Raw genomic sequence first — 227,066 nt, forward strand, 5'->3', positions numbered from 1 at the left:
CTGCACCTCCGCCCGGCGCTGCCGTACCCGCGTGCGCACGCCGACGCGTTGCACCTGCGCTACCTCGACCTCGCCATGCGCGGGCTCGCCGAGCAGGCTCGCGACGGCGTCGTGCTCGACGACGGGCCCCACTGGGACGAGTGGATGGGCTCCTGGCACGACTGAGTCCGCCGGCGTTCGGTGCTCGGCGGGCCGCGGCCTCCGCGATGGATGCGGTCGACGGCGCGACGAGACATCCGTGAAGGAGCCGGTCGAACGAGCCCGGTCGAACGAGCCCGGTCGAAGAAGAAAAAGAGAGCGGATGACGAGATTCGAACTCGCGACCCTCACCTTGGCAAGGTGATGCGCTACCACTGCGCCACATCCGCATCGCCCGCGTTTCCGCGTGCTCTCCGAGACTACCCCAGGACGGACCGCCCCGTTGACACATGAGCATCGAACGCATGGGAGAGCGGATGCCGCGGGCCCCGAACTGGGGGGTGTCCCTCCGTTTCGGTCGCGCCCGCCGCTGCACTACCGTGAGGTGCCGCGACGGCGCGGGCGTACCCGCGCGCCGCCGCGCGGCCTGGTGAGAGGACCTCCCGTGTCGCAGCGTCGCCCGCTCCATCGTCTCTTCCGCCCGGTCGCGAGCGTGCTCGCCGTGCTCCTGGTCGCCGCCGCGACCGTCGTCGGCGCCGCGGTTCCCGCGCAGGCGGTGCCCACGGTGCCGAGCGCGCTGACCTTCACCGAAGGCGTGGACCCCGGAGCGCCGACGGTGCTCGTCGAACCGGGAACGGCCTCGAACTCGGCGCTGTACGCCGACACGGCCCCTCCCGGGATGTGGCTCGAGTTCTTCGGGGACGGCAGCGGCATCCGGCTCGCGGGCACCCCGGAGTTCGACGGCGTCTACAGCGTGCGCTTCGACGTCACGTTCCCCGACGGCCCGTGGATGCAGGCGTACACCACGGTCGTCACGGTGCTGCCGTCGACGCCAGTGACCCCTGCGCCGGCCTGGACGACGACGACGCTCGGCCCGCTCACGCGCCTCGCCGCGGTGAGCGTCGGGCTCGCGGCATCCGACACCACCTCGTTCGCGATCACGGCGGGCTCGCTGCCGGCGGGGCTCTCGCTCGTCGGCGGCACGATCTCGGGCACGGTGACCGCCGCCCCGGGCCCCTACTCGTTCACCGTCACGGCGACCGGCCCCGGCGGCTCGACCGCCCAGGCGTTCAGCGGCGTCGTGAACGACGTGCCGCCCGTGTGGCAGACGTCGCAGGTCCTCGGGGATGCCGGCGTCGGGCTGGCGTACTCGAAGGCCCTCGTCGCGACCGACGCCGTGAGCTACGCGGTCACCGCCGGCTCCCTACCCATCGGCCTCTCGCTCTCCACCGGCGGCGTGATCAGCGGCATCCCGACCGCGGCCGGCGTCTCGAACTTCACCGTGACCGCGACGAAGGCGAGCGGGGCCTCGGCCGCGCGGGCGTTCCGACTCGAGGTGCTGGCCGCCCCGATCTGGGTCGGCGAGACGTCGGTCGTGGTCACCGTCGGTCACTCGAAGACCGTGGCGGGCCACTTCGAGAACGTCCTCACGGTCAACATCAATGAGGACCCGAAGGGGCCGTTCCGGTCGTCGGCCGGCAGCGGCCTCGTCACGGTCACCGGACTCAGGCCCGGATCGGGCGCGACCTTCCCCCTCGGGATCACGACGGTGCATCCGTCGCTCGGCGTGAGGATCGACGTGACCGTGCTGGCCGAGCCGGTGTGGGTGACCGAGTCGATCGGCGCGCTGCGCCAGGGCGTCGCGGTCGATGCGGGCCTCGCGCTCGAGGCGACGGATGCCACGGGCTACGCGATCACCGCCGGCAACCTGCCCGCGGGGCTGGGCCTCGCCGCCGACGGCTCCATCACCGGCACGCCGACCACCGCCGGCCCGTACACCTTCACGGTCGGGGCGACGAACGGCGACGTCACGGTCGACCGGCAGTTCACGGGCAGCGTCAAGGCGCCGCTCGTGGTCTGGGTGACGGACGAGGTCGACCCCGTGCCCGTCGACCACGCGCTCGGCCTCGCGTTCGTGGCGAAGAACGCCGCGACACTGTCCGTCGTCAGCGGATCGCTGCCGACGGGCACCGCACTGAGCGTCGAGGGCCTGCTCACGGGCACGCCGACCGTGGCCGGCAGCTCGACGTTCACCATCCGCGCCACGAACGCCGACGGCGAGAGCGCCGACCGCGCGTTCACGCTCGACGTGCTCGCGCCCGCGACGTGGACCGGGCCGACCTCGCTGCTGCTCACGGTCGGCGACGAGGTCCTGCTCGACAGCGGCGGCAACATCGTCGGCGGTCGGTTCCATCAAGCCTCGTTCGACCCCGATGGCGGGTTCGACGCCTCGCTCAGGTCGGCCGACCTGCTGGCGATCGGCGCCCACAAGGCCGGCACCGCGACGCTGTACCTCGACCTCGAGAACGCGCTCGGCGTGCTGAGCTCCGTCGAGATCGTCGTCGAGGTGCGCAATGCGCCCGTGTGGGTGTCCGACTCGCTCGGCGCCCTGCGCGAGGGCGTCGCCGTCGATGCCGGCCTCGCGCTCGAGGCGACGGATGCCACGGGCTACGCTCTCGTCGACGGCGCGCTGCCGGCCGGCCTGAGCCTCGCCGCCGACGGATCCGTCACCGGCACGCCGACCGCCTTCGGCGCCTACGACCTCACGGTCGAGGCCACGAACGGCGACGTCACGGTCGCCCGCCAGTTCACGGGCACCGTGAACGCGCCGGTCGTGACCTGGACCACGACCTCGGTGCCGTTGCTGCACGAGGATGTCCCGGCCGGCGTCGTGTTCGCGGCCGAGCATGCCGTGGCCTACGCCGTGACCGACGGCGCGCTGCCCGTCGGCCTGACGCTCGGCGCCGACGGCACGGTCGACGGCTCGCCGACCGAGGCCGGAACCTTCGGGGTCGAGGTCACCGCGACCAACGCCACGGGCGAGGGCGTCGCGCAGGCGTTCACGATCGTCGTCGACGAGCCCGTGCTGAGCGTCGTCCTCGACGGCAAGCCCGGCGACGCGGCATCCGGTCTCGGCGTCAGCGTGACCGGCTCGGGCCTCTCGCCCGACACGGCGTTCGACGTGACGCTGTTCTCCGCCCCGATCGTCGTCGCGAACGGGGTGGTCGCGGCCGACGGCACGATCGACCTCGCCGCATCGCTGCCCGCGGTGGTGCCGTTCGGGGCGCACGAACTGCGGGTCACCGCGGTCGGGGCCGACGGCGAGCCGTTCACGACCTCGGTCTGGTTCTCGGTCGGCGAAGACGGCGAGATCCTCGAGATCTCGACCGAGGGGCCGGTCGCCGAGCCCGTGCCGACCCCGGCACCGGCACCGGCGCCGGCGGCGGCCGCCGCGCCGACGGGCATCGCCTCGACGGGTGTCGAGCCGTCGCTCTGGCTCGCCGGTTCGGGCCTGCTGCTCGCGCTCGGCGCGGCCCTCGTGCTCGTTCGCCGGCGTCGTGCGGAGGCTGCCACCCGCTGAGCGTCCCGGACATGGCGATGCCGGTTCAGCCTCGACGACGAGGCGGAACCGGCATCGCGCGTCTCAGTCCTTGGCGTCGGCTGCCTCGATGACCGCGGCAGCGTGGTCGGGCACGAGGTTCGCCCACTCGCGGGGCGGGCGCTCGTACCCGCCGGACGCCGGACGGGGCGGGATCTCGATCGTCTCGCGCTCGACCGGCTGATACGGGATCTTCGAGAGCAGGTGGGCGATCATGTTGATGCGCGAGCGGCGCTTGTCGTCGCTCTCGATCTCGTACCAGGGCGCTTCGGAGATGTCGGTGTTCGCGAACATCGCGTCCTTCGCGCGCGAGTAGTCCTCCCACTTCGTGATCGAGAGCACGTCGTTGGGGCTGAGCTTCCAGCGCCGCATCGGGTCCTCGAGGCGCGAGCGGAACCGCTCCTCCTGCACGACGTCGGACACGCTGAACCAGTACTTCAGCAGGATGATGCCGTCTTCGACCAGCATCCGCTCGAAGATCGGCGCCTGGTGCAGGAACCGGTGGTACTCCTCGTTGGTGCAGTAGCCCATGACGCGCTCCACGCCCGCACGGTTGTACCAGGAGCGGTCCATGAGCACGATCTCGCCCGCCGCCGGCAGGTGCGGCACGTACCGCTGGAAGTACCAGCGCGTCTTGTCGCGCACGCTCGGCGTCGGCAGCGCGACGACGCGCGTGACGCGCGGGTTGAGGTACTCGGAGACGCGCTTGATCGTGGAGCCCTTGCCCGCGGCATCCCGCCCCTCGAAGATCACGACGACGCGCGCGCCGGACTCCTGCACCCACGCCTGCATGTCGACGAGCTTCGCCTGCAGGTCCTTCAGCTCGCGTTCGTACAGCTTCTTCGGCATCCGCTCGGTCATCGTGAACCTCCTGCGCTGAAGCCTAGGGGCGATGCATCGAGCGGATGCCGCGGCGCGGCCGACAGCGAGGTGGAGTGGTCGCACAGCTTCCATCGGGAGAATGGCCTGATGACCGTGCTCGCACCGCTGGAGGCCCCCTCGGGCGGCTCCTCGTCGCCGCGTCCGCTTCGGAGGAGACGGGTCGGGCTCGCCCGGGCCACCGCACTGCTCGGCGCGGCGGTCGTGCTCCTGCTGGCGTTGCACACGATGGTTCCGGATGTCGCGGGCCTCGGTCTCATCGTCGACACCGCGCTGCCCTGGTTCGGGCTCGCGGTGCCACTGCTGCTCGTCGGCGCGCTCGTCGCGAGGGGTCGGGCGGCGATCGCTGCCGCCGTGCTCGCTGCGCTCGTCTGGAGCGCCATGTTCGTGCCGTCGATCCTGCCGCTGTCGTGGACGGCGGCTCCCGCATCCGACGCGCGCCTGACCGTGGCGAGCCAGAACGTCGAGGCGGGCTCCGGCACCGCCGCCGCCTCGGCTGCGGCCCTGGCCGCCACCGGTGCCGACGTGGTCGCGCTGCAGGAGATGGACGCCGAGTCCCGTGCCGACGCCGGGGCGGTGCTCGACGAGAGCTACCCCTATCGCTACGGGGTCGGGACGGTCGGCGTCTGGAGCGTCTTCCCCATCGAGAACGCCCAGATGCTCGACCTCGGGCTCGGCTGGAAGCGCGGGCTGGCCGCCGACCTCGAGACGCCGAGCGGGCCCGTGAGCATCTACGTCGTGCACGCGGCATCCGCTCGACCGACCGGGCACGACGAACGCGACGCCATGCTCGCGAACCTCGCCGACCACCTGGAGCGCGACGAGAACGACCGGGTCGTCGCGGTCGGCGACTTCAACGCCGGGTCGTCGGATCGGGCGCTCGCCGACGTCACGGCGCAGCTGTCGGAGGCGAACCAGAGCGACGGCGGTTTCGGATTCACCTGGCCGGCCGCGGCGCCGGTCGTGCGCCTCGACCACGTGTTCCAGCGCGGCATGGACGTCGTGTCGAACACCTCCGTGCCGGCAGGGGGCGGCGACCACCTCGCCGTGATCGCGACGCTGAACCTTGAGTAGCGCTCGGGCTGCGTCGGCCGTCGACTGTCGCCCGGTAGCTCTTGGCTCTGTCTCGTTGTTGCGTTGTTGCGTTGTTGCGTCGTTGCCCGCTACTCGGCGGGGATGCCGCGGTCGCGCACGAGGTACGCCCACGGGAACATCGTCGAGCCGACGACCCAGCCCTCGGCCTCGTCGCGGCGCGATGGGCCGCGCCAGATGAGGCGCTTCGTCTCCCACTGCGTGTCCGTGCGCACCATGCGGTGGCGCAGCAGGCCGGCCTCGACGGTGTGCCAGCCGGCGCGCCCGGCGAGCTCGAGCTCGGCCATCTCGTCGAACGCGGTCACCGGGCCGAGCCAGCGGTACTCGTCGTCGTCGTCGGCTGCGGCGTCGGGCTGCGAGGCGTCGCCGAAGCGCTGCTGCGCGGCCTGCCGGGACATGCCCAGCTCGGCACCGATCGCGGCCCAGCTGACGCCGCCGGCGCGCGCCGATTCGACGGCCTGGCGCAGGATGGCGCGCACCTCGCCCTCGGCTTCGGCGCTGGTGCGGATGAGCGCGAGGTGTTCGGCGGGTTCGAGGTGGCGGCTCTCGTCGGGCTCGACACCTGCGGCGTCGAGGATCGCGCGCGTGACCATGTCGCGGACGCTCACCGCTCGTCGTCCCGGCTGGGCAGCCACCAGTCTCCGCGCTCGCCGTTGCGCGAGCGCAGCCATCCCGCGGTTGCGGCGAGGCGGACGACGCCGAGCAGCGTGATGGCGACGCCTGCGCCGACGACGAGCCCGCCTGCGAATCCGTCGAGCACGGCGATGCCGATCGTGTTGAGGATGATTCCGACGGCGATCAGGCCGTAGCCGGCCGACCATGCCGTCGGGCGGTGTCGTTTCGTTCGTTCGACCATACGTCAACTGTAAGTTGACGCAAACGATGATGTCAATGATCAGTTGACAGGGCGGGCAAGCGCCGCTCAGCTGAGGTGCGCGAGCCGTCGCGAGCACCACGACGGCGAACGCCACGGCGAACAGCCGGATGGGCCGCCAGGCCGGCCGGCGGAACAGCCCGACGAGTCCGGCCACCCAGATCGCCACCAGCGGCGGCCCGGCGAGCAGGAACAGGAAGGGCAGCGTGAGCAGGCGCCCGGCGCCGTCGGTGTCGTCGGCCAGCGCAGCCCATGCGCAGCTGCGGCAGGTCGTTCGCGACCTGTTACGGGAGGTTCGGCAGCGCGACGACGACGACCCCGACGCCCGCCCAGAGCCACGGCGACCGCAGCGCCCGCCACGGACCGACCGCGAGCAGGCAGATGCCGATGCCCGCGACGAGCAGCACGATGCGCTGATCGCGGCCATGCTCGCGCGGCTGCAGCTGTGAGTGCGGTCGGAAGCCGACGCCGCACCGCCCGGCTCGGAAGGGACCGCGCGGCCATCTGGTAGCCATGAGTATGGTCACCACCGATGCATCCTCGTCGCCCGTGGCGAACTCCGCCCGGCAGCTCCTCGACGCGAACGCCTACCTGACCCTCGCCACCGCGGACGCCGCAGGCCGCCCGTGGGCGACCCCGGTGTGGTTCGCCGTGCGAGACCTGCGCGAGTTCGTCTGGGTGTCGCGCCCGACCCGTCGTCACTCCGAGAACATCGCGGCACGCGCTGAGGTCGCGCTCGCCGTGTTCGACACGACGACGCCCGTCGGCGATGCGACGGCCGTCTACGCCGAGGCGCTCGCCGAGCAGGTTCCCGACGATGCGCTCGAAGGCGCGCTCGCGGTGTACAACGCGGGATGCGCGGCATCCGGCCTGCGTCCGTGGGCGGAGGGGAGCGTGAGCGGCGCGGCACCCCATCGCCTGTACCGTGCGGTCGCGTCGCACCTCTGGGTGCTCGACGAGCGCGAGGACCGCGTCGCCGTCTACTGAGTCGCCGTCTCCTGAGTCGGGCCTTGCTGCGCGGATGCCGCGGCACGCCGTTCCCGCGCCCCTTCCGGTTGTCGGATGTCGCGGCTAGCGTCTGACCCACCGACCGCGAAGGAGCTTCCCATGCCGACGACCACGATGACCTGCCTGCTCGTCGAGGGGCCGCTCGACGAGATGGCCGAGTTCTACGCCTCGCTCGTGCCCGACTCCGCGGTGCTGAACGTCGACCGCTGGCCGGCCGACTCCGAGCGGGCGGGCGAGCCGCTCGCCGTCGACTTCACGGTCGCCGGCGCGAGGTTCCAGCTGATCTCGGGCGGTCCGGATGTCGCGCTCACGCCGGTCGTGTCGATCAAGCTCGAGGTCGACGACCAGGCCGAGGTCGACCGCCTCTGGAACGCGCTCCTCGCCGACGGCGGCGAACCGAGCCAGTGCGGATGGCTCACCGACCGCTTCGGCCTCTCGTGGCAGCTCGTCCCACGCGGATTCACCGAGCTGATGACCACGACCGATACCGCCCTGAAGCAGGAGCTCTTCGCCGCGATGCTGCAGATGACGAAGCTCGAGATGCCCGTCTTCGACGCCATCGCCGCGCGGCACTGAGGCGGGTCCAGCGCACCAGGACCTTGCGCTCAGCCCGTGCGGGTCGCGTCGACGATGTTGGGCTTGTGGATGCCGCGCAGCTCGAAGGAGTACTGGTCGCCGATCGTGAACGCGGACTTCGGCATGCTCGTGTGGAAGTCGCCGCAGGTCGACTCGACGATGAGCGAGTCGAAGCCCTTGCCGCCGGGCTCGACGCCGTGGCCGGTGACGATGCACTCGGTGACGGTGCCCATCGGCACGGACGTGCTGGCGATGAACCCGCCGAGCACGAGCAGCACCACGGCGAGCGGGATCAGGCGCAGCAGCACGGTGCGCACGCGACTCCCGGGCTTGCGCGGGGCCGGCGCCGGAACGCTCGTCATGCGGCGCTCCTCGTGAACTCGCGGGCGGGCTTGCCGACCGTGCCGCGGGCCAGGGATCCGGTCGGCTCGAGCTGCGGCTCCATCAGGCGTCGGAACGTGTCGCGCGGCAGCGGGTGGCCCGCGACGGCCTCGTGCAGCTCGTGCAGCTCGCGGATCGTGAACGTCGCCTCGGGCAGCAGCCCGAAGGGGTCAGGGCGCTCGGCGTAGCGCGCACGCAGCTCCGCGACGGCGAGCTCGACGATGGCGTTGTGGTCGAACGGCATCGACGGCAGCGCCGCGACGGGCAGCAGCTCGGTCTGCGCGCGGGCGGGGTCGGCCCGCGTCTCGGCGTCGAGGCGCGACATCCGCACCGGGGCGAGGTGGGCGACCGACAGCACCCAGCCGCGGTCGTCGCGACCGGGGGCGTCGAACACGTGCAGCTGCACGGGACGGATGCCGGTGATGCCGGCCTTCTCCGCGAGCGAGCGGGCGACCGCGTCGGCGAGCGTCTCGCCCTCGTGCAGGAACGTGCCGGGCAGCCGCAGGTCGCCGTCGCCCGTGACCGCGATCACGCTGAGCGGGCCGCCCGGGGGTACCGTGAGCACGGCCGTGTCGACCGCGACCGACGGCCTCGGGTAGTCGGTGAGGGCCCTGCCCTGCGAGTCGCGCGTGGTCACTTGACGATTCAAGCAGATCTGCGCAAACTGTCAACACCGATTCGCGCGAATGTGCGCTAATAACCGAAAGGGGCCGACATGGACGCCCTCACCGACCTGCTGCAGTCGCAGCTCTTCTCGATCGCCGACCAGCCCGTCTCGGTCGTCGAGGCCATCGGCTTCCTCACCGGCGCGCTCTGCGTGTGGGCCGTCGCGCGCGGCAGCATCCTGAACTGGCCGCTCGGCATCGTGAACAACCTCGCGTTCCTGCTGCTCTTCGCGGGCGTCGGGCTCTATGCGGATGCCGCGCTGCAGATCGCGTTCGGCGTGCTCGGCGTCTACGGGTGGGTGCAGTGGTCGCGTCGTCGGCGCGGCGGGGTCGAGGGGGTCGGTGAGGGCGGCGCGGCCGGCGCGGCATCCGCTCTGCCCATTCGGCGGGCGACCCGGCGCGAACTCGTCGTGGGCAGCGCCATCGCCCTGATCGCGACCGTCGCGGTCGGCTACCTGCTCGCCGCCGAGACGAACTCGCAGGTGCCGTGGCCCGACGCGTTCATCCTCGCGTTCTCGCTGTTCGCGACGTGGGGGCAGGCGAAGAAGCTGCTCGAGCAGTGGTGGATCTGGATCGCCGTCGACCTCGTCTCGATCCCGCTGTACCTGGTCAAGGGGCTCTGGCTCACGGCACTCCTCTATACGGGGTTCCTCGCGCTCTGCGTCTACGGCCTCACGCGATGGACGCGCGAGTACCGGGCCGGTCGGGCAGGTGGCGAGGGCAACAGCCCAGCGGATGCCGCAGCCACCGCTCGCACGACGGATGCCGAAGCCACCGCAGAGGCCCGCGCATGACCCGCGAGCCGCACGGCCTCGTGATCGGCAAGTTCTACCCGCTGCACGAGGGGCACCTGGCGCTGCTGCGCCTCGCGGCCGCCGAGTCGGAGCTCGTGACGGTCGTCATCATGGGAACCGTCTTCGAGTCGATCCCGCTCGAGCGGCGGGCCGCCTGGCTGCGGGAGGAGATCGCGGCCGACCCGGCGGGGCTCGGCAACGTGACCCTCGTCGAGGTCCCGTGCGACGCGCCCGTCGAGTACGGCAGCGATATCGCGTGGCGCGCGAACGTCGTGCTCATCGAGGCAGCCCTCTCGGCGGCAGGTCGGCCGGCGCCCACGACGGTCTTCTCGTCGGAGCACTACGGTGCCGAGCTCGCCGCACGCCTCGGCGCCGGGCACCGGGCGTTCGACGCGGCCCGCACGCGCTATCCGATCAGTGGAACGGCCGCCCGCGACGACCTCGTGGGCCGCTGGGGGCAGGTCGCGACATCCGCTCGACTGGATCTCGCGACGCGCGTCATCGTGGTGGGCGCCGAGTCGACGGGCACGACGACGCTCACCTCGGCGCTCGTCGAGCACTACCGGGCGCGCGGCTTCGGGCGGATGCCGTTCGTGCCCGAGTACGGGCGCGAGTTCACCTACGAGCTGCACGCCGAGACCGAGGCAGCGGCGGGGCGCCCGGTGTCGATGGACGACCTGGTCTGGCTGCCCGAGCACTTCGCGCGCATCGCCGAGCGGCAGAACGCGCTCGAGAACGCGGCGGCGCTCGCGTGCCCGCTCGTCATCGCCGACACGGATGCCCTCGCGACCGAGCTGTGGGAGCGGCGCTACGTCGGCTCGACGTCGGATGCGACGCGCCGATTCGGCACCACCGAGCTGCCGCGCCGCGACGTGTACCTCGTGACCGACCACGAGGGCGTCGCGTTCGAGCAGGACGGCTGGCGCGACGGCGAGCACATCCGGGCCGAGATGAACGGATGGTTCATCGACGAGCTGACCCGCCGCGGGCACTCATGGGTGCTCATGAGCGGCTCGCACGAGGAGCGCCTGCGCTACGCGGTGCGGCTCGTCGACGCGCTCTGGTCGCGCAACTCGACGTTCGCGTCGCCCGAGTGGGCCGACCGCACGGCGCTCGTGGCGGCCGGGTGACGCGGCTCGGGGAGCGCGAGAGCCCGTCGAGGATCGAAGCAGTCGAGAGCAAGGAGTCAGCATGTCGTTCGAATCCACCCCGACCCTCATGGACCGCGCGATCGGCGCCGTGCTCGGCTCGGCGGCCGGCGACGCCCTCGGTGCGCCGTACGAGTTCAAGCCGTCGCTGCCCGACGACGTGCCGGTCGTGTTCACGGCGGGCGGCCCGTGGGAGCTCGGGGAGTGGACCGACGACACCTCGATGGCCGTTCCCATCCTCGAGGCGCTCTCGCGCGGCGACTCGCTGACGGATGCCGCGGTGCTCGCCCGCATCGCCGGTGCGTGGAAGCACTGGGCAGTCGATGCCAAGGACGTCGGCATCCAGACCCGCCAGGTGCTCGGGCAGACGACGTTCCGGTCGGTCGACCCCTTCGAGGTGAGCGAGGACGACGTGCGTGCGGCCGCGAAGCGCGTGCACGACTCGACCGGACGCTCGGCCGGCAACGGCTCGCTCATGCGCACCGGCCCGGTCGCGCTCGGCTTCCTCGGCGATGATGCAGGCGTGGAACGGGCGCTGGCCGACGCGGCCCGCCGGGTGAGCCAACTCACGCACTACGAGACGGATGCCGGCGACGCCTGCGTCATCTGGTCGCTCGCGATCCGGCACGCGATCCGCACCGGCGCCTACGACGTGCGCACGCCCGTCGATGCGCTGCCCGAGGAGCGCCGGACTCGTTGGCACGGGTTCCTCGACGTCGCCGAGCAGACGCAGCCCCGCGACATCCCCGGATCGAACGGATGGGTCGTGGCGGCCATGCAGGCGGCGTGGTCGGCGATCCATCACGCCGAGGTCGCCGGCGAGGGCCTGCAGCAGACGCTCGAGCGCGCGGTGCGGTGCGGCAACGACACCGACACGGTCGCGGCGATCGCCGGCTCGCTCGCCGGCGCGAAGTGGGGCGGCTCGGCGGTGCCCGCAGCCTGGCGCGCCGAGCTGCACGGCTGGCCCGGGCTGCGTGCGGACGACCTCGAGCGGTCGGCCGCGCTCGCCGTGCGACGGGGGAGCCGCGACACTGACGTGTGATTCACGCGCCGCCGGAACGCGTTCGGCAACCCCCGAGACGTTCGCCCGCGGCATCCGCTCGAGGTCACACGCCCGTGTCGAACCCGTTCTGTCGTGTGACCTGCAAGCGCCGCGGCCGCTTGCGGATGACCCGCACGAGGTAGCTCGCCGATTGCCACGCGAACCCCAGCCCGGCGCCGACGCCCAGCACGAGGCCGATCGCGTTCGCGGGTGCGGATGGAGCGGCCGGCTGCACTCCTCCTCAACAGCCGAGTCAGCCCACGCGGTGGAAGACATACGCCGTGAGAATCGGTGCCCGGAGTGCCGGAGTGCCGGAGTGCCGGACTATCGGCAGGCACACGCCCAAGAGGAGGCCGCTGTCGATCGACCTCCTGCTCGGTCGTCATCACTGTGAAGGCCGGAAACGGCCGAGGCCGACATGGGGCCGACTCCCACGGGAGCGACGACGAGAGATGACCCGGGCGGCGACGCCGGTGCGCGAGTACCCTGTCGCTGGATCGGGCCGAAGGAGGACCAGATGCGTTACACGCTGCTGCTGCACTATCCCGAGATGACGGCCGACGACCTCGGCCCCGAGGCGCTCGCCGAGGGTCAGGAGGCCTTCTCGTCCTACGCGGCGACGCTGCACTCCGCGGGCGTGCTGCTGGGCGCCGAGGTGCTGCAACCGTCGTCGAGCACGACGACCCTGCGCGCCGACGGCGGCACCGTCCAGGTGCAGGACGGCCCCTTCGCCGACACGAAGGACCAGCTCGGCGGCACGTTCGTGATCGACGTGCCCGACCTCGACACCGCGATCGAGTGGGCGAAGCAGGCGCCGTCGATGGACTACGGCGCGGGTGGTGTCGAGGTGCGCCCGGGTGCCGTCCACACGGTCGACGGTGTGTGGACCGCCAACGGGTGAATGCCGAGGCCGACGACGCCGACGACGCACGGGCGGCCGGGACACCCGACCCGGCGGCGGCCGCGGCATCCGTCGAACTGGCGGCCCGCGTGTCGTACGGCCGGCTGGTCGCGCTGCTCGCGGCGTCGACCGGTGACCTCGCGCTCGCCGAGGACGCCCTCGCCGGCGCCTTCGAGCAGGCGCTCAAGACGTGGCCGGATGCCGGTGTGCCCGACAATCCCGAGGGGTGGCTGTTGACCGTGGCTCGCAATCGCCAGCGCGACGCGTGGAAGTCGGCCGAGCGCCGGCTCACCGCGCCGCTCGACGACGACGCCGGTGCGGCCCGCTCGAACGCCGGGTCCGCAGGGTCGGATGTTGCGCCCCGTGCGAGGCCGGACGCCGTCGCGTCGGCGGGTGCGGCATCCGTCGACCCGCTGGCCGATCTCGACCCGTTCGCGATCGGCGACAAGCGGCTCGAGCTGCTGTTCGTCTGCGCCCACCCGGCGATCGACGCCGCCGTGCGCACGCCGCTCATGTTGCAGGTCGTGCTCGGATTCGAGTCCGCGCAGATCGCCACCGCGTTCGCCGTGCCGCCGGCGGCGATGGCGCAGCGGCTCGTGCGGGCGAAGCGACGCATCCGTGATGCGCGCATCCCGTTCGCGGTGCCCGACCGTCGCGCGATGCCCGAACGCCTGCCCGCCGTGCTCGAGGCGGTCTACGGATGCCACGCCATCACGTGGCGCGCCCCCGCCGACGCCCCCGACTCGATGGCCGGCGAGGCGCAGTACCTCGCGGTGACCCTCGCCGCCCTGCTCGAGCACGAGACGGAGGCGTGGGGACTCGCGTCGCTCGTGACGCTGTCGCTCGCGCGGCGCGGGTCGCGGGTCGACCACGAGGCCGGCGCCGGCGCGCCCGCGGCCGCATCGCGCCCGTTCATCCCGCTCGACGAGCAGGACCCGACGACGTGGGATGCTGCGCTGATCGCCGAGGGCGGGGAGTACCTCCGCCGCGCCTCCGCGCCGGGGCGACCGCCGGGCCGCTTCCAGCTCGAGGCCGCGATCGAGGCCGTGCACTGCGACCGCCGCCGCATGGGCGTCACCGACTGGGCGGCGCTGCGCACCCTCTACCTCGCGCTGAACGGCGTCGCCCCGAGCCTCGGCGCGAGGGTCGCGCTCGCGGCGGTGATCGGACGCATCGACGGCCCCGATGCAGGACTCGCCGCGCTCCCGCCCGAGGCCGACGCGTCGACGTTCCAGCCCTGGTGGGCCGCCCGCGCCGACCTCCTCGCTCGCGCAGGTCGCGCGCCCGAGGCATCCGACGCCTTCGCCCGTGCCGCCGAACTCACTGACGACGAAGCCGTGCGTGCCCACCTGCTCGCCCGGCGCGACGAGGCCACCGGACGCGCGGACTGATCCGCGCCTCGCCGCTCAACATGCGTCACATCGTCTTAACGCAGACGTCTGACCGCCGCCCCAAGGCGCGGCACGTCGGCGCGCGCGGTTGTCGTGATGATCGCGTGCGTCGTGTCGAAATAGCGGTGCACCAGAAGATCGCGCATACGGGCGATCATCGCCCATGGGATCTCCGGCTCGCTCGCGATCGTCTCCGTGCTGAGGTCCTTGACCGCCTCGCCGATCTCGATCAGCCGCACGCGGATCGCATCGAACACGATCGGTTCGTCGATATCTGTGCGGGTGATGTACTCGCTGATGACCCCGCACGCGACGGCGATGTCTTCGAGGCGATCCCGCTCGTTGCGACTCACAGCGGGACCGCTTCGTGCGTGATGCGTTCGACCGCATCGGGCTTGATTCCAGTGGATGGGACGATGTCGACCGACCGCCCGAGAAGTTGCTCGGCCGCCTCCTGCATGCGCAGCAGGTTGAACACGCCCACGTCGGATGCGAGTTCGACGAGCAGATCGACGTCGCTCTCGTCGGTCTCATCGCCACGGGCGACGCTGCCGAAGATGCGGATGTCGAGGGCGCCGAGTGGCGAGAGGGCCGCCCTCAGGTCGGCCGCATGCGACCGCACCTCCGCCAGCGCAGAACGCTTCGGCCGAGGGACGAGCATCGGCTCGAGCATGAATCCCGTCGCGGAGATCACTCGCTGCAGCGTGGTGAACGACGGGTCGCGATGGCCGTTCTCGTACGCACTGATGACGCTCTGCGTGAGCCCGGCGCGGCGAGCGAGCTCCGCCTGCGTCAGTCCGCTCCGGCGTCGTGCGTCTTGAAGGAGCTCGGCGGCAAGGATCATGTGGCCACTCTATCGCGGATCGTCAATATTGACGATCGTTGTCCCTTCGTGCGACGGAGAACTGGCGCGATCAGGCAGTCCTGCGTGGAGCGCGCCTCCAAGATTCGGCGTCCTCCCTGCGGAAACTCTGCAACGAAAGAGGAGCCATGTGGGTCATCTGTCCCAGTACCTTCCCAGTGAGTCGAGATAACCTCACGATCGAGCGCCATGTCTCGCTCGATCTCTTCATCCCCGCATTCGGGTGATGTCTTCTCTTTCACCCCGGAGTTGTCGTGATACCCCTGCCCACCGCTGCGCATTCGCGTGCCCGCCGCATCCGTTCGATCGCCCTTGCCCTGACCGGCATGCTCGCCGTCGCCAGCTTGGCCGCCGGGGCCGTGGCGGTCGGAACGCAGCGAGCGGATGCCGCTGAGCAAGGCACGATCGAGCACGCCACGGTCGAGCGGGTCATCGACGGCGACACGGTCGATGTGCGCACAGGGGACCTGGTCACCAGGATTCGCCTGCTCAACATCGATACACCGGAGCTCGCACATGGCGGCAAGCCCGCTGAATGCCTCGCGGTCGAAGCCACCAACGCGCTGAATACACTGCTTCCTGCAGGCTCGGACGTCACGCTCGACTACGACGTCGCGAAGGTCGACCGGTACGGTCGCACCCTCGCTGCTGTGACGAACGCGAGCGGACAGTTCGTCGAGGAGCAGTTGGCACTCCAGGGCCTCGGCGCTCGCGCCTACTTCGGCGACAACAAGCGGTTCCTCCCCGCTGTGACCGAGGCGCAGCAGATCGCCGAGTCGACGGAAGCCGGCATGTGGAACCCGGCGCTCGACTGCACGCCCGCGGCGCTGGTGAAGAGCCTCGAGCAGCAGGCGACCAAGGCGGCAACGCCGCTTCCGAAGGACACGGTCGGACTCGCTGAGACGATCGTCGCGGCATCCGTGATTCTCGAAGCTGCCGACGTCGCCGAAGACGGCCTCGATGCCATGTCGTGGCTTCGGTCGACGTCGTACCGTCAGTTCGCGGATCCCATTGACGCAGTGCGATCGAAGGCGATGAAGCGCATCGACCGGTCCGTCGATGAGATCAGCCCGGCTGCGAAGGCAGACAGGAAAGCGGAGAGGCAGGCGGTGAAGAAGACCGCGGCGTCGACGAAGCCGACCGCGAAGGAGAAGGCTGCCGCGAAGAAGAAGGCGAAGGCGACGAAGAAGGCTCGGCTCCTCGCAGGTGAGAATGCCGCGTCGGCTCGCACGGCAGCCACGAAGGCGGCCGCGGACCGCGAGGCGGCCAGGGTCGCGGAGGCTGCACGCATCGCCGCGGAGCAGGAGGCGGCCCGAGTCGCGGCCGAGCAGGAGGCCGCCCGCGTCGCGGCCGACGAAGCTGCACAACGTGCTGCGGCCGAGCAGGCGCAACAGCAGGCGAGTAGCTCCGACTCCGACTCCGACTCAGACTCCGGCTCGAGCTCAGGTGGCGGCGGTTCGAACGACGGCGGCGGGTCGACGTACACCGGCTGCCGCAATTACAACGGCACCGGGATGATCGACTCCAAGGGCCGATCGTTCGCGCCGATCCCCTGCTGATCGGGCACCAACTATGTCAGCTAGGGATTCCAAGCAGAAGCCACCGGCACCGGCCGGTTGGTACGGCGACGGTAGCGGGCGTCTGCGCTACTGGGATGGCAGTACGTGGACCGCTCACTACGCGCCGATGACCCCGTCAGCGCCGCTCGCCCCGAAACCTGATCCGATCGGTCGCGCAGCGTCTGCAGCTGACCTCGCATCGCCACCGGCAAGCATCAAGTTCGGATTCCTTCTGGGGCTCGCAGGACTGCTCCTCTGTTGGATCCCTGGCGTTGGGTTCCTGCTCGCGCTGGCGGGAACGGTTTGCGTTGCGATCGGTCTCCGGCGAGTCCGACCGACAGCTCTCTCTGTTTGGGGTGCCAGCCTCGGCGCCGTTGGAGCACTACTGGGCCTCGCGGTACTTCTCAATCTGGCGAACGAAAGCTCGAGTACGTCTGCGGGCTCCGAACAATCTGCCGGCGTGGAACAGTCGTCCGGCGACGTGTCGTCTTCGGCTGACGGGGGTGATGCGACCGTAGCAACGGCGGAGGTCCTTGAGACGACTTGCGCGCTTTCGAAAGTCGCCGATCCGCTCGCGGGAACGCCGAAGGGCGAGTTCTGCTCGGTCGACGTCGTCGTCCTCAACGGCGCCAACAAGGCGGACGTCGTGTTCTCGGAGGACATCGAGGCGGAGTTCGGTGGCGAAACGATCTCGGCAAACGTTGCGAGCCACATCGGCGCCGAGTACTTCGCTGTGACTATTCCGGCGGAGTCGTCGACGACGTTCTCGCTCCTGTTCGACGTTCCCTCTGGAGCGTCTCTGGAAACGGTGACCATTGATCTCGATGGCCAGTCGCTGATGATCCCGGTCGCCGCGGAGTAGGGCCTTCAGCCGCCTCCCATCCCCGCCCCTAGGATCGAACCTATGGCCGGATTCTGGGGCAAACGCAAGCGTGAGACAGCCGAACTCGCGGCGCAAGACGCCACCCTCGCGCAGCGGGCGAAGATCGCGCTGGTCGCCGCCGACGAGCGCGTGCGCGTCACGGCCGACGAGCTCGTCTTCGCCGAGGCCGAGCTCGGACGCGACGCGACCACCGACCTGGCCACCGCGCTCGTCGCGGTGAAGGAGCACCTGGGCGAGGCGTTCCGGCTGAACCAGCTGAACCACGACGAGATCCCCGACACGGCCGAAGAGCTCCGCACGCGCAACGCCCGCATCGTGCAGCTGTGCGAGTGGGCCGAAGACCTGCTCGACGAGCGGATGTCGGCGCTGTCAGCGACCATCGAGCGTGCCCGCCGCGCCCCCGAGATCATCGCTTCGGTGCGAGCGGATGTCGCGCGCTTGCGCGCCCTCGTTCCCCAGGCGCGCGAGACCATCGAGCGCCTCGCCGCGCGCTACGCCCCCGAGGCGATGGCCCGGGTCGAGTCCAACCCCCGCGAGGCCGACCAGCTCCTCGGATTCGCCGAGCACAGCGCGGGCGTGGCCGAGCGCCGGCGCGAGGCCGGGCAGCGCGAGCAGGCCAACCTCGCACTCGAGGCCGCGACCGAATCCGTGCGCCGCGCAGGCACCCTGCTCGAAGCCGTCGAGACCTTCGAGGTCGAGGCGCTGCGGGCCGAGGCCACGCTCGCGGCGATCGTCGAGGACTCCCGCGGCGACCTCACCGTCGCGCTCACCGAGCCGCAGACGCCCGTCGTCACCGCCGCGATGTCCGAGCTGCGGTCTGCCCTCGCGGCCCTTCCGCCGGCCGGCGTCAACACCGACCCGTTCTCGCAGCTCGGCCGCCTTCGCGAGGCGAACGCGGGGCTGGATGCCGCCATCGCCGCCGCCCGCGAGCGCGCGGCGCGCCCGATCCCGCCGATCGAGCACGTGCACCACGCCGTCGACGACGCCGACCGCCAGTTCGCGGTCGCTCGCGACGTCATCGCCGGCCACCGCGGATGGATCGGCGCCGACGCCCGCACCCGCCTGGCCGAGGCCGAGCGGGTGCGCATCGACCTCGACCGCTTCCTCGGCGCGCCGGCGGCCACGCTCAGCGTCATCGACGAAGACCACCGCGAACAGGCCATGGCGATGGCCCGCCGCGTCGCCTACCTCGCGGGCGAGGCCCTCCAGCTCGCCCAGCGGGACATCGACCAGTCACGCCCGCAGCAGGGCCCCGACCAGTGGGGCGGCGGCTGGGGCGGCGGTCGCCGCGGCGGCGGCGGCAATGACCTCATGGGTGGCATCCTCGGCGGCCTCGTCATCGGCAGCGTCCTCGACGGCATGTTCGACTGACCTCGTCGCCGGTCGAGCGGATGCCGCGGCATCCGTCATGGTTGCGAGCCCGTTGGACTGCGGGGCCGGCCGTTCAGTCGAACACGACGACGCGGCAATGGGTGCCCGGTGCACGGGCCAGGCGCGCGTCGCGTGTCAGCAGCGTTGCGTCGGTGAGTTCGGCCAGGGCGACGTACGCGGCGTCGTAGCTCGACAGGTTGTGCCGAAGGCGCCAGGTGCGCTCGCCGAGGAGCGCCCAGTCCCAGAGTTCGACCGCGAGGTCTACGAAATCGGTGAACGCCTGGTCGGCCTGAGCGTCTGCGAGTCGCCCGGCGCTGGAGAGCCGTCGCAGCACGTTCGCCACTTCGTAGGGGAGCACGCTCGGCGCGAGGAGTTGCGCACCTCGCACGCGCGCATGTTCGGGCGCGTCGGCGGATATCAACAACGCGCACATCGACGACGCGTCGATGACGATGCGTTCGGGAGCGACCGGCAATCTCAGCGCCGATCCTCGGCACGGGCGTCGAGGATGTCGGTGGTCGATATTGCCGGGTACGCCCGAGCGTGTTCCTGGATCCGGGCGAGCGCGTCGTCGGGCGAGGGCGTGCTGGCGATGCGGGTCAGGGTGGCGGTCAGGTACTCCTGGAGCGAGCGACCGGAGCGCCTGGCGCGCGCGGCGAGTTCATCGCGCACCTCGTCGGGTACGGCACGGATCGTGATGTTCACCGGCATTTCTCCAAGCTAGCAGCGATGCATGCATTACGCATGCAGTGGTTGATCGACTCGTCGAACGTACAGCCGCGGATCGTTCGCGGCCCGGGATCCATCGTCGGTGTGAGCTCGCCGGCTCGCCGGGATCGTGTTGAGGAGTGCTCTCCACCATGGCGCCCGCGCGACCCGCGAACCTAGGATCGACGCATGGCCGGGTTCTTGGTCTGGCGCAAGCACGATGCGCAAGAACTCCAAGCCCACGACGCTGAGCTGGCGAAGCGGGCTGCATCCGCCCTGCTCGCCGCCGACGAGGGCATCCGCGTCGCATCCGAAGAGCTCGACTTCGCCGAGGCCGAGCTGGGTGCCGAGTCGACCGAGGCAGCGGCCGCCGTGATCGCCGCGGCGCGCCGGCACCTGACCGACGCGTTCCGACTGAACCGGCTCAACCACGACGCGATGCCTGGCACGCCCGACGAGGTGCGGGCGCGCTACGTGCTCATCCTGCGGTTGTGCGAATGGGCCGAGCACGTGCTCGGGGCGCTGACTTCGACCCTCGCCGACCGGGTCGCGCGGGCACGGCGCGCTGGGGTCGTCGTCGTGGAGATCCGAGCGGATGTCGCGCGCGAGCGCGCCGGCATCCTGATCGCTCGTGACACGGTCGACCGGCTCGTCATCCTCCCACCAGTCGACGCCGGCGTCAGCGGCAGCGCCGATGCCGACACCGACGCGCAAGCCCACCTGAACCGACTGCGCGCAGCGCGATCGGCACTGGATGCCGCGATGACTGCGGTCCGCGAGCGCGAGACCCGCTCGAGGCGCACGATGTCGCCCGCGAGCCTCCTGCAGCGCGCGATTCAAGACGCCGACCGCAAGCTCGGCATCGCCCGTGACACTGTGACCGCCCATCCGGGATGCATCGGCGACGAGGCCCTGACGCGACTGGCCGAGGCCGAGCGCACCCGCATCGACCTCGGCCTCTGCCTCGGCGCTTCGGTGACGAGCACGGTGACGGCGTCCGGTGAGCGCCACGGAGACCGGATGCTCGCGATGACCCGACGGGTCGCGTCGCTAGCGAGCGAATCCGTGCAGCTCGCACGCCGAGATCTCGACAGGCTCCGGGCGCCGAGCCGTGCCGAGTCGCGGCCTCGCCGCATGTCGTGGGCCTGATCCCGCTCGCCGCGGCGCGGCTCGGTGCGCACGCGCCTGCTGGCCGACCACGCGCAGGGCGTCCGAGTCGCTACCCTCGCGTCTATGCTCCTGATCGCCGGTGTGCTCATGGTCCTGCTCGGAATCGGTCACTCGATCCTGGGCGAGCGGTACGTCGTCGGGTGGCTGCTCGAGCGTGATGAACTGCCGCCCATGAAGGGCGGCCGCGCCGTCGCCGCCGGAACGATCCGCTTCGCGTGGCACGTCACCTCGCTGCTGGCGATCGCGATCGGCGTCGCCCTCGCGCTCTTTGGCTTCGACGCGTCGCCGCAGGCGATCGTGGGCTCCATCGGCGGCATGCTGCTGCTCTGCGCCCTGCTGCCGATCGTCTACACGCGGTGGCGGCATCCGTCGTGGGTGATCTTCGTGGTCTCAGGCGGGCTCTGCCTGATCTGGTCGTTCATCGGCGCGTAGTCATGCCCCGCGGTGCGAGCTGCAAAACGACGAGCGGATGCCGCGGCATCCGCTCGTCCTGCTGCGCCCCCTGATGCTGGACGCTCGCGCGCATCCGAACCTAGGGTGGGCGTCGGAGAGGGGATGTGCGGATGAGCGATCGAGACGAACTCGGATCGGATGTGGATCTCGCGATCGAGCGGGCGATGGAAGCGGCCAACCTGCGCGCTGGAGGCTCGCTCGACACGTCGACCGCCGAGGCGGCCGCGGAGAGCGAGCCGTCGGCAGCCGAGGCGGGCGACATCGGCGGGGGGATCGACGGCGACTAGGGCTTCCCGCCGCGTGGGATAGGCGGATGCCGCGGGCACGAGCAGTTCGCCCGCACCCGCGGCCAGGCACGCCCGCAGTCTCAGTGCTGCAGCACCGCCCACGCGAGCAGGCTGTCGATGCGCCGAATGTCGGCGCCCCGCTTGAGCTTCACCTTGATGTGCCCGGCCTTCGTCCAGAGCTCGATCTCGGCGTCGCGGTCGAGCACGCCTCCGGCGTTCTCGCTCGACCACATGTGGATCGAGCTGTACGGGAGCGACGTGATCTCCACTTTCTTGCCGGTGATGCCCTGCGCGTCACGCACGATCAGCCGCTTCGTGGTGAACGTCGCGGAATCGCGGAACGTCTTGAACGACGCGACAGCCTGCTCGCCCTCGACGAGCAGGCTCTGCACGTCGGCGGGCACGGCGATCTCGGTCTGCAGGGTCCAGGCGAGGATGGGTGCGGTTTCCATCAGCCCACCGCCAGTGTCCACGAGCCGTCGGCCTGCACCGAGATGGCCGACGGGCCGGCACTCAGCGGCACGGTGCCCGAGTAGGCGCCGATCTCGTTGACGAGCAGGCCCATGCTGAAGGCGTCGGCGGTCTCTTCGATGATGACGAAGTTCGCCGAACCGGAATGGGTCGCGGTCAGCCCCGCGGCCCCACCGTCGTAGAGGAACACCGCGTCGCCGGTTCCCGACGAGGCGAGCGTGGGCGCAGACGAGACGGGTGAGATCGTGATGGACCAGTTGCCGTCGGCCATGACCTCCAGGGTGGCGGGCTCCGAGTAGGAGTTGAACCCGTAGGCCGTCGTGCCCGAGTACGCACCGATGGTGTTGACGGGCAGCTCGCCGGTCGAGCCGTTGGCGGCATCGAGCACGCTGATCGCGAAGTTCGCCGATCCGTCGTGGGTGGCGGTGACGATGCCGGCCGTGGCGGGCAGCGTGATCAGCGTGTCGCCCGCGCCCGTCTGCGTGGCGGGCGCGAAGGTGCCGAATGCCTCATCGGCCCAGGTCTGCACCGTCACAACGGGTTCGGCCGGTGCCTCGGCTTCGGTCGTCTCGGCGTCGGCTGCGGCATCCGCTCCTGCGACGACCGCAGTCGGCGCGTCTGCGACATCCGATGCCAGGCGTGCCCCCGCCGTCGCGCCGCTGATGATGTTGATTACGATGCCAAGGGCGATGACGGCGCCGGTGACGATCCAGGCGACCTTCTTGTGCTGGTCGTAGCCCTCGAGGCGCTGACCGCGGATGTCGCGCTGGGCGCCCGCGAGTACGAGGATCAGGTCGACGAGCACCCACACGCCGAGCCCGCCGAGCGTGAGCAGCTTCGCGATGCCCGTGCCGACCTTGCCGAGGTAGAAGCGGTCGACGCCCCAGAATCCGAGGAGCCACGCGAACAGCCACGTCGCGATGAACGACTTCTGACCGACGGATGCCGCGGGCGCGCCGTATGCCTGAGGTGCTGCGCCGTACGGCGCGCTGCCGTAGGCCGCGGGCGCTGCGGGCGGCGGCGGGGTCGGCGCGGCGCCGTACGGCTGCGGGGGCACCGGCGGCTGCGCCGGAGGACTGGGGGGATTGGTGGGATCTGACATGAGCCGGCCTCTCGGTGGAACGGTGGGTCTGAAGAGCTGTGATGCTGCTGAGCGTGGAGTGGCTCCCGACTGGGAGCCTCCTGAAAGCTAGCGATGACGAGTGACACCGGATGCCGTTCGCTGGCGAGAGATCGCGTTTCGCGTCGCGCCGTGGCCGCGACATCCGCGCCGTTGCTGGGCAGCACGCCAGTGACCCCCACTCCGGGGGTCACGCCCGTCTCGACATGCCCGCGCGCAGATGTCGGTGGTCGCATCTAGCGTCGTGATCTTCGGCCATCGGCTGGAGTCGGCAAGGACACTTCATGGGTTCGGACTCTCACCTCGCGGCGACAACGGCAGGCGCGGCCCGCGCGGCCCGCGCGGCGATCAACCTCGGCTTCTCCACGGCGGCGCGCAATGCCGACCGAGCGCGCCTGCTCGACGACATCAACGCCCTCGAGCTGCGGCTCGCGCTCATCGACGACCGCTTCGAGCGGCTCGCCGGTCGCGGTGACGACCAGTACCAGGCCTGGCGCCGCGACACCGTCACGAAGGCGCGGGACCTCGCCGTGCGAGCTCGAGCCCTCGAGGTCGACGGCCTGATCGAGGCCCACCACCGGCGGAGGGTCGCGGCCCTGCTCGTGACGATCCGCGCGCGCATCGTCGCGCTCGACGAGCGTCGCGCGGCGCTCCGCGACCGGCGGCCGCGTTCCGTTCCGGGTGCTCGTTAGACCGACCGAGTGGCCGTCCCTACACGGAGTCTCTCAGCGGCTCGAGCGCGGCGAGCACGAGGTCGAGGCCGAAGATGAACTCCTCCGAAGGGTCGTATCCGACGGCGACGAGCTCCGCGGCGGACTCGTTGAGGTACGGGAACTCGGCAGGAGGAAGTTGGGGCAGGTAGACGCCCTCGGTCATGTCGGCGAGCTCGTCGGCGGTGTCGAACGGCAGGCTGGCCGCCTGCAGGGCGTACCCGTAGACATAGCTGTTGATCATCCAGTTGGCGTGCGTCGCCATCAGCACCGAGAAGCCGGCCCGTCGCAGGCAGGCGGTGACCGCCTCGCGGTGGTGGAGGTTCGCGGGCCCCGGCGTCGTCCGTGACTCCATCAGGCTGGTCGCCCACGGATGTTGCGCGAGAACCCGTTGGGTCGATACCGCCTCCCGGCGCATCGCCGACTGCCAGTCAATCTGCGCGGGCGGCGGTTCGATCTCCTCGAACACGACGTCGATCATGGCGTCGAGCAGCTCGTCCTTGTTCGCCACGTAGTGGTAGAGCGACATCGCGCCCGCGCCGAGCGAGCCGGCGAGCCGGCGCATGCTCAGCCCGTCGACTCCGTCGCGGTCGGCGAGCCGGATCGCCTCGGCCACCACTCGCTGCTTGCTCAGCCCCGCGTCTGACGCGACCTGGCGTTCTTCGTTCGCAGACACGGAACTCCTCGCTCGCTCAACGACGCTTGACAATCCTCCAGCGCAGGACCATAGTACGGTGTACTACTCGTCGTACAGCGTACGAGTACGGTGTACGACAAAGCGGGCGGGCAATTCAGCGAGTCGCGCCTGCACGCCCAGACCCTCCGCCACTCCGGCGGAGGCACCGCTCCTCTCGAAAGATGAACCGATGACCATCCGAACGAACACCACGAACGCCCCGCACCTGCTCGCCGACCCGCCGGTCCCCGTGCGGGCCAAGCTCGCCGCCGCCTGGACCAGCTTCATGTTCCTGTACGTCTACGTCGACATCCTCAACTTCTACAAGCCCGGCGTCGTCGACGGCATCCTCGATGGCCTCGTCTGGAGGTTCGACGTCAGCTCGACGTTATTGACCGTCATGCTCGCATCCGTGGCGATCCCGGCCCTGATGGTGGTGCTCTCCATGACGCTGCCCGCCCGGTTGAACCGCGCCACGAACCTCGTCGTCGCATCGCTCTACATCCCCTACTCGGTGTTCAACGCGGCAGGAGCGACCTGGGAGTGGGCCTTCTTCTACGGCCTCTCCATCGGAATCGAGGTGCTGCTCCTGGCCTTCATCCTGCGCTCCGCCTGGACCTGGCCCCGAACGCACTCCGACACTGCGGATGTCGCGACGGCCGACCGCCTGCGACAGGACCTTCGGCAGTAGGTGTCCGCGCGCGGCGACTCACTGTCGGATGCCGCGGTGCTCGGCCGCGTCGCGGGCGCGTGGAAGTACTGGGCGGCCGACGCCAAGGACGTCGACGGTCCGGAACAGACGCTCGCCGACGCGGCCCGCCGGGTGAGCGAGCTCACCCATTTCGAGATGGATGCCGGTGACGCCTGCGTCATCTGGTCGCTTGCGATCCGGCACGCGATCCGCACGGGCTCGTACGGCCTGCGCACCGCGATCGATGCCCTGCTCGTGGAGCGCCGCGCCCGCTGGCACGAGTTCATCGACGTCGCCGAGCGCACCCAGCCCGCGACATCCTCGGATCGAACGGATGGGTCGTCGCAGCGATGCAGGCCGCCTGGGTCGGCGATCCGCCACGCGGAGCTGGCCGGCGAGGGCCTGCAACAGACCCTCGAGCGCCGCGCGCTGCGGCAACGACGCGGACACCGTCGCCGCGATCGCCGGCTCGGTCGCCGGCCCGAAGCGGGGCGGATCGGCCGTGCCGGAGTTGTGGCGCCGCGAGCTGCACGGCTGGCCAGGGCTGCGGGCCGACGACTTGGCACGGCTCGCCCAAGACTCAGTAGCCGGCCAGTCGTCAAACTAGGCGAGGGCCGCCCGGATCGTGCCTCGGCGGAGGTGCGTAGACCACTACGAGCGGTCCTCCGACGATCGCTTGTAGCTCGGCGCAAATGACTGCAGATACGCCTCAATTCCTCCGTCCGCGGCGACACCAGAAGAATGGATGAGATCTGCGATGTCGCCTCCAGCTAGCACGACAATTGGATGCCCGTCTTCCTTGAGTTCCGAGTAAGCCTGCCTGTCGATATGGCTCGTGGTCACGATCACGCCAAACTGGCGGTGTCGAAGCCGCGAGATTAGACGAGAGAGCTCGCGAACGCCGACGCCGCTTCCCGGCCGGTAGCACTTCGCCTCAACGGCGAAGTCGATGTCGATCGAGCTTGCGCCGACCCCGATTCGGTATTTGCCGACAGCATCCCGTCCGCCATCGCGGCTAGGCCGGGTCACTTGCAGGGCTGAAACGTTCGGAAGATATAGCTCGATCAATTGAGCGGCGAAGTGTTCGAAGTCGTGCGGTCGGTCCTTGAAGTGATGGTAGATCGCATCGACCAGATCCCGTTTCGAGGGTGTACTGGCTTCTTGGTCGCGGCGTGAACGGATTTCCGTCGTCTGCGGAGCTCGAAGTGCGACCGGTGCACCGCCAGATGACCACGCTAGCCATGCTGATGGTGCCAGATCGTAATCCGGTGTTCCGCCTGCGATCGAGTCGATCCAACTTCGGCGGATGACTCCCGCATCGAGAATCGTGAAGACAGCGCGGTAGTTCTGATAGCGGGTGCCCGCACTCGAACGCCAGATGCCTACGAGTTCGTCGATAGGGGCAAGTCCGTAGGCGCCCGGCACAGCGAGGCCGAGAAACCGGTGGTCTCGGTGTTCTCCCGTCCGACCAAATGCAAAAACGGGTGGGACAAGTTCACGATCGGAGAGGGAACCGTTAGCCCACCCAAAGATATTCCGAAGCAGTTCGTTCCCACCTCTGGGCGTGTCGTGAAGTTCCCTGCCGCCGCGCTTATTGTCCCCGAAATATGTGAGCGTCCCAGCTTCCGGGTTCAGCGAATCCGGCCAATCGGGATCTGTCCCAGATGTCACCAATCCCACAGCGATCGGTCGTGAGACAGGGCCCTTATAACGTATGCCGCCGGAGTTGCCGATCGGTAGAAGCCGTGCGATTGGGTCATCTGACGCATTTCCGATGCGCCCACCTTCGTAGACAGCGTCCACAATCAGGTCAGCAGAAGCCAATTTATCGAAGGAGATCGACGCTGGCATGTGAATCCCTCCCCGCCGCAAGATTCGGCTAGTCGGTTTGAAGCTTGCCAGGCGCTCGGGTTCCGCGACTGCATCTAGCTAGCGCGCCCGTGTTCGAGTTGTTCCGGGTTGTGATGCTCTCTTGATAAATGAGCGGCCACGCCCGGCTGCTTGGAGGACGCGACGGCTCTCATGTAGCGGTGAACATGGATCACTCATTCGATGACGGTCAGTGACCCCGGAGAGTCGCAACCCTCTCGTCTGTTGTGGCCACTATGATCGAACGTATGTTCGAGCGCATCGGCAGCGGCATGGACCGGCACATGCTCCCATATCCGTACTACCTGCCACCCGGCGCCGATGAGGAGCTTGTTGGCGTCTTGGTCGCGTTCCCGCGTGCGCTCAAATTTGGGTGCCCAGTAGCTGGTGTTCACTGACGGAGAGCCTCCGTGGAGCGGGCACGAGTGCCAGAAGCATCCATCGATGAACACCGCAATCCGACGGCGGGTGAACACGATGTCCGGGCGCACGAACCCGTCGTCAACCCGCATTCGGAGATCCTTTCGGAATCTCATCCCACGTCGATGGAGCTCAGACCGAATCTCCCGTTCGGGCCTTGTGTCGGTACGCTTGATCGCTCGCATGTTGCGCGATCGACCGGGGGTCGGCGCGCTGGGCGTCGGTTCTGGATGTTCTCGCAGGGACACGGGCTGCACACCCCCTTCGATGACGGAGTAAGCGCAAGTATGTATTCAAGCCAGTCTTCCATTCGACGTCGTTTTTCGAGGAGGCAGCCGTGACCGGTCTGCGAGTTGTAGAGATTTGTGCTGGAGCAGGAGGGCAGGCGCTCGGGCTTCAGAACGCGGGCTTTGAGCACGCTCTCGCGGTGGAACTCGACCCAACCGCAGCCGAAACCCTTCGCCGCAATACGAATGGCGTGGTTGTGGTTGGTGATGTTGCCAATCCTGAGGTCTGGCGCCCGGCTGACTACGCGGGTGTCGACCTACTTGCTGGCGGCGTTCCGTGCCCTCCGTTCTCAATTGCGGGCAAGCAGCTCGGGTCCTCCGATGAGCGCGACTTGTTTGCCTGGGCGGTCGAGCAGGTCGAGGTGGTCAGGCCACGAGCGCTCATGCTCGAAAATGTGCGTGGGCTCGCCACCAATCGGTTCTCTGGCTATCGTCAGCGAGTCCTAGATCGGCTCACGCAGCTTGGCTATGTTGCGGACTGGCGGCTGCTTCATGCTGCAGATTTCGGAGTCGCTCAACTACGGCCTCGGTTTGTGCTGGTGGCGATGCGGCCAGAAGACGCTGCATACTTCCGCTGGCCTGAGCCGGTTGCCAATCACGTCTCAGTCGGTGTGGTCTTGCGTGATCTGATGGCGGCAAACGGTTGGAAGCATGTCGACGACTGGGTGAAACTCGCGAACGGTGTCGGTCCTACGTTGGTCGGCGGGAGCAAGAAGCACGGCGGCGCCGACCTCGGACCAACTCGCGCGAAGCGAGCATGGGAAGCACTTGGTGTCGACGGTAAGGGAGTGGCTGATAGCGCGCCCGGTGCAGACGCTCCACATCCATCTGAGCGGCTTCCGAGACTCACGATAGAAATGGTTGCCCGTCTTCAAGGGTGGCGAGCTGAGGACGAGTGGGAGTTTGCTGGGCGCAAGACATCGCAATATCGGCAGATCGGCAACGCTTTCCCGCCCCCAGTTGCGGAAGCCGTCGGTCGGGTGATCCGATCAGCACTCGAACACGAAGGCGTACCGCGTGAGATCCTCGAGCTCGGCACGGATGTACACGACCCCGTCTACCGGGCGCTCGCGGGGACGGAAGGATTCGTCAGCATCGAGCGGTTGATCGATGCCCTCAACGAAGGAAGCCATGCATCAGTGGAGCGTCGGCTCGCGGTTCTCGCTCAGGACTTCGAGGTTGAACAGCAAGTGACACCCACTGGGACCAAGTATCGGCTTGGGCACTTCAAGGGTTTCACGGGGCAGGACGACCACGATCGACATGAATACATGAAGCGATTCCGCAGCAGGGTTAGCTGACGCGTACCTGTCATTACCGTCCGTTCCGTAGCTTTGGAGCTGCTCGTTCCAGTACGGTGCAGCAAAACAGCGTTAGGAAACGCAGGCAAGCAGTTTTGTCCGCGCACGTGCAATAGGCTCGCGTTCGTGAGCTCAATGTTGAACAATTTTCCTGCCGTTTCGAGCCCTGGGCATGGTATTGAAATGCCCCCCGAAGGCGGGGTTGACGAGAGCCACGGCGACAAGAGCGAGGCATTTCTTGCTCGCGCTCGACGTGACTTTCACGCCGCACTGCTCGCCAATGGCGTGCTCACTGTGAATGACAAGGGCGTGGCAAGCAACGCCGACGGGGGTCAGAGGTCGAGCGTCGCCTTCGCGAAGCGAATTGCCGACTCGCTTCTTGTTGAGACCGTGGGCGAGCGACTAGCCGGGCAAACGTCGGGGGGCGAGTTTGAGACTGCCTGTGCGGATTTCGTGCGTTCCACGTTTCTGAGACTTGGGATGCTACGCCCCGGCGAGTGGTCCGTGACCAAAGTTGCAGGGCGTCGCAGCATCGAGTACATCGCGGCCTACGATCAGTACTCTCACCTGCTCGATCTGGACCTCGCCGTCAAGGCGAATCCTGAACTCAGAGCGGTTCTTGGCAACGCCTACGTGATCGCGCCGGATGTCGTTGTAGTCCGCGCACCTGTTGACGACGACTTCATCAACTCAGACGAGTTGATCGTCGACGAGTCGGTCGCGCGCCTTGCTTCGCTTCGCAGGGTGAATCAGCCCAGAGGCCTTTTGCATGCCGTTATCTCGTGCAAATGGACGCTGCGATCGGATCGCGCTCAGAACGCGCGCTCTGAGTCGCTGAATCTGATCCGGAACCGCAAGGGTCGACTGCCGCACATCGCGGTTGTGACCGCAGAGCCTTCGCCGTCCCGCCTTGCTTCTCTTGCTCTCGGAACCGGTGACGTTGACACCTTGTACCATTTCGCTCTTCCTGAACTTATCGAGGCTGTTCATGCCGAGGACAACGACGAAGCGATCTCGATGCTCGACACAATGGTTTCGGGGAAGCGCTTGAAGGACATCGCCGACCTACCGCTCGATCTCGCTATCTAATGGCCGCCTGGCACTTTGACGGTCTTGCCCTTCCCGCAGGGCTCGTCTGGCACAACCAGTGGGCTGGCGGACGTGCCAGTTGCCCGAAGGCAGGCTTGACATCGCTGAAGAATGGACGAGATGGAGCGCCCACATATCGCTATGGGGTTGAGACCGGCGGGAGCGTCCGGTGAATGCGCCGTCGGGGCGTGGCCCGCTGCAGCTCGTGTTGTCCGAGTCGGCCGAAGTGCCGGGCCAAGCTGCGCCGTGGATCGGGCCCTTACTGGCTTTAGGAACGCGGGCGGCTCGCTTCTCGAAGGCCCTGACTGGGCGACAGTTGGTGATCGCAGTCTCGGTGCCTAGCCGCGACTTTGCTGCCGCGCTCATCGGATGTGGCTGGGTGCTCGCAAGCGAGGCACCCCAGCTCGCTAGACCATTGGACGCGCTGCGTGCGATGAAGCGCGGTCAGCCGCTCAGGGCAGTCAATTCAGGTTCGGTGATCACTGGAAACTTCCTAGCGTTGAACGAATCGACGTCGTCGCCACGGGCGCAGTTCGCAGGCTCCGAATGGGTGGTCGACGGCATCCGCGCCCTCGCGCCGTTGACCGAACTCGAGCAGCCGGAAAGGACAGCCCGGCCTACGCCGGGGAGCATCGAGCACATGGCATCCCTCGATGCGGACTGGGATGCTCGCCTCGCGTTGCCTGCAGCAGACCTCGCAATTGTGGGCACCCTGACTTGGTTGATGGAGGACTTCGAAGCATTTCTTAGCCGCGACGACGACGACCTACCGTCGAGCTCCATCGGGTCGTTGCTAATGCCGAAAGTCGGGCGAGCCGCGACTTGGTTTACAAGGCTCTACTCCTCGGCAATGCTTGCAGACCATCTGCCGCTTCCTCGCGAACTGAGAGCGGTCGTCCTCGATGGAAACGGTGCGACAAGGTACTTAGCTGAGGTCGAGGCACAAGTTGTGGTCTGCGTGCTTGATCGTTCAGTCGGAGATGAGATTGCTGCAGAACTACTGACGCAGCTTCGAAATACCAGAGGCGAGCCCTTGTCGCTGGCGGATCACCTTGGTTGGCAGCCACCGGCCGCCATCGAAGCCCTTGCCTTCACGGTGGCGCTTTGAGCAGGATCGCGCATCTGAATCAGCGATATGCCGCATCGCGCGCCGTCGCGCGCGCTGGCGTCGAGATTGTTGTTGTGGGCGACCCCGCGGGTGCCCGCTTTGACGCCGCTGTCCGCAGATTAGTTCTGGCGGTTCGAGATGACGGCTCGGGACCATGGGACGATTTGGTGGGAGCATCCAAGGCGCTACGCTGGCGTTTGCTCACCCAGCCACAACCGATGGAGTTCAATCAGGGGCTCGATCAGCTGATTGGAGAAGTCGCGCGTCTCGCGCGCCGTCTTGAAGGGGCAATCGCCGAGCAGCCGATACTCGATGAGCTGCAGCTGTCGGCCGTAGCTCTCGCGCAGTTCGATGAGGGAACCGTCGTCGGCGCCGCAGTTCTCGATTCGTGCCTCGAAGCGGGCGCCCATGAATCCGTCGTTGTTGCGGCCAGCAATATGGCAAAGGCTGGGCTCGAGTCGTGGCTGCAGGCTCACGGTACCCTCGTGCTGACTGCTGGCGAACTCGACGCTGACCTATTTGGCCGCGACCGAACTTATGTGGTCGGTCCGCCTCGGTTCTATCGATCATCACTTGTAACGGCTCCGGCGACGGACTACGTGTGCTTCATCCTCCCCGCGTGGTTTGGTGATCGAAGCGTTGCGCGCTCCGCCATCGCCGAATATGCAGAAGGCGCAATCCGCGTCCCGACTCGAGTGTTCGCGATCGGTGACACGTCTGCGCCGCAACAGAGCGTTCCTGCTGATTCAGAATCAGAAGACGCATACCTTCCGCAACCGGTCTGGGGCAGTCGGGAACCCTTAGATCGAGAACCCAGCGCCGAAGAAGTTTTGGCTCGCAAGATCCTTCTCAGCGGCAACCTCGCAATGTGGCTTGACGACGGTGAGCGAATTCGCTCTCTCGACCTTCAGCAGCCGCCCGGCGAACGCGTTACCTATACCGACGTGCCGGCGGTGCGAGAAGGCAGTTACTTGCTGCTCCGACGGGGTACAACCGAGCGTGGCGTCATGTACCAGGCGGCGCTTGCGGAGCTCGGTGAGCAAGCAGAGTCGGTTGGCGCCGCTCAGAACGCATGGAAGCAGCTCCTTGTCCAGCGCTTGCAACGGAACGGGTATCGGCAAGTGGCGAAGGATCTTCGGGCCGTTGGCGTGAAGAGGGCAGACCGGGCACGCGCATGGACGGACCCAAATTTGATCCGACCGCATAGTGATCAGGACTTCGAGACGCTACTGACTTGGCTCGGTATCCCCGTTCAACCGACCTTCGCCTACGCCTCTCGTCTCCGCAAGATGCTCTATAAAGTGAGCGCCGAGATCGGGAAGCAGCTAGAGGGCGCGGTATCTGCGACAGACCTGACGGAGCTGGAGACTGTCGGGCATCTCGGCCTAAGCGTTGCAGCCGACGGGTTCAGAGGAATTCTGGCGACCCGTGTCCTTGCTATCTCGCCATACTCAAGTGTTGTGTCCCGGCATGACGCGAGAGTGCCATTTGAAGATCGGAGCGCGCAATGGCTCGAATGATGCCCGCTCTCTTGCCCGCCGATGCGCCTCCGGGAGAGAAGGCCATCTACAGGGCGCTGCAGCAGAGCAGCGAAACTCACAGTTGGTTGGTACTCCACTCGCTCTGGATTGCCAATCATGTTCGACAGGTTGAAGGCGAAGCCGACTTCGTGGTCATCGTCCCTGAAACAGGCATCCTTGTCATCGAGGTCAAGTCTCACCTTTCGATCGATCGCCGAAGTGACGGCACCTGGAAGCTCGGCAACGATAAGCCCACGTCGCGTGGGCCCTTCCAACAAGCAAGTGAGGCGATGCACAGCCTGCGCAACTATCTGGGCGGCAGGGTTGAACTGCGCTCTATTCCAATGGTGTCCGCTGTCTGGTTCACGGGCGTTCGCGCTCGCAGCTCACTGCCCTCTAATCCTGAATGGCACGACTGGCAGGTGATGGATTCCGAGGATCTAAAATCAGTTCCACAGACCATCCTCCGAACATTGGCTGCGGGCACCAGGCATCTCGGTGACAAGATCCAGTACTTCGACTTCGGTGGTGTTGGACCGGACGATGCGACCGCCGAGCGAATCGCTAGCCATCTTCGTCCCAAGTTCGAGCTGGCAACGGTAGCTGGAGACCGTCGGCGCGCTCGTGAAACCCATTTGATTTCGTTCATCGACGAACAATTCCTCGCCTTAGATGCTGCCGCCGAGAATCAATCTGTTCTGTTTTCCGGGCCGGCGGGTTCCGGCAAGAGCTTCCTCGCGCAGGAATCCGCTCGCCGAGAAGCAGCCTCAGGCAGGCGAGGTCGGCTGTTGTGCTTCAATCGCTTTCTCGGCAAGCGAATGGCCAGCGATATGGCAGGAACCGACGGCGTGACCGTTGGTACATTCCATCAAGAGCTTCTTCGCATTGCTGGTCTTGACCGCGCCCCGGCAAATGCGGGTTCTCATTTCTGGAGCGACGAGTTGCCTGGGCGAGCGCTTGATCGCCTGCTAAATGATGAATCGCATGCGAGCGAGTACCTGGTCGTCGATGAAATACAGGACATCGCGACTGATCTTTACCTCGATGTTCTTGACCTTATGGTTGAAGGCGGGCTCAAAGAAGGTCGGATACTTTTCTTCGGCGACTTCGAACGGCAGTCTATTTTCGAGAACCAGGCGGGGCGAGAGATAATCCGCGCCCGCGCACCGTACCTCTCAAATCATCGGCTGGTGCAGAACTGCCGGAACTTGCCTCGTATCGGCTTTCAGGTCAATTTACTCAGCCATCTCGAGCCGGGATACCAGCAATTCCGGCGAGACGATGACGGCGTGGACCCCGTGTTCCAGCTGTACCGGGCCGGGCAAGATCAGTCGGCGCTTTTGGTTTCGGCAATTCGTAGCTTGAAGCAAGAGGGCTTCGACCTAAACGAAATCGTCGTGCTGAGCCCGCATCGTGACAGTTCAACAGCAGCTACTACAGACGACCCGTGGCTGCGGCAGGTCTTAAGGCCTGCGGACGGCCTCCCGGCCCGGCCCGGCCAGGTGCACTTCGCGACGATTCACGCCTTTAAGGGGCTTGAAGCGCCAGCGGTCGTGATCACTGATCTCGACAGGACGACCACCGCCGACAATTTTGACGCACTGCTCTACGTGGGTTTGACGCGGGCGACCGACCGATTCATTGCCATCGTTGAAGCGACGACGCTTCGCACAGCCTTAGGAGGAACCCGATGAGCGGACGTGAAGCCCGAGATATCGTTGAAGCTGAGCTGCGGCGCGAGCTCTTTGGGCCGGTTGGCGATGAATCGATCAGGGGTAAACCGGTCGATTGCTCCACCGGAAAAATCATCTTCGAGACGGCAGCCGACAGCCGTGGGCAATTTCATGACGCTGAAAGTGGCCAGGAGATTCTGACCATCGGCACGCCCTTGACTCGGTACGGTGTGGGAGTCCTCCATAGCGGCGCCGCGCGGGGCGGAACCGAGATCGGCAGCCCCCAAGATGCAGATGTAGATCTCACCGGCTTCGCTGGCGTGGCGCGTAGCGCGGACGATCCTGATGGCCGTGCAGTTCTCGTCCAAGGCTCGCTCCGCCATGACGAAGCGGACTCCGACGATTTCGATCTAACCGACGCCAACAAGTTCAAGCCGACGGCCATGGCCGTTTCATTCCAGTGTCGTGTTCCTGCTGACGGAATGCTCAGCGTCATTGTGTCCGGCGCGCACTACGAGCGGCTAAGCGTCCACATTCCGGGCCTCGCCAAGCCGGTCGAGTGGTGGCGTCGCCGCCCCTTCACGCTACGAGGCGCGATGTCCGGGACTGTGCTTCGAGATGATGTCAACCGTCTCAAGATTGTCCCCACGGTCCCAGATGGCGAGGCGCGCGGCATTGCCCCGACGACACAGGTGTTCAGCCGCCCGGTTCCCGGCTCGGGTGATCCGGAAGTTCGCCTGGTTACAGTAGCGGTCCTGAACAGCAGTCCGGGGACAGGCCCGGCCAGCGCGCTGTTCCAGATGGAGTTTTCAGTTGCGGCCGACGGCATCGTGATTGAGCCATATCCCGAAGTGAGCTCACCTGATCTCGACGATGAAGAACAATCGATCGAACTTCTGTATAGGAATAAGCGCACTTTCGCCGTAGGGCACGGCTGTGCCGCAAGCTGGGAAGGTGGTGCAACGTCACCTGTGCAAGTCGTCAAGGCGGTGCCACTGCCCGCATACGAAACGGTCAGCCTCACACCGAATATCTACCACACCGACGAAAACGGTGACTTCCTGATTGACGCAGAGGGCGATCGTCGGGCGATCACCGTTAGCATGCGGGAACTTGCAGACGGCACGAAAGAGGGCGACGCCCAAGTAGAAACAGTTCTCCGCCTCTATCGAGACTGGATCGAGGCTCGCCGGGCAGAGATTGGGGATCTGCCGGAGCGTTTCCGTGCGTCTGCGCATCGACACATGGATCTTGCCGATGGCGCGCTTCAAAGGATGCGGGCCGGCTGGCAGCTCGTGGGCTCGGACGATGTCGCTCGCAGGGCTTTCCGATGGGCCAATGAGGCCATGCTCTTCCAGCAGGTGCGCTCGAACTTCCCGTTGCGTGAGGTCGAGAGGGGCAAGGATGACGTCTTGCGCGTTGTTGGTGCTCATCCGGAACCAATCGTGCCTGCGGGAAGGGGTGCATGGCGCCCCTTCCAGATAGCCTTCGTTCTGGCCAGCCTGCCAGAACTGATTGACCCATCGAGAGACACACGATCGCTCGTGGATCTCATATTCTTCCCAACGGGCGGTGGCAAGACAGAGGCGTATCTTGGCGCGTCCGCCATCAGCCTCCTCGCGCGACGTCTGCGGGACCCGGAAGATGCCGGTACCGACACGCTGATGCGGTACACATTGAGATTGCTTACGGCGCAGCAGTTCCTACGATCTGCCGCTTTGATCTGCGTGTTGGAAGAAATTCGAGGGAAGAACTCTGATGCACTCGGCACGGCGCCCTTTGGCATCGGTATTTGGCTAGGCGGTTCTTCGACGCCCAACAGCTGGAATAGGGCCGTTGAAGTGCTCGGCCGGCTCCGCCGCAACCCAAGTGAGCAGAACCTCTTTCTGCTTCTGCGGTGCCCCTGGTGTGGAACTCAGATGGGTACCAAACCGAAGGGGAAGGGCGGCCAGGACGTCATCGGCTACGAACAAGTCGGCAAGAAAGTCGTGCTTCGATGTGTGGACCCGCTGTGTCACTATTCTCGCCGATCAGGGCTACCGATCCATGTGGTCGACGAGGACATCTATGACGTGCGGCCGTCGATCGTCATCGGTACCGTTGACAAGTTTGCAATGATGGCATGGCGCCCGGAGGCCCGCCATCTCTTCGGAATCAACAGCGAGGGCGAGCGCGTAGTCTCCCCGCCGGGTCTGATCATCCAAGACGAGCTGCACCTCATTTCTGGGCCGCTCGGCTCCATGGTCGGCCTCTACGAGCCAGTAATTGACGAGTTGTGTACCGACCGGCGTGGCACAAATCCGGTTCCGCCCAAGATCATCGCCTCAACCGCAACGATCCGACGGTATGAGGATCAGATCAAGGGCCTATTCGGGCGTGAAGAAGTCGCTCTCTTTCCACCGCACGGTTTGGAGGAAGGCCATTCGTTCTTCGCTGAACCAGCCCGGGAGGCCGATGGAACATTGGAACCGGGGCGTCGCTACGTCGGAGTAATGAGCGCCTCCCTTGGCTCAATGCAGACGGTTCAGACCCGAGTTGCCGCTGCGACGCTTCAGGCTGTAAGCAGAGTTCCAGAAGCGGACCGGGACGGATACTGGACGAACCTCAACTTTCTAAACTCCTTGCGTGAACTTGGTAACACCGTTTCGCTGCTGGAATCTGACGTGCCTGATTACCTAACTGGACTGGTCCGACGCGATGGCATCGATCCACGTTGGCCCAATCGCACAATGGAGCTCACCTCTCGCCGTCGGTCCGATGAGATCCCCAAAGCAATTGAACAGCTCCAAGTCCGATACATACCCGGGCAGGAACGCCAGGAAGCGGTTGACATTTGTCTCGCCTCGAACATCATCGAGGTCGGAGTCGATATCGAGCGCCTCGGGCTGATGACTATCGTCGGGCAGCCAAAAACAACTGCGCAGTATATTCAGGTCAGTGGTCGCGTTGGCCGACGCGCCGACGTCAGCCCGGGACTGGTAGTCACGATCTATGGAGCGGCGAAACCCCGCGATCGCAGCCACTACGAACGATTCACGACATACCACCAGCAGCTCTATGCCCAGGTGGAACCGACTTCAGTAACGCCATTCGCGACGCCCGTGCTCCGGCGGGCGCTTCACGCGGCTGCGGTTGCATACGTTCGTCAAACCGCGCCAGAGGATCTGCCTCCGTTCCCTTTCCCCTCCGCGGAGTATGACGCGGCGATCGCGCTTCTTCGAGATCGCGCAATGATTGCGGACCAGGGCGAAGTGCCTGCCCTAGAGCGAATGGCGGAGAAACGGGCGCGGCAATGGGGTGGCTGGGAACGCACGATCTGGGAGGCTAACCCTGCCCCGTGGGGTGACCCGAAGCAGGGTCTGATGCGCTATGCCGGCACGCTGCCCGACCTGGAGAGCAAGGCCACAATCTGGGATGTTCCAACGAGCATGCGCAACGTGGATGCCGAGTGCCGCTTGGCAATCTCGCTGGCGTACATACAGGCCGACACGGAAATGGAGGACACGCTTTGAGTACTGGAGCAATGCGTCGAGCTCAACTCGTCGCCCCGTTTGGTGTTGGTGCCATGAGCGTGCTTGTCAACGGGACCTCGGTGATTACGGCAGGCCTCGACCACTGGTATGAGCCCGGTGAAGCCAGCACTCTCGCGCTCGAGGAGTACCAGGAGCACGATTGGCGCCTCGAAGCCCGGCTGAGGGTCAACGAGTTGCGGCTGCCACCGGATTTTCGTTATCAGGGCCAGGGTAGTGACAACCGCAATGTCAAGCTGACCGTCCCTGTTTTGAGGTTCCCCCGCTGGTGCTTCTGCATGTTCTGCAAGCGACTCGAGCTCTCGACGCTGACCATGCAGCAGCCGGTGACGTGCAAAGACGTCAAACATAAGGACTGGAAATATAAGCCGCGGATGTCGCAGGTTCCGTTCGTCGCTGTCTGCGAAGACGGGCATCTTGACGACTTTCCGTTCGATAAATGGGTCCATCGTGCGCACTCGCCGACGTGCACTGGGGCTCTCCGGCTAAAGTCCACCGGTGGTGGCGGGCTCGAGGGTCAGCGAGTGGTGTGTGACCGCTGTGAAAAGGAGCGGTCACTGCGGGGCATCACGGGAGCCCGACTTGTCAATGGAGAAGAACACACAAGCCTGAGCGACCAGCTTTCCTCTCCCGAGGATCCATTCGTCTGCACCGGTGCTCGTCCCTGGCTGGCCGAGCTCGAGGGGACTTGCGATCGCCCCATGCGTGGTGCGTTGCGCGCGGCGGGCAACGTCTACTTTCCGAAAGTCGAGTCCTCGATTTATCTTCCGCGCAAGGAAGGAGCAGTCAGCGCCGAGATGCATGAGCTAATGCGGCATCCGGCTGTGAGCGGCACGATGCGCACATTGCATAGCATTTTCGGCGCCGACCTCGACGTGGGAATGCTGCGCAAACAGCTGCTCGCGAACGTGCCGCCTGAGCTTTTCGGCCCGATCTCAGATGATGAGCTTATTGCTGGCTACCGCGATCTTCTGGGCGTCGGCGAGGAGGCGCCCGAGTCGGGAGAGGAATCCGATGCCGAGCTGCTTACGGGCGACGATGAATGGCGGTTCCCAGAGTTTCAGCACATACGTGAGACCCCGACCGACGACTACCTAACTACGACCAATCCCGGAATCCAACCGGACCTGGAGCCGTACCTCGAGCGAGTGCGCTCGGTCGACGTGCTCCGCGAGACGAGAGCCCTCCGCGGATTCACTCGGGTTCGCGACGATGCATTGAAACTCAGCGAGGGAAAGGCACTGCTGCGCCGCAAACCTCTGGTGCCCGTCCAGGATTGGCTGCCCGCCTATGTGGTGAAGGGAGAAGGTATCTACTTTGAGCTGGATCCTCAGCGCCTGGCCGCGTGGGAAGCGCGGGCGGAGGTGCAGGCCAGGGCTCAGAAAATCACTGACCACTATGGGCATGTTGCCTCGCAACGTGGCTTGCAAGAGAGAGTACTCAGCCCCAGGTTCGTCTTGCTCCACACGCTAGGGCACGTGTTGATCAATGAGCTCGTCTTCGCGTGCGGTTACAGCTCCGCCTCGCTGCGCGAGCGGCTCTACGTTTCAGGGAACGAAGGCAGGCAGATGGCCGGTTTGCTGATCTACACTGCCGCCGGGGATTCGGAGGGCACGATGGGGGGATTGGTGCGTATGGCTCGTCCGGAGAATCTCCGCACCGTCTTTGCATCGGCCGTTTCGAACGCACGATGGTGCTCGACTGACCCTGTATGCATGGACGCCGGCGAGAAGGGGCAGGGGCCCGACTCCTGCAACCTTGCCGCGTGCCACGGCTGCGGATTGCTGCCGGAAACGAGCTGTGAGGAGTTTAATCGCTTCCTTGACCGTGGTCTCGTGATCGGAACCTTTGACGACCCCACCCTTGGCTACTTCTCCGCGTTCGGAGGGGAGCGCCTTTCAAGCTGATTGAGCTGGTGTCCGCCCGGGGCGCAACGCCGGCCTCGATTGGGTCTGGCCGATAGCCACTAAAGAGGAGCCGTTGGCCCACCTGAGTTGACGCCGCCGATCGCGGCATAGACCTCGCAGCGTTGAGGAGTTTCCGCCCTCGAGACGACTTCGCCGCACCCCGGGGCCGCAGTCATTCGGCACCTGGAGGCATTGATGCCCCGTCGCTCCGAAATCAAGTCGTGGGAGGGCGATACCCTCCCCGCATGCCTCAGTTTCGGATGCCAGTCAAAGCCCAACCGACTCCGTACGCGAAGTACAAGAGCGCGGTTCGCGCCTTCGACATCGGGTCGATCGTGGAGGCCTGCGGGCGAAAGTCGGCGGAAATTGAGAGGCTGGCAATGCCACCGAGCGCGACATTCCCATTCACCCAATGGGCGCTGATGGATATTGCGCGTGTTGCGATCGCCTACGGGAGACCGTCCGGCAAGACCATCGCTGACCATGACTTGGCTCAATTGTGTCAGTTTCACCTGAATATCGACGATCCGATCACTCGGGGTGATTCGGCGGGTGTAGCTGGCGCACTCTTGCGTATGTCTCATGAGCAGTTCCTCGGGCAGGTCGACGTGTTGCCAGCATTCGCTCGAACGCTGCTCCTCTTCGGCACCGACGCCAGCTGGCCCGTCGGCAAGTCACCAACTGTGATGGTTGACGATTGGTTCGAGCAATCATTCGGAATGGACGTAGATACCTACGTCGCGGGTATTTTCATCGCGTTTACCGCCGCTGCATCGAATGGCGGCCGCTTTGATCTCGACTTGCTTCAGGGCGATGCATTCGAGCGCATTCGCGCGACCTTCAGCAACGAACGGGTGCGCAATGTGTTCGACCGGCATCTCAGCGTGGATATCGCTAGCTTCAAGCAGCTGAATCGCGATGCAGAGCGGCGAACGCGTGCAGACCTACAAAAGCACTCGTTCAATCCCCTTCGAGACAAGCCCTTCATTACTGACATTGGGGTCGTCCCGATCGCTCCGAATGTACGTGCGATCGTGGACAAGATCTCGCCATTGTCGATCTTCTATCGCGCGATCAAAACCTTCGGGAACTCGTTCGCAACGGATTTGGGTCACGTATTCGAGGCCTACGTCGGTAAGCAGCTGGAGCTGCTGAGCGGTGGACTAGTGCTCCCTGAGGTGCGGTACTGGGAAGGCAAGAACCGGCAGGACAGCATTGACTGGTTCCTGCAGGTCGGCGAGTTCCTCGTACTCGTTGAGTGCAAGTCAACGCGCCCAGACGAGCATGTACGGCTCGGGGATGCTGCGTATCTCGAGAGCCTCGAGCGTCAGATCGGAAAGGGGATCGCGCAAATCAATAGGTCGAACGCGCATTTTCAGGTGATTTGCGCGGCGGAGCCGAGGCTTGCTGGCACACACCAGCGGGTCGGCGTCGTGGTCACTCTAGAGGATCACTTCGCTGCAACATCTCCGTCGGTTCGGGCGGACCTCACGGCAGCGGACATTCCGACCGTGGTCCTGAGCATCCGAGAACTCGAGCAGTTCATGACGCTCAGCGTGAACGAACTTGAAGGCCTCGTGAGCCAGGCAGTGGGCCGGTGCGGTGCAGACAACGTCCTACCCCTGTGGATCGGCGACGCAACCGGCGCTGGCCCTAACCCCATCATTGCGGCCGCCTTTGACGCCTTCGAAGTGATGCGGCTCGTCGATGGACTCGACAGTCCGGTAGGCCTTCAAGATACGTGAGCGCGGCATAGACTCCGCAGCATGGACGAGTCGGCCGCCCTCGAGACGACCGCGGCGCGCGCCGTCGAGACAGCTGATCGCGATCGCGTGCTGTGGTCCGATGCCGACCGGGAGTGGGCGAGCCGCGCGGCGGCGGCGATCGTGGGGGAGCGGGCGAGCGCCGAGGAGTTCCTCGGGCGGCGCGCGCAGCTCGTGCTCGAACGCGTCGGCACGCGCCAGCCCGCGGTGACGCGCACGGTGCGCGGCATCCGGTGGCGGCCGTGGGTGGGCGTCGTGACGGTGATCGCCGCGTTCGCGTTGGGCGTGCTCATCGACCGCATCGGCGGTGGGTCGAGCATCAACCTGCTCGCGCCGCCCGTGGTCGCGCTCGTCGCGTGGAACCTCGTCGTATACGTCTGGCTGCTCGTGCGTCCGCTGGTGCTCCGGCGCGGGGCGGCCGGGCCGGTGCGGTCCGTGCTGATCAGGGCGGCGTCGGTGCGGGCATCCGGCGACGACAGCCGAGCGGATGCCGCGACTGCCGCCAGACGCACCGTGCTCGCCGCGCTGCCCCGCGAGTGGGCGCGCGTCGCCGCACCGCTCTACGGAGCGCGCGCCGCGCGCGTGCTGCACCTGGCGGCGTCGGCCACCGCGCTTGGCCTGATCGCCGGCCTCTACCTGCGCGGGCTCGCGTTCGAGTACCGCGCGTCGTGGGAGAGCACGTTCCTCGGGGCCGAGCAGGTGCACGCGCTGCTCGCCGTGACGCTCGCGCCGGGATCGTGGCTCACCGGCATCCCGGTGCCCGACGTCGCGGCGATCGAGGCGATCCGTGCGCCCGCGAGCGAGAACGCCGCGATCTGGATGCACCTCATGGCCGGCACGGTCGCCGTCGTCGTCATCATTCCGCGACTGGTGCTCGCCGTTGTCGCGGGGCTGGTCGAGCGGCGCCGCGCCAAGAACGTCCTGCTGCCGCTCGACGAGCCGTACTACCGCCGCCTCATCGCCGGGTGGGTGGGCGAGCCGGCGCGTGTGCGCGTCATCCCGTACAGCTACACCCTCGAGCCCGAGGCGCGCGCCGGGCTCGAGGCCATCGTCGCGCGGGCGTACGGCAATGCCGCCGCGACCATCGACGAGCCCGTCGCGTGGGGCGACGACTGGGTGAGCCCGGATGCCGCGGGCCAGCCGCAGACCGTGCTGCCGCTCTTCAGCCTCACCGCCACGCCCGAGGACGATGCGCACGGCGCGTTCCTCGCGGCATCCGGAACCACTGTCGCGCTCGTCGACGAGTCCGCGTTCCTCGCGCGCTGGGGCGACGACGCGCAGCGCCGCGACGACCGCCGCACGGCGTGGCGCGAGTTGCTCGAGGCGCACGGGAGCGTTCCGGTGTTCGTCGACCTCGCCGATCCCGACCTGGCGGCGGCGGAGGCGCAACTCGCGGCTGCGGCATCCGCTCACGAAGGCAACGGCCGGCCCGACGGGAGGTCGCGATGAGCGACCGACCCGCCGACATCCAGGGCCTCGACGCCGGGGCCGTCTCGCTCTCGCTCATCTCGCACACCAACGCGGGCAAGACGACGCTCGCGCGCACGCTGCTCGGGCGCGACGTCGGCGAGGTGCGCGACGCCCCGCACGTCACCGCGGAGGCGACGCCGTTCCCGCTCGTGCAGACCTCCGAGGGCGACCTGCTGACACTGTGGGACACCCCGGGCTTCGGCGACAGCGTGCGCCTCGCGCGCCGGCTGCGGCAGGACCGCAACCCCATCGGCTGGTTCCTCACGCAGGTGTGGGACCGCTACCAGGACCGCGCGCTGTGGCTCAGCCAGCTCGCCGTGCGCAACGTCGCCGAGCAGGCCGATGTCGTGCTCTACCTCGTGAACGCCGCCGAGGCGCCCGCCGACGCCGGCTACCTCGCCCCCGAGCTCGAGGTGCTCGAGTACATCGGCAAGCCCGTGCTCGTGCTGCTCAACCAGACCGGTCGGCCGCGCGAGCGGGCGGTCGAAGAAGCGGATGCCGCGCGCTGGCGTGCCGCGCTCGGCCCCACCACGAACGTGCGCGACGTGCTCGCCTTCGACGCGTTCGCGCGCTGCTGGGTGCAGGAGTTCACGTTGTTCCAGGCGATCGAACCACTGGTTCCGGATGCCTCGGGGCCGGCCTTCGCGCGGCTGTCGGCCGCCTGGCGCGACCTGCGCATGGGCGAGTTCGACGGATCGATGGCGGCGCTCGCCGGGCCGATCGCGCGGGCCGCCGCCGACCGGGTCGTGCTGCCGGCCGAACCGCTCACGAACCGGGTCACCGGCTCGTTCGGCCTGCCGAATGCGGCGCGCACCAAGGCGAGATCGGATGCCACGGACGAGATGGCCAAGCGGCTGCAGGCCGACCTGCGGCGGGGCATGGAGCAGCTCATCGCGATCCACCGGCTCGAGGGGCGGGCCGCCGAGGAGGTGCTCGAGCGCGTGGCCGACGGCGTGCACCTCGACGCTCCGCTCGACGGCACCCGCACCGCCGCACTGGGCGGGGTCGTCTCTGGCGCGCTCACGGGGCTCGGCGCCGACCTCCTGGCCGGCGGGCTCACGTTCGGCGCGGGCATGGTCGCCGGCGCGATCATCGGCGCGCTCGGCGGTGCGGGCGTCGCGCAGGGCGTCAACGTCGTGCGCGGCCGCACCGAGTCGAGCCTGCGCTGGGAGGAGGCGTTCCTCGACGGGCTCGTGACCTCGGCGCTGCTGCGCTACCTCGCGGTCGCGCACTACGGCCGCGGACGCGGCGCCTGGCGAGAGGGCGAGTATCCGGAGCACTGGCGGCCCATGGTGGTCGACGCGGTCGTGGCGGAGCAGGATCGGCTCGCGGCGATCTGGGCGCGGCGCGGCGACGGTGAGGAGCGGGTGCCGCGCTTGGAGCGCGAGCTCGCGGAGCTGCTGCGTGAGATGGCGCTCGGGCTGCTCGACGAGCTCTACCCGGGGGCGCTCGACGTCGATCGGGTGGATGACGCGCTCGGCCGGTGATCAACTCGCTGCGGGGCCGTACCAGCGCTCGCCACGCGCGCTCGGATCAGCTCGACGGTGGCCTCGGCATCCCGCATTGCAGCGATGATCGCGGCGTGGTTGCGCCAGTGCTTTGCCCAGAGCTCTTCGCCGACGACCTCCTCGAAATCGAGGCGTGTCGGCGGTTGCCACAGCTCGTACTCGCTGAGACGTGCGGCACGCTCCTCCAGGCCGGTGCGCCCGCGAGTCGCGGGTGACAGGCGAGCGGAGCTGAACATCCACGCTCGCCACGGCTTGTTGCCCTTGCTCTGATTACACTTGCCGCACGCGGGCACGAGGTTGTGGATCTCCGAGACGTAGCCGGTCGGCTGCTTGTCGACGACGAGCGGTCGGAGATGATCCCATTCGGTCGCCGTGTCGCCGCAGTACGCGCACACGACAGACGTCTCCATGCCGAGGATCCGAAGCGCCTCATCGACCTGTTCCGGCGTCGGCGGCACGACGGGGATGATGCCGTTCACGAACGAGTTCGTGATGCTCGACGATCGCCCGGTGATGCGCACCGGCTTCGGCATGGCGAATCGAAATGCGGCGGCAGTGGTCACGGTCTCAGGCTCCGAGGCTCTGTTCGGCAGCGGGAACGACGGCGCTACAGCGCGATGTAGTTGCCGTTGTCATGCAACATGAAGCCGGTCGCGCCCTCGGGCACGACGAACGCCATGTAACCCGTGAAGGCATTGCCGGGGTACAGGGTCGGGCCGTCGTACATCGACGGCATCCCATCGCCGAGGGTCACGTAGTCGGAGTCGTACTGGTTGCCCTCCGCCGTGGCGAGCATCAGGTCGAACGCGGCGAGGGAAGGCTCGACGCCGTCGGGGTCGATACCGGTCATCGTCGCCTGCACGATGACGTACTTGAACCCGGCGGGGGCTGGTTCATTGAACATGTTGTACTCGGTGACGTCTTGCCCGTCGGCCGTCACCGAGGCCGTCAGCGAGTACTTCTCGCCGCCGAGCATCCCCTTCGCCACATACGGCTGGGGGAACGGGCTTGCTGCGGTGCCGAGTTCCGCTTCGGGCTCGGGCTCCGGCACGACGACCTCAGTCTCGGCTTCGGCATCTGCGGCGGGTTCCGATTCAGAGACGGCCGCCGGCGGTGCGGCAGGAAGGTCAGCGGCATTGCGCGCGCCAGCCGCTGCGCCACTGATGATGTTGATGACGAGCCCGAACGCGACGACGGCGCCGGTGATGATCCAGGCGAGCTTCTTGTGCTCGTTGTAGCCCGCGAGAGGTTGCCCGCGGTTGTCGCGCTGGCTGCCCGTGAGCACGAGGATCAGGTCGATGAGCACCCACACGCCGAGCCCGCCGAAGGTGAAGAGCTTTGCGAGGCCGGTACCGACCTTGCCGAGGTAGAACCGGTCGACGCCCCAGAATCCGACGAGCCATGCGAGCAACCAGGTTGCGACGAACGACTTCTGGCCCACCGGCGGTGTGACGGGCGGGATCGTCGTCGATGCGGCGGCGCCGTAGGGGTGCTGTGCCACGCCGTACGGTGCAGGAGGAACGCGATTGGGCTCCGTGAAGCCGAATGATTGCGGGGCCGCGGCGTAGGGCTGGGACGCGCTGGGGTTCGCCGATGGCACGGGCTCGAAGAGGGCGGATGTCGCGACAGGCGGACCGGAGATGTATCCGCTGTTCGTGGCCGGGGCGTCGACGGGCGCCGCAGGGGTGGCTGCCTCAGACGCAGCAGTCGGTGCCATTGTCGGGCTGGGGATCACGGTGGGGTCGGCCGGCACGGTGTGCTCGGTCCAGTTCGTGCCGTCCCAGTAGCGCTTGCCGCCCGTCCCGTCGTCGTACCAGCCGGCGGGCGCGTTGTTCGGGGCCATACTTCCTCATCTTCACTGAGCTGCTGATGCCTCGACGACGCGCGTATCACTGTTGGGTCGCCAGTGGATCGACGTTACCGAACCTCCGGAATACGGAATGCGAGAAGAACGACTCGAACACGGTTCATACGGCGGGAAATGCCGTCTTACCAGACCTTTATGTCGCACTCCCCCAAAACTGGGCACACGGTTCATCGCGATCCGCCGGCTCGAGGGGGCCGCCGACGAGGTGCTCGAGCGCGTGGCCGACGGTGTGCACCTCGACGAGCTCTACCAGGGGGCGCTCGACGGCGACGGTGTCTGAAGGGTGGCATCGATCGCGTCGAGCAGCGCGGGTGCGTGGGTGGAGACGGTCTCCGTGAAATGCGGTGCCGGAGTGCCGGAGTGCCGGAGTGCCGCGTGCTCAGTGCCCGAGCAGTCCTTCCGGGTCGCGAACGACGACCTTCTCGCCGCCGCCGTCCGCCCGGAGGCCGGCGACGCCGGGCGCCGAGCGGAACATGCGGGCGGCGGCGTCGCCGATGCGCGTGACATCCGCGAAGTCGAGCACGAGGCATCCGTCATCGCTCACGAGCGGGCTGAGGCGGGCGAGCACCTCTTCGGCACCGGCGAAGAAGATCTCGCCGCGCAGCGAGGCGACCGTCTCGGAGCCATCGCGGGTGAGCGCCCCGATCGGCGAGAGCGGGTCGCCGCGGTGCTGCAGCTGGTGCAGCTCGAAACGCGCGGACATGGCCTCGAGCATCGCGACGCCGCGCACGCTGTTGCCCTTCGCGTCGAGCCTGGGGCTGAACGTGCCGATGCCGAACTGTCCGGGCAGCTCGGCCGCGATGCCCCCGCCCACGCCGCTCTTCGCCGGCATGCCGACGCGCAGCAGCCAGGAGCCCGACTCGTCGTACATGCCGCAGCTCGTCATGACGGCCGAGGTCCAGCGCGCGGCATCCTCGCTGATGACGCGCTCACGCGTGATCGGGTTCACGCCGCCCGTGGCGAGCGTCGCCGCCATCGTCGCGAGGTCGCGGGCGTTCACCGAGATCGAGCACTGGCGGAAGTACGCGGTGGTCGCCACGTCGACCGGGGCGCCGAGCGTGCCCGCCGCGAGGGTGAGGTACGCGAGCGCGCGATTGCGGTCGCCGGTCGTCGCCTCCGAGGTGAACACCGCCTCGTCGACGACGAGATCGCGCCCGGCGAACCTCTGGATGCCCGCGTGGATGGCGGCGAACTTGTCGTCGGCGGTGTCGCCCGCCATGAGCGACGACATCACGATCGCGCCCGCGTTGATCATGGGATTGAGCGGGCGGCCGGTCGCCGGCTCGAGGCTGATGGCGTTGAATGGCTCGCCGCTCGGTTCGACGCCGACGTGCTTCAGCACCTCGTCGAGGCCCAACGCGTCGACCGCGAGCGCGAACACGAACGGCTTCGACACCGACTGGATCGTGAAATGCGTGTCGGTGTCGCCGGCCTCGTGCACGATGCCGTGCACGCTGACGAGCGCGACGCCGAGCGGATCGGGATCCACGCGAGCGAGCTCGGGGATGTACGACGCGACCTCGCCCGAGGTTCGGGATCGCACCTCCTCGAGCACCGATTCGAGTGCTGCACGGACCGGATCGCGAACCTCGGTGGCGGCCATGCGGCTCAGCCTACGCCGGGCCGCGGGCCGAGGCCCGGAGCGCAGGGCGAAGGCGCCGGGGCCGCCCTCGGCCGCCCGTCAGCCGGCGGTCAGCCGGCGGTCGCGAGCGCGTACTCGCCGTCGGCGCACGCGGTGACGAGCCATCCGCCGGGCTGCTGCTCGACCTCGACGCGGGTGAGCCCGCTCGAGTCGGCGATCGTCGGCTCCGTCTCGCCGGGAACCCACACCACCAGGCCGCACGCGGGCTCGTCGACGACGCCCGTCAGCGACATCCGCTCGCCGTCGTCGCCCGCCGTGCCTGCGCTGAGACTCGTGAGCGTGCCGGGTGCCGCCTGCGGGTAGGCGCGGCTCAGGATGCCGAGCAGCTGCTCGGGGCGAGGGGCGTCCTCGCCGGTCGCGCAGTCCTCGGGAACGAGCGCGTTGCCGAACTCGCCGATGCCGTTCTGCGGGTCGCCGCACGACTGCTTCCACACCCAGTAGGCGCTGCCCTGCATGCGGCGGTCCTCCTCGGCGGCGTACCGCTCGAGGCGCTCCACTCGGGACTCCATGTCGCCCCAGTAGCCGTACTCGCCCGACCACATCGGCATGCCGTGCTCGTCGGCCACGCGCTGGGCGAGCTCGAACTGGCGCTCGGTGCTCACGATCGTCGGGATGCCGAGGGAGCGGTCCATCGTGATCGACTCGGCGTAGAGGTGCGGCGAGAACACGACGTTCGGGTCATCCGTGAAGCCGAGCGACGGCCCGCTGTCGATGCCGAGGCCCGACCACAGGATGCTCGGCTCGACGAACACGATCTGCGGAGCGCCCGCCTCGCGGATGGCGTCGATCGCGGCATCCGAGAACTCGCCGAGCTTCAGCGACGTCGTGACCGGTGCCGTCTCGCCGAAGCCGGGCTCGTTGAGCAGGTCGAAGCCCGCGACCGCCGGCTCGTCGGCGAACTCGCCCGCGAGCTCGCCCCAGGTGCGCACGAACGCCTGCTGCACGCCGTCGGTGTCGAAGTAGAAGTGCTCGAACGCCCGGTCGCCCGCGGGGGAGATGTCGCGGCCGGTGAACGAGCAGCGCGGGGCGCCGTCGAAGTGCGTCGCCCACTCGGGTGCGCCGTCGTAGCCCCACATCGGATCGGTGCCGAGGCGGCACTCGGTGCCCTCGGCGGTCGGCGCGTTCGACCAGCCGTCCTGGTGCATGTCGAGCACCGTGCGGATGCCGTGCGACTTCGCCCAGCCGACCGCCTGCTTCACCTTCGCGAGGTAGGCGGCGTCGAGCTCGCCCTGCACGGGCTCGAGCGCCGACCACGAGAGGTTCAGGCGCACGACGTTGAACCCGTACGTCGCCATGTCGGCGTAGTCGGCCTCGGTCAGCGGGCGCGTCACGGCGACCTCGGCGCGCGCCTGGTAGAAGTCGACGAGCTGGTTCACGTTGACGCCGCGCAGCAGCACCTGGTTGCCGTCGCCGTCGGCGATGCGCCCGTTCGCGACGCGCAGGAACTCGGCGGGGGCGGCGGATGTCTCGGCGGGGCCGGCTGCGGTTGCGGCATCGCTCGCGCTCGCCGAGGCCGGCGGCGGGGTGAGGAGCGAGGCGGTGAGGGCGGTCGCCGCGATCACGGCCAGCGCGATGCCGGCGCCGGCGGCGACCTTCGCGGGCGTCGCGGGTTCAGCGGTTGCGGGAGCGGACGCGCCGGATGTCTCGGGCGTGCCCGCCGCGGCATCCGTCACCGTGCGCCGCGCCTGCGCTCGCGCTCGCAGCCGGTCGGCGATGAGCGCGACGACGGCGACGATCCAGCCCGTGCAGGCGCCGAACGCGACGCCGTCGGCGACGTGGATGTAGGCGGCGAGGAGCGGCCACAGGTCGCCGCGGAACCCGTCGTCGACGACGAGCCCGATGACCGCCTGAACGAGCCCGAACACGCCGCCCGCGACGAGCGCGCCGAGCCAGCTGCCGAGGAAGCCGGGCACGCGGCGGCGCATCCACCGGAGGCCGACCCAGGCCGCGCCGACGAGCAGCGCCATGGCGACGAGCATGAGCACGGGGCCCGAGTCGGGGCGGGGGGACGGGATGAGCGGGGCGTAGGCGGCGCCCGTCCACCACGCGCCGGCGAGCAGCGGCGCGGCGGCCCCGAACGCGATCGCGCCCGGCCATAGCGAGCCGCGCTCGTGCAGGCGGATGTCGCGCGGGCCGCCTGCGAAGCGCACGACCGCGGCCACGATGAGCGCCGACGGCACGGCCTTCGCCGTGATGAAGCCGCCCGCCCACGCCGCGAGCGCGAGGTCGCCCGTCATCGCGAAGCACGCCGCCGCCTGCGCGAGCAGGGCCGCGAGCACGACGCCGGCGGTCATGGTCCAGAAGCGATCGCCGGCGCGCACCGCCGCCCACCACACGACCGCCAGCATGACCGGCACGAACACGAGGTAGCGGGCCACCGGCCAGCCGAGCTCGAACTGCGGGGTGCCGCCGGGCCAGCCGACGAGCACGAGCAGTCCGGTCGGATCGATCACCGCCTGGAGGATCAACAGGGCGGAGGTCGCGGCGACGGCGACGATCGGACGGCGGGCCTGACGCATGACACTCCATCGTGACGGGGGTTCGGGTCAGATCAGCATCGGTACTGCGCGCATCCGGGTCAAGAGCTGAGTGGGACAAGTGACCCAGTTGTGACCTTGGCGAGCGGGTCGAGGTGTTCCTGCGGCTGGCGGGCCGGCGCTGCGACGTTCACGGAACAGACAAGTGTTGCACCGATGGGTGCGGTGGTACACTCGCGTCATGCCCACGTTGCTGCCGAGGTTCCAGGTAACTGAGACGCCCGAGATCGAGCACGCCCTCAAGGTCGCCGAGCAGGCGTGGCCCGAACTCAGTCGCGCCGAGCGGGTGCTGCGGCTGTTCCAGGCCGGCGCCGACGCCATCGAGGGCGAGCGCGCCGAGCGCCGCCGAGCCAGGCGCGGGGCGGTCGACCTCTCCGCAGGCAGCCTCGACATCGCGTACGAGCCCGACTACCTCGAGCGCCTGCGTTCCGAGTGGCCCGAATGATCGTGCTCGATGCGAGCGTGGTCATCGCCCAGTTCGCATCACACGACGTGCATCATCGCCGGGCGACCGAGTTCTTCCTCGAGCACCTCGACGAGGACTTCCTGGTGCACACGCTGACGCTCACCGAGATCCTGGTCGGACCGACCCGCATCGGCCGTGGCGAGTTCGCGGAGCAGCAGCTGAAGGGGTTGGGGGCGTCGGAGTGGATCCCGTCGTCGGGCGGAGCCGCCCGGCTCGCCCGCCTTCGCGTCGACACCGGGCTGAAGCACCCCGACGGCTGCGTGCTCGACGCGGCCATGGTGACGGCATCGCCGCTCGCGACATTCGATGGGCAGCTCACGCGCGTCGCCGCATCCGTCGGTGTCCGGGTCTTGGGGCTTCCGGCCGCGGGTTGAGCAGCGAAATGGCGAGCGTGGCCGGGCGAGCCAGGCGCGCCGGGCGCGCGACCGGCTCGGCGCAACGACGACATCGTCCCGCCGAGCCGACATCCGCTCGCTACCCGCGCGCGGAATCGTCGCCGCGAGTCGGCGTGAGCACGACCTTGCCGCGCAGGCGGCCGGCCTCGCCGAGGGCGTGCACCGTGGCGAGGTCGTCGAGCGGGTAGCGCGCGCTCACGTCCACCTGGAGGTCGCCGGCGTCGACCATCCGCGCGAGGTTGGCGAGCTGGGCGGCGTCGCTGCGCACGAAGACGCTCGCAGTGCGAACCTCTGAGCCGGGCGGCACGATGCCGGGCGTCGTCGTGGAGACGAAGACACCGCCCGGCTTCAGGAGCGAGACGAGTGCCGCGGTCTCCTCGGGCGAGGTGCGCACGAGGTTCACGACGACGTCGACCGGCTCGGTCACGGCGTCGACGATGGAAGTCGTCGTGTAGTCGACGACCAGCGAGGCGCCCTGCGCCGCGACGACCTCACGGCTTCGTGGACCGGCGGTGGCGATCACGGTCGCGCCGGCCGAAGCGGCGAGCTGCACGGCGAAGCCGCCGACCCCGCCTCCGGCGCCGTTCACGAGTACGCGCTGACCGGGACGGACGTCGGCCTGCTCGACGACGGCCTGCCAGGCGGTCAGGCCGCTCGAGGTCAGCGCCGCGGCATCCGCGAGCGGAACCGAGGTCGGGGCGGGCGCGATGAGCTCGGCGGGCACGGTCGCGAACTCCGCGGACGCCCCGGGGCCGCTCATCGGCAGGAACGCGATGATGTCTTGCCCGATCAGGTCGGCCGTGACGCCCTCGCCGACGGCGACGACCGTGCCGCTCACGTCGATGCCCGGCACGTGCGGCAGCTCGACCGGGAACACCTGCGCCAGGTAGCCGGCGCGGATCGTGGCATCCACCGCGTTGAACGTGGTGCCGGCGACCCGGACGAGCACCTCGCGGGGCGCCGCCTCGGGGCGGGGGAGCTCGACGGACTCGAGCACGGTGGCCGGGCCGTACCCGGTGAACTGGATGGCGCGCATGGTGGTGGGTCCCGTCGGTGTCGGTGTCGGTGTCGGTGTCGGTGTCTCAGTCGGTGCGGGTGCGTGGGCGAGTCGCTGGGTCATGATCGTGGTTCCTGTTCTGTCGGGGTCAGGCCGCGAGTCGCGGGTAGTCGGTGTATCCGGCCTCGGTGCCGCCGTAGAGCGTGGCCCGGTCGGCCGCGTTCATCGGCGCACCGGCGGTGATGCGGGCGACGAGGTCGGGGTTGGCGAGGGCGAGCGCGCCGACGCTCACCACGTCGGCGAGGCCGTCGCGCACGTCCTGTGCGCGGCGTTCGATGTCGGCGCCGGCGCGGTTGAGCACCAGCCCGGTCGGCCAGGCATTGCGGATGTCGCGCAGCAACGTCTCGTCGCCGAGGTGCACCACGTGCAGGTAGGCGAGGCCGAGGGGCGCGAGCGCCTCGATGAGCGCAGGGTAGAGCTCGCGGACATCCGTCTCCTCGATGTCGCCGAGGGGACTGCCAGGGCTGATGCGGAACCCGACCCGGTCGGCGCCGATCTCGTCGGCGACGGCCGCCGCGACCTCGACCGGGAAGCGGATGCGGCCGGCGAGGTCGCCGCCGTACTGGTCGGTGCGGCGGTTGGCGTTGGTGCTCAGGAACTGCTGGAGCAGGTAGCCGTTCGCGCCGTGGAGCTCGACGCCGTCGGCGCCCGCCTGGATCGCGAGTCGTGCGGCCCGCCGGAGGTCGGCGATCGTCTGCGCGAGGTCCGCCTCGGTCATCTCTCGCGGCACGGGCATCGGCAGCGGTCCGGTGGCGGTGAACATGTCGCCGGCGGCCGCGGCGGCCGAGGGCGCGAGCGGCGTTCGTCCGTGCGGGGTGTTCGAGGGGTGCGCGACCCGGCCCACGTGCATGAGCTGCACGACGAGCGTCGAGCCCTCCTCGTGCACCGCATCGGCGACGCGACCCCAGGCCGCCATCTGCTCGTCGGTGTGGATTCCCGGCGTTGCGAGGTACCCCTGGCCGTCCTCCGACGGCTGCGTGCCCTCGGTGATGAGCATCGAGAGCGAGGCGCGCTGCGCGTAGTACGTGCGCGTGAGATCGGTCACGAGTCCCTCGCCGGTCGCGCGGCTGCGCGTCATCGGGGCCATCGCGATGCGATGGGACAGACGGATGCTGCCGAGCTGCGTGGGCGACCACAGTGCGTCGATCGGCGTGGCGGGGCGGTCGGGCGCGTTCAGCTCGGGCGGGCTGCTCGTAGCGGGGTTCTCGGTGATGCTCATCGTATCAACTCCTTCGAATTCGAACTACTTGTCGTCTTCGATAACGAGAGTCGCGCGGGATCTATTTCCAATTCGAATCAAATTGGTGTCGTAGGATTTCGGCCATGCCAGACGCGACCGTTCCGCCCGCACTTCCCGCGGAGTTCGGTGTCTATTTCGCGCTGCTCGAGGTGAGTGCGCTCGTGCAGCACGGCGTCGAGGGCCAGCTCAGGCGCGACGGCGGACTCAGCTTCGTGCAGTTCCAGATCCTGGCGATCCTCGGCGAGGACCCGTCGTCGCCGACCAGCATGACCGACCTCGCCGACCGGCTCGTGCACAGCCGGAGCGGGCTGACCTACCAGGTCGACCGGCTCGAGCAGGCGGGACTCGTCGCCAGGGCACCGTCGCCGCAGGACGATCGCGGCGTGAACGTGACGCTCGCGCCGAAGGGCGCTGCGCTCCTCGGCCGAGTGCTCCCCGGCCACATCGACGTGGTGTGCGACGTGCTCGTCGACGCCCTCGACGGCTCCGACCGCGAGGAGCTCACCCGCCTCCTCGGTCGCGTCGTGCAGCACATGCGCGCCAGGCCGCCTCGCTCGGCCCGGGGATCCTCGCAGCCCGGGTGACGGATGTCACGTCGCGAGCCCATCGGATGTCGTCGGTCTCGGGTGGGTGTCGCTGCGCCGAGGGGTTGTGCTCTCGCAGAGACGGTGCCGGAGTGCCGGAGTGCCGGAGTGCCGGAGTGCCGGAGTAGCCCGATTCTCCGGGTCAACAACCCGGATCGCCGGGGGCGGCAACGCAGTCGCCACGGGTGAGGACGGTGTCGATCTCGCCGACGAGCACCGTGCGCGGGTCGCTCGCGACGGAGAGGGTCCCGGCGATCGGAATCCAGGCGGATCCGGCGAAGCGGTACTCGGCCGCCAACGCGACCTCGAGCGTCACGGCGTACTCGCCCGAGGCGGCGTAGGCGTGACTGGTGCCGGTCGCCGTGAACTCCTTCTGGCCGAGCTGCGCCCAGGATGCACCGCGGCTGCGGCTCGCGACCGTGGCGCCGTCGCTGTGCCGCCAGCGATAGCCGATCGGCGTGAAGCGCACATCGGCGGGCTGCCCGAGCAGCGTTCCAGGAACCACCTGAGCGGATGCCGCGGCCACGAAGTTCGCCGGAAGCCCGACCACGGCCCAGCCACCGGGTTCCATGTCGTTGCCCGGTGTCGCGGGACGGAACGCGGCGATGTCGCGAAGCGTCACGACTGTCGGCGCGACGCCGGGCGCCGGCGTCGCGGGCGGAGCCGCGGGGGCTGGAACGTCGACGCACTCGAGGTGCCCGTCCTGGCACACTTCGGTCCACTCGATCGGCTCGCGCTTCGTCGCGCCATTTGGGTAGTCGATCGGTGCGTTTGTGTTGCCGCCATCTGACTCGCCAGGTTTGGGGCTGTGATCGCCTTGCGTATTGACCGCCCAGAGATCGACACGGGATTCGCTTACTGTGCCGCCCGAGCCTGACCCGCATGCGCCTGCGACAACCTCTGAAATAGTGCAGGCGAACGCAGCACTTGGCATCGCGACCAGCATCGCCGTTAGAGCAACGACGATGCTGGCGCCTAGCAGTAGTCTTCCCCGGACCATACGTCACTGCCAGCGAGCAGAAGACGGTCGCCGGACCACGAGAAGGTGAGCTCCAACGGGACGGCTGAATCACGGTCCGGCTGAGTGATGTCGTTGCCCTCAGCGTCGAGCACGCGGCTAGTTCCGACGCCGATGCAGCCGTAAATGCGCACGGTTGAGTCGGATCGCTCCATCAGAGTCGGTTTATCAAGGCTTCCGCGCCCTTCGACTCGGTAGTGGTGCTCCGAAAGGCTCTCGTAGTTCGGGATCTCTTGGTCGGCATAGTCGCTCGTGACTGCGTTGCGAAGCCGGCCGGGATCTTCGCCGCCCTCCTCCCCGATTTCCTGTGCAACATCGAGGTACGCCTCGTAGGCCGCGACGGCCGCGGCCAGCGCCTCCTCGTCCGACGCGAAGATCGGCGCGGCGTCGCTGCTCGTGGACGGGGTCGGCGCTGCGGTGGGCTCGACGTCGGCCGAGCATCCGCTGAGGGCCATCGCGAGCGCGGCGCCCGCAGCGCCCGCGGCGACGGCGGCGGCGAGCGCGAGGCGTCGCGCACGTGGGTTGGGCATGCCCACCACCATAGGCGGGCTCCTCGGCACGCGGTCGCGCCTATCCACATGCCGGGAGGCGGGCGCCGGGCGGGCGCCGGGCGGGCGCTCGGCGAGGCCGGCAGGACCATCCGTCCAACTTCCAGGGCGGACTCACCGTGCCCGGCTACGCCGCGAGCAAGGGCGGCATCGCGCAGCTCACGAAGGCCCTGGCCAACGAGTGGGCGGCGCACGGCGTGGACGTCAACGCGGTCGCCCCCGGCTACGTGGCGACGGACATGAACGAGGCCCAGCAGCCGATCCGGTGCGGTTCCGTCAGATCTCCGAGCGCATCCCGGCCGGCCGGTGGGCGACGCCCCACGACATCGCGGGCGCGACGGCGTTCCTCGCCTCGCCCGATGCCGCCTACGTGCACGGCGTCGTGCTGCCCGTCGACGGGGGATGGCTCGGGCGCTGACCCCGACGCCTCCGGGCGGTCGCCCGCATCCGACCCGCGTCCGTTGGTGCCGGCCGACCCTCGAGCCGCGGTATCGTCGTCGGGCCACCCACTCGAAGGAGCCAGATCCATGCCCGAACTCATCCTCTCCGGCAGCGACCAGCAGACCGTGCCGGTCGTCATCTCGATCGCCCAAGGGCTCGGGTACGAGGCGACGCAGCCGTCGGAGCGGAGCATCAAGCTCGAGCGCGGCAACCTGACGAAGACGCTGCTGCTGGGCGCGATGGCGGGCAAGAACTTCCACATCTCATTCACGTTCGACATCGGGCTCGACCAGCATGGCAACACCTGGTTGCGCTTCGACCAGGACGGCGCGCTCGGCGCGGTCAAGGGCGGCGCGATCGGCTACGCGAAGAGCAAGAACGCGTACGCCGAGTTCATCGCCGCGATGCGCCGCGAGACGCAGCAGCGCGGGCTCCTCCTCGGCGAGCGGTAGCAGGCGAGGCCGAAGTCGAGGCCGAGGCAGAGGCCGAGGCCGGGGCCGCGGGCGACGCCTGACGTTCGCGTCCGATTCCCGCTGCCCGAAGCGCCCGGGCGCCTGCTCGCAGGGGCGATCATGGAAGCATGACCCGCCGCCACGCGACCCTGCCGACAGCACTCGGCGACCTGCTCGTCGTGGTCGACGGCGACGCGCTCGCTGGCATCACGTTCGAGGGGCACTGGCATCCGCTGCCCGCCGAGACCCTCGGGGTCGAGGTCGACGCGGCATCCGACCCGGTCGTGACGCGCTTCGGCGTCGAGCTCGCCGAGTACCTCGCGGGCGCACGTACCGGGTTCGACCTGCCGCTGGCGCCGACCGGCGACGAGTTCCAGCACGCGGTGTGGGCGATGCTGCGCGAGATCCCGTACGGCGGGACCGTCACCTACGGCGAGCTGGCGGCGCGACTCGGCGACCGCAACCTCGCGCGCCGCGTCGGCAACGCCGTCGGGCGCAATCCGCTCAGCATCGTCGTGCCGTGCCACCGGGTGGTCGGCGCCGGCGGATCGCTCACCGGCTACGCCGGCGGCCTCGAGCGCAAGCGGATGCTGCTCGAGCTCGAGGGCGCGCCGGTCGTCGCGCAGGCGCGCCTGTTCTGACGCGCCGGCGCCCGGCCCTACTCGCTCCGGGTGTCGCGGACGATGGTCTCGTCGTCGGGCAGCTCGTCGTTCGGGAGCCCCTCGTCGACGGACTGCACGCCGGCGGGCACGTCGTCGTCGGTCGTGCCGAGGTTGCTGTCGGTGTACTCGCCCTCGCCACCCTCGATCAGGTTCTCGCGGTCGCCGAAGTCGGTCTCGGTGAACTCGCCCTTGGCCCTGAGGGCTTCGTCCCGGGGGAGGGGCTGGGTGTTCTCGGGTTCCGTCATGATCGCTCCGTCCGTCTGCCGCGCCGACCTGCGCGTGCCCCAACTCTGCGACGGGAGCTCGGCGGCGGCGAGGGGGTTGACACCGAGGCGCGAACAGCGGATGCCGCGGCATCCGCCTGATGCCTTCTCGCTGCCGGCCCGCCTACGACATCACGGCCCGGCGCGACTCTGCGCGACCCGCTGATCGTGACGGCGCATGACCGACGGTGACACCGCGCGTCGCGGCCCGTTCGACGGCGCGCCCGCTCCGACCGAGGATGAACGCATGCCATTCCGACCACCGCACGACGAGCCGGGCTTCGCCACGCTGCAGGTGCACGCCGGCGAGCACGATGACCCGGCGTTCGGGGCGCGCATCACCCCCATCTACCTGAGCGCCGGCTTCCGGTTCGACGACTTCGCGCAGGCTCGCGACCGTTTCGCGGGAGACGACCAGGGCTACGTGTACACGCGGGCGGGCAACCCCACGAACTCCGCCCTCGAGCGTCGCCTCGCCGAGCTCGAGCGCGGGCGCGACGCGGTCGTCGTCGCGAGCGGCCAGGCGGCGCTCGCCGTCGCCGTGCTCGCCGTCGCGAAGGCCGGCGACCACGTGCTCTCGGCGCAGAGCGTCTACTCGGGCACGCGCAGCCTCTTCACGCAGGGCTTCGGCCGGTTCGGCATCGAGGTCGAGTTCGTCGACGACGCCCGCGACCTCGACGAGTGGCGCCGTCGCATCCGCCCGAACACGCGTGCCCTCTACGCCGAGTCGATCGCGAACCCCACGAACGACGTCATCGACCTATCGGGCGTCGCCGAGGTCGCGCAGGCCGCGGGCGTGCCGTTCATCGTCGACAACACGCTGGCGACGCCCTACCTCGTGCGCCCCATCGAGCACGGCGCCGACCTCGTCGTGCACTCGGCGAGCAAGTTCCTCTCGGGTCACGGCGCCGCGCTCGGCGGCGTCGTCGTCGACGCCGGCACGTTCGACTGGTCGGCGAGGCCCGGCGCGTTCCCGCACCTGACCGAACCCGACACCGGCCTGCAGGGCGCGAGCTACCTCGAGGCGCACGGCGCCGGCGCCTACACCGCGTACATCCGCGGCGTGACGGCCGCGCTCTTCGGCCCGGTGCTCTCGCCGTTCAACGCGTTCCTGATCCAGCAGGGCATCGAGACGCTCTCGCTGCGTGTCGGGCGCCAGTCGTCGACGGCCGCCGCCCTCGCGGCCTGGCTCGAAGACCAGCCCGAAGTGCTCTCGGTCAACTACGCGGGCCTGCCCTCGAACCCGTCGCACGACCTCGCCGAGCGTTACCTGCCGCGTGGGCAGGGCGCCGTGCTCTCGTTCGTGCTCGACGGCGGCGAGCCCTCGGCCGAGGCGTTCTACGACGCGGTCGAGCTGTTCAGCCGCATGAGCCACATCGGCGACACCCGCTCACTGATCCTGCACCCCGCCACGACCACGCACGCGCACCTCGACGCCGAGACCCGCGCTCGCGGGCGCATCTCGGGCGGACTGCTGCGACTCTCCGTCGGACTCGAGGAGCCCGAAGACCTCGTGCGCGACCTCGAGCGCGGCCTCGCCGCCGTGCGTGCGGCGCGTGGCGCGACCGCGCAGCGCCGGCCCGTGGCATCCGACGTCGAAGGCCGGCCCGCGACATCCGCCGACGTGACCGGCGCGGTGACGGATGCCGCGGCCCGCCCGCTGCTCGAAGGGAGCACCAGATGACCCGCCTCCAGCACTTCGGCTGGTTCTTCTCCCGCGGGTTCGGCCCGCAGGGGTGGGGCCACCCGTCGTACCAGTGGAACTACCGCTGGACCGAGCCGAAGCTCTACCAGCAGTCGGTGCGCGAGCTCGAGCAGGCCGGCCTCGACCTCGTCATCATCGAGGACGGCCCCTCGATCGGCACGCCCGACACCATCGAGCTGCGCGTGCGCAAGGCCTACGGCGGCCCCAAGCACGACCCCGTCGCCCTCACCCCGTACCTGCTCGGCGCGACCGAGCACATCGGCATCGCGCCGACGGTGAACGCGGGCATCTGGCCCCCGTACCTCGCGGCCCGCCAGTTCGCGTCGCTGCACCACCTGAGCGGGCACCGCGTCGGCATCAACGTCGTGACGGATGTCTCGAGCACCCGTCACAACGGGCTCCCGCCCGTGACGCACGACCAGGCCTACGACCGTGCGAGCGAGTGGCTCACCGCGGTGCGCGGCCTCTGGCACAGCTGGGACGACGGCGCCCTCATCGAGGACGTCGAGACGGGCCGCTTCGCCGACGGGTCGAAGATCCGCGAGAGCCGGTTCGCGGGCGAGTACTTCGACGTGCCCGGGCCGCTGAACGCGATCCCGTTCACCGACGGCGACCCCGCGATCGTCTCGCCAGGCGGATCGCCGAAGGGGCTCGCGTTCGCCGGAACCCACTCCGACGTGCAGCTCGCGTACGCCCCGCTCGACCTCGACGTCGTGCGCGCCTACCGCCAGAAGATCATCGACGCGTCGCTCGCGCACGGCCGACCCGCGAACGCGGTGAAGACCCTGTTCGTGTTCAAGCCCGAGATCGTCTCGAGCCAGGAGGAGGTCGACCGGGTCGTGCAGGCGTCGCTGGACCCGAGCGACGAGGTGCTCGCCGCGATCCTCGAGGGACAGTCGAGCGACCTCGAGACCGATCTCACGGGCCTGCCCCTCGACCGGCCGCTCGACCCGTCGATCTTCGGCGACCACGTCTCGCAGGGCACGATCAAGGGCCTGCTCGGCAAGACGGCGCCGACCTTCGCGGATGCCACGCTGCGCGAGCTCCTCGTCGCGAAGGCCCGCAAGGGCCGCATCAGCGACCACGCCGGGTTCGTCGGCACCGCCGAGCAGGTCGCCGACTTCATCGAGGAGTTCGGCGAGGAGGCCGACAACGACGGCTTCATCTTCTCGGGCGACCTGCACCCGGTCACCGTGCATCGGTACCTCGACGAGCTCGTGCCGATCCTGCGCCGCCGCGGCGTGCTGCGCAACGAGTACGGCGGCGGCGGCATCCAGGGCAACCTGCGCGACTTCTAGAAATGTTGCGTCATGCAACGCGAAATGGGAATGCCCTCGGCGCGGCATCCGTTGTGACCAGCATGACAACGATCGGAATCATCGGAGCAGGACACATCGGCAGCCAGGTCGCACGCGCGGCGGTGGCGAACGGCTACGAGGTGGTCATCTCCAACTCGCGCGGCCCCGAGACCCTTGCAGAGCTCGTCGACGAACTCGGCCCCAACGCGCGCGCCGCGACCCCGCAGGAGGCGGCCGACGCAGCGGACTTCGCCGTCGTGACCGTGCCCTTCAAGGCCTACGAGGCGGTGCCGGTCGAGCCGCTCGCCGGCAAGATCGTCATCGACACGAACAACTACTACTGGGAGCGCGACGGGCACATCGCCGTGCTCGACGCGGGCCTCGACACCGTGAGCGGCCTGCTGCAGCAGCACCTGCCGACGAGCCGCGTCGCCAAGGGCTTCAACCACATCACCGCCGCCGACATCACCACGACCGGCACCCCGGCCGGCACCGCGGGACGCCGTGCGCTCGCGACCTCGAGCGACTTCGAGGACGCCGCGCAGCTCGTCACCGACCTCTACGACCGGTTCGGCTTCGACACCGTCAACGTCGGGCCGCTCGACGAGAGCTGGCGCGTCGAGCGCGACCAGCCCGCCTACGTCGTCGCGCAGAACCGCGACGAGCTCGTCGCCAACCTCGCGAAGGCCGAGCGCGCGAGCGTCGCCGCATAACCCGAGCCGATCGATCCAGCGGCGACTCCCGGGATGCCGGGAGTCGCCGCGTTCGCGTTCGAGGGCCGGCCGCGTGTCGCTGCGCGTCAGGCGAGCAGGCCCAACGACGTCGCGAACGCCCGCAGGCGCTGCGCGAGCGCATCGGGCACCTCGGCGGCCGTGAAGTGCCCGCCCTCGTCGAGGCGGCCGAAGTCGCGCAGGTCGAGGTAGTGCCGACGTGCGAGCGTCTCGGGATAGGTCGACTCGTGCCGCTGGATGTACACGACCGCCGGCACCGAGGTCGGCGGGATCGGGTCGGGCTGATCGGCGCCCTCGTAGTACGGGCGGAACGACGTGCCGATCGAGTGCGTGACCCAGTAGATCATCGCCTCGGTGAGGATGCGCCCGCGCGAGATGCGCCGTTCGACCGCCGAGGGATCGCCCCGGGGCGTGTCGCTCCACTCGACGAGCTTCTCGACCAGCCAGGCGAGCAGGCCCGCGGGCGAGTCGTCGAGTGCGACCGCGAGCGTGTCGGGCCGAGTCGACTGCACGTGCCCGTAGGCGCCGTGCTCCTCGTGGAACGCCGCGATGCCGTCGAAGAACGCGACCTCGTCGGGGTCGGTGAGTGCCGCCCGCTCGGCGCTGTTCGGGAAATGCGCGTGCGTCGCCATGATGCCCGCGACGTGCTCGGGGTGGCTGGCGGCGATCAGGTCGCTGACGTTCGCCGTGACGTCCTCGCCGTAGGTGAGGTACCGCTCGTAGCCGAGCACCTCGGTCATGAGCGCGTGCATGGTCGCGGCGATGCGCGTCTCGCTCATCGGGCCGTCGGCGTAGGGCGACGAGAACGCGAAGCCGGGCAGGCTCGCGACGACGACGTCGAAGTCGGGCAGCCGGTCGGCGAAGTCGAGCTGCAGCGCGAAGGTGTGCGGCCAGCCGTGCATGACGAGCAGCGCGGGTGCACCGGCCCGGTCGGAGCGCAGGTGCGCGAAGTGCAGCGCGGCGTCGCCGACCTGCGCGATGAACTGCTGGTGCGCGTTCAGCCACGACTCCCGGGCGCGCCAGTCCCACTCGCGCCAGGTCTCGACGAGCTCGCGCAGGTAGGCGGCGCTGAGGCCCGATGCCGGCTTGCGCGGGGAATCCGCGAGCAGCCGGCTTCGCGCGAGGCGGGAGTGCAGGTCGTCGAGCACGGCATCGGCGACGTGCAGTTCGAACGGCTGCGGCCCGGACGACGGCAGGCCGGACGGCGGTCCGGACGGCTGCGGATCGGTCATGCGGCGAAGCTACTCGGCACCACCGACAGTGAAACCGGCAGAACAGGTTCGCGGATGCCGCGGCTAACCCGCTGAGCGCGTCACCCCCGCGGCCCGACTCGGCTCGGGGGGGCGCCCGCGCGGCTGCCCCGTTCTGGGGGCAAGCAGGCGTCTTCCCGGAGCCCGGGCAGCGTATAGCTTCGAATACGTACCGGCACTCGTCCACGGCATCGGAGCCGCGGGCGGGCCCCGACGTCGGTGCTCACCCCCGGTACCCGAAACGCTGTCCCACGCCACGCGATCGAGGCGGACCGACGGTGTTCGTCATGCCCTCGCGGGCACCGCTCCGCCCCCGGCCCTGGGGCGATCGAAGGGAACGCACTTGAAGAAGCTCATCGCGAGCATCGCCACCACGGCGATGCTGGCCGGAGGCCTGGCCGTGCTGGCCGCCGCAGCGCCGGCGACCGCCGACGTGGCCCCGGCCGCGGCATCCGCCACCTGTGAGGTGCTCACGGTGAACCTCACGGGCTACGACGCCAAGCCCGGCGTCGGGGAGCCGCAGATCGAGGTCGACAACCCCGCGTACGTGCCCGCCGTCGCCGCCGTGGCCGAGGTCAGCCACACGGACTACGAATACAAGACCCTCGCGGGCCTCTTCCCGACCAAGTGGACCTACCGCACCGCGCACAAGTACGGTGGCGCGGCGGTGCTCTACGACTGGAGGATCTGGACCGCCACCGGCGCGACGTCGAAGCACGTCGAGGTGGCGGGCGTGGCCGCGAAGCCCGCCGTCAGCACCCCGACCGTGTGGGTCGCGAACCCCGACTACGTCGCCCCCGCCGAGCAGCCGAACACCGTCACCGTGAAGGTCAACGGTTCGGTCGTGGCCGACGCCGCGTTCGGCGCCGCGTTCGCCGACACGTTCGCGTTCGCCGACAGGTCGGTGCGCAACACGTGGTCCGTCGACGTGACCGCCTGGAACGGCGCTCCGACCCACGTCGAGGGCACGAGCACCGCGTGCGTGACGCCCGCCGCCCCGACCTGGGTCGACGAGTGCGGCCCCGCGAACAACGGCCACTGGGTGCTGCCTGCGGTCGTCGGCTACACCTACGCCGTGACCGACCACTCGACCCTGAACGGAAAGGTCGGCGTCGTCGCCACCGCGCAGGACGGCTACGTGTTCAACGTCGGCGCCCGCAAGCAGTGGACCCAGACGCAGAACAACGACCGTTGCGACCAGGCGGTTCCCACCGTGGTCTTCACGAACCAGGCCTGCGTCGCGCCGACCTACGGCGAGGGAACCATCACGTTCGCGAACCTCGCCATCACGAACCCCTCCGGCGTGAAGGTGCTCGTCAAGCGCAAGTCCGACGGCGCGGCGATCACCGACCTCGCGAACCTGACGCCCGGCCACTACGACGTCATCGCGACCGTGAAGAACGAGGGTGCGGACGCGTTCACGACCGTGCCCGAGGGCTGGACCGTCTTCGCCGAGGACGGCTTCACCTTCAAGGTCTCGAAGGGCTTCGACGTGGTCGCCGCGGCGCCGTGCTTCAACCCGGTCGCGACGATCACCGCCGCGCCGAAGGTCATCGACGTGTGCGGCATCGACAACGACGGCATCGACTGGGACGGCATCGCGCTCGGTGGCACCTGGAAGATCGCGAGCAAGGTCGTCGACGCTCCCGACCACCACGGCGAGACCCGCTACCGCGTGGTCTTCACCCCCACGGGTGTGCTGCCGGCCGAGCTGCCCGGCAAGGGCTTCGTCGTCGACGGCAAGGCCGTGTGGCTGATGTACCTCGACAACGCGCCCTGCACCGACGCAGGTCTCGCGGCATAAGGCCTGACGACCCGAATCAGGCAGGCGGCGGCTCCCGGATGACGGGGGCCGCCGCTCTGGCGTTCACGGGCCGGCGCCGAGCGCGGTGCACGGCCGGATGTCGCGGCGGCGCGCCGCGGCATCCGCTCGGTCAGGTCACCAGGCGATGAGCTTCTCGGGGGTGACCCGGATGATCGTGCTGTACTTGGCCGCCATCGACTCGAGCGTGAGCTTCAGCGGCGGCAGGTCGTGCTCGTACTTCGCGAGGTAGGCGTCGCCGATCGTCGGCAGCCACGAGGTCGCGGCCTCGCCCAGCACCTCGGCGGTGCCCTGCAGCACGGTGAGCTGCTCTTCGTCGTGGCCGGACTCGAGGTGCACGAGCACGCGGCCGTCGCGGGTCGCGTTGCGGACCTTCGCGGAGGTGGGCTCGCTCATGATGATGACGGCCCCGTCGTGCCAGAGGAACCAGACGGGCACCGCGTGCGGGTAGCCGTTGCGCCCGATCGTGCCGAGCCAGGCGATGCGTTCGCTCGCGAGGCGCGAGAGGGCGCGGGCGTGCACGTCGTTCTCGGGGTCGAACGCGAACGGTTCGACGGTCGTGCGGTCAGTGGTGGCGGATGCTGCGTGGTCGGTCATCGAGGATCCTTCCGTCGATCCGGAGCCTATGTCGGGCCTCCGACACGCTGACGGAGTGCGCCGAACGGCCACGTTCTGCTGGTCAAGGCGGGTGCAAGGCAGCAGATGGTGACCGCTCGGGCGGGATGTCGCGGCGTGGCGCGGCGTGGCGCGGCGTGGCGCGGCGTGGCGCGACGGGTGCCGCGCACCCGCCGCGCCGGCGCCGGCTACTTCGCCCGCTTGAGTTGCAGCACCGCCTTCGCGACGACTGCGGTGGCGAGCACGATGTCGCGCTGGGTGGCGCGCGAACCGGCGAGCACGACCTCGCCCACGGCGACGGCGTCGTCGAGCCTGGCGACGGATGCCGCGGTGAACCGCTCGCGATCGATGCGCGCGGCGCCGGCGAGGGCGACGTCGAGCAGCTTCGTGCGCACCGTCGTGGCGGGCTCGACGGCGACGAGTCGCACGTCGTCGAACACGCCCCACGCCCCGCCGCTCAGCGAGAACGCGGCCGAGATCGTGACGACCCCGTCGCTGCCGACGACGATCGACGGCACGGTCGCGGTGTGGAACTCGTTCCACGCGGTGAACTCCATCGGCGCGCTCCACGAGCCGGCCGAGGTCGTCGCCGAGAGCACGCGCGAATCGGTCGCGGGGCTGTTCGTGCCCTGCGTCGTCGCCTGCAGCGAGTAGGTTCCGGCGGGGACGCCGCGGATCGTCTGCGTCGCGGAGGCCTGGTAGCCGGTGCCGTTCCAGAAGGTCACGGCGGTGCCGCCGTCGGGCGCGTCCGATGTGGGGTTCGGCCAGGCGTAGCCGCCGAAGGTCCACGCGCTGTGGTCGGCGCCCTCGAAGCTGTGGTCCGCGACGAAGTTCCTCGCGAGCACGGTGACCGACGCGGTCACGGACAGGCCGGACGCCGTGGTGCCGGGGATCGCGTACTCGCCGGGTCCGCGGATCCACGAGAGGGCGCTGCTCCAGGTCACGGCAGGATGCTCGACCGTGCCGTCGTTGTACGACACGTCGAGGGTGCCGGGCAGCACGACGGGCGAGCCGTCGGTCACCGTCACGTCGACGGCCCCGACCTGCGTGACCACGCGCGGTGCCACGGCACCCGTTCGCACGTAGTCGAAGGTGCGCAGCGACTCGAGCGCGGTGCCGTCGAAGGCGAACAGCGCCTGGTTTTCCCACGCGGATCCGCCGTAGTACTCCCCGACGTGCACGGGGTCGTAGTCGCTCGCGGCGCTCGTGGCCCACCCCGAGCCGTCGCGCTCCCAGAGCAGGGCGTTCGCCGCGGCATCCGCCGGCTCGCCGACCGGAAGCCACGCGGGCTCCCAGTAGAAGACGCCGATGCCCGCGGAGCCGACGGCCGTGACGGCCGCGATGACGTCGCGCAGCTCGGTCGCCTGGCCCTGCACGCTGACCGGGTACTGGTCGGTGATGGTGCCCGAGCCGACGACGTCGGCGTACCCGTCGCCGTCGTCGAGGGTGTGCGCCCACGACGTCTCGGCGACCATGACCTGCTTGCCGTAGGTGGTCGCGACCTGGGTCAGGGCCGCGGTGAGGTTCGCGGTGGTGCCGTGCCAGTACGGGTAGTACGAGCTCGCGAACACGTCGTAGTCGACGCCGTACGCGTCGAGGCCGGCGGCGTAGGTCGCGTAGCGGTTCGGCGTCTCGGGGTTCGTGAAGTGCACCGCGACGAGCGCGTCGGGCAGCACCTCGCGCACGGCGCTGCTGCCGGCCTGGATCAGGTCGGCGAAGGTCTCGTCGATGGCCGTGCCCGCCCGCGTGTAGCCGGCGATGGCGTTGTTCGTCTCGTTGCCGACCTGCACCATCGAGACGTCGACGCCGGCGTCCTCGAACGACTGCAGCGTCTCGGCGGTGTATTCGTGAAGGGCCTCCTCGAGCTCGGGGATGCCGAGGCCGGCCCAGGCCTTCGGCGCGAGCTGCCTGGCCGGGTCGGCCCAGAAGTCCGAGTAGTGGAAGTCCACGAGCACGCCGAGCCCCGCGGCCGTGGCGCGCTCGCCGATCTCGACGGCGCGCGCCGCGTCGACGTTGCCGCCGCCGTAGCCGCGACCCGAGGCGTCGAACGGGTCGTTCCACACGCGGATGCGCACGGTGTTCACGCCGCTGTCGGCGAGCACGTCGAAGAGGTCGGCCGGCTGCCCCGCGGCATCCCGGAACACGACCCCGCTCTCCTCGAGCGAGAGCACCGACGAGACGTCGACGCCGTTCACGAAGTCGGGTGAGAGCCCGTCGACCTTCTGCACGAAGATGCCGGCGTCGACCGGGCCGTCGTCGGCTGTTCCGTTCGCGGTCTCGGCGGCCCACGCCGCGGGCGTCAGCGCCGCGCCGGTCAGGGCGAGGCTGAGCGCCGCGGTGACCGCGACGCCTCGCGGCCCTCTCATCGTTCGGTTCCACATGGTGCCACTCCTCTCGAACTGCGGCCCCGCGGGTCGGTCCGTCCTCGAGGGGAGCGGATGCCGCGGCGCTGCGGTGTCGTCCCGCCCGGTCGGGCGGAGCTCAGGTGGTGCTGGTGGTGCTGGTGGTGCTGGTGGTGCGTCCGTCGCCGGTCGAGGAGCGGAGCGCATCGAGACCGGCTTCCGTCGGGTCTCGATACAGCGCTGGGCGCCGACTCGACCGGCGCAGAGGTGTCAGCTCACGGCTGCTCCAGCCAGAGCGGGGCCTCGATGAGTCGCACGGACTCGAGCGAGAGGAGCGCCGCGTCGGACGCCTCCCGCACCCCGCGTGCGGCATCCGCGCGCCGGCCGGCGGCGGCCTCGGGCAGGTGCACGGGGGCCGCGGGGTGCAGCGGAACGATGCGCAGCGTCAGCCGGGCGTCGGGAGCGAGGTCGAGCGCGTCGAGTCCGACGGTCCACGTCGTGCCGTCCCAGAAGCGGTCGGCCACGACGACGCCGTCGACCTCGAGCCGGGCGACGTCACCGGCGAAGTCGATCTCGAGGTACCGGCGGGCACCGGTGCCGGCGGGCAGCGCGAAGGTCCAGGCGGTGCCGTGCCGGGCGACCTCGTCGCGCGACGGGGCCGAGGCGCGGGAGTGCCGCTGACCATAGCTGGCGGGCGGGGCTTCGCCCGGTACGGGAGCGCCGACGTCGACGGCGGTCTCTCCGCCCGCGGTGCCGGTCGACGCGCCGGCGACCTCGACGACGAGCGGCTCGAACCGTCCGAGCAGCGGCAGGTACTCGCGAATCTCGGGCCGCTCGGCGGCTCGGGCCGCGATCCAGCCGTCGGCGTCCTCGAACAGGGCGTCGGCCGAGAGCGCGAGCCGACGGCCGCCGCTCGCCTCGAGCACCCACACGTCGTCGGCGGATTCCGCGGGCAGCACGAGCACCGAGAGCCGGCCGTCGCCCTGCGCGAGGTCGAGTCGGTGCGCGCGCGAGGCGTCGACCAGGAGGATGCCGGGAGCGGGCGTGGTCACCGCGGACGCGGCATCGGCGACCTCCGTCGCATCGGCGGCGACCACGCCGAGCAGGTCGGCCGAGGTGGCGAGCTCGACGGGCACCCCGGCCTCGGCGACGAGCACGAGGGTCGGCGGGAGCGCGTCGAGCGGCCCGTCGGCGCCGACGGCGGGGTCGGAAGTCGGCAGCACCGTGAGCGGCGACGCGGTCGCCCAATCGAGGTGCACGCCGCCGACCTCGAGGTGCAGCGGCCAGCGCGCGATCGTGCCGGGAAGGACGGTGACGGGTTCGTGCGGCAGCACGAGCGAGCCGGCCGGCGTGGCGTCGTCGCCGAGCGGCGCGGCCGCGGCATCCGGAGCACCGGCATCCGGAGCATCGGCGTCGGAGGATCGGGTACCGTCGAGCGCCACCTCGAACTGCACGTCGCGAACCGTGCCGAGCGGCACGTGCGGCTGCTGCCAGGTGAGGAACAGCCAGCCGGATGCCCCGTCGCTGCGCAGTGCCCAGCGCAGCGTCTCGGTGTCGTCGACGTTCGTCGGGTGGTGCGCCGGCAGCGTCGAGGGCATGGGCGCGAGGCGGTCGCCGAACGCCGCCAGGAACGCGTGCTGGCGGCGGAGCGCCGCGTGGCTCGGGTGCAGTCGCCCGGCCGCGCCGATCGGCGCGTGGAAGTCGTAGTCGAACTCGGGCAGGTCGTTGGGGTAGTCGGTCGCGTGCGACTCCTGCAGGCCGGGCGCCGGGTTCAGGCCGCCGGCGTACATGTAGTAGCCCTGCCAGCCCGAGCCGTTGCCGATCTTCGTGTTGGCCACGGCGGCGATGTCGGCGCCGCCCAGCAGCGGGCGCCGGTGGTAGGCGGTCGCCATGCCGCCGCCGAGCTCGCAGGTCGCGGCCGGGAACGACGCGGACGGCAGCCGCGGCGTCTCCGGCCGGCGCCCGATGCCGGGGTGCGCCCGGAGGTCCGCGCCGATGCCGGGGTCGTCCCACGTGTGCGAGAAGAAGAAGTGCTCGCGGAAGGTCGTGTCCCAGTCGTGGTCGGCGTCGACCCAGAATCCGTCGCCGTAGCCGCCGTAGAGGGGGAGCACCTCGCCGTCGGGCAGCTCGGCGCCGCCCCACGCGGTGGCGGTGTAGATGGGGGCGACGAGCCCGTGCCGGCGCGCGATGCCCTTGAGCGTGGTGAGATGGCCCGGCTGGTCGTAGAGCTCGTTGTCGAGCTGGATCGCGATGACGTTGCTCGACGGACCGCAGAGCGGCGCGAGCTGCTCGCCGAGCGCGGCGAACCACGGCTCGACGAGTGCGAGGTAGCCGGGGTCGTCGGTGCGGTGGGCGACGGGCGCCTGCTGCACCCAGTCGGGGAACCCGCCGTTGCGGGTCTCGCCGTGGATCCAGGGGCCGATGCGCAGCACGACGTCGAGGCCGGCCTCGGCCGCGGTGCGCACGAAGGCGGCGGCGTCGAGGTGGCCGTCGAAGCTCACCTCGCCCTGCACGGGTTCGTGGTGGTTCCAGATGAGGTAGGAGGCGACGACCGTCACGCCGCCAGCGCGCATGAGGCGCAGGCGCTCGCCCCACTCGGCGCGGGGGACGCGGCTGTAGTGCAGCTCGCCCGAGACCGGGATCACGGGCACGCCGTGCTGCTCGACGTAGCGGTTCGTGAGCGAGATGCGCTCGTGTCGATCGACCTCGGTGCCCATCGCCGGGCGCGTGAGCGGCTCGGCCCACGGCTCGTGCGCCACCGTGAACCGCGCGGTCTGCAAAGGCATGGGCATTCTCCCTCGAATCTGTGTGCGCTCACAGTTCTAGCACAGGAAACCTGCCTTGCAACATCTCAGATACGAGAGTTGACAGCGAATAGCTGGCTGTGTATTACTGGGATCGCTCACAGGCACGCTGTCGTCCTTCTGGTCGCGCGGGCCCCACGGGGCATCCGCAATCACAGCTTTCGACAAGGAGGACGAATGCGTTCCACAATCCGTATGGGTGCGGTCGCCGCCATCGCCGCCGCAGCGCTCATCATGACCGGCTGCTCGGCCGACGGCGCATCGGAGGGCACCGCCGACGACCCGATCGAGCTCACCTACTGGGCCTGGGCGCCCAACCTCGACAAGGTGGTCGACCTCTGGAACGAGGAGCACCCCGAGATCCAGGTCACCGTCAACAAGCAGGACGGCGGCGACCCCGCCATCACGAAGCTCCTGACCGCGATCAAGGCCGGCAGCGGCGCACCCGACCTGATCCAGGCCGAGTACCAGAAGATCCCGACGCTCGTCGCCTCCGACGCGCTCGCCGACATCGCCGAGTCGGTCGGCGACGACGTGGCAGGCCAGTTCCCCGAGGGCGTGTGGCAGTCCGTCACGCTCGGCAGCGACGCCGTGTACGCCGTGCCGCAGGACACCGGCCCCATGATGTTCTTCTACCGCGCCGACCTGTTCGAGCAGTACGGCCTCACCGTGCCCACCACGTGGGACGAGTACGCCGAGACCGCCAGGGCGCTGCACGCCGCAGACCCCACCAAGTACCTCGGCACCTTCTCGGCCAACGACGCGGGCTGGTTCGCCGGCCTCTCGCAGCAGGCGAAGGCCGAATGGTGGTCGATCGACGGCGACAGCTGGGGCGTCGGCATCGACGAGGAGCCCACGCAGAAGGTCGCCGAGTACTGGGGCGGTCTCGTCGCCGAGGGCGCCATCGACAACAAGCCGATGTACACGCCCGAGTGGAACGCCGCGCTGAACGACGGCAGCCAGGCCGGATGGCTCGGCGCCGTGTGGGGCCCCGGCGTGCTCTCGGGGAACGCCGCCGACACCGCGGGCCTCTGGGAGGCCGCCACCCTGCCCACGTGGGACGGCGACGTCTCCAACGGCAACTGGGGCGGATCGTCCACGGCCGTCACCTCGCAGTCGAAGAACGTCGACGCCGCGACCGAGTTCGCGACCTGGCTGAACACCGACCCCGAGGCCGTCGCCGCGCTCGTCGAGCAGACCGGCATCTACCCCGCAGCGACGGATGCCGCGGCATCCATCCTCACCGAGGCACCCGAGTTCTTCAGCAACCAGCCCGACTTCTACGACGTCGCCGCTGAAGCAGCGCAGGCCGTCGCGCCCTTCACCTACGGCCCGAACGTCAACGTCGCGTTCAGCGCGTACAACGACGAGTTCGCCAAGGCCGCCGAGGCGAAGTCCGTCGACGCGTTCCTCGCCGCGGTCACCGCGATGCAGAAGACGACGATCGACGACCTGAAGGCGGGCGGCTTCTCGGTCTCCGAGTAGCCGGGGCGAGGGGGCGCCCACGCGGCGCCCCCTCTCCCGTCTCCACCAGCACTCCGGCGTTCAGGAAGGACCCGAACCATGACCGCCACGGTCGACGCCCCTCGCGGCGCCACCCCGCCGGCCCCGCGGCATCCGCCCGCCGGGCGCAGCCCGAAGCGCCGTGTGAAGGGCGCGCTCACGCCCTGGCTGATGCTCACCCCCGGCATCCTGCTCTTCGCGGTGTTCATGGCCGCACCGATCTTCTACACGCTGTTGCTCTCGTTCCAGAAGGAGCAGGTGAAGGGCCTCGGCCTCGGCGGCGACTCGCGCACCCGCGAGTTCGCGGGCCTCGAGAACTACGTCGCGACCTTCTCCGACCCCGAGTTCCTCGCGAGCGTCGCGCGGGTGCTCCTCTACGGGCTCATCCTCGTGCCGACCATGCTCGGCCTCGCGCTGCTCTTCGCCCTGCTCCTCGATGCCCGTCGCACCGGCGCGAAGGGGTTCAGCCGGGTCTCGATCTTCCTGCCCTACGCGGTGCCGGCGGTCATCTCGTCGCTGCTCTGGGGCTTCCTCTACCTGCCGGCCGTGAGCCCGTTCTACTGGATCTTCGAACAGCTCGGCTGGGACGACGTGCCCTCGCTGCTCTCCCCGGGGCTCGTGGTCTTCGCGATCGCGAACATCGGGCTCTGGGGCGGCGTCGGCTTCAACATGATCGTCATGTACACCTCGCTCAAGGCCGTGCCGAGCGACATCTACGAGGCCGCGCGCATCGACGGGGCATCCGAGGTGCAGATCGCGTGGCGCATCAAGGTGCCGATCATCATGCCCGCGCTCATCATGACCGCGCTGTTCTCGATGATCGCGACGCTCCAGGTGTTCGCCGAGCCCACGACCCTGAGGCCGCTCACCAACAGCCTCTCGACGAGCTGGTCGCCGCTCATGTTCGTCTACCGCGACGCGTTCACGCGGGACGACATCTACTCGGCCGCGGCCACCTCGATCATCATCGCGCTCGCGACGTTCGCGATCTCGTTCCTCTTCCTCCGCGTCGTGCAGCGACGCGCCTTCGGTCAGGAGGACTGAACCATGACCGTCACCACCGAGACCAGGGCCGCCCTGGTGCCCGAGCTGTCGGGCACCGCCGGACGCCGCGCCCCGAAGGACACCCGCGTCCCCGTCGCGGTCGGCTCCACCGCCGTGCTGCTGCTCGGCGCCGTGTACTGCCTGCTGCCGGTCGCCTGGGTGCTCATCGCCTCGACGAAGGACGCCTCCGAGCTGTTCTCGACCTTCACGTTCGCGCCGTCGACGCACCTCTGGGACAACATCGTCGACCTCACCGCCTACCGCGACGGCCTGTACTGGCGGTGGATGCTGAACACCGCGCTCTACGCGGGCGTCGGCGCCGTGATCTCGACGTACATCTCGGCGCTGTCGGGCTATGCGCTCGCGAAGTACGTGTTCCCGGGCAAGGCGACGGTGTTCCGCATCCTCCTCATGGGCGTGCTCGTGCCCGGCGTGATCCTCGCGATCCCGCAGTACCTGCTGCTCGCGCAGGTCGGCCTCACGAACACGTACTGGTCGGTGCTGCTGCCGCAGCTGATCAGCCCGTACGGCATCTACCTCGCGCGCATCTACGCGGCCGCCGCCGTGCCGACCGACATCATCGAGTCGGCGCGCACCGAGGGCGCCCGCGAGCTGTTCATCTTCCACCGCATCGCGCTGCCGATGATGGGGCCCGGCCTCGTGACGATCTTCCTGTTCCAGTTCGTCGCGGTCTGGAACAACTTCATGCTGCCGTACATCATGCTCGGCGACGACCGGCTCTTCCCGATCACCGTCGGCCTCTCGGGCCTGCTCAACCAGGGCGCGTCGCTGCCGTCGATGTACACGCTCGTCATCACCGGCGCGCTGCTCTCGATCGTGCCGCTCATCGCGCTGTTCCTCGTGCTGCAGCGGTACTGGCGGGTCGACCTCGCCGCCGGCGCGGTCAAGGCGTGAGCCGAGCGGATGCCGCGGGGACGGCCGGGTCGGGCGGGTCGGGCGGGTCGGGCGGCGGGCGGTCCGGGGCCGGGCGCACCTACACTGGCCACGTGAGCGACCACGCGCCGAAACGGCGACCGACGATCGAGGATGTCGCGCGCGAGTCGGGCGTCTCCCGCGGCACCGTGTCGCGGGTGCTCAACGGCGGGCACTGGGTGAGCCCGCCCGCGCGCGAGGCGGTCGAGCAGGCCATCAAGCGCACCGGGTACCGCATCAATCCGCACGCCCGGAACCTCGCGACCGCCAGGGCGAACTCGGTGGCGTTCCTGCTCACCGAGTCGCACGACCGCCTGTTCGAGGACCCGAACTTCTCGGTGCTCATGCGCTCGGCCGCCGACGCGCTCGCCGAGCGCGACCTGCCGCTCGTGCTGCTCATGGCCGGATCCGACGACGAGCAGCGCAGGGCGACCGACTTCATCATGGGCGGCCACGTCGACGGTGCCCTGCTCGTGTCGTCGCACCGCGGACGCGAGGGGTTCCTCAAGCGCCTCGTCGAGGCGGAGGTACCGGTCGTCTCGTGCGGCGTGCCGCTCGGCTACGAGCGCCGCATCGGCTTCGTCTCGGCCGACGACCGCGACGGCGCGCGCGACGTCGTGTCGTACCTGCGGTCGCAGGGGCGCGAGCGCGTCGCGACGATCACCGGCCCGCAGGACACGTCGGGCGGCGTCGGCCGGCTCGAGGGCTACCGCGAGGAGCTCGGCGCCGACTACGACGAGCGGTACGTCGCGTTCGGCGACTACTCGCGCTCGAGCGGGGCGCGCGCCATGGAACTCCTGCTCGAGCAGGCGCCCGATCTCGACGCCGTCTTCGCCGCGAACGACATGATGGCGGCGGGGGCGCTCGACGTGCTCAGGGCTCGCGGGCGCCGGGTGCCGGACGACGTCGCCGTCGCGGGCTTCGACGACGCGCCCATCGCGACCCGCCTCGACCCGCAGCTGACGACCATGCGCCAGCCGTTCGACCGCATCGCGCACGAGATGGTGCGCATGCTGCTCGACGTGTTCGACGGGCGGCCCGCCGGGCGCATGACCCTGCCGACCGAGCTCGTGGTGCGCGAGTCGGCCTAGCGCTCGGGCGGTGACGCGGCGGCATCCGCCCGGCGCGCGGCGCTCGGCGCGGCCGCCCCCGCTCGGCTCCGGGCGCGGCCGACACGCTGGTGAAGCCCGCCGAGTGGTCACGTTCTGCTGTTGTGGACCGGCACGAGACAGCAGATCCTGACCGCTCGGAGGGACGGCGCGGCACGGCAGGATGCCCGAGGTAGCAGCGCCGCCGGTCAGTCCTCCGAGATCTCCGCCACCGTCTCGGCGGTCTCGGTCGCCGAGAGCGAGAGGGCGATGTCGGCCTGGCTGATGATGCCGACGAGCGTGTGGCCGTCGATCACCGGCAGGCGCCGCACCTGATGACGCTGCATCGACTCGAGGGCCTCGCGGATGTCGTCGTCGGCGCCGATCGTCACGGGTGCGCCCTCGCCGAGGCTCCCGGCGGTCACGGTGGCGGGGTCGCCGCCGTCGGCGAGGCACTTCACCACGATGTCGCGGTCGGTGAGCATGCCCTTCAGCCGGTCGTCGTTGCCGCAGATGGGCAGCGCGCCGACGTCGAGGTCGCGCAGCATCCGTGCCGCCTCGACGAGCGTCTGGTCCTCCTTCACGCAGGTCACGTCGGGGGTCATCAGGTCGCGTGCAACCGTCATCGGGTGCTCCAATCGTCGTGCGGGTCATCGGTGCGCGGGCCCATCGGTGCGTTGGGTGCATCGTAGGCACGGCCGCCTCCGGTCCGCGCGGGGGTTGACGAGGCGGCATCCGGCGGTCGGATGCCGCGGGCGGGCGTCTCCGGGCAGGGCAGACGTCCGCGGGTCAGGCCGTGTCTTGCGAGTCCGGGCGTGATCCGCGCGCTCTCGCCTGACTCGGGGCACACCTGCGTACCCGTTCGGGCAGTTCGGCCGCCGCACGGTGGCCGCGCGCGGGCGGCGGCGATACCTTCGACGTGCGCGGGGGACCGCTCGGTCCGCGCGGGGAGTATCGATGGCGGTGCGCGTCTGCGAGGTGTGCGGGGAGGCCAATGAGCCGTCCGCGCGCTTCTGCCGCGTCTGCGACGCCTATCTCGGATGGGACTCCGGCGCGGCGACGCTCGACGGCGAGCCGCTCACGGGCACGGTGCCGACGATCGTCGATCCGGCCGTTGCGGATGCCGGCGCTGCCGCGCCCGACGTCGCGCTCGCGACGGCGGGCGAGGCGCCGGAGCCTGTCTCGGGCGAGACGCAGCAGACGGCGGATGCCGGTGGCGGACCGGGTGCACCCCCGAGCGCCGCCGCGACCACTGGCGCCGCCGCGACATCCGCCGCAGGGGCTGCCAGCGCTGCCGGCCCCGCCCCCGGGACCTCCCCGGGCGCGACGAAACCGACCCCCGAGACCTCCGCCCCCGGACCGTCGGCCCCGTCGTCGACGACGCAGCCGCACCCCGCGGCATCCGCCCGCGTCGAGGCGCCCGAGGCGGTGCTGGACATCGCCGAGGCGACCATCGGCCCGAGCGCCCCGGTCACGCTCGTGCTGCGGCTGACCAACCCGTCGTCGATCGTCGACGGCTACGCGATCGAGCCGATCGCGCCGCCGCAGTGGCTCGAGTTCTCCCACGGCGACACGCACCTGATGCCCGACCAGGAGCTCGCGGTGCCGCTGACGCTCGGGCTCCGCGCCGACGTGCTCGTGCTCGCGCAGCGCGTCGCCCTCACCTTTCGCGTCTCGTCGCTGGCCGACCCGGAGCGGGGCGTCGAGGTCGCGGTGCAGCTGACCGTGCCGCCGCTCGGCCCGAGCGCGACGCTCGAGGTGCGGCCGAGCCTCATCCGGCTCGAGGACCACGCGGCCGGCGAGTTCACCGTGCGCCTCGACAACCGTGCGGCGAACTTCCCGCAGACGGTGCGGCTGACGGCCGCCGACGCGGAGGGCGTCGTGCGCTTCGCCTTCGCGCCCGACGTCGTCACGGTGCCGCCGGGCCAGGTGGTCGAGCTCGAGGTCTCGTTCACCGCGCCCGCGCCCGAGCCCGGTCGTGAGCTCAGCCGCCAGATCACGGTGGAGGCCGGCAACGACGCCGGTCGCGCAGCCGTGCCGCTGACGCTCGTGCAGCGCACCGCCGCCGAGCCCGTCGACGCCCCGGTGCGCGTGCGCGTCGAGCCGAGCTCGTTGCGCGTCGAGCGCGGCAACACGGCCGACTTCGACGTGCTCCTCGACCATCGGGGCGGGCACCGGCAGGTGACGCTGTCGCTCGCCGGGCGGGACCCGGGGCGCGCGATCGGCTTCGCGTTCAGCTCGGCGCAGGTCGTGCTCGAGCCCGGCGCCGTCGCGCACGTGCGCGGGCGTCTCGCGGCGCCGGCTCCTCCGCGCGGCGGCACGGTGCAGTACCCGTTCTCGGTCGTCGCCTCCGACGGCGTGCAGGATGTCGAGGCGGCGGGCACGGTCGAGCTCTCGTCGCCGCCCGAGCCGATCCTCACCGCGGCGATCCGCGTCGACCCGCCGTCGCAGCTCGTGGTCAACGAGCGGCAGGCCGTGTTCCAGGTGACGGTCGACAACCGGCGCGGTGTCGAGCCCCTCGGCGTGCGGCTCGAGGGTGCGTCGGAGGACGGCACGGCCCGGCTCGCGTTCACCCCTGCCGAGCTCGTCGTCCCGCCCGGTCAGGGGGTCGTGGCCAGGCTCGTGGTCGAGGCCCCGCGCCCGGAACCGTCGGAGTCGGCCACCCGTCGGTTCCGCGTGATCGCGACCGACGGCGTGCGCTCGATCGAAGCCGACGCGGCGCTCACCCAGGCGAGCGCCGACCGGCGGCCGGTGACGAGCCGGGTCCTCGTGACGATCGGCGGCCTGCTGGTGCTCATCGGCGCGTTCGCCGAGTGGTTCGCGAGCTTCCCGCCGTTCCTCCCGTCGGTCGAGCTCATCGGCGCCCTCGTGCGCGGCCAGCTGGACCTCGGCGACATCACGCTCTCCGAACCGCCGATCCGCGTGTGGGTCATCCTGTTCGGCGCGCTCATGCTCCTGGGCATGATCGGCAGGTCGGGCCGCCTGACCAGGGTCAGCGCGGTGCTGATCGTGCTCGTAACGGTGGCCTGGCTGATCTTCCTCGCGGTCGCCGCGTTCGTGCCGCCGCTCGGGCTCGGGCTCTTCCTCGTGTGGCTCGGCTGCGTACTCGGGTTCATCGGCGGCATCCTCGCCCGGCCGCGACCCGAGAACTGACCTCCTCGCCGGCCGGAGCTCAGGCCTTCGCCCGCTGCTCAGGCCGGTCGCGGCCGGTGCGTCCTGAGCCGGCGACGTTCGCCTGATCCGGCGTCGTCCAGCGGTGCGGATGCCGCGGGCGGGCCGTCGGCGCCGGGCGTGCGGATGCCGCGGGCGGGCCGTCGGTGTCGGGCGTGCGGATGCCGCGGGTCGGCCGTCGACGTCAGCCGCGGCGCCGCGGGCGGTCGGGCGCCGTGCTCCAGAGCGCCCACGCGACGAGCACGGGCTGCAGGAACAGGCGCACGAAGCGCGCGCGGTCGGTGCGCATGAGCGGCGCCGGCCGGCCGGTGCGCCACTGGTGCACGTTGCCGGGGAAGACCGCGACGAAGAAGGCGGCGATCAGGGCGCCGACCCTGCGGCGTTCGCGCGGCAGCCCGATGACCGCCGCCCCGAGCAGCACCTCTGCGGCGCCCGAGGCGACGACCACGCCGTCCTTGTCGATCGGCGCGACCTCCTCGACCCAGTCGGGCACCACGATGCGGTAGCCCTTGCGCGCCCAGAACAGGTGCGAGAGTCCCGCGAGGACGAGCAGGCCGGCGAGCAGCCAGCGGGCGAGTGGACGGATGACGGTGAGCGGCCGGGTCGGGCGGCGGTTCGGGCGTCGGCGCATCGACCAAGTGTCGCACCGCGGCATCCGGGGTGCGGATCTTTCGTGGATGTCGCCGAACTCGTCGATTCGCCTCCCCGGTGTTCGTCGTGGAGATATGACGAAGCATGCAGACCTGCCACCCGGCCTCGCCCGCGAGTACCGGATCGACGAGGCCGAGATCACCTGGATCGCGTCCAAGCGCGCCGCGGCGATGCGCGCGAGGGACGCCGACTGGCTCGCCGCCCGATATGCGCCGGGCGCCCCCGTCGTCGGCACGACGCCGCCCATCACGCGGATCGCCGACCCCGTTCGGGACGCCGTGCGCATCTGGGAGTGGTTCGAGCTGGTGCAGGGGCGGATCCGCTGGTCGGTGCGGATCGAGTCGGTGCAGCTCGACGGCGATCGCGCGGTGTGCCGCCTCACCGAGCGGGTGTCGTACCGCGTGCTCCGCGGCCGGCGCGTGCAGCTGAACCTCTCGACCACGATCGGACTGCAGCGCGATGCCGATCGCTGGCGCATCACCTCGGAGTTCGCCGTCGAGGCGTGACCTGTGCGCCTAGGCTGGTGCCCCGACCAAGAGGAGACAGCGTGGCGAAGAAGGTCATCGTCATCACCGGCGCGAGCGACGGCATCGGGCGCGCGGCAGCCCGGCGGCTCAGCGCCGACGGGCACCGTGTCGTCATCGTCGGGCGCTCGCCGCAGAAGACGCAGGCGCTCGCCGACGAGCTCGGAGCACCGCACCACCTCGTCGACTTCGCCGACCTGGCCTCGGTGCGCGCGCTGGCCGCGGACCTCGCGGCGCGGCATCCGCACATCGACGTGCTCGCGAACAACGCCGGAGGCGTGTTCGGCACGGAGCGCACCGTGACGCGCGACGGGCACGAGACGACCTTCCAGGTGAACTACCTCGCGCCGTTCCTGCTGACCCGGGAGCTCATGCCGACGCTCGTCGCGTCGCGGGCGACCGTGATCAACACGTCGAGCCTCGCCAACCGCCTGTTCGCCAGGTTCGACCTCGACGACCTCGAGTCGGACGTGTCGTACCGGCCGGTGCGCGCCTACGGCAACGCGAAGCTCGCGCAGATCCTCTTCACCAAGGAGCTCGAGCGCCGTCACGGCGGCGAGGGCGTGACCTCGACCGCGTTCCATCCGGGCGCGATCGCGACGAACTTCTCGGCCGAGCGCGGATCGGGCATGGCCGGCCTGTACCGGTGGCGGCTGCGCGACCTCGTGCTCGCCTCGCCCGAGCGCGGCGCGCGAACCCTCGTGCACCTCGCCGAGGGTGAGCCAGGCATCGACTACCCGACGGGTCGGTACTTCACGAACGCCAAGCCCGCGCGGGCGAACCGCCTCGCCGACGACGCCGACCTCGCCCGCGAGCTCTGGGATCGCTCGGCGGCGATGCTCGACGAGGTGCCGGCCGGGTCCTGAGGCGGCGGATGTCGGTGGGCGGCCCGAGCGCGCACGGTCGCGGCCGCTCGGCGGCTCACCGGAAGGCGCGCCGGGCGAACGTGCTCAGCAGGGGATCGACGCTCGATCGCCGACGCCCGGCACCTCGTCGAGGCTGAAGTAGACCGGCAGGTCGCGCGAGCGCGCGATGGCGACGTCCCGGTCGGCGCCGCGGGACTCGCCCGGCAACCGGAGCACGGCGTCGCAGCGCTGGAGCAGCCGTTCGGCGGTCGGGTACATCACCTGTTCGGCGAGCGGGTCGGTGGGTCCGCTGGCGCCCGCACTCTGCAGCACCGGGAGTGCGACCCACTCGCCGATCATCGGCACGTGGCCGGCCTGGAAGAGCGGCCACGCGGCCTTCTCGAGGCGCGCGAGGTTCTGCTGCATGCGGGCCGGGTCGCCGTTGGTGCCGGAGGCGTAGGGTCCGGCGATCAGGATCATCATCGAGGTTGTCATGTCCTGCAGCGTAGTGCAGAATGTGTATAAACATGCAAGAACGTGAAGGAGTGCGAATGCTGGCCGCCACCCGACGGGAGCTCCTGCTCGACCGGCTGAACCGTGATCGACGCATCGTCGCGAAGGACGTCGCCCTCGAACTCGGCCTCTCCGAAGACAGCATCCGCCGCGACCTGCGAGAGCTCGCGGCCGAGGGGCTGCTCACACGCGTCTACGGAGGAGCCGTACCGGCGTCGCCGGCCGTCGCCGACTACGCCGCGCGCACCGGGATCGCCTCCGACAGCAAGGAGCGGGTCGCCGCCGCCGCCGCGGCACTCGTGCAGCCCGGATCCACGGTCATCCTCGACGGCGGCACGACGAACCTGGCCGTCGTCGAGCACCTGCCGCGTGCACTCGAGTGCACGGTCGTCACGCACAGTCCGACCATCGCCGTCGCGCTGCTCGACCACGCCGCCGAGGTGATCCTGATCGGCGGGCGGCTCTTCAAGCACTCCGTCGTGGCCTCGGGCTCCGCGGCCGTCGAGGCGGCGAACCGCATCAACGCCGACCTGTTCCTCCTGGGCGTCACGGGCATCCATCCGACGACCGGGCTCACGACCGGCGATGCCGACGAGGCCGCCATGAAGCGCGTGCTCGTCGCCAGGGCGGCCGAGACCTTCGCGCTGGGCAGCGCCGAGAAGGTCGGCGCCGCCTCCGCGTTCCAGGTGCTCCCACTCGACGCGGTCACCGGCCTCGTGCTCGACGTCGAGGCCGACGCGACCTCGCTCGCCCGCCTGCGCGAGACCGGCGTGCGCATCGTCGAGGCCGGCACGCGCTGAACCGGAAAGGCGGAACGGGTGCGGATGCCATCGCATCCGCACCCGTTCCGGTGTCGCGTGTGCCCGGGTCGGGCTCTCGGACTATGCCGCTCCTCGTGCCCGCAGGCGGACGACGGCGAACACGGCTGCTGCGGCGACGAGCAGGGCGATCGCCGTCCAGGCGAGCGGGCCGACGAAGCCGGCTCCCGTGTGCGCGAGGCCGTCCGTCGAACCGCCGGCCGCGGTCGCCGAAGCCTGCACGGTGATGGCGGCGGATGCGACGGTGACGCCGTCGATCGTGACCGCGATCGTGTGCGCGCCCGCCGGGATCGTGGCCGGGATGGTGGCCGCGTAGGTGAACGCGCCGTCGGCGTCGGTGCTCACGGTTCCGAGCGTCTGCGGCGTCGAGCGGATCTCCACCGTGAAGCCGCTCGTGCCCTCGGCGAGGCCGCTGCCGGTGACGGTGATCTTGCCGCCGGGACGGAGGTCGCCCGAGACGGCGACCGAGCCGAGCACGTCGGACGGCTTCTCGGTGGGGGGAGTGGTCGGCGGCGTGGTGGCGGGCGGGGCGGTGGTGGGCGGAGTCGTCGGCGGCGTGGTCGGGTCGACCGTGGTGCCCTCGCCGATCTCGCTGAAGAAGGTGGCGAGCGAGGCGATCGCCTCATCGGCGAAGGCGAGCTGGGTCGCGAGGCCCGCGTCGGCGGGGGTCTTCTCGTACCGGCCGGGCTTGTCGATGACGTACCACCACTCGGTCATGTACTCCTTGTAGGTGCCGTTGCCGTTGTCGTGGATCCACTGGCGCACGACGGGCGATGCCGTGCCGTCGACGACGCGGCCGTGCTCGTACTCGAACACGTACGGCACCTGGAGCTTCTTCGCGGTCGCGAGCGCCTGGCCGCGGTCGCCGCCCGGGTAGTAGTCGACCTGGCCCGAGACGCCGGGCACGTACTGCGTCACGAGGTTCGGCAGGTACTTCGCGACGAGGTCGCCGTAGAAGTCGGCGAACTCGGAGTTCGTGTCGCGGATGTGCAGGTCGTTCGACGACGCGCCGTCGAGGCGGAGGTCGAAGAAGTACACCTTCTCGACATCGTTCGCCACGGCCTCGGCGTTCACGTCCTTCAGGACGGCGCGGGTGTTGTGGCACCACGTTCCGCCGAAGAACAGCACGAAGTCCCCGTCGGACTCGAGGAGGTGCACCAGTTCGGGGTAGGTGACGGTCTGCACGCGCCAGTCGGAGTCGGCGTCGGAGAGGATCGTCGCGCCGCCATAGGCGTCGGCGCCCTTGTAGTCCTTGAAGTGCTTCGCGTTCACGGCGGTCGACGTGAACGTGAACTGGCTGCTCTTCGAGAGCGTGCCCGCCGCCGAGAACACTCCGGCGACCTCGGCCTGGTACGACGCGAGGGCGCCCGGCGCGGCGAGCTGGGCGCTCGTGATCGGAGCGGTCAGCGCGCTCACGATGCGGTCCTCGACGCCGCCCTCGGTGTGCGACTTGTCGTAGACGAAGAAGTACGGGTCGTCGGAGCCGTCGAACGGCGTCTGCGTGTCCTTCGAGAGGTTGTCGGCCACGACCCGAGCCCACAGTGGCGCCACGTCCGCGTTCGTCGTGGTGCGGATGTCGAGGCTCTCGCCGTCGAGCTTCGGGTCGAACGTGAACACCTGCGTGACGCCCGCGGTCTTCGCGGCCGCGTCGATCGCGGCGATGGTCGCCGTGGTGCGCTCGTCTTCGGCCCCGCCGATGAGGAACGCGAAGCGCCCCTCCTGTCCGAGCAGCCACTCGAAGCGCTCGAAGGTGACGGTCTCGATCACGCTGTCGGCGATGCCGTAGGTGTCGGCGACGTAGTCGACGGTGTCGATGGTCGCACCGCTCGGCGCTGCGGAGGCCGGCGCCGCGACGGCGGCGGCGCCGAGGAGTGCGGCACCGCCGAGCGCGAGCGTCGTGGCGATCGCCACAGCGCGGTGGCGGCGTCTCGGCGGGTGTCGGTGGTCGGACATGTGGTTCCTTTCGGGGAGGGTGCGGGGGTCAGGAGACGGTGTCGGTCGGCGCGGCGGCGTCGGCCTTGCGGCGGCGCAGCAGGCGCTGGCCGAGCAGCGCGAGGGCGCCGACGGCGACGAGTGCGACGAGGATGCCGGCGCCGGCGAGCCAGCTCGGCGCGCCCGGCTCGGACGTGGCCGCGGTGCGCTCGACGGCCTCCGCCGTCGGCGCGGCGGTTCCGGCGATCTTCACGGCCGACGAGGCGGCGGATGCCGTGCCGTCGCCGACCGCGTTCGTCGCGACGATCGTGGCCGTGTACGAGCCCGCGCCGAGCTTCGCGAAGGTGTAGCTCGTCTTGCCGGCCTCGACCTTGATCGGGGTGCCCTTGTTGAGCGAGAGCTTGTAGCCCGTGACGGGCGATCCGCCGTCGGCGGGCGCCGACCAGGTGATCGTCAGCGACGCGCCCTTCGCGGCGAGCTTGGGGGCGGAGGGCGCTTGGGGAGCCGTCGTCACGACGGCCGCGGGCTGGTTCGCGGTCGCCGCGGCATCCGTCGTGCTCGTGTCGCTCGTCGCACCCGAGGTCGAGGTGCCGGTCGACGTGCCGCCGGTCGAGCCGGCCGAGGTGCCGCCGCCGGTGCTCGGCGCGGGCGCCGGGGCCGGCGCGGGCGCCGGGGCGGGAGCGGGAGCAGGTGCCGGCTCCGGGTCGGGCGCGCCGCCGCCGCTGATCGCGGGCGGCGGGTCCTCCTGCGTGCTGTCGTAGGGGTAGCCGCCGAGCTCGTCGCACGCGCCGAGGTCGAAGTTGATGGAGCACAGGTCGCAGACGTCGCCTGCGGCCTGGGCCGGCGTGCTCCAGATGAGGAGGAACGTCGGCACCGAGATCGCGAGGACGATCGTCGCGGCGAGGGTGCGCAGCCTGGAACGCACGGTGGTGGTCATGGAGGATCCTTCGGTTCGACCGGTCACGGGACCGGCGTGAGGCGAGCGGTGGCGGTGGGGTCTGCGGCCGGGGCGGCGTCGGCATCGAGGGGGCGAGGCGCGGCATCCGTCGGGTCGTCGAGGTCGGAGTCGTCGTCATCGGGTGCGTGGCGTCGTCCGGCGAAGATCTCGTCGTCGAGCGCTCCGGCGCGGCGCGCGACGATCGTGGCGCTCGTGGCGGCCGCGGTGACGTTCGCCATGGTGCTGGCGGTGCCGGCGACGGCGCTGATCGGGATGAGCAGCACGAGCACCTCGATGGGCAGCCCGACCGCGGTGAGCACCGCGGTGGCCGTGATGATGGCGGTGCCGGGCACGCCCGCGGTTCCGAGGCTGACGAGGAGGCCGAGCACGACGAGCACGACGTAGTCGAGCACCGTGTACTCGATGCCGAGCGCGTTCACGGTGAACACCGCGACGAGCGTCGGCCAGATGCCGGCGCAGCCTGGCATGCCGATCGTGGTGCCGATGGGGGCGGTGAAGCCCGCGACCTCCTCGCTGACGCCGACCTTGCGCACGAGGGTCGAGATCGTGAGCGGCAGCGTGCCGATGCTCGACTGCGTCGTGAACGCGGTGTACTGCGGCGGGGTGATGAGCTTGAAGAAGCGCAGCGGCGAGAGATCGGCGAAGAGCTTGATGAGCACGCCGTTCACGAGGTACGCGTCGACGAAGCAGGCGACGAGGGCGATGACGAGCACGCCGACGAGCGAGAGGGCCGTCTCGAGGCGGGCGACCGCCGTCGACGTCGTCGAGGCGACGAGTGCGAGCACCGCGTAGGGCGTGAGGGCGATGATGAAGCCGACCGCCTTGAAGAACACGCGCTTGGTCGCGTCGACGACCTCCTTGAACGCGCGCACCTTCTCGGGCTTGCGGTCGGCCACGAGCAGGTACGACACCGCGATCAGCAGCGTGAAGAGGATGATGCCGATGATGTTGTTCGACCCGATGTCGCCCACGACGTTCGAGGGGAAGAGGCCGACGATGACCTCGTCGAGCGGGCGCAGCAGGCCCGTGAGCGTCGAGCCGTCGACGCCCTCGAGGTCGAGCTGCGCGCCCGTGCCGATGCCGGTCGCGAGCGCGAGCCCGAGCGTCAGCAGGATCGCGATGAGGTTGGTCAGCAGCAGCCAGAACACCGAGCTCAGGCCGATGGTGCGCAGCTTCGCGAGGCTGCCGAGCGACGTGATGCTCGCGAGCACCGAGACGATGATGAGCGGGGCCACGATCGCGGTGATGACGTTCACGTAGACGGTGCCGATCACGTCGACGTAGTCGAGGTGCCCCTGGAACAGGAGTCCGACGCCGATGCCGACCGCAAGGGCGATGACCGTGAGCAGGGTGAACGAGGCGCCGGCGCGTCGCAGGAGGAAGACGCCGACGAAGAGCACGGCGGTCGCGCCGAGTGCGGCGAGCGACAGCCAGTCGAGGTCAATCATCGGTCGGGTTCGGGGTGACGGGTGGTGTGGTGCAGGGCATGACGCGAACGTAGTGAACCTCGCGCGATGGTCGTCGAAGCGTTGCGCGGTGTGAATGCCGGTTACGGCATGCGACGCGGAGTGACACCGGATCGGGGATCCGAAGCGGATTCGCGGCGGTTGTGTTGCGTCGCGTGACGACGTTCGGATGACGCCGTGTGACGTTCGAACCGACCGCCGATGCCCTGCGAGCCGGTCGGCGGTCCGTGCGAGCATGTGGGGATGACCGATTCGCCGCCGCCTGCGCCCGACCGCGGCGCCGGCGACTGGCGTGCCGCACTCGCGCCGCTCGGCGCGGCGGCCGCGGCAGGCCAGGGCGACCCCGGCCGCCCGGCGATCGGTGCCCGCGCAGCCGGCGGCGGGGCCGGCGCCCCGGCCAAGCGGCTCGGGCTCCAGTTCGAACTGCGTCGTCGCGTGCAGCGTCGCAGCGGCCAGTGGCAGGGCCCGCGCGACGAACCGGCCCTGCGTGCGACCTCCGTCGACCGGCTCGCGGTGCGCCCGGTCACGCAGGGTGCCCGCGGTGCGTGGATCAAGGGCTCGCTGACCTGGCAGAACATCGCGTACCAGGGCGAGGCCGGCGGCTTCGCCCCCGCGCAGGCCCGCTGGTTCGCGCAGTTCGCGTTGCTGAAGGGCAGCTCGCCGAGCGTGTTCACGACCTACGGGTCGGAATGGGTGACCCTCGACGAGTTCGAGAGCCCGCTGCTCTGGGCGCTGCTGGCCGAGGCCGGGCGCCTCGGCATCGCACTCGTCGGCTCCGAGGCCACGTCCGACGTGCTCGTGCACGGTGCGGCCACGATCGCGTTCGACGTTCACGAGGCCGCCGACGGCGCGCTGACGCTCACCCCCGAGCTCGCGTTCGACGGCTCGCCGCGCGCGCTCGCCGACGTGCGCGCGATCGGCGAGCACGGCGCCTACCGCTTCGACTTCGACGACGGATGCCTCGAGCTCGCGCCGTTCGTCGAGCCCGTGACGCCCGCGGCCCGCGCCCTGCTCGAGGCGGCGGCCCCCACGTCGGGTCGCTCGGCGCCGCACGACCGGGCGGTGCACGTTCCGGCGGCCGAGCAGGCGGAGTTCCTCCGCGCGTTCCCGGCGCTCGTGCGGTCGATCGCCGTCACGAGCCGCGACGGGTCGTTCACGCCGCCGCCGCCGGTTCCGGCGGTGCTCGTGCTCGCCGCGCGGTTCGAGCCGCACGACGTGCTGCGCCTGGCGTGGCACTGGGAGCATGCCGACGGACGCGTCACGCCGGTCGGCTCGACCGAGGCCGGCATCGATGACCCGACCGCAGCCGCGACCGCCGCCGCGCCCGCCGATGATCCCGACCTCGACGACGACCTGCTCGCGCGCGTCGCCGACGTGCTCGGCTGGGTGCCGTTCGACACGGTGCTCATCCGAGGGGTCGACGCCGCCGAGTTCTGCGCCGAGCGCCTGCCCCAGCTCGAGGCGCTCGCCGGCCGGCATCCGCTGCGCATCGAGATCGAGGGCGAACGCCCCGACTACCGGCTGCTCACCGAGCAGCCGAAGGTGCGCGTCACGACGGTCGAGTCGCTCAAGACCGACTGGTTCGACCTCGGCGTCGTCATCACGATCGACGGTCGCTCTGTGCCGTTCATGCCGCTCTTCCGTGCGCTCGCGAAGGGCCGGCGTCGGCTGCTGCTCGTCGACAAGACCTACCTCATGCTGAACCAGGCGGTGTTCGACCCGCTGCGCGACCTCATCGAGGAGGCCGGCACGCTCGCCGAGTGGGAGACCGGCCTGCGCATCCACGCGAGCCGCACGAGCCTCTGGGCCGACTTCGAAGACCTCGCGGATGTCGCCGAGCCCGCGGTCTCGTGGCGCCGCACCGTCGAGGCGCTCGAGCACGGCCGCGTCGAGGAGCTGCCGCAGCCCGAGGGCGTCGTGCTGCCGCTCCGGCCCTACCAGCTCGCCGGGTTCCGCTGGCTCGCCTACCTGTGGGGGGCCGGCCTCGGCGGCATCCTCGCCGACGACATGGGCCTCGGCAAGACCGCGCAGACGCTCGCGCTCATCGCGCATGCGCGCGACACGGCCGGCGGCGGGCCGTTCCTCGTCGTGGCCCCCACGTCCGTCGCGTCGAACTGGGTGCACGAGGCGGCGCGCTTCACGCCCGGGCTGCGCGTGGCCTCGGTCACCGCGACCGAGGCGAAGCGCAGGGGCACCATCGCGGATGCCGCGGCCGACGCCGACCTCGTCGTCACGACGTATGCCGTGCTCCGCCTCGAGGCCGACGCCTTCGCCGCGATCGACTGGGGCGGCCTCGTGCTCGACGAGGCGCAGTTCGTGAAGAACGCGGCGACCAAGGTGCACGCGGCGGCCCGCGGCATCCGCGCCCCGTTCCGGCTCGCGGTCACCGGCACGCCCATCGAGAACGACCTCGGCGAGCTCTGGGCGATCCTGCAGCTCGTGGCGCCCGGGCTCTTCCCGTCGCGGCGCTCGTTCGACGAGCGGTACCGCCGCCCGATCGAGCAGGACCGCAACCTCGATCGACGTGAGCGCCTGCGGCGTCGCATCCGCCCGATCCTGCTGCGCCGCACGAAGGAGCTCGTCGCCCCCGAGCTGCCGCCCAAGCAGGAGCAGGTGCTCGAGGTCGCGCTCGCTCCCGCCCACCGGCGCCTCTACGACGCCATGCTGCAGCGCGAGCGGCAGAAGCTGCTGGGCCTCATCGACGACCTCGACCGCAACCGGTTCATCGTCTACCGATCGCTCACGCTGCTGCGCATGCTCGCGCTCGATGCGACGCTCATCGATGACGAGCGCTACGCGGGCGTGCCCTCCGCGAAGCTCGACGCCCTCTTCGAGCAGCTCGACGACGTGCTCGCCGAGGGGCACAAGGCGCTCGTGTTCAGCCAGTTCACGTCGTTCCTCGGGCGTGCGAGGTCGCGCCTCGACACGGCCGGAGTGCCGTACGCATCCCTCGACGGGTCGACCTCGGTGCGCCGTCGCGACGCCGAGATCGCGCGATTCCGCGACGGCGAGGCATCCGTGTTCCTCATCAGCCTGAAGGCGGGCGGCTTCGGCCTGAACCTCACCGAGGCCGACTACGTGTTCCTGCTCGACCCGTGGTGGAACCCCGCGAGCGAGGCGCAGGCCGTCGACCGCGCGCACCGCATCGGGCAGCAGAAGCAGGTCATGGTCTACCGGCTCGTCGCGACCGACACGATCGAGGACAAGGTCATGGCGCTGAAGGCCCGCAAGGGCGAGCTCGTCGCGTCGATCCTCGACGCGGGGCTCGACGCCGATGGCGATGCCGAAGCGGATGCCGCGGGCACGCGTGCTGCGGAGGCGCTCACGGCCGACGACCTGCGCTCGCTCCTCGAGGGCTGACCGCGAGCCGACCGGCGTGGCGGCCGAGCGGCCGGCGGCCGAGCGGCCGAGCGGCCGCCGCATGGGCGGCCGAACGTCCGGGCGTCGAACAGCCGAGCGGCCCGACTCGCGTCGGGCCGCTCAGCTCGGTTCAGATCGGTCGGGCGCTGCTCAGCGGGTGAGCACCGGCGCGGCGACGCCCTGGCTGCGCGCGCGGCTCGCCACGCGGCGGCGACGGAAGAACTTGTCACCCTCGACGACCACGAGCAGTACCAACGTCAGCCCGATGCATCCGAGCCACTGCCAGCCCGTGAGCGAGACGGTGCCGAGCGCGCGCTGCAGGAAGGGGATCTCGGTCGACGCGACGATGAGCAGGACCGGCCAGACCAGGATCTTCGCCACGGCCGCGATGGGCGCCAGCAGGCCCGACTCGGGGGTGCGACGCATGAGCAGCGCGCTCAGCACGGTGGCCAGGCCGAGCACGACGTAGGCCATCGTCATCGACGCAGTCGGCTCGGTCGGGCTCGGGGCGTCGGGACCCCAGAGCAGCGGCACGAGCGCGATCAGGAAGATGACGGCGCCGTAGACGAGCCACTCGACGAGCGACACCCGATTGACGACGCCGACCTTCGGGTCGCGCGGCGGGTGGTTCATGATGCCGGGCGGGTTCGCGTCGGCCGCGATCGCGAACACCGCGAACAGGGCCACGAAGAAGTTGATGAACAGCACCTGGGCCGGGAACAGCGCGACGCCCTCGGCGATCGAGAACGCGCTCGCGGCGAGGAACAGCATGATGAGGCTCAGCAGCTGCGTCATCTGGAACCGCAGGTACGCGGTGATCTTCGAGTAGACGATGCGACCGATCTCGACCGCGTGCACCAGGGTCGCGAAGTTGTCGTCGGTGAGCACGAGCTTCGCGGCCTGCTTCGTCACCTCGGAGCCGGAGCCCATCGCGACGCCGATGTTCGCCTGCTTGATCGCCGCGGCGTCGTTCACGGCGTCGCCCGTCATCGCGACGATCGCGCCGTCGGCCTGCAGGAGCCCGACCAGGCGGAGCTTGTCGTCTGGGGTGACCCGGCCGAACACGTGCAGGTCGGGGAGGCGACGCGAGAGCTCCTCGTCGGTCATCTGCTTGAGGTCGGCGCCGCTCACGGCGCCGGTGCCGAGGCCGAGCTCGGCGCCGATCGCCCCGGCCGTCACGGCGTGGTCGCCCGTGATCATGCGCACGTCGATGCCGGCGTTGTGGGCGATGGCGACGGCATCCTTCGCCTCGGATCGCAGCGGGTCGACGATGCCGACGATGCCGACGAGCGTGAGCTCGGAGACCCAGGCCATCGGCTCGGCCGCGATGCGCGCCTCGTCGCCGTCGTCGAGGAAGCGGGCGGCGATCGCGAGGGTGCGGAGCCCGGTGGCCGACATGCCCTCGAGCGTGGTCGTCGCCTCCTCGGAGGCCACGGGCACGATCTCGCGGGTCTCGCCGAGCATCGTCGTGCAGCGCCCGAGCACCACGTCGGGTGCGCCCTTCACGATGAGCACGAGCCGTTGCTCGCCCCGGTACGGGATGCGCTGCAGCGTCGCCATGAACTTGTAGTCGGAGTCGAACGGCACCTCGGCGAGCCGGGGGTAGTCCTTGCGAGCCTGGTCTGCGTCGATGCCGAGCCGCGCGGCGAGCACCACGAGCGCAGCCTCGGTCGGGTCGCCCACCACCTCGCCGTCGGCCGACACCGTCGCATCGTTCGGCAGGCCGATCGCGAGCCCGAGCGTCGGCGCGTCGAGCGGTTCGTCGGAGGTGCCGAGCACGCTGCCCTCGAACGAGTAGCCCTCGCCGGTGACCCGGTAGGTGCTGCCGCCGAGCCACGCCGTGCGCACCGTCATCTTGTTGAGGGTGAGGGTGCCCGTCTTGTCGGAGCAGATCGCGCTCGTGGCGCCGAGCGTCTCGACGTCGTTGAGCGACGTGACGATCGCGCGCTCCTTCGCCAGCTTCGAGGCGCCCCACGCGAGCAGGCTCTGCACGAACACCGGCAGGCCGGTCGGGATCGCGGAGATCGCGACGGCCGTGGCGAGGAAGAGCAGCTCGTCGAGGCTCTGCCCGCGCGCGAAGCCGATGAGCACGATGACGAGCACGGCGCTCCAGGCGATGATGCCGAGCACCTTCGTGAGTCCGTCGAGCTCGAGCTGCAGGGGCGACTTCTTGTCGCCGACCTGCGTGAGCAGCGACGCGATCCGGCCCATCTGGGTGCGCATCCCGGTCTCGACGACGACGATGCGCGCCGTGCCGCGGGTGACCGACGTGTTCTGGAACACCATCGACGTGCGGTCGGCGAGCGCGGTGCCCGCGCTGTTCTCGGCCGGGCCCTTCGGGATCGGCAGGGATTCGCCGGTGAGCGAGGACTCCTGCGTCTCGAGGTTCGCCGACCGGAGGATCCGGCCGTCGGCCGGGACCAGGTCGCCGGACTCGAGTTCGACGATGTCGCCGGGAACGAGTCCGGTCGCGTCCATCTGCACGAGGACGCCGTCGCGGATGACCCGCGCCTTCGGGGTCTGCAGCTTCGCGAGCGCGTCGACGCTGCGGCGCGCCTTCACCTCCTGCTGTGTGCCCGTGATGACGTTGAACAGCACGAGGACCGCCACGATGATGGCCGTCGTGACCTGCCCGATGAGCAGCGACACGATCGTCACGGCGATGAGCATGAGCGTCATGAGCTCGAGCACCTGGCTGAGGGCGATGCGCCAGACGTTCGGCGGCGGTGCGCTGTGCAGTGCGTTGGGCCCGGCCTCGGCGAGGCGCTTCTCGGCCTCGGCCGCGGTGAGTCCGCGCGCCCCTTCGCTCTTCGCCTGCGCGATCACGGCGTCGGGGGCGAGTGCCCACCATTCGACGCCGTGCTCCTCCGACGTGCTGTGCGGTGCTTCGATCGTCACGCGAACCCCCAGATCGTTGCGACACGAGCCCCCGATGCCGTGCCGACACTGCACACACTAGTGCGAAGGCCTGTGCCAGCGGCAGAGCAATCCGGTCTGGGACGGGCGCGTCGGCACCGCGGCGATCACGCGTGCCTCGACGACGGATGCCCCGGGCCGAGGCCCGGGGCATCCGCGTGCGTTCGTCGGCGGGAGGCGGTCGTCAGGCGCGACGGCGACGACGCGCGATCGCGAGCAGCGCGCCGGCTCCGGCGAGGAGCGCGGCGGCGAGCACGGCGATGCCGGTCGCCTCGAAGCCGGTCGAGGCGAGGTCGGCCTTCTCGGCGCCGGCGGCGCTCGTCTCGGTGGTCGAGCCGGCAGGGGTGCCGGGCTGCTCGGGGGTCACGTTCGACTCGCCGGGGGTCGCGGGCTCCTCTGGCGTCTCGGGCGACACCGGCGTGCCCGGCTCGACGGGCGTCAGCGGCGTGGTGGGGGTCTCGGGGTCGACGGGCGGGACGACCTCCTCGGGGGTCGTCGGCTCTGGCGAGCACTCGAGGCCCTCGCCGCCGCTCCAGGGGTAGTTGTGGTGCTCGACGCCCGATCCGCTCACGGTGAGGTCGCCGCCGACGAGCAGGCGGCCGTTCGTCGACGTCGAGACGTCGGCGTCGGCGACCGGGGCGAGCACCGAGCCGATGAGCTGGCCGTTGGTGCCGAGGGTGACCGAGGTCGCCTCGTCGAGGTTCCAGAGGATGCGCGAGGACCACTCGCCGAAGTTCGCGCCGCTCGGGCCGTCGAAGCGGCCGGCGTCGTCGGCGAAGAAGTTGGGCGCCCACGTGAGCGAGGCGCCCGTCACGTTGACGAGCACGGGGGCGTCGGATGCCAGGTCGAACACGACCTCGGGCTTCGTGCCGAGCGTGGAGGCCGCGATGGAGAACACGTAGAGGTCGCGCTCCGTCGTGCTCGCGAAGCGCACGGTGTTGCCGCTCGTGGTCACGTCGTCGGTGTCGGCGGTGGCCGCGAGCGCGGCGGAGGTCGACTCGATGAGCGAACCGAACCCGGTGTTCGGGCTCGTGGCGGTCGCTGCGCCGAGGCTCGAGCGGACGGGGCCGCCGAACGAGTCGATCGAGGCGCCTGCGGCCGAGCCGCCGACGTCGACCGCGCCGCCGCCCGCGAGGTTCGCCCCGACGTGCACGCTCGTGCCGTTCGAGGTCGTGAGGTCGCCGCCGACGGCGAGCATCTGCCCGCCGGCCGGGGGGACGATGCCCGAGCCGTAGCCGGCCGTGCCGACGTTGAAGACGCCGCCGCTCGTCTTGGCGAAGCTCGCGTCGCCGGCGACGAGCAGGAGTCCCTCGGACTCGGCTGCGGCACCGGTCACGGTGTAGTCGCCGCCGGCGTACACGGCGACGCCCGTGTCGGTGAAGAGGGGGAAGTGCCCGAGGGGCGGCGCATGTCCGTCGGCGGGGCAGGTCGCGACGGGCGAGGCGGGTGCGGCGGTGGCCGGCGCGGCGCCGGTCACGGCGATCGCGGCGGCTCCGGTCGCGGCGAGGCCGGCGACGGTGAACAGGCTGAGCGTCGAGCGCAGGCGGGTGCGGCGGGGCGCGGGGGATGGCACGGTGATGCTCCGTTCGGGTCGGTTCGGTGGTCGTTCGCGAGGGCGTCGAGGCGCGCACTCGTTGCGGAGCGGGGGGCGCTCCGAGGAGGTCGTGCCCTGGGTGGAACACCGCCTCCGAAGGAGAGACCGACGAACCCGCGAATCATGACGCGAGTTATGTCAGGTTTCCTTACTATCAGGTCGGGCTGGGTGAACGCCAGACGTGTCGACGTTCTCGCCAGTGTTGCGGAATGCAACACAAGGTCGTAGCGTTGCAGATGACAACGGGAGGCCGAGAGATCATGGAAGCCGAAGGGCAGCGGCAAGGACACGAGCGCGACGCGGCGACTGCGGCGATCCTGCGCGACCTCATCGTCATCAGCCGTCGAGGCGTCGCCGACGCGAGGGTCGCGAACCTGAGCCTCAGCATGACCGACCAGTCGATCCTCGGGTACATCGTCGACCATCCCGGCTGCCGCTCGGTCGACATCGCCGAGGCGTACCGCCTCAACCGGTCCACGGTCTCGCGCCAGCTCGCGGGACTCACGGCGCTCGGCGTGGTGCGCGAGGTTCCGGATGCCGCGGGCCGCGGTCGCCCCCTCGAACTCACCGAGGCGGGGTGGGCCGCCTACGACGAGGCCATCGAGATCCTGCACGGCGTCGTGAGCCGCCAGCTCGACGGCTGGACCGATGCCCAGATCACCCGTTTCGCTCGCGACCTGCAGCGATTCAACGTCGGACGCACGGACGAGACCCGTCCGCGGCATCCGCTCGAGGCCCATGACGGGTCTCACGACGGCGCCGCACCCGGCGCGGACAACGCCCCACGAGGGACACAGGGAAAGAAGGAACAGCAATGACCGCCATCGCGAACGTGACGGTGCTCGGCACCGGAGTGCTCGGCTCGCAGATCGCCTACCAGACCGCGTTCAGCGGCTTCGACGTCGTCGCCTACGACATCAGCGACGACGCGCTCGAGGCCGCGAAGCAGCGCTTCGCCGGGCTCGCCGACACCTACGTGAAGGAGGGCGTCGCGGGCGCAGCCGACGGCGCGCAGGCCGCGCTCGGCCGCGTCACGTTCTCGGCCGACCTCGCCGCGGCCGTCGCGAACGCCGACCTCGTCATCGAGGCGATCCCCGAGCAGCTCGCGCTCAAGCAGTCGACCTACGAGAAGCTCGCCGCGCTCGCGCCCGAGCGCACGATCTTCGCCACGAACTCGTCGACCCTGCTGCCGAGCGACCTCTCGCCGTTCACCGGCCGCGCCGACCGGTTCCTCGCGCTGCACTTCGCCAACCGCGTGTGGGCGCACAACACCGCCGAGGTCATGGGCACCGAGGCAACGAGCCCCGACGTGTACGCGACCGTCGTCGACTTCGCGAGCTCGATCGGCATGGTGCCGATCGAGATCAGGAAGGAGAAGGCCGGCTACCTGCTGAACTCCCTGCTCGTGCCGTTCCTCTCGGCCGCGGGCGAGCTGCTCGTCGACGGCATCGCCGAGCCCGACGCCATCGACAAGACCTGGCGCATCGGCACCGGCGCGCCCATGGGCCCGTTCCAGATCTACGACATCGTCGGCCTCACCACGGCCTACAACATCTCCAAGGCCGGCGGCCAGAAGCAGCAGGCCTTCGCCGACCTCATCAAGGAGCGCTACATCGACCAGGGCAAGCTCGGCGTCGCCACGGGCGAGGGCTTCTACACCTACCCGAAGGCCTGAGCCCGCGGCGGGCCGAGCGCCCGCACGAGCAGACGACGGATGCCGCGACGAGACGCCTCGCCGCGGCATCCGTCGTCTCCGGTCACCGGTCCATCGGCGCCGTGCCGCTCGTCGCCGGTGTGCCTACACCCAGGCCCTGCGCACCGCCTCGGCGCCGAGCTGCAGGCGCGTCGTGACGCCGGCCGTCTCCATGAGCTCGGCGACCCGCCGCTGCACCGTGCGCACCGAGATGCCGAGCTGCGCGCCGGCCGCGGCATCCGTGAGCCCGAGCAGCAGCAGCTTCAGCAGGTCCCGGTCGACCGCATCGTGGGCGCCGGGCAGCTCGCCGGTCGAGATGAACTCGGTCGAGGTCGCCCAGTACTCCTCGAACGTCGCGATCACGAGGTCGAGCAGGCCGCTCGGGTTCACGAGCAGCGCGCCCGACGACCGCTCCTCGCCGTGCGAACGCATCGGCAGCATCGCCACGTCTTCGTCGGCGATGATGAGGCGGGTCGGCAGGGTCGGCAGCACGCGGACCTCCTCGCCGAACGGCGCGGACTCGCGGGCCGCGTCGATGAAGCCCGGCCACTCGAGCACCGCCTTCTCGACGATCACGCGGTAGCGCACCCCTCGCCGCAGTGCCTCGTCTTCAGCCGTGTTCTCAGTGGCGTCGAGGAAGGCCACGTCGCTCAGCATGAGCACGCGAACCTGCCGGGTCGCCGAGGCCTGCAGCTGGGCGAAGCGCTGGCGCACGGCATCCGCTCCGAGCACCACGTCGACGACGTCGGGCGCCGTGCGCTGCGCGGCCCCGCTGCGGTAGAGCTCGCTCAGCTCCACGAGCGCCTCGTGCGCCTGGGTCAGCCGGCGCTCGCGGTCGAGGAGCATCGGTCGCAGCGCGAGCGACGGCGGCGAGGCGACGACGCGGTCGGGTGCCGAGGCCTGGCGGGCCAGCAGCCCGACGCGCTCGAGCTCGGCGACGACCGCGCGCACCTCGGACACCGGTTTCGACGCGGATGCCGCGAGCTCGTCGATGCTCGACGAGGGCACCTGCAGGAGGAGCCGGTAGAGCGCCGAGTGCTCGTCGTCCAGTCCGATCGCCTCGAGCACGAGCGCCTTCCGTTCCATCATCGCGCCGACCGCCGTCGTGGCGGATCGAGGCCATGGCATCTCTCCGCCACCACCCTAGCCAACGCGCCGTGAGAGGTTGCTTGGCAAGCCAGTCCGAACGCGTGAGAGGTATCCCTAATGCCACGAAGCACGAGACCATTCCCACACCGCCGATCGTTCGCGGCCGCCATCAGCGGCCTCGTGATCGGCGTCGCCGGAGTCGGCGCAGCCGCGCTCCCGGCGACCGCGGATCCGACCGGTGGCGGCGCACCGCCGCCGTCGGCCACGGCCGCAGCGCCGGCAGCAGCCGGTGGAACGCACACCGTCACCCTCATCACGGGCGACCGGGTCACCGTGACCGACCTCGCGGGCGGTGCGCACGCGGTCGAGATCGACGCCGTCGACCCGGGTGAGGCCTTCCAGACCATCGAGGTCGAGGGCGAGCTGCATGTGCTGCCGACGTCGGCGATGCCGTTCGTCACGGCAGGAGTCGTCGACCGCGACCTGTTCAACGTCACCCGCCTCATCGAGTACGGCTACGACGACGCCTCGGTCGACGCGACCCCGGTGATCCTCGAGCTCGACGACGCCTCGGCCGCACGCAGCTTCGCGGCGCCCGTGCCCGGCATCGACGTCGGCGCGCCGCTCGCGAGCATCGGCGGCGCGGCCGCGTCGGCCGAGCACGCGAGTGCCGAATCGACCTGGGCCGCACTGACGGAGGCCGCGGCATCCGATGCCCGCGCCTTCAGCGCACCCGACGACATCAGCCTCGGCGGCGGGGTCGCCGCGATCCACCTCGACGGCAAGGTGCAGGCGACGCTCGACTCGAGCGTGCCCTACATCGGCGCGCCGGAGGCCTGGGCCGCCGGCTACACGGGCGACGGCGTCACCGTCGCCGTGCTCGACACCGGATACGACGACACGCACCCCGACCTCGCGGGCCGCGTGCTCGCCGAATCGACGAGCTTCGTCCCCGATGAGGCGGTCTCCGACGACCCCAACGGACACGGCACGCACGTCGCGTCGACCATCGCCGGCACGGGCGCCGCGAGCGGCGGCACCCACCGCGGCGTCGCCGACGGCGCGAACCTGCTCGTCGGCAAGGTGCTGAGCGCCACCGGCGAGGGCCAGGACTCGTGGATCATCTCGGCAATGGAGTGGGCCGCCGATCGCGCCGACATCGTCTCGATGAGCCTCGGCACCCGGTACGGCGACGACGGCACCGACCTCATGTCCCAGGCGCTGAACGAGATCTCGGCCGCGACCGACGCGCTCTTCATCGTCGCCGCGGGCAACTCGACGGCACCCGAGACGGTCGGCTCGCCCGGCTCCGCCGCGAGCGCCCTCACCATCGGATCGGTCGACGACCCGAGCGGCGAGCTCTCGTGGTTCTCGAGCCAGGGGCCGCTCGTGCGCTCCGGCGCGCTGAAGCCCGACCTCGCCGGCCCCGGCAACGACGTCACCGCCGCCCGCTCGGCCGACAGCCCCGGCGAGGGCTCGTACATCGGCATGAGCGGCACGTCGATGGCGACCCCGCACGTCGCGGGCGCTGCGGCGATCGTGAAGCAGCAGCATCCGGAGTACACCGCGGCGCAGCTGCGGGCGGCGCTCACGAGCACGGCGACGGATGTCGGGCTCACGCCATACCAGGTCGGCTCCGGCGTCATCGACGTCGCCGCGGCGATCGAGGCCGACGTCGTGGCCTCCGGGTCCGGTGACTTCGGCATGCTGACGTGGGGCGCGGACGCGACGCCGGTCACCCGCACGGTCGAGTACGCGAATCGCGGCGACGCCGAGGTGACGATCGACCTCACCGCGACGCTCGCCGACACGACGCCGGGCGCGGGCGACGGGGGCATCGAGCCCGGACGTGCGGCCGCGGCATCCGACGTGCTCACGATGGACGCCTCCTCGCTCACGATCCCGGCAGGGGAGACCCGGTCGGTCACGCTCACGGCCGACCCGGCGAAGGTGCCGGCGGGGGTGCAGCTCTCGGGCGTGCTCACCGCGGCCGTCGACGGCGACGCGGTCACCCGCACGGCGCTCGGCATCATCGCCGAGGCCGAGCGCTACGACCTCACCGTCACGGCGACCGACTTCGCGGGCGAACCGCTCGAGACCTCCGGGTGGATCTGGAACGCCGAGACCGGCTGGTACACGTCCTTCGGCGTGCCGGGCGAGACCACGCTGCGACTGCCGGCCGGCCTCTACTCGGTCATGTCGTTCATGGACGTCGCCCGCGAGGCCGACACCCAGGCGATCGCCCTCGTCGGAGACCCCGACGTCGTGCTCGACGGTGCGGCGTCGGTCGCATTCGACGCGCGGGCCACGAAGCCCGTGACCGTCGATGTCGGTGAGAAGGGGCTCGAACCCACGGTGCGCCGCATGGACTTCCACGTCGACGGCTTCAGCGGCAGCGCGCTCGCCCCGGTCTGGGTCGACGAGCTCCACGCGCAGCCGATGGACGCCCCCGAGGCCGACAGCTTCGACTTCACGACGCGCTGGCGCCTGCAGGCGCCCACGCTGTCGCTGAAGGCCGGCAAGGAGCAGCTCGACCTCATCCCGCAGGTCGGATCCACCCTGCTCGACGGACCGATCCGCACCGCTGCGGTCGCCGCGGGCCTCGGCAGCGCCGAGGAGTTCGCCGCGGTCGACGTGAAGGGCAAGGTCGCGGTCGTGACCCGCTCCGACGTCGTCCCGGCCTCCGAGCGCTCGGCCAACGCGGTCGCCGCGGGCGCCGCGCTCCTCCTCACCGTCAACGACGGCGACGGCGAGCTCAGCGAGTGGGTCGGCTCCGACGACTACACCGCCGACACGCCCATCCCCGTCGCCGCCGTCAGCGGCGTGCAGGGACGCCGGGTGCTCGAGGCGATCGCGAAGAAGCCGGTCGCCGTGAGCGGCACCGGCATCCCGACCGCCGACGAGATCTGGGACATCGCGCGCTACAGCGACGGCTCGGTGCCGGAGAAGCTCGACTACCGGCCCAAGAAGCTCGCCCGCATCGACACGACCTACTTCGGCGACCCCGCCACGGTGGGCGAGTACCGCTACGACTTCGTGCCGGGGACCGAGTACGGAACGGGCTTCCCGATGCGCACCTCGCGCGGCCTCGAGCGCACCGAGTGGGTGAGCACCGACCAGGTCGAGTGGTACCAGGGCGCCTCGGTCGTCGACGCCGGCTGGGAGGTCCGCGACGTCCAGCGTGCGTACGAGCCCGGCCAGGAGGTGGAGACGAGCTACTTCGGGCCGATCGTGCGTCCCTACGTCGGGCCCGGGTACTGGGCGCCGAACCGCACCGGCGACTACGCGCAGGTCAACCTGCCGTCGTGGGCCGACGGCGCCAACGCCGACCACACGGGTGCGTTCGACACGTACTCGGGCGCGGCCGACCGTTCGCAGCTCACCGAGGTGTACATCGACGGCGAGCTCGTGGAGTCCTCGCCGTTCCAGGGGGCCACCGTGTGGGACCTGCCCGACGGCGAATCCGAGTGGCGGGTCGTGAACACCGCGACCCACGACGGCACGTACCTCGCGTCGTCGACGTCGACCACGAGCGAGTGGACCTTCCGCTCCACGGGAACGGCGAGCGACGGCAGCCGGCAGCTCCTGCCCATGCTGCAGGCGTACTACGACCTCGACCTCGACGCATCGGGCACGGCGGGCAGCGGCCGCAAGAAGGGGGCGCCGGTCGGGCTCGGGCTCGAGCTCGGGCACATCGCCGAGGCATCCGGAATCGCCGCGCTCGCCGGTGCCACGCTCGAGGCGAGGGTCGACGGCGGCAGCTGGACGCAGGTTGCGCTCGACGCGACCTCCGCCGACACGTCGGTCGACGAGCCGTCGGAGGATGGCGCGCCGATGTTCGCCGAGGGGCGCGACGTCGTCACGGCCTACGCCGCGAAGATCGCGGTGCCCGATGCCGGCGGGTGGGTCGACCTGCGGGTGACGGCGACGGATGCCGCGGGCTCGACCTTCAGCCAGGAGATCGAACGGGCGTTCGAGGTCGCAGCCGCGAAGCAGGGCGGCGGTGGCGGTCACGGCGGCGGCCACCCCGGGAACGGCGGCGGTCACGGCGGCTGGGGCTGGCCGGGCTGGCACGGCGGCGGTCACCCCTGACCTGATCGGGAGGTGATCGCGCGATCGGGAGGACCGGACCTGGGGTTCGGTCCTCCCTTTCGTGCGAGTTCCTCCTGAATGCTCGTGCGAACCCCTGCCGACGGGGTCTCGAGACGCTCCGCTCCTCGACCGGCGGTCGCGGCAGCGCCGTCAGTCGAGCGGCAGCTCGTCGCCCGGTGAGTCGCCGACCGCGGCGATGCCGCGACGGCGGCGCCGGGCACGCGGTTCGTCGAGGCCGATGTGCACGCGTGTGCGCCGGCGCTCGATGATGATGAACGTCGCGCCGAGCAGCCAGAGCGGCACCTGCGTGAGGAACGCGATGCGGAACGCCTCGAGCGTGTACGTGTCGGGCGTGCCGGCGCCCTGGGCGTCCATCGCGAGGCCGATGAACAGGATCGCGAGGAGCGCGGCGAGGAACCCGCCGACGTTCACGATGCCGGTCGCCGTGCTGAGGCGGTGCGCGGGGTTGTACGTGCGCGCGTGGTCGAAGCCGATCATCGAGGCGGGGCCGCCAGTGCTCATCGCGAACACGAGCACGAAGAGCAGCCAGAGCGGCGCCGGGCCGGGCCAGGCGATCACGATGAGCCAGACCACGGCCTGGAGGGCGACGATCGGCAGCACGAGCATGCGCGAGCGGCGCAGCGGGTGCCGGCTCGAGAGCGCCCCGATCACGGGCCCCGACAGGACGCCGAAGACGACGTAGACGCTGAAGACGAGCGAGGCGACGGGCGGGGTGAGCCCCTCGCCGACGGTGAGGAACGGGAAGCCCCACAGCAGCATGAACGCCGTGCCCGAGAACGGCGTCGTGAAATGCGACCAGAAGGCGAGCCGGGTCGCGGGGTGCGCCCACGACTGGCGGAACCCCTCGCGGAAGTCGATCGAGGAGCGAACCACCTGGATCGCACCCGTCTCGGTGTCGATCGAGACGTCCTCGGCGCGATCGGGCGGACGGTTGCGGATCACCGTGAACGTCAGGATCGTGAAGAGCACGCCGAGGCCGGCGAGGCTGCCGAACGTGATCGTCCACGTGGTGGCGTGCAGCAGCGCGGCGAGCGGGAAGATCGCGGCGAGCTGGCCGACCTGCCCGAGGATGCCGGTCATCTGCACGAGGAAGGGCGCCTGCCTGGCCGGGAACCAGACCGCGACCACGCGCAGCACGCTCGGGAAGACGGCCGCGTCGCCCGCGCCGAGGAGCATGCGCGCGACGATCGCCCAGCCGACGTCGGGGGCGAAGGCGAGCACCGCCTGCCCGATCGCCATGAGCGCCATGCCCGCGGTGATGACCGGTCGCGCGCCGAACCGGTCGAGCAGCACGCCCACCGGGATCTGCATGCCGCCGTACACGGCGAGCTGGATCACGGCGAACATCGACAGCGTCGAGGCATCCGCGTCGAATCGCACGGCCGCATCGACGCCGACGGCGGAGAGCGAGGTGCGGTTCGTGATCGAGAGCACGTAGGCCGCGACGCCGACACCCCAGATGAGCCAGAGGCGCCACGGTGGAACCGAGGGGTTCGCGGATGCCGCGGGCGTGGGAATGCTCACCACTCCATCTTCACCCCTCGGGAAGACGCGCGAGCGCTCGGCGGCTGCGGGGTGGCTGCGGAATGGGCTACGCTTGGCGCATACCGTCTAGTCGGTATGCCCGAGTCGGCTTCGGCGCGACCTGGGCATCCGCACGACCGCGAACTCGAAGGGGAGACGCGTGCAGAGGTTCGAATCGAGCGTAGCGCTCATCACCGGCGGCAGCAGGGGCATCGGCCTGGCGATCGCGAGACGCCTCGTCGACGAGGGCGCCGACGTCGTCATCACGGGCCGCTCGCAGGAGTCCCTCGACGCGGCGGTCGCCGAGCTCGGCGCCGCGCGCGCGACGGGCATCGCCGGCAAGGCCGACGACTCCGAGCATCGCGCCGCCGTCTTCGCGCACATCGTCGAGCACCATGGCCGACTCGACCACCTCGTGAACAACGCGGGCATCAACCCGGCCTACGGTCCGGCGCTCGAGATCGAGGCCTCCGCGATCCGCAAGATCCTCGAGGTCAACGTCATCGCCGCGCTCGAGTGGACCCGTGACGCCGTCGCCGCGGGCCTCAGTCGGTCGATCGTGAACCTCTCCTCGATCTCCGCGGTGGCCGCCGCCCCCGGCATCGCGTTCTACGGCGTCTCGAAGGCGGCACTCATGAACCTCACGATCCAGCTCGCGCACGAGCTCGCGCCCGGCATCCGCGTCAACGCCGTCGCCCCTGCGGTCGTCAAGACCGCGTTCGCCCGTGCGCTGTACGAGGGTCGCGAGGCCGAGGTCGCGGCCGAGTACCCGCTGCGGCGGCTCGGCGTTCCCGACGACGTGGCGGGTCCGGTGGCGTTCCTGCTCTCCGATGATGCAGCGTGGATCACGGGGCAGACGATCCTCATCGACGGCGGCGCGAGCCTGCGGCCGATCGGCTGAGGCCCGGCCGGCCCGGCCCGGCCCGGCCCGCCAGCCCGCCGCCCCGCGACATCCGCCCGCGACATCCGGCACCGACCTCCCGAACCCGACAGAGACGAGAACCACATGAAGGACACCAGCGTCGCCGACGACGTGATGCGAGCGGCCGTCGAGCTGTTCGCCGCGAACGGGTACGCGAACACGAGCGTGCAGCAGGTCGTGGAGGCGGCCGGCGTCACCAAGGGTGCGATGTACCACTACTTCCAGTCGAAGGACGACCTGCTCTTCGGCATCTACGACCGCATGCTCTCGCTGCAGAAGGAGCACCTCGACGCGATCATCGAGCGCGGCGGCGAGGTCGCCGACGTGCTGCGCGCGGTCTGCGTCGACGTGATCGAGACGTCGATCGACTTCCTGCCGGAGGGTACCGTGTTCTTCCGTAGCATGCACATGCTGACCGCGCCGCGGCAGTCGGAGGTCACGCGCCGTCGCCGCGAGTACCACGACGAGTTCGCGGCGCTCATCGAGCAGGGCCAGAACGAGGGGCTCTATCGCGGCGACATCCCGCGCCCCGTGCTCATCGCGAACTTCTTCGCCGACGTGCACTACCTCTCGCACTGGTACTCGCCAGAGGGGCCGGAGGGCAAGACGCTGCTCGCCGAGCAGCTCACCGACCTGTTCCTCACGGGCATCGATGCGAGCGCCGCCGTCGGGGGCGCCGCCGTCGGGAGCAGGGTCGTCGGGGGCGGGGCATCGTGAGCGAGCGGATGCCGGTGGCGGGCGCCGAAACCGCAGCCGCGACGACGGCCGGCGCGCTGCCCGAGACCATGCGCGCGTGGCGCGTCGTGCGCCACGGCGAGCCCCTCGACGTGCTCGAGCTGCACGACGTCCCGGTGCCGCAGCCCGGAGCCGGCGAGCTGCTGCTGCGCACGGGCGCGGTGGCCGTGAACTTCCCCGACGTGCTGCTCTGCCGCGGCGAGTACCAGGTGCGCCCAGAGCTGCCGTTCGTGCCGGGCATCGAGCTCGTGGGCGAGGTCGTGGCCGTGGGCGACGGCGTTGCAGCATCTGCTGCGACGGCCGGCCTGCGCCTCTTCGAACCGGGCGACCGCGTCGTCGCCTCGCACATCGGCGTGCTGTCGGAGTACGCGATCGTGAAGGCGGATGCCGCGCACCTCGCGCCGGGCTCGCTCGACGACGTGCAGGCGGCGGGACTCGTCATCGCCTACCAGACGGCGTGGTTCGGCCTGCATCGGCGGGCCGCCCTGCAGCCGGGCGAGACGCTGCTCGTGCATGCCGCCGCGGGCGGCGTCGGCACTGCGGCGGTGCAGCTCGGCGTCGCGGCGGGCGCCCGGGTGATCGCGGTCGTCGGATCCGCCGCCAAGGCCGAGACCGCCCGCGACGCCGGCGCCGAGACGGTCATCGTGCGCGCCGAGACCGAGGACTTCGCGTCCGTCGTCAACGAGCTCACGAACGGGCGCGGTGCCGACGTCGTGTTCGACCCGGTTGGCGGCGACGCGTTCACGCGCACCACGAAGTGCATCGCGTTCGAGGGTCGCATCGTCGTGGTCGGCTTCGCGAGCGGCGAGATCCCGCCGGTGCGCGCGAACCACGCGCTCGTGAAGAACTACTCGGTGCTCGGCCTGCACTGGGCGCTCTACCAGCAGGTCCGGCCCGATCTCGTGCGCGGGGCCCATGCCGAGCTCGTGCGACTCGCGGATGCCGGGGCGATCTCGCCGGTCGCAGGCGGCGTCGTCGAGTTCGCGGATGCGCCCGCGGCGATCCAGGAGCTCGCAGGCGGCGCGACCGTCGGGAGGCTCGTCGTGCGGGTCGCCGGATCAGCGGATGCCGCGGCGCGCCCGGCTGCGACCGCCGACGTCTCCGCGACGGCGGGTGCGGCATGAGCGGGGTGCCGGGCGTCGACCTCGGCGGGCGCGTCGCGCTCGTCACGGGCGGCGCTCGCGGACTCGGCGCGGCCTACGTGCGCGCCCTGCACGCGGCAGGCGCCAGGGTGGTCGCCGCAGACCTCCTCGACGACGAGGGGCAGGCGCTCGCCGCCGAGCTCGGCGAGCGTGCGCGGTTCGTGCACCTCGACGTGACCGACGAGGCGTCGTGGGCGGCCGCCGTCGAGGCGACGCTCGAGGCCTTCGGCACGGTCGACGTGCTCGTGAACAACGCGGGCATCGCGAACGCCGCGCCCATCGAGCACCTCACGCTCGCGAAGTGGGATGCCGTCATCGCCGTGAACCTCACGGGCGTGTTCCTCGGATGCCGCGCGGTCGTGCCCGCGATGAAGGCGCAGGGTTCGGGCTCGATCATCAACATCTCGTCGGTCGAGGGCATGCGCGGCTCGCCCGGGCTGCACGGCTACACGGCGTCGAAGTTCGGCGTGCGCGGACTCAGCCAGTCGCTCGCGGTCGAGCTCGGCGCGTTCGGCATCCGGGTCAACTCGGTGCATCCGGGGCTCATCCTCACCGACATGACGACGCGTATCGATCCCGCGAAGCTCGACATCCCGCTCGGCCGGCCCGCCGTGCCCGACGAGGTCGCCGGCACGATCGTGTTCCTCGCGAGCGACGCCTCCTCGTTCACGAGCGGCGCGGAGTTCGTCGTCGACGGCGGCATGATCGCGGGCATCCCGCACCACTGAGCATTGTGCCCGTGTGCTCGCGCGCCGCGCCGTCGCGCCGTCGCGCCGTCGCGGCGTCGCGCCGCGCCGCTCGTGAGCGCCGAGCGGTCACGATGTGTCGGCTCCCGGCATCCGGATGGCGCACTTCGTGACCCCTCGGCGAACGCACGCCGCGTGTCGGGGCAGCGACGACCCCGAACCCCGCCGGGCTACGCGCTGAGTGTCGGGAAGCTCCAGCTGCCGTCGGTGATCTCGGCGCGCGGGCGGTAGAGCCGCACGAGGTAGTTCCAGCCCTCGGTGATCGGGATCGCGTTCGGCACGTCGTCCGGGTAGTCGCCGAAGCGCACCGTCGTGGAGCCGTCGGCATTGCGCACGCCGGTGATGTCGTTCACCGTGTACGCGCCGCGCTCGTTGGGCTCGAAGAATCCCTTCGCGTTGTACACCGAGATCGACCAGAAGCCGTCGACCGGAACGTCCGCCACCGTGAGTTCGTAGGTGCCGACCGGCAGCCGCGGGTCGACGCCGAGGTACGACGCCTCGCTGCTCGGGAGGCCGCCCCAGCCCGCGGCCGTGCCGATGAGGTGGCGCACCGGGTCGACCTCGTGCTTCGCGCCGAACGTGCGGTCGAAGCCCGTGAGGTTGCGGGCGAGGGCGAGCAGCGCATCGCGGGTCTCGTCGAGCGAGGCGGTGTCGTACTCGGGGGACTCGAACGGGGTCGCACCGTCTCCAGTGGCGAGCGAGATGGCGTCTTGGATGGCGGCGACCGCGGCGATATCGTCGGGGTCCGCCGGGTCGACGAGCGTGCGCACGGCGACCACGACGTACGGCGTGCCGAAACGCTCGGCGGTGATCTCGTAGTCGCCCGGATCGTGGAAGACGGCATCGATGTAGTGGTCCTCGTTGACGACCATCGCCGAGAGGTAGCGATCGCCGTGCTCGGGGAGCGTCAGCGTGGCGTCGGCCGTGGCATCGACCACCGCGAAGCTGTAGAGCGTGTCGCGGTTCATGCGGATCACGGCCTGCTCCTCGACCGACGCGGGCTCGCGATTGTGCAGGAACCGGCCGACGCCGCCTGCATTTCGCTGCAGGTCGTGGAACATGCGGTCGGTCTCGGCGCGGGCGAAGTTGTCGACGTTCACGTGGATGCTCACCGTCCGATCGTCGCATGCGCCCGCGCGCGCGAGGCCGAGGCAAGGGACGCGGCGCGTCGTCGTCGGGCCCGGAAATCAGGCATACCGTCTGGTCGGTATCTGTTGTACAGTGACCTTGCAACCGACACGAAGAGGTGCCGATGAACCACATGCCGAGCGGCGTGGAGCAGGCCTCCACCGCCGCATCCGATGCCATATCCGTTCCCGAACCGCGGCTGCGGGTCGACGCGCTGACCGTGCGATTCGGCGGGCTCACCGCGCTCGACGACCTCTCGTTCGAGGTCGGCCGAGGCGAGGTCGTCGCCCTCATCGGCCCCAACGGCGCCGGCAAGACCACGGTGTTCAACGCCGTCTGCGGCCTCGTGCGTCGGGCGACCGGCGAGATCCGCATCGACGGCGCAGCGGCGCCGAACCGGCCGACCGGGCTCGTGGCCCGCGGCGTGGCCCGCACGTTGCAGGGCCTCGGCCTCTTCGACTCGATGACCGCGCTCGAGAACGTGCTCGTGCCCCTCGAGGCACGGTCGGGAGCGGGCGGTCGTGGCCGCAGCGGCGACACCGAGGAGCAGGCGAGCGGATGTCTCGCACGGCTCGGGATCGCGCACCTCGCCGCCGTGCCGGTCGCCGCCCTGCCCTACCCCGAGCGCAAGCGCGTCGCGCTCGCACGGGCCCTCGTCGCCGATCCCGACCTGCTGCTGCTCGACGAGCCCGCCGGCGGACTCGGCGAGGAGGACATCGACGCGCTCGCCGACGTCGTGCGCGAGGTCGCGGCATCCGGATGCTCGGTGCTCCTCGTCGAGCACCACGTGGATTTCGTGATGGGCGTCGCCGACCGCATCGTCGTGCTCGACTTCGGACGCGCGATCGCCTGCGGCACGCCTGACGAGGTGCGCGCCGACCCCCGCGTCGAAGAGGCGTACCTCGGGATCGAGCCGGCCGCATGAGCGCCCGGGCCGAGACATCCGCCCGCGCCGTCGGCGCTCCACGCACCGCCCGCGATGCGCGCGCGCTCCGAACGGCGGAGCGCACCGGCGCCGAGCTGCACCTCGACGGCCTCACCGCCGGCTACGGCGGCGCCCCCGTGCTGCGCGGCGTCGACGTGCGCGTTCCGGCGGGCACGATCCTCGCCCTGCTCGGCGCGAACGGGGCGGGCAAGACCACGCTGCTGCGCAGCGTGTCGGGGCTCATGCCCGCGGCATCCGGTCGCATCGTGTTCGACGGCGTCGACCTCGCGGAGGTGTCGGTCGAGGACCGCGCCCGCGCCGGGCTCGCGCAGGTGCCGGAGGGCCGCAGCGTCGTCGCCGAGCTCACGGTCGACGAGAACCTGCGGCTCGGTGGGCTGCAGCGCTTCCGCGGTCGGCGGCTCACCGCGGCGGTCGATGGCATCTACGACCTGTTCGAGCCGCTCGTGCGTCGCCGCCGGGCCGCCGGGCACCAGCTCTCGGGCGGTGAGCGCCAGATGCTCGCGCTCGGCCGCGCGATCATCGCCGAACCCCGCGTGCTGCTGCTCGACGAGCCGTCGCTCGGGCTCGCGCCGCGCGTGGTCGCCCAGATCATGGCCGTGCTGCGCACGCTCCGCGACGAGCGCGGCCTCACGGTGCTGCTCGCCGAGCAGAACGTGACGAGCGCGCTCGCCGTCGCCGACCACGGCGTCGTGCTGAACCTCGGCGAGGTCGTCGCCGACCGTCCGGCCGAAGACCTCCGCACCGACTCCGCCCTCCGCCACGCCTACCTGGGATTCTGATGGACCGCCTCCTCTTCCTCCTCGCCACCGGCCTCGCGCGCGGCGCGATCTTCGCCCTGTTCGCCCTCGCACTCGTGCTCATCTGGCGCGCAGCCCGCGTCGTGAACTTCGCGCAGGGCGCGATGGCCGTCGTCGCGACCTACGTCGCCTTCGCCGTGACCGGCCTCACGGGCTCGTACTGGATCGGGCTCGCGAGCGCGCTCGTGGCGGGCGGGCTCATGGGCCTCGTCGTCGAGCGCGGGGTCATGCGCTTCGCGACGCACGCGTCCCCGCTCTCGGGCGTCATCATCGCGATCGGCGTGGTCATGGTGCTGCAGTCGGCACTCGGCATCGCGTTCGGGCCGAACGCCCGGCCCATGGAGGCGCCGTTCCCCGAGACGCCGATCCTGCTCGGCGGGGTGCCCGTGCTCTCGCCGTACGACCTCTTCGTGCTCGTCGTCGCGGTCGGGCTGATGGGCCTGCTCGCCCTACTCTTCACCCGCACCTCGCTCGGCCTGCAGCTTCGAGCCTCGGCGTTCGCGCCAGAGGTGTCGCGCCTGCTCGGCGTGCGCGTGGCGCGCATGGTCACGGCCGGCTGGGTGCTCGCCTCGGCGGTCGGCGCGCTCGCCGCGCTGCTGCTCGTGCCCACCGAACTCGGCCTCAACCCGCACTCGGCCGACATGCTGTTCGTCTCGGCGTTCACGGTCGCCGTCGTCGGCGGACTCGACTCGCCGCCCGGTGCCCTCATCGGCGGGCTCGGCGTCGGGGTGCTCATCAGCCTCGTGACCGGATACCTCGGTGCGACCGTGGCGCCGATCGCGGTGCTCGTGCTGCTCGTCGCCGTGCTGCTCGTGCGGCCCGGCGGACTCTTCGCGGCGACCGAGGCGAGGACCGCATGAGCGCCGGCACGCAGGCGCCCCTCTCCGCCGGGCCGCTCACCACGAGCATCAGGGCCGGCGAGCGCGGGGGTGCGCGCAGCCGCCGCCCGACTCCCCGCCTGCTCGTCACCGCGCTCGTGCTGACGGTCGTCGCGATCGGTGCGACGTTCCTGCTCGACCCGTACCGCAACTACCAGTTCGCGCTCATCGCCGCGACGTTCTGCGCGACCGCCGGACTGACCCTGCTCATCGGCCTCACGGGGCAACTGTCGCTCGGGCATGCCGCGCTGATGGCCGCGGGCGGGTACGGCTACGCGCTCACCGCCAATGCGCTCACCGAGGCGGGCATCGACGGCGTGCCGCGCTTCGTGCTCTCGCTCGCGGGGGCCGTCGCGGCATCCGGCCTGCTGGGCCTGCTGCTCGGGCTCGCCGCCGCACGCCTCAAGGGGCCGTACCTCTCGGGCGTGACGCTCGTGCTCGTGATCGCGCTGCCGGCGTTCACCGCCGTGTTCTCCGGCGTGCTCCGCGGCGACCAGGGCGTGCAGATCGCGTACGACGGCGTGCCGGAGCTGCTGCGCACGATCATCGCGGTCGAGCAGTGGCAGGCGTGGGTGGCGATCCTCGTGGCGGCCGTGTTCGTCACCTGGCTCGCGGCGCTCCGCAACGGCAGCGCCGGCCTCCGCATGCGCGCCGTGCGCGACGACGAGACCGCCGCCCGGCTGCAGGGCGTCCGCGCCGGCCGCGTGAAGGTGCTCGCGTTCACCGCGAGCTCGATAACCGCGGGTGCCGGCGGCGCCGTGCTCTGCTTCGTCACCCAGTCGGTCAGTCCGGGGGCCTACACGCTCGCGTTCTCGCTGCTGCTCGTCGTCGCCGTCGTCATCGGCGGCCTCGGGAGCCTGCTCGGCGCGTTCCTCGGGTCGATCGTGATCGTGATGCTGCCCTGGCTCATCCAGACCGCGACCGGCGCGCTCGACCTCTCGGCGGATGCCGCGCAGCGCCTCACGGGCAACCTCCCGGTGCTCGTGTTCGGCGTGCTGCTCATCGTCGTGACGGCGGCGTGGCCCGGCGGCATCCGCGGCGCGCTTCCGAAGCGCCCGCGGCGCGGCGCGACATCCGCCCCCACCGAGGAACCCAGCACCACGTCCGCAGCAGCACCCATCCCCACCACAACAGAGAGGTGACCACCATGTCCCATGCACGGCCCCGATCCGCACCACGCCGCACCGTCGCGGCGGTGGCCGCGGCATCCGCCCTGCTCGTCGCGATGAGCGCGTGCAGCACCCCGAGCGGCGGCGACCCCGCCGAGGCCGCACCCGGCGTCACCGACGACACCGTGACGATCGGCACCCACCAGCCGCTGACCGGCCCGGCCGCGGCCGGCTACTCGTCGATCTCGGCCGCGACGACCGCGTACTTCGCGTACCTCAACGAGAACGGCGGCGTGAACGGCCGCACGATCGAGTACCTCGTGAAGGACGACGGCTACAACCCCGCGAACACGCAGACCGTCGTGCGCGAGCTCGTGCAGGACGACGAGGTCTTCGCGATCCTGAACGGGCTCGGCACGCCGACGCACACGTCGGTGCTCGACTACCTCAACCAGAACGAGGTGCCGGACCTGTTCGTGGCCTCCGGCTCGACCAACTGGAACCAGCCCGAGAAGTACCCGTGGACCTTCGGGTTCAACGCCGACTACGTGACCGAGGCCGAGGCGCTCGCGCAGTACGCCGACGACGAGTTCGCCGGCAAGTCGGTCTGCGTGCTCGGCCAGGACGACGACTTCGGCGACGAGTTCATCGAGGGCCTCGAGAACGTGCTCGGCGAGGGGTCGCTCGCGAGCGTGCAGCGCTACTCGGTCTCCAACCAGGACGTCGTCGCGCAGATCGGCGCCATGCAGGCCGCCGGCTGCGAGGTGAACATGCTCGCCACGGTGAACGGCTTCACGGCGCTCGCCATCGGCACGGCCGCGAAGCTCGGGTACCAGGCGCAATGGATGTCGTCCTCCTCGGGCGGTGACGCCGTGACCCTCGCCGGGTTCCTCGGCGATGCGGCACCGCTGCTGCTCGAGGGCTTCGTGACGACGAACTACCTGCCGTACGCGCCGGGCAACGAGTGGGACGACCTGTTCCGCCAGATCAACGACGAGTACAACGACGGCGCCCCGTTCGACGGCAACACCGTGTTCGGGATGTCGGTGGGCTACCTCTTCGCCGAGGCCCTCGCGAAGGCGGGCGACACCCCGACGCGTCAGGGCATCGTCGATGCGATCCAGTCGGGCGACCTCGTCGGCAACGGACTCGTGCCGCTCGCGTTCGGGGCCGACAGCCACGCCGCCTACAAGGGCGTCTCGATCACCACGGTGGCCGACGGCGTGCAGGACTTCATCGGCGTGACCTACGTCAGTGACGGATCCGGCGGCGTCGAGCCCTACGACGGCGAGGCCGTGCCGCTCGAGAACGACGGCGTCCCCACGTCGTAGCTCGAGCGTTTCGAACGGCGGATGCCCCCGCACCCACGAGGTCCGGGGCATCCGCCAGCCGTCAGGAGATGGCGAGCAGGACGACGGCCGCGGTGCTGGTGATGGTTCGCACGTGATTCCACCGGTTCCAACGCATCTCGAAACGGTCGCGTGCCTCCATCCGCTGGTGCGCGTCGCCGATCGGGGCTGCGACGAGACGGGTGTTCAGCGGAACGTTGACGAAGGCCGTCACCGCGAAGGAGAGCAGGCCGAGCACGAGTCCAGCCACGAGGTACGCCGGCGTGTCCTGACGTGCAGCGTCGAGATGCAGGACGAGGGCCGCACCCGTCGCGATGGGAGCGCCCAGGAACACCAGCATGAACAGGGGATTGACGATGCTCGCGTTGACGGCGCGGAACACCGTTACGTACGACAGGTCGTCCACGCGGCGCAGGCCGGGCACGACCCCGCAGCTGAAGGCGAGGAACACTCCCGCGAGGAGCCCGTTGACGACGGTCGCGGCGACGAGCGCCGCTTCTGGAATCCAGTCCATGGTTCGCTCCCAGTCGATCAGTCTGCGGTGAGGCCGGCGATCGTGACCTCGATGGGCGTGTCGACGCGTTCGACCCGATCACCACGCGGCGCCAGCAGGCCCCGCTCGTCGGCGCGAGAGAGCTCGGCGATGCTCTCCGCCACGTGCGGGCGGAAGCCGGCCTCGACCATCGCGGGCGCCCAGCCGTCTTCGGGCAGCAGGACGACCTCGAGCTCGTGTTCCAGCGCCGCCCCGAGCACCCGGGCGACCTCCCGTTCGGAGTACGCGGGCCCGAGTACGTCGATCGACGTGCTCGTGACACCCGGCGACAACAGTGCCCGCGCGGCCGTCGCACCGAGATCGCGGGTCGCCGCCATCGGAAGCGGGACGTCGGCCGACGCGGCGAAGACCGGATAGATCCCGGCCCGTGCGGCCTCGATGAGGTCGCCGACCTTCTCCTGGAAATGCCCCGACCTGAGTGCGGTCAGCACGGTGCCCGTCGCCAGCAGCGCCTGTTCCATTCGGTGCATGCCGGTGATGGGGCCGGTTCCGTCGGGAAGGTCTGCTCCGCCGGAGGAGAGCATGACGACGTGCGGGATTCCGCTGTCGGCGACCGCGCCGGCGACCGAGGACGTGACCGCGTCGGCGTAGGCGTCGAGGTCGTCGACCGTGAGATCGAACGGCAGGAGGACGAAGAGGCCGTCGCAGCCGGTGATCGCGTCGCGCAGGGCGGCCCGATCGCCGAGATCGACGACACGTGCCTCCGCGCCCTGGAGGGTCCACTCCTCGGCGCGGTCGCGGTCGCGGACGAGGACCCGCACGTCCGCCCCGTTCTCGAGGAGGTGACGCGCCGTTGCCGACCCCACCCGCCCCGTCGCTCCAGCCACTGCATACATGTTCCGCTCCTTCGTCGATGTTCCTGTTGATCCCACGGTAGGAAGAGGGGACCGGAGTGACCATGCCGCGATATCCGCATTTCTTGCCCATTCGTCCAGTGCTGCAGGACGTAGGGCAGGATTTCCGGCACGATGGCGGCATGGATGCAACGCCATGGGCCGGCCGAGACCGCGTAGCTGCAGCCCTGCAGATGCTGCGGATGCGCGGGGTCTTCTACTGCCGCTCCGAGTTGACCGAGCCGTGGGGCCTGGAGATGCCGGCGATCGCCGACTCGGTGAGCTTCCACGTGCCGACGGTCGGATCGTGCTGGCTCCGCGTCGACGGCGTCCCACCCGTCGAACTGCGTGCCGGCGATCTCGCCCTCGTTCCGCACGGCCGTGGGCACGAGATCCTGAGTTCGCCGGATGTTCGTTCGTCACCGCGGGTCGACCTGCTCCCGCAGCACTTCGTCGGGCCGCACTACTCGGTGCTGCAGCATGGCGGTGGAGGGCGGGCGACCCAGCTGGTCTGCGGCGTCGTCGCGTTCGACGACCTCGCCGCCCGAGAGCTCATGCGCAGCTTGCCGAGCGTGCTGACCGTTCGCGCCGATGAGCCCGTGATGGCGTCGTCGGTCCGCGACACGCTGCGCCTCATGGCCGACGAGCTGACCCGCACGCAGCCCGGCGCGGAGGCCGTGGCCACCCGACTCTCCGACATCCTCGTCGTGCAGGCCATCCGCGCTTGGCTCGCGCACGACCCGAGCGCGCGCGACGGTTGGCTGCTGGCACTGCAGGACGATCGCATCGGCACGGCCCTCGAGGCGATGCACGCGGATCCCGGCGGCGACTGGAGCCTCGAGGAGCTCGCACGCACCGCCACGATGTCGAGGTCGGCGTTCAGTGCGCGATTCACCGGCCTCCTGGGCGAGGCCCCGATGGCGTACCTCACACGCTGGCGCATGAACCTCGCGGCCGACCGCCTGCGCGATGACCGCGCCACGGTCGCGCAGGTCGCCGCCGAGGTCGGCTACCGGTCCGAGGCCGCCTTCACCCGCGCGTTCGCCCGCACCATCGGAACGACTCCCGGCGCGGTGCGCCGGCAGGCACTGCTGCCGGCGCCGGCCGGCGGCTGAGTCCGGAGCTACCCTGCGGGCGCGGTGTCGCTGATGGCGAAGGCGTCGGCGATCGCTGCCGCGACAGCCTCGGGATTCGTGAGCATGGGCAGGTGTCCGTCGTCGAGTCGGATGGTCCGGTGGGGTTCGAGCCTGGCGGCGAACCGGTCCTGCAGCGCGAGTGGGAGCTCCGCGTCGCCGGCGGTCAAGACGTAGGTCCTCACGGGCGCAGCGCGGAGTGCCGCATTGGAGCCGGCGCGCGACGTGAAGTAGGTTCGCGGCTCCGGGACAAGATCTTCGACGAGTCCCCGCGTGAGCTCCTCGTCGACACCCGTCGCCAGGCCCTTCCGGATCGCGGCTTCGGGCGGGCGGGTGCCGGCCACTCGCATCACGGCGGGCAGGATCAGCTTCTGCGGGAACGGCAGCGAGGACACGAACGATCCGCCGGAGACCGGGATCACCGCGGCGATGGCGACGACGCCGATCATCCGGTTCGATGGCGCGAGGCGGGCGAGCTCGGCGGCGACGACCCCGCCGGCCGAGTGCGCGACGACGAGGAACGGCCCGTCCGGCAGCGAGTCCAACGCGGCCTGCGCGTACTCGGACACGGTCGCGCTGCTCCCGGCCGGTCGGGGAGCGATGAACGACGGGGCGTTCAGGCGGGCTCGGACGTCGTCCCACAGCCAATCCGGAAGTCCGGCGCCGGGCAGAATCAGTATGGATGCGGTCATAGGAGAAATGCTAGAAAGAGAAGCCGACCAGCAGAGGACGGGGATTCGGAGATGGCGTTCTCGAAATCGACGGACCCTCACCTCACGTTGCGGCGCATCGAACGCCAGCATGCGTTGATCGAGGAACTCCGCCGCCGTCGTGGCGCTCCGCGATCCGCTCGGGCACTCGCCGCCGCGCTGGGCGTGACGGCTCGCACGGTTGAACGGGATGTCGCGCGGATGCGTGAAAGCGGCATCCCCATCCGCGTGCAGCGTGGTCCGGGCGGCGGGTACCTCTTCGATGTCCGATCGAATCTCGACCCGATCGCGCTCGAGCCCGACGAAGTCGCAGCGCTCCTCGTCGCACTCGTCGCGCTCGGACCCACCGCGACCGAGTCGGCACGTTCGAGCATGCACAAGCTCACGACCGCACTCGTCGACTCGGCGCACCCGCTGCCCGGCGACGACCGGATTCCGAGCCCACCGCCGCGGGACGGGGCAGGGTAGGCGTGCCTCGAGCGGGTGCGCATGACCCGCGCCCTCAGATCCCGCGGTCAGGCCGATCCGCCGCGGGGTGCCATGGCGCTGATGAGTTCGTACGCGACGTGGGAGGCCGCGACGGCGGTGAGCTGTGCGTGGTCGTAGGCCGGGGCGACCTCGACGACATCCGCGCCGACGATGCGCCTGCCGGCGAGGGCGCGGATGATGCGCAGCAGCTCGCGGCTCGTCAGGCCGCCGGCCTCGGGGGTGCCGGTACCGGGGGCGTGCGCGGGGTCGAGCACGTCGATGTCGATCGAGATGTAGAGCGGCTTGTCGCCGATGCGGTCGCGGATGCGTTCGACCGCGGCCTCGACGCCGTGCTCCTCGATGTCCTCGCTGGTGACGATGGCGAAGCCGAGGCGGGCGTCGTCGGTGAGGTCCTCGACCCCGTAGAGCGGCCCGCGGGTGCCCACGTGCATGCTCGCGGTGAGATCGATCAGCCCCTCTTCCGACGCCCGCCGGAACGGGGTGCCATGCGTGACGGGCGCACCGAAGTACGTGTCCCAGGTGTCGAGGTGCGCATCGAAGTGCAGCACCGCGACCGGCCCGTGCTTCGCGGCGACGGCCCGCAGCAGCGGCAGTGCGATCGTGTGGTCGCCGCCGATGACGACGAGCCGGTCGGCGCGGTCGGCGAGCGAGATGGCGCCGGCCTCGACGTCGGCGACGGCCTCGTCGAGGTCGAACGGGTTGACCGCGATGTCGCCGGCGTCGGCGACCTGCTGGACGGCGAACGGCAGCACCCCCTGCGCGGGATTGAAGGGGCGCAGCAGGCGGGAGGCCTCGCGGACGTGCGCCGGTCCGAAGCGTGCGCCGGGGCGATAGCTCACGCCGCTGTCGAAGGGCACCCCCACGACGGCGATGTCGGCTCGCTCGAGCTCTTCGAGTCTGGGGAGGCGCGCGAAGGTGGCGATGCCGGCGAAGCGGGGAACACGGCTCGCATCGACGGGTCCGATCGGAGCGGTGCGTTCGGGGTGGTTCGAATCGGGAAGTTGCATGCTGGGTGTCCTTCGAAGTCGTTGGGAAGGGGCCGCGGAGTGGCGTCCCCAGGGGCGGCTGCTAGGCGAGCGCGTCGAGCGCTCGACTCACGTCGAGCAGCAACTCGCTCTGCACCTCGTGCCGGGAGGCCGAGTCGGGCTCCGGCCACGTCGAGAGCTTCACGATGACGGCATCCGTCCGCGGATCGAGCCAGAGGTTCTGGCCGTGGATGCCGATCCCGCTCACGTTGCCGCGCTCGTTGCCCATGCACCACCACTGGTTCGTGTACGAACCGTTGGGGAACGCCGTGGTGAATCCCTCGTACGTCATCGCCTCGCGGTCACCGCCGGCGAGGACGGCGTCCGCCCATTCCTCGGACACGACCCGTCCTCCTGGGGCGAGCCCGCCGTCGAGCATGAGTCGGCCGACCCGTGCAAGGTCGCGCGCCGTGCATGAGACCCCGCCGTTCGCGAAGCCGAAGCCGGCGGCGTCCACGGTGATGGTGGCGTCGTGATCCGCGTCGAGCTTCGACCAGAGGTGCATCGACAGCGCCTCCGCGTAGCGGAGGCCCGTGACTCGCTCGACGACCCAGGCGAGCACATCGGTGTTCGCCGAGCAGTACTGGAACTCCCCGAGCGACCCGTTGCCGCGGAGCGTCGTGAGGAACGCGTACGTGTCCGCGGCATCACCGACGCGTCGGTCGCGCCAGCCTGCTGCGCGGTCGTGCGCCTGCACCTCGGCGGCCGGGTTCGTGTAGTCCTCGTCGTAGTCGATGGCGATCTGCATGTCGAGCACGTGCCGCACACTCGGCCCGTCGTAGACCGAGCCGGCGAGCTCGGGCACGTAGTCGGTCACCGGCCGCTCGGGGTCGATGCGGCGTTCGCCGATCAGCGCGCCGACGACGAGTCCGCAGAGCGACTTCGAGACGCTCATCACGAGGTGGAGGCTGCCGGCGGCGAAGCCCGGCCGGTAGTACTCGGCGAGGACCTCTTCGCCACGTAGCACGAGGAACGCATCGGTGAAGCTCCGCTCCAGCCGCGCTTGCAGGCCGGGCAGCAAGGGCGTCAGCGCGTCGAGCCGCACCGTGGCGTCGGCCGGTGCGGCGGGCACGGTGCGGGCGACCGTCGCGGTCGGCACCAGCTCACCGAGGTGCGCGAATGCCCAGCGATTGTCCGGCGCATCCTGCCAGCTGGCCAGACGCGGCCGGCCGGCCGCCGCGCCGGGGTATCGACCGGGGTGGGAACCGGTCGCGGCGCCCGCCCGGATCAGGCCGTTCGCCGCGTCACGGCGGTCGGCGGCATCCGCGGCGCTCATCGGAGGGTGCTCCGCCCGAGGGAGGTCTTCGAGAGACCGAGGTAGACCCCGGCGGCCACGATCATGCCGGCCGGCACGGAGAGGTCGACGTGGCCCATCGCCTCGGAGATCGGCCCCGACCAGATGTCGGTCGACAGGCAGAGTGCGGCGGCGAGCCCGCCGAGGGCGACCGCGCCGATGCCCGGGATGCTCCAGCCGCCCGTGTACCAGAACGGCCCGTCGCGATCCTCATCGAAGAGCGCGACGCCGTCGTAGCGGTTGCGGCGCACGATGATGTCGGTCGTGAAGATCGCCATCGCGGGGGCCGAGACGATCACGAGGAACTGCAGCATGAGGTTCACCGCGTCGAGCAGGTTCGTCGACATCACCAGGTAGAGGGTGAGGGCCGTGCCGATCACGCCCACGACGATGGCCGAGGGGATGCGGCGGATCGGCACGCCGACGGCCTGCAGCGCCATGCTGGACGTGTAGGTGGTCATGCCGTTCAGGGCGACGGTGTTCACGATGACCCCGAGGACGAAGATCGGACCGAGCCACGCCGGGAGCAGGTCGAGCAGGGCCGTCTCGATGCCGGCGGCCATCGCCGTGTCGCTGACGGCCGTGGCCAGCAGGGCGCCGACGATCGTGAAGAGGATGCAGGGCAGGGCGCCGCCGAGGGCGGTCGCGGCGATGATGTGCGTGGGCCTCGTCGAGCGTGGAAGGTAGCGTGCGATGTCGGGGCTGTTGGCGTACGAGAGCGGCGTCGAGGCGAGGATCGTGAAGCCGATCGTCATCGCCGACCAGAGCGGTACGCCGTCGAGCGGCTCCGCGGCCCGGTAGCTCCAGTCGACGTGAGGCAGGATGAACGCGGTCACCGCGAGGAAGACCACCAGCAGCACGATGGTGATCACCGAGTAGCTCCTGATGATGAGCGCATGCCCGTAGACGGCGACGAGCACCGTGATCGTCGAGACGACGACCGTGACGAGCACGGGCCCCAGCACCGGGTCGGTGAGCCCGGCCTGGGCGAGCAGGTCGGCCCCCATGAACGAGGAGGCCAGCCAGTTGAGGGCGAGGAAGACCGCCGAGATGAGCCAGCCCGTGAACGCGACGACGAGCTTGTTGCCGATCACGCCGTACAGCGCGCGGGTGATCACCGAGCCGGAGGTTCCGGCGGCGGGACCGGCGATCGCGAGGATGCCAGGGAACACCCACGGCAGCGAGCCGGCGACGATCACGAGGATCGCCTGCCAGAGCTCGAGGCCGAGCAGGATCATCGTCGCGCCGATGGTGAAGTTCAACACGCTCACGTTGGGCGCGGCCCATACCCAGAACAGGTCGCGGGCACGTCCGTGCCGGTCGGACGCGCTCACCAGCTCGATGCCCCGCGTCTCGGGGCGGCTCGCGGTGTCGACGAAGGCCGGCGACGTTGCCGGGTCGGTGCTGGTTGGCACGAGGATCCTCTCGGAGTTCTGGAGCCCGTGCCGTCGATCGTCCCAGTCGGCAACGTTATTGGTCAGTTGACCAATTGGCTATTGGTCGCTCATCCAATAACATGAATCGCATGGTGTCAAGTGCTCCGGCCGTGCGCTCGCGGAAGCGACCCAGCGAGCGCCGGGCCGAGATCGTGCGCGAAGCCGCCGCCGTGGCGCTCGCCGAGGGGCTCGAACGCATCACCCTGCGCGCCGTCGCCGAGCGACTCGGCGTTCGGCCGGGCCTGATCACCCACTACTTCCCAGTCGCCGAAGACCTCGTCATCGCCGCGTTCGTGCAGGCGGTCGCCGATGAGCGCGATGCAATGGTGCCCGAGCACGGCGCGCCGCTCGAACGACTCGCGCGAATGGTCGAGCGGGTCGAGAGCGTCGAGAGTCGCGACATCGCCCGCCTCTGGCTGAATGCGCGGCACCTCTGCCGGTTCACGCCCGCTCTCGCCGCCGCGCTCGTCGAGCAGGAGGCGCTCGACCGGGCTCGACTGCTCGAACTCATCGAGGCCGGCGTCTCGACGGGCGAATTCACCGCAGACCCGTTCGACGCGTGCATCCGGATCTTCATCGCGGTCGACGGCTACGGAGCGTACGTGAACGACGTCGGTGCGTTCGAGCACGACGCCTACACCCGCTTCGTCACCGACGCCGCCGAGTGGGCGCTCGGCCTCGATCGCGGACGGCTCAGGGCCGCCATCGCAGAACTGCACCCGAGCTGAGAAGCCCGTCTCACCAGTCGTGCCTGCACGGTGCGCCGGTGCTGCGCCGGTGGTGATCGGAGTGGTGCCCATGCTCTCGACTCTCGTTGACACACGAGCATTCGATGACCAGAACGCGGTGCCGTGCATTCCGATGACCGGAATGCAGGATGTCGAACGTATTCCACGCCCCGATTCGTGAAGCCGGCTCCTGGCCCGCTGATCGGGCAGCCGCATGCGGATCCGCCGCGAACGCCTTGCCGTACTGTGTGGCGCTATGTAATGTATGCCGCATGGTAGCGATCGCGAAGCACGAGCAGGACCTTCGCAAGGGCGTCCTCGTGCTCGCCGTCCTGTCGCAGCTGCGCGACGAGCAGTACGGCTACTCACTGCGGCAGGCGCTCGCCAAGCGGGGGATGCCCATCGAAGAAGGCACGCTGTACCCCCTGCTGCGACGGCTCGAGGCGCAAGGCCTCCTCGCCTCGCAGTGGAAGGCGGAGAACGGCCCACCGCGTCGGTACTACGCGCTCAGTGCCACCGGCGCCGAGCTCTACCGAGAGCTGTCCGAATCGTGGGCCTCTCTCGCGACCGTGATGTCCGAGCTCTTGGAAGGCGAGAAGCGATGAATCCGGATGCCCTCATCGAGTCCTACGTCGCCGAAGTCGTACGCCACCTGCCGAGGAAGCAGCGCACCGACGTCGGGTACGAACTGCGCTCGCTGCTCACCGAGGAATTGCGCGGCCGCGTCGGCGACAGCGCACCCGACACTGCGGCGACGCTCGACCTGCTCGCGAGCTTCGGGCGTCCCGCCGAGGTGGCCGACCGCTACCGGCCGGCCGGGTTCACGATCATCCGACCCGCTGACGCGCCTCGCTTCGCATGGATCTCGCTCGTCGGCGTGGCGGTCCAATGGGTGATCACGCTCATCGCGACCTACACCGCCCCTGCGACCGGCGCCGGCGACGACTGGCTCAGCCGGCTCGGAACATGGTGGCTGTCCGCGGGGCTCGGCGCGTTCTGGTGGCCCGGCCTGCTCGTCTCGTTGAGCATCGTCGCGGCGGTGATCACGGCGCGGCGCGACGGTGATGCTCCGGACTGGACGCCCCGGGCGGCGTCGATGCTCGACCGCGACCACATCAGCCGACCGCTCTACGTGCTCGCGATCGCGGGCGCCCTCGTGGGCATCGCAGCCCTGGTGGCCGCGATCAACCTCGCCGAATGGTGGCCCGGGCTGCCGCAGCCGCTGCTCGACGCGTTCGTGATCGATGCGGACTTCTTGGCCACGCGGGCTCCTTGGGCACTGGTGCTCTGGGCGGCGACGTTCGCGAGCATGATCGCCGTCCTCGTCGCGGGGCGCTGGACACGCACGACCAGGCTGCTCGCCATCGTCGGCAACGCGCTCTGGGTCGTCCTGCTCGTCTGGTGGGTCGCAGCCGGTCCGATCTTCGTGCAGCCCTACGCCGACTCCGTGACCAAGGGATGCCTCCTCCTCGTCGCCGCGATCTGCGTGCTCGATCTCGTGCTCACCGCCCGCCACCTGCGCCATGGCATCCCCGAGCCGGCGGTCTGACGGCGTCGGCATTCGGCTGACCGGCCGCCCATTCGGCGCCCACGCTGCTCGGCGCCCGTGGACGCTCGACAAGCCTGCCCGCGGACCTCGTCATCGGCGACCTGCTCGCGATCCCCTGACCTGCGCCGGCGGGTGATCATCGGGTTCGCGGTGGGCGCTATCGAGTTCGCGCGGTGAGGGTCGTCCCCTCTTGGAACCCGAGAACCTGATCCAACGCCGGTAGCTCACGAGGCCCAGGAAGAGACGACCCTTCCCGTGGGCGGAGCTCCGCGAGCGCGACTCGGTCGCCGCCGGAGAGCTTCGCGTCGTACATCGCGTGGTCGGCTGCCCGGATGAGGTGGTCGATGGTGACCTGGCTTTCCGGGTATTCGACCGTGACGACCCCGATGCTCGCCGTGATCGAGAGCTCGGCCGGGAGTCCTTCGTAGGGTTCGGCGATGGATGCACGGACGCGCTCGGCGAGGGCCTCGGCGTCGCCCGGGTGGTCGACCGCTGCGACGATGATGAACTCATCGCCGCCGAAGCGCCCGAGGATGTCGCGCTCGCGAATCACCCCCCGCAACCTGCTGCCGACCTCCCTGAGCAGATCGTCGCCGGCGGGATGTCCGAGCAGGTCGTTCACGGGTTTGAACCCGTCGAGATCGGCGAAGATCACCGCGACCACCGGGCAGTCCAAGAGCAGCGTCTGCGTGACGTCCTCCTCGAAGAGTCGCCGGGTGGGCAGGCCGGTGACTTCGTCGTGCATTGCGGCCCGTCGCAGTGATTCCTCGAGACGGACGCGGGCGATCGCCTGGGCGGCCTGGTTCGAGAGCGCTTCGGCCAGTGGCACCGCTTCTTCGTCGAACTCCCGCGGGTGGTCGAAGTAGCAGATCATCGATCCGATCGATTCGCCCTTGGATCGAAGCGGCGAAGCGATGGCCGCCTCGATACCGGAGTCGCGGTAGGCCGCACTCATTCCAGTTCCCGGGACGTACCGGTCGGCGTCCTCGGGGGATCGCACGACGATCACCTGACCGCTCGCCAGCGTGAACCCGCCGGCGGGCGCGAACCCTCGCGGCCAGTGCGGCGTCAGCGGATTCACGCCGGCGACCTGCACGAGTCCCTCGGGCTCGCGGAGGTGCACGCTCACGAACGAGGCCGCGAACGCGCGTTGTGCGACGTCGACGAGCAGGTCCGCGGCCTCGGTCTCCGCTCGAACTGCGCCGAAACCCACAGCGGCGTTCAGGAGGATCTGCAGTCGGCGCCGCGCTCGTTCGGTCTTGGCCTCGGCGCCATGGAAGCCGAGCGCGAAGGCGGTCCGTTCCGAGACGTCGTACACCGCGATCTGCGTGCCCGCGTCGGCCACGAGGTCATCGATGGCGCCGACGACGACCGGTCGGACGATGCCCGATGTGCCGTGCAGGGTGGCATCGGTCGGTCTGTGCCCGTCAGCGCTAGCGAGCGGCATGCGCAAGGTCAGGAAGCTCTCGAGCGGGCGCCCGATGAGTTCGACGGATTCGCTCCCAGTCCATTCGAGGATCGCCGTGTTGACCTTCACGATGACCCCGGAATGATCGACGGTGATCAGCCCGCACGCGGGCAGCAGTGGAAGCGCGCGAAGTCCGTCTTCCGGCGCCATGGAGGGATGCATGAACGAATGATCTCTGCGCCGCGCGCGCGTGTCAACATGGCGAGAGCCGGCCCGCGCATCGACCCGCGCCTTGCCGAGTCTGCGCCCGCTGGCTGATCCGCCTGCGCGGCACTGATCTCGCTCCGACCGACCGGTGATCGGGTGCCAGAGCCGACCGAACGGCGTGATGAAGACCCGAACGAGCCGTTACTCGGATGCTTCGCGGCTCGAGGCGGCGACGTACCTGTGGAGCAGTCGGGCGAACTCCAGCCGTTCGTCGTCGTCCCAGTCTCGGGTGATGTATTCGAAGGCGCGGCGTTGCTGCTGCCGGGAGTTCGCGAGCACCTCGCGCCCGCGGGACGTGAGACGCAGGGTGATGCTGCGTCCGTCGGTCTGGGAGGCCACGCGTTCGACCAGTCCGTCGCTGACGCACGACGCTGCGAGGCGACTGACGGCGGTTCGTTCCATCCCCATTGCGGCCGCGACCGCGTTGACGCTCAGCAACTCGTCGGACTCTTCCACGATCGCCAGTAAGAGGTCGCGGCGCACATCTGTTCGGGCCACGGGTTCGTCGATCGGCACGCTGCTCGTTCGCCGCCGCAATCTCGAGAAGGCGGTCCCGATGGACTCGAGCAGTTCATCGTCGCTGGGGGTGGTCACTGCAGCATCGTCGTGACTCGTCATCACACCTCCTAGATATGTGCAATCTGCACATACGTGCTATTCTACACCTAGATGGGCATTCGCCGTTCGGCAGTGCTCTCGTGGATGGATTGGAAGAAGTCGCATGCGTACTGCAATTGTCGCCGGTCGGGTCTTTGACGGCACCACGAACCTCGGACCGAAGACAGTGGTCATCGCCGATGGGCTCATCGAGTCGATCGGTGATCACCCACCCGTAGACGCACAGGTGGTCGAGGCACCCGGCGCGACTCTCCTGCCCGGCCTCATCGACGCGCACGTGCACACCGATCCCGCGGGGCTTCGCTTGGCGTTGCAGTTCGGTGTGACGACGGAACTCGAGATGCAGGGAGCCAACACCGCCCGCGACCGAGCCCACATCAGTCAGGACGACACCCTTGCCGACGTGCGCTCCGCCGGATTCGGTCTCACTCCTCCCGGAGGGCACCCGGAGGAGCTGTTCCCCAAGGACTTCAATCCCCAGCGCGGCGGAGGCCGTGGCGGTCCGGGTGGGCGTCCCGGCGCCCCTGAACGTGTCGACCCGATCGTGCGCGCGAAGGTCACCACGCCGGCGGAGGCGGTCGACGTCGTCGGCCAGCTCGCTCGGGCGGGCTCCGACTACATCAAGTTCATGGTCGACGACGGCAGCGTGGAGGGACACCCCGGCCTGCCCATGCTCGACCAGGCGACGCTGAACGCCGGCGTCGCCGAAGCCCACCGACTCGGCATGCTGACGGTGGCGCACGCGCTCACCGTCGAGGCCACGCAGATGAGCATCGAGGCGGGCATCGACGGCCTGGCGCATCTGTTCATGGACCGTCCGCACACGCCGGAGATCATCGACGCCATTGCGCAGTCGGGCGCATTCGTCGTCGCCTGCGTGGTGCTCGACGCCTCGATGATGGGCATCACCGGCTCGGCGCTCGCGGACGACCCGCGGGTGGCAGGCAAGCTCTCCCCGGAATGGGACTCGACGCTGCGCAGCAGCTTCAACCACTACCCACAGGGCCGGCTCGAAGATGTTCTGGCCACCGTTCGCGCTCTCGAGGCCGCCGGCGTCGACCTCCTCGTCGGCACCGACGTGTCTCAGCCGCTGCCCTTCCTCGGCGGCCTCGCGCACGGTGCGAGCGTGCATCAGGAGTTGCAGTACTTCGTCGACGCAGGCCTGGCCCCCGCGACGGCGCTCAGCGCCGCCACCGCAGTGACAGCGCGTCGCTTCGGCCTCACCGATCGAGGCACGATCGCAGTGGGCCAGCGCGCCGATCTCCTCCTGGTCGACGGCGATCCGACCACGACCATCGGCGACACGCTGAACGTGCGCGACGTCTGGCGTCGCGGCATCCGTCACTCGGCAGGCTGACGCATGGCCGATGCGCGGCGGACGTGGTGATCCGGGGTTCGACCGGAGCTCGAGCGATCGAGACGACCGAGCGATTCATCGATGCGGCTTCCGCTGATCACGAGCCTCAACATCCTCTCGCTCGTTGTGACACCCTGGTTCCGAGCGTTACCGGCGGGATAGAGTGCCGCGCAGGAGGATGCCCGTGGTCGCTGGAGGTATGGCCGGTTGAGTGTCGCTGCCATCGCCGCCGTGACGGCGCTCGTCGCCGGCGGGATCACCGCGGGGCTGATCGCGATCCTTCACGTTCTCGAGCCCGAGTACGACCCGTCCTGGCGGATGATCAGCGAGTACTCCCTGGGGCGATACGGGTGGGTGATGCGCCTGGCCTTCGGCGCGATGGCCATCGGCCTTGCGGCGACGAGTGTCGCCTTGTGGCCGTTCGGCGGTGCGTGGACCATCCCCCTGGCCGCCGTCGCGCTGGGCGCGCTCGGTGCCGCGTTCATCGACGCCGATCCGATCATGACTCCCCGCGCTCAGGCCACGCCCGTGGGCAGGGCGCACACGGCGCTGGGCGGGGTGCTGCTCGCCGGCTTCCCCCCTGCCGCGCTGGTCGCGGGGGTCGGGGTGGCGACCGCGCTCGGCTGGACGCTGGCGATCGCATCCGTTGTTCCGCTGGCCGGCCTGGTGTGGTTCCTCATCGCCGCGGCCCCAGCCCGCGGGCAGGGCGGCTCGCCTGAGATCAGAATCGGCTGGCCGGACAGGTTCTGCGTCCTCGCCTACCTGACATGGGTGGTGCTGGCCGCTGTCGGCGTGTTGTCCGCCGTGTGACACGAGATCCGGTTGCGGGCATCACGCCGACGACGCGGCTCTCGCGAACGTCGCCAGGTGACGCTCAGTGCGATCAACGCGCCAATCGCGAACGCTCCAGCCACGGCGTGCCCGGTTACGCTTGTGGAAGCGTCGCGTGCCGGTGGCAGACCGTGTCAGGCATGGAGGCGCCGAACCGAAGGACTGCGGATGCTCGCATCACTCCCTTCGTTGTCGCGTGGTTGAGCGCGACACGACCAGGCTCCTCGCCTGGAGCACTGAACTGCGCACCGTGCACCGGCGTCTCCGAGACGCACTCGCTGTTGCCCGAGAGGCCGTGCAGCACGGCGGAACGTCCGAGCAAGCCGGCCGTGATGTGCTGCTCTTCTGCCACGGCTTCTGCGCAGCTCTCGACGGGCACCATCGCGGCGAGGACCGTGCACTGTTCCCGGCGATCGAGGAACTGCACCCCCACGTCGCGCCGATCCTGCGGAATCTCGAAAAGGACCACTCGATGATCGGCCACCTTCTCGGCGGTCTCCGCGATGCCCTCGACCGCGCCGCTTCGCCTGCAGAGCTCGACCGGCACCTGGCGGGCGTGGCCGCGATCATGGAGAACCACTTCCGCTACGAGGAACGGCAGCTGCTCACCGTGCTGGAGGACCTGCAACTGCACGCCGACGTGCGCGACGTCCTCGGACCGCTCTGAGCCGGATCGGCTGTTCCGAACGTGGGTCCCCCTCAAGCGCGTTCGTCGAGTCTGGCGTTGCGACGGCGTGTTCCCCTGGTTCGGTTCGCCGCGATGTCCCCGTAAGACCCGCCCGCGAGGACCTCGGCTCACACGCTCACGCGCTCACAGCCACCGCAGCCTGTCCGAGCCTCAGGGCGCCTGGCGCACCGCCTCGGGGGAGTACTGCTCGACGAGCTGCCGCTTCAGCACCTTGCCGCTGCCGCCGAGGGGCAGCGACTCGGCGACGTGCACGACGCGCGGGTATTTGTAGGCCGCGATGCGGTCGCGGGTGAACGCGACGAGCGCCTCCGGATCGACCTCGTGTCCGTCGAGGGCGACGACCGCGGCATGCACCTCCTGGCCGCGGGTGTCGTCGGCGACGCCGAAGACGGCGGCGAGCGCGACATCCGGATGCCGCATCATGACGGCCTCGACCTCGGTGGGGTACACGTTGTAGCCGTTGCGCACGATCATGTCCTTCTTGCGGTCGACGATCGTGATGATGCCGTCGACGATCGTGCCGAGGTCACCCGTGCGGAACCATCCGTCGACGACGGCCTCGGCCGAGGCATCCGGGCGCCCGAGGTAGCCCTTGAAGAGGTTGTGGCCGCGTACGACGATCTCGCCGAGCGCGCCCGGCTCCTCGAGGAACGCGATGCGCCCCTCGACCTCGGAGTCGGCGATGGCGGCGTCGATGCCCCAGTAGGTGCGGCCGACGGTACCGGGCCGGATCGGCTCGCCGACCATGTTGAACGACACCGTCGGCGAGGTCTCGGTGAGGCCGTAGCCCTCGTGCACCTCGGCGCCGTAGGCGCGCTCGAACGCCTCGAGCAGGGCGACCGGCAGTGCCGCACCGCCGGAGACCGCATAGCGCAGCGGCGGCCGGGCCTCCGAGCGCAGTGCGGCTTCGACCATGCCCACGAACATCGTCGGCACCGCGGTGAAGACCGTCGCGCCGTGCACGTTCATGAGTTCGAGCGCCTGGTCGGGATCGAACTTCGGCAGCAGGATGATCGAGGCGCCCTTACGGAACGCGATGTTCATCACCGCGGTCTGCCCGAACGTGTGGAAGAGCGGCAGCCCGCCGAACACGACGTCGTCGGCGCGCATGTCGAACGCGTCGATGAGCGCGCAGTGCACCTGCTCGACGATCGCGAGGTGCGAGCCGACGGCGCCCTTCGGCGTGCCCGTCGTGCCGCTCGTGTAGAGGATGGTCGCGGCATCCGTCGGGCGCACCGACACGTGCCGGTCGATGGGGGCGGATGCCGCGGCCTCCGCCTCGAGTCGGGGGAGGTCCGGTCCGCCGGCCTCGACGGGCGGCGTGAGCACGGTGACCAGGGGCACGCCGGCGGCCGTCGCGGCGGGCACGGCCTCGGCGAGCAGGGGACCGGCGGCCACGAGCACGTCGGCGCCGGAGTCGCGCAGCACGTACTCGATCTCCTCGGCCTTGAAGAGGAGGTGCACGGGCACCACGACGGCGCCGAGGGCGAGGACCGCGTAGTAGACGCGCGGGAAGTCGGGCACGTTCGGCACGAGCATCGCGACGCGGTCGCCCCGGCCGATGCCGCGGTCGCGCAGGGCGCCGGCGTAGGCGCGGCTCTGGTCCCAGAGCGTGCCGTAGTCGATGGTCTGCCCCATGAAGTGCAGGGCGGCGCGGGCGGGCGTGCGGGCGGCGGACTCGGCGAGCATGCTCGCGACCGAGAGGGTGCCGAAGCCGTCGCCGTCGACCGCGGGGTCGGCGGCGCGGGTGCGGGTGGGCGCGCTGGTGGTGGGGGTCATGGGGGCGGTTCCTTTCATCGTCGTTGATGGTGCGGGGGTCGTCGGGGTCCGCCGGATGCGGCGGCGCGCTCAGCCGCGCGGTGCTCGCCGCAGCTCGGCCCGGCCGAGCGCGCTCAGGTGCACCTCGTCGGGGCCGTCGGCCAGGCGCAGCGATCGTGCGCCGGCGAACATCTCGGCGAGCGGCTGGTCGCCCGAGACGCCGGCGGCGCCGAAGAGCTGGATCGCGCGGTCGAGGATCTGCTGCACGGCGCGGGGCACGGCGATCTTGATGGCCTGGATCTCGGTCATCGCCTTGCGGTTGCCGACCGTGTCCATGAGCCAGGCGGTCTTCAGCACGAGCAGGCGCAGCGACTCGACCTGGATGCGGGACTCGGCGACCCACTCGCGCACGACGCCCTGCTCGGCGAGCGGCCGGCCGAACGCGACGCGGCTGTTCGCGCGTTCCTGCACGAGGGCGAGGGCGCGTTCGGCCATGCCGATGGCGCGCATGCAGTGGTGGATGCGGCCGGGCCCGAGCCGGGCCTGCGCGATCGCGAACCCCTCGCCCTCACCCGCGATGAGGTTCGTCGCGGGCACGCGCACGTCGTCGAACGCGATCTCGGCGTGGCCGCCGTGGTCGCGGTCGTCGTAGCCGAACACGGTGAGCGGGCGGATGATGCGCACGCCGGGGGTGTCGCGGGGCACGAGGATCATCGACTGCCGGCGGTGGCGCTCGGCATCCGGGTCGGTCTGCCCCATGACGATGAAGATCGCGGCATCCGGGTTCATCGCGCCCGTCGACCACCACTTGCGGCCGGTGATGACGTACGAGTCGCCGTCGCGACGGATGCGGGTGGCGATGTTCGTGGCGTCGCTGGACGCGACATCCGGCTCGGTCATGCAGAACGACGAGCGGATCTGCCCCGCGAGCAGCGGGTCGAGCCACTCGGCCTGCTGCTCGGGCGTGCCGAAGTCGGCGAGCACCTCCATGTTGCCGGTGTCGGGTGCGGCGCAGTTGAACGCGACGGGCGCGAGCCGCGGCGACCAGCCCGTGGCCTCGGCGAGGGGCGCGTACTGCACGTTCGTCAGGCCCGCGCCGCGCTCGCCGGGGAGGAACAGGTTCCACAGCCCCTCGGCGCGGGCGGCCGTGCGGAGTTCGTCGACGACGGGCCGGAATCGCCACTCGCCGGGCGTCGCGGCGAGCTGCTCGTCGAGCACCCGATCGGCCGGGATCGCCCGCTCGTGCACGAACGCCTCGACCCGGTCGATGAGGTCGAGCGTGCGCTGGTCGTGGCTGAAATCCATGCGTCAGACTCCCGTGGTCGAGTTCGTGGTGGACGAGTTCGTGGTGGTCGAGTCGGTGGTGTGGCCGAGGCCGGTGCTCGCGAGCGGTTCGACGAGCTGGCCGATGCGGTCGAAGCCCTCGCCGAGGGTCTGGCCCTGGCGGTAGCGGTAGTGGATGCCCTCGAGGATCACGGCGAGCTTGTAGGCCGCGAACGCCCGGTACCAGGTGAGGTCGGGGGTGCGGATGCCGGCGGCCTGCGCATAGTGGTCGACGAGTTCGTCGAACTCGGGGTACCCAGCGGCGGGGTCGACGGCGCTGCGGGTGAGGCCGACGGCATCGGGCGCGAGCGAGGCGATGTTCCAGTACATGCCGAGCATGCCGAGGTCGACGAGCGGGTCGCCGAGGGTCGCCATCTCCCAGTCGAGGATCGCCGCGATGCGGGGCGCGTCGGCCGGTCCGGCGATGATCGCGTTGTCGAGGCGGTAGTCGCCGTGCACGATGCCGCTGCGGATGTCGCCCGCCGGCGGCATCCGCTCTTCCAGCCGTTGCTGCAGCCGGTCGAGCTCGGGCAGGTCGCGGCTGCGCGAGGCCTCGAGCTGCCGCCGCCAGGTGCGCAGCTGCCGGTCGAGGTAGCCGTCGGGGCGACCGAAGTCGGCGAGGCCGACGGATGCCGCGTCGAGCGTGTGCAGTCGCGCGAGGGTCGCGGCGAACTCGAGCCCGAGCCCGTGCAGTCCGGATGCCGTGTAGTCGGCGTTCTGTCGAGGGCTCGCGAGCACGACGCCGTCGACGACGTGCATGACGAAGAACGGGGTGCCCGTGACGCGGGCCGCCTCGGTGTCGTCGACGAGGTCGACCGCGGGCGGCACCGGCACGCCCGACCCCGCGAGCGCGCTGATCACGCGGTGCTCGCGGCCCATGTCGTGGGCGCTGGCGAGCACGTGGCCGAGCGGCGGGCGCCGCACGATGAGGGGCACGCGCGGGCCGTCGACGCGATAGGTGAGGTTGCTGCGCCCCCCGGCGATGAGGGTCGCGGACCAGGGGGCGGGGTCCACGCCGGTGCCGGTCTCGGCACCGGTCTCGACGAGTTCGGGGTGCGCCTCGGCGAGCCATGCGGAGAAGCCCTCGAGGTTCAGCCCTGGGGTGTCGGTCATCGTCGATCGCCTTTCCGGCACCGCCATGGTGCCCGCACCGCCATGGTGCGCGAGGGGCCTTTCGTCGGCCCGTCACGACAGCATACCGCGCGGTCGGTATGCTTGGAACATGTTCGATGCCCGTGGGTCGCTGCAGGACGGCACATCCTATTCGTGGTCCGTGCTGACGAAGGACCAGTACTCGGAGTCGCAGACGCCGTGGGTGAACCGGTTCACGGTGAACTCGAGACTCGGCACGACCGGCCCCTTCCCCACGGATGCTGCGGGGCCGGTAGCGGTCAATCTTGCGTCCGGCAACGTGAGCACGAGCTTCTCATCGCCGACGGTCGCCACCGCGGGCGGATCGATGGGGGTGTCGTTCACGTACAACTCGCAGTTGCCTTCGATCAAGGGTTTGAAGGGCGAGTACTTCGATGCGACGCCGAACCCGGGCCAGAGCCAGTCGTGGGAGTTCGGGCAAGCCAAACGAGTTCTGGTTCGAACCGACCCGATGATCTCGTTCCAGTGGGCGCTTGAGTCCCCGGGCGCGGGCGTACCAGCAGACAAGTTCCTGGCCCGATGGTCTGGTTTCCTTACCCCGTCGAGTGGTGGGGAATACGTCTTTGGTGCGACCCAGGACGACGGTGTCGCGGTCACTGTCGGTGACACGAAGGTCATCGATCGCTACAGCACCCCTGTCTTGAACGCGACGGTTGCGTGGAGCAGCACGGTGAAGACGCTGACGGGGGCACCGGTGGCGTTCAAGGCCGAGTTCCTCGACATGGGCGGCCTGGGGTATGTCGAGGTCTGGGCGAAGAAGAAGAATCCCGACGGGTCCTTCGGCGGTGCGTTCATCGTTCCGGCATCGTGGTACACGAAGACCGCTGAGGTCCTCCCTGACGGGTGGGCTTCCTCGACGATCCTCGCGGGCGATCTGGGCACCTACACGAAGGTTCGCGTCGAGGAAGGCTCGATCACGCTGACCGATCTCGCGGGTGGTACGCATGCGTACACCAAGAACCCGACGGGCGGGTATGTGCCGCCGGTCGGGGAAGTCGGCGTCATCACGATCGGCGGTGACGGTCGGGTCACGTTGACCGATGGTGGCGGTCTGGTGCACGTGTTCCGTGCCGATGGCAACATCGAGACGGTCACGGGCCCGTTGGACGCGAAGAAACCGACCGCGCCTGCGGTCGAGTACAACACGAGCGGCACGAACGCCGGGCTCGTGAAGCGCACGTACGATCGTCTCGGCGGTTCCGGCACGCAACGCGACGTGGAGTACTTCTACGGCGGCGACCTGATCGGTCTCGCAAGTGCGTGTGACGCTGCGCAGTCCGTGCCGGCGGGGATGTTGTGCCGGATCGAGTACCCGGACCAGACGAGTACTCGTCTCTACTTCGATGCTGATGGGCGTCTGATCGGCATCATCGATCCCGGCGCGGAAGAGACTTCGTTCTCGTATGACGCGAATCGGCGTTTGACGGGTGTCCGGGACTCGGTGCAGACCGACTGGCTCCGCGTGCCGGGCAGCAACCGGGTCGCCGCGGTCACGAACCGCACGAGCATCAGCTACGACGCGCAGGGCCGGGCCGCGAGCGTGAGCCTGGCTGCACCCGATGGGCTGACCGCTGCCGATCAGCCGAAGCACACGTACACCTACGTTGACGCGGTGCCCGGCGCTGCAGGACGGACACAGGTCACGGCCGCGGGACAGGGGCTCTGGGGTGCACCGGCGACCGGGTTCGCGCGCACGGTCACGTTCGACGCCGCGTGGCGTGCAACGTCTGAAACCTCGCCCTCGGGGCTGTCGGGGACGACGGAGTGGAACGCCAAGGACCAGACCCTGTCGGCCACGGATCCGCTCGGACGGAAGTCCACGACGATCTACGACCAGCAGGACCGGGTCACCGACACCTACGGTCCGGCGCCCGCTGGGTGCTTCGACGCGAATCGTCGACCAGTGGTGTCGTGCCCGATCGTTCCCGGCCACAGCTCCAGCCGGTATGACGAAGGCATGACCGGGTTGGATGCCCAGTGGTTCGACAACGCGACCCTGAGTGGTGTGCCGAAGGCGTTCTCTCTCGGCATCCCGACCGTCAGCGGCGGCGCAGTCGACAAGGACTGGGCTGGGTCATCACCGGTCACCGGGATCCCAGCGACGAACTGGTCGGCGCAGTTCACCGGCACGATCACGTTTCCCCAGGCCGGTGTCTACTCGTTCCAGACGTACTCCGATGACGGTTCGCGAGTGTGGATCGATGACAACCCGATCGTCGATTTCTGGCGGTCGGGCAACTGGGCGGCATCACCCGTGCAAACGGTCACCGCGAGCAGTGCGGGGCAGGTTGCCCGCATCCGGGTGCAGTATTCCCAGACCGCTGGTCTTTCTGCGCTGCAGGTGACGTGGAAGAAGCCCGGCGATGCGGGATTCGTGAAGATCCCCGGCACCGCGTTCGCTCCGGCGTACAACCTCGCGACATCGTCGACGACGGATGATTCGGTCGGTGCGGGCGCCCAGGCCGGTGTCACGAACGCGAACGTGCCGGCGATCTCCTCGAGCACGTCATACCCGACACCGTGGCTTGGCCTGCCGGAAACGACGACGGTCGACCCGGCCGGGCTCAACCTCCGCACCGTCACCAAGTACGACACCACGTATAACCGCCGGGTCTCCCGGATGCTGCCCGCCGGTGTGGCTGCCGGGGCCACGGTCGCGCAGGCAGGCACCGGGTACGACTACTACGGTGACACGCAGACCATCGGCGAGGCATGGCCGGCCGACGGCGCGATCTGCGGGCTGCCGACGTCGACCCCGCAGGGCGGTACCCTCAAACAGGCGACCGCACCCCCGTCCGCGGACGGCACAAGCGTGACCACGGAGTATGTGTATGACGTCTACGGGCGGCAGCGAGGTGTGAAACGTACCGGCGACGCCGCATGGACCTGCACCGCCCTCGATGCCCGGGGCCGCACGGTCGAGGTGAAAACTCCTGCATTCGCGGACACTCCCGCGCGAACGGCAACATTTACGCACGCCGTCGGCGGTGACCCGTTGACCGGTCGGGCCGAGGATCCGGCCGGGGCGATCACCACCGTGACAGACCTCCTCGGCCGGATCGTCTCGTACACCGACGTCTGGGGTACGGTCACGACCACCGGGTACAACCTCCTCGGCCAGGCCATCACATCCACTGTGACCCCGCCCGGCGGTGCCGCCACGGTGACCGAGCTGACCTACAACCCAGACGGCCAAGTCGAGACCGTCAGCATCGACGACACGCAGTTGGCGGATCCGGCGTACGACTCCTTCGGGCAGTTGACGGGTGTGGCGTACGCGAACGGCTCGAGCCTGGCGGATCTGCAACGAAACCCAGCCGGTGCGCTGACCGGAATGTCGTGGCTGTTCCCGAATGGCCAAGCGTCGGTGTCGGATGCGGTGTTCCGTTCCCAGTCCGGCCGGATCGTGGCGAACACCCTCACCGACGGCTCATCGGCACCATTGAACTCGCGGTACGCGTTCGATGGTGCGGGACGCCTGGTGTCCGCGATCATCCCGGGCCACACCCTGTCGTACGGCTTCGCTTCGACCGGCGGGTGCGGGGTGAACACCGGTGCCGGGTTGAACGGCAACCGGACCTCGTTCACGGACCTGCCCGATGGGGGCAGCCCGGTCTCGACGGCCTACTGCTACGACCAGACCGACCGGTTGACCTCAACCACGGTGACCGGCACCCCTGCCGGCCCTGGTGTGTCACCGGTCGCGGCCGGCATCACGGCGGCACAGCTGGCGTACGACGCGCACGGGAACACGACCACCCTCGCAGATCAGACCCTCGGGTATGACGTGTCGGATCAGCATGTGAAGACCACGGTCGTCGGTGGTCCCACGGTTGTGTATGTGCGGGATGTCACGGGTCGGATCGTGCAGCGTACCGAGACGCCGTCCGGGCAGAATCCGGAGACCCTCGTGACCCGGTACGGGTTCACCGGTGATGGCGATGGCCCTGCCCTGCTCATGGATGGGGCGAATGGCGTCGTGCAGTCCTTCATCGGCCTGCCTGGCGGGGTGACGGTGTCCAGGACGGGGGCGTCGCAGTCGTGGTCGTATCCGAACATGCATGGGGATGTCACGGTCACGGCGGATGCGGCCGGTACCCGGAGTGTCGGGGTGTTCCGGTACGACCCGTTCGGGCAACCGGTCGACCCGGTGACCGGGCGGATCGGCACGGTGGTCGCGGATGATGCGGGCCCGGACACCCTCGAAGGGGATGCGGATTGGGGGTGGCTCGGGTCGCATCGCAAACTGACCGAGCATGCCGGGTCGATCATGACAATCGAGATGGGCGCCCGCCAGTACGTGCCCGCGCTGGGCCGGTTTCTCGAAGTTGACCCCGTCGAAGGCGGCGTCACCAACAATTACGACTACCCCGCCGATCCCGTTAACAGATTCGACCTTACCGGTGAGTTTGAGTGGGGTGATGTCGATTGGCTGATGGTTGGTGAGATCGCTCTAACCGCAGCGCTGTTCATCCCGGGTGTTGGTGCGGTTGCGGCAGTCGCGCGCGTCGCCATCCTTGCCGTCCGCATTTATCGGGTTGCCATGGCAATCGAAAGGGGCGGGGCAGCCGCCAATGCGGCGCTACAAGCAGGGGTGAGGGCGCCCGGACTGATTGGTCGGATGGCTTCACAAGCGGCAGGGCGTGCGTACACAGGCGCGAATGCCGTTAAGGGGCTCGCTGCGAACGGCCGAACGCCGATGTTGACCAGCGCGAACAGCCTCCGCCAGTGGAGAGCGCCAGTTGTCAAGTCCAACCCTGCCAGCGTTGGCGGCCGCCAGTGGACTTCGAACCTGAGCTGGTCAAAGACCGGAAACCTAGGACGAGGTAGTTCAGACTTGAAGAACCTGCATGTCTATCACGGAAGGGGGTGGCAGGTCTGGTGATCGCTCCGAGCGTTTCCCAAGCCGTAGCGCTTGGATACTGCACTGCTGGTGCGTATGCGGGTTCGTTCGTTCGTGGCCCAAGTTTGGACGCAATATGCAATGTGGGCATGGACGAACCGGCGGATGAGGTCTTCAGTTGGATTTGGGACGTCGTCCCGATCCTCGATCCGTGGCTTACTGAAATCGAGTTGACGCAGAGCCGGCAGGATGCGCGGAGTGAAGTCCTTTCGTGGCGAATGGCGAGCGTCCCGGAGGACTTGGCTGCCCAGACGGGCGCATTCCTGTTCGATCGCGACCCGGGAAACGTGATGGCGACAGCCCTAGCCGAGCAACTTGGCTCAAGCCAGTTGGTCCCGACAATGATCAGGGCGAATGCAGCCGCACGCGGGCTGCTCTTTGCCGTAAGGGGTATACGAAAGAAGACTGCGAAAAACTACTTCACGTTCTTCGAATTCGCAGCAGCTCTTTCCCGCTTCGGTTATGACCTTGCGGTAGTTCCTGAGCGGGGAGTTCTTGTAGAAGCCGCTCATGGCGTTCGCCTGAGCAACGGGGTGGAGGTCATGGGCGTCGACGACATCGTTGCTGTCCTTCAAGACCGCACACGTGAGCTTGGCTATTCCTGGGAGGGACGTGAGGGAGTGAGGGAGTCCGCGAGGCGAGTGAAGCGGATCGCTCCGAACGCACCCGCCTTGAAATTGATCGAAGCAATCAGAGGTTCAGGCTTAGCGTTGGCCATCCTCAAAAATGGGACTGCTGCAATCCATACATTGGACCCGAACGATCCCTGGGGAGAGTTTCGAAGGTTCAGCGATCCTCCCGAACGCCTGTCGGGACTGCTGAAGGTTTAGGTGACTCTTAGACCTGACACGCATCCTGTCGAGGGTGGCGTCGAGAACCTGGTTGGAGCAGCAACATTCGGCGTGGGAAAGGTTCTCATGAAGGCTCAGGCCCTTCAGCGTTCTGGAATGAAGCTCTTTCCCAAGGGCGCGAAAGACGGCTCAGCGGCAGCAAACAAGCGCGCTCGGCAACAGATTGCAGGCAAGATTCGGAACTTTGAGAGTCGGACCGTGCAACCATTTAGGCGAGCTGAAGTTGCCTACGGTGGCTACACCGCCACGAAATGGATGTATCAAAAGCACAGGGGTGGGTGGACGAGGGGGTACGGGTTCTGATGGGTCGACTCCTGAGGTTCCTCTGGTCCGGCGGGTTTTTCCTCGCGCTCGTTCCGGCGCTCATCTTCATTGTTGTCGTGCCGACTGACTTGGGATTCAAGTTGGTGATGGTCGGCGGGCTCGCGGTCGTGATGACTCCAGTTGTGGTGCTCGCGTTCCGACGAACCAACGGCGCGATCGCGCCTAGGGTCTCGTTCGAGCAAACGGTAGCTCAATCGACAGCTGAGTTGCCCTTGGAACGAATCTTGGATGACAAGGATCGTGTAGTCGGCATCCTGACCTCTGGCCCATTCGCGCGCTGCTATCTCATGGTCGGGCACCTAGACACGGGATTTTGGTACGCCGTAGTGGCGCGCGGCTATCCTCACACGGTGCGCGACGCGGGTGATCGCCTCAGCTTGGAGCAGTTGAAGGCAAAGGCTGAAAACTCGCGCGTGCGTTTCCTTGCGGATGGGCTGTACACAGACGCAGTGATCGAAAAGTACTTCGCGTGAAGGTTGGCTGGCCTGCCCTGCTTGAGACTCCTAGTACGACTGCAATGGTGACCAGATTTCGGAACTGAATCGGCCTGACTTTCGTTCCGATTGTCATTCAGGGATGGAACATGGCAAGTGGCCGGCCGCATTCATTGATTTCTTGGGAGCGGCTTTCGTCGAGCTGAGCGGACCTGATTCGCGGGGCGCGACTGGCCGTTTTCCTGTCCCGAAGACCCGTGAACATTCAGGGTTGAGTGCCTACAATCGGAACTGCTGAACCATCCGGTTCCCCGCAATCACGAGGGAATCCGCGAGTTTCCGAGACATCCGGACGTAACCCACAACGGGCCAGATCGTCCAAGGGGTCGCAGGTTCAAATCCTGTCAGCCCGACCACGTGAAGAAGTCCCGGTGAGAAGCTATTTCTCGCCGGGGCTTTTCTCTTTTCCGACGGCGTTGTCGTGGTCGGTTCGACGAAGAACCGGATACGACCGGAATCGTTGAGCTCGGCGCTGCCCGGTGGCTCGGGGTACTGACCGAGATCAAGAACCGCGGCGCCGAGGACGTGTGCATCGTCGTGTGCGATGGGCTGAAAGGCCTGCCCGATTCGATCAACACCGCCTGGCCGCTCGCGACCGTGCAAACCTGCATCATCCACCTGATCCGCAACACGTTCCGGTTCGCGTCCCGGCACTACCGGGAAGAGATGGGCAAGGACCTCCGCCCGGTGTACACCGCGCCGACCGAAGCTGCCGCGGCCGAGCGGTTCCGCGAGTTCGACGCGAAGTGGGGCGCCCAGTACCCGGCGATCAGCAAGCTCTGGCAGAACGCATGGAGCGAGTTCGTGCCGTTCCTGGACTGGGACATCGAGATCCGCCGGGTCATCTGCTCGACGAACGCGATCGAGTCGCTCAACGCCCGCTACCGGCGGGCGGTGCGGGCGCGCGGGCACTTCCCGAACGACGCGGCCGCGCTGAAGTGTCTCTATCTCGTGACTCGCTCACTTGACCCGACAGGGCGCGGCAGGGCACGCTGGGCCACGAGATGGAAGCCCGCGCTGAACGCATTCGCGATCGCCTTCGAGGGCCGCATCAACTAATGACCGCCGGCCCAGGAACACCGTTCATCTGACAGACCCCGTCAGCATCGACGACACGCAGTTGGCGGATCCGGCGTACGACTCCTTCGGGCAGTTGACGGGTGTGACGTACGCGAACGGCTCGAGCCTGGCGGATCTGCAACGAAACCCAGCCGGTGCGCTGACCGGAATGTCGTGGCTGTTCCCGAATGGCCAAGCGTCGGTGTCGGACACGGTGTTCCGTTCCCAGTCCGGCCGGATCGTGGCGAACACCCTCACCGACGGCTCATCGGCACCATTGAACTCGCGGTACGCGTTCGATGGTGCGGGACGCCTGGTGTCCGCGATCATCCCGGGCCACACCCTGTCGTACGGCTTCGCTTCGACCGGCGGGTGCGGGGTGAACACCGGTGCCGGGTTGAACGGCAACCGGACCTCGTTCACGGACCTGCCCGATGGGGGCAGCCCGGTCTCGACGGCCTACTGCTACGACCAGACCGACCGGTTGACCTCAACCACGGTGACCGGCATACCGGCCGGTCCTGGTGTGTCACCGGTCGCGGCGGGCATCACGGCGGTACAGCTGGCGTACGACGCGCACGGGAACACGACCACCCTCGCGGACCAGACCCTCGGCTACGACGTGTCCGACCAGCATGTGAAGACCACCGTCGCTGGCGGTCCCACGATCGAGTATCTGCGGGATGTCACGGGCCGGATCGTGCAGCGCACCGAGACCCCGGCCGGGCAGAACCCGGAGACCCTCGTGACCCGGTACGGGTTCACCGGCGGAGGTGACAGCCCTGCCCTGCTCCTGGATGGGGCGAACGGGGTCGTGCAGTCCTTCATCGGACTGCCTGGCGGGGTCACGGTGTCCAGGACGGGGGCGTCGCAGTCGTGGTCGTATCCGAACATGCATGGGGATGTCACGGTGACGGCGGACGCTGCCGGCATCCGCAGTGTCGGGGTGTTCCGGTACGACCCGTTCGGGCAACCCATCGACCCGGCAACCGGGCGGATCGGCACCCTGGCCGCGGATGATGCGGGCCCGGACACACTGACCGGGGATGCGGACTGGGGGTGGCTCGGCACGCATCGCAAACTCACCGAACACGCCGGATCGATCCACACGATCGAGATGGGCGCCCGCCAGTACGTGCCCGCGCTGGGCCGGTTCCTCGAAGTCGACCCCGTCGAAGGCGGCGTGACGAACAACTACGACTACCCAGCCGACTCGATAAACAACCTTGATCTGACCGGCTTCCGTCAGGACTGCGGTTCATCCTCCTGCAACTCCATTTACTACTCGAAGCCCGGTGCCGCACGTGGTCAGTTGACAGTGCCTCGGCCAGTACCGAGGCTCCTACCGAATGGGCCGAATAAGATGTCTGGGTGCGCCCCGGGCGAGATGCGATACGCCAGCGATGCATATGCTCCCGAGCTTCGTTGCCTCCCACGTGCCACTTACGAACGGACCACTCTGGTATCCATGTGCCCTAGAGCATGTGCCGCGTCTTGGGCCGCGTTCGGTCCAGTCGTACTGAATACGATCTCAATCGCCCCTCAGGGGTACGAGGCCGTAGTCACGCGAAATCCCGGCGCGATCGACCCTGAATCCGCCGCTGACTGGTTGTACGGCGCGAACGAATATTGGACGGTTCAAAGAGATTCGTACCACCGCCAGTTCCACATTCCAACGACTCCGAATCGGTAGAGCGAGGATTGCCCAATGACGAAATTCGAACTACCCAGGAGTGGTGCCACCCCAAGGTCTGTTGAGGTTGGCGCCAATCTCTTGATCATCGGTGGCGCGTCAGCGTTGATCTTCGCGCTGATCCTTTTCGCATTCATCGTTCCCTGGACTGGCGACCGCGCGGTTGCCGCATTGCTCGCCATAAGCACGGTCACTTTTGCGGTCGTGTGCGGCGGGGGGCCCATACTATGCGGCATACACGCCCGGAAGGGCCGGAGTTGGCCTCGATTTGCTTCAGCCTTGATCGCCGTCACCCTTATTCTCTCGGTCCGCGACCAATGGTTCATCCTGATCGCGGTTGCATGCGTGGTCCTTGCAACTATCTTGCTCTGGCTACCCGCCGCTCGCTCATACAGCCGCGGGTATCGTAAGGACGACGACGGCCGCTGACAGCTGGCGTACGACACGTACGGGAACACGACCACCCTCGCGGACCAGGCCCTGGGGTATGACGTGGCCGACCGGCACGTGAAGACCACCGTTGCTCGTGGTCGGACGGTCGAGTACCTGCGGGATGTCACGGGCCGGATCTGCAGCGCACGTACGCGTTCTCAGGTGACGGCGACAGCGCGGCCCTGATCCTCGACGGTGCGAACGGGGTCGGGCAGTCCTTCGTCGGCCTGCCCGGCGGGGTGACGGTGTCCAGGACGGGGGCGTCGCAGTCGTGGTCGTATCCGAACATGCATGGGGATGTCACGGTCACGGCGGATGCTGCCGGCATCCGCAGTGTCGGGGTGTTCCGGTACGACCCGTTCGGGCAACCGGTCGACCCGGTGACGGGTCGGATCGGGACGCTCGCGGCGGATGATGCGGGCCCGGACACTCTTGAGGGGGATGCGGACTGGGGGTGGCTCGGCACGCATCGCAAGCTGACCGAGCATGCCGGGTCGATCCACACGATCGAGATGGGTGCCCGCCAGTACGTACCCGCGCTGGGACGGTTCCTCGAAGTCGACCCCGTCGAAGGCGGCGTGACGAACAACTACGACTACCCAGCCGACCCCATCAACGGGACCGACCTCAGCGGGCAAATGCAGGATTGTGGCGCATGCAGCCGAGGCAGCTACAGGGGCGGGTTGTCGGCATCCAGAGCGGTGTATACGGCTGCATTGGTTGCTGCTGCCACTTTCGCCATTCAGGCACGTAAGGCGGTAAGTAAGGCCGCGCCAGTTGCGCGCGCCACTCGGAATTTGCCATTGACCATGGTCGGCGCTGCCGCAGGGAACGTCCTGTCCGCTTCAGGAGGTGGTTGTGGGACATTCGAGCAAGGTCTCCTGCTCTGCGCAGGCCTTCCCACGCAGGGCACGATGACGATCGGAAACGTGATCCTGACCTCGATGCCGCGATCCGAATTCGCGAGCCGCCCGAAGCTGATGGCTCATGAGATCTCGCATACGACTCAATCGGCTGTGTTGGGAAATGACCTGTATGTTCTGATCTGGGGGGCGGGAGCGGGCGCGTCGTACTTTACCGGAAACGCTCCGAATGATGGAGGCGGATGCTTGAATCCGATCGAGTTCACCGCGGCACCAGGTGGCGGGTACCAGAAAGCGTGCGGATGGTGAAGATGCGTCCTCTGATGGCGGTCGTATGTGCTTTGAGTTCGGTCGCGATGTTGTCGGGCTGCAACCGCAACTACGAGATTCTCGGCCCGTACAGTCTGGGCTTCGATGGAACCCACCTCGTGATCGGCGTGTGCGAGGACATGACGATTTCCGGCGTCCGGCTCTCGCAGACGACCGGGGCGAGGAGAGCGGATGATACGCGAGTGGTATGGACTGCGGTCGGAGACCTGCATGCCCGCTCGGGTGACACCATGATCGTTGCGGGGCAGAACTCTGGCCTGCGGAACTCGATCGCGCTGGACGACGTGAACCCGGTTCCCGGTTCGAGATTCGACCTCGGACTCAACGACATATCTGAGGCGTCGCTTTCGGCTGCGTTCGAGATCCCCGACGACGGTCTCGCTCCTGGAGCTTGGCTTACTCCGCTCGGTGAGATCCGCGACACGCCGTGTGAGCCGGACGATCCGACCGTTGGTGAGTGAATCGGCCTGACTTTCGTTCCTATCGGGAGCCTTGTCCGGCAGGTGCCGGGTGGGCTGATTCCAGGTCAGCGCAGTACGCCTGCTCGACCTCGATCGGGGTGCGCATGTCGAGCTCGCCGTGGAGTCGCTGGTTGTTCCACCACCACATGATTGGGCGACGGGGAGGAGAAGTCGCGGTTCAGGTGATCCGCGGCGCGACGGGCATTCGTCTCGCTGGCCCGCGAGCGGGCTTACGCCCGCGGATCAACCCGTTCATGCCTTCCGCGCGCATCAACGGGTCGACCGTGTGCTTGCTGATCCCAGGGAACCCGGTCCGTGCCAACCACGCTGTCATCTTCCGTCACCCGTAGAGGACCTCTGGTTGTTGCCTGCCCTTCGCATCCCGCACGCGGAGCCGGTGCAGCACCGCGATGACGGCGGCGTCATCGATCGTGCGATCTGATGCCGGGCGGATCCGCCAAGCCCGATACGACCGCGAAGGCACCAGCAGGCCCTGCTCCCGCAGGGCCCGGCAGGTCTGCTCGACTCCGTGGCCATCGGCCCTCATCTCATCGATGAAGGCGCAGATCAGCGGTGGCGAGGGTCGAGCTCCCTCGCGAAGAAATCGATGCCTTCTTCAGGATCTCGTTGGCCTCTTCGAGGTCGCGGACCTGTTTCTTGAGCTGCTTGATCTCGTCGAGTTCCGCACTCGAGGGGCATGCCTTCACTCCGGCGTCGATCTGTGCTTGGACGACCCATTTCCGTAATGTCTCGACACCGATGTTCAGTTTCGGCGCGATCGCGTGCGCGGCAGCCGAGACCGATGCGTAGTCAGGCAGCCGATCCAGCGTCATCCGAACCGCTCGCTCGCGAACCTCGGCAGGGAAATTCTTGGCATAATCGCATCCTTTCACCAGAAAGAACGCGGCATGAAACCCGGGACGGTTCATGCTCACGGCCGATGCTCGCGGCATCCGCTCGCCCCAGTGACTCAGGCGAGCAGTCGGGCCTCGATCTCGGAACGGATGCCGCCCGGGATCGGCACCGGCCGACGGCTCGCCGCATCGACGAACACGTGCACGAAGCGGCCCTCGGCGATCGCCTCCGTCTCGCCCGCGCGGTGGATGCCGAGCGACCACGTGATGCTCGACGAGCCCAGGCGCTCGACGCCGATCGCGACCTCGAGCGGCTCGGGGAACGACGCCGACGCGCGGAACTCGCAGTTCGACGAGACCACGAGTCCGATCGGCTCGTCGCCGTGCGGATCGAGGCCGGCGTGCTCGATCATCCACGTGTTGACGGCGGTGTCCATGGCCTCGTAGTAGACGGTGTTGTTCACGTGCCCGTACTGGTCGTTGTCGTTCCAGCGGGTGGTGAACGGGCGGCGCTCTGGTCGGTGCGTCATCGTCGGCACCCGTCAGTCCGCCCGGAGCAGGATGCGGAACGCACGCCGTGCGCGGGCCTCGCTCGGGGTGTCGCCCGCGATGAGGTCGGCGTAGGTGAACGACTCCGAGACGCGCACGAGCAGGTACGCGAGCTCGTCGGTGGAGATGGCGCCGCCCAGCGGGCGATCGCCGAGTTCGCGTTCGACGAGCCAGCGCGCCGTGGCGACGTAGCGGCGCTGGATCTCGCTCTCGGTGGTGGTGAGCAGGCGCAGTGCCCTGGCGGGCTCGCGGCGCAGGAAGTCGCGGAAGTAGTCGGCGCTGATGAGCGCCCCGGCGAAGCTCGACAGCTGCTCGGCGACGCGCTCGGCGCCGCGCAGCGACTCGGTCGCGTGCTCCGAGAGCACGAGCGTCGGCGCGGCGAGCGACCACAGCACCTCGCTGAGCAGGGCGTCGCGGTTTCCGACCCAGCGGAACAGCGACGTGCGGTCGACGCCGAGGGTCGTCGCGAGGGAGCCCATGTCGATGCGCCGACCGCTGATGAAGGTCTCGCGGGCGAGCTCGAAGGCGCGCACCGCGTCGGCGTGGGCGCCGTCGGCGAGGCGCTCGGAGAGCCACGAGGGTGCGGCGCGCAGGCCCACCTCGGCGATCTCGTGGGTGGTTCCCGTCGTCGTCGGCATGCCGGAACTCTAACCCTCCTTCGAGGATTCACATGCAACATTCTGGAAAATGATGCATAGTGGACGTGTTCACCGACGAACGGAGAAGCGATGACGCTCACACTCGACCCGCAGTCCACTGCCGGGAGCCCTTCCGACGACGCAGCCGGCGCGACCGCCGACGCCGTGACGGCCGGCACCCCGGCCGCCGTGCTCGACGCCGACTTCTACGGCTTCATGCGCCGGCTCACGCCGGTGGAGCAGGCCTCGGTCGCCGAGATCCGCGACTACCTCGAGCGCGAGGTGCGCCCCGGCGCCGACGACCGCTGGGAGGCGACGACGAGCCCGCGCCACCTCATCCCCGGCTTCGCCGAGCTCGGGCTCTTCGGCTCCGGAATCCCCGAGGTCGCGCACTTCGAGAACTCGGCCGTCTATCGCGGCTGGGTCGCCCTCGAGATCGCCCGCGTCGACCCGTCGACCGCGACCTTCATCGGCGTGCACTCCGGCCTCGCGATGAACGCCATCGCGGTCGGCGGCTCGGCAGCGCAGCAGGCCGAGTGGCTCGCGCCCATGGCCCGCGGCGAGCTCATCGGCGCGTTCGGGCTCACCGAACCGCTGCACGGCTCCGACACGGCCAAGGGCCTCGAGACCACCGCGACCCGTCGCACGACCGCCGACGGCACCGACGAGTGGGTGCTGAACGGCGCCAAGCGCTGGATCGGCAACGCGACCTTCGCCGATGTCGTCGTCATCTGGGCGCGCGACACGGCCGACGACCAGGTCAAGGGCTTCCTCGTGCGCCAGCCCGCCACCGGCTTCACCGCCACGAAGATCGAGCGCAAGCAGTCCCTCCGCGCCGTCGAGAACGCCGACATCGTGCTCGAGGACGTCATCGTGCCCGAGTCCGACCGGCTGCAGGAGATCCACGGCTTCCGCGACGTCGCGATCGTGCTGCGACTGACCCGAGCGGATGTCGCGTGGCAGGCGATCGGCGTCGCCGTCGGCGCCTACGAGGCCGCCCTCGCCTACGCGAAGAGCCGCGTGCAGTTCGGCAAGCCGATCGCCTCGTTCCAGCTCGTGCAGCAGAAGCTCGCCGACTCGCTCGCCGACATCACGGCGTCGATCGCGCTCTGCGTGCGCGTGAGCGAGATGCTCGACGAGGACGCCCAGAAGGACCACCACTCGGCGATGGCGAAAGCCTTCGCCACGAAGAAGATGCGCGAGGTCGTCGCGCGCAGCCGCGAGCTCATGGGCGGCAACGGCATCCAGCTCGACCACGGCGCAGCGCGGTTCTTCGCCGACGCCGAGGCCGTCTACACGTTCGAGGGCACGTACGACATGAACACGCTCATCGTCGGCCGGGCCATCACGGGCATCGCCGCGTTCGTCTGATCGTCGGATCGCCGGCCGCCGGCCGCCGGCCGCGTAGGCGCGCCAGCGTCGTATCGAGACCAGCGCCGCCCCGAGACCAGCGCCGCCCCGCGACATCCGCTCGCCCGCCCCACCCGACCCGACCCGAGAACCCCACGCCTGAGGAGACCACCCCATGACCGAGGCCTACATCGTCGCCACCGCCCGCTCGCCCATCGGCCGCGCCCGCAAGGGCTCACTCGCCGGCCTCCGCGGCGACGATCTCACCGCGCGCATGGTCGAAGCCGCGCTCGCCGAGGTGCCAGGGCTCGACCCGAGCCGCGTCGAGGACCTCATGCTCGGCTGCGGCATGCCGGGCGGCGAGCAGGGCATGAACATGGCGCGCATCGTGGCCGTGCTGCTCGGGCTCGACGGCGTGCCGGGCACGACCGTCAACCGCTACTGCTCGTCGAGCCTGCAGACCACGCGCATGGCGTTCCACGCGATCAAGGCCGGCGAGGGCGACGTGTTCGTCTCGGCGGGGGTCGAGTCGGTCTCGAACATGGGCGTCGGCTCGAGCGATTACATCCCGGGTGCGAAGCTCACGAACGCGCGCTTCGACGACGCGATCGCGCGCACCGAGGCGCGTGCCATCGGCGGGGCGGATGCCGCGGGCCTGCGCCCCTGGCGCGATCCGCGCGAAGACGGGCTGCTGCCCGACGCGTACATCGCGATGGGGCAGACGGCCGAGAACGTCGCGGAGCTCCGCGGCGTCACCCGCGACGAACAGGACGCCTTCGCCGCGCGCAGCCAGCAGCGCGCCGAGGCCGCGATCGCGTCGGGGTTCTGGGCGAACGACATCACGCCCGTGACCCTCTACGACGGCACGGTCGTCTCGGCCGACGACGGCCCGCGCGCGGGCGTCACGATCGAGGCCCTCGCCGGGCTCGACCCCGTCTTCCGCCCCGACGGCACCGTGACCGCCGGCAACTGCTGCCCGCTCAACGACGGCGCGGCCGCCGTGGTCGTGGTCTCCGACCGCATCGTCGACGAGCTCGGCCTGCAGCCGCTCGCCCGTATCGTCTCCACCGGGGTCAGCGGGCTCTCGCCCGAGATCATGGGCCTCGGACCCGTCGAGGCCTCGCGCCGTGCGCTCGCCCGGGCCGGACTCTCGATCGACGACATCGACCTCGTCGAGCTCAACGAGGCCTTCGCCGCGCAGGTGATCCCCTCGGCCCGTGAGCTCGGCGTCGACGAGTCGCGCCTGAACGTGCACGGCGGCGCGATCGCCGTCGGACATCCGTTCGGCATGACCGGCGCCCGCATCACGTCGACGCTCATCAACGGCCTCGCCGCGACCGGCGGTCGCTACGGCCTCGAGACGATGTGCGTCGGCGGCGGTCAGGGCATGGCGCTCGTGCTCGAGCGCGTCTAGCGCGCGCCGCGCTCGCGCCGCGCCGCGCTCGCGCCGCGCCGCGCTCGCGCCGCGCCGCGCTCGCGCCGCGCTCGCGCCGCGCCGCGCTCGCGCCGCGCCGATGTCGGGCGCCGAGTGGTCACGATCGGCCGGTATCCGTGCGCGGGAAGCCGCAGATCGTGACCGCTCGGCGAGTCGCCACGGCGTGGCGCGGTTCTCGGCGACCGTGCTGGTGCCACGGGCGCCGCGAACGAGCGGATGCCGCGAGCATCAGCCCGCGGCATCCGCCCTGCTGTTGTCAGGCAGCCGGCACGATGAGCGTGACCCACTGCGCGATGAGCGCGGGGCGCTCGGAGCCCTCGATCTCGATCGTGAGGTCCTGCACCACGCGGATGCCGCTGCCGGTGCGCTCGGCCGAGGCGAGCGTGCCGACGGCGCGCACGCGCGACCCGGCCGTGACCGGCTGCAGGAAGCGCACCTTCTCGAACCCGTAGTTCACGCCCATCGCGACGCCGTCGACGGCGAGCAGCGGGGTCGCGAGCGCGGTGAGCAGCGAGAGCGTGAGGAACCCGTGCGCGATCGGCGCGCCGAAGGGGCCGGCGGTGGCGCGTTCGACGTCGACGTGGATCCACTGGTGGTCGTCCGTGGCCTCCGCGAATCGTCCGATGCGGGCCTGGTCGACCTCGAACCAGTCGCCGGGGCCGAGGGCCGTGCCGACCGCGTCGAGCAGGTCGGCGGGCGAGGCGAGCGTCAGCGGAGTGCCGGTCGTCGCGCTCATGCCTTCGGCCCGCCCGCCACGTAGAGCACCTGGCCCGAGACGAAGGACGCGGCATCCGAGCAGAAGAACGACACGGCGGCCGCGACATCCTCCGGCTGGCCGACGCGGCCGACCGGGATCTCCTTGACCGCGCCCTCGAGCAGCTGCTCGTTCGTGATGCCCATGCGCTCGGCCGTCTGGCGCAGCATGTCGGTCGCGATGAAGCCGGGGGCGACCGAGTTCGCGGTCACGTTGTAGCGGCCGAGCTCGATCGCGAGCGTCTTCGTGAAGCCCTGCATGCCGGCCTTCGCGGCGGCGTAGTTGGCCTGGCCGCGGTTGCCGAGCGCCGAGGTGCTCGAGAGGTTCACGATGCGGCCCCACTTCGCCTCGACCTGGTGGGCCTGCACCGCGCGGGTCATGAGGAACGCACCGCGCAGGTGCACGCCGAGCACGGCGTCCCAGTCGTCGTCGGTCATCTTGAAGAGCAGGTTGTCGCGCAGGATGCCGGCGTTGTTCACGAGGATCGTCGGCGCCCCGAGCTCGTCGGCGACGCGGGCGACGGCAGCCGCGACGGCGGCCGAGTCGGCGACGTTCGCGCCGACCGCGATCGCGCGGCCCCCGTCGGCCTCGATGGCGGCGACGGTCTCGGCGCAGGAGGCCGCGTCGAGGTCGAGCACGGCGACGGCGTATCCGTCGGCGGCGAGTCGGCGGGCGGTCGCGGCTCCGATGCCGCGCGCGGCTCCGGTGACGATGGCGGTGCGGGTCATGCGTCGTTCCTTTCGTGGGTGAGCGGCTGCGGCGATCGGCCGGGTGCCCGGCCCATGCCGGTCAGCTCAGCGTGATCAGCTGTCGGAGCTCCCCGCCGGCGGCGAGTCGGTCCATGGCCGTGTCGAGTTCGTCGAGGCGGATGCGCGACGACACGAGACGTTCGAGGGGCAGGCGGCCGGCCCGCCAGAGTTCCACGTAGCGCGGGATGTCGCGCGCGGGCACGGCCGAGCCGAGGTAACTGCCGATGACGGTGCGGGCCTCGGCGGTCAGCGTCAGCGGCGAGACGATCGCGCGCGCGTCGGGTGCGGGCAGGCCGACGGTCACGGTCGTGCCGCCCGGGGCGGTGAGGGCGAAGGCGGTCTCGAACGCCCCGGCCGAGCCGGCGGCCTCGATGACGAGTGGCGCCTGCGCCGCGGCATCCGTGGGGCTGTTGCTGTTGCCGTCGTCGGTTCCGGATGCCGGGCGCAGCGCCTCGTCGGGCGCGTAGACCGCGCTCGCGCCGAGGCTCAGGGCCGTCTCGAGCTTGGCGGGCAGTGCGTCGACGCCGATCACCTCGTGGCCGAGCGCGACGGCGACGAGGAGCGCCGCCATGCCGACCCCGCCGAGGCCGACGACCGTGACGCGGCTGCCCGGCGCGGGCCGGCCCGCGTTGATGACGGCGCCGCCGCCCGTGAGCACCGCGCAGCCGAGCAGTGCGGCGACCTCGGCCGGCACGTCATCGTCGACCGGCACCACCGACGTGCGGCTGACCACCGCGTGGCTCGCGAACGCCGAGACGCCGAGGTGGTGGTGCACGCTCTCGCCGTCGCGGTGCAGGCGGATGCCGCCGCCCACGAGCGTGCCCGCGGCGTTCGCCGCGCTGCCGGTGGGGCAGGGGAGGCGGCCGTCGCTCGCGCATTCGGGGCAGGCGCCGCATCGGGGGAGGAAGGTCATCACCACGCGCGTGCCGACCGCGACATCCGTCACGCCGTCGCCGACCTGCTCGACGATGGCGGATGCCTCGTGGCCGAGGAGCATGGGGGTCGGCCGGCGCCGGTTGCCGTCGACGACGCTGAGGTCGGAGTGGCAGACCCCGGCGGCCTCGATGCGCACGAGCAGCTCGCCGGGTCCGGGCGGATCGAGTTCGAGCGTGCCGACGCGGAACGGACGCGACGCGGCGAAGGGCGCCTCGGCACCGGAGGTCTCGAGCACCGCTCCCGTGATCTGCATGCGCGTCCTCCTCGACGAGCCGGCGGGTCGTGGCGACGCCGCGCGTGACAAGCATACCGACCGCGCGGTATGCTCGCGAATCGAGCCCGGAACACTCCGTTCGACGGGGCTGACGACTCGACCAGAGGAGCCTCGACGATGAGCCTTCCCCTTCCGGCCGACGGGCCGGCGCCCTCCCGCGGCACCGCGCCCATCCACGGACACGTGCACGACGACTTCGCCGGCCTCCGCGACGAGTTCGAACGGCAGCTCGCCTCGGGCGCCGAGCTCGGGGCGTCGCTCGCCGTGATCGTCGACGGCGAGCCCGTCGTCGACCTCTGGGGCGGCTGGGCCGATCCCGAGCAGCAGCGCGAATGGCAGCAGGACACGATCACGAACGTGTGGTCGATCTCGAAGACCGTCACGGCGCTCGCCGCGCTCATGCTCATCGACCGCGGCGAGCTCGACCCCGAGCTGCCCGTCGCCCACTACTGGCCCGAGTTCGCCGACGCGGGCAAGCGGGGGGTGCTCGTCAAGCACGTGCTCATGCACACCTCCGGCGTCTCGGGCTGGGCGCAGCCCATCACGGGCGCCGACATCCTCGATGCGGATGCTGCGGCGGCCCGTCTCGCGTCGCAGCCGCCGTGGTGGCCGGCGGGTGCGGCCTCCGGCTACCACCTGCTCGACTACGGGCACCTGATCGGCGAACTCGTGCGCCGCATCACCGGACGGTCGCTCGGCGCGTTCGTGGCCGAGGAACTCGCCGGCCCGCTCGGCGCCGACTTCTGGCTCGGGCTGCCGGCGTCGGAGGACCACCGCGTGAGCGACGTCGTGCCGCCCAAGGGGACGCTCGACGTCTCGGCGATCCCGCCCGACTCGCCCGCCTTCAAGACGTTCACGGGTCCGCCGCTCGACGCCGAGGTCACGTGGACGCGCGCGTGGCGCGCCGCGGGCGTCGGCGGCGCCGGCGGGCAGGGCAACGCGCGCTCGGTGGCTCGGCTGAACGCCCTCGTCTCGAACGGCGGCGAGGTGGGCGGCGTTCGCCTGCTCTCACCAGCGACGATCGATCGCATCTTCGCCGAGCACACCGACAACGTCGACCTCGTGCTCGGCCTTCCGCTGCGCTTCGGGCTCGGGTTCGCCGTGTCGAATCCGGCGAGCACGCCGTGGATCCCCGAGGGGCGGGTCGCGTTCTGGGGCGGCTGGGGCGGGTCGATCGTCATCGACGACGTCGAGCGCCGCATGACCTTCGCGTACGTCATGAACCGGATGTCGCCGGGCATCATCGGCTCGCCGCGCAGCGACGCGTACACGCGGGCGGTCTACGCCGCGCTCGGCGCCACCGCGCAGGTCTGACGTCGGGCGACGGCGAGCGGCGCCCGAGCCGGAGGCGTTCGGCGCGCGCGACGATGCGGCGGCGAAGATGCGAAGAGCCCGGGTGCGGCATCCGAAGAGGTCGTACCCGGGCTCTCGTGTCGTGCGGTGGCCGCTAGGAGTTCGTCGCGGGCGTCTCGCCCTCGCCGTCGACCCCCTCGAAGGAGCCGGTCTGCGCGCCGACGAGCGCCGGGTCGAGGCCCTGGCCCTGGGCGATCGCGTTCTCGGCGTCGACGTCGGCAGCTGCCTGCTCGAACTGCGAGTTGTAGAGCCGCCAATACGCGCCCTCGCGAGCGATGAGCTCGTCGTGGCTGCCCTGCTCGACGATGTCGCCGTGCTCCATCACGAGGATGAGGTCGGCGTCGCGGATCGTCGACAGGCGGTGTGCGATCACGAACGACGTGCGTCCTTCGCGGAGCGCCGCCATCGCGTGCTGCAGCAGCAGCTCGGTGCGGGTGTCGACCGACGAGGTGGCCTCGTCGAGGATGAGCACCGACGGCTGCGCCACGAACGCTCGCGCGATCGTGATGAGCTGCTTCTCACCGGCCGAGACGTTGGACGCCTCTTCGTCGAGCACCGTGTCGTATCCGTCGGGCAGCGAGTGCACGAACCGGTCGACGTAGGTGGCCCGAGCTGCGTCGAGGATCTCGTCGTCGGTCGCCGACTCGCGGCCGTAGCGGATGTTCTCGCGGATCGATCCGGCGAACAGCCACGGGTCCTGCAGCACCATGCCGGTCTTCGCGCGCATGTCGCGGCGCGTGAGCTCGGCGATGTCCTGGCCGTTGAGCAGGATGCGCCCGCCGTCGAGCTCGTAGAACCGCATGATGAGGTTCACGAGCGTCGTCTTGCCGGCGCCGGTCGGGCCGACGATCGCGACCGTCTGCCCGGGCTCGACCCGGAACGACAGGTCGCGGATCAGCGGGTGCTCGGGCGCGTACGAGAACGACACGTGGTCGAACTCGATCGTGCCGTCGCCCTCGGCGGGCTTCGGCGCGTCGGCGGCGTCGGGGTCCTGCTCGTCGGCGTCGAGCAGCTGGAACACGCGCTCGGCGGAGGCGGTGCCGGACTGCACGACCGCGGCCATGCCGCCCAGCTCCGAGAGGGGCTGGGTGAACTGCTGCGAGTACTGGATGAACGCCTGAACGTCACCGAGTCGCAGCTGGCCGCTCGCGACCATGAGCCCGCCGAGCACCGCGATGCCGACGTAGGTGAGGTTTCCGATGAACATCATGCCCGGCATGATGATGCCCGAGAGGAACTGCGCCTTGAACGAGGCCTCGTAGAGCTCCTCGTTCTCGGCCTTGAACTTCGCGTGCGAGTCGGCCTCGCGGCCGAAGACCTTGACGAGCGCGTGGCCGGAGAAGGACTCCTCGACGCGTGCGTTCAGGCGGCCGACCTTGCGCCACTGGATGCCGAAGGCCTTCTGCGACTTCGGGCCGATGACGCCGAAGATCACGGCCATGAGCGGCAGGGAGACGAGCGCCACGATCGCGAGCTGCCACGAGATCGAGAACATCATGATGAGCACGCCGACCACGGTGAGCACCGCGGTGATGGCGCCCGACAGCGACTGCTGCATGGTCTGCGTGATGTTGTCGATGTCGTTCGTCACGCGAGAGATGAGTTCGCCGCGCTGCACCTTGTCGAAGTAGCTGAGCGGCAGGCGGTTGAGCTTGGCCTCGACGTCTTCGCGCAGGCGCCACATGGTGCGCACCATGATCACGTTGACGACGTAGCCCTGCACCCAGGTGAGGATCGCCGAGACCACGTAGAGCAGCAGCACGACGATGAGGATCTGGCTGAGCTTGACGAAGTCGATGCCCTCGCCGGGCACGACGCCCGCCGTCTGCACGATGTTCGCCAGGTCGTCCTGACCGGCGGCGCGGAGCTGCTCGACCGCCTGGTCTGCGGTGATGCCCGCGGGCAGCTGTGCCCCGATGACGCCGGCGAACAGCACGTTCGTGGCCTCGCCGAGCACTTTGGGGGCGATCACGGCGAGCACGACGCCGGCCGCGCCGAGCAGCGAAACGAAGGTGAAGGCGACCGCGTGCGGCTTCAGCAGGCCGATGAGCCGGCGGAAGCTGGGACCGAACTGCGAGGCCTTTCCTGGCGCGACGCTGTCCCAGTCGCCGGAGTTCAGGCGGGCCTGCTCGGCGAGCTCGAGTTCGTACTTCTCCTCTTCGGAGATCTGGGGCGTGGTGGGTTCGGTGGTCATCGGGCTGCCTCCGCTCCGAGCTGGGATTCGACGATCTCGCGGTAGGTGTCGGATGTCTCGAGCAACTGCTCGTGGGTTCCGATGCCGACCATGGCGCCGTCGTCGAGCACGATGATGCGGTCGGCATCGGTGATGCTCGACACGCGCTGGGCGACGACGATCTTCGTCACCTCGGGCAGCTCGCGCCAGAGCGCGTGCCGCAGGTTCGCGTCGGTCGTGAGGTCGAGCGCCGAGAAGGAGTCGTCGAACACGAGCACGTCGGGCTGGTGCACGATCGCGCGGGCGATCGCGAGCCGCTGGCGCTGGCCGCCGGAGACGTTGGTGCCGCCCTGGGCGATGCGGGCCTCGAGCCCGCCCTCCATCTCCTCGACGAAGTCGCGGCCCTGCGCGATCTCGAGCGCGTGCCAGAGTTCTGCGTCGGTGGCCTCTTCGCGCCCGTACCGGAGGTTCGAGGCGACCGTGCCGGTGAAGAGGAACGGACGCTGCGGCACGAGGCCGATCGAGTTCCAGAGCACGTCGAGGTCGGCCTGCCGCGCGTCGACCCCGCCGACCGCGACGGAGCCGCCGGTGGTGTCGAACAGGCGGGGGATCAGCGACACGAGCGTGGTCTTGCCCGCGCCGGTGGATCCGACGATCGCGACGGTCTCGCCGCGCGCGGCGGTGAAGCTGATGCCGTCGAGCACGGGGTGCTCGGCGCCCGGGTACGTGAACGAGACATCCGTCAGCTCGATCGTGCCGGGCGTGGGGAGGTCGGTCACGGGGTTGGCCGGACGCAGGAGCGTGCTCGTGCTGTCGAGCACCTCGGCGATGCGGTCGGCCGACACGGCGGCGCGCGGGATCATGATCGTCATGAAGCTCGCCATGAGGACGCCAGTGAGGATGAGCATCACGTACTGCATGAAGGCGAACAGCGTGCCGATCTGGGCGTCGCCGGCGTCGACGGCGAACGCGCCGAACCAGACGACCCCGACGATCGTGACGTTGAGCACGAGCATGAACAGCGGGAACAGCAGCACGAAGAGCGAGCCCACGCGACGGCCGACGATCATGATGTCGGTGTTGGCGCCGCGGAAGCGTTCTTCTTCGATGGGCTCGCGCACGAACGCGCGCACCACCCGGACGCCCGTGAGCTGCTCGCGCATGATGCGGTTCACGTTGTCGAGCTTGTGCTGGAAGCTGCGGAACAGCGGCACCATGCGGCTGATGATGAGGATCGCGATGATCAGCAGCGTGGTCACGGCGACCGCGATGATCCAGCCGAGTCCGACGTCTTGGCGCAGCGCGAAGTAGATGCCGCCGATCGCGAGGATCGGAGCGGTCACGAGCATGGTCGCGCCCATCATGGCGAGCATCTGCACCTGCTGCACGTCGTTCGTGTTGCGGGTGATGAGCGAGCCGGGTCCGAACTTCGACACCTCGCGCTCGGAGAAGGCGCTGACCTTCTCGAACACGTCGTTGCGGATGTCGCGGCCGAGGCGCATCGCGGCCTTCGCGGCGAAGTAGGTGGCGATGATCGAGGCGGTGATCTGCCCGAGGGAGATCAGCAGCATGACGGCGCCGGTCGACCAGATGTATTCGGTGTCGCCCTTGGCGACGCCGTTGTCGATGATCTTGGCGTTGAGGTCGGGCAGGTTGAACGTGGCGATCGCGGAGAGGATCTGGAAGACCAGGACTCCGACGAGCAACCACACGTAGGGCTTCAGGTAACGGACGAGGAGTTTTGCGAGCATGGCATCTCCGGTGCGGCGGTGAGGGCGGATGGTCGATCGGATGCCACGGCGCTACGGATCGTGCCGCGGCGGAATCGGCGGATGGCGCGTGCAAGGCCCACCCCCGGGCCTCGCGCAGCGTTACAGCCTCGCATGCGACCCTGTCGGAGGCAAGCGGAGCGGGGGCTTCGTTCCCCTCGTTCTCGGAGGGCGAACACCGGCCCGGATTCGCCGCCCGATCAGGGCCCCGCCAGTCTGGCGGGAGCCACCGACATCCGCCGCACAGGCGCGACGCGCCTCAGGCCAGGTGCGCGAGCAGCGCGTCGAGCGCCGGTCGCTGGCCCTTGACGAGTCGCTCGCGGGCGTCGGCCACCGGCATCCATGCGGCCGAGTCGAACTCGGGGAACGACTGCCGGCGCCCCGACCGCGGCGGCCACTCGAGCTCGAAGGTGTTGCTCACCATCGACGACGCGTCGAAGTCGGCCTCGCCCGTGAAGACGGCGACGGTCTTGCCCGAGCTGTAGCGGAACACGCCGAGGTCGACGTAGGGCACGTCGGGTGCAGGCGAGCCGAGCTCTTCGGCGAACTCGCGCCTGGCCGCGTCGATCGGGGTCTCGTCGGTGAAGCCGCCCTTGGGGATCGACCACGCCGACTCGTCTCGACCGCGCCAGAACGGACCGCCCATGTGGCCGAGCAGCACCTCGACGCCACGGGGGTCGGATGCCGCGCCGCGCCGTCGATGCAGCAGGATGCCCGCGCTCGTCTCGACCATGCGCCAACGCTAGCCGCTGCCGCCGACGCCGGCTCGCGAGCAGAATGGCCGTGGAGGTCGAAGATGATCAGCACCCACGAGGTCGCCAACCAGGTTCCGCCGCGCGTCGACGTCGACGAGTTCGCCGAGAACGTCCCGCTCGTCGAGGCAGTCGCCCGCTGGGGCCGCGCCGCCGGACGCGAACCCGACCGCCCGCGACCGGCCGCGGGCCCGGAACCCGCAGGCCACGCGGCATCCGACCTGCACGCGATCGGGCGACTCGTCGGCTCGGCCGCCTTCCAGCGCGACGCGCAGCGCGCGAACACGCAGGCGCCCGTGCTGCACGCGCACGACCGCTGGGGCCGTCGCATCGACGAGGTCGAGTACGACGACGCGTACCACCGGGTCATCGCGGGGGCCGTCGCGGCGGGCGCGCACACGTCGGCGGCCGCCGATCCGGGGCCGGGTGCGAACGTCGACCGCGCTGCGGCGTTCCTCCTCTTCGCGCAGGTCGAGCCGGGGCATGCGTGCCCGGTCTCGATGACGCACGCCGCCGTGCCGGTGCTCGAGCACGCGGCATCCGCTCTTCGCGACGAATGGATGCCGCGCCTGCTGAGCCGCGACTACGAGCCCGAGCTCGTGCCGGGCAAGCCGAGCGCCCTGATGGGCATGGCGATGACCGAGAAGCAGGGCGGATCCGACGTGCGCGCGAACACGACGCGGGCCGAGCGCCGTGGCGCGGGCGACGGCGGATGGGGCGCCGAGTACGGCCTCACCGGCCACAAGTGGTTCGCCAGCGCCCCGATGAGCGACGCGTTCCTCGTGCTCGCGCAGGCGCCGAGCGGGCTCAGCTGCTTCTTCGTGCCGCGCGTGCTGCCGGACGGCGAGCGCAACGTGTTCCGCATCCAGCGCCTGAAGGACAAGCTCGGCAACCGGTCGAACGCGTCGAGCGAGATCGAACTCGACGGCACGAGCGCGTGGATCGTCGGCGAGGAGGGGCGCGGCGTCGCGACGATCGTGCAGATGGTGACGCGCACGAGGCTCGACTGCGTTATCGGCACGGCGGCCGGCATGCGGCAGTCGGTCGCCGAGGCGGCCTGGCACGTGCGTCACCGCAGCGCGTTCGGCGCCCTGCTCGTCGACCAGCCCGCGATGTCCGCGGTCGTCGCCGACCTCGCGCTCGAGTCCGAGGCTGCGACGCTCACGGCGATGCGGCTCGCCCGCGCCTACGACGACGACGCGACCGCGTCCGACTCGAGCGGCGCCGAGCAGGCGTTCCGGCGCCTCGCGACCGCTGTGGCGAAGTACCAGGTCTGCAAGCGCGGTGCGGGCCACGCGGCCGAGGCGCTCGAGTGCCTGGGCGGCAACGGCTACACGGAGGCGTTCCCGCTCGCGCGCCGGTACCGGGAGCAACCGCTGCTCGCGATCTGGGAGGGGTCGGGCAACGTCATCGCGCTCGACGTGCTGCGTGTGCTCGCCCGCGAGCCCGAGGCGTTCGAGGCGTTCTTCGCCGAGGTCGGGGCCGCGGCGGGGGCGAGCCGGGTCTTCGACGACGCGCTCGCCGAGGTCGTGGCGCTCGTGCGCGAGGTCGCGACGATGGGCCCGGATGCCGCGGCATCCGTCGCCCGCGAGCTCACCGAGCGGCTGGCGCTCGTGCTGCAGGGCTCGCTCCTGCTGCGGTGCTCGCCCTCGCCGGTGGCCGAGGCGTTCGTGCGATCGCGGCTCGGCCGCGAGGGCGGTGCGCAGTACGGAGCCCTGCCGCGCGGCGTCGACGTCGGGGCGATCCTCGCGAGGGCGTGACCGAGGCGCCCGCCAGGACTCGAGCCGGTCAGCGCCAGACGAACGGCGGATGCTCCGCCGGCACGTCGCCGGCGGCGATGAGCCTCGCGAGCCGCACCGCGCCGTCGAGCGGCGACCCCTGCGGCGCATGCAGCCCGGCATCGGGTGCGAGGCGCACGAACTCCGCCTCGAACGCGTCGCGGTACGCGCCGGCCGCCGCGAACATGCCGCCGGTCCACGAGGCGTGGCGCGGCAGGTCGGGATCGAGTGCGGCGACGAGCGTGGCGGCCACCTCGCGGCCCGCGGTGCGCATGATCGCGGATGCCGCGGCGTCGCCGTCGGCCGCCAGCGCGGCGACCTCGGGGGCGAACCCCGCGATGACGCCCGCCCGGTCGGCGCGGGTGAGCAGTTCGCCGGGCCAGCTCGGCGCCCGCCCGAACCGGGACTCGGCGGCCGAGAGCAGTGCCGCGGCATCCGTCGTCACCCCGTCGTGGGTGCGGATCGCCGACTTGAGCGCCTCGATGCCGACCCAGACGCCCGACCCGCGGTCGTCCCAGAGGTGCCCCCAGCCGCCGACCCGCCGCCAGATGTCGTCGAGGTCGGTGCCGAGGGCGATCGCACCGGTGCCGACGGCGACGACCGCCCCGGCTCGGCCGCCGAGGGCGCCGAGGTGGGCCGTGAGGGCGTCGACGGCGAGGGCGACGGGCACCGGGGCATCCGCCGTCGGGGCCGCGAGGGCCGACAGCCGCCCGATCGAGGCCCCCTGGGCCGACACGAGCGAGGCGAGGCCCGTCGCGCCGACGCCGACGGCCGTGATCGTCGCATCCGGCCACGCGCGCGTCGTGGCCTCGACGAGCGCGGCGGCCACGTCGAGCACGGTCGACCCGGCGGATGCCACGGCGACGCGCCCGCCCTCGAGCAGGCGGCGGTCGGTGCCGAACGGTGCGTCGAGCGGTTCGAGGGCGGCACGTGATCCGGTGCCGCCGACGTCGATGCCGAGTACCCAGGCGCGTCGAGCGCGCGCGTCGGTGCGGGTGCTGGTCGCGGCGCCGTTCACGAGCCGAGCCTACGGCTGCGGCTTCCGTGACGCGGAGGTTTCGAACCGGTCACGAGTTCGGAAATAACTTGCAAACAATGCATGATTCACGAATACTACTTCCAGAGTCACGTTCCGGAGCCCGAGAGTGCCCGTACGTCCGACGACAGATCCATCAACGAGGAGGCATCTATGAAGAAGCGACTGCTGCCCGTCGCCGTGCTCGCCACGGCCGTGTTCGGGCTCACCGCCTGTGCGGGCGGGTCGAACGACGGCAGCGACGGGTCGAATGCCGACGGCCAGACGCTCGACGTCTGGATCATGGAGGGCACCAACCCCGACTCCGAGGCGTTCTTCGACGAGGTCGGCGATGCCTTCACCGAGGAGACCGGCGCCGAGCTCAACGTCGAGTTCGTGCAGTGGGCCGACGCCCACGATCGCTTCGTGACGTCGATCGCGGGCGGCACGACCCCTGACGTCGCCGAGACCGGCACCACGTGGACCGCCGAGTTCGCCGACTCCGGCGCGCTCGAGCCGATCGGCGACTTCGTCGCCGACGAGGACCTGGGCGACGACCTCGTCGAGGGCCTCGTCGAGGCGGGCACCTACGACGGCGAGCTCTACGGCATGCCGTGGTACGCCGGCGTGCGCTCGCTCGTCTACCGCTCCGACATCTTCGACGAGCTCGGCCTCGAGGCGCCGAAGAGCTGGGACGACATCGTCGCGGCCGGCGACGCCATCAAGGCAGCCCACCCCGAGATGCTCGCCTTCGCCGTGCCCGGCGACGCCGAGTTCGGCGTGTACCCGTGGGTCTGGGGCGCCGGCGGGGAGATCTCCGAGAAGAACGGCGACGCCTGGGAGTCCGGCATGGACAGCCCCGAGTCGCAGGAGGGCATCGGCTTCTACACCGGGCTCGCGACCGACCACGGCTTCTCGTCGGCCGGCGCGACCACCTGGAAGGAGACCGACGTCCTCGACAACTTCGCGCAGGGCAACGTCGCGATGGCGCTCATGGGCTCCTGGACCCCATCGGCCATCATCGAGAAGAACGCCGACCTCGAGGGCAAGTTCGCCGCGACTCCGATCCCGGGCAAGGACGGCGGCATCGCGCCGTCGGTGCTCGGCGGCTCGCACCTGTCGATGTTCAGCACCGCGGAGAACACCGACCTCGCCTGGTCGTTCATCAAGCTCATGACCACCGGCGAGTTCGCCGAGAAGTGGGGCGAGCAGTCCGGCTACTTCCCGGGCCAGCAGTCGCTGCTGACCGAGACGATGGAGTCCGACGACCCGCTCGTCGCACCCTTCGCCACGCAGCTCGTCGACGGCGGCGGCACGGTTCCCGTGACGCCCAAGTTCGGCGCGGTGCAGGCCAAGAAGACGACGAACACCGCCATCCAGGCGATCCTCTCCGGGCAGAAGACGGTCGAGCAGGCCACCTCCGACGCCGCCAAGGAGATGGACGAGATCATGAACGGCAACTGACCAGGTGTCCACCACGATCCAGGCTCCGACGCCCGCGCCGGGGGGCACCACCCCCCGGCCGGGCGGCGGCCCCGTTCACCGCAACCGGCTGATCGCCTCGTCGCGCCCGTGGCTGCTGCTCGCACCGGCCCTCGCCGTGCTGGCCGTGCTGCTGCTCTGGCCGCTCATCCGGGTGTTCCTCTTCTCGCTGCAGGACTACGGCCTGCGCGAGATCGTCTCGGGCGAACCGAACTGGATCGGCCTCGCCAACTATGGCGAGATCCTCACGGATCCGACGCTCTGGGGCGTCGTGCTCCCGAACACCGTCGGCTTCGCGGTGCTCGCCGTCGCGGGCACCGTCGCGCTCGGCACGGGCGTCGCCGTGCTCATGGCCTCGCTCGGCGGCTTCTGGCGCACCGTCGTCGGCAGCGCGATCATGATCGCCTGGGCCATGCCGGCCGTCACCGGCACCTACGTCTGGGTGTGGATCTTCGACGCCGACCGCGGCATCTTCAACCAGGCCCTCCAGGCGCTCGGGCTGCAGGACGAGCCCGTCAACTGGTTCACGAACCGCTACAGCTTCTATGCGATCGTGCTGCTGAACGTGATCCACCACGGATTCCCGTTCGTCGCCATCACGGTGCTCGCGGGACTCCTCGGCGTGCCGAAGGAGATGCTCGAGGCGGCCGAGATGGACGGCGCCGGGCCGTGGCGCCGCTTCTTCCAGGTGATCGTGCCGAACCTCCGCCAGGTCTTCAGCGTGGTCATCATCCTGTCGACCATCTGGGACTTCAAGGTGTTCGCGCAGGTCTACCTGATGCCGGGCGGCGCCGGCACGAACCGCGAGGCCCTGAACCTCGGCGTGTGGTCGTACGTCGAGTCGTTCGGGCAGAACCGGTACGGATTCGGTTCCGCCATCGCGGTGCTCCTCACGGTGCTGCTGCTCATCGTCACCGTCATCTACGTTCGCACGATGCTGAAGGAGGACGAGCTGTGAGCACCTTCACGCCCGCCCCGACCACGACGCCCGCGGCATCCGGCGCCCTTCCGCCCGAGGCCACGCGCACCATCCCCGCGACGCGGCGCTCGGCCCGCAAGACCCGCGCGGCGGCCGGCAAGGCCGTGCTCGTCGTGCTGCTCCTCGTCTTCACGCTGTTCCCCGCGTTCTGGATGCTCTCGAGCGCGTTCGACGCGAAGGCCGGCGCCGGCGGGCAGACCCTGCTGCCGCGCGAGTGGTCGCTCGCGAACTTCGAGTACGTGCTCACCGACGGCGGGTTCGACGTGTACCTGCGCAACTCGGCCATCGTGGCCGTGGTCACCGTGCTCGCGAGCGCCGTGCTCGCGCTGCTCGCCTCCGTCGCCGTCGCGCGCTTCCGGTTCAAGTTCCGCACATCGATGCTGCTCATGATCCTCGTGGTGCAGATGGTGCCCCTCGAGGCGCTCGTCATCCCGCTGTTCGTGCAGGTGCGCGACCTGCAGTTGCTGAACACGCTGCTCGGCCTCATGGTCGTCTACGTCGCGCTCTCGCTGCCGTTCGGCATCTGGATGCTGCGCGGCTTCGTCGCCGCCGTTCCGGTCGAGCTCGAGGAGGCCGCCTACCTCGACGGCGCGAGCTGGGGCCGCATGTTCCGCTCGGTGCTGCTGCCGCTCGTGATGCCCGGCCTCGTCGCGACCTCGGTCTTCTCGTTCATCACGGCGTGGAACGAGTTCATCTTCGCCATGACCCTGCTGGGCGGCGCGTCCGAGAACTACACGGTGGCCATCGGCCTCAAGCAGTTCTTCGGCGAGCACACCAACGAGTGGGGCTACATCATGGCCGCGTCCACGATCATCACCGTGCCGGTCATGATCTTCTTCGTCATCGTCCAACGTCGCCTGTCGAGCGGCCTGGTCGCCGGCGCGGTCAAGGGGTGACCGCCGTGGACGATCCCACCATCAGGGGACTGGTGGGCGGGGTGCTCTGGCCGGGGTTCCTCGGCCGGGGCATCCCGGATCTGTTCCGTCGCGAACTCGACGAGGGCGGTCTCGCCGGCCTCGTGCTGTTCGCGCACAACCTCGGCGACGAGGGCGAGCGGATGTCGCTGGCCGCCGACCTGCGCGATCACGGGCGCCCGCTCGTGGTCGGCATCGACGAGGAGGGCGGCAACGTCACGCGCGTCGAGTCCGCCACCGGTTCGACCCTGCCGGGGCCGGCGCAGCTCGGCTTCGTCGACGACCTCGCGATCACCGAGGCCGTCGGCGCCGAACTCGCCCACCGGTCGCTCGCCGTGGGGGCGAACGTCGTGCTCGCGCCCGTGGCGGATGTGAACACGGATCCCCGCAACCCGGTCATCGGGGTGCGCTCGTTCGGCGACTCCGCCGGTCTCGTCGGCCGGCACGCGGTCGCGCAGGCCCGAGGCATCCGCCTGGCGGGGGCTGCCGCGGCGGCCAAGCACTTCCCGGGCCACGGCGACACGCACCTCGACTCGCACCACGCGATGCCGACCCTCGAGATCGACCTCGACGAGCTCGAGCGCACGCACCTGCCGCCGTTCCAGGCGCTGGTCGACGCCGGGGTGCCCGCGATCATGACGGCGCACGTCGTCGTCCCGGCCTGGGGCGGCCAGCCGTCGACGCTGAACCCGATCGCGCTCGGGCGCCTGCGCGCCATGGGCTTCGAGGGCGTCATCATCACCGACGCGCTCGACATGGCCGCGGTGCGCGAGTCGGTCGGAGCCGGGCCGGGCGCGGTCCGGGCCCTCCTCGCGGGCGCCGACCTGCTCTGCATCAGCAACCCGACGAACCTCGGCGCGGCCGCCGCGCCCGACCAGGACGCGCGCGACTTCCTCGAGGTGCAGCGGGCGATCCTCGGGGCCGTCGACGACGGCACGCTGCCGGTCGCCGTGCTCGAGCGCGCCGCCGCCCGCGTGCGGGTGCTCGCAGCGAGCCTCCCGGCGTCGCTCCCGGCGTCTCGCCCGGGAACGGATGGAGCGGCCGGAGCCCGCGGCGCGGGGGTTCGCGCCGCGGGCCCCGGCGACCCGATCGCTCTCGCGGGCGGCTTCGACCCGGTCGATGCCGCAGCCGTCGCGCGGGCGGCGATCTCGATCGACGGCGACCTTCCGCGGTCGCCGGCTCCGCGCACGGTCCTCGACATCCGTGGGCGCTCGACCCTCGCCGTCGCGAGCGATCGGGACTTCTTCGAGTCCGCGCTCGCGGCCGGGGGGCCGGTGCTGCGCGGCGACGCCGCCGTGCCGGGGTCCGGGCCGCTCATCGTCCTGGCCGACCGCATCGGCGGCGACGGCCCGCAGCGCGACCGCATCGCGAACGTCGCCCGGCTCCGACCCGACGCCGTGGTCGTCGACGCCGGCGTGCCGGGTGGCGGGCTCCCGTTGCCGGTCGTGCACACGCGTGCCGCGAGCCGACTCGCGGCGGACGCCGCGGCGATCGTGCTCGCGGAGGGCGCCGACGAACCGGAGGGCTCGCCGTGATCGTGCTCTCGCTCCAGTCCGGCACCTCGGTCGACGGCATCGACGTCGCCGTCGTGGACATCGCCGTCGTGGCCGCCCCCGAGCGCGCTCCCGAGACCGTGTCGGCAGCAGCCGGCGTCGGGCCGGTCGACCTCCTGCTGACGCCCATCCACGGTTCGACGCACGACTTCGACCCGGCGCTCCGCGCACGGGTGCTCGCCGTCTCGACGGGCGAGGCGACGACCGTCGGCGAGATCGCCGAACTCACCACGCTGCTCGGCCAGGCGTTCGCCGAGGCGGCCGCCCGCGGCATCCGCGATTCGGGTGCGACCCCCGACCTGATCGTGTCGCACGGCCAGACCGCCTTCCACTGGGCCGAGCACGGTCACGCCCGAGGAACCCTGCAGCTCGGCGAGCCGGCCTGGATCGCCGAGCTCACCGGGGTGCCCGTGCTCTCCGACCTGCGCGCGGCCGACATCGCGGCCGGTGGGGAGGGCGCCCCGCTCATGGCGTTCTTCGACCGGGCGTGGCTCACCGGTGAGGCGACGGACTCCGACCGCGTGATCGCGACCCTCAACCTCGGCGGCATCGCGAACGTGCAGCTCGTGCATCCGGGCGGCGACGTGCTCGCCTTCGACAGCGGGCCGGGCAACGGCCTCATCGACGCCGTCGTCGTGCGCGAGTCCGGCGGCGCGCAGGCGTTCGACCGCGACGGCGCCCTCGCGGCGGCCGGGCGGGTGCGCGAGCCGCTGCTCGACGCGCTGCTGCGGCATCCGTACCTCGCGGCCGTGCCGCCCAAGTCGACGGGGCGGGAGACGTTCGACCTCGGGGTCGTCGACGACGCCCTCGCGTCGTCGGACGTCGGGGCGATGCCCGTCGAGGACCTCGTCGCCACGCTCACCGAGTTCACCGCCCGCACCGTCGTCGAGGCGATCCCGGATGCCGCGGCCGCCCTCATCTGCTCCGGCGGCGGTGCGCGCAACCCGGTGCTGCTCGAACGCCTCCGCGCGCTCGCGGCCGAGCGCGGCATCCGCGTGGTCTCGAGTGCGGAGCGGGGCATCGACCCGGCGTTCAAGGAGTCCCTGATGTTCGCCCTGCTGGGGTTCTTCAGCGTGCGCGGCGTGCCGATCGCGCTCTCGACGGTCGCCGCACGCGTCGCCGGCCGCCTGACGCCGGGCCGCGAACCGCTCGCATTCCCCGCGCCGCTCGCCGGCGTGGCATCCGTCACCATCGCGTCGCCTGACGCACGCACCGAAACCGGGGGAGCGCCATGACCTGGTCCGCACCGAAGCCCACGCGCGAGCACGTCGAACTGCGCGCCCTGCTCGACGACCTCTCGACCGAGGAGGTCAACACCGCGCACGGCGAGTTCGACCTGATGCCCACCGAGGCGCAGGTCGGGGCGATGCTCGACGAGAGCGGCGCGGCCGTGGCGGCCGTCGCCGCGGTGATGCCGCAGATCGCGATCGCGGTCGACGCGATCGTCGCCCGCCTGCGGGCCGGCGGCCGGCTGGTCTACCTCGGCGCGGGCACGGCCGGGCGCATGGGCGTGCTCGACGCGAGCGAGATCCCGCCGACGTTCGGCACCGACCCCGCACTCGTCGTCGGCGTCATCGCGGGCGGCGACACCGCCCTGCGCTCCGCGGTCGAGAACGCCGAGGACGACGCCGAGCGGGGCGCGGCCGACCTCGCTGCGATCGGCCTGACCTCGGCCGATGCGCTCGTGGGCATCTCTGCCTCCGGCCGCACGCCGTACGTGGTGGGCGCCATCGGGTACGCGCGCAGCCTCGGCGCCTTCACCGTGGGCCTCGCCTGCAACCGCGACTCGGAGATCGGCCGGGCCGCCGATCTTGCGATCGAGACCGTCGTCGGCCCCGAGATCGTCGCCGGATCCACCCGGCTCAAGGGCGGCACCGCGCAGAAGCTCGTGCTGAACGCGATCTCGACGATCGCGATGGTGCGCCTCGGCAAGGTGCACGGCAACCTCATGGTCGACGTGCAGGCGACGAACGCGAAGCTGCGCGCCCGCGCCGAACGCATCGTCATGCAGGCGACCGGGTCGGATGCCGCCGCGGCCTCCGCATCGCTCGAAGCGGTCGGCGGCAGCGTGAAGGCCGCCATCCTCGTCACCCTCACCGGGGTCGCTCCGGAGGTCGCCCTCGCGCGCCTCGCCGCGGAGAATGGAGTGCTGCGGGATGCTATCTCCAGCGTGAACGGCGGCGCGACGCATGTCGCCACAGCCTCGGAGTGAGAAAGGTCCCCACCGGATGTCGGCGAACGTGCTCTCCGAGGTGCGGCAGGCCCTGCCACGACTCAGCTCGGCCGAGGCGCGCGTCGCCGACGCGATCATCGCCGACCCCGGCATCGTCGTCGACCTGACCATCACCGAGCTCGCGATCGTCTGCAACACCTCGCTCTCGACGGTCGCCCGGTTCTGCCAGACCCTCGGGTACAGCGGCTACCGCGAGTTCCGCATGGAGGTCGCCGGCGCCCTGAGTCGCGAGGCCGCCGAGCGCGACCGGTTCGGCCTCGCCGACTCCGACATCGGCGCCGACGATTCAGCCGAAGACGTCGTGGCCAAGATCGCGTTCCACGAGGTGCTCGCGATCGAGCAGACGGTGAAGGGCCTCGACACCGTCGTGCTCGACCAGGTCGTCGACGCCATCGTCGGCGCGGGCCACGTCGACCTCTACGGCTTCGGCGCGAGCGGGCTCACCGCCCAGGACCTGCAGCAGAAGCTCGCTCGCATCGGCATCTCGGCGGCGTGCTCGGTCGACGTGCACCTCGCGCTGGTGAGCGCGGCCCTGCGCAAGCCGACGGATGTCGCGATCGGCATCTCGCACTCCGGCCTCACAGCCGAGACCCATCACACGCTCGAGGTCGCGCGCGACGCCGGGGCGACGACCGTGGCGATCACGAACTCGCCGGACTCGCCGCTCGCCGAGCTCGCCGACTTCGTGCTCACCACCCACGCCCGCGAGTCGACCTATCGCATGGGCGCGATGTCGAGTCGCATCGCGCAGCTCGCGCTCGTCGACTTCCTGTTCGTCCGGGTCGCCCAGCGCCGCGACGACGTGGCTGCCCCGTTGCGCCGCACACGCGAGGTCACCGCCAGCCACCGCATCCCGTCGCGGCGCCGCCCGGCCGGCTGAGCCGCCCACTGCACGCCGGTGGCCCCGCTGCGCGGCTCGAGTCGCCCGCATTGGCGTGTGCATCGGGCGATGTCGGATGCCGCGCGTACCGTGTCAGCCATGACGAAGCAGATGCAGCAGACCCTGGTGCCCGAGGCGGCCCACGAGCTCTGCCCGCGCTGCGGCTCCGACGCCGCGCGTGTGGCCGACGCGTTCACCCTGAGCGACGGCGACCTCCTCTTCGACTGCCGCGACTGCGGCTTCGAGTGGGGCGAGCTGCTGCGCGACCTCATGTCCTGAGCCGCGACGGCGCACGCGTCCGTTCGGGCGTCGTCCCGCGCGAGGTTCGCCGTCAGAGGTCGAGCACGGTGAGCGAGACGCCGACGTCGCCGCCCTCGGTCAACCCCTCGGCAACCCGCACCGCCTTCTTGACCGGCAGCACGTAGCATCCGACCGTGGAGTCCGGAAAGATCGAGGTCGTCCACGTCGAGCCGCCGACGCTCGCCCGCACGCGAACCGACCCGAAGCCGCGCGGCGGGCGCGGGATCTCGCGGATGTCGGCCGATGCCTCGTCAGGCACCGTGACGAAGAACCACTCCGGTCGAGACGACCATTCCCAGAGCGGGGCCGTGAACTCGAATCGCATGGCGCAGCCTACGAGGGGTCCGACGTCGCGCCGGTCGCCGACACCGGAGGTTCCGCCGTCGCAGCCCTGCGCTGCCTGCGGGCCCGTGCGTCCTCGCGGATGAAGCTGACGACGACCGCGATCAGCAGGGCCCCGAGCACGAACTGCACGGCGACGGTCGCCGCAGCCGGATCGGGGATTCCGTGCCCCGGCGCGGCCGACCATGCGTCGCTCCTGAGGTAGAGCGAGAAGTCCGTGAGCGCGTGGATCAGCACCGGCACCCACAGTCGTCCGGTCGCACGGAACGCGGCGTAGAACAGTGCACCGTCGAACGCGGTCGCGCCGACCTGGAACGCGATGATGCTCGCCGGAATGCCATCGATCATGCTGCCGAGGGAGTGACTGAGCCCGAACAGCGCCGACGTGACGAGCAGCGTGACGAGCTCCCCGTGGTGCGAGCGAAGGCTCACGCGCAGGATGCCGCGGTAGAACAGCTCCTCTCCGAGGCCGACGAGCAGGCAGCCGACCGCGAGCAGCAGCACGAGGCCGATCGATCGCTCGCTCCACGGCACGTCGAAGAAGCCGAGCACGGGCCCGACGAGCAGCAGCACCGGGATGGCCAGCATCCAGCGCCGGCGAGGCGGCTCGGCCGTCACGGGGCGCTGGGTCCAGACATCCCGCCGCCATCCGGACCACCGCGCGAACCAGAGCCCCGACCCGATCGCGATCGGCAGCGGCAGGAGGTGGGACAGGGCGAACTCGAGTTCGGGCGACGCGCTCGGCACGAGGATGTCGACGAGGTTTCCGAGTCCCGCGGCGAGCAGCACGTAGACGGCGATCGCGGCAAGGCCGACCCAGAAGGTGCGGCGGACGCGATCACGAGGAGCGACCATATGGTCGGGCTCGGCTCTGGTCGTCGGTTCGACGTGCATGCTCACTCCCCAGCGCAGACGGCGCACGAAGCATGCGCCACCACGAGTCTGTCAGAGCGCGCCGAGCTCGCCGAGGCTCGCGACGAGGTTCAGGGACACGATGCCCGCGACGACGCCGAGCATCACGCCGAGGCCGGCGACGACGCCCGAGACGATCCACGCGAGGCGACGGTGCGTCTCGTGTCCCGCGAGCGTGCGGCCGTCGCGGTCGCGTTGCGCGCCCGTGAGCACGAGCACGAGGTCGACGAGGGTCCACACGCCGAGCCCACCGGCGGTGAGGAGCTTCGCGACGGCGGTGCCCGGCTTGCCGAGGGCGAACCGGTCGACGCCGAGCGACCCGAGCAGCAGCGCGAACAGCCAGATGACCAGGAACGAGGGGCCCGTGCCCCCGGGAGCGGGCGTGGCGGCCGTCGACCGGGCGGCCGATGCGGCGACGAACCCGGTGGGCGGCAGCGGCACCGTCGTGTGCTCGTTCGGCGCCACCGGCATCCGCTCGAACGAGGTCGGCACCGCGGGTGCCGGGGACGCGGCGAACGAGGGGGCGGCGGCGAACGACGGCGGCGCCATCGCGATCGGAGCCGCGCCGGCGGCGACGGAGGTCACCGACGGCCTCGCGGCCGATCGCGAGCTCGTCATCTCGCTGATCGAGAAGTCGTCGACGAGGGTGTCCATCGGCGGCGAGGTGATGCTGCTCGCGTGCGGCGCCGAGCGACGCGGAAGCGAGGGGCGCGGCGACGGCGACGCGCCGTCACGGACCGCGGCGCCGCGGGCACCCGCGCTGCGGACCGCCGTGACGCCGAGCGACACGGTCTCGGTGACGGCGGAGGCGGCCGCGACCGGGGAGGCCTCGACGGGGCGTGCCGTGGTGTGCGGCGTCCACGAGCCGCCGTCCCAGTAGCGGAGCGTCGCGGCATCCTGCTCGTCGTCGTACCAGCCGGCGGCCCGTCGCGCCTCACTCATGCGCGGCACCGGGTGCGTCCGCGTCCGGTTCGGCGGCGCTCCGCCGCTGGGCGCGCACCGCGCGCACGGAGAGCTGCACCGCGGCGATCACGACGAACGCCGCGAACAGGCGGGCCGACCACTCGGGCGAGAGCACGAAGGCGATCGCGACGCCGGCGAACGAGGCGATCGTCGCCGCGATGCCGACGACCAGTGCCTCGCGCAGGTCGACGAGCTTCGCCCTGGTGTTCGAGACGGTGCCCGAGATCGCCGTCGGGATCATGACGGCGAGCGACGTGCCCTTGGCCATCAGGTCGCCCATGCCGAAGAACGCGATGAACGCCGGCACCATGATCGCGCCGCCGCCGATGCCGAACAGGCCGGAGGCGATGCCGACGCCGATGCCGAGCGCGAAGAGCGCGAGGTCGGGCAGCAGGTCGAAGCCGACGTGGCCGCCGCCGCGCTCGGGCACGACGAGCAGCATGCGCACGGCGACGGCGACGAGCAGGGCGACGAACAGCCACCGCAGCCAGACGATCGGCAGCCGGCGCAGCAGCCACGCGCCGAACCACGACCCGATGATGCCGCCGAGCGCGACGAAGAGGGCGGCGACGAGGTCGACCTGGCCGTTCGCGAGGTAGGTGATCGACCCGGCGATGGAGGCGGGAACGATCGCGGCCAGCGAGGTCGCCGTGGCCCGGCGCTGGTCCATGCCGGCGGCCACGATGAGCAGGGGAACCATGAGGATGCCGCCGCCGACGCCGAACGCGCCCGAGAGCAGTCCGCCAGCCGCACCCACGAGGGCGAGCGCCCCGTATCGCGGCGCGGTCGCCGGCGCGTCGATCGGGGGCGGGGTGGGCACCAGCCCACTGTAGTCGGCGGGTCGGGCCGGCGTCGGCGGTCAGGCCGCGCGGTCGCCCGAGCCGACGAGCTCGTCGAACGGCGCCTTCGCCGCAACCGCCGATGCCTGCGCAGGCACCGGTGCCTGCGCTGATGCCGACGCGGGGCGAGCGGATGCCGCGTCCGCCCCGGGTACGGTCGTCGCCCCGGTTTCGGGTGCTGAAGCGACCCCGGGCCCGGAGGCGACCGCTGCCGCGCGCCGCACGCCCCGAGCCGCCATCACGAGCACCACGCCGAGGCTCGCGCCGAGCGTGTTCATGACGAGGTCGCGCGGGTCGGAGACGCGGTCGGGCAGCAGGAGCTGGACGAGTTCGATGACGGCGGTGAGCGCGAATCCGACGGCGAAGGCGAGCGGCCAGCGGCGCCGGTGGATGAGCAGCGCGGCGAGCATGCCGACGGGAACGAACATGGCCACGTTGAACGCGATCTCGCTGACGTAGCCGGTCGACCACGTGGCCGCGGAGGTCCACGCCTCGGGGTTCAGCACGCCGCCCTCGACCTCGTGGCCGTCGGTTCGCCACGGTGCCGGGCCGATCGTCAGCCAGAGCACGCCGATCGTCAGGGCGATGGCGGCGAATCGCAGGGGGCGGCGGTTCATCCCTCGATTCTGCACCCGGTCCCCGGCCTGCGCGCGACATCCGGAGCATGTTCCCAGAACCGTTGGATTACCGCATATATCACGAACTGGTATCGCGCTCTGTACTCTCAGGGAGAACCCGGTAGGCTGAACCCACGATTCCTCCATCAAGCGGGCGCTCGCCCGTGATTTGAACTGATTGCCCGGAGGCGGTTTTCCGCGTGGCATGACCCGATTAGAGAGAACGGATGCGTTCACGCATCCGCCCCTCGCCCCAAACTTCGACGGCACCGAGTCGTCGGGGTCGCGGTCGACAGTCGATCGCATCGGGTCCGCACGTGCGGCCCGCAAGACAGAAGGACAGCAGTATGGCAACCGGAACCGTCAAGTGGTTCAACGCCGAAAAGGGCTTCGGCTTCATCGCTCCGGACGACGGCTCGGCCGACGTCTTCGCGCACTTCAGCGCCATCACGGGCAACGGCTACCGTTCGCTCGATGAGGGCCAGAAGGTCGAGTTCGAGGTCGCTCAGGGCCCCAAGGGCCTGCAGGCGGAGAACATCCGCGGACTCTGATCCGCGACGTTCGCATCAACGAACGCCGTCGTCCCACGCACGTGGGGCGGCGGCGTTCGTCTTTTCCGGCGGGGATCCGCCCAGGCGGCGCCCGCCGGCTCAGTGCCGGGGCGCGGCATCCGGGTCAGACGTGGTCGCGCCACGAGTGCGCGGGCTCGAAGCCGAGCATCCGACGGGCCTTGTCGATCGAGAGCAGCGTCTCGTTCGTGCCGAGGTCGCCGCGAAGCTCGACGCCGGGGAACACCTCGGCCACGAGCTCGGCGTTCGGCCGCGACATCACGGTGTCCGCGGCGGCGATGATGAACCGGTCGAACCCGGGGGTCGCCACGGCCAGCGCGCGGCTCACCGCCTGGGCGCCGTCCCGCGCGTCGATGTAGCCCCAGAGGTTCCATTTGCGCAGCGTCGCGTCGGCGTCGAAGGCGGGGAACGCCGCGTAGTCGTCGGGGTCCATGACGTTCGAGAAGCGGAGCGCCGTGATCGAGAGCCCGGGGTTCCAGCGCACGAGCTCGATCGCCATCGTCTCCTCGAGGTGCTTCACGAGCGAGTAGGTGGACTCGGGCCGCGCGGGGTACTCCTCGTCGACGGGGATGTACGGCGGCGGCACGTCGAACGGCAGTCCGAGCACGGTCTCGCTCGAAGCCGTCACGATGCGCGTGATGCCGAGTCGCTTGGCCGCCTGCAGCACGTTGAACGTGGCGAGCATGTTGTTGCGGAACGTCGCGACGTCGCTCGCGAGACCCGGTGCCGGGATCGCGGCGAGGTGCACGATCGCGTCGGCCCCGGCGTGCTGATCGTCGACGCCGGCGATCGCATCGATCACCTGCCCGTAGTCGGCGAGGTCGACGCGCACGAGCGTGCCGCGCTGGCCCTGCTGGTCGAGGTTCACGACCTCGTGGCCTTCGTCGCGGAGTGTCGAGACGACCGTTCGACCGAGTTTTCCGGATCCGCCGGTGACGATGATGCGCATCGGCACAGTCTTGCAGTCGCGCCGACCGGACCGATAGATGCCGCAACGGGTATATACTGCGGCGCTTTTCCCAGCGCTTTCACATGCACAGCCCATAGCGTTCGAGCATCTTCAACGGGTGATCGCCCGTGCATCCCCGGCTGGGAAGTCGACGACGACTGGGACCCCTGCCATCTCTCACACCGAAACCCTCGGTGCGATTCGGGCTACGAAGCCCCGCACCGGCTCCGCGGATGTCACGCGCAGTTTCACCGCCCTTTCCCGAGTCGTTCGCGAGTCCGGCCTCCTGGCTCGCACCCGCTGGTTCTATGCGGCGCTCGTCACCGCCCTCGCGCTCGCCCTCGGCGGCGTGATCACCGGGTTCATCCTGCTGGGCGACTCGTGGTTCCAGCTGCTCATGGCCGGGGCGCTCGGCCTGATCCTCACGCAGTTCGCGTTCCTCGCGCACGAGGCGTCGCACCGCCAGGTGCTCGAGTCCGGGCCGGCGAACGACCGGGTCGGCCGAATCCTCGCCGCCGGCGTCGTCGGCATCAGCTACTCGTGGTGGATGACGAAGCACACGCGTCACCACGCGAACCCGAACAAGATCGGCAAGGACCCCGACATCGAGTGGGACACCATCTCGTTCACCGAGACCGATGCCGCCAAGCAGAAGGGCCTGCTCGCCGCGATCACGCGCAAGCAGGGTTACCTGTTCTTCCCGCTGCTCACGCTCGAGGGCCTGAACCTGCACATGCGCTCGATCGCGACGCTGACCGAGCGTCGCCCCGTCAAGGGCCGCTGGATCGAGCTCAGCCTCATCGCGGTGCACTTCATCGTCTACTTCGGCGCGCTCTTCTGGGTGCTCCCGCTCGGCATGGCGTTCGCCTTCATCGGCGTGCAGATGGCCGTCTTCGGCGTCTACATGGGCGCGTCCTTCGCGCCGAACCACAAGGGCATGGCCCTGATCCCGGCCGACTCGAAGCTCGACTTCTTCTCGAAGCAGGTGCTCACCTCGCGCAACATCTCGGGCGGACTGTGGGCGAGCACGCTCCTCGGCGGCCTCAACTACCAGGTCGAGCACCACCTCTTCCCGAGCATGCCGCGTCCGCACCTGGCGAAAGCCCGTGAGATCGTGCGCGAGCACTGCGCGACGCTCGGTGTTCCGTACACTGAGACCACACTCGTGCAGTCGTACGGCATCGTCATCCGCTACCTCAACGAGGTCGGGCTCTCGGCCCGCGACCCGTTCGACTGCCCCATGGTCAACCAGTTCAGGCGGGTCTGACCGAACGATCTCGGCCCGACGGGCCGACCAAGAACCTCCGGTGGCGGATTTCGCAACCGGAACACGCACGGCCAGGCCGTGCACACCGCACTCGCCTCGGCGAAGCGGAATGAATGAAGGAATACAACATGGCTACCGGAACCGTCAAGTGGTTCAACGCCGACAAGGGCTTCGGCTTCATCGCTCCCGACGACGGCACCGCCGATGTCTTCGCGCACTTCAGCGCGATCGCATCGGACGGCTACCGTTCGCTCGACGAGAACCAGAAGGTCGAATTCGACACCGCCCGCGGCCCCAAGGGCCCGCAGGCCGAGAACATCCGCGTCATCGCGTAGTTCTCGCACACCGTGATCGGCGCCTCGCGCCGGTCGACGAGCGGATGCCACGGTCGCCCGCCTCTTCGTGAGGCGCGCGCCGGGGCATCCGCTCGTCCTCGTTTCGGGGTCGGGCGGGTTTCGGGCAGCACGCGTCGAGCGCGCTGGCCGGTCTGGGCGTCTTCGGAGCTTGGCTCCCTAGGCTCGCGGCGAGACCCCTTGCTACCCCGACCGAGGAGCCCCCATGCAGTGCCCCAATGACGGAGCCGTGCTCGTGATGAGCGAGCGCAGCGGCATCGAGATCGACTACTGCCCGACGTGCCGTGGCGTGTGGCTCGACCGCGGCGAGCTCGACAAGATCATCGAACGCGCCGCAGGCGACTTCGGTGCGGCGGCGGCCGCAGCTCCGGCCGCACCCGCGGCGCCGGCGCAGCCCGCCTACCAGCCGCCGCCGCAGCAGCCCGCGTACCAGCAGCCCGCGTACGGCCAGCAGTCGTACGACAACCGCGGATACGACAACCGCGGATACGACGATCGCGGGTCCGGCGACCAGGGCTACCGAAAGAAGAAGAAGGACAACTGGCTGTCGGAGCTCTTCGACTGACGCCGAGACGGTCGGCCGGCCCGACCGCACGAACGGATGCCGCGGCGCGGCGCTCATGACGAGCGCGGCGCCGCGGCATCCGTCGTCTCATCGCCCGGCGGCTGGGAGGTCAGCGCCGGCGCAGGCGTTCGCCGCGTGCTCAGGCCGGCTCCGCAGGTGCGAGCCTGAGCAGCGGGCGAACGCCTGAGCACCCGAGCAGCGGACGAGCACCCGAGCAGCGGACGAGCACCCGAGCAGCGGACGAACGGCTGAGCAGCGTGCGGCAGCGAGAGCAGGGTGCGGCAGCCAGGGCCAGGGCCATGACCAGGGCCGAGCACCCGGCGGCTCAGCCGCGCGCGGCGAGTTCCTCGAGCACGCGCCGCGCGACCGAGGCGCTCGACTGCGGGTTCTGGCCCGTGATGAGGTTGCCGTCGACGACGACGTGGTCGCTCCAGGGCGCTGCAGAGTCGATGACGGCGCCGCGGTCGCGGAGGCGGCTCTCGACCCACCACGGGGTGTTCTCGCCGGTGCCGCCGGTGCGCTCCTCCTCGTCGGTGAAGACGGTCAGGCGGCGGCCCGCGAACGCGAACGACCCGTCGGCGCGGTTCGCCGCGAGGAGGGCCGCCGGCCCGTGGCAGAACGGCGCGATGATCGTGCCCGCGGCATCCGCCTCGACGAGCACTCGGCCGGTCGCGTCGTCGAACGCGAGATCGGACATGGGCCCGTGGCCGCCGGGGAGCACGACGGCGGCGTAGCGGGACGCGTCGACGTCGGCGATCGCGACGGGGGAGGAGAGCTCGTCCGTGATCGACGCGAGGTAGTCGGCGAACTCGCGCGCCCGCTCCTCGCCGCCGGCCTGCGACGGGTCGAGGCTGCCGGCGTCGACGGTGGGGGCGACGCCGCCGGGCGTCGCGATCGTCACGGTGTGGCCTGCCGCGACGAGGTCGCGGTGGGCGGTCACGAGCTCCTCGGCCCAGAAGCCGGTGGGGTGCTCGCTGCCGTCCTTCATGGTGAGGCTCGTCGCGGCGGTGACGATCATCAGGATGTCGCTCATGGGTGTTCCGTTCTTTCGGTGGTCGAGGGTGTGTGGTCGAAGGTCAGGCCGCGTGGAACTCGGCGGGGTGGGGCCCGGTGCGTCCGTCGCGGTCGAGGGCGTCGATCGCGGCGAGCTCGTCGGCGGCGAGCTCGAAGCCGAACACGTCGAAGTTCTCGGCGATGCGTCCGGGCGTGACCGACTTCGGAATGACGATGCGCCCCTCCTGCAGGTGCCACCGCAGCACGACCTGCGCGGGCGTGCGCGCGTGGCGCTCGGCGATCTCGACGACGGATGCCTCGCCGAGCACGGCGCCCTGCGCGAGCGGGCTCCACGCCTCGGTCGCGATGCCGTGGCGGGCGTCGGCCTCGACGACCGCGCGATTCGTCATGGCCGGGTGCAGCTCGACCTGGTTGACGGCGGGCACGACGCCGCTCGCCTCGATGAGGCGGTCGAGGTGCTCGGGTTCGAAGTTCGAGACGCCGATCGCGCGCGTGCGGCCGTCGGCGAGCAGGCGCTCGAGTGCGCGCCACGTGTCGAGGTAGCGACCGCGGTCGGGCGTCGGCCAGTGGATCAGGTACAGGTCGAGCTGCTCGAGCCCGAGCTTCGCGGCGCTCGCGTCGAACGCACGCAGCGTCTCGTCGTAGCCCTGGTCGGAGTTCCAGACCTTGGTCGTGACGAACAGCTCGTCGCGGGCGATGCCCGACTCCGCGAGCGCGCGGCCGACCCCGGCCTCGTTGCCGTAGACGGCCGCCGTGTCGATGCTGCGGTAGCCGACCTCGAGGGCCGTGGTGACGGCTGCGGCGGTCTCGTCGTCTGGCACCTGGAAGACGCCGAAGCCGAGCTGCGGCATCCGCACGCCGTTGTTCAGGGTGATGGTGGGGACGATGGTCATGCTGGGTCCTTCCGGGACGGTTCGGGGTTCGAGGGGCGGGTTCGAGGGGCGGTGTCGAGTGGGCGGTTCAGCGAGCGGAGGTCGCGAGCGAGCCCGTCGCGGTCGTGGGCCGGGCCGCGGCATCCGCTCGGTCCGGCGACGGGGCCGTGGCGCGTGCGGTGGCCCACGCGACGACCATGACGAGGAGGGCGGCCGCGGTGATGATCGCGCCCACCCAGATCGGCGAGGTGTAGCCGAGGCCGGCCGAGATGGCGATGCCGCCGGCGAAGGCGCCGAGCGCGTTGCCGATGTTGAAGGCGGCGATGTTCGCACCCGAGGCGAGCGTGGGTGCCTGGTCGGCGTAGTGCATGACCCGGCTCTGCAGGGCGGGCACCGTGCCGAACCCGAAGCCGCCCATGAGCACGAGGAGCACGATGACGGCCATCGGGGAGGCCGCGAGCCAGGCGAACAGCGCGAGCACGACGACGAGTGCGCCGATGAAGCCGAGCAGCGTGCCGTCGATCGAGCGGTCGGCGAGGCGGCCGCCGATCCAGTTGCCCACCACCAGTCCCGCGCCGAAGAGCACGAGCAGCCATGGCACGTCGGTGGCGGCGAACCCGCTGACCTCGGTGAGCGTGTAGGCGATGTAGGTGAAGGCGCCGAACATGCCGCCGAAGCCGAGCACGGTGACCGTGAGGGAGAGCCAGACCTGTCCGGAGCGGAACGCCCCGAGCTCGCGGCGAAGGCTCGGAGCGGTGTCGTCGGTGCGGGCGTCGGACCGGCTGCTCGGCACGAGCGCGGCGATGCCGATGAGCGCGAGCACGCCGATCGCCGAGATGGCCCAGAACGTGGAGCGCCAGCCGAACTGCTGCCCGAGGAACGTGCCGAACGGCACGCCGAGCACGTTCGCTGCGGTGAGCCCCGTGAACATGATCGCGATGGCGCCGGCCCGCTTCGAGGGGGCGACGAGGTCGGCGGCGACGACCGCGCCGATGCCGAAGAAGGCGCCGTGGCAGAGGGCGGCGAGAATCCGGCCGGCCATCATGGCCTCGTACGTGGGGGCGAGCGCCGACACGGCGTTGCCCGCGATGAAGAGGCCGAGCAGGCCCATGAGCACGGGCTTCCGGGGGAGCCGCGTGGCGGCAGCGGTCAGCCCGACGGCGCCGACGGCGACGGCGAGCGCGTAGCCCGAGATGAACCAGCCGGCCGCGGCCTCCGAGACGCCGAAGTCGGCGGCGAGGTCGGGCAGCAGGCCCATGATGACGAACTCGGTCAGGCCGATGCCGAAGGCCCCGATCGCGAGGGCGAGCAGTCCGAGTGGCATGCGAGGTTCTCCTGTACACTGGGGAAAGTAGTTGCAAGCGCCGACTATTGCGAACGCAGAGTCAATAGTTGCACACGCAATTACCTAGCGCAAGCAACTACTTTGCGACTGGACCGAGCACACGACCTCCGGGAGACGACATGGGCATCGCCGACGACGCGGTCGAGGTGCGCGCGCACGGCTGGCGCACGCTCGCCGCACTGCACGGCCTCATCGAGAGTGAACTCGAGCGGGCGCTCGCGGCATCCGTCGACCTCTCGGTCGTCGAGTACACCGTGCTCGACGCGCTGAATCGTCAAGACGGCTGGCACATGCGCATGCAGCAGCTCGCGCGTGCGACGGCGCTCAGCCCCAGCGCGACCACCCGCCTCGTGAACCGACTCGAAGACCGCTCGCTGCTCACCCGCGTGCTCTGCGCCGACGACCGGCGCGGCATCTACACCGAGCTCACCGCGGCAGGGCGGGCGCTGTACGAGCGCGCACGGCCGATCCATGACGAGACGCTCGAGCGCGTGCTCGCCGACGCGCAGACGCAGCCCGAGCTCGCCCCCGTCGTCGACGCCCTGCACGGCATCGCGCTGCCGGTCGCCGCACGCTGACGCCAGGCGCGGATGCCGCGGCGAGGCCGCCGCGGCATCCGGAACCCGGGCGAACGTCGCCGGTTCAGGACGGTTCCGCCGAGCGCGTCCTGACCGGGGCGCGTCTGCCTGCGCGGCGAACGCCGCTACGCCGTGAATGCCGCTTCGCGGCGAACGCCCGCTACGCCGTGAACGCCCGCTACGCCGTGAACGCCGCCACGCCGTGAACGCCGCTTCGCCGTGAACGCCGCTGCGCGGCGAACGCCCGCTACGCCGCCGCGCCCGAGATGTTGACGAGCCAGCTCGCGCCGAACCGGTCGACGAGCATGCCGAACGCGTCGCCCCACGGCGCGACCTCGAGGGGCTGCTGCACCGTCGCGCCCTCGGCGAGCCGCTCCCAGTAGCCGCGGATCTTCGCGTCGTCGTCGCCCGAGATCGACACCGAGACGCCGGAGATGCCGTGGTACTCCATGTGCTCCGGCACGTCGGCGGCCATGATCGTGAGGCCGTCGGGCGCGTCGATCTGGCCGTGCATGACGAGGTCGGCCTCCGCGGGATTCTGCGACGCCTGGAAGTCGGCGAACGTGCTGACGTTGAGCGTGCCGCCGAAGATCGAGTGGTAGAACTCGAGTGCCTCCCGCGCACTGCCGCGGAAGTTGAGGTACGGGTTGAGCGTGACGGGCATGGCGGTCTCCTGGTCGTCATCGGTCGGGTTCCCCTCGATTCTGCTCCGGATGCCGCGACGACGCGAGGAATTCTCGAAGACCGCTTGACGTGACCGATGCCGGGGCGTACGTTGTAATCAATCAAACAGTTGATCAATGGAATGGTTGGTTACGCGAATGATCCTCGACCCGAGTGCCGACGACCGGCTCGACCGGGCCTTCATGGCCCTGGCCGACCCGGTGCGACGTGGCATCATCGCGAGGCTCAGTCGCGGACCGGCGACCGTGAACGATCTCGCCGCACCGTTCCAGATCACGAAGCAGGCCGTGTCGAAGCACATCCAGGTGCTCGAGCACGCCGGGCTCGTCACGCGGTCGCGCGACGCGCAGCGGCGACCCGTGCACCTCGCGCCGGCGCAGCTCGAGGCCCTCACCGCGTGGATCGACCGCTACCGGTTGATCCACGAGCAGCAGTTCCGTTCGCTGGACGCGCTGCTCGCCACCGACCGCGGCACCGATGCCGCGACCCCCGCGATCGACCAGCCGGTCGATCCCGCACGCAAGGCAGAGGAATCATGACCGACACCACCACCAACCCCGTGACCATCACCGCCCCCGAGGGCCTGCCGTTCATCGACATCGTGCGCGAGTTCGACGCCCCGGTGAGCGCGCTGTTCGAGGCGCACCGCGACCCCGAGCTCGTCAAGCGCTGGCTCGGGCCGAACGGCTACGACATGCAGGTCGAGCGCTGGGACTTCGTCTCGCAGGGCGGCTACCGCTACCTGCATGTCGACCCGGCCGGCGAGGCCTACGCGTTCAACGGCACCTTCCACACCGTGCGCGAGAACGAGTTCGCGATCCAGACCTTCGAGTTCGAGGGGTTCCCCGACGTCGTCGCGGTCGAGGCGATGACCTTCGAAGACCTGGGCGGCGGGCGAACGCGCCTCAGCATCCACTCGACCTACCCGACGGTCGAGGCCCGCGACGGCATGATCGCCTCGAACATGGAGCAGGGCCTGTCCGAGGGCTACCAGCGGCTCGACGGCCTCCTCGCCGCCTGAGTCGCACCCAGGGTCGGATCCGACCCGGAATCCGACCTCGGATCCGACACCGAACCGATCCGGAATCAGGAGCACATCATGGACTGGACCCTCGAAGTCGTCATCGTGCCGGTCGCCGACCTCGGCCGCTCGATCGCCTTCTACCGCGATCAGGTCGGGTTCGACCTCGACCACGAGACCACGAACGAGCACATGCACGTCGCCCAGCTCACGCCGCGCGGCTCCGGCTGCTCGATCGTCATCGGCAACCTGCCGTCGCAGAACGACATGGCACCGGGCTCGCTGCACGGCGTTCAACTCGTCGTCGCCGACGCCGAGGCGGCACGAGCAGAGCTCATCGAGCGCGGCGTCGACGCCGGCCCGATCACCGTCTTCGACGAACGCGACGGCGGCACCTTCTTCGGCTTCGCCGACCCCGACGGCAACACCTGGGCCGTGCAGCAGCTCAAGGCCAGGGCGGCACATCCCCTCATCCCCGTCGAGGCACGGCAGCGGTTCGGCGCCGAGCAGGAGCAGCAGGCCTGACCGACGCCGCAGACGAGCGGATGCCGCGGCGCGAGCCCCACGCATGGGGCGGCCCGCGGCATCCGCTCGTCCGCGCCGTCGCGGCGGCCGACCTCGCGCGTGGGACGATCGAGGGGTGACCACGACGCCCGAGATCCTGCGCTATGCCGCCTTCACCGACCTGCCGACCGGCGGCAACCCGGCCGGCGTGGTGCTCGACGCCTCGGGCCTCGACGACGCGGCGATGCAGCGCATCGCGGCCGAGGTCGACTTCGCCGAGACGGCGTTCGTCACGGGGCGCGACGGCGACGCCTACGCGCTGCGCTACTTCTCGCCGATCGCCGAGGTGCCGTTCTGCGGGCACGCGACCGTCGCGACGGCCGTCGCGCTCGCCGAGCGGTCGGCGACGGGGGCACTGCGGTTCGCCACCCCGGTCGGGCCGATCGAGATCGTGACCACGCGCGGGGCGGACGGCATCACGGCCGCCTTCACGAGCGTCGACACCGACCTGGCCGAGTTCGACGCGCCGACCCTCGAGCGCACGCTCGACCTGCTCGGCCTCGACGCGGGCGCGCTCTCGAGCGTGCTGCCGCCGAGGCTCGCCTTCGCGGGCAACTGGCACCCGGTGCTCGTCGTCGACGATGCGCGCGCGTTCGACGGGTTCGCGTTCGACCCGGCCGAGGCGCGCGCGTTCATGGACGAGCAGGGGTGGCCCGCGACGATCACGGTGCTGCACCCGATCGCGTCGGCGGATGCCGGTGGCCCGCGTCGCTTCGAGGCGCGCAACGTGTTCCCGGTCGGCCGCATCGCCGAGGACCCCGCGACCGGCTCGGCCGCCGCGGCCGTCGGCGGCTACCTGCGGGCGATCGGCGCGGTCGTGCCGCCGGCTCTGGTCGTCATCGAGCAGGGGCGTCACGTCGGCCGACCAGGCGAGCTCGTGGTCGAGATCCCGCCGTCGGGCGGCATCACGGTGAGCGGTCGTGCCGTGCCGATTCCCGACGACGTCGGCTGACCGGAAGACGCGGCCTCGCGATCGGGGTCACATCCGTTCGGGGGCATTGCGCCGCGCGGGCCGGAAGACGATCATGAACCGGGGGGATTACTGCATGGGACGACAAGCTCGGGCGACCTGGATCGACGACGAAGGCGTGGCGGCGGTCACGCTCCACCTCGAGTCGGGTGGACTCCAGGTCTCCGGCGAGCGTCGAGCGCGGCTGCCGAGGGCCGCGCTGACGCAGGTGCAGGCCACCGACGGGGTCGTCTCGTTCGTCGCGCAGGGCGACACGTACCGGTTCCGGCTGGGGGCCGCGGCGTCCGCCTGGGCCGATGCGCTGGCGGCCGAACCGCCCTCCCTCGCCGAGAAGCTCGGCATCGCGGCGGGCCGCACGGTCGCCGTGCGCGGTGAGCTTCCCGTCGCCGAACTCGAGCACGCGCTCGCCGAGGCCACGCGCGTGCCGCCGTTCGAGGCAGAGCTCGTGGTCGTCGTCGTGCGCGACCGCGACGAGCTCGAATCGCTCCCGGTGTGGTTCCGCGAGTGCGGCGTCGCCTCGCCGGTGTGGATCGTGCACGGCAAGGGCCGCAGCACGACGGCCCCCGGCGACACCGTCGTGCGCAGCGCGCTCCGCGAGAGCGGCTGGCGCGACACCAAGGTCAGCGCGATCGCCGACACGTGGTCGGCCACGAGGTTCCATCCGGCCAAGGCCTCCTGAGCCGCCGAAGTCCGGGTGCCCGACCGCTTGAGGTGCGGCCTCGGAGCACCGGCATCGAGCGACGAGCGGATGCCGCGGCGCGGCGTAGGCTCGGAACGCAGCCGCGGCGGCGGAGCCCGAGGCGGCCGGTCGCGGCATCCGCACCCGCGAGCCCGCACCCGCACACCCCGTCACCGCACACCCTGGAGGACTTCATGCAGCGTCGCACCCTCGGCCGTACCGGCCGCTCGGTCTCGGTGATCGGACTCGGCACCTGGCAGCTCGGCGCCGACTGGGGAGACGTCGACGAGGCCGACGCGCTCGCCGTGCTCGACGCGGCGCACGAGGCCGGCGTGACCTTCTTCGACACGGCCGACGTGTACGGCGACGGCCGCAGCGAATCGCTCATCGGCACGTGGCTGCGCGCCAACCCCGACTCGGGCGTCACCGTCGCCACGAAGATGGGCCGGCGCCTGCCGCAGGAGCACGAGAACTACTCGGCCGAGCACTTCCGCGCCTGGATCGACCGGTCGCGCGCGAACCTCGGCGTCGAGACCGTCGACCTCGTGCAGCTGCACTGCCCGCCCACCTCGGTGTACGGCGACGACCGCGTGTTCGACGCCCTCGACGCGCTCGTCGCCGACGGATCGATCGGCGCCTACGGCGTGAGCGTCGAGAAGGTCGAGGAGGCGCTCACCGCGATCGCCCGCCCGAACGTGGCGAGCGTGCAGATCATCCTCAACGCGTTCCGGCTGAAGCCGCTCGACGAGGTGCTGCCCGCCGCGGTCGAGGCCGGCGTCGGCATCATCGCGCGCGTGCCGCTCGCGAGCGGACTGCTCTCGGGGCGGTACACGAACGAGACCGTGTTCGCCGCGAACGACCACCGCACCTTCAACCGCCACGGCGAGGCGTTCGACGTCGGCGAGACCTTCTCGGGCGTCGACTACGAGACCGGCGTGGCCGCCGCGGCCGAGTTCACCGAGCTCGCGCGAGCGGCCGCTCCCGGCGCCACGGCCGCCCAGGTCGCGCTCGCGTGGATCGCCGCCCAGCCCGGCGTCAGCTCGGTGATCCCGGGGGCCCGCAACGTCGACCAGGCGCGCGCGAACGCGGCGGCCGGCTCGCTGGAGCTCCCCCCGTCGCTCGACGCCTCGGTGCACGAGCTCTACGACCGCAGCATCCGGGCGCAGGTGCACGCGCGCTGGTGACCCGGGCGCGCGCAGCCGCCGGGACGCCGCTCAGGACGCGCGGAACACCCACCCGGTGACCCACTCGGGGTCCTCGCCGTGCTCGTAGGCGTGCTCGCGAGCCGCCGCGCGCATGGCGTGCCACTCGTCGGCGAGCTCGGCGACGCCGGGACGCTCGGCGAGCCCTGGCACCCGCTCGATCACGTCGAGCGCGAGCCGGTACCGGTCGAGGTCGTTCAGGTGCAGCATGTCGAACGGCGTGGTCGTCGTGCCCCGCTCGATGAAGCCGCGCACGTGCAGGTTGCGGTGGTTCGTACGCCGGTAGGCGAGCTGGTGCACGAGCGTCGGATACCCGTGGAACGCGAAGATCACGGGTGCCTCGCGGGTGAAGATCGCGTCGAAGGCGTCGTCGTCGAGCCCGTGCGGGTGGCGCGACACGTCCTGCAGGCGCATGAGGTCGACCACGTTGACGACGCGCACGGCGAGCTCGGGCAGGCGTTCGCGCAGCAGCTGGGCGGCCGCGATCGCCTCGATGGTCGGCACGTCGCCTGCGCAGCCGAGCACGACCTCGGGAGCGGATGCGGTGGGGTCGGCCGGGTCGAATCCGGGCTCGTTGCCCGCCCACGCCCACACGCCGAGGCCCGCCTCGACGTGCGCGTCGGCCTCGGCGGCGCCGAGCCACTGCGGCTGCGGCTGCTTGCCGGCGACGACGACGTTGACCCGGTTCGTCGTGGCGAACACGTGCCGCATCACGGCGAGCAGCGTGTTCGCGTCGGGCGGCAGGTACACGCGCACGACCTCGGCCTGCTTGTTGACCACGACGTTCAGGAAGCCGGGGTCCTGGTGCGAGAACCCGTTGTGGTCCTGGCGCCACACATGCGACGAGAGCAGGTAGTTGAGCGACGCGATGTCGCCACGCCACGGCACGTGGCCGGCCGACTCCAGCCATTTCGCGTGCTGGTTGAACATCGAGTCGACGATGTGGATGAACGCCTCGTAGCTCGTGAGGAGCCCGTGGCGCCCGGTGAGCAGGTAGCCCTCGAGCAGGCCCTGCATCAGGTGCTCGCTGAGCGCCTCGATGACCTGACCCGAGCGCGCGAGGTGCTCGTCGAGCGGCTGCAGCTCGCCGGCCCAGGCGCGCGACGTGACCTCGAACACCGCCCCGAGGCGGTTCGACAGCACCTCGTCGGGCCCGAAGAGCCGGGCGTCGTCGGGGTTGGCGCGCAGCAGTTCGGCGAGCCATCGGCCGAACACGGTGGTCGCGGCATCCGTCGCTCCACGGGCCTCGGCTGACACGTCCACCGCGAACGGGGCCGTGTCGGGCAGGGCGAGCGGATGCCGCACGCCGGCGTTCGCGAGCGGCGTGGCGCTCATGCGCTGTTCGCCGCGCGGCCGCAGGCCGGCGAGCTCGGCGACCGGGCGGCCGTCGGCGTCGAACAGCTCCTCTGGCCGGTACGACCGGAGCCAGGCCTCGAGCATCGCGAGGTGCTCCGGGTTCTCGCGCACGCCGGAGAGCGGCACCTGGTGGGCGCGGAACGTGCCCTCGACCTGCACGCCGTCGACGACCTTGGGGCCGGTCCAGCCCTTCGGGGTGCGCAGCACGATCGCCGGCCAGTGCGGTGCGTTGCGGTCGAACGCGCCGGTCGCGACATCCGCCCGGATCGCGTCGATGCGCTCGAGCGCGACATCGACGGCATCGGCGAGGCGCGCGTGCACGAGCGCTGGATCCTCGTCGTCGAAGCCGCCGGTGACGAGCAGCGGCTCGTAGCCGTTGCCGCGGAAGAAGTCGACGAGCTCGGATTCGGGGATGCGCGCGAGCAGGGTCGGGTTCGCGATCTTGTAGCCGTTGAGGTGCAGGATCGGGAGCACCGCGCCGTCGCTGAGGGGGTTGAGGAACGCGTGCCCGCGCCAGCTCGTGGCGAGCGGCCCGGTCTCGGCCTCGCCATCGCCGATGACGCAGGCGACCACGAGCCCCGGATTGTCGAGCGCAGCGCCATAGGCGTGCATGAGCGAGTAGCCGAGCTCGCCGCCCTCGTTGATCGAGCCCGGGGTCTCGGGCGCCGCGTGCGACGGGATGCCGCCGGGGAACGAGAACTGGCGGAAGAGCCGTTGCATGCCGTCGCGGTCGGCCGTGATGTCGGGGAACAGCTCCGAGTAGGTGCCCTCGAGCCAGGTGTTCGCGACCATCGCCGGACCGCCGTGCCCTGGCCCGCACACGTAGAGCATCGGGGTTCCGCGCTCGACGATCGCCCGGTTCAGGTGCGCGTAGACGAGGTTGAGGCCGGGGGAGGTGCCCCAGTGGCCGAGCAGTCGGGGCTTGATGTCGTCGCGCTCGAGCGGACGGTCGAGCAGCGGGTTGCGCATCAGGTAGATCTGCCCGACGCTCAGGTAGTTCGCCGCCCGCCACCACCGGTCGACGAGCTCCAACGGCACGGATGCCGCGTGCCGCCCCCGGGCGTCCGGCTCGGCCCTGCCGGCCCTGCCGCCCCTGTCGTCTCGGTCGTGCGTGTGCTCGTCTGCTCCGGACATCGTCTCCCCGCCCCGTTCGACTCCCGCGTGCGCTTCGAGCCTAGGTCGGGCGCACCGCCCGTGGCCAGCCCGTTCGGCGGGTCCGTGCTCGCGCCGGTCGCGCGGGTAGGGTCGAAGCGATGGATGACGCGCGCAGGCCACCGACGCAGGCGTCGCGCGCGTGATCGGCATCTTCACCGGATTCGCGGTGATCGCCCTCGCGGTCTTCGTCGGCTGGCTCGCGGGCCGTCTCGGCGTGCTCGGTCCGAGCGCCCGCCCGGTGCTCGCACAGCTGAACTTCAACGTGCTCGCGCCGTTCCTGCTGTTCTCGGTGCTCGCGACGGCCGACGTCGGCGCCCTGTTCTCGGTGCTGCTGCCGGTGTCGGCGATCGTCGCGGTCGCGATCATGGGCGTCTTCGCGGTCGTCTCGCTGTTCGTCTGGCGCCGCGGCGCCGCGCGCACCGTGATCGGGTCGCTCTCGTCGGGCTACGTGAACGGCAACAACTTCGGCATCCCGATCGCGGTCTACATGCTCGGGGATGCCGCCTACTCGGCGCCCGTCGTGCTGCTGCAGCTGCTCGTCTTCGTGCCGATCGCGCTCGCCGTGCTCGGGGCGAAGGTCGAGGGGCGCACCTCGGCGCGCATGATCCTGCGCTCGACGTTCGGCAACCCGATCATCATCGGGTCCCTGCTCGGCGTGCTCGTCGCGGTCTCCGGCATCGAGCTGCCGCCGATCGTGCTCGACCCGATCGAGCTCATCGGGCACGCCGCGGTGCCGCTCATGCTCATCGCCTACGGCCTCTCGCTGCACGGCCAGCGCCTGCTGGAGCCGGGCACGGGTCGTCGCGACGTGCTGCTCGCCTCGGCGCTGAAGCTCATCGCGATGCCGCTCGCCGCGTGGGCGCTCGGCCGGTTCGCGTTCGGGCTCGACGGCCTCGACCTCTACGCCGTGACCGTGCTCGCGGCACTGCCGACGGCGCAGAACGTGTTCGTCTTCGCCCAGCGCTACGAGACGGCCGAGATCGTCGCCCGCGACACCGTGTTCATCACCACGATCGGGGCCGTGCCGGTGCTGCTCGCCGTGGCACTGCTGCTCGGCTGACGGTTCGGCGGCCGACGTCAGCCGACGAGCACCGGCACCGGCCGTCGCCTGGCCTGCGCCGCGACCGAGAAGCTGACGACGGCGACGGCGGCGATCACGAGCATGGCGTTGCGGGCGCCGACCTCGCTCGCGAGCAGCCCGAGCAACGGGGGAGCCGCGAGCGAGGAGACCGTCGAGAACGAGGTGACCACGGCCACGCGCGGGCCGGCGTGCGCCGGGTCGTCGGATGCCGCGGAGATCGCGATCGGGTTGCCGAGCGCCGCGCCGCAGCCCCAGAGCAGCACGCCGATCCATGCCGCCGTGAGGTTCGGCGAGAACACGAAGACCAGCACGCCCGTGAAGGTCGCGAGGCCGGAGACGCGCAGCACCGCGACCCGTCCGAAGCGGTCGATGAGGGGCGTGCCGAGGAACCGGAACACGGTCATCGCGGCGACGAACGTGCCGTAGGCGAGCGCGCCGGCGGCCTCGGCGGTCGCGAAGCCGTCGACCACGGCGAGCGACAGCCAGGTCGTCGCCGTGCCCTCGGCGAGCGAGGCCGCGAGCAGCACGACGCCGAGCAGCAGCGTGCGGGGCTCGCGCCAGGCGCCGAGCGCCTGCCCGACCGCACCGCGACGCCGCGCCTTCGTGGCCACGACCGACACCGAGCCGGTCTCGGTCATGATCGGCACGTGCAGCGTGAGCGCCGTGGCCGGCCGGAACAGCGCGAGGCGGATGATCGTGACGGCCGTCAGCACGACGAGGATCTGCACGGTGATCGACACCTGCATGGCCGCGAACGCCGCGCCGACCAGTGCGCCGAGCGCGGCGCCGATCGAGAAGCAGGCGTGGAAGTGCGGGAGGATCGCCCTGCCGATGCGGCGTTCGACCTCGGCGGCGTTCGTGTTGATCGGCACGTTCACGAGCGCGCCGCAGAACCCGTTGACGAACGCGCCCGCGATGAAGAAGCGCACGTCGCCGCTCGCCGTCGCGAAGGCGATCGCGCCGAACCCGACGACGTTGCCGATCGTGCCGCCGAGCAACGCCATGCGGCTGCCGAACCGGGCGACGATGACGCCGATCGTCAGCGCGCCGGCGAGCGAGCCGAGGCCGCCGACGACCAGCAGCCCGCCGAGCTGGGCGGCGTTCACGTCGAGCGCCCCGCGGATCGAGGGCATGCGGCTGAGCCACGAGGACATGACGAGGCCGAACAGCGCGAACTGCACCAGCAGCGACCAGCGGGCGGCCCGCACCTCATTCGACATGGTAAAGAATCCTGCCAGTAATCGATCGGCTTCGCAGGCAAGATGGTGGGATGACCCACACCGCGCCGCTCATCGTCGTCATGGGCGTCTCCGCCGTCGGCAAGTCCACGATCGGCGCGCAGATCGCCGAGCGGCTCGGCGCCCCGTTCCGCGACGCCGACGACCTGCACCCCGCGGTGAACGTCGAGAAGATGCGCGCCGGCGTGGCCCTCGACGACGACGACCGGTGGCCCTGGCTCGACATCGTCGGGCTCGAGCTGGCGTCGGCCGACGCATCCGGCCTCGTGATCGCCTGCTCGGCGCTGCGCCGCGGCTACCGCGACCGGCTTCGCGCGCAGGCGCCCACGACGTGCTTCGTGCACCTGCACGCCGACGACGCCGTGCTCACCGCGCGGGCAGCGGGCCGCACGGGGCACTTCATGCCGCCGAGCCTGCTCGCCTCGCAGCTCGCGACGCTCGAGGCCCTCGCCGACGACGAACGCGGACTCGTGGTCGACGTCGACGCCCCGATCGACGACATCGTCGAGCGCGCCGTCGCCGGCCTGCGCGACCTCGGCGTCACGCGCCCGTAGCGCCGACGGCCGACGACGGACGCCCGACCTCGGGCTGCCGCTCCGCCTGCGGCCAGTGGTGGAACGAGCGCGCCCACAGGCGTGCCCACCATCCCTGCGGGTCGAGCGCCTCCTGCCGAGCCCTCAGGGTGTCCCGGTAGGCCGTGCTCTCGCGTGCGTGCTTCAGCGTGAGCGGTTCGGGGACGTCCGCGAGGACGCCCGGCACCTCGACGCGCGTGCGTGCCGGCACGACGACGGGTGCCGGGGCGAACCTGGCCTCCAGGAACGCGAACAGCGTGACGACGACGAAGCCCACCGCGAGCCACACCCGCCATTCGGGGGCGACGGGCGCCCACTGCTCGACCGCGAACCAGACGACGACGGCCGCGCCAACGACGTAGGCGAGTCGGGGCAGGCTCGTGAGGAGGAGCCACCAGCCGACCGGCAGCGGGCATCGATCCCAGATGAGCGTGCGCTCGACGTAGCCCGTGATGACCTGGTTGATCCAGATCAGCAGGGCCGCGACGAGCGCCGACGCGATGACCCAGCCCCAGCCCGTGAGGTGCCCGGCTTCGTGCAGGAACCCGACGCTGCCCGCGGCGTCGGGTGCGGCATCCGAGCCGTTGACCAGGTCGCCGACCCAGGCGGACCAGCCGGCCACCGTCGTCACGACCGAGGCGAGGACGGCCGAGACCGCCGTGAGGCCCGGCAGCAGCACGGCGATGACGACCGCCGCGATCATGTTCGTGCCGAGCGACTTCTTGTTGATGACGTTGAGGCGGTTCTCGATGTAGGCGACCTCGCGCGAGGGGCCGGGCAGGTCGGGGCCGAGCAGGGTGCGGATCGTGGGCTCGACGACCTGGAGCGTGTTCTTGTAGTAGTACGAGTGATCGAGGAACGGCTGGCTCACGTTGTGCACGGCGTGCTCCTCCGGGCCGCACGCGTCGCCCGCCAGGCGCGGAAAGTACGAGGCCCGCCAGCGCGCCCGCGCCTCGCCGGTCCGATCGGCGATGGGGCCGGCCGAGAACGGGTCCCAGATCGCCCAGTGATTGGCCCACTCCACCGGCCGCGCCTGGTCCGTCCGGCGGTCGACCCAGTTCTGCACGGGCGTGTACGGGTCGTTGCGGCCGCGCCACCTGTCGCGGCCGAGCAGGCTGACCGCGGCCCCGACGGTCGTGAGCTGCCGCACGTTGAAGGCGTGCGGATCCATCTCCTCGAACAGCGTGAACGTCGAGACCGCGGCCCCCTGCGAGTGCGCGAACACGTGCACGTCCCCGTCGCCCACGAGGCCCTTCGCCCTCGTGACGGCATCGCGCACGACGAGGCGCATCGCGCTCGCACGGACGGGCGTCTCCTTCCAGGCCGTGACGTCGCCGATCGACCCCGCGAGGCCCTGGATGACGTCGCCCGCCGCCTTCTTGAACGCCGGGATCAGGAGCAGCGGGCTGATCAGCGGCAGCACGGGCGTGAGCACGACGGCGAGCAGGAGCACGAATGCCGCGACCGGCACGAACACGGCGAATCCGACGATCAGGCGCACGAGGTCGAAGAGGAACGTGAGCGCGAACGACCGGAGCGCGAGGTCCTTGCGCGCGGCCCTCGGGTGCTCGATGAGCGTGTACCAGGGCAACAGCACCATGGTCGCCCAGAAGAGCCGCAGCATCCGGATGACCGCGCGCCACATGAACGGCGCGGCCCACCGGAAGATCTGCGCGGTGCCGAGGGGCACGAACGCCTCCGCCCAGCGGGCCTCGATGATCGCCACCCGCTTCTCGACGGCGACCACCGGCTCGCCGGGTTCGCGGCGCTTCGGGAACTTCACGGTCACGCTGACGATCGGGGCGTCGCCCGAGAGGTCCGATGCGTCGAGGTGCACGCCGTAGGTGTCGTCGGCGCCGTAGATGCGGTCGCGGGTCATCCAGTCCATGCGCGCGAGGATCGGCTCGGCCCACTCGAGGAGGATCTGGCTGCGGAAGGCCTCGCCCATGCCGTGCACGAGCACGAGGGCGGCATCGTACGTGCCGTCGGCGCCGACGGCGGGTGCGGCGGGCGCGGCGCTCGCCGCGGTCTCGCGTGCGGCCTCGGCGGCGGCGCCTGCATCGGCGGCGCCTGCATCGGCGGCGGCGGTCGGATCGGCGGCGGGGTCGGGTTCGCGTTCGGTCAGCGGGGAGAGACGCATGGCAGGCTCCTGGTCTCGCGGGCGGGGTCGGTGCAGGTCGGTCCGAAACTAGCGCCGCGCGAACCGCGCCGACAAGGGCGATCCGCGGATTTCCGGGCCTGCACTGACCTCCGGGTCGAGCGTCGCCCGACGGGTGGGGTCGGCTCCGACCCGACGGACGCGAACTCAGGGCTGTCCCTGAGGCGCGGCATCCGACGGCCTTCTAGGTTGGTACCGATCGCACGCGGACCGCAGGGGGAACTGTCACCGCGGTGCGATCGTGAGCCGGCCGGCTCCGCGTCCCGAAAACGCGGAGCAGGCCGGCTCCCCCTTCGCCCGCCGCGCGCGCAGGCGCCCGGACGGGTGCGCGAGCGGCCGCACCCGCCGGGCGCGTAGGGCAGACTCGGGGGATGACCCAGTCCCTGCTCGAGCGCGCGCCGCGACCGTACGACGCCGACGCCATGTACGTCGCGTTCGTCGACTGGGCCGAAGACCGGGGTCTCTCGCTCTACCCCGCGCAGGACGAGGCGGTCATCGAGATCGTGTCGGGGGCGAACGTGATCCTCTCGACGCCGACCGGCACGGGCAAGTCGCTCGTCGCCGTGGCCGCGCACGCGGCATCCGTCGCCGCCGGCGGGCGCAGCTACTACACGGCGCCGATCAAGGCGCTCGTGAGCGAGAAGTTCTTCCAGCTCGCCGACATCTTCGGGGCCGCGAACGTCGGAATGGTCACGGGCGACAGCTCGGTGAACCCCGACGCGCCCATCATCTGCTGCACCGCCGAGATCCTCGCGAACCTCGCACTCCGGCACGGGGCCGACGCCGACGTCGACCAGGTCGTCATGGACGAGTTCCACTACTACGGCGACCCCGACCGCGGATGGGCGTGGCAGGTTCCACTGCTGTTGCTGCGGCGCGCCCAGTTCGTGCTCATGTCGGCCACGCTCGGCGACGTCACCCCCATCGCCGAGGACCTCGAGCGGCGCACCGGCCGACCGACCGCGCGCGTCACGGGCGTCGAGCGCCCCGTGCCGCTGCACTACTCCTACGCGAAGACGCCCGTGCAGGAGACCGTCGAGGAGTTGCTCGACACCCGTCAGGCGCCCGTCTACATCGTGCACTTCTCGCAGGCCGCCGCCATGGAGCGGGCGCAGGCGCTCTCGTCGATCCGCGTCGTCACGCGCGAGCAGCGCGACGAGATCGCCGAGGCGATCGGCGGGTTCCGCTTCACGACCGCGTTCGGCAAGACCCTCTCGCGGCTGGTGCGCGCGGGCATCGGGGTGCACCACGCCGGCATGCTGCCCCGGTACCGCCGCCTCGTCGAGACGCTCGCGCAGCGCGGCCTGCTGCGCGTGATCTGCGGCACCGACACGCTCGGGGTCGGCATCAACGTGCCGATCCGCTCGGTGCTCATCACGGCGCTCACGAAGTTCGACGGGCAGAAGATGCGCCAGCTCAGCGCCCGCGAGTTCCACCAGATCGCCGGCCGCGCCGGGCGAGCCGGCTATGACACCGCCGGCACCGTCGTCGTGCTCGCGCCCGAGCACGAGATCGAGAACGAGGTCTCGGTGCGCAAGGCGGGCGACGACGCGAAGAAGCTCAAGCGCATCGTGCGCAAGAAGGCGCCCGCCGGACAGATCACCTGGGGCGAGGCCTCCTTCGACCGGCTCGTCGCCGCCGAGCCCGAACCGCTCACCCCGCAGCTGAAGCTCACCGCGGCGATGCTCATCAACGTCATCGGTCGCGGCGGAGACGTCGTCGGCGGCATCCGCTCGCTCGTCTTCGACAACCACGAGCCGCGCCTCCGCCGCTTCGAGCTCGCGCGGCGCGCCCTCGACATCCTGCGCACCCTGGCCGACGCCGGCGTCGTCGAGCTGGCGCCGGATGCCGCGGCCGGCGGTCTCGGCGTGAAGGTGGCGCTCACCGTCGACCTGCAGCCGAACTTCGCCCTCAACCAGCCGCTCTCGCCGTTCGCGCTCGCCGCGATCGACCTGCTCGACCCGGAGGCCGCACCCGGCACCGGCATCGGCACGGGCCACTACGCGCTCGACGTCGTGAGCATCATCGAGTCGACCCTCGACGACCCGCGCCCGATCCTCTCGCAGCAGCAGTTCAAGGCGCGCGGCGAGGCCGTCGCCGCCATGAAGCAGGAGGGCATCGAGTACGACCAGCGCATGGAGCTGCTCGAGGAGGTCACCTGGCCGAAGCCGCTCGACGAGCTGCTCGCCCAGGCCTTCGAGACCTTCGCGTCGAGCCAGCCGTGGGTGCGTGACTTCGAGCTCTCGCCCAAGTCGGTCGTGCGCGACATGTTCGAGCGCAGCATGTCCTTCGGCGAGTACGTCTCGTTCTACCAGCTCGCCCGCAGCGAGGGCCTCGTGCTGCGCTACCTCTCCGACGCGTTCCGCGCGGTGCGCCAGACGGTGCCGAACGACGCGAAGACCGAAGACCTGCTCGACCTCATCGAGTGGCTCGGCGAACTCGTGCGGCAGGTCGACTCGAGCCTCGTCGACGAGTGGAACGAGATGGTCGACCCGAGCGCGCACCTGCCCGAGGACGAGGCCGCCGTCGTGCCGCCCGCGCCGCCCTCGGTCGTGACGAACCGCCGTGCGTTCACCGTACTCGTGCGCAACGAGCTGTTCCGCCGCGTGCAGCTCGCCGCCCTCGAGCGCGACGACGAGCTCGCCGAGCTCGACCCCGACGCCGACTGGCCCGGCGCACTCGACCGCTACTACGCCGAGCACGACGACCTCGGCACGGGGGCCGCCGCGCGCTCGCCGCAGCTCGTCGTCATCGACGAGACGGATGCCGCGTCAGGGCTCTGGCGCGCCGAGCAGGTCCTCGACGACCCGGCCGGCGACCACGACTGGCGCATCCGCGCCGAGGTCGACCTCGAGGCGTCCGCCGAGGAGGGCACGGCCGTGCTGCACGTGACGGAGGTCGTGCGCCTCTGACGCGGCCGGGGCGCGATGGCCGCCCGCCTGCCCGCCCGCGGCGAGGTCAGGCCACTGCGAGCATCGCCGCCGCCGCGAGGGCGAGCACGAGACCGGCCCACTGCACGGGCGCGATGCGCTCCCGCAGCACGATCGCCGCGAGCAGGATCGTGCCCGCCGGGTACATGGCCCCGAGCACGGCGGCGATCGACAGGTCGCCCGCGCGGATGCCGAAGAGCAGCAGGGCGTTCGCGACCGCGTCGACCACGCCGCAGGCCACGGCGAGTCGGATGCCGGTGGCGAGCGCCGAGCGATCGGCCCGCGGCATGCGCTCTGGGTCGTGACCGCCTGCTGCGGGAACGGCGTCGACCGCGCGAGACCGCAGCGCTGCGACGATCGCCACCACCGCGACGGCCGCGAACATGATGGCCGCATTCACCCCGCGGTTCAGGATCAACGGCACGATGCCGCTCTCGTCGGACGTCTGGTCGATCGTGATGTAGAAGCCGCCGATCGCGGCACCCGACCCGACGGCCATCAGGATGCCGCGGAGCGACGGGCGCACGGCGCCGCGCTCGGGCACGAAGCCGACGAGCAGCACCGCGACGAGCGCGAGGCCCAGGCCCCAGTAGCCGATGGCGTCGAAGCGCTCGCCCGCGAACACGAGCCCGTAGAGCACCGGGACGATCGCGGAGACGACGGCCGTCGTCGGCGAGAGGATGCTCATCGGCCCGATGGCCAGGCAGGCGTAGAGGAGGGCGATGCCGACGGCCCCCACCGCACCGGAGATCGCGCCCCAGAGCACGTCGTGCGCGGTCCACTCACCGCCGATCACGGGCAGTGCGACGAACAGCAGCACGCAGCCGGAGAGGGCGGCGACCGCGGTCGCGAGCAGCGCGCTGATCCGCTTGGCCGAGAGCCCGCCGAGGAAGTCGGCGGCCCCGAACACGAGCGCGCCCGCGAGCGAGAAGACGGCGGTGGGCATGAGGTCTCGATCGTATCGGGGCGACGTCGGGGCGACAGGCGACCGGCGACCGTCGAGGGGTGGATCACGGCCGAGCCATGAGCGCCAGCCCCACACCTGAATTCGCTCATCTGAGCAGGTCGGAAACGAGTTCCTGCTCGCGTGCGCGGCATCCGTGAACAGGATGTGAAATCAGCCGGATGATTCGCAGGAATCCCTTGGCACGAGCCCAGTCGAATCATAGGCTGACGCGCGAAGTGGCCCCCGGTCGGGGGAGAGTTCGCCTCGCGCAAACCCGAGCGCGAACGTCACAGCGAATGACACAGGGGAGCGTCATGCAGGGTGGTCGTACCGTCCAACGCCTGTCCGCCATAGCGGCCACGGCCGCCGGGGCCTTGATCGTCGGATTGCTGGGGGCGCCACCCGCGTTCGCCGCGACCGACGGCTCTGGCGTGGTGATCAACGAGGTGTACGCGCGAGGCGGCAGTGCCGGCCAGCCGTACGTGAACAAGTTCGTCGAGCTCTACAACCCGACGAACTCGGCCGTCTCGCTCGCGGGCTGGTCGCTGCAGTACCGGTCGGCCGGGAGCACGGCCGCCGCAACCGGGGTCGTCGAGCTGAGCAACTCCATCCCGGCGAACGGGTACTACCTCGTCGGGCTGAACAGCAACGGTGCCAATGGCGTTGCGCTTCCGACGCCCGACGCATCGAAGGAGATCGCGCTGAGCGGTACCGGCGGCTCGGTCGTCCTTGCGAACGTCGCGACCGCGCTCAACCCCGGCACCGGCTCCATCGTGAACGCCGCCAACGTCGTCGACTACGTCGGCTACGGCACCTCGTCGAACTTCGAGGGCGCGGCCGCCGCGCACCCGAACGCGAACACCGTCCCCGGCAGCATCTCCCGCACGGGCGGCGCCGACACCGACAACAACGCGGCGGACTTCGCATTCAGCTCGACCCCGACCCCGCAGAACTCCGGCGCGGTCGTCGACCCCGAGCCCGAGCCCGACCCCGAGCTCGCGACCATCGCCGAGGTGCAGGGCTCCACCGACACGAGCCCGCTCGTCGGCACGACCGTCACCGTCGAGGGCGTCATCACCGCCGACTACCGCACCGGCGGCTACAACGGCGTGACGATCCAGACCCCCGGCCCCGACACGACGCCCGGCGTCTCCGACGGCGTGTTCGTCTTCGGCATGCCCGCGGTCGGCGCGGTCGGCGACCTCGTGAAGGTCACCGGCGCGGTCAGCGAGTACTTCGGCCTCACCGAGATCACGGCGACGGATGCCGCGAGCGTCGAGGTCGTCACCGCAGGCGTCGGCGTGCCCGACGCCCAGCCGCTGCCCGACTCCACCGTCGGCGGCGTCCGCGAAGCCCTCGAGAGCATGCTCGTCTCGCCGACCGGCACCTACCTGCTCTCGAGCACGCACGAGGTCTCCAACTACGGTTCGCTGTGGCTCGCCGCAGGCGACTCGCTGCCGGTCAAGGGCACCGAACTGGTCGACGCCGGCGCCGACGCGAACGCCATCGCCGCAGCCAACCGCGGCCGCCTGCTCGTGCTCGACGACGGCTGGAACGCGACCGTGACCTCGGCCGGCCACCCGGCCGACCAGCCGTACCTGACGAAGGATGCGATCGTCCGCAACGGCGACCGCGTGATCCTGCCCTCGACGCCCTACGTGCTGAGCTACGGCTTCGACGCCTGGCGACTGCAGCCGACCGCTCCGATCGACAGCACCAGCCCGGCATCCGTGAAGCCCACGTTCGAGACGCTCAACCCGCGCGTCGAGACCGCGCCCGCGGTGGGCGGCGACCTCCAGGTCGGCGTGTTCAACGTGCTGAACTACTTCACGACCCTCTCGAGCGTGAACTCCAACGCGCGCGGCGCAGCCACGGCCGAGGAGTTCGCCCTGCAGGAGAAGAAGATCGTCAACGCGATCACCGCACTCGACGCCGAGGTCGTCGCGCTGCAGGAGATCGAGAACTCGTTCAAGCTCGGCGAGGCCCGAGACGAGGCGACCGCGACGCTCGTGGCCGCGCTCAACGAGACCGAGGGCTCCGACGTCTGGGCGTACATCCCGACGCCGGCCGTGCTCACGGCGGCGACGACCGACTACATCCAGAGCGCGATCATCTACCGCACCGATGCCGTGACGCCGAAGGGCGACGCGCAGACCGTGCTCGACGAGAACGTCTGGGGCAACGCCCGTGAGCCCATCGCGCAGGCCTTCACCCTGCCGAACGGCAACGACTTCTCGGTCATCGCGAACCACTTCAAGTCGAAGAGCGGCTCCGGCACCCAGCCGGCCGACGGCCAGGGCTTCTTCAACGCGGACCGGATCGCGCAGGCGAACTCGCTCCTGACGCTGGCCACCAAGATGGCCGACCAGGCCGGTGAGGTGCTCCTGCTCGGCGACTTCAACTCGTACGCCGAGGAGGACCCGATCCAGGAGCTCACCGGCGCCGGGTACACCGACCTGCTGCCCGAGCTCACCGACGACCAGTACACCTACACGTTCGACGGCGAGCTCGGGTCGCTCGACCACGCGCTCGGCAACGCCGCGGCCGTGCAGGGCGTGACGGGCATCGGGCGCTGGGCGATCAACTCGCCCGAGTGGAGCGACCGCCAGTACGAGAACGGTTCGCCCGACGACGGCTCGGTCTTCCGCTCGAGCGACCACGACCCGCAGGTCATCGGCCTCGACAGCTCGAAGCTCACGGACGTCGTCGACATCAGCGTGATGACGATCAACGACTTCCACGGTCGCATCGAGCAGGCGGCTCCGGCCGCCGGCGCCGCGGTGCTCGCGGGAGCCGCCGACGCGGTCCGCGCCGAGAACCCGAACACGGTCTTCGCCGCGGCGGGCGACCTGATCGGCGCCTCGACGTTCACGTCCTTCATCCAGAAGGACTCGCCGACGATCGCCGCGCTGAACGCGGCCGGACTCGACGTGAGCGCCGCGGGCAACCACGAGTTCGACCAGGGATGGGAGGACCTCCGGGACCGTGTGCAGGGCGAGGCGGACTTCGAGTACATCAGCTCGAACGTGTTCCTCAAGGGCACGAACGAGACGGCGCTCGCGCCGTACTACACGCAGACCTTCGAGGGCGTCACGGTGGGCTTCATCGGCGCCGTCACCGAGGAGCTGCCCTCGCTCGTGAGCCCGGTCGGCATCGCCGAGCTCGACGTCCGTCCGATCGTCGAATCGGTGAACGCCCAGGCCGAAAACCTCACCGACGGCGACCCCGCCAACGGCGAGGCCGACGTCCTGATCCTGCTCGTGCACGAGGGCGCGACGACGAGCGCGCTCTCGAGCGTCACCGACAGCTCGGTGTTCGGCAAGATCGTCGCCGGCGTCGACTCCGAGGTCGACGCGATCGTCTCGGCGCACACGCACCTCCCGTACAACCACGTCGTCGACGGCCGCCCGGTCGTCTCGGCCGGCCAGTACGGCGAGCAGTTCGGTCTCATGAAGCTCGAGGTCGACGGCAAGACGAAGGAGCTCGTGTCGATCACCAATGAGCTGAAGCCGCTCATGACGGTCGCGACGACGAACCCGCCGGTGCCCGCCAAGGCGCTCTACCCGGCCGACCCCGAGGTCGCGGCGATCGTCGCCGATGCCAAGGCGAAGGCCGACGTGCTCGGTGCGGTCAAGGTCGGCGACATCACCGCCGACTTCAACCGCGGCCAGATGCCCGGCACGGATGCGAACGGCAACCCCGTGCTCGTCGAGGCGCGCGGCGCCGAGTCGACCATCGGCAACTTCGTCGCCGACGTGCAGCTCTGGGCCGCCAAGCAGGACGGCGCGGCCGACATCGCGTTCATGAACCCGGGCGGCATGCGCACCGACCTGAAGTTCAAGAGCACCGGTGCCGCCGACCCCGACGGCAACGTCACCTACCGCGAAGCGGCCAACGTGCAGCCGTTCGCGAACACCCTCTTCACCCAGACGCTCACGGGCGCCCAGGTCAAGCAGGTGCTCGAGGAGCAGTGGCAGCCGGCCGGCGCATCGCGTCCGTTCCTGAAGCTCGGCGTCAATGCCGGACTCGAGGTCGTGTACGACCCGACGGCCGCCGCCGGATCGCGGGTGACCCATGTCTCGCTCAACGGCGTTGAGCTCGACCCCGCGGCGAACTACAAGGTCGTGGCGAACTCCTTCCTCGCGGCGGGCGGTGACAACTTCTTCACCCTCGGCAAGGGCACCGGCCGCGCCGACACCGGCAAGGTCGACCTGCAGGCGATGGTGGACTGGTTCACCGTGAACAAGACGGCGACGCCCGACCTGGCGCAGCGCTCCGTGGGCCTCGTGCTGCCGGCGCCCGCCAACGGCACCGCCTACGTGCCAGGCGAGACGCTGAACCTCGCACTGAGCTCGCTCGACTTCAGCACCACCGAGGTCGCCGCGGGTGAGGTCACCGTCTCGATCGGCGGCATCGCCGTCGGCACCGCGCCCGTCGATCGCACGCCGGTCGCCGCGACCGACGAGGGAGGCCGCGCCTCGCTCACGGTCACGGTTCCCGAGGGCGTCAGCGGCGCGACCACCCTCGAGATCGCGGTCGCCTCCACCAAGACGAGCGTGAGCGTGCCGATCACCGTCGAGGAGCCGGAGCCGCAGGCTCCGGTCGCGACGATCACCGTCGGTGCGCCGAGCTCGCTGCTCGTCCGTGCCGGCAGCTCGGTGACGTACAAGGCGCAGGTCTTCGCGACCGACGGATCGAAGCCGGTCGGCACCGTCTCGGTGTTCGACGGGTCGAAGCTCGTCGCCACGGTCGAGCTCACGGCAGCCCAGAACGGTCGCGTCAGCGTGACCGTGCCGAAGCTGTCGCGCGGACTGCACCTGCTGCGCGCCACGTTCGACGGCGCCGAGCCGTACACCGACTCGCGCATGTTCCAGATCCCAGTCCTGGCCTGGTGATCCGACGGAGGGCGGCGGGCCTCGTGCCCGCCGCCCTCCGGTACGCCCGGCCCCGTTTCCGGCACGCTCCTCCGCGTCGCGGCTCGTCTAGGCTGGTGCGCATGACTTCGAGGTGGGCCCGCGTCGCACGCGGCGGCGTGATCGCCGCGTTCGCGACGTTCGTGGCCGCCCTCTCGCACACGGTGGGCGGCGGCACGGCCCCCGGCGCCCTCGCGATCGCGCTGTCGTTCGCGTTCTCGACGCTGCTCTGCATCGGCGTCGTCGGCGCGCGGCTCTCGCTCGTGCGCACGATCATCGCGGTCGCGATCACGCAGTTCGCCCTGCACACCCTCTACTCGGTGCAGGGGGCGTCCGGCGCGACCGGGGCCGTCGGCACCACCGCCGCGACCACGGCCGGAGCGCACCACCACACCGCCTTCGAACTGCCGCTCGGCGCGGCATCCGCCTCACCGTTCAGCTACGACCTCTCGATGCTCGCGACCCACGTGGCGGCCATCATCGTCACGGTGCTCGCGATCCGCCACGGCGACGCCGCCCTCCGCGCCGCGTCGCGTGCGGGTGCGCTGGTCGTGGCCACGGTGCTCCCGGCGATGCCGGCCCTCGAGGTGCGCCCGCTGAACGCCGCCCTGGCGCGCGCTCTGGCGCGATTCGCCGAGCCGCGACCGGTCGCGAGCCTCCTCCACCTCTCCGTGATGCGGCACCGCGGGCCGCCACAGGCATTCGCCGCCGCCTGACGTCACCGACGTCCGCGGCACCGCCGGACCGACGGCACGATGCCATCGCATCTGCCGGCGGACGGCTCCGAATCACCTGTTTCGCGCGCGCCGAGCATCGGCGTCCGCGCACCCCACGAAGAGGAATCCCTGTCATGACCTTCCGTACCGCTGCCATCACCACGTCCGCCCTCGTCGGAGGCGCCCTGCTCGCGCTCGGCGCCCCCCTCGCCGCGAGTGCCCACGTCACTGTGACGCCGAGCGACACCGCCGCAGGCAGTTACAGCGTGCTGACCTTCTCCCTCGGCCACGGCTGCGACGGCTCGCCGACCACGAAGCTCACGTTCGACATCCCCGAGCAGATCGAGTCGGTCTCGCCCACGCTGAACCCGAACTGGACGATCGAGAAGGTCGCCGACGGCGATCGCACGAGCCAGGTCGTCTACACCGCGATCACGCCGCTCGAAGACGGCTACCGCGACACGATGGCGCTGCAGGTCCACCTGCCGGAGGACGCCGCGGGCACGACCCTCGCGTTCCCGGTGCTGCAGAGCTGCGAGACGGGGGACACGAACTGGAACGCGCCGATGGTCGACGGCGAGGCCGAGCCCGAGCACCCGGCGCCGAGCATCGCGGTGACCGAGGCGGTCGAGGGCGGGGGCCACGGTCACGCCGCCGCCGAGGGCGACGAGCATGAGGCGGATGCCGCGGCCGACGCCGATTCGAGCGACACCGTCGCGAGGGTGCTCGGCATCGGCGGCCTCGCGGTCGGCGTCGTGGGCATCGTGCTCGCGCTCACGGCACGTCGCCCCCGCAAGGACGCGTGATGCGGGCCCGCACGCGCGGCACGCGCGGTGCGATCGGCGCAGCGCTGCTCGTCGCGGCTTCCGCCATGCTGGTGGCGGTTCCGGCGATGTCGGCGTCGGCGCACAACTCCGTCGTCTCCACGACCCCGGCCGAGGGCGAGGTCGTGACCGAGCAGCCGGGCACCGTCTCGTTGACGACGAACGACGCCCTGCTCGATCTCGGCACGGGTGCCGCGCTGCTCGTGCGGGGTCCGGACGGGCTCGCGTACGGCGACGGATGCGCCGTGATCGACGGTGCCACGGCGTCCTCAGCCGTCGAGCTCGGTGAAGCCGGCACGTACACCGTGATCTGGCAGGTCGTCTCGACCGACGGCCATCCGATCTCGGGGGAGTGGACCTTCGACTGGCAGCCCGCCGACGGCGTCGCGCTCGGCACCGGCACGGACGCGCCCGCCTGCGGCGGCGACGCGACGAGCACGGCCGAACCCGGTGGCGACGCGTCCGATGCGGCCGACGGGGCGGATGCCGAGGCATCCGGTTCGACGGACCTGCTCTGGCTCGGGGCGGGCGCACTCGTGGCCGTCGCCGCCGGCGTCGTCACGTGGCTCGTGGTGCGCCGCCGGGGCTGAGCCCCACGGTGACCGCGCCGCCGGCCTGAGGATGGATCGGCTCACCCGTCGGGGGTGCTCGTTACACTCGACGGGTGAGCCGGAACCCCGAACCTGACCCCTACGACGGCGTGCCGTGGCCGATCGACGAGTTCGCTCCGCCGGCCGACGAGTGGGCACCGCCCGCCGATGACGGCTGGGTTCCGCCTGAAGACGACGGGTTCCGGGCGGCGCCGCGATCGGCGCCGGCCTCGGCTTCCGCGCGTCTCGCCTCCGTCGATCCGCAGTCGGTCGCGGCCGCTCCCGCTCGGTTCGACAGCGCGCACGAGGCCCTGCACACGGTCTTCGGGTACGACAGCTTCCGCGGCGAGCAGGCCGAGATCATCGCGCAGGTCGCGGGCGGCGGCGACGCGGTCGTGCTCATGCCGACGGGTGGCGGCAAGAGCCTCTGCTACCAGATCCCCTCGCTGCTCCGCGAGGGCACGGGCATCGTCGTCTCGCCGCTCATCGCCCTCATGCACGACCAGGTCGACGCGCTGCAGCGCAACGGCGTGCGCGCCGCCTACCTCAATTCGAGCCAGCAGTCGTTCGAGCGCGCCGAGGTCGAGCGGGCCTACCTCGCGGGCGAGCTCGACCTGCTCTACATCGCGCCGGAGCGTCTCAGCTCCGAGCCGGTCAAGCGCTTCCTGCAGCAGGGCACGGTCGCGCTCTTCGCGATCGACGAGGCGCACTGCGTCGCGCAGTGGGGTCACGACTTCCGGCCCGACTACCTCGCGCTCTCCGAGCTCGCCGAGCGCTGGCCCGACGTGCCGCGCATCGCCCTCACGGCGACCGCGACCGAGGCCACCCACCGCGAGATCACGACGCGACTGTCGCTCGAGGGCGCCCGGCACTTCGTGTCGAGCTTCGACCGGCCGAACATCCAGTACCGCATCGCCCCCAAGTCCGAGGTGCGCAAGCAGCTCCTCGACTTCGTGCGCTCCGAGGGCGTCGACGCCGACGGCACGCCCGTCGCGGGCATCGTCTACGCGCTGTCGCGTGCGAGCACCGAGAAGATCGCGGGCTTCCTCGCGCAGAACGGCGTCAACGCGCTGCCGTACCACGCCGGGCTCGACTCCGGGGTACGCCGTCGCACGCAAGAGCGGTTCCTCCGCGAAGACGGCGTGGTCGTCGTCGCGACCATCGCCTTCGGCATGGGCATCGACAAGCCCGACGTGCGCTTCGTCGCCCACGTCGACCTGCCGAAGTCGGTCGAGGGCTATTACCAGGAGACCGGGCGTGCCGGCCGCGACGGCCTGCCCGCCACGGCCTGGCTGGCCTACGGGCTGCAAGACGTCGTGCAGCAGCGCCGCATGATCGACGAGAGCCCCGGCGACCTCGCGCACCGGCGCCGCCTCGCATCGCACCTCGACGCGATGCTCGCCCTCTGCGAGACCGTGCAGTGCCGCAGGCAGAACCTGCTCGCCTACTTCGGCCAGCCGAGCGAGGCCTGCGGCAACTGCGACACCTGCCTCGAGCCGCCCAGCGCGCTCGACGGCACGGTCCCGGCGCAGAAGCTCATGTCGACGATCGTGCGACTCGAGCGCGAGCGGCGCCAGCGGTACGGCGCAGGGCACCTCATCGACATCCTCCGCGGCAAGCAGACCCCCCGCGTCAGCCAGTACGGGCACGACACCCTCGCCACGTGGGGCATCGGCGCCGACGTGTCCGAGCAGCAGTGGCGCGGGGTCGTGCGCCAGATGCTCGCGCAGGGGCTGCTCGCCACCCACGGCGAGTACGGCACGCTCTCGGTCACCGAGGCCGGCAACGAGGTGCTCTCGGGCACGCGCACCGTCATGCTCAGGGCCGAGCCCGAGCGCGCGTCGTCCCGGCGCGGCCCGAAGGCCGCATCGGCCGCCGCCGACCTCAGCCCAGACGACGCCGAGCTCTTCGAGGCGTTGCGTGCCTGGCGAGGCGCCGAGGCCCGCGAGCAGGGCGTGCCCGCCTACATCGTGTTCGGCGACGCGACGCTGCGCGCGGTCGCGACGGAGCGTCCGCGTTCGGTCGCCGGGCTCGACGGCATCTCCGGCATCGGCGTGAAGAAGCGCGAGGCCTACGGCGACGCGCTCGTCGCGGTCGTCGACGCGCACCTGGCTCGCTAGCGACCGCGTCGGCTCGCCGACGGGCGGTCCCGCCTGCCCGCGACCGCTCGTCACGCCTGCGGGCCCCTCGACGACGCCCGCGGGCGGCATCCACCAACCCTTCTCATCGAGTATTTGATCTGATACAGTACCTATCGAGATGAACAACCAGGCGACTGCCGACTCGGCGCCCGTCGTGGCATCAGAAGAAGATGGCGGCTCGAGTGCTGCAACACCCGAGCCGCCCACGCAACCGAGTCGTTCAGTGCGAAGCCGAACGCGAGACCAGTGCGCGCCGCCAGCGTACCGCCCAGCGCTGAACCGACTCCGACGAGCCCGCCCGACCGGGCGTGCTCGACCGAGATCGGAGATACCGCATGCCCACCGCGACACCGGGGCTGGCTCTCGAGGCCAGGAACCTCGTCAAACGTTATCCGCAGGGTCGGCGCACGCCGCCCGTCACCGCCCTCGACGGGCTGAGCTTCGGCGTCGAGGAGGGCACCGTGTTCGGCCTGCTCGGCCCGAACGGCGCCGGCAAGTCGACCACCGTCAAGATCCTCGCGACGCTCAGCACCGCCGACTCGGGTGATGCGTTCGTCGCCGGATTCGACGTTCGCGGCCGGGCGGCCGACGTGCGTCGGTCGATCGGGTTCGTCGCCCAGAAGCAGGTCTCCGACCCCATGGACACGGGGCTGGAGAATCTCGTGCTCGCGGGCCAGCTGCACGGCATGGACACGCGCGAGGCGAGGTCGCGGGCCGGCGACCTGCTCGACCGCTTCGGGCTGGCCGCGGCCGCACGACGCCAGGTGAAGACCTACTCGGGCGGCATGGCCCGAAAGCTCGACGTGGCGATCGGGCTCATGCATCGGCCGCCCGTGCTGTTCCTCGACGAACCGACGACCGGGCTCGACCCCGAGGCGCGCGCCGAGATGTGGGCCGAGATCGAGCGCATGGCCGCAGACGAGCGCACCACCGTGCTGCTCACGACGCATTACCTCGAAGAGGCCGACCGCCTCGCGAGCCGGCTCGCAATCGTCGCGAACGGGCGCGTCGTGACCGAGGGTGCGCCCGACGAGTTGAAGGCGGCGCTCCGCGGCGACGCCATCGTGCTCGAGCTGCACGACGACGCCGACGTCGAGGCTGCGCTCGCGCTCATCGGCCGCACCCCGGCGTTCCGCGACGTCGTGCGCGAGGGCCGCATGGTGCGGGCGCGCACCGACGAGGGTGGGCAGGCCCTGCCGCTCGCGTTGGCCATGCTCGACGCCGAGCGGCTGCAGGTCGCGTCGGCGACCGTCGCGAGGCCGAGCCTCGACGACGTCTACCTCGCCCACACCGGGCATTCGTTCTCATCGGCGCACCGTGCGGGATCCACGCCCGACCCGGCGGCGGACTCCGCAGCCGACGCCGCAACCTCCGAGGAGCGTGCAGCATGACCGCCACGACCACGAGTCCCGACGTCTCGCGCGGCATTCCGCGGCGACCCTCGCGCGCCGGCACGAGCTTCCTGCGCCACACCGCGGTGCTGACCCTGCGGCAGCTCCGCGCGGCGGTGCGGGTTCCGGCGTTCGTCGTCATGAACCTGGTGCAGCCGCTCATCTGGCTCCTGCTGTTCGGGCAGCTGTTCGAGTCGGTCGTCGAGATCCCGGGCTTCTCGGGCGGCGCCGACTACCTCGAGTTCCTGACGCCGGGCATCGTCGCGATGATGGCGCTGTTCGGCAGCGCGTGGGCCGGCACCTCGTTCATCGAGGACATGAACCGAGGGGTCATGGACCGCCTCCTCACCTCGCCGACGCATCGCGGCGCGCTCATGGTCGCGTCGCTCGTGTACCAGGCGGTGCTCACGTTCGTGCAGACGCTCATCGTGCTGGGGGTGGCCTGGCTGCTCGGCGCCCGGTTCGACGGCGGCCTCGCCGGCGTGCTCGTGCTGCTCGCCGCCGCGATGCTCCTCACGGCGTCGTTCTCGGCGCTCTCGAACGCTGCGGCGCTGCTCGCGCGCGACCAGAACGTGCTCATCGGCCTCTCGCAGCTCATCACGATCCCGCTGATGTTCCTGAGCTCCGCGCTCATGGACACCTCGCTGTCGGCCGACTGGGTGGCGGATGTCGCGGCGTTCAACCCCTTCGAGTGGGCGGTCGTCGCCGGCAGGGAGGCGCTGTTGTCGGCCGACCCCGACTGGGCGACGGTCTGGACCGACCTCGGATACCTCGCGGCGTTCGCGCTCGTGCTGGGGTGGCTCTCGACCCGCGCGTTCCGGGTCTACCAGCGCAGCGCGTAAGGGTCGGCAGGCACGCGCGGCACCGGGCCGGGCCTGGCGGCGACGGATGCCGCGGACGGGGGAGGTCCGCGGCATCCGTCATCGGGGCGTGCGCGAGGGGGCGTCGGGGCGCCGGCGGCACCGTGGGGCCGTGCACGACGGAGTTCGCCCGGCTGCTGCGTCTCCGAAATGTTTACGTTACCTTTGGACGAAATGTTTGCGTTACCATTTCGAGAACGGCGCCCGGAGCCTGACCACGTCAGGGCCTGAGGCGGCATCTCGGGTGCAGCAGCACGCCACGCACGGCAGAACAGAGAGGTTCGCAGAATGCATCACCGTACCCTTCGGATCGCGGTCGGACTCGCGACCGCGGCGCTCGCGATATCGGTCGCGAGTCCCGCGAGCGCCGCACCACCGGAGCATCCGATCCCCGTGCTCACCGGACCGGAGCTCGCAGCATCATGGACGGCGCCGCTCAGCACCGTCGGCCGCTACGTCGTCGACGCCGACGGCGACCGGTTCAAGCTGAAGTCCGCCAACTGGGACGGCGCGCAGGGCCACTGGAGCGGCAGCGGCGACAAGAACGATCCCGCCAACCACAACAGCGGCATCAGCTACGACATCCCGATGGGACTCGACCGGGTGCCGATGGCCACCCTCATGAGCGACTTCCACGGCGTCGGGATCAACAGCATCCGCCTGTCGTTCTCGAACGAGATGCTCGGCATGACGGCGCCGGTTCCGGATGTCGCGGTCACGGCGAACCCGCAACTGAAGGGCAAGACGCCGCTGCAGGTGTTCGACGCGGTCGTCGCCGCGCTCACCGCCGACGGATTCGCGGTGATCCTCAACGACCACACCACCACCTCGCACTGGTGCTGCGGCACCAACGACGGCAACGAGCGGTGGAACAGCAGCCAGACCACCGAGAAGTGGATCAGCGACTGGGTCATGCTCACGACCCGCTACAAGGACAACGCTCGCGTGGTCGGCATGGACCTTCGCAACGAGGTGCGGCGCGACATCCTGAACGACGCGAACTGGGGCTGGGGCGACGACCACGACCTGTACCAGGCGTACCAGCGCGCCGGCGTCGCCATCCAGAAGGCCAACCCCGAGGTGCTCGTCATCATGGAGGGCATCAACTGGCAGGGCATCCCGCTCGACGGCCTGTTCCACGACCGCCCGCACCTGAAGCCCGTCGCGAACCTGTCGAACGCCCTCCCGTATCCGGACAAGCTCGTCTACGCGGCGCACATCTACGCCTACACCGGGCCGAAGCACACGGGTGCCACCGGACTCGGCGAGACGCACGACCCCCGCTACCGCGACCTCACCGCGAGCGAGCTCGCGGCCGAGGTGAACCGGGCCGCGGCATTCGTCACCACGGCGGATCAGCACTACACCGCCCCCGTGTGGTTCAGCGAGTTCGGGATCGGGCATGCCAACGACACCGGCGCCCTCGACAAGGCATGGTGGGTGAACTTCACCGACATCCTGATCGCCAACGACAGCGACTTCGCCGCGTGGCCGCTCGTGGCGCAGGCGAAGGCCGACGGCACGTTCGTCGACGGCTACGCCCTCCTCGCCTACCAGCCCGACGGCACGAAGCTGAGCATCGCCGACGACTGGCGCTTCCCGCAGTGGAGGAAGCTCGTGAACGCCGACGGGAAGACCGGCGAGGTCGCGCCCGTGGCCCGCTGGAACATGCTCGGCAGCGGGAGCTTCGTCGACAGCCAGTCGTCGCTGCGCATGCTGCAGGCCGGCGACTGGTCGCCGGGCCAGTGGAAGGGCACCTGCCCCGACAGCCAGCGCCTCCAAGGCATCGCGCGGAGCACCAACCGGGCGCTCTGCACGGACGTCGGCGGCATCACCACGTCGAGCCCGCGCGTGCAGAGCGGGCAGGGGAACATCACGAACGACTGGGCCTCGGGGTACGACAAGCTGCAGTGCAACCCCGGCGAGGTCGCCGTCGGCTACAGCCTGGGTACCGGCGGCGGCACCAAGGCGGCGATGTGGAACCTCGTCTGCGCGACGAGCACCACGGCGCTGCCCGCGAGCCAGGGCCGCCTGATCTGGTTCGACCAGGGCGACAACCGCCCGGCCGGCGGCGGCTCGACCGCGAGCGACTGGGCCCCCGGAAACTACAAGGGCCAGTGCAAGGACGCCGAGTACATCGCGGGCGTGGCGTTCACCTACCGATGGAACCACGGCGGCGTGCCCGACGCGCTGCTCTGCAAGCCGCTGACCTGATCGGCGGATGACGAAGGGGCCGGGTCGCAGCAGCGACCCGGCCCCTTCGCGTTCGCCCGTCAGGCGAGTCCCCGTCAGGCGCGTTCGCCCGTCAGGCGAGCGGGGAGAGCCGCACCTCGTGCAGCACGTGGCCGCCGAGGTCGCGCATCGTGAGCACGAGCGCGTCGGGACCGGCCTCGCCGTCGATCCACGCCGCCGCCTCGTCGGAGGCGGTGTCGGCGTCGGGCCCGCCGCTGATGAGCTGCGCGTACGGGAACTCCTCCGTCGCCGGCAGCCACGTCCGGTAGTGCGTGTGACCGGACACGACGATCTGGGCGCCCCAGCCGACGAGCGCGTCGTGCCAGGCGTCGCGGCTCATGCGGCTGAACCAGTCGTACCCGTCGGCGTCGTAGTCGACGACGGTCTCGTCGATCCACCGCAACGGGATGTGGCAGAAGACGACGCGATACGGGGCATCCGCGAACTCGGGCCGTGCTGTGACCTCGCGGAGCCACTCGGCCTGCTCGGCGCGCAGCGGCTCGAAGGCGACGCGCCCCTCGAAGGTCGGGTGGGCGTCGGGCTTGTCCTCGCCCGTGTGCAGCACGATGCACGCGACCGGCCCGATGCGGAAGGCGGTGAAGGGTCGCCCCTCGGGCGTGGCGACGAAGTCCTCGAGCTGGTAGGCCCAGGTGCCGCGCACGTCGTGGTTGCCCACCACGATCGCGAGGGGGCGCCCGGCGCTCACGTCGAGTCCGGCGGGGTTCAGCACCGTCGTGGTGAACCACGACGGGTCCTTCCAGTCGTTGCAGAGATCCCCGTTCCAGACGAGCACGTCGACCTCGGGCGTGGCCTCGTGGAGGGCCCGCATCGTGTCGTCGCGCTGGTGGGTGTCGTTCCACACGGCGAAACGGGCGGTGTCGGATGCCGCGTCCAGCGTGCGCACGGACTTCCAGTCGCTCTCGTGGCGGCCGCCCGAAGGCCCGACCGCCTCGGTGATCGCCCGGATGCGCACCGCGGTGCCCGCTGGCAGGCCCTCGGCCCGGACCCGCAGCACACGGTCGCCCTGCGGCACCATGCCGAACGCGTCGCTCGTCACGGTGCCGCGTGCACCGTCGGCCGATTCCCATTCGAGCCGGCCACGGCTGAGCTGTGCAACGCCCCAGACGACCTCGAAGCCGTCGGCGCGCGGCGCCATCACGACGGGCGGGCTCGTCACGATCGTCGCGGTCATCGTGCTGCCCCCAGGTCGAGCGCGAAGCGGAACCGGAGGTCGTCGTCGAACCACATCGTGAAGTTCGTGCCCCAGACGTTGTTGTGCAGGTTCACGTGCATGCCGTCGTCGGGGTCGGGCACGGCGTCGTCGAACCTGAGCAGGGCCGGGCGGCCGACCGCGACGAGGGCGGCGTCGAGCGGACGCAGCGAGAAGGCCTTCGTCGCCGTGGGCGCCGTGTGCGTCACCTCGGCGATGGCGTGCATGCTGCGATTGCCCCGTCGGACGACCGACCGCGGGTCGATAGTGGTGTCGATCTTCGTCAGGCGCCAGTCGCCGGGCTCGGTGCGCGGGCGGAACCCGAGCCAGCTCGCCTCGGGCAGTCGGGAGGCGTCCTTGCCGCGCAGGTCGAGCGTGACCTCGATCGGTCCGGGGAGGGACGGGAAGCGATAGGCGAGCCGGATGTCGCGCGGCGCGCCCCAGTGCTCGCACGCGACGTCGGGCAGGGCCAACCGCAGCGTCACGACGGTGTCGGTGCCGACTGCGGCTCGCTCGGCCGACACGACGTGCGGTGCGAACGTCGTGGCGGGCAGGGTCTCGGCGATCGCGAGGCCGGGCTTGGCCTGGTCGGGCACCGCCCACATGGCGTTCTCCTCCAGGTCGCGGCAGTACTGCTCCAGCCACCGTGCCTCGTCGCGCTCGTCGAAGGTCTCGTAGCGATACGCGGCGAGCGGATGCTCCGGCCCCGCCCACTCCGTCCCGTCGGCGTCGACGAGGGAGACGAGCGAGCCGTCGTCGCCGAAGCGCACCCGGTGGGTTCCGACCCGGAGTTCGGCGTCGAGGTCGATCGCGGTCGCGGAGGCGGACCACGAATCGGGTTCGTCGTTCGGCCGGGTCTCGGCGATCGCGGCCTCCGCCTCGGTCCGGCGTTCGGGCGCCAGGGCCGCGAGTGCGCGATCGAGGTGCGCGCGCTGCTCGGTCCACGAGCGCTCGAACGCCGCGTAGCCGAGACCCTGCGGGCTCGGGTGCTCGGCGTACGCCCAGGCGTAGTCGTCGAACTCGGCGGGATTCGCGCCGGGATCGATGACGTCCGCAGCGCGAGCCCGCTGGAAGTCGGCCTTCTCGTAGTTCACGTAGTCGGGCAGGTACGTCTTCAGGTCCTCACCCCACGTGTGCTCGGGCACGAGCAGGAGGCCGTCGCTGAAGGCGTCGCATTCCGCGGTGCCGGGCACGAGCGTGCCGTCGGCGATCCACGCGGTGCGGAGTCGGAGGAGGGCGCGCAGCCGCGCCGTCTGCACGGGGTCGCTCGCGACGCCGTGGATCCAGGTGTCGCCGATCTCCTGCTCGAGCACCGGCAGGCTCGCGCGGGCGGCGACCGCCTCGCGGCTGAAGGCGTCGAGCGTCGAGGCGATCACCCGGGCTCCAGGATGGGCGGCCTGGAGGTCGGCGAACAGCGCCTCGACCTCCTCGACGGGTGGCGGGCCGAAGTTGTCGCCGGTGTGCGCGAGGTGCAGGGCCTCCGTGCCGCCGGGCACCACGGCCACGCCGAGCTCGGTGGCCCCGTAGCTCCTGGCGTAGTTGACGACGACCTCACTGCCGTCGGGGGCGCGCCAGACGAAGAACTCCGGCACGTCGGGCACCGCGGAGGCCCCGTTGACGCCGAGGTGCAGGAAGTCGAGGCCGCCCCGGGCGAGGAAGGGCACGAGACCGACCGTGTGGCCCGGGACATCCGTCATCTTCGCTGCGCTCGTGGCGTGGCCGAAGCGGGCGTCGAGCCTGCGGCCGATCGCGATGGCGTGCTCGACGAGCCCCGGATCCATGAGCTCGGTGTGCGTCGTCAGCGGCAGGCCGTGCCAGGTCACGTGACCTTGGCGGATCGCCCGCTCGAGGGCCGCGCGCTCGCCGTCGTCGCCGAGGCGGAGCGCCTCGTGGATCAGCCAGGAGCCCGTCGTCCAGACGAAGCGCGCGGGCCCGTCGCGGCGCTCGAGTTCCTCGGCGAGCTCGATCGCGCGGGGGAGGTACTCGTGCACGTACCGGTCGGTGACGTTCGCGGCCGTGTCGGTGAAGCCGAGGTCGAGGTGCGTCTTGAAGACGACGTGGACGGTGGTGATCATGCGTGCATCCAAACTGCGGTGTCGGGGATGGTCTTCGGTGGTTCGCGGTGCGTTCGAACGGCGGATGCCGCTCGTCGGTGAAGCGCGCAGGAGCGGGACGGGAGCCGGGTTCTCGCCCGGAATCACGCGGCTCTCGACCGGCGTGACGTCATCGTGATCTTCGGATCCGTGCTTCTGTTTGCGTAAACATTATTGTCGCGTATACGGTGATGGCAACGCAAACATTCACGAAGGAGTGCGGACGCGAATGACGAAGTTGTCGCCCACCCGAGGCGCGGAAGCAGGCCGCGGATGACCGTGGCGCACGCGCATGCCCAGCCCCCGACCGGGGTCTCCACCGAGACGTACGCGACGGTCGCCGCGACCCGCGACGCGTCCGGCGGCACGACCGGCCGCACCGCCGGGACCCGCCGCAGGCGGCCTCGCCGCAATTGGGCTGGATGGTGGTTCGTCGGGCCCTTCATGCTCATCTTCACGCTCGTGTTCATCGCGCCGCTGGTGTACGCGATCTACCTGTCGCTCTTCCGCGAGACGCTCATGGGCGGCAACTCGTTCGTCGGGCTCGAGAACTACGCCATCGCCCTGGTCGACCCGAAGTTCTGGGAGGCCATGCTCCGGGTCTCGCTCTTCCTGCTGGTGCAGGTGCCGATCATGCTCGGCCTCGCGCTCTTCGCCGCACTCGCGCTCGACAGCGCGCGGCTCCGCTGGGTGCCGTTCTACCGGCTCTCGATCTTCCTGCCGTACGCCGTTCCCGGCGTCGTCGCGGTGATGATCTGGGGCTACATGTACGGCTCGCAGTTCGGCCTCGTCGCCGACCTGAACCGGTTCTTCGGCATGCAACTGCCCTCCCCGTTGGCCGAGAACCTGATCCTGACCTCGATCGGCAACATCGTCACGTGGGAGTTCGTGGGCTACAACATGCTCATCTTCTTCTCCGCGTTGAAGGCCGTGCCCCAGGAGCTCTACGAGGCGGCGGAGATCGACGGTGCGGGCACCTTCCGCACGATCTTCTCGATCAAGCTCCCGTCGATCCGCGGCGCGATCGTCATCGCGACGATCTTCTCCGTGATCGGCAGCTTCCAGCTCTTCAACGAGCCGTCGATCCTGCAGACGATCGCCCCGAACTCGATCACCACCTACTTCACGCCGAACCTCTACGCCTTCAACCTGTCGTTCGCCGGCTCGCAGTTCAACTACGCCGCCGCGATCGCGATCATCTCGGGAGTCATCACCATGATCGTCGCCTACCTCGTCCAGCTCGGCGGCGACCGGAACGGGTCGAAGGCATGAGCGCGGTCGAATCCGGCGTCAGGTCCAAGCCGGCGCCGAGCCGTCTCGCGAGCGGCAGGATCGCTCGCCGGCCGGGCAGGCGCGACCGGGCGACGCCGCGGCACAAGCGCGCCTCCATCACGCTCGGCATCCTGATGACGGTCATGCTGCTCTACTGCCTCGTGCCGCTCTGGTGGCTCGTCGTGAGCTCGACCAAGACGATGGACTCGCTCTACGACTCCTTCGCCTTCTGGTTCAGCGGCGAGTTCGCGCTCTTCCAGAACATCGTCGACACGTTCACGTACCAGGACGGCATCTTCCTGCGCTGGCTCGGCAACACGCTGGCCTACGTCGTCGTGGGTGCCGGCGGCGCCACGCTCTTCGCGACGCTCGCCGGGTACGGGCTCGCGAAGTACGACTTCCCCGGCCGGCGCTGGGTGTTCGCGATCATCCTCGGCGCGATGGCCATCCCGGCCTCGGCGCTCGCGGTGCCCCAGTTCCTGCTCTTCAGCGGGCTCGGGCTGACGAACACGCCCTGGTCGGTGATCATCCCCTCGATGGTGAGCGCCTTCGGGCTCTACCTCGTCTGGGTCTACGCCCGCGAGGCGATCCCCGACGAGCTGCTCGAGGCCGCACGGCTCGACGGCGCGGGCGAGATCCGCATCTTCTTCGTGATCGCCCTTCGCCAGCTCGCGCCGGCCCTCATCACGGTGCTGATGTTCACGGTCGTCGCGACCTGGAACAACTACTTCCTTCCTCTCATCATGTTGAGCGACGCCCAGTGGTATCCGCTGCCGGTGGGCCTCGCCCAGTGGTCGGCGCAGTCGAGCGCGATCGGCGGCCAGGCGATCCCGAACCTCGTCATCACGGGTTCGCTCCTCACCGTCATCCCCATCTCGGCGGCGTTCCTGTACCTGCAGCGCTACTGGCAGTCGGGACTGACCGCCGGGAGCGTCAAGTAGTCCGGCTCGTCCGGCGAAGCCGGTACGCCGGCACCCCAAACCCCAGAACACCAAGCGAAGGGAACCACAGCAATGGAACGAATCACCACCCGCCGATGGATGCGACTCGGAGCCGTCCTCGGCTCCGGTGCGCTGCTCGTCGGCGTGCTCTCGGGCTGCAGCGGCGCAGCACCGGGCGCTGACAGCGGCGTGACCGACACCGACGCCGCGTTGGCGGAGGACGTCACGCTCACCTGGTGGACGTGGAGCGACAACACTCAGGCGCAGGCCGACGCCATCTCCGAGGCGTACCCGAACGTCACGTTCGACGTCGTCAAGCTCGAGAATCCCGACGCCGTCGTCACCAAGCTCCAGAACGCCGTCAAGGCGGGCAAGGGCGCTCCCGACATCGTGCCGGTCGAGTACCAGACGGTGCCGCAGCTGACCCTCGGCGGCGCACTCGCCGACCTGACGCCCTACGGCCTCGACAGCTACGAGAGCTCCTTCACCGCGTCGACGTGGAACTCCGTCAACGTCGAGGACAAGCTCGTCGCGATGCCGTCGGACTCCGGCCCCATGGTCATGATCTACAACACGGCGCTCTACGAGAAGGCGGGCATCACCGAGCCGCCCGCCACGTGGGACGAGTTCGCGACGGCCTCGGCGGCCATCCACGCTGCGGACCCCGAGGCGTACATCGCGAACAGCGGCGACGCCGGCTTCTTCACCAGCATGATCTGGGCGTCGGGCGGCCGGCCGTTCACGACCGACGGCGAGGACGTCACCATCGACCTGCAGGACGAGGGCACGAAGAGGTTCGCGGACTTCTGGGGCGAGCGCCTCGCAGCCGGCGAGCTCTCCGGCCTATCGACCTGGTCGGACGAATGGACCAAGGCGCTCACCCAGGACAAGCTCGGCACCCTGCTCATGGGCTCCTGGATGATCAGCGGCATGGACGACTACGGCCCCGCCGGCCGGTTCGAGGTCGCTCCGATGCCGACGTGGGACGGCGAACCGGCTTCGGCTGAGAACGGCGGCAGCGGCCTCGCCGTCACCGCGCAGAGTGCCAACAAGGCCGCCGCGGCCGGCGTCCTGAAGTACCTCGCGGAGGGCGAGGGACGTGCCCTGCTGAACGAGAACGGCTTCCCGTCGACGATCGCCGACCTCGAGAACCCCGAGTGGCTCGACCACCCGTACGAGTCCTACGGCGGCCAGCCGGCGAACCAGGTCGGCGCGGCGTCGGCCGAGTCGGTCCTGCCCGGATGGCAGTACCTGCCCTACCAGGGCTATGCGAACAACGTCTTCTCCGACTCCGTCGGCAAGGCGCTCGGCTCCGGCGGCGACCTGAACGAGGCGCTCCTCGAGTGGCAGGACACCCTCGTGAAGTTCGGCGACGAGCAGGGCTTCACGGTCAACCAGTAGGACGCACATTCCGCGGGGCAGTCGCCGTCACGGCGGCTGCCCCGCGGCCCATTTCTCGACACAGGACCAGCGCATGCCCAACTTCTCCATCGGTGACACCGACTTCCTCCTCGACGGCTCGCCCCACCGCGTGCTCTCCGGCGCGCTGCACTACTTCCGCGTGCACCCCGACCAGTGGCGCGAGAGCATCCGCAAGGCGCGCCTCATGGGCCTCAACGCCATCGAGACGTACGTGCCCTGGAACGAGCACGCCCCGACCCGCGGCGAGTTCCGCACCGCCGGGCAGCTCGACCTGGCGCGATTCCTCGACCTGGTGCACGCCGAGGGCATGCACGCGATCGTGCGGCCCGGCCCCTACATCTGCGCCGAATGGCACGACGGCGGCCTCCCCTCGTGGCTCGTCGCGGACGAGGCGATCGTGCTGCGATCGCACGACGAGGCGTACCTCGCGGCCGTCGGCGAGTACCTCGACGAGGTCTACGCCATCGTGCGTCCCCGCCAGGTCCAACTCGGCGGCCCCGTGATCCTCGTGCAGATCGAGAACGAGTACGGTGCCTACGGCGCCGACCAGGACTACCTCAGCCGGCTCACCGAGCTGACCCGCGAGCACGGCATCGACGTGCCGCTGACCACCGTCGACCAGCCGTTCGACGAGATGCTCGAGAACGGAAGCCTCGACGGCCTGCACCGCACGGGGTCGTTCGGCTCGCGGGTGGGGGAGCGGCTGGCCACCCTGCGCCGCCATCAGCCGAGTGGTCCGCTGATGTGCTCCGAGTTCTGGTGCGGATGGTTCGACAGCTGGGGCGAGATCCACCACACGACCTCGGCGGAGGACGCCGCCCGCGAGCTCGACGAGCTGCTCGCGGCCGGGGCATCCGTCAACGTCTACATGTTCCACGGCGGCACGAACTTCGGCTTCACCGGCGGTGCGAACGACAAGGGCACGTACCGCCCGATCGCGACCTCGTACGACTACGACGCCCCGCTCGCGGAGGACGGCACGCCGACCGAGAAGTTCTGGCGCTTCCGCGAGGTCATCTCGAAGTACGCCCCGGTGCCGGAGGAGGTGCCGGCCGAGCGAGCGGATGCCCCCGAGCTCGACGTGCTCCTCGACCGCAGCACCTCGCTGTGGTCGGTGCCGATCTTCGAGTCCCAGCCCTTCGACCGCCTGCCGGTCGCCGCGGAGTTCGGCTCGATCCGGGGATTCATGCGGTACTCGACGCAGATCGAGCACGGCGGGCTGCTCGCCTTCGGCGAGGTGCGCGACCGGGCCCAGGTGTTCGTCGACGGGGCGTTCGTCGGCACGCTCGACCGCGAACTCCACGAGCGGGTGCTCCCGCTGCCGGACGACGCCCGGGGCGAGCTCACCGTGCTCGTTGAGAACCTCGGCGGGGTGAACTACGGGCCCCGCCTCGGCGAGGCCAAGGGACTCATCGCGCCCGCGACCCTCGACGGCGTGCCGCTCACCGAATGGTCGGCCGCACCGATCCTCCTCGACGATCTCGCAGCCGTGCGCACCGCGCTCGCGGCGGGCCCAGGGGCCGGATCGAAGCGGGCCGGCGCACCGCTCTCGGGACCGGTGTTCGCGAGCGGCACCTTCGAGGTGGAGTCGTCGGCCGACCTCCAGCTCGAGCTGACCGGCTGGACCAAGGGCGTCGTGTGGGTCAACGGCGTGAACCTCGGGCGGTACTGGAGTCGGGGCCCGCAGCGCACGCTCTACGTGCCGGCACCCGTCGTGCGGGCGGGCGAGAACGAGCTCGTGATCTTCGAGAGCCTCGGGGCGGTCTCGGCGAGCGCTCGGTTCGTCGCGCAGCCCGAGCTCGGCCAGACCGAGGCATGATCGCGCCGGCGCGATCGGGCCGCGCCGGGCCCGCCGGGGCGACGTCAGTCGCGTCGTGCGGGTCCGGTGCTGTCGCGGACGACGAGCCGCGTCTCGACGAGGACCTTCTGCCGGGTGTCGGGCTCGCCGTCGATGAGCGAGAGCAGCAGGGACGTGGCGCTCTTGCCGACCCGGTCGAAGTTCTGGTGGATCGTCGTGAGCGACGGCCAGTAGACCAGCGCCTCCTCGGAGTCGTCGAACCCGACCACGCTGATGTCCCCCGGCACGCTCCATCCGCGTTCCTTGATCGCGTGCATGACGCCGAGGGCCATCTGGTCGTTGCCCGCGAAGACCGCGGTCGGCGGGGGGCCGCTCGCGAGGAGTTCGCGCCCGAGGGCGAGGCCGGACGCGGCACTCCAGTCGCCGACGAGCACGGGGCGCGCGGGGAGGTTCGCGTCGGCCATCGTCTGCACGTACGTGACGGCGCGTCGTCGCGACGAGAACGAGCTCTCGGGCCCGGAGACGTGCGCGATGTCGCGGTGGCCGAGGTCGAACAGGTGCTGCAGTGCGAGCCGCGCGCCCTGCTCCTGGTCGGTGTCGACGATCGTGTACGGCAGCTTGGCGTCGGAGTCGACGATGACGAGCGGCAGCCCCGCCGTGAACTTCCGATCGTCGAGCGGGCCGACCTCCGCGGACATCACGAGGATGATGCCGTCGACGGCCTGCTCCTCGAGTCGGCTGAACGCGCCGGCGACGTCGAGCTGCGTCGGGTCGAAGACCGGCAGCAGGGTCGTCGTGTAACCGGCGGCCTCGGATGCCTCGGCGACCGCGTTGAGCGTGCGCTCGTTGCCGAGCGTCGCGAGGTTGAACGTGACGAACCCGATGCTCCGGAACCGTCCGGACTTGAGGTTGCGCGCCGCGCTGTTCGGGCGGTAGCCGAGCGCCTGCATCGAGGCGAGCACCTTGTCGCGGGTCGTGGGACGCACGTTGTTCTGGCCGTTCGCGACGCGCGAGACGGTCTGTGCGGAGACTCCGGCGTGCATGGCGACGTCGGTGATCGATGCACGCGCTCTGGAATGCGGCACGGGTCCAGACGTAGTGTTCGATTCGGGCGACATGGTGACGTAAACACTATCGCGAGGGTCCCTCGAGAGGAATTGACATGACACTCATCGCAGACTTCGGCCTGGTGCTGCGCGCGGGCGGCGTCGCCCTCGTGCTCGACCTCGGCGAGCGCGGGCTGCCCTCGGTCGTGCACTGGGGTGCCGACACGGGTGCACTCGACGCCTCGGCCTATCGCGCGCTGCGCGAGACCGGCGTGCTCCCGGTGGGCGCGAGCGAGGTCGACGTGCCGGTTCGGGTCTCGATCCTCCCGGAGCACGCCCGTGGCTGGATGGGTCGTCCCGGCGTCAGCGGGTCGAGGGCCGGCACCGCGTGGTCGCCCCTCTGGCGCGTGAGCACCGTGACGCTCGACGGCGTCCCGCTGGCCGGGGCATCCGCTCGCACCGTGGTGGATCACGGCGCCGGAACCCTCGTCGTGACCGCGGCCGACGAGGACGCCCGGCTGTCGCTCACCCTCACGGTCGAGCTCAGCGAGGCCGGCATCGTGCGCACCCGAGCCGACCTGCGCAACTTCGGCGCCGAGGCGTACCAGCTCGACGACCTCATGCTCTGCCTGCCGACGCCCGCCATCGCGAGCGAGGTGCTCGACTTCGCCGGACGCTGGGCGGGGGAGCGCGCGCCGCAACGTCGCGCGCTGACGGTCGGCACGCACCGGCGCGAGGGCCGCCGCGGTCGCACCGGACTCGACGCGGCGACGATCCTCTCGGTGGGCACGCCGGGCTTCGGCTTCGCCCACGGCGAGGTCTGGGGCGTCCACACCGCGTGGTCGGGCAACCACGTGCACCAGGTCGAGCGGGTGCTGAGCGGTGAGCAGCTGCTCGGCGGCGGCGAGCTCCTGCTGCCGGGCGAGGTGCGCCTCGCCCGGGGCGAGCACTACGAGAGTCCGTGGGTCTACGGCATCTACGGTGCCGGACTCGACGATGCGGCGCGGCGGATGCATCGCCACCTCAGGGCCCGTCCGCAGCATCCGCGCTCACCGAGGCCGGTCACGCTCAACGTGTGGGAGGCGGTGTACTTCGACCACGACGAGGGCACGCTCGTCGACCTCGCCGAGCGGGCGGCGGCGATCGGCATCGAACGCTTCGTGCTCGACGACGGATGGTTCGGCGCGCGTCGGAACGATCGTGCGGGCCTCGGCGACTGGACCGTGTCGGCCGACGTCTGGCCGAACGGGCTGCATCCGCTCGTCGATCGCGTGCGCGACCTCGGCATGCAGTTCGGCCTCTGGTTCGAGCCCGAGATGGTGAACATGGACTCCGACCTCGCGCGGTCGCATCCCGAGTGGATCATGGCGACGGGCGGCCGGCTCCCGGTGGAGTCGCGCAACCAGCAGGTGCTGAACCTCGGCATCCCCGAGGCGTACGCCCACGTGCGCGACGCGATGTGCGCGATCCTCGCCGAGTACGACATCGCCTACCTCAAGTGGGATCACAACCGCGACCTCGTGGATGCCGGCACGTCGCCGTCCGGCGTCGCAGGGGTGCACGAGCAGACGCTCGCGTTCTACCGGCTCGTCGACGAGATCAAGGCACGGCATCCCGGCCTCGAGATCGAGTCGTGCTCGTCGGGCGGCGGCCGGGTCGACCTCGGCGTCCTCGAGCGCACCGAGCGCATCTGGGTCTCCGACAACAACGACCCGATCGATCGGCAGCAGACGAACCGGTGGACGACGCAGCTCGTCCCGCCCGAGCTCATGGGGGCCCACATCGCGTCGGGCGCCTCGCACACGACGAACCGGCTCCACGCGCTCTCGTTCCGAGCCATCACCGCGCTGTTCGGCCACCTCGGCGTCGAATGGGACCTGCGGCAGGCGAGCGCCGCCGAACTCGGCGAGCTCGAGGCGTGGATCCGGCTGCACAAGGAGCACCGCGAACTGCTCCACGGCGGCGAGCTCGTGCGACTCGACCACCCCGACGACTCGATCTCGGTGAACGGCGTCGTCGCGGCCGACGGCTCGGCTGGTCTCTACGCGTTCGTGTCGCTCGCGCGCGCCGCGGTCGCGAGCCCCGGGCGCATCCGCCTGCCCGGCCTCGACGCGGACGCGCGCTACCGCGTCGAGCCCCTGCTCGTCGGCGGGGTGCCGCACGGGGCCGACCCCGCTCCGTGGTGGGAGGCCGGCCGGCTCGAGCTGAGCGGGGCGGCGCTCGCCTCGGTCGGCGTCGTGATGCCCGCCCTCCGTCCGGAGCAGGCGGTGCTGCTGCGCGCCGTGCGTGCCGCGTGAGCGCAGGCGTCCTCCTCGCCGTGCTCGGCGCCGCGCTGCTGCACGGCACCTGGAACGCCATCGCGAAGGCGATCCCCGCCCGGCTCGTCTCGTCCGCGCTGATCGGGACGGTCTACCTCGTGGCGGGGGCGATCGGATGCCTCGTGCTCCCGTTCCCGCCGCGGGAGGTCTGGCCGTACCTGCTCGTCTCCGCCGCCGTGCAGACGCTCTACCTCGTGCTGCTGACGGCGGCGTACGCGAAGTCGGAGTTCGGTCGCACCTACCCGCTGACGCGGGGCATCGCCGTGCTCGGCATCACGCTGATCGCGACGATGTTCCTCGGCGAACGGATGGCCCCGGCCCAGATCGCCGGGGTCGCCGTCGTCGCGATCGCGCTGTTCGCGCTGTCGTGGTCGCCGAAGGGTCGCGGCGGCCCGGCGGGAACCCTGATGGCGGTCGCCGTCGGCGTCACGATCACCGCGTACTCGGTGCTCGACGGCATCGGCGTTCGCCTCTCGGGCGAGCCGTTCGGCTACGCGTCGTGGCTGTTCCTCATGCAGGGCGTCACGATCCCGCTCGTCTGCCTCGTGCTCTCCCGCGACCGGGCCGGATTGCTCCGCGGCATGCGCGAGCACGCGCCGATGGGCGTGCTCGGCGGCATCCTCTCGCTCGCCGCCTACACGATCGTCGTGTGGGCCCAGTCGCTGGCGCCGCTCGCGATCGTCTCCGCCCTGCGCGAGACGGGGGTGCTCGCCGCCGGGGCCATCGGCTACTTCGTCTTCCGCGAGCCGTTCAGCCGGTGGCGGCTCACGGCCACCGTCTGCGCGGTGTCGGGGATCGTCGCGATCCGACTCGGCGGGTGACGCGGGGTGACGCGTCCCCCGCATCCGCCGCTCGGGGGCTCCGGCTCGCTACGATCACGGTGGAGTCGGTCGGCGCCGGTCGGCCGGGCGGAGGGGGATCCACCATGGCACAGCACACCGGTCGTCCAGCGGGCGTCACCATCGTCGCGATCATCGCGTGGATCTCGGGTGCGATCGACCTCGTCGTCGGCACGATCGGATTCTTCCGGGCGAGCGCGATCGCGGTCGATCCGCAGTGGGGCGGCGCGGGCGCGGTCTACGTGTCGGCGATCGTCTCGATCATCCTCGGCCTGATCACGGTGATCGTCGCGGGCGGCCTGCTCGGCGGCAACACGGCGGCACGCCTCATCGTCACGGTGGTGATGGTGCTCTCGCTCATCTCGTCGCTGTTCGTCGCGGTCGCCGCCCTCGGCAACCCGGTCGGCGAGTGGCTGAGCATCCTCGTCACGTTCATCGGGCTGATCCTCCTCTGGTCCAGGAAGGCGAACGCCTTCTTCAACGGTTGAGCGCGATGAGCGGATGCCGCGTGGCGGCCGCCCTCGCGACCGCCGAGGCGCGACCCGTGCCGTCATGGCCCACGCCGGTGCGAGGCGCTCGCTTGTGCGCATCGCATAGGGCCGCGGCATCCGATTTGTAGCTTTGTCACAGGCCGCACCGAGCCGTCTCCGCGCGCCTTTGTCGGCGTCGTCTGCAGTGCTTTGGCGGCGCGCGAGCCGGTCATACCGTGGAATGAGCTGATCCGCGCATATGAAGGACGTAACCGACGATGGTTGACACGGCATCCCGCACCACGAAGAACGACGCGAAGACCCGCGACGCGAAGACCGACGACGCGACGACCGCCGCGACCGTGCCCGCGACCCCCGCGCGCGACACGCCCGCGGCCCCGCTTCCCGCGCCCGCCTCCGGCGCCCGCCCGGCCGGCCCGCGCGTCGACGTGGCATCGCTCGGCCGCCAGCTGCTCGGCACCTGGGGCGAAGCCCGCCTCGAGGCGCGCACCCGCGCCGGTCAGCCCGACTTGCAGCGCATCGAGGGCCAGACGATGGACGAGCACCGCGAGCGCGTGCTCGGGCAGTTGAAGATCCTCGCCGACCAGGGCGCCGTGCATCGTGCCTTCCCGAAGTCCGTCGGCGGACACGAAGACCACGGCGGCAACATCGCCGGTTTCGAAGAGCTCGTGCTCGCCGACCCCAGCCTCCAGATCAAGGCGGGCGTGCAGTGGGGATTGTTCGGTGCGGCGGTGCTGCACCTCGGAACCGAGTACCACCACGAGACGTACCTGCCCGACATCATGTCGCTGAAGGTTCCGGGTGCGTTCGCGATGACCGAGACCGGCCACGGGTCGGATGTCGCGGCCATCGGCACGACCGCGACGTACGACGAGAAGAAGCAGCAGTTCGTCATCGACACCCCGTTCCGCGGTGCGTGGAAGGACTACCTGGGCAATGCCGCGGTGCACGGCACGGCGGCGGTCGTGTTCGCCCAGCTCATCACGAAGGGCGTCAACCACGGCGTGCACGCGTTCTACGTGCCGCTGCGCAATGCCAAGGGCGGGTTCCTCAAGGGCATCGGCGGCGAGGACGACGGCCTGAAGGGCGGACTGAACGGCATCGACAACGGCCGCCTGCACTTCACGAACGTGCGCGTCCCGCGCGAGAACCTCCTGAACCGCTACGGTTCGGTCGCCGAGGACGGCACCTACTCGAGCCCCATCTCGAGCCCTGGTCGCCGGTTCTTCACGATGCTCGGCACGCTCGTGCAGGGTCGCGTCTCGCTCGACGGCGCTGCGACCGCGGCATCCGCTGCAGCCCTCGCGATCGCGGTGACCTACGGCAACCAGCGCCGTCAGTTCAACGCCGCCAGCGAGACCGATGAAGAGGTGCTGCTCGACTACCAGCGCCACCAGCGCCGCCTGCTGCCGAAGCTCGCGACGACGTACGCGCAGTTCTTCGCCCACGACGAGTTCCTCGTGAAGTTCGATGCCGTGTTCTCGGGCAAGGCCGACACCGACGACGACCGCCAGGACCTCGAGACGATCGCCGCGTCGCTCAAGCCGCTCTCGACGTGGCACGCGCTCGAGACGCTGCAGGAGGCCCGTGAGGCCTGCGGCGGGTCCGGCTTCCTCGCCGAGAACCGTCTCGTGGGCCTCCGCCAGGACCTCGACGTGTACGTCACGTTCGAGGGCGACAACAACGTGCTGCTCCAGCTCGTCGCCAAGCGCCTGCTCACCGACTACTCGAAGCAGTTCGCGAAGGCGGATGTCGGGGCCATGGCCCGCTACGTCGTCTCGCAGACGGCGGAGCGCGCGTACCACGGCACGGGCCTGCGACGCCTCGGGCAGAACATCGCCGACCTCGGTTCGACCGCGCGCTCGGTCGCGGAGCTCCGCGACGCCGACACGCAGCGCTCGATGCTGACCGACCGCGTCGAGACGATGATCGCCGACATCGCCGGCCGGCTGCGCGAGGCCCGCAAGCTCTCGAAGGTCGAGGGGGCTGCGCTCTTCAACCGCAACCAGAACGAGCTCATCGAGGCCGCCCGCGCGCACGCCGAGCTGCTGCAGTGGGAGGCCTTCACGCGCGGCCTCGCGAAGGTCACCGACCCGGGCACCAAGCAGGTGCTCACGTGGGTGCGCGACCTGTTCGGGCTCGGCCTCATCGAGCAGCACGCCGCCTGGTACCTCATCAACGGCCGGCTCTCGCCGAAGCGCGCGCAGTCGGTCACGGCGTACATCGATCGCCTGATCGAGCGCCTGCGTCCGCACGCCCAGGACCTGGTCGACGCGTTCGGCTACGGCCCCGAGCACCTGCGGGCGAAGATCGCGTCGGGCGCCGAGCAGGAGCGTCAGGACGAAGCCCGTGCGTACTACGCGGCCAAGCGCGCCGACGGCACGCTGCCGGTTCCGGAGAAGAGCAAGAAGAAGTAACCGCCGCCTCGCGGTTCGCGCGGCCGGGGGCCTTCGGGTCTCCGGCCGTTCGCTATTCGGTCGGCGGCTTCATGATGGCGCCGGTCGCGAGGCCCATGACCACGCCGGCGGCGAGCCACAGCCAGAAGCCCGTGATGAAGCTGATCACGAGGCCGACGATGACGCCCATGACGAGTCCGACGATGAGCTGCTTGCGGCGTGCGGGCGTGATCGGCTTGGCCATGCGTCAAGCCTACGTCGGCCGAAGCCGGGGTCAGACCGGCCGGTCGGCCCGCGCTGGCCGTGGCTCGGCTCAGATGAGGCCGAGCGCGCGAACCGCCTCGCGCTCCTCGACGAGCTCGGCGACGGAGGCATCGATGCGGTGCCGGGCGAACGCGTCGACCTCGAGCCCCTGCACGATGCGCCACGCGCCGTCGACCGATTCGACCGGGAACGACGAGACCAGCCCCTCCGGCACGCCGTACGATCCGTCGGAGACGACGGCCGCGCTCGTCCACCCGCCGTCGGTGCCGTGCACCCAGTCGCGCATGTGGTCGATCGCGGCGCTCGCCGCCGAGGCGACGGACGAGGATCCGCGCACCTCGATGATCTCGGCTCCGCGCTTGGCGACGCGCGGGATGAACGTGTCGACGAGCCACTCCCGCGCGGTGTCGGTGCCGCCGAGGCGGGCGGCGAGCAGCGCGGGCACCGACTCGCCGTCGATCGTCGCGTGGGAGACATCCGGGAACTGGGTCGCCGAGTGGTTGCCCCAGATCGTGACGTCGCGCAGGCTGCCGACGTTGGCGCCGAGGGTCGCGGCGAGCTGCCCGAGCGCGCGGTTGTGGTCGAGGCGGGTGAGGGCCGTGAAGCGCTCGGCCGGGACATCCGGAGCATGCGAGGCCGCGATGAGCGCGTTGGTGTTGGCCGGGTTGCCGACCACGACGACGCGGATGTCGTCGGCGGCACCGGCGTTGATCGCCTCGCCCTGTGGACCGAAGATGCCGCCGTTGGCGGCGAGCAGGTCGCCGCGCTCCATGCCGGCCGTGCGCGGACGAGCACCCACCAGCAGTGCGAGGCTCGACCCGGCGAACGCCTGGGTCGCGTCGTCGTACACGTCGACCTGGCGGAGCAGGGGGAAGGCGGCGTCCTGCAGTTCGAGGGCGGCTCCCTCGGCTGCGCGCACGCCCTGGGGGATCTCGAGCAGGTTCAACCGCACCGGGACGTCGGGGCCGAGGATCGCACCCGACGCGATGCGGAACAGCAGCGCGTAGCCGATCTGGCCGCCCGCCCCCGTGATCGTGATGGTGACCGGTTTCGCGCTCATGGGTCGAGCCTACGCGTCGTGCCCCCGGTTCGCGCCGGTGCGGCGCCCCCGGCTGCGGCGCGGCATCCGGCGGGGTGGTGGCGGCATCGCTACCGTGTGGTCATGAGAGACCTGTATCCGGAGATCGAGCCGCTCGAGACGGGCATGCTCGACGTGGGGGACGGACAGCACATCTACTGGGAGATCTCGGGCAACCTCGAGGGCAAGCCCGTCGTCTTCCTGCACGGCGGGCCCGGGGGCGGCACGAGCCCTGCGCATCGTCGCCTGTTCGATCCGGAGCGGTACCGCATCGTGCTCTTCGACCAGCGGGGCTGCGGCCTCTCCATCCCGCATGCGAGCGAGCCCGACGCCGACCTCTCGGCGAACACCACCTGGCATCTCGTCGCCGACATCGAACGGCTGCGCGTGCACCTCGGCGTCGACCGGTGGCAGGTGTTCGGCGGCTCATGGGGGAGCGCCCTCGCCCTCGCCTACGCGGAGACCCACCCCGAACGCGTCACCGAACTCGTGCTCCGCGGCGTCTTCACCCTGCGTCGGCAGGAGCTCGACTGGTTCTACGAGGGCGGCGCCTCGGCGATCTTCCCCGACCTGTGGGAGGACTTCCTCGCGCCGATCCCGGTGCTCGAGCGCACGCACCTGATCGAGGCGTACGGCCGCCTGCTCGCCGACCCGAATCCCGAGGTGCACCAGTCGGCCGCGATCGCGTGGTCGCGGTGGGAGGCCACGACGATCACGCTCCTGCCGCAGGTCGAGACGATCGCGAAGTTCACCTCGCCCGAGTACGCGACCGCGTTCGCGCGCATCGAGAACCACTACTTCCGGCATGGCGGATGGTGGGACGACGGGCAGCTCATCCGCGACGCGCATCGGCTCGCCGAGATCCCGACGGTGATCGTGCAGGGCCGCTACGACGTGTGCACCCCCGTGATGACCGCGTGGGACCTGCATCGCGCACTGCCGGAGGCCGAGCTGCGCATCATCGGCGACGCCGGGCACGCGTTCGACGAGCCCGGGATCCTCGATGCGCTCATCGACGCGACCGATCGGTTCGCCGAGGAGCGGTACTCGGGCGAGCTCTCGGACGACGAGCTCATCGACGACGACCTCATCGACGACGTCGACGAGGACGTGTTCGGGGCGGCGACCGGGGCCGCCACCGAGGCGGCGGACGACCTGGAGGATCCGGCGGCAGACGATGCGGGCGACGCCGACGCTGACGAGTCCGGCGACGGCGACGGCGACGACGTCGGGCGTCGCGTGGAGTAGCTTCGGATCATGACCTTCAACCCGAACGCCGACATCCGCGGCGGGAAGGCCTCCAAGCGA

General features: G+C 70.3%; 200 protein-coding genes, 1 tRNA gene and 4 pseudogenes (2 of these 205 only partly in view). 124 read left to right on the forward strand and 81 right to left on the reverse strand.

Annotation, left to right across the window (positions count from 1 at the left end):
- Positions 1-165 carry the 3' end of a helix-turn-helix domain-containing protein gene (locus tag ABIC29_RS09995; protein ID WP_116084385.1) on the forward strand. It extends 543 nt beyond the left edge of the window, so 165 of the gene's 708 nt are visible here — the last part of the coding sequence; its start codon lies off the left edge, out of view; it ends in the stop codon at positions 163-165.
- Between the two features lie 131 nt (positions 166-296).
- Here the strand turns inward: ABIC29_RS09995 and ABIC29_RS10000 are convergent.
- Positions 297-368, reverse strand: a tRNA-Gly gene (locus ABIC29_RS10000).
- A gap of 215 nt (positions 369-583) precedes the next feature.
- On the opposite strand from ABIC29_RS10000, the gene ABIC29_RS10005 reads away from it, so the two are divergent.
- Positions 584-3,499: a putative Ig domain-containing protein gene (locus ABIC29_RS10005; protein WP_354244937.1), complete on the forward strand. Its 2,916-nt coding sequence runs from the start codon at positions 584-586 to the stop codon at positions 3,497-3,499.
- A 63-nt stretch (positions 3,500-3,562) separates the two neighbouring features.
- On the opposite strand, the gene ppk2 is transcribed toward ABIC29_RS10005, so the two are convergent.
- On the reverse strand, positions 3,563-4,378 hold the full coding sequence (gene ppk2, locus ABIC29_RS10010; RefSeq protein ID WP_354244940.1) for a polyphosphate kinase 2: 816 nt from the start codon (positions 4,376-4,378) through the stop codon (positions 3,563-3,565).
- Positions 4,379-4,486: 108 nt separating this feature from the next.
- On the opposite strand from ppk2, the gene ABIC29_RS10015 reads away from it, so the two are divergent.
- Positions 4,487-5,470 (forward strand): endonuclease/exonuclease/phosphatase family protein, encoded by a 984-nt coding sequence (locus ABIC29_RS10015; protein WP_116084378.1) that lies wholly within the window; start codon positions 4,487-4,489, stop codon positions 5,468-5,470.
- Between the two features lie 89 nt (positions 5,471-5,559).
- Here the strand turns inward: ABIC29_RS10015 and ABIC29_RS10020 are convergent, their stop codons facing one another.
- From ABIC29_RS10020 to ABIC29_RS10030, 3 genes are all read right to left on the reverse strand, one after another.
- Positions 5,560-6,081 carry a hypothetical protein gene (locus ABIC29_RS10020; protein WP_354244943.1) on the reverse strand — a complete coding sequence of 174 codons (522 nt, stop codon included), beginning with the start codon at positions 6,079-6,081 and terminating at the stop codon, positions 5,560-5,562.
- An 11-nt stretch (positions 6,082-6,092) separates the two neighbouring features.
- Complete coding sequence (locus ABIC29_RS10025; protein ID WP_354244946.1) at positions 6,093-6,344, reverse strand: hypothetical protein; 252 nt, start codon at positions 6,342-6,344, stop codon at positions 6,093-6,095.
- A gap of 302 nt (positions 6,345-6,646) precedes the next feature.
- Entirely contained in the window at positions 6,647-6,769 is a 123-nt protein-coding gene (locus ABIC29_RS10030) for a hypothetical protein (protein WP_354244949.1), read from the reverse strand.
- 112 nt (positions 6,770-6,881) lie between these two features.
- Here ABIC29_RS10030 and ABIC29_RS10035 point away from each other — a divergent pair, with 112 nt between their 5' ends.
- The gene (locus ABIC29_RS10035) at positions 6,882-7,349 is read left to right on the forward strand and encodes a pyridoxamine 5'-phosphate oxidase family protein (protein WP_055861860.1); all 468 of its coding nucleotides are present in this window, start codon (positions 6,882-6,884) and stop codon (positions 7,347-7,349) included.
- 120 nt (positions 7,350-7,469) lie between these two features.
- Entirely contained in the window at positions 7,470-7,946 is a 477-nt protein-coding gene (locus ABIC29_RS10040; protein ID WP_354244952.1) for a VOC family protein, read from the forward strand.
- A 29-nt stretch (positions 7,947-7,975) separates the two neighbouring features.
- Here the strand turns inward: ABIC29_RS10040 and ABIC29_RS10045 are convergent, their stop codons facing one another.
- On the reverse strand, positions 7,976-8,308 hold the full coding sequence (locus ABIC29_RS10045) for a hypothetical protein (protein WP_354244955.1): 333 nt from the start codon (positions 8,306-8,308) through the stop codon (positions 7,976-7,978).
- A complete protein-coding gene (locus ABIC29_RS10050; RefSeq protein WP_116084367.1) occupies positions 8,305-8,964 on the reverse strand; it encodes an NUDIX hydrolase in 660 nt (219 codons plus the stop codon). Before ABIC29_RS10050 ends, ABIC29_RS10045 begins: the two co-directional genes overlap by 4 nt.
- A 78-nt stretch (positions 8,965-9,042) precedes the next feature.
- Between ABIC29_RS10050 and pnuC the strand changes: the two genes are divergently transcribed.
- From pnuC to ABIC29_RS10065, 3 genes are all read left to right on the forward strand, one after another.
- Complete coding sequence (gene pnuC, locus ABIC29_RS10055) at positions 9,043-9,786, forward strand: nicotinamide riboside transporter PnuC (protein WP_116084364.1); 744 nt, start codon at positions 9,043-9,045, stop codon at positions 9,784-9,786.
- Positions 9,783-10,916, forward strand: coding sequence for an AAA family ATPase (locus ABIC29_RS10060; protein WP_354244959.1), 1,134 nt, complete (start codon positions 9,783-9,785; stop codon positions 10,914-10,916). The genes pnuC and ABIC29_RS10060 overlap by 4 nt, the downstream gene beginning before the upstream one ends.
- A gap of 61 nt (positions 10,917-10,977) precedes the next feature.
- Positions 10,978-11,976 carry an ADP-ribosylglycohydrolase family protein gene (locus ABIC29_RS10065; protein ID WP_354244962.1) on the forward strand — a complete coding sequence of 333 codons (999 nt, stop codon included), beginning with the start codon at positions 10,978-10,980 and terminating at the stop codon, positions 11,974-11,976.
- Between the two features lie 64 nt (positions 11,977-12,040).
- On the opposite strand, the gene ABIC29_RS10070 is transcribed toward ABIC29_RS10065, so the two are convergent.
- Positions 12,041-12,211, reverse strand: a complete 171-nt coding sequence (locus tag ABIC29_RS10070; protein ID WP_158551846.1) for a hypothetical protein — start codon at positions 12,209-12,211, stop codon at positions 12,041-12,043.
- A gap of 282 nt (positions 12,212-12,493) precedes the next feature.
- Between ABIC29_RS10070 and ABIC29_RS10075 the strand changes: the two genes are divergently transcribed.
- Both ABIC29_RS10075 and ABIC29_RS10080 read left to right on the forward strand, forming a co-directional pair.
- Entirely contained in the window at positions 12,494-12,877 is a 384-nt protein-coding gene (locus tag ABIC29_RS10075; protein ID WP_354244965.1) for a YciI family protein, read from the forward strand.
- Positions 12,859-14,268, forward strand: a complete 1,410-nt coding sequence (locus tag ABIC29_RS10080) for an RNA polymerase sigma factor (protein ID WP_354244968.1) — start codon at positions 12,859-12,861, stop codon at positions 14,266-14,268. Before ABIC29_RS10075 ends, ABIC29_RS10080 begins: the two co-directional genes overlap by 19 nt.
- A gap of 35 nt (positions 14,269-14,303) precedes the next feature.
- Here ABIC29_RS10080 and ABIC29_RS10085 read toward each other — a convergent pair whose 3' ends face one another.
- On the reverse strand, positions 14,304-14,621 hold the full coding sequence (locus ABIC29_RS10085) for a HepT-like ribonuclease domain-containing protein (RefSeq protein WP_354244971.1): 318 nt from the start codon (positions 14,619-14,621) through the stop codon (positions 14,304-14,306).
- Positions 14,618-15,112: a helix-turn-helix domain-containing protein gene (locus ABIC29_RS10090; protein ID WP_354244973.1), complete on the reverse strand. Its 495-nt coding sequence runs from the start codon at positions 15,110-15,112 to the stop codon at positions 14,618-14,620. Before ABIC29_RS10090 ends, ABIC29_RS10085 begins: the two co-directional genes overlap by 4 nt.
- Positions 15,113-15,456: 344 nt before the next feature.
- Here ABIC29_RS10090 and ABIC29_RS10095 point away from each other — a divergent pair, with 344 nt between their 5' ends.
- The 3 genes from ABIC29_RS10095 to ABIC29_RS10110 are packed head-to-tail and all read left to right on the forward strand — an operon-like array spanning position 15,457 to position 18,943.
- Positions 15,457-16,689 (forward strand): thermonuclease family protein, encoded by a 1,233-nt coding sequence (locus ABIC29_RS10095; protein WP_354244976.1) that lies wholly within the window; start codon positions 15,457-15,459, stop codon positions 16,687-16,689.
- 13 nt (positions 16,690-16,702) lie between these two features.
- On the forward strand, positions 16,703-17,551 hold the full coding sequence (locus tag ABIC29_RS19000; RefSeq protein ID WP_502915473.1) for a DUF2510 domain-containing protein: 849 nt from the start codon (positions 16,703-16,705) through the stop codon (positions 17,549-17,551).
- 42 nt (positions 17,552-17,593) lie between these two features.
- Positions 17,594-18,943, forward strand: coding sequence for a hypothetical protein (locus ABIC29_RS10110; protein ID WP_354244979.1), 1,350 nt, complete (start codon positions 17,594-17,596; stop codon positions 18,941-18,943).
- 73 nt (positions 18,944-19,016) lie between these two features.
- Here the strand turns inward: ABIC29_RS10110 and ABIC29_RS10115 are convergent, their stop codons facing one another.
- Positions 19,017-19,418: a type II toxin-antitoxin system VapC family toxin gene (locus tag ABIC29_RS10115; RefSeq protein WP_354244982.1), complete on the reverse strand. Its 402-nt coding sequence runs from the start codon at positions 19,416-19,418 to the stop codon at positions 19,017-19,019.
- 2 nt (positions 19,419-19,420) lie between these two features.
- On the reverse strand, positions 19,421-19,654 hold the full coding sequence (locus tag ABIC29_RS10120) for a FitA-like ribbon-helix-helix domain-containing protein (protein WP_055861903.1): 234 nt from the start codon (positions 19,652-19,654) through the stop codon (positions 19,421-19,423).
- 186 nt (positions 19,655-19,840) lie between these two features.
- Between ABIC29_RS10120 and ABIC29_RS10125 the strand changes: the two genes are divergently transcribed.
- The 3 genes from ABIC29_RS10125 (at position 19,841) to ABIC29_RS10135 (ending at position 21,561) form a co-directional block, all read left to right on the forward strand.
- Positions 19,841-20,800: a hypothetical protein gene (locus ABIC29_RS10125; protein WP_354244985.1), complete on the forward strand. Its 960-nt coding sequence runs from the start codon at positions 19,841-19,843 to the stop codon at positions 20,798-20,800.
- An 84-nt stretch (positions 20,801-20,884) separates the two neighbouring features.
- Complete coding sequence (locus tag ABIC29_RS10130; protein WP_354244988.1) at positions 20,885-21,253, forward strand: hypothetical protein; 369 nt, start codon at positions 20,885-20,887, stop codon at positions 21,251-21,253.
- Positions 21,254-21,384: 131 nt separating this feature from the next.
- On the forward strand, positions 21,385-21,561 hold the full coding sequence (locus ABIC29_RS10135) for a hypothetical protein (RefSeq protein WP_157421723.1): 177 nt from the start codon (positions 21,385-21,387) through the stop codon (positions 21,559-21,561).
- 80 nt (positions 21,562-21,641) lie between these two features.
- Here the strand turns inward: ABIC29_RS10135 and ABIC29_RS10140 are convergent, their stop codons facing one another.
- Both ABIC29_RS10140 and ABIC29_RS10145 read right to left on the reverse strand, forming a co-directional pair.
- Positions 21,642-22,013, reverse strand: a complete 372-nt coding sequence (locus tag ABIC29_RS10140; protein WP_354244992.1) for a PH domain-containing protein — start codon at positions 22,011-22,013, stop codon at positions 21,642-21,644.
- The gene (locus ABIC29_RS10145; RefSeq protein WP_354244995.1) at positions 22,013-23,134 is read right to left on the reverse strand and encodes a TM2 domain-containing protein; all 1,122 of its coding nucleotides are present in this window, start codon (positions 23,132-23,134) and stop codon (positions 22,013-22,015) included. The genes ABIC29_RS10140 and ABIC29_RS10145 overlap by 1 nt, the downstream gene beginning before the upstream one ends.
- A 302-nt stretch (positions 23,135-23,436) precedes the next feature.
- On the opposite strand from ABIC29_RS10145, the gene ABIC29_RS10150 reads away from it, so the two are divergent.
- Positions 23,437-23,844 (forward strand): hypothetical protein, encoded by a 408-nt coding sequence (locus ABIC29_RS10150; RefSeq protein WP_354244998.1) that lies wholly within the window; start codon positions 23,437-23,439, stop codon positions 23,842-23,844.
- Positions 23,845-23,863: 19 nt separating this feature from the next.
- Here ABIC29_RS10150 and ABIC29_RS10155 read toward each other — a convergent pair whose 3' ends face one another.
- Positions 23,864-24,538 carry a TetR/AcrR family transcriptional regulator gene (locus tag ABIC29_RS10155; protein WP_354245001.1) on the reverse strand — a complete coding sequence of 225 codons (675 nt, stop codon included), beginning with the start codon at positions 24,536-24,538 and terminating at the stop codon, positions 23,864-23,866.
- A gap of 190 nt (positions 24,539-24,728) precedes the next feature.
- Between ABIC29_RS10155 and ABIC29_RS10160 the strand changes: the two genes are divergently transcribed.
- The 3 genes and pseudogenes from ABIC29_RS10160 (at position 24,729) to ABIC29_RS19010 (ending at position 25,836) form a co-directional block, all read left to right on the forward strand.
- A complete protein-coding gene (locus tag ABIC29_RS10160; RefSeq protein WP_354245004.1) occupies positions 24,729-25,229 on the forward strand; it encodes a DUF6326 family protein in 501 nt (166 codons plus the stop codon).
- A gap of 36 nt (positions 25,230-25,265) precedes the next feature.
- Positions 25,266-25,526 (forward strand): annotated as a pseudogene (locus tag ABIC29_RS19005) (ADP-ribosylglycohydrolase family protein); the annotation flags it as partial.
- 37 nt (positions 25,527-25,563) lie between these two features.
- Complete coding sequence (locus ABIC29_RS19010) at positions 25,564-25,836, forward strand: ADP-ribosylglycohydrolase family protein (RefSeq protein WP_502915484.1); 273 nt, start codon at positions 25,564-25,566, stop codon at positions 25,834-25,836.
- Between the two features lie 44 nt (positions 25,837-25,880).
- Here the strand turns inward: ABIC29_RS19010 and ABIC29_RS10170 are convergent, their stop codons facing one another.
- Both ABIC29_RS10170 and ABIC29_RS10175 read right to left on the reverse strand, forming a co-directional pair.
- A complete protein-coding gene (locus ABIC29_RS10170) occupies positions 25,881-27,080 on the reverse strand; it encodes a restriction endonuclease (protein ID WP_354245009.1) in 1,200 nt (399 codons plus the stop codon).
- 194 nt (positions 27,081-27,274) lie between these two features.
- A complete protein-coding gene (locus ABIC29_RS10175) occupies positions 27,275-27,775 on the reverse strand; it encodes a very short patch repair endonuclease (RefSeq protein WP_354245012.1) in 501 nt (166 codons plus the stop codon).
- Positions 27,776-27,855: 80 nt separating this feature from the next.
- On the opposite strand from ABIC29_RS10175, the gene ABIC29_RS10180 reads away from it, so the two are divergent.
- The 10 genes from ABIC29_RS10180 (at position 27,856) to ABIC29_RS10225 (ending at position 44,653) form a co-directional block, all read left to right on the forward strand.
- Positions 27,856-29,106, forward strand: coding sequence for a DNA cytosine methyltransferase (locus tag ABIC29_RS10180; RefSeq protein WP_354245015.1), 1,251 nt, complete (start codon positions 27,856-27,858; stop codon positions 29,104-29,106).
- A gap of 135 nt (positions 29,107-29,241) precedes the next feature.
- Positions 29,242-30,195 (forward strand): NgoMIV family type II restriction endonuclease, encoded by a 954-nt coding sequence (locus ABIC29_RS10185; protein ID WP_354245805.1) that lies wholly within the window; start codon positions 29,242-29,244, stop codon positions 30,193-30,195.
- Between the two features lie 433 nt (positions 30,196-30,628).
- Positions 30,629-31,303, forward strand: coding sequence for a hypothetical protein (locus ABIC29_RS10190; RefSeq protein WP_354245018.1), 675 nt, complete (start codon positions 30,629-30,631; stop codon positions 31,301-31,303).
- The gene (locus tag ABIC29_RS10195; RefSeq protein WP_354245021.1) at positions 31,300-32,823 is read left to right on the forward strand and encodes a DISARM anti-phage system protein DrmE domain-containing protein; all 1,524 of its coding nucleotides are present in this window, start codon (positions 31,300-31,302) and stop codon (positions 32,821-32,823) included. Before ABIC29_RS10190 ends, ABIC29_RS10195 begins: the two co-directional genes overlap by 4 nt.
- A complete protein-coding gene (locus ABIC29_RS10200) occupies positions 32,811-34,517 on the forward strand; it encodes a nuclease-related domain-containing DEAD/DEAH box helicase (RefSeq protein WP_354245024.1) in 1,707 nt (568 codons plus the stop codon). Before ABIC29_RS10195 ends, ABIC29_RS10200 begins: the two co-directional genes overlap by 13 nt.
- Positions 34,514-38,008: a helicase-related protein gene (locus ABIC29_RS10205; RefSeq protein WP_354245027.1), complete on the forward strand. Its 3,495-nt coding sequence runs from the start codon at positions 34,514-34,516 to the stop codon at positions 38,006-38,008. Before ABIC29_RS10200 ends, ABIC29_RS10205 begins: the two co-directional genes overlap by 4 nt.
- An 11-nt stretch (positions 38,009-38,019) precedes the next feature.
- The gene (gene drmB, locus ABIC29_RS10210) at positions 38,020-39,933 is read left to right on the forward strand and encodes a DrmB family protein (protein ID WP_354245030.1); all 1,914 of its coding nucleotides are present in this window, start codon (positions 38,020-38,022) and stop codon (positions 39,931-39,933) included.
- A 245-nt stretch (positions 39,934-40,178) separates the two neighbouring features.
- Positions 40,179-41,678, forward strand: a complete 1,500-nt coding sequence (locus ABIC29_RS10215) for a hypothetical protein (RefSeq protein WP_354245033.1) — start codon at positions 40,179-40,181, stop codon at positions 41,676-41,678.
- Positions 41,679-41,699: 21 nt separating this feature from the next.
- Positions 41,700-43,145 carry a DUF2868 domain-containing protein gene (locus tag ABIC29_RS10220; RefSeq protein WP_354245036.1) on the forward strand — a complete coding sequence of 482 codons (1,446 nt, stop codon included), beginning with the start codon at positions 41,700-41,702 and terminating at the stop codon, positions 43,143-43,145.
- Positions 43,142-44,653 (forward strand): DUF3482 domain-containing protein, encoded by a 1,512-nt coding sequence (locus ABIC29_RS10225; protein ID WP_354245039.1) that lies wholly within the window; start codon positions 43,142-43,144, stop codon positions 44,651-44,653. The genes ABIC29_RS10220 and ABIC29_RS10225 overlap by 4 nt, the downstream gene beginning before the upstream one ends.
- On the opposite strand, the gene ABIC29_RS10230 is transcribed toward ABIC29_RS10225, so the two are convergent.
- On the reverse strand, positions 44,602-45,237 hold the full coding sequence (locus ABIC29_RS10230; protein WP_354245042.1) for an HNH endonuclease signature motif containing protein: 636 nt from the start codon (positions 45,235-45,237) through the stop codon (positions 44,602-44,604). The two genes, ABIC29_RS10225 and ABIC29_RS10230, sit on opposite strands and share 52 nt — an antisense overlap.
- 44 nt (positions 45,238-45,281) lie before the next feature.
- Positions 45,282-46,517 (reverse strand): NINE protein, encoded by a 1,236-nt coding sequence (locus tag ABIC29_RS10235; RefSeq protein WP_354245045.1) that lies wholly within the window; start codon positions 46,515-46,517, stop codon positions 45,282-45,284.
- 97 nt (positions 46,518-46,614) lie between these two features.
- Here ABIC29_RS10235 and ABIC29_RS10240 point away from each other — a divergent pair, with 97 nt between their 5' ends.
- Complete coding sequence (locus ABIC29_RS10240; RefSeq protein ID WP_354245048.1) at positions 46,615-46,821, forward strand: hypothetical protein; 207 nt, start codon at positions 46,615-46,617, stop codon at positions 46,819-46,821.
- A 99-nt stretch (positions 46,822-46,920) separates the two neighbouring features.
- Here ABIC29_RS10240 and glsA read toward each other — a convergent pair whose 3' ends face one another.
- Both glsA and ABIC29_RS10250 read right to left on the reverse strand, forming a co-directional pair.
- Positions 46,921-48,144: a glutaminase A gene (glsA, locus tag ABIC29_RS10245; RefSeq protein ID WP_354245051.1), complete on the reverse strand. Its 1,224-nt coding sequence runs from the start codon at positions 48,142-48,144 to the stop codon at positions 46,921-46,923.
- An 89-nt stretch (positions 48,145-48,233) separates the two neighbouring features.
- On the reverse strand, positions 48,234-50,702 hold the full coding sequence (locus ABIC29_RS10250) for a glycoside hydrolase family 5 protein (protein WP_354245054.1): 2,469 nt from the start codon (positions 50,700-50,702) through the stop codon (positions 48,234-48,236).
- Positions 50,703-50,901: 199 nt separating this feature from the next.
- Here ABIC29_RS10250 and ABIC29_RS10255 point away from each other — a divergent pair, with 199 nt between their 5' ends.
- Positions 50,902-51,165, forward strand: a complete 264-nt coding sequence (locus ABIC29_RS10255; protein ID WP_116084301.1) for a hypothetical protein — start codon at positions 50,902-50,904, stop codon at positions 51,163-51,165.
- On the forward strand, positions 51,162-51,560 hold the full coding sequence (locus tag ABIC29_RS10260) for a type II toxin-antitoxin system VapC family toxin (protein ID WP_354245056.1): 399 nt from the start codon (positions 51,162-51,164) through the stop codon (positions 51,558-51,560). The genes ABIC29_RS10255 and ABIC29_RS10260 overlap by 4 nt, the downstream gene beginning before the upstream one ends.
- A 100-nt stretch (positions 51,561-51,660) precedes the next feature.
- On the opposite strand, the gene ABIC29_RS10265 is transcribed toward ABIC29_RS10260, so the two are convergent.
- Positions 51,661-52,617 (reverse strand): NADP-dependent oxidoreductase, encoded by a 957-nt coding sequence (locus tag ABIC29_RS10265; RefSeq protein WP_354245059.1) that lies wholly within the window; start codon positions 52,615-52,617, stop codon positions 51,661-51,663.
- 109 nt (positions 52,618-52,726) lie between these two features.
- The gene (locus tag ABIC29_RS10270) at positions 52,727-53,857 is read right to left on the reverse strand and encodes an alkene reductase (protein WP_354245062.1); all 1,131 of its coding nucleotides are present in this window, start codon (positions 53,855-53,857) and stop codon (positions 52,727-52,729) included.
- 104 nt (positions 53,858-53,961) lie between these two features.
- Between ABIC29_RS10270 and ABIC29_RS10275 the strand changes: the two genes are divergently transcribed.
- Positions 53,962-54,462, forward strand: coding sequence for a MarR family winged helix-turn-helix transcriptional regulator (locus tag ABIC29_RS10275; protein WP_354245065.1), 501 nt, complete (start codon positions 53,962-53,964; stop codon positions 54,460-54,462).
- A gap of 142 nt (positions 54,463-54,604) precedes the next feature.
- On the opposite strand, the gene ABIC29_RS10280 is transcribed toward ABIC29_RS10275, so the two are convergent.
- On the reverse strand, positions 54,605-55,408 hold the full coding sequence (locus ABIC29_RS10280) for a hypothetical protein (protein WP_354245068.1): 804 nt from the start codon (positions 55,406-55,408) through the stop codon (positions 54,605-54,607).
- Between the two features lie 29 nt (positions 55,409-55,437).
- On the reverse strand, positions 55,438-56,022 hold the full coding sequence (locus ABIC29_RS10285) for a hypothetical protein (protein WP_354245070.1): 585 nt from the start codon (positions 56,020-56,022) through the stop codon (positions 55,438-55,440).
- Positions 56,023-56,147: 125 nt separating this feature from the next.
- Here ABIC29_RS10285 and ABIC29_RS19015 point away from each other — a divergent pair.
- The 4 genes and pseudogenes from ABIC29_RS19015 to ABIC29_RS10300 form a co-directional block, all read left to right on the forward strand.
- A pseudogene (locus tag ABIC29_RS19015) lies at positions 56,148-56,222 on the forward strand (hypothetical protein); the annotation flags it as partial.
- A gap of 71 nt (positions 56,223-56,293) precedes the next feature.
- Complete coding sequence (locus ABIC29_RS19020; protein ID WP_502915485.1) at positions 56,294-56,446, forward strand: SDR family oxidoreductase; 153 nt, start codon at positions 56,294-56,296, stop codon at positions 56,444-56,446.
- Between the two features lie 109 nt (positions 56,447-56,555).
- On the forward strand, positions 56,556-56,921 hold the full coding sequence (locus ABIC29_RS10295) for a hypothetical protein (protein ID WP_116084283.1): 366 nt from the start codon (positions 56,556-56,558) through the stop codon (positions 56,919-56,921).
- A 128-nt stretch (positions 56,922-57,049) separates the two neighbouring features.
- Positions 57,050-57,562 (forward strand): methylated-DNA--[protein]-cysteine S-methyltransferase, encoded by a 513-nt coding sequence (locus ABIC29_RS10300; protein WP_354245073.1) that lies wholly within the window; start codon positions 57,050-57,052, stop codon positions 57,560-57,562.
- Positions 57,563-57,579: 17 nt separating this feature from the next.
- Here the strand turns inward: ABIC29_RS10300 and ABIC29_RS10305 are convergent, their stop codons facing one another.
- Positions 57,580-57,828: a hypothetical protein gene (locus tag ABIC29_RS10305; RefSeq protein ID WP_354245076.1), complete on the reverse strand. Its 249-nt coding sequence runs from the start codon at positions 57,826-57,828 to the stop codon at positions 57,580-57,582.
- Positions 57,829-58,093: 265 nt separating this feature from the next.
- On the opposite strand from ABIC29_RS10305, the gene ABIC29_RS10310 reads away from it, so the two are divergent.
- Genes ABIC29_RS10310 through ABIC29_RS10320 form a run of 3 tightly spaced genes read left to right on the forward strand, consistent with a single transcriptional unit; the run spans position 58,094 to position 61,562 of the window.
- Positions 58,094-59,530 carry an O-acetylhomoserine aminocarboxypropyltransferase/cysteine synthase family protein gene (locus tag ABIC29_RS10310; RefSeq protein WP_354245079.1) on the forward strand — a complete coding sequence of 479 codons (1,437 nt, stop codon included), beginning with the start codon at positions 58,094-58,096 and terminating at the stop codon, positions 59,528-59,530.
- Positions 59,527-60,849 (forward strand): LLM class flavin-dependent oxidoreductase, encoded by a 1,323-nt coding sequence (locus ABIC29_RS10315; RefSeq protein WP_354245082.1) that lies wholly within the window; start codon positions 59,527-59,529, stop codon positions 60,847-60,849. The genes ABIC29_RS10310 and ABIC29_RS10315 overlap by 4 nt, the downstream gene beginning before the upstream one ends.
- A gap of 2 nt (positions 60,850-60,851) precedes the next feature.
- The gene (locus tag ABIC29_RS10320) at positions 60,852-61,562 is read left to right on the forward strand and encodes an NADPH-dependent F420 reductase (RefSeq protein WP_116084274.1); all 711 of its coding nucleotides are present in this window, start codon (positions 60,852-60,854) and stop codon (positions 61,560-61,562) included.
- 86 nt (positions 61,563-61,648) lie between these two features.
- Here the strand turns inward: ABIC29_RS10320 and ABIC29_RS10325 are convergent, their stop codons facing one another.
- Positions 61,649-62,812, reverse strand: coding sequence for an epoxide hydrolase family protein (locus tag ABIC29_RS10325; protein WP_354245085.1), 1,164 nt, complete (start codon positions 62,810-62,812; stop codon positions 61,649-61,651).
- Positions 62,813-63,173: 361 nt separating this feature from the next.
- Between ABIC29_RS10325 and ABIC29_RS10330 the strand changes: the two genes are divergently transcribed.
- Positions 63,174-64,634, forward strand: coding sequence for a hypothetical protein (locus ABIC29_RS10330; protein WP_116084268.1), 1,461 nt, complete (start codon positions 63,174-63,176; stop codon positions 64,632-64,634).
- 135 nt (positions 64,635-64,769) lie between these two features.
- Here ABIC29_RS10330 and ABIC29_RS10335 read toward each other — a convergent pair whose 3' ends face one another.
- From ABIC29_RS10335 to ABIC29_RS10345, 3 genes are all read right to left on the reverse strand, one after another.
- Complete coding sequence (locus ABIC29_RS10335) at positions 64,770-65,249, reverse strand: pyridoxamine 5'-phosphate oxidase family protein (RefSeq protein ID WP_354245088.1); 480 nt, start codon at positions 65,247-65,249, stop codon at positions 64,770-64,772.
- Between the two features lie 206 nt (positions 65,250-65,455).
- Entirely contained in the window at positions 65,456-67,633 is a 2,178-nt protein-coding gene (locus tag ABIC29_RS10340; RefSeq protein ID WP_354245090.1) for a glycosyl hydrolase 53 family protein, read from the reverse strand.
- 251 nt (positions 67,634-67,884) lie between these two features.
- Positions 67,885-70,401 carry a beta-galactosidase gene (locus ABIC29_RS10345; RefSeq protein WP_502915474.1) on the reverse strand — a complete coding sequence of 839 codons (2,517 nt, stop codon included), beginning with the start codon at positions 70,399-70,401 and terminating at the stop codon, positions 67,885-67,887.
- Positions 70,402-70,590: 189 nt separating this feature from the next.
- Here ABIC29_RS10345 and ABIC29_RS10350 point away from each other — a divergent pair, with 189 nt between their 5' ends.
- The 4 genes from ABIC29_RS10350 (at position 70,591) to ABIC29_RS10365 (ending at position 74,984) form a co-directional block, all read left to right on the forward strand.
- On the forward strand, positions 70,591-71,898 hold the full coding sequence (locus ABIC29_RS10350) for an ABC transporter substrate-binding protein (protein WP_354245096.1): 1,308 nt from the start codon (positions 70,591-70,593) through the stop codon (positions 71,896-71,898).
- Between the two features lie 78 nt (positions 71,899-71,976).
- Positions 71,977-72,960 carry a carbohydrate ABC transporter permease gene (locus ABIC29_RS10355; RefSeq protein ID WP_502915475.1) on the forward strand — a complete coding sequence of 328 codons (984 nt, stop codon included), beginning with the start codon at positions 71,977-71,979 and terminating at the stop codon, positions 72,958-72,960.
- A 3-nt stretch (positions 72,961-72,963) separates the two neighbouring features.
- Complete coding sequence (locus ABIC29_RS10360; RefSeq protein ID WP_116084255.1) at positions 72,964-73,875, forward strand: carbohydrate ABC transporter permease; 912 nt, start codon at positions 72,964-72,966, stop codon at positions 73,873-73,875.
- A gap of 92 nt (positions 73,876-73,967) precedes the next feature.
- Positions 73,968-74,984 carry a LacI family DNA-binding transcriptional regulator gene (locus ABIC29_RS10365; RefSeq protein ID WP_116084253.1) on the forward strand — a complete coding sequence of 339 codons (1,017 nt, stop codon included), beginning with the start codon at positions 73,968-73,970 and terminating at the stop codon, positions 74,982-74,984.
- Between the two features lie 206 nt (positions 74,985-75,190).
- On the opposite strand, the gene ABIC29_RS10370 is transcribed toward ABIC29_RS10365, so the two are convergent.
- Complete coding sequence (locus ABIC29_RS10370) at positions 75,191-75,607, reverse strand: CBS domain-containing protein (protein ID WP_116084250.1); 417 nt, start codon at positions 75,605-75,607, stop codon at positions 75,191-75,193.
- 331 nt (positions 75,608-75,938) lie between these two features.
- On the opposite strand from ABIC29_RS10370, the gene ABIC29_RS10375 reads away from it, so the two are divergent.
- Complete coding sequence (locus tag ABIC29_RS10375) at positions 75,939-78,134, forward strand: hypothetical protein (RefSeq protein WP_354245101.1); 2,196 nt, start codon at positions 75,939-75,941, stop codon at positions 78,132-78,134.
- A 202-nt stretch (positions 78,135-78,336) separates the two neighbouring features.
- Here ABIC29_RS10375 and ABIC29_RS10380 read toward each other — a convergent pair whose 3' ends face one another.
- The gene (locus ABIC29_RS10380; protein ID WP_354245104.1) at positions 78,337-78,783 is read right to left on the reverse strand and encodes a DoxX family protein; all 447 of its coding nucleotides are present in this window, start codon (positions 78,781-78,783) and stop codon (positions 78,337-78,339) included.
- A gap of 94 nt (positions 78,784-78,877) precedes the next feature.
- Between ABIC29_RS10380 and ABIC29_RS10385 the strand changes: the two genes are divergently transcribed.
- Together ABIC29_RS10385 and ABIC29_RS10390 are read left to right on the forward strand one after the other, a co-directional pair.
- Positions 78,878-79,309 carry a DUF4440 domain-containing protein gene (locus tag ABIC29_RS10385; RefSeq protein WP_354245107.1) on the forward strand — a complete coding sequence of 144 codons (432 nt, stop codon included), beginning with the start codon at positions 78,878-78,880 and terminating at the stop codon, positions 79,307-79,309.
- Positions 79,310-79,350: 41 nt separating this feature from the next.
- Entirely contained in the window at positions 79,351-80,193 is an 843-nt protein-coding gene (locus ABIC29_RS10390) for an SDR family NAD(P)-dependent oxidoreductase (protein ID WP_354245110.1), read from the forward strand.
- A gap of 84 nt (positions 80,194-80,277) precedes the next feature.
- Here the strand turns inward: ABIC29_RS10390 and ABIC29_RS10395 are convergent, their stop codons facing one another.
- Positions 80,278-80,667, reverse strand: a complete 390-nt coding sequence (locus tag ABIC29_RS10395) for a DUF4406 domain-containing protein (protein ID WP_354245113.1) — start codon at positions 80,665-80,667, stop codon at positions 80,278-80,280.
- Positions 80,668-80,723: 56 nt separating this feature from the next.
- On the opposite strand from ABIC29_RS10395, the gene ABIC29_RS10400 reads away from it, so the two are divergent.
- Positions 80,724-81,485: a DeoR/GlpR family DNA-binding transcription regulator gene (locus ABIC29_RS10400; RefSeq protein ID WP_354245116.1), complete on the forward strand. Its 762-nt coding sequence runs from the start codon at positions 80,724-80,726 to the stop codon at positions 81,483-81,485.
- Positions 81,486-81,566: 81 nt separating this feature from the next.
- Here the strand turns inward: ABIC29_RS10400 and ABIC29_RS10405 are convergent, their stop codons facing one another.
- Genes ABIC29_RS10405 through ABIC29_RS10415 form a run of 3 tightly spaced genes read right to left on the reverse strand, consistent with a single transcriptional unit; the run spans position 81,567 to position 85,841 of the window.
- Positions 81,567-83,456, reverse strand: a complete 1,890-nt coding sequence (locus ABIC29_RS10405) for a hypothetical protein (protein WP_354245118.1) — start codon at positions 83,454-83,456, stop codon at positions 81,567-81,569.
- A gap of 28 nt (positions 83,457-83,484) precedes the next feature.
- On the reverse strand, positions 83,485-84,372 hold the full coding sequence (locus ABIC29_RS10410) for a fibronectin type III domain-containing protein (protein ID WP_158551844.1): 888 nt from the start codon (positions 84,370-84,372) through the stop codon (positions 83,485-83,487).
- Between the two features lie 23 nt (positions 84,373-84,395).
- Positions 84,396-85,841 carry a dicarboxylate/amino acid:cation symporter gene (locus ABIC29_RS10415; RefSeq protein ID WP_116084227.1) on the reverse strand — a complete coding sequence of 482 codons (1,446 nt, stop codon included), beginning with the start codon at positions 85,839-85,841 and terminating at the stop codon, positions 84,396-84,398.
- A 261-nt stretch (positions 85,842-86,102) separates the two neighbouring features.
- Here ABIC29_RS10415 and ABIC29_RS10420 point away from each other — a divergent pair, with 261 nt between their 5' ends.
- Positions 86,103-89,219, forward strand: a complete 3,117-nt coding sequence (locus tag ABIC29_RS10420; protein WP_354245123.1) for a DEAD/DEAH box helicase — start codon at positions 86,103-86,105, stop codon at positions 89,217-89,219.
- Positions 89,220-89,369: 150 nt separating this feature from the next.
- Here ABIC29_RS10420 and ABIC29_RS10425 read toward each other — a convergent pair whose 3' ends face one another.
- Both ABIC29_RS10425 and ABIC29_RS10430 read right to left on the reverse strand, forming a co-directional pair.
- Entirely contained in the window at positions 89,370-92,117 is a 2,748-nt protein-coding gene (locus ABIC29_RS10425; protein WP_354245126.1) for a cation-translocating P-type ATPase, read from the reverse strand.
- Between the two features lie 202 nt (positions 92,118-92,319).
- Positions 92,320-93,708, reverse strand: coding sequence for a choice-of-anchor A family protein (locus ABIC29_RS10430; RefSeq protein ID WP_354245129.1), 1,389 nt, complete (start codon positions 93,706-93,708; stop codon positions 92,320-92,322).
- Between the two features lie 257 nt (positions 93,709-93,965).
- Here ABIC29_RS10430 and ABIC29_RS10435 point away from each other — a divergent pair, with 257 nt between their 5' ends.
- Together ABIC29_RS10435 and ABIC29_RS10440 are read left to right on the forward strand one after the other, a co-directional pair.
- Positions 93,966-94,547, forward strand: coding sequence for a MarR family winged helix-turn-helix transcriptional regulator (locus ABIC29_RS10435; RefSeq protein ID WP_158551843.1), 582 nt, complete (start codon positions 93,966-93,968; stop codon positions 94,545-94,547).
- Positions 94,544-95,404: a 3-hydroxyacyl-CoA dehydrogenase gene (locus ABIC29_RS10440; RefSeq protein WP_116084214.1), complete on the forward strand. Its 861-nt coding sequence runs from the start codon at positions 94,544-94,546 to the stop codon at positions 95,402-95,404. The genes ABIC29_RS10435 and ABIC29_RS10440 overlap by 4 nt, the downstream gene beginning before the upstream one ends.
- Before the next feature lie 123 nt (positions 95,405-95,527).
- Here the strand turns inward: ABIC29_RS10440 and ABIC29_RS10445 are convergent, their stop codons facing one another.
- The gene (locus tag ABIC29_RS10445) at positions 95,528-96,550 is read right to left on the reverse strand and encodes a transcriptional regulator TrmB (protein WP_354245132.1); all 1,023 of its coding nucleotides are present in this window, start codon (positions 96,548-96,550) and stop codon (positions 95,528-95,530) included.
- Between the two features lie 141 nt (positions 96,551-96,691).
- Between ABIC29_RS10445 and ABIC29_RS10450 the strand changes: the two genes are divergently transcribed.
- The gene (locus ABIC29_RS10450; RefSeq protein ID WP_354245135.1) at positions 96,692-100,603 is read left to right on the forward strand and encodes a S8 family peptidase; all 3,912 of its coding nucleotides are present in this window, start codon (positions 96,692-96,694) and stop codon (positions 100,601-100,603) included.
- Positions 100,604-100,753: 150 nt separating this feature from the next.
- Here ABIC29_RS10450 and ABIC29_RS10455 read toward each other — a convergent pair whose 3' ends face one another.
- On the reverse strand, positions 100,754-102,148 hold the full coding sequence (locus ABIC29_RS10455) for an MFS transporter (RefSeq protein WP_354245138.1): 1,395 nt from the start codon (positions 102,146-102,148) through the stop codon (positions 100,754-100,756).
- A gap of 160 nt (positions 102,149-102,308) precedes the next feature.
- Between ABIC29_RS10455 and ABIC29_RS10460 the strand changes: the two genes are divergently transcribed.
- The 4 genes from ABIC29_RS10460 (at position 102,309) to ABIC29_RS10475 (ending at position 105,675) form a co-directional block, all read left to right on the forward strand.
- Positions 102,309-103,049 (forward strand): SDR family oxidoreductase, encoded by a 741-nt coding sequence (locus tag ABIC29_RS10460; protein WP_116084209.1) that lies wholly within the window; start codon positions 102,309-102,311, stop codon positions 103,047-103,049.
- A gap of 105 nt (positions 103,050-103,154) precedes the next feature.
- Positions 103,155-103,787 carry a TetR/AcrR family transcriptional regulator gene (locus ABIC29_RS10465; RefSeq protein ID WP_354245141.1) on the forward strand — a complete coding sequence of 211 codons (633 nt, stop codon included), beginning with the start codon at positions 103,155-103,157 and terminating at the stop codon, positions 103,785-103,787.
- Positions 103,788-103,801: 14 nt separating this feature from the next.
- Entirely contained in the window at positions 103,802-104,929 is a 1,128-nt protein-coding gene (locus tag ABIC29_RS10470; RefSeq protein WP_354245144.1) for an NADPH:quinone oxidoreductase family protein, read from the forward strand.
- Positions 104,926-105,675: a glucose 1-dehydrogenase gene (locus ABIC29_RS10475; protein WP_116084205.1), complete on the forward strand. Its 750-nt coding sequence runs from the start codon at positions 104,926-104,928 to the stop codon at positions 105,673-105,675. The genes ABIC29_RS10470 and ABIC29_RS10475 overlap by 4 nt, the downstream gene beginning before the upstream one ends.
- 188 nt (positions 105,676-105,863) lie before the next feature.
- Here the strand turns inward: ABIC29_RS10475 and ABIC29_RS10480 are convergent, their stop codons facing one another.
- Positions 105,864-106,805, reverse strand: coding sequence for a DUF1214 domain-containing protein (locus ABIC29_RS10480; protein WP_354245148.1), 942 nt, complete (start codon positions 106,803-106,805; stop codon positions 105,864-105,866).
- A 140-nt stretch (positions 106,806-106,945) separates the two neighbouring features.
- On the opposite strand from ABIC29_RS10480, the gene ABIC29_RS10485 reads away from it, so the two are divergent.
- Genes ABIC29_RS10485 through ABIC29_RS10505 form a run of 5 tightly spaced genes read left to right on the forward strand, consistent with a single transcriptional unit; the run spans position 106,946 to position 111,882 of the window.
- Positions 106,946-107,746: an ABC transporter ATP-binding protein gene (locus ABIC29_RS10485; RefSeq protein ID WP_354245150.1), complete on the forward strand. Its 801-nt coding sequence runs from the start codon at positions 106,946-106,948 to the stop codon at positions 107,744-107,746.
- On the forward strand, positions 107,743-108,546 hold the full coding sequence (locus ABIC29_RS10490; protein ID WP_354245153.1) for an ABC transporter ATP-binding protein: 804 nt from the start codon (positions 107,743-107,745) through the stop codon (positions 108,544-108,546). The genes ABIC29_RS10485 and ABIC29_RS10490 overlap by 4 nt, the downstream gene beginning before the upstream one ends.
- Positions 108,546-109,424 carry a branched-chain amino acid ABC transporter permease gene (locus ABIC29_RS10495; RefSeq protein WP_354245156.1) on the forward strand — a complete coding sequence of 293 codons (879 nt, stop codon included), beginning with the start codon at positions 108,546-108,548 and terminating at the stop codon, positions 109,422-109,424. Before ABIC29_RS10490 ends, ABIC29_RS10495 begins: the two co-directional genes overlap by 1 nt.
- A complete protein-coding gene (locus tag ABIC29_RS10500; protein ID WP_354245159.1) occupies positions 109,421-110,584 on the forward strand; it encodes a branched-chain amino acid ABC transporter permease in 1,164 nt (387 codons plus the stop codon). The genes ABIC29_RS10495 and ABIC29_RS10500 overlap by 4 nt, the downstream gene beginning before the upstream one ends.
- A gap of 5 nt (positions 110,585-110,589) precedes the next feature.
- The gene (locus ABIC29_RS10505) at positions 110,590-111,882 is read left to right on the forward strand and encodes an ABC transporter substrate-binding protein (RefSeq protein ID WP_354245162.1); all 1,293 of its coding nucleotides are present in this window, start codon (positions 110,590-110,592) and stop codon (positions 111,880-111,882) included.
- A gap of 61 nt (positions 111,883-111,943) precedes the next feature.
- Here the strand turns inward: ABIC29_RS10505 and ABIC29_RS10510 are convergent, their stop codons facing one another.
- Positions 111,944-112,414 (reverse strand): anthrone oxygenase family protein, encoded by a 471-nt coding sequence (locus ABIC29_RS10510; RefSeq protein WP_116084194.1) that lies wholly within the window; start codon positions 112,412-112,414, stop codon positions 111,944-111,946.
- 17 nt (positions 112,415-112,431) lie between these two features.
- A complete protein-coding gene (locus ABIC29_RS10515) occupies positions 112,432-113,289 on the reverse strand; it encodes an NAD(P)H-binding protein (RefSeq protein ID WP_354245165.1) in 858 nt (285 codons plus the stop codon).
- A 140-nt stretch (positions 113,290-113,429) separates the two neighbouring features.
- On the opposite strand from ABIC29_RS10515, the gene ABIC29_RS10520 reads away from it, so the two are divergent.
- The gene (locus ABIC29_RS10520; RefSeq protein ID WP_354245168.1) at positions 113,430-114,401 is read left to right on the forward strand and encodes an AraC family transcriptional regulator; all 972 of its coding nucleotides are present in this window, start codon (positions 113,430-113,432) and stop codon (positions 114,399-114,401) included.
- An 8-nt stretch (positions 114,402-114,409) separates the two neighbouring features.
- Here the strand turns inward: ABIC29_RS10520 and ABIC29_RS10525 are convergent, their stop codons facing one another.
- Positions 114,410-115,111, reverse strand: coding sequence for an alpha/beta fold hydrolase (locus ABIC29_RS10525; protein WP_354245170.1), 702 nt, complete (start codon positions 115,109-115,111; stop codon positions 114,410-114,412).
- Between the two features lie 51 nt (positions 115,112-115,162).
- On the opposite strand from ABIC29_RS10525, the gene ABIC29_RS10530 reads away from it, so the two are divergent.
- Positions 115,163-115,597, forward strand: coding sequence for an HTH domain-containing protein (locus ABIC29_RS10530; RefSeq protein WP_147309201.1), 435 nt, complete (start codon positions 115,163-115,165; stop codon positions 115,595-115,597).
- Between the two features lie 47 nt (positions 115,598-115,644).
- Here ABIC29_RS10530 and speB read toward each other — a convergent pair whose 3' ends face one another.
- The 3 genes from speB to ABIC29_RS10545 all read right to left on the reverse strand — a co-directional run bounded on the left by speB (position 115,645) and on the right by ABIC29_RS10545 (position 119,352).
- Positions 115,645-116,625, reverse strand: a complete 981-nt coding sequence (gene speB / locus ABIC29_RS10535) for an agmatinase (RefSeq protein WP_116084184.1) — start codon at positions 116,623-116,625, stop codon at positions 115,645-115,647.
- A gap of 61 nt (positions 116,626-116,686) precedes the next feature.
- A complete protein-coding gene (locus ABIC29_RS10540; protein WP_354245175.1) occupies positions 116,687-117,919 on the reverse strand; it encodes a serine hydrolase domain-containing protein in 1,233 nt (410 codons plus the stop codon).
- Positions 117,916-119,352 (reverse strand): purine-cytosine permease family protein, encoded by a 1,437-nt coding sequence (locus ABIC29_RS10545; RefSeq protein ID WP_116084179.1) that lies wholly within the window; start codon positions 119,350-119,352, stop codon positions 117,916-117,918. The genes ABIC29_RS10540 and ABIC29_RS10545 overlap by 4 nt, the downstream gene beginning before the upstream one ends.
- Before the next feature lie 110 nt (positions 119,353-119,462).
- On the opposite strand from ABIC29_RS10545, the gene ABIC29_RS10550 reads away from it, so the two are divergent.
- From ABIC29_RS10550 to ABIC29_RS10560, 3 genes are all read left to right on the forward strand, one after another.
- Positions 119,463-120,101 (forward strand): TetR/AcrR family transcriptional regulator, encoded by a 639-nt coding sequence (locus ABIC29_RS10550; RefSeq protein WP_354245178.1) that lies wholly within the window; start codon positions 119,463-119,465, stop codon positions 120,099-120,101.
- A 272-nt stretch (positions 120,102-120,373) separates the two neighbouring features.
- The gene (locus tag ABIC29_RS10555) at positions 120,374-120,706 is read left to right on the forward strand and encodes a PadR family transcriptional regulator (RefSeq protein WP_116084174.1); all 333 of its coding nucleotides are present in this window, start codon (positions 120,374-120,376) and stop codon (positions 120,704-120,706) included.
- Positions 120,703-121,650: a hypothetical protein gene (locus tag ABIC29_RS10560; RefSeq protein ID WP_354245181.1), complete on the forward strand. Its 948-nt coding sequence runs from the start codon at positions 120,703-120,705 to the stop codon at positions 121,648-121,650. Before ABIC29_RS10555 ends, ABIC29_RS10560 begins: the two co-directional genes overlap by 4 nt.
- A 157-nt stretch (positions 121,651-121,807) precedes the next feature.
- Here the strand turns inward: ABIC29_RS10560 and ABIC29_RS10565 are convergent, their stop codons facing one another.
- Positions 121,808-122,779, reverse strand: a complete 972-nt coding sequence (locus tag ABIC29_RS10565; protein WP_354245811.1) for a sensor domain-containing diguanylate cyclase — start codon at positions 122,777-122,779, stop codon at positions 121,808-121,810.
- On the opposite strand from ABIC29_RS10565, the gene ABIC29_RS10570 reads away from it, so the two are divergent.
- Positions 122,711-123,376 carry a hypothetical protein gene (locus ABIC29_RS10570; protein WP_354245866.1) on the forward strand — a complete coding sequence of 222 codons (666 nt, stop codon included), beginning with the start codon at positions 122,711-122,713 and terminating at the stop codon, positions 123,374-123,376. The two genes, ABIC29_RS10565 and ABIC29_RS10570, sit on opposite strands and share 69 nt — an antisense overlap.
- Positions 123,377-123,466: 90 nt before the next feature.
- On the opposite strand, the gene ABIC29_RS10575 is transcribed toward ABIC29_RS10570, so the two are convergent.
- Entirely contained in the window at positions 123,467-123,919 is a 453-nt protein-coding gene (locus ABIC29_RS10575) for a MarR family winged helix-turn-helix transcriptional regulator (protein WP_354245184.1), read from the reverse strand.
- 190 nt (positions 123,920-124,109) lie between these two features.
- Here ABIC29_RS10575 and ABIC29_RS10580 point away from each other — a divergent pair, with 190 nt between their 5' ends.
- The 3 genes from ABIC29_RS10580 to ABIC29_RS10590 all read left to right on the forward strand — a co-directional run bounded on the left by ABIC29_RS10580 (position 124,110) and on the right by ABIC29_RS10590 (position 126,798).
- Positions 124,110-125,300 carry an amidohydrolase family protein gene (locus ABIC29_RS10580; protein WP_354245187.1) on the forward strand — a complete coding sequence of 397 codons (1,191 nt, stop codon included), beginning with the start codon at positions 124,110-124,112 and terminating at the stop codon, positions 125,298-125,300.
- Between the two features lie 231 nt (positions 125,301-125,531).
- A complete protein-coding gene (locus tag ABIC29_RS10585; RefSeq protein ID WP_354245190.1) occupies positions 125,532-126,110 on the forward strand; it encodes a DUF998 domain-containing protein in 579 nt (192 codons plus the stop codon).
- A gap of 217 nt (positions 126,111-126,327) precedes the next feature.
- Positions 126,328-126,798 carry a hemerythrin domain-containing protein gene (locus ABIC29_RS10590; protein ID WP_354245193.1) on the forward strand — a complete coding sequence of 157 codons (471 nt, stop codon included), beginning with the start codon at positions 126,328-126,330 and terminating at the stop codon, positions 126,796-126,798.
- 171 nt (positions 126,799-126,969) lie between these two features.
- On the opposite strand, the gene ABIC29_RS10595 is transcribed toward ABIC29_RS10590, so the two are convergent.
- The 3 genes from ABIC29_RS10595 to ABIC29_RS10605 form a co-directional block, all read right to left on the reverse strand.
- A complete protein-coding gene (locus ABIC29_RS10595) occupies positions 126,970-128,598 on the reverse strand; it encodes an AMP-binding protein (RefSeq protein WP_354245196.1) in 1,629 nt (542 codons plus the stop codon).
- A 69-nt stretch (positions 128,599-128,667) separates the two neighbouring features.
- Positions 128,668-129,882, reverse strand: a complete 1,215-nt coding sequence (locus ABIC29_RS10600; RefSeq protein WP_354245198.1) for an acyl-CoA dehydrogenase family protein — start codon at positions 129,880-129,882, stop codon at positions 128,668-128,670.
- Positions 129,883-129,885: 3 nt separating this feature from the next.
- A complete protein-coding gene (locus ABIC29_RS10605) occupies positions 129,886-131,013 on the reverse strand; it encodes a phosphotransferase family protein (protein ID WP_354245200.1) in 1,128 nt (375 codons plus the stop codon).
- Positions 131,014-131,122: 109 nt separating this feature from the next.
- Here ABIC29_RS10605 and ABIC29_RS10610 point away from each other — a divergent pair, with 109 nt between their 5' ends.
- The 8 genes and pseudogenes from ABIC29_RS10610 (at position 131,123) to ABIC29_RS10645 (ending at position 142,462) form a co-directional block, all read left to right on the forward strand.
- On the forward strand, positions 131,123-135,937 hold the full coding sequence (locus ABIC29_RS10610) for a PA14 domain-containing protein (RefSeq protein ID WP_354245203.1): 4,815 nt from the start codon (positions 131,123-131,125) through the stop codon (positions 135,935-135,937).
- A gap of 107 nt (positions 135,938-136,044) precedes the next feature.
- The gene (locus ABIC29_RS10615) at positions 136,045-136,785 is read left to right on the forward strand and encodes a hypothetical protein (RefSeq protein WP_147309199.1); all 741 of its coding nucleotides are present in this window, start codon (positions 136,045-136,047) and stop codon (positions 136,783-136,785) included.
- A gap of 323 nt (positions 136,786-137,108) precedes the next feature.
- On the forward strand, positions 137,109-137,603 hold the full coding sequence (locus ABIC29_RS10620) for a hypothetical protein (RefSeq protein ID WP_354245206.1): 495 nt from the start codon (positions 137,109-137,111) through the stop codon (positions 137,601-137,603).
- A gap of 489 nt (positions 137,604-138,092) precedes the next feature.
- Positions 138,093-138,683 (forward strand): annotated as a pseudogene (locus ABIC29_RS10625) (IS256 family transposase); the annotation flags it as partial.
- 103 nt (positions 138,684-138,786) lie between these two features.
- A complete protein-coding gene (locus tag ABIC29_RS10630; RefSeq protein WP_354245209.1) occupies positions 138,787-140,376 on the forward strand; it encodes an RHS repeat-associated core domain-containing protein in 1,590 nt (529 codons plus the stop codon).
- Positions 140,377-140,391: 15 nt separating this feature from the next.
- Positions 140,392-140,805: a hypothetical protein gene (locus ABIC29_RS10635; RefSeq protein ID WP_354245212.1), complete on the forward strand. Its 414-nt coding sequence runs from the start codon at positions 140,392-140,394 to the stop codon at positions 140,803-140,805.
- Between the two features lie 290 nt (positions 140,806-141,095).
- Positions 141,096-141,980 carry an RHS repeat-associated core domain-containing protein gene (locus ABIC29_RS10640; protein ID WP_354245215.1) on the forward strand — a complete coding sequence of 295 codons (885 nt, stop codon included), beginning with the start codon at positions 141,096-141,098 and terminating at the stop codon, positions 141,978-141,980.
- Positions 141,974-142,462, forward strand: coding sequence for a hypothetical protein (locus ABIC29_RS10645; RefSeq protein WP_354245217.1), 489 nt, complete (start codon positions 141,974-141,976; stop codon positions 142,460-142,462). The genes ABIC29_RS10640 and ABIC29_RS10645 overlap by 7 nt, the downstream gene beginning before the upstream one ends.
- Positions 142,463-143,010: 548 nt before the next feature.
- Here the strand turns inward: ABIC29_RS10645 and ABIC29_RS10650 are convergent.
- From ABIC29_RS10650 to ABIC29_RS10660, 3 genes are read right to left on the reverse strand one after another with little or no spacing between them, the layout of a single operon-like run.
- A complete protein-coding gene (locus ABIC29_RS10650) occupies positions 143,011-143,397 on the reverse strand; it encodes a transposase (protein WP_354245220.1) in 387 nt (128 codons plus the stop codon).
- Positions 143,398-143,432: 35 nt separating this feature from the next.
- On the reverse strand, positions 143,433-143,846 hold the full coding sequence (locus ABIC29_RS10655; RefSeq protein WP_116084839.1) for an acyl-CoA thioesterase: 414 nt from the start codon (positions 143,844-143,846) through the stop codon (positions 143,433-143,435).
- Positions 143,847-143,858: 12 nt separating this feature from the next.
- A complete protein-coding gene (locus ABIC29_RS10660; protein ID WP_354245223.1) occupies positions 143,859-144,503 on the reverse strand; it encodes a QsdR family transcriptional regulator in 645 nt (214 codons plus the stop codon).
- A gap of 90 nt (positions 144,504-144,593) precedes the next feature.
- Between ABIC29_RS10660 and ABIC29_RS10665 the strand changes: the two genes are divergently transcribed.
- Both ABIC29_RS10665 and ABIC29_RS10670 read left to right on the forward strand, forming a co-directional pair.
- Entirely contained in the window at positions 144,594-145,874 is a 1,281-nt protein-coding gene (locus ABIC29_RS10665; RefSeq protein ID WP_502915476.1) for an acyl-CoA dehydrogenase family protein, read from the forward strand.
- A gap of 154 nt (positions 145,875-146,028) precedes the next feature.
- A complete protein-coding gene (locus ABIC29_RS10670; RefSeq protein ID WP_354245227.1) occupies positions 146,029-147,267 on the forward strand; it encodes an acetyl-CoA C-acetyltransferase in 1,239 nt (412 codons plus the stop codon).
- A gap of 277 nt (positions 147,268-147,544) precedes the next feature.
- Here ABIC29_RS10670 and ABIC29_RS10675 read toward each other — a convergent pair whose 3' ends face one another.
- The 3 genes from ABIC29_RS10675 to ABIC29_RS10685 form a co-directional block, all read right to left on the reverse strand.
- Complete coding sequence (locus ABIC29_RS10675) at positions 147,545-148,024, reverse strand: MaoC family dehydratase (protein ID WP_354245230.1); 480 nt, start codon at positions 148,022-148,024, stop codon at positions 147,545-147,547.
- Positions 148,021-148,770, reverse strand: a complete 750-nt coding sequence (gene fabG / locus ABIC29_RS10680; protein WP_116084132.1) for a 3-oxoacyl-ACP reductase FabG — start codon at positions 148,768-148,770, stop codon at positions 148,021-148,023. Before fabG ends, ABIC29_RS10675 begins: the two co-directional genes overlap by 4 nt.
- Positions 148,771-148,831: 61 nt before the next feature.
- Positions 148,832-149,980 carry an alcohol dehydrogenase catalytic domain-containing protein gene (locus tag ABIC29_RS10685; RefSeq protein ID WP_354245233.1) on the reverse strand — a complete coding sequence of 383 codons (1,149 nt, stop codon included), beginning with the start codon at positions 149,978-149,980 and terminating at the stop codon, positions 148,832-148,834.
- A 138-nt stretch (positions 149,981-150,118) separates the two neighbouring features.
- Here ABIC29_RS10685 and ABIC29_RS10690 point away from each other — a divergent pair, with 138 nt between their 5' ends.
- Positions 150,119-151,315, forward strand: coding sequence for a serine hydrolase domain-containing protein (locus tag ABIC29_RS10690; protein WP_116084126.1), 1,197 nt, complete (start codon positions 150,119-150,121; stop codon positions 151,313-151,315).
- A gap of 133 nt (positions 151,316-151,448) precedes the next feature.
- On the opposite strand, the gene ABIC29_RS10695 is transcribed toward ABIC29_RS10690, so the two are convergent.
- From ABIC29_RS10695 to ABIC29_RS10705, 3 genes are all read right to left on the reverse strand, one after another.
- The gene (locus ABIC29_RS10695) at positions 151,449-153,548 is read right to left on the reverse strand and encodes an ABC transporter ATP-binding protein (RefSeq protein ID WP_116084123.1); all 2,100 of its coding nucleotides are present in this window, start codon (positions 153,546-153,548) and stop codon (positions 151,449-151,451) included.
- A complete protein-coding gene (locus tag ABIC29_RS10700) occupies positions 153,545-155,278 on the reverse strand; it encodes an ABC transporter ATP-binding protein (RefSeq protein WP_354245237.1) in 1,734 nt (577 codons plus the stop codon). The genes ABIC29_RS10695 and ABIC29_RS10700 overlap by 4 nt, the downstream gene beginning before the upstream one ends.
- Positions 155,279-155,555: 277 nt before the next feature.
- On the reverse strand, positions 155,556-156,029 hold the full coding sequence (locus ABIC29_RS10705) for an NUDIX hydrolase (RefSeq protein WP_354245240.1): 474 nt from the start codon (positions 156,027-156,029) through the stop codon (positions 155,556-155,558).
- A 63-nt stretch (positions 156,030-156,092) separates the two neighbouring features.
- Here ABIC29_RS10705 and ABIC29_RS10710 point away from each other — a divergent pair, with 63 nt between their 5' ends.
- Positions 156,093-157,808 (forward strand): acyl-CoA dehydrogenase family protein, encoded by a 1,716-nt coding sequence (locus ABIC29_RS10710; RefSeq protein ID WP_116084117.1) that lies wholly within the window; start codon positions 156,093-156,095, stop codon positions 157,806-157,808.
- Between the two features lie 28 nt (positions 157,809-157,836).
- Here ABIC29_RS10710 and ABIC29_RS10715 read toward each other — a convergent pair whose 3' ends face one another.
- Entirely contained in the window at positions 157,837-158,844 is a 1,008-nt protein-coding gene (locus tag ABIC29_RS10715; RefSeq protein ID WP_116084114.1) for an N-acetylglucosamine kinase, read from the reverse strand.
- A 171-nt stretch (positions 158,845-159,015) separates the two neighbouring features.
- Here ABIC29_RS10715 and ABIC29_RS10720 point away from each other — a divergent pair, with 171 nt between their 5' ends.
- The 8 genes from ABIC29_RS10720 (at position 159,016) to ABIC29_RS10755 (ending at position 167,161) form a co-directional block, all read left to right on the forward strand.
- The gene (locus tag ABIC29_RS10720) at positions 159,016-160,305 is read left to right on the forward strand and encodes a sugar ABC transporter substrate-binding protein (protein WP_116084112.1); all 1,290 of its coding nucleotides are present in this window, start codon (positions 159,016-159,018) and stop codon (positions 160,303-160,305) included.
- An 88-nt stretch (positions 160,306-160,393) separates the two neighbouring features.
- Positions 160,394-161,281 carry a carbohydrate ABC transporter permease gene (locus ABIC29_RS10725; protein WP_354245817.1) on the forward strand — a complete coding sequence of 296 codons (888 nt, stop codon included), beginning with the start codon at positions 160,394-160,396 and terminating at the stop codon, positions 161,279-161,281.
- A gap of 125 nt (positions 161,282-161,406) precedes the next feature.
- On the forward strand, positions 161,407-162,198 hold the full coding sequence (locus ABIC29_RS10730; RefSeq protein WP_354245820.1) for a carbohydrate ABC transporter permease: 792 nt from the start codon (positions 161,407-161,409) through the stop codon (positions 162,196-162,198).
- A gap of 5 nt (positions 162,199-162,203) precedes the next feature.
- Positions 162,204-163,751, forward strand: a complete 1,548-nt coding sequence (locus ABIC29_RS10735) for a glycoside hydrolase family 3 N-terminal domain-containing protein (protein ID WP_158551837.1) — start codon at positions 162,204-162,206, stop codon at positions 163,749-163,751.
- The gene (locus tag ABIC29_RS10740) at positions 163,748-165,004 is read left to right on the forward strand and encodes an anhydro-N-acetylmuramic acid kinase (protein WP_116084107.1); all 1,257 of its coding nucleotides are present in this window, start codon (positions 163,748-163,750) and stop codon (positions 165,002-165,004) included. The genes ABIC29_RS10735 and ABIC29_RS10740 overlap by 4 nt, the downstream gene beginning before the upstream one ends.
- A complete protein-coding gene (gene murQ / locus ABIC29_RS10745; protein ID WP_354245245.1) occupies positions 165,001-165,981 on the forward strand; it encodes an N-acetylmuramic acid 6-phosphate etherase in 981 nt (326 codons plus the stop codon). The genes ABIC29_RS10740 and murQ overlap by 4 nt, the downstream gene beginning before the upstream one ends.
- Positions 165,982-165,997: 16 nt before the next feature.
- Positions 165,998-166,882, forward strand: coding sequence for a MurR/RpiR family transcriptional regulator (locus ABIC29_RS10750; protein ID WP_354245248.1), 885 nt, complete (start codon positions 165,998-166,000; stop codon positions 166,880-166,882).
- A gap of 99 nt (positions 166,883-166,981) precedes the next feature.
- Complete coding sequence (locus ABIC29_RS10755) at positions 166,982-167,161, forward strand: hypothetical protein (protein WP_055862230.1); 180 nt, start codon at positions 166,982-166,984, stop codon at positions 167,159-167,161.
- 52 nt (positions 167,162-167,213) lie between these two features.
- Here ABIC29_RS10755 and ABIC29_RS10760 read toward each other — a convergent pair whose 3' ends face one another.
- Genes ABIC29_RS10760 through ABIC29_RS10780 form a run of 5 tightly spaced genes read right to left on the reverse strand, consistent with a single transcriptional unit; the run spans position 167,214 to position 170,855 of the window.
- The gene (locus ABIC29_RS10760; protein ID WP_116084100.1) at positions 167,214-167,507 is read right to left on the reverse strand and encodes a DUF1905 domain-containing protein; all 294 of its coding nucleotides are present in this window, start codon (positions 167,505-167,507) and stop codon (positions 167,214-167,216) included.
- An 8-nt stretch (positions 167,508-167,515) separates the two neighbouring features.
- Positions 167,516-168,418, reverse strand: coding sequence for a CPBP family intramembrane glutamic endopeptidase (locus tag ABIC29_RS10765; protein WP_354245252.1), 903 nt, complete (start codon positions 168,416-168,418; stop codon positions 167,516-167,518).
- A 51-nt stretch (positions 168,419-168,469) separates the two neighbouring features.
- Positions 168,470-169,378 (reverse strand): NINE protein, encoded by a 909-nt coding sequence (locus ABIC29_RS10770; protein ID WP_116084095.1) that lies wholly within the window; start codon positions 169,376-169,378, stop codon positions 168,470-168,472.
- On the reverse strand, positions 169,371-170,219 hold the full coding sequence (locus ABIC29_RS10775; RefSeq protein ID WP_158551836.1) for a sulfite exporter TauE/SafE family protein: 849 nt from the start codon (positions 170,217-170,219) through the stop codon (positions 169,371-169,373). The genes ABIC29_RS10770 and ABIC29_RS10775 overlap by 8 nt, the downstream gene beginning before the upstream one ends.
- 39 nt (positions 170,220-170,258) lie before the next feature.
- The gene (locus tag ABIC29_RS10780) at positions 170,259-170,855 is read right to left on the reverse strand and encodes a VanZ family protein (protein ID WP_158551835.1); all 597 of its coding nucleotides are present in this window, start codon (positions 170,853-170,855) and stop codon (positions 170,259-170,261) included.
- Between the two features lie 347 nt (positions 170,856-171,202).
- On the opposite strand from ABIC29_RS10780, the gene ABIC29_RS10785 reads away from it, so the two are divergent.
- Entirely contained in the window at positions 171,203-171,406 is a 204-nt protein-coding gene (locus ABIC29_RS10785) for a cold-shock protein (RefSeq protein WP_055862240.1), read from the forward strand.
- Between the two features lie 124 nt (positions 171,407-171,530).
- Here ABIC29_RS10785 and ABIC29_RS10790 read toward each other — a convergent pair whose 3' ends face one another.
- Positions 171,531-172,373, reverse strand: a complete 843-nt coding sequence (locus tag ABIC29_RS10790) for an NAD-dependent epimerase/dehydratase family protein (protein ID WP_354245257.1) — start codon at positions 172,371-172,373, stop codon at positions 171,531-171,533.
- A 172-nt stretch (positions 172,374-172,545) separates the two neighbouring features.
- Between ABIC29_RS10790 and ABIC29_RS10795 the strand changes: the two genes are divergently transcribed.
- The 3 genes from ABIC29_RS10795 (at position 172,546) to ABIC29_RS10805 (ending at position 174,558) form a co-directional block, all read left to right on the forward strand.
- On the forward strand, positions 172,546-173,640 hold the full coding sequence (locus tag ABIC29_RS10795; RefSeq protein ID WP_502915486.1) for a fatty acid desaturase family protein: 1,095 nt from the start codon (positions 172,546-172,548) through the stop codon (positions 173,638-173,640).
- 128 nt (positions 173,641-173,768) lie between these two features.
- Positions 173,769-173,975: a cold-shock protein gene (locus tag ABIC29_RS10800; protein WP_055862244.1), complete on the forward strand. Its 207-nt coding sequence runs from the start codon at positions 173,769-173,771 to the stop codon at positions 173,973-173,975.
- A gap of 223 nt (positions 173,976-174,198) precedes the next feature.
- The gene (locus tag ABIC29_RS10805) at positions 174,199-174,558 is read left to right on the forward strand and encodes a TFIIB-type zinc ribbon-containing protein (protein WP_116084082.1); all 360 of its coding nucleotides are present in this window, start codon (positions 174,199-174,201) and stop codon (positions 174,556-174,558) included.
- A gap of 325 nt (positions 174,559-174,883) precedes the next feature.
- Here ABIC29_RS10805 and ABIC29_RS10810 read toward each other — a convergent pair whose 3' ends face one another.
- The 3 genes from ABIC29_RS10810 to ABIC29_RS10820 form a co-directional block, all read right to left on the reverse strand.
- A complete protein-coding gene (locus ABIC29_RS10810) occupies positions 174,884-175,591 on the reverse strand; it encodes a type 1 glutamine amidotransferase domain-containing protein (protein ID WP_116084079.1) in 708 nt (235 codons plus the stop codon).
- Positions 175,592-175,634: 43 nt separating this feature from the next.
- Complete coding sequence (locus ABIC29_RS10815) at positions 175,635-176,465, reverse strand: aldo/keto reductase (RefSeq protein WP_116084076.1); 831 nt, start codon at positions 176,463-176,465, stop codon at positions 175,635-175,637.
- Positions 176,466-176,532: 67 nt separating this feature from the next.
- The gene (locus ABIC29_RS10820) at positions 176,533-177,768 is read right to left on the reverse strand and encodes an MFS transporter (RefSeq protein ID WP_116084073.1); all 1,236 of its coding nucleotides are present in this window, start codon (positions 177,766-177,768) and stop codon (positions 176,533-176,535) included.
- Between the two features lie 140 nt (positions 177,769-177,908).
- Here ABIC29_RS10820 and ABIC29_RS10825 point away from each other — a divergent pair, with 140 nt between their 5' ends.
- The gene (locus ABIC29_RS10825) at positions 177,909-178,367 is read left to right on the forward strand and encodes a MarR family winged helix-turn-helix transcriptional regulator (RefSeq protein WP_354245262.1); all 459 of its coding nucleotides are present in this window, start codon (positions 177,909-177,911) and stop codon (positions 178,365-178,367) included.
- Positions 178,368-178,614: 247 nt separating this feature from the next.
- Here ABIC29_RS10825 and ABIC29_RS10830 read toward each other — a convergent pair whose 3' ends face one another.
- Positions 178,615-179,031 (reverse strand): VOC family protein, encoded by a 417-nt coding sequence (locus ABIC29_RS10830; protein WP_116084068.1) that lies wholly within the window; start codon positions 179,029-179,031, stop codon positions 178,615-178,617.
- 157 nt (positions 179,032-179,188) lie between these two features.
- Between ABIC29_RS10830 and ABIC29_RS10835 the strand changes: the two genes are divergently transcribed.
- The 6 genes from ABIC29_RS10835 (at position 179,189) to ABIC29_RS10860 (ending at position 183,469) form a co-directional block, all read left to right on the forward strand.
- Positions 179,189-179,590, forward strand: coding sequence for an ArsR/SmtB family transcription factor (locus ABIC29_RS10835; RefSeq protein ID WP_116084066.1), 402 nt, complete (start codon positions 179,189-179,191; stop codon positions 179,588-179,590).
- Positions 179,587-180,072, forward strand: a complete 486-nt coding sequence (locus ABIC29_RS10840; protein ID WP_116084063.1) for an SRPBCC family protein — start codon at positions 179,587-179,589, stop codon at positions 180,070-180,072. The genes ABIC29_RS10835 and ABIC29_RS10840 overlap by 4 nt, the downstream gene beginning before the upstream one ends.
- Before the next feature lie 78 nt (positions 180,073-180,150).
- The gene (locus ABIC29_RS10845; protein WP_116084060.1) at positions 180,151-180,597 is read left to right on the forward strand and encodes a VOC family protein; all 447 of its coding nucleotides are present in this window, start codon (positions 180,151-180,153) and stop codon (positions 180,595-180,597) included.
- A gap of 115 nt (positions 180,598-180,712) precedes the next feature.
- Positions 180,713-181,588: a PhzF family phenazine biosynthesis protein gene (locus tag ABIC29_RS10850; RefSeq protein ID WP_354245267.1), complete on the forward strand. Its 876-nt coding sequence runs from the start codon at positions 180,713-180,715 to the stop codon at positions 181,586-181,588.
- Between the two features lie 94 nt (positions 181,589-181,682).
- Positions 181,683-182,285, forward strand: coding sequence for a hypothetical protein (locus ABIC29_RS10855; RefSeq protein WP_116084055.1), 603 nt, complete (start codon positions 181,683-181,685; stop codon positions 182,283-182,285).
- Positions 182,286-182,479: 194 nt separating this feature from the next.
- The gene (locus ABIC29_RS10860) at positions 182,480-183,469 is read left to right on the forward strand and encodes an aldo/keto reductase (protein WP_116084052.1); all 990 of its coding nucleotides are present in this window, start codon (positions 182,480-182,482) and stop codon (positions 183,467-183,469) included.
- Positions 183,470-183,499: 30 nt separating this feature from the next.
- Here ABIC29_RS10860 and ABIC29_RS10865 read toward each other — a convergent pair whose 3' ends face one another.
- The gene (locus ABIC29_RS10865; RefSeq protein ID WP_116084050.1) at positions 183,500-185,977 is read right to left on the reverse strand and encodes a phosphoketolase family protein; all 2,478 of its coding nucleotides are present in this window, start codon (positions 185,975-185,977) and stop codon (positions 183,500-183,502) included.
- A gap of 160 nt (positions 185,978-186,137) precedes the next feature.
- Between ABIC29_RS10865 and ABIC29_RS10870 the strand changes: the two genes are divergently transcribed.
- Positions 186,138-187,058 carry an AEC family transporter gene (locus ABIC29_RS10870; RefSeq protein WP_116084047.1) on the forward strand — a complete coding sequence of 307 codons (921 nt, stop codon included), beginning with the start codon at positions 186,138-186,140 and terminating at the stop codon, positions 187,056-187,058.
- Positions 187,059-187,075: 17 nt separating this feature from the next.
- Here ABIC29_RS10870 and ABIC29_RS10875 read toward each other — a convergent pair whose 3' ends face one another.
- Positions 187,076-188,299 (reverse strand): MFS transporter, encoded by a 1,224-nt coding sequence (locus ABIC29_RS10875; protein WP_354245271.1) that lies wholly within the window; start codon positions 188,297-188,299, stop codon positions 187,076-187,078.
- Positions 188,300-188,349: 50 nt separating this feature from the next.
- Between ABIC29_RS10875 and ABIC29_RS10880 the strand changes: the two genes are divergently transcribed.
- The gene (locus tag ABIC29_RS10880; protein ID WP_354245273.1) at positions 188,350-188,871 is read left to right on the forward strand and encodes a gluconokinase; all 522 of its coding nucleotides are present in this window, start codon (positions 188,350-188,352) and stop codon (positions 188,869-188,871) included.
- Here ABIC29_RS10880 and ABIC29_RS10885 read toward each other — a convergent pair.
- A complete protein-coding gene (locus tag ABIC29_RS10885; protein ID WP_354245276.1) occupies positions 188,858-191,029 on the reverse strand; it encodes a hypothetical protein in 2,172 nt (723 codons plus the stop codon). The genes ABIC29_RS10880 and ABIC29_RS10885 overlap by 14 nt on opposite strands.
- Before the next feature lie 389 nt (positions 191,030-191,418).
- Between ABIC29_RS10885 and ABIC29_RS10890 the strand changes: the two genes are divergently transcribed.
- The gene (locus ABIC29_RS10890; RefSeq protein WP_354245278.1) at positions 191,419-193,959 is read left to right on the forward strand and encodes a DEAD/DEAH box helicase; all 2,541 of its coding nucleotides are present in this window, start codon (positions 191,419-191,421) and stop codon (positions 193,957-193,959) included.
- Positions 193,960-194,005: 46 nt separating this feature from the next.
- On the opposite strand, the gene ABIC29_RS10895 is transcribed toward ABIC29_RS10890, so the two are convergent.
- On the reverse strand, positions 194,006-194,923 hold the full coding sequence (locus ABIC29_RS10895) for an EamA family transporter (protein WP_116084034.1): 918 nt from the start codon (positions 194,921-194,923) through the stop codon (positions 194,006-194,008).
- Positions 194,924-195,237: 314 nt separating this feature from the next.
- Between ABIC29_RS10895 and ABIC29_RS10900 the strand changes: the two genes are divergently transcribed.
- The 8 genes from ABIC29_RS10900 to ABIC29_RS10935 all read left to right on the forward strand — a co-directional run bounded on the left by ABIC29_RS10900 (position 195,238) and on the right by ABIC29_RS10935 (position 208,572).
- On the forward strand, positions 195,238-199,818 hold the full coding sequence (locus ABIC29_RS10900) for an ExeM/NucH family extracellular endonuclease (protein ID WP_354245281.1): 4,581 nt from the start codon (positions 195,238-195,240) through the stop codon (positions 199,816-199,818).
- 101 nt (positions 199,819-199,919) lie between these two features.
- The gene (locus ABIC29_RS10905) at positions 199,920-200,552 is read left to right on the forward strand and encodes a hypothetical protein (protein WP_354245283.1); all 633 of its coding nucleotides are present in this window, start codon (positions 199,920-199,922) and stop codon (positions 200,550-200,552) included.
- Between the two features lie 134 nt (positions 200,553-200,686).
- Positions 200,687-201,358, forward strand: coding sequence for a YcnI family copper-binding membrane protein (locus ABIC29_RS10910; protein WP_354245285.1), 672 nt, complete (start codon positions 200,687-200,689; stop codon positions 201,356-201,358).
- Positions 201,358-201,966 carry a copper resistance CopC family protein gene (locus ABIC29_RS10915; protein WP_116084023.1) on the forward strand — a complete coding sequence of 203 codons (609 nt, stop codon included), beginning with the start codon at positions 201,358-201,360 and terminating at the stop codon, positions 201,964-201,966. Before ABIC29_RS10910 ends, ABIC29_RS10915 begins: the two co-directional genes overlap by 1 nt.
- A 74-nt stretch (positions 201,967-202,040) precedes the next feature.
- Positions 202,041-204,086 carry a DNA helicase RecQ gene (recQ, locus tag ABIC29_RS10920; protein WP_354245289.1) on the forward strand — a complete coding sequence of 682 codons (2,046 nt, stop codon included), beginning with the start codon at positions 202,041-202,043 and terminating at the stop codon, positions 204,084-204,086.
- Positions 204,087-204,442: 356 nt separating this feature from the next.
- Positions 204,443-205,498 (forward strand): ABC transporter ATP-binding protein, encoded by a 1,056-nt coding sequence (locus ABIC29_RS10925; protein WP_116084021.1) that lies wholly within the window; start codon positions 204,443-204,445, stop codon positions 205,496-205,498.
- Entirely contained in the window at positions 205,495-206,340 is an 846-nt protein-coding gene (locus ABIC29_RS10930; RefSeq protein WP_116084019.1) for an ABC transporter permease, read from the forward strand. Before ABIC29_RS10925 ends, ABIC29_RS10930 begins: the two co-directional genes overlap by 4 nt.
- A gap of 306 nt (positions 206,341-206,646) precedes the next feature.
- Positions 206,647-208,572 (forward strand): glycoside hydrolase family 5 protein, encoded by a 1,926-nt coding sequence (locus tag ABIC29_RS10935; RefSeq protein ID WP_116084017.1) that lies wholly within the window; start codon positions 206,647-206,649, stop codon positions 208,570-208,572.
- Positions 208,573-208,663: 91 nt separating this feature from the next.
- On the opposite strand, the gene ABIC29_RS10940 is transcribed toward ABIC29_RS10935, so the two are convergent.
- Together ABIC29_RS10940 and ABIC29_RS10945 are read right to left on the reverse strand one after the other, a co-directional pair.
- Positions 208,664-209,782, reverse strand: a complete 1,119-nt coding sequence (locus tag ABIC29_RS10940) for a metallophosphoesterase family protein (protein ID WP_116084014.1) — start codon at positions 209,780-209,782, stop codon at positions 208,664-208,666.
- A complete protein-coding gene (locus tag ABIC29_RS10945; RefSeq protein WP_354245293.1) occupies positions 209,779-211,875 on the reverse strand; it encodes a DUF5054 domain-containing protein in 2,097 nt (698 codons plus the stop codon). The genes ABIC29_RS10940 and ABIC29_RS10945 overlap by 4 nt, the downstream gene beginning before the upstream one ends.
- Positions 211,876-212,337: 462 nt before the next feature.
- Here ABIC29_RS10945 and ABIC29_RS10950 point away from each other — a divergent pair, with 462 nt between their 5' ends.
- The 4 genes from ABIC29_RS10950 (at position 212,338) to ABIC29_RS10965 (ending at position 217,347) form a co-directional block, all read left to right on the forward strand.
- The gene (locus ABIC29_RS10950; RefSeq protein WP_199471713.1) at positions 212,338-213,165 is read left to right on the forward strand and encodes a carbohydrate ABC transporter permease; all 828 of its coding nucleotides are present in this window, start codon (positions 212,338-212,340) and stop codon (positions 213,163-213,165) included.
- Positions 213,162-214,106 carry a carbohydrate ABC transporter permease gene (locus tag ABIC29_RS10955; protein WP_116084007.1) on the forward strand — a complete coding sequence of 315 codons (945 nt, stop codon included), beginning with the start codon at positions 213,162-213,164 and terminating at the stop codon, positions 214,104-214,106. The genes ABIC29_RS10950 and ABIC29_RS10955 overlap by 4 nt, the downstream gene beginning before the upstream one ends.
- Before the next feature lie 72 nt (positions 214,107-214,178).
- Positions 214,179-215,507, forward strand: a complete 1,329-nt coding sequence (locus ABIC29_RS10960; protein ID WP_354245296.1) for an extracellular solute-binding protein — start codon at positions 214,179-214,181, stop codon at positions 215,505-215,507.
- A 73-nt stretch (positions 215,508-215,580) separates the two neighbouring features.
- On the forward strand, positions 215,581-217,347 hold the full coding sequence (locus ABIC29_RS10965) for a glycoside hydrolase family 35 protein (protein WP_354245299.1): 1,767 nt from the start codon (positions 215,581-215,583) through the stop codon (positions 217,345-217,347).
- A gap of 44 nt (positions 217,348-217,391) precedes the next feature.
- Here ABIC29_RS10965 and ABIC29_RS10970 read toward each other — a convergent pair whose 3' ends face one another.
- Positions 217,392-218,444 carry a LacI family DNA-binding transcriptional regulator gene (locus ABIC29_RS10970; RefSeq protein WP_354245302.1) on the reverse strand — a complete coding sequence of 351 codons (1,053 nt, stop codon included), beginning with the start codon at positions 218,442-218,444 and terminating at the stop codon, positions 217,392-217,394.
- A 44-nt stretch (positions 218,445-218,488) separates the two neighbouring features.
- Between ABIC29_RS10970 and ABIC29_RS10975 the strand changes: the two genes are divergently transcribed.
- The 4 genes from ABIC29_RS10975 to ABIC29_RS10990 all read left to right on the forward strand — a co-directional run bounded on the left by ABIC29_RS10975 (position 218,489) and on the right by ABIC29_RS10990 (position 224,437).
- Positions 218,489-220,669 (forward strand): alpha-galactosidase, encoded by a 2,181-nt coding sequence (locus tag ABIC29_RS10975; protein ID WP_354245305.1) that lies wholly within the window; start codon positions 218,489-218,491, stop codon positions 220,667-220,669.
- Entirely contained in the window at positions 220,666-221,511 is an 846-nt protein-coding gene (locus ABIC29_RS10980; protein ID WP_354245308.1) for an EamA family transporter, read from the forward strand. The genes ABIC29_RS10975 and ABIC29_RS10980 overlap by 4 nt, the downstream gene beginning before the upstream one ends.
- A 104-nt stretch (positions 221,512-221,615) precedes the next feature.
- On the forward strand, positions 221,616-222,017 hold the full coding sequence (locus ABIC29_RS10985) for a hypothetical protein (protein WP_354245311.1): 402 nt from the start codon (positions 221,616-221,618) through the stop codon (positions 222,015-222,017).
- A gap of 260 nt (positions 222,018-222,277) precedes the next feature.
- The gene (locus ABIC29_RS10990; protein ID WP_116083990.1) at positions 222,278-224,437 is read left to right on the forward strand and encodes an acyl-CoA dehydrogenase family protein; all 2,160 of its coding nucleotides are present in this window, start codon (positions 222,278-222,280) and stop codon (positions 224,435-224,437) included.
- Positions 224,438-224,489: 52 nt separating this feature from the next.
- Here the strand turns inward: ABIC29_RS10990 and ABIC29_RS10995 are convergent, their stop codons facing one another.
- A complete protein-coding gene (locus ABIC29_RS10995; protein ID WP_116083987.1) occupies positions 224,490-224,660 on the reverse strand; it encodes an HPP family protein in 171 nt (56 codons plus the stop codon).
- A 69-nt stretch (positions 224,661-224,729) separates the two neighbouring features.
- On the reverse strand, positions 224,730-225,740 hold the full coding sequence (locus ABIC29_RS11000; RefSeq protein WP_354245316.1) for a malate dehydrogenase: 1,011 nt from the start codon (positions 225,738-225,740) through the stop codon (positions 224,730-224,732).
- Between the two features lie 102 nt (positions 225,741-225,842).
- Here ABIC29_RS11000 and pip point away from each other — a divergent pair.
- Both pip and ypfJ read left to right on the forward strand, forming a co-directional pair.
- Positions 225,843-226,796, forward strand: a pseudogene (gene pip / locus ABIC29_RS11005) (prolyl aminopeptidase); the annotation flags it as partial.
- A gap of 219 nt (positions 226,797-227,015) precedes the next feature.
- Positions 227,016-227,066, forward strand: partial view of a KPN_02809 family neutral zinc metallopeptidase gene (gene ypfJ, locus ABIC29_RS11010; protein WP_354245319.1) — the 5' portion only. The gene runs 828 nt beyond the window's last position; 51 of the gene's 879 nt are visible here — the first part of the coding sequence; its start codon is at positions 227,016-227,018; its stop codon lies beyond the right edge, outside the window.

The sequence above is a fragment of the Agromyces sp. PvR057 genome (genome assembly GCF_040547485.1).
Lineage (GTDB): Bacteria > Actinomycetota > Actinomycetes > Actinomycetales > Microbacteriaceae > Agromyces.

Bases quoted from the DNA above. Each gene is read 5' to 3' on its own strand.
- ABIC29_RS10465 (WP_354245141.1), top strand. From the start codon at position 103,155: ATGAAGGACACCAGCGTCGCCGACGACGTGATGCGAGCGGCCGTCGAG.
- ABIC29_RS10990 (WP_116083990.1), top strand. From the start codon at position 222,278: ATGGTTGACACGGCATCCCGCACCACGAAGAACGACGCGAAGACCCGC.
- ABIC29_RS10490 (WP_354245153.1), top strand. From the start codon at position 107,743: ATGAGCGCCCGGGCCGAGACATCCGCCCGCGCCGTCGGCGCTCCACGC.
- ABIC29_RS10785 (WP_055862240.1), top strand. From the start codon at position 171,203: ATGGCAACCGGAACCGTCAAGTGGTTCAACGCCGAAAAGGGCTTCGGC.
- ABIC29_RS10975 (WP_354245305.1), top strand. From the start codon at position 218,489: ATGACACTCATCGCAGACTTCGGCCTGGTGCTGCGCGCGGGCGGCGTC.
- ABIC29_RS10820 (WP_116084073.1), bottom strand. From the start codon at position 177,768: ATGCCACTCGGACTGCTCGCCCTCGCGATCGGGGCCTTCGGCATCGGC.
- ABIC29_RS10880 (WP_354245273.1), top strand. From the start codon at position 188,350: ATGACCCACACCGCGCCGCTCATCGTCGTCATGGGCGTCTCCGCCGTC.
- ABIC29_RS10380 (WP_354245104.1), bottom strand. From the start codon at position 78,783: ATGCGCCGACGCCCGAACCGCCGCCCGACCCGGCCGCTCACCGTCATC.
- ABIC29_RS10090 (WP_354244973.1), bottom strand. From the start codon at position 15,112: ATGATCCTTGCCGCCGAGCTCCTTCAAGACGCACGACGCCGGAGCGGA.
- ABIC29_RS10640 (WP_354245215.1), top strand. From the start codon at position 141,096: ATGCATGGGGATGTCACGGTCACGGCGGATGCTGCCGGCATCCGCAGT.
- ABIC29_RS10560 (WP_354245181.1), top strand. From the start codon at position 120,703: ATGAATCCGGATGCCCTCATCGAGTCCTACGTCGCCGAAGTCGTACGC.
- ABIC29_RS10515 (WP_354245165.1), bottom strand. From the start codon at position 113,289: ATGTATGCAGTGGCTGGAGCGACGGGGCGGGTGGGGTCGGCAACGGCG.
- ABIC29_RS10685 (WP_354245233.1), bottom strand. From the start codon at position 149,980: ATGCAGATCACGGGAGCGGTGCTCGAGACCTCCGGTGCCGAGGCGCCC.
- pnuC (WP_116084364.1), top strand. From the start codon at position 9,043: ATGGACGCCCTCACCGACCTGCTGCAGTCGCAGCTCTTCTCGATCGCC.
- ABIC29_RS10475 (WP_116084205.1), top strand. From the start codon at position 104,926: ATGAGCGGGGTGCCGGGCGTCGACCTCGGCGGGCGCGTCGCGCTCGTC.
- ABIC29_RS10345 (WP_502915474.1), bottom strand. From the start codon at position 70,401: ATGCCCATGCCTTTGCAGACCGCGCGGTTCACGGTGGCGCACGAGCCG.
- ABIC29_RS10665 (WP_502915476.1), top strand. From the start codon at position 144,594: ATGACGCTCACACTCGACCCGCAGTCCACTGCCGGGAGCCCTTCCGAC.
- ABIC29_RS10690 (WP_116084126.1), top strand. From the start codon at position 150,119: ATGAGCCTTCCCCTTCCGGCCGACGGGCCGGCGCCCTCCCGCGGCACC.
- ABIC29_RS10250 (WP_354245054.1), bottom strand. From the start codon at position 50,702: ATGCGTCAGGCCCGCCGTCCGATCGTCGCCGTCGCCGCGACCTCCGCC.
- ABIC29_RS10075 (WP_354244965.1), top strand. From the start codon at position 12,494: ATGCGTTACACGCTGCTGCTGCACTATCCCGAGATGACGGCCGACGAC.
- ABIC29_RS10025 (WP_354244946.1), bottom strand. From the start codon at position 6,344: ATGGTCGAACGAACGAAACGACACCGCCCGACGGCATGGTCGGCCGGC.
- ABIC29_RS10300 (WP_354245073.1), top strand. From the start codon at position 57,050: ATGACCCGCCGCCACGCGACCCTGCCGACAGCACTCGGCGACCTGCTC.
- ABIC29_RS10035 (WP_055861860.1), top strand. From the start codon at position 6,882: ATGGTCACCACCGATGCATCCTCGTCGCCCGTGGCGAACTCCGCCCGG.
- ABIC29_RS10770 (WP_116084095.1), bottom strand. From the start codon at position 169,378: ATGAGTGAGGCGCGACGGGCCGCCGGCTGGTACGACGACGAGCAGGAT.
- ABIC29_RS10525 (WP_354245170.1), bottom strand. From the start codon at position 115,111: ATGACCGCATCCATACTGATTCTGCCCGGCGCCGGACTTCCGGATTGG.
- ABIC29_RS10750 (WP_354245248.1), top strand. From the start codon at position 165,998: ATGTCGGCGAACGTGCTCTCCGAGGTGCGGCAGGCCCTGCCACGACTC.
- ABIC29_RS10410 (WP_158551844.1), bottom strand. From the start codon at position 84,372: ATGACCACCACCGTGCGTTCCAGGCTGCGCACCCTCGCCGCGACGATC.
- ABIC29_RS10150 (WP_354244998.1), top strand. From the start codon at position 23,437: ATGGGTTCGGACTCTCACCTCGCGGCGACAACGGCAGGCGCGGCCCGC.
- ABIC29_RS10605 (WP_354245200.1), bottom strand. From the start codon at position 131,013: ATGACCGACACCCCAGGGCTGAACCTCGAGGGCTTCTCCGCATGGCTC.
- ABIC29_RS10335 (WP_354245088.1), bottom strand. From the start codon at position 65,249: ATGACCGACCACGCAGCATCCGCCACCACTGACCGCACGACCGTCGAA.
- ABIC29_RS10295 (WP_116084283.1), top strand. From the start codon at position 56,556: ATGCCCGAACTCATCCTCTCCGGCAGCGACCAGCAGACCGTGCCGGTC.
- ABIC29_RS10275 (WP_354245065.1), top strand. From the start codon at position 53,962: ATGCCAGACGCGACCGTTCCGCCCGCACTTCCCGCGGAGTTCGGTGTC.
- ABIC29_RS10710 (WP_116084117.1), top strand. From the start codon at position 156,093: ATGATCAGCACCCACGAGGTCGCCAACCAGGTTCCGCCGCGCGTCGAC.
- ABIC29_RS10965 (WP_354245299.1), top strand. From the start codon at position 215,581: ATGCCCAACTTCTCCATCGGTGACACCGACTTCCTCCTCGACGGCTCG.
- ABIC29_RS10910 (WP_354245285.1), top strand. From the start codon at position 200,687: ATGACCTTCCGTACCGCTGCCATCACCACGTCCGCCCTCGTCGGAGGC.
- ABIC29_RS10505 (WP_354245162.1), top strand. From the start codon at position 110,590: ATGTCCCATGCACGGCCCCGATCCGCACCACGCCGCACCGTCGCGGCG.
- ABIC29_RS10655 (WP_116084839.1), bottom strand. From the start codon at position 143,846: ATGACGCACCGACCAGAGCGCCGCCCGTTCACCACCCGCTGGAACGAC.
- ABIC29_RS10310 (WP_354245079.1), top strand. From the start codon at position 58,094: ATGCCATTCCGACCACCGCACGACGAGCCGGGCTTCGCCACGCTGCAG.
- ABIC29_RS10815 (WP_116084076.1), bottom strand. From the start codon at position 176,465: ATGACCATCGTCCCCACCATCACCCTGAACAACGGCGTGCGGATGCCG.
- ABIC29_RS10215 (WP_354245033.1), top strand. From the start codon at position 40,179: ATGCCTCAGTTTCGGATGCCAGTCAAAGCCCAACCGACTCCGTACGCG.
- ABIC29_RS10615 (WP_147309199.1), top strand. From the start codon at position 136,045: ATGGACGAACCGGCGGATGAGGTCTTCAGTTGGATTTGGGACGTCGTC.
- ABIC29_RS10125 (WP_354244985.1), top strand. From the start codon at position 19,841: ATGGCCGGGTTCTTGGTCTGGCGCAAGCACGATGCGCAAGAACTCCAA.
- ABIC29_RS10220 (WP_354245036.1), top strand. From the start codon at position 41,700: ATGGACGAGTCGGCCGCCCTCGAGACGACCGCGGCGCGCGCCGTCGAG.
- ABIC29_RS10420 (WP_354245123.1), top strand. From the start codon at position 86,103: ATGACCGATTCGCCGCCGCCTGCGCCCGACCGCGGCGCCGGCGACTGG.
- ABIC29_RS10845 (WP_116084060.1), top strand. From the start codon at position 180,151: ATGGACTGGACCCTCGAAGTCGTCATCGTGCCGGTCGCCGACCTCGGC.
- ABIC29_RS10235 (WP_354245045.1), bottom strand. From the start codon at position 46,517: ATGGCCCCGAACAACGCGCCCGCCGGCTGGTACGACGACGGGACGGGC.
- ABIC29_RS10660 (WP_354245223.1), bottom strand. From the start codon at position 144,503: ATGCCGACGACGACGGGAACCACCCACGAGATCGCCGAGGTGGGCCTG.
- ABIC29_RS10865 (WP_116084050.1), bottom strand. From the start codon at position 185,977: ATGTCCGGAGCAGACGAGCACACGCACGACCGAGACGACAGGGGCGGC.
- ABIC29_RS10805 (WP_116084082.1), top strand. From the start codon at position 174,199: ATGCAGTGCCCCAATGACGGAGCCGTGCTCGTGATGAGCGAGCGCAGC.
- ABIC29_RS10860 (WP_116084052.1), top strand. From the start codon at position 182,480: ATGCAGCGTCGCACCCTCGGCCGTACCGGCCGCTCGGTCTCGGTGATC.
- ABIC29_RS10885 (WP_354245276.1), bottom strand. From the start codon at position 191,029: ATGCGTCTCTCCCCGCTGACCGAACGCGAACCCGACCCCGCCGCCGAT.
- ABIC29_RS10645 (WP_354245217.1), top strand. From the start codon at position 141,974: ATGGTGAAGATGCGTCCTCTGATGGCGGTCGTATGTGCTTTGAGTTCG.
- ABIC29_RS19000 (WP_502915473.1), top strand. From the start codon at position 16,703: ATGTCAGCTAGGGATTCCAAGCAGAAGCCACCGGCACCGGCCGGTTGG.
- ABIC29_RS10325 (WP_354245085.1), bottom strand. From the start codon at position 62,812: ATGACCGATCCGCAGCCGTCCGGACCGCCGTCCGGCCTGCCGTCGTCC.
- ABIC29_RS10185 (WP_354245805.1), top strand. From the start codon at position 29,242: ATGTTGAACAATTTTCCTGCCGTTTCGAGCCCTGGGCATGGTATTGAA.
- ABIC29_RS10950 (WP_199471713.1), top strand. From the start codon at position 212,338: ATGCTCATCTTCACGCTCGTGTTCATCGCGCCGCTGGTGTACGCGATC.
- ABIC29_RS10440 (WP_116084214.1), top strand. From the start codon at position 94,544: ATGACCGCCATCGCGAACGTGACGGTGCTCGGCACCGGAGTGCTCGGC.
- ABIC29_RS10900 (WP_354245281.1), top strand. From the start codon at position 195,238: ATGCAGGGTGGTCGTACCGTCCAACGCCTGTCCGCCATAGCGGCCACG.
- ABIC29_RS10510 (WP_116084194.1), bottom strand. From the start codon at position 112,414: ATGGACTGGATTCCAGAAGCGGCGCTCGTCGCCGCGACCGTCGTCAAC.
- ABIC29_RS10830 (WP_116084068.1), bottom strand. From the start codon at position 179,031: ATGCCCGTCACGCTCAACCCGTACCTCAACTTCCGCGGCAGTGCGCGG.
- ABIC29_RS10120 (WP_055861903.1), bottom strand. From the start codon at position 19,654: ATGCCGGTGAACATCACGATCCGTGCCGTACCCGACGAGGTGCGCGAT.
- ABIC29_RS10700 (WP_354245237.1), bottom strand. From the start codon at position 155,278: ATGCTCGCAAAACTCCTCGTCCGTTACCTGAAGCCCTACGTGTGGTTG.
- ABIC29_RS10395 (WP_354245113.1), bottom strand. From the start codon at position 80,667: ATGACAACCTCGATGATGATCCTGATCGCCGGACCCTACGCCTCCGGC.
- ABIC29_RS10600 (WP_354245198.1), bottom strand. From the start codon at position 129,882: ATGGATTTCAGCCACGACCAGCGCACGCTCGACCTCATCGACCGGGTC.
- ABIC29_RS10285 (WP_354245070.1), bottom strand. From the start codon at position 56,022: ATGGTGGTGGGCATGCCCAACCCACGTGCGCGACGCCTCGCGCTCGCC.
- ABIC29_RS10015 (WP_116084378.1), top strand. From the start codon at position 4,487: ATGACCGTGCTCGCACCGCTGGAGGCCCCCTCGGGCGGCTCCTCGTCG.
- ABIC29_RS10020 (WP_354244943.1), bottom strand. From the start codon at position 6,081: ATGGTCACGCGCGCGATCCTCGACGCCGCAGGTGTCGAGCCCGACGAG.
- ABIC29_RS10400 (WP_354245116.1), top strand. From the start codon at position 80,724: ATGCTGGCCGCCACCCGACGGGAGCTCCTGCTCGACCGGCTGAACCGT.
- ABIC29_RS10435 (WP_158551843.1), top strand. From the start codon at position 93,966: ATGACAACGGGAGGCCGAGAGATCATGGAAGCCGAAGGGCAGCGGCAA.
- ABIC29_RS10825 (WP_354245262.1), top strand. From the start codon at position 177,909: ATGGGCATCGCCGACGACGCGGTCGAGGTGCGCGCGCACGGCTGGCGC.
- ABIC29_RS10130 (WP_354244988.1), top strand. From the start codon at position 20,885: ATGCTCCTGATCGCCGGTGTGCTCATGGTCCTGCTCGGAATCGGTCAC.
- ABIC29_RS10095 (WP_354244976.1), top strand. From the start codon at position 15,457: ATGCTCGCCGTCGCCAGCTTGGCCGCCGGGGCCGTGGCGGTCGGAACG.
- ABIC29_RS10485 (WP_354245150.1), top strand. From the start codon at position 106,946: ATGAACCACATGCCGAGCGGCGTGGAGCAGGCCTCCACCGCCGCATCC.
- ABIC29_RS10240 (WP_354245048.1), top strand. From the start codon at position 46,615: ATGCGAGAAGAACGACTCGAACACGGTTCATACGGCGGGAAATGCCGT.
- ABIC29_RS10340 (WP_354245090.1), bottom strand. From the start codon at position 67,633: ATGAGAGGGCCGCGAGGCGTCGCGGTCACCGCGGCGCTCAGCCTCGCC.
- ABIC29_RS10970 (WP_354245302.1), bottom strand. From the start codon at position 218,444: ATGTCGCCCGAATCGAACACTACGTCTGGACCCGTGCCGCATTCCAGA.
- ABIC29_RS19010 (WP_502915484.1), top strand. From the start codon at position 25,564: ATGGGTCGTCGCAGCGATGCAGGCCGCCTGGGTCGGCGATCCGCCACG.
- ABIC29_RS10190 (WP_354245018.1), top strand. From the start codon at position 30,629: ATGAAGCGCGGTCAGCCGCTCAGGGCAGTCAATTCAGGTTCGGTGATC.
- ABIC29_RS10315 (WP_354245082.1), top strand. From the start codon at position 59,527: ATGACCCGCCTCCAGCACTTCGGCTGGTTCTTCTCCCGCGGGTTCGGC.
- ABIC29_RS10530 (WP_147309201.1), top strand. From the start codon at position 115,163: ATGGCGTTCTCGAAATCGACGGACCCTCACCTCACGTTGCGGCGCATC.
- ABIC29_RS10495 (WP_354245156.1), top strand. From the start codon at position 108,546: ATGGACCGCCTCCTCTTCCTCCTCGCCACCGGCCTCGCGCGCGGCGCG.
- ABIC29_RS10540 (WP_354245175.1), bottom strand. From the start codon at position 117,919: ATGAGCGCCGCGGATGCCGCCGACCGCCGTGACGCGGCGAACGGCCTG.
- murQ (WP_354245245.1), top strand. From the start codon at position 165,001: ATGACCTGGTCCGCACCGAAGCCCACGCGCGAGCACGTCGAACTGCGC.
- drmB (WP_354245030.1), top strand. From the start codon at position 38,020: ATGCGTCGAGCTCAACTCGTCGCCCCGTTTGGTGTTGGTGCCATGAGC.
- ABIC29_RS10875 (WP_354245271.1), bottom strand. From the start codon at position 188,299: ATGTCGAATGAGGTGCGGGCCGCCCGCTGGTCGCTGCTGGTGCAGTTC.
- ABIC29_RS10695 (WP_116084123.1), bottom strand. From the start codon at position 153,548: ATGACCACCGAACCCACCACGCCCCAGATCTCCGAAGAGGAGAAGTAC.
- ABIC29_RS10635 (WP_354245212.1), top strand. From the start codon at position 140,392: ATGACGAAATTCGAACTACCCAGGAGTGGTGCCACCCCAAGGTCTGTT.
- ABIC29_RS10360 (WP_116084255.1), top strand. From the start codon at position 72,964: ATGACCGTCACCACCGAGACCAGGGCCGCCCTGGTGCCCGAGCTGTCG.
- ABIC29_RS10255 (WP_116084301.1), top strand. From the start codon at position 50,902: ATGCCCACGTTGCTGCCGAGGTTCCAGGTAACTGAGACGCCCGAGATC.
- ABIC29_RS10445 (WP_354245132.1), bottom strand. From the start codon at position 96,550: ATGCCATGGCCTCGATCCGCCACGACGGCGGTCGGCGCGATGATGGAA.
- ABIC29_RS10955 (WP_116084007.1), top strand. From the start codon at position 213,162: ATGAGCGCGGTCGAATCCGGCGTCAGGTCCAAGCCGGCGCCGAGCCGT.
- ABIC29_RS10675 (WP_354245230.1), bottom strand. From the start codon at position 148,024: ATGAGCGCGACGACCGGCACTCCGCTGACGCTCGCCTCGCCCGCCGAC.
- ABIC29_RS10800 (WP_055862244.1), top strand. From the start codon at position 173,769: ATGGCTACCGGAACCGTCAAGTGGTTCAACGCCGACAAGGGCTTCGGC.
- ABIC29_RS10890 (WP_354245278.1), top strand. From the start codon at position 191,419: ATGACCCAGTCCCTGCTCGAGCGCGCGCCGCGACCGTACGACGCCGAC.
- ABIC29_RS10555 (WP_116084174.1), top strand. From the start codon at position 120,374: ATGGTAGCGATCGCGAAGCACGAGCAGGACCTTCGCAAGGGCGTCCTC.
- ABIC29_RS10040 (WP_354244952.1), top strand. From the start codon at position 7,470: ATGCCGACGACCACGATGACCTGCCTGCTCGTCGAGGGGCCGCTCGAC.
- ABIC29_RS10620 (WP_354245206.1), top strand. From the start codon at position 137,109: ATGGGTCGACTCCTGAGGTTCCTCTGGTCCGGCGGGTTTTTCCTCGCG.
- ABIC29_RS10500 (WP_354245159.1), top strand. From the start codon at position 109,421: ATGAGCGCCGGCACGCAGGCGCCCCTCTCCGCCGGGCCGCTCACCACG.
- ABIC29_RS10895 (WP_116084034.1), bottom strand. From the start codon at position 194,923: ATGCCCACCGCCGTCTTCTCGCTCGCGGGCGCGCTCGTGTTCGGGGCC.
- ABIC29_RS10595 (WP_354245196.1), bottom strand. From the start codon at position 128,598: ATGACCCCCACCACCAGCGCGCCCACCCGCACCCGCGCCGCCGACCCC.
- ABIC29_RS10045 (WP_354244955.1), bottom strand. From the start codon at position 8,308: ATGACGAGCGTTCCGGCGCCGGCCCCGCGCAAGCCCGGGAGTCGCGTG.
- ABIC29_RS10855 (WP_116084055.1), top strand. From the start codon at position 181,683: ATGGGACGACAAGCTCGGGCGACCTGGATCGACGACGAAGGCGTGGCG.
- ABIC29_RS10720 (WP_116084112.1), top strand. From the start codon at position 159,016: ATGAAGAAGCGACTGCTGCCCGTCGCCGTGCTCGCCACGGCCGTGTTC.
- ABIC29_RS10780 (WP_158551835.1), bottom strand. From the start codon at position 170,855: ATGAACCGCCGCCCCCTGCGATTCGCCGCCATCGCCCTGACGATCGGC.
- ABIC29_RS10205 (WP_354245027.1), top strand. From the start codon at position 34,514: ATGAGCGGACGTGAAGCCCGAGATATCGTTGAAGCTGAGCTGCGGCGC.
- ABIC29_RS10280 (WP_354245068.1), bottom strand. From the start codon at position 55,408: ATGCTGGTCGCGATGCCAAGTGCTGCGTTCGCCTGCACTATTTCAGAG.
- ABIC29_RS10940 (WP_116084014.1), bottom strand. From the start codon at position 209,782: ATGACCGCGACGATCGTGACGAGCCCGCCCGTCGTGATGGCGCCGCGC.
- ABIC29_RS10835 (WP_116084066.1), top strand. From the start codon at position 179,189: ATGATCCTCGACCCGAGTGCCGACGACCGGCTCGACCGGGCCTTCATG.
- fabG (WP_116084132.1), bottom strand. From the start codon at position 148,770: ATGACCCGCACCGCCATCGTCACCGGAGCCGCGCGCGGCATCGGAGCC.
- ABIC29_RS10170 (WP_354245009.1), bottom strand. From the start codon at position 27,080: ATGCCAGCGTCGATCTCCTTCGATAAATTGGCTTCTGCTGACCTGATT.
- ABIC29_RS10415 (WP_116084227.1), bottom strand. From the start codon at position 85,841: ATGATTGACCTCGACTGGCTGTCGCTCGCCGCACTCGGCGCGACCGCC.
- ABIC29_RS10755 (WP_055862230.1), top strand. From the start codon at position 166,982: ATGACGAAGCAGATGCAGCAGACCCTGGTGCCCGAGGCGGCCCACGAG.
- ABIC29_RS10765 (WP_354245252.1), bottom strand. From the start codon at position 168,418: ATGCACGTCGAACCGACGACCAGAGCCGAGCCCGACCATATGGTCGCT.
- ABIC29_RS10260 (WP_354245056.1), top strand. From the start codon at position 51,162: ATGATCGTGCTCGATGCGAGCGTGGTCATCGCCCAGTTCGCATCACAC.
- ABIC29_RS10705 (WP_354245240.1), bottom strand. From the start codon at position 156,029: ATGGTCGAGACGAGCGCGGGCATCCTGCTGCATCGACGGCGCGGCGCG.
- ABIC29_RS10270 (WP_354245062.1), bottom strand. From the start codon at position 53,857: ATGAGCATCACCGAGAACCCCGCTACGAGCAGCCCGCCCGAGCTGAAC.
- ABIC29_RS10145 (WP_354244995.1), bottom strand. From the start codon at position 23,134: ATGTCAGATCCCACCAATCCCCCCAGTCCTCCGGCGCAGCCGCCGGTG.
- ABIC29_RS10135 (WP_157421723.1), top strand. From the start codon at position 21,385: ATGAGCGATCGAGACGAACTCGGATCGGATGTGGATCTCGCGATCGAG.
- ABIC29_RS10305 (WP_354245076.1), bottom strand. From the start codon at position 57,828: ATGACGGAACCCGAGAACACCCAGCCCCTCCCCCGGGACGAAGCCCTC.
- ABIC29_RS10925 (WP_116084021.1), top strand. From the start codon at position 204,443: ATGCCCACCGCGACACCGGGGCTGGCTCTCGAGGCCAGGAACCTCGTC.
- ABIC29_RS10760 (WP_116084100.1), bottom strand. From the start codon at position 167,507: ATGCGATTCGAGTTCACGGCCCCGCTCTGGGAATGGTCGTCTCGACCG.
- ABIC29_RS10225 (WP_354245039.1), top strand. From the start codon at position 43,142: ATGAGCGACCGACCCGCCGACATCCAGGGCCTCGACGCCGGGGCCGTC.
- glsA (WP_354245051.1), bottom strand. From the start codon at position 48,144: ATGGCCGCCACCGAGGTTCGCGATCCGGTCCGTGCAGCACTCGAATCG.
- ABIC29_RS10995 (WP_116083987.1), bottom strand. From the start codon at position 224,660: ATGGCCAAGCCGATCACGCCCGCACGCCGCAAGCAGCTCATCGTCGGA.
- ABIC29_RS10355 (WP_502915475.1), top strand. From the start codon at position 71,977: ATGACCGCCACGGTCGACGCCCCTCGCGGCGCCACCCCGCCGGCCCCG.
- ABIC29_RS10160 (WP_354245004.1), top strand. From the start codon at position 24,729: ATGACCATCCGAACGAACACCACGAACGCCCCGCACCTGCTCGCCGAC.
- ABIC29_RS10790 (WP_354245257.1), bottom strand. From the start codon at position 172,373: ATGCGCATCATCGTCACCGGCGGATCCGGAAAACTCGGTCGAACGGTC.
- ABIC29_RS10375 (WP_354245101.1), top strand. From the start codon at position 75,939: ATGGCGGTGCGCGTCTGCGAGGTGTGCGGGGAGGCCAATGAGCCGTCC.
- ABIC29_RS10960 (WP_354245296.1), top strand. From the start codon at position 214,179: ATGGAACGAATCACCACCCGCCGATGGATGCGACTCGGAGCCGTCCTC.
- ABIC29_RS10670 (WP_354245227.1), top strand. From the start codon at position 146,029: ATGACCGAGGCCTACATCGTCGCCACCGCCCGCTCGCCCATCGGCCGC.
- ppk2 (WP_354244940.1), bottom strand. From the start codon at position 4,378: ATGACCGAGCGGATGCCGAAGAAGCTGTACGAACGCGAGCTGAAGGAC.
- ABIC29_RS10840 (WP_116084063.1), top strand. From the start codon at position 179,587: ATGACCGACACCACCACCAACCCCGTGACCATCACCGCCCCCGAGGGC.
- ABIC29_RS10810 (WP_116084079.1), bottom strand. From the start codon at position 175,591: ATGAGCGACATCCTGATGATCGTCACCGCCGCGACGAGCCTCACCATG.
- ABIC29_RS10060 (WP_354244959.1), top strand. From the start codon at position 9,783: ATGACCCGCGAGCCGCACGGCCTCGTGATCGGCAAGTTCTACCCGCTG.
- ABIC29_RS10520 (WP_354245168.1), top strand. From the start codon at position 113,430: ATGGATGCAACGCCATGGGCCGGCCGAGACCGCGTAGCTGCAGCCCTG.
- ABIC29_RS10905 (WP_354245283.1), top strand. From the start codon at position 199,920: ATGACTTCGAGGTGGGCCCGCGTCGCACGCGGCGGCGTGATCGCCGCG.
- ABIC29_RS10140 (WP_354244992.1), bottom strand. From the start codon at position 22,013: ATGGAAACCGCACCCATCCTCGCCTGGACCCTGCAGACCGAGATCGCC.
- ABIC29_RS10610 (WP_354245203.1), top strand. From the start codon at position 131,123: ATGTTCGATGCCCGTGGGTCGCTGCAGGACGGCACATCCTATTCGTGG.
- ABIC29_RS10320 (WP_116084274.1), top strand. From the start codon at position 60,852: ATGTTGCGTCATGCAACGCGAAATGGGAATGCCCTCGGCGCGGCATCC.
- ABIC29_RS10930 (WP_116084019.1), top strand. From the start codon at position 205,495: ATGACCGCCACGACCACGAGTCCCGACGTCTCGCGCGGCATTCCGCGG.
- ABIC29_RS10985 (WP_354245311.1), top strand. From the start codon at position 221,616: ATGGCACAGCACACCGGTCGTCCAGCGGGCGTCACCATCGTCGCGATC.
- ABIC29_RS10550 (WP_354245178.1), top strand. From the start codon at position 119,463: ATGGTGTCAAGTGCTCCGGCCGTGCGCTCGCGGAAGCGACCCAGCGAG.
- ABIC29_RS10350 (WP_354245096.1), top strand. From the start codon at position 70,591: ATGCGTTCCACAATCCGTATGGGTGCGGTCGCCGCCATCGCCGCCGCA.
- ABIC29_RS10110 (WP_354244979.1), top strand. From the start codon at position 17,594: ATGGCCGGATTCTGGGGCAAACGCAAGCGTGAGACAGCCGAACTCGCG.
- ABIC29_RS11000 (WP_354245316.1), bottom strand. From the start codon at position 225,740: ATGAGCGCGAAACCGGTCACCATCACGATCACGGGGGCGGGCGGCCAG.
- ABIC29_RS10915 (WP_116084023.1), top strand. From the start codon at position 201,358: ATGCGGGCCCGCACGCGCGGCACGCGCGGTGCGATCGGCGCAGCGCTG.
- ABIC29_RS10265 (WP_354245059.1), bottom strand. From the start codon at position 52,617: ATGCGCGCCATCCAGTTCACCGGGTACGGCCCGGCCACCGTGCTCGAG.
- ABIC29_RS10935 (WP_116084017.1), top strand. From the start codon at position 206,647: ATGCATCACCGTACCCTTCGGATCGCGGTCGGACTCGCGACCGCGGCG.
- ABIC29_RS10385 (WP_354245107.1), top strand. From the start codon at position 78,878: ATGACGAAGCATGCAGACCTGCCACCCGGCCTCGCCCGCGAGTACCGG.
- speB (WP_116084184.1), bottom strand. From the start codon at position 116,625: ATGCAACTTCCCGATTCGAACCACCCCGAACGCACCGCTCCGATCGGA.
- ABIC29_RS10405 (WP_354245118.1), bottom strand. From the start codon at position 83,456: ATGTCCGACCACCGACACCCGCCGAGACGCCGCCACCGCGCTGTGGCG.
- ABIC29_RS10370 (WP_116084250.1), bottom strand. From the start codon at position 75,607: ATGACGGTTGCACGCGACCTGATGACCCCCGACGTGACCTGCGTGAAG.
- ABIC29_RS10200 (WP_354245024.1), top strand. From the start codon at position 32,811: ATGGCTCGAATGATGCCCGCTCTCTTGCCCGCCGATGCGCCTCCGGGA.
- ABIC29_RS10065 (WP_354244962.1), top strand. From the start codon at position 10,978: ATGTCGTTCGAATCCACCCCGACCCTCATGGACCGCGCGATCGGCGCC.
- ABIC29_RS10945 (WP_354245293.1), bottom strand. From the start codon at position 211,875: ATGATCACCACCGTCCACGTCGTCTTCAAGACGCACCTCGACCTCGGC.